The following is a 224,915-nucleotide window of genomic DNA, read 5'->3' as shown; positions in this document are numbered from 1 at the left end:
CGGCCTGCTGCTCGGGGTGCAATCACCCAGTGTTTCCCTTGAAGGAATCGTCGAGCACCTTCAGGCGTTCCTCCAACAGTTACCTGCCTTGATCGAAGCCCGAAATGACCTGAATGACGCGACGCAAACCCTGGCGGACCAGTTTGCCCCTGAAACGCTGCCGACCTCCCACGCCGCCGAACTGCTCTGGCACGCGCACTTGGCAGGCCACCCGTCGGATTACATCGTGCAGTTACAAGATTTCATCCAGACCCGCACCCGCAAGGATTTAATACAAGCTGCGCGGCAACTCAATGCTGCTGCAGGCGGCTGGCGCTGCGTGGCCAATGGTGGGTGCCTGCCAGCACCTTGGCAATTATCTGGCTGATCATTGCCGCTACGGTAAAAGGCTTTTTCCGCCAGGACAGCGCTATCTTGCAAAGAAGTACGTAACATTCATACGCACACCTCTGAACATCTCCGCTTGGAGGTGGACTATATATATTGGTAGTAAACGTCCCATCCCTTCGTAGGAGTAAGAACATGACCTGGTCCAAACCTGCTTACACTGATCTGCGCATCGGCTTCGAAGTCACCATGTACTTTGCCAGCCGCTGATTGGCTTTGTATTGCAATGCAACGCCTCGGCTCGCCCGGGGCGTTTTTATTTTTGAGTTGTGTGTAATGGAGCGGCCATGTTTGTCCAGATTCTAGGTTCCGCCGCGGGCGGTGGTTTCCCGCAATGGAACTGCAACTGCGTGAACTGCGCAGGTTTTCGCGACGGCAGCCTGCGGGCCGAGGCGCGTACCCAATCGTCCATCGCGATTTCCGATGATGGCGTGAACTGGGTGCTGTGCAATGCCTCGCCAGACATCCGCGCCCAGCTCCAAGGGTTCGCCCCGATGCAACCCGGCCGCGCCCTGCGGGACACCGGCATCAGCGCGATCATCCTGATGGACAGCCAGATCGACCACACCACCGGCCTGTTGAGCCTGCGCGAAGGCTGCCCGCATCAGGTGTGGTGCACCGACATGGTCCATGAAGACCTGAGCACCGGCTTCCCGTTGTTCACCATGCTGACCCACTGGAACGGTGGCCTCGCCTGGAACCGTATCGAGTTGGACGCCAGTTTCACGATTCCCGCCTGCCCCAACCTGCTTTTCACGCCGTTGCCACTGCGCAGTGCGGCACCGCCCTACTCGCCTCACCGATTCGACCCACACCCAGGCGACAACATCGGCCTGATCGTCGAAGACCTGCGCACCGGCGGCAAGCTGTTCTACGCGCCGGGCCTGGGCAAGGTCGACGGGCCGTTGCTGGAGATCATGGCCGGCAGCGATTGCCTGCTGGTAGACGGCACCATGTGGGATGACGACGAAATGCAGCGCCGTGGCGTCGGCACCCGCACCGGTCGCGAGATGGGCCACCTGGCCCAAAACGGCCCCGGCGGCATGCTGCAAGTGCTGGAACAACTGCCCACGCAGCGCAAGGTGCTTATCCACATCAACAACACCAACCCGATCCTGGATGAGGACTCGCCCGAGCGAGCCGAGTTGGCGCGGCGCAATGTGGAAGTGGCATACGACGGCATGAGCATTGAATTGTAGGAGCGAGCCAAATGACTGACACACCGCTGACCACTGCCGAGTTCGAACAAGCGCTCCGGGCCAAGGGCGCCTTCTACCATATCCATCATCCGTACCACGTGGCGATGTACGAAGGCCGCGCCACCCGCGAACAGATCCAGGGCTGGGTGGCCAACCGTTTTTATTATCAGGTGAACATTCCCCTCAAGGACGCCGCGATCCTGGCCAATTGCCCGGACCGCGAGATTCGTCGCGAGTGGATCCAGCGCCTGCTGGATCACGACGGCGCCCCCGGCGAAGACGGCGGCATTGAAGCCTGGCTGCGCCTGGGCCAGGCAGTCGGCCTGGACCCGGACCAACTGCGCTCCCAGGAATTGGTACTGCCCGGCGTACGATTTGCGGTAGACGCCTATGTCAACTTCGCCCGCCGCGCCAGTTGGCAGGAAGCCGCCAGCAGCTCCTTGACCGAGCTGTTCGCCCCGCAGATCCACCAGTCGCGTCTCGACAGCTGGCCGCAGCATTACCCGTGGATCGACCCGACCGGCTATGAGTACTTCCGCACCCGCCTGGGCCAGGCTCGCCGGGATGTGGAGCACGGTCTGGCGATCACCTTGCAGCACTACACCACCCGCGAAGGCCAGGAGCGCATGCTGGAAATTCTCCAGTTCAAACTGGACATTCTTTGGAGCATGCTCGATGCCATGAGCATGGCGTACGAACTGAAACGCCCGCCGTATCACAGCGTGACTGACCAGCGTGTATGGCATAAGGGGATCACCCTATGAGCTTCGATCGCAGCAAAAAACCGACCTGGCGCCAGGGTTATCGCTTCCAATACGAACCGGCGCAAAAGGGCCACGTGTTGCTGTACCCGGAAGGCATGATCAAGCTCAACGACAGCGCCGCGTTGATCGGTGGCTTGATTGATGGCGAGCGTGATGTAAACGCAATCATTGCCGAGCTGGACGAGCAATTCCCGGGCGTGCCCGAACTCGGTGAAGACATCGAGCAATTCATGGAGGTTGCCCGTGCTCAACACTGGATCGAACTTGCCTGACCTGCCACCAAAACCAGAGATCGGCCTGCCGCTATGGTTGCTCGCCGAGCTGACCTACCGTTGCCCGCTGCAATGCCCGTACTGCTCCAACCCGTTGGATTTCGCCGAGCAGGGCAAGGAACTGAGCACCGAACAGTGGATCAAGGTATTTCGCGAAGCCCGGGAAATGGGCGCCGCGCAACTGGGGTTTTCCGGTGGTGAACCGCTGGTGCGTCAAGACCTCGCGGAACTGATCGCCGAGGCGCGCAAGTTGGGCTTCTACACCAACCTGATCACCTCCGGCATCGGCCTCACCGAGCAGAAAATCAGCGACTTCAAGAAGGCTGGCCTGGACCATATCCAGATCAGCTTCCAGGCCAGCGACGAGCAAGTGAACAACCTGCTGGCCGGCTCCAAAAAGGCCTTCGCGCAAAAACTGGAAATGGCCCGAGCGGTGAAAGCCCACGGCTACCCGATGGTGCTGAACTTCGTTACCCATCGGCACAATATCGACAAGATCGACCGCATCATCGAGCTGTGCATTGCCCTGGAAGCGGACTTTGTCGAGCTTGCCACCTGCCAGTTCTACGGCTGGGCCCAGCTCAATCGTGTCGGGCTGTTGCCGACCCAGGAGCAGTTGGTGCGTGCCGAACGCATCACCAACGAATACCGCGCCAAGCTTGAAGCCGAAGGCCACCCGTGCAAGCTGATCTTCGTCACACCGGATTACTACGAAGAGCGCCCGAAAGCCTGCATGAATGGTTGGGGCAGTATCTTCCTGACGGTGACGCCGGACGGTACCGCGCTGCCGTGCCATGGCGCCCGACAGATGCCGGTGCAATTTCCCAACGTGCGCGACCACAGCATGCAGCACATCTGGTACGACTCGTTCGGCTTCAACCGCTTTCGCGGCTATGACTGGATGCCCGAGCCATGCCGTTCATGCGACGAGAAAGAAAAGGACTTCGGTGGCTGCCGCTGCCAGGCGTTCATGCTGACCGGTGACGCCAGCAATGCCGACCCGGTATGCAGCAAGTCGGAGCATCACGGGATAATCCTGCAGGCCCGTGAAGAGGCAGAGCACGCCACCCAAACCATCGAACAACTGGCCTTTCGCAATGAGCGCAACTCACGGCTGATCGCAAAAGGCTGAGGGCTTTTAGCGTTTGGCGATGATGTAGACCGCGTGCACGATGCCCGGGATGTAACCACACAAGGTCAGCAGAATATTCAGCCAGAACGCGCCGGCGAAACCCACTTGCAGGAACACACCCAGTGGCGGCAACAGAATAGCGATGATGATGCGAATGATATCCATGGGTTCAGCTCCTGAAAAATCGGCTCGTGTGAGCCGTACAAGCTAATCGACCTTGGGCGTTCGTGAGGGTTCAGTAGGATCTGGCACGGGGCCACCCTCCAATCAGCAGACAAAAAAACGCCCCCAGCCAAAAGAATCAGGCTGGAGGCGCCGCGTATACCGCGAGACGGTTCAGGAAATAAGCGATTAAACGGCAATGCCCTTGCGGCACTGCAGCTGTGCGGTGCGCACCCGGGAAAAGGCCCGGGCCAGGCGCAGGAGCATTTCGTCGACGTTGCTTTTGCTTAACGTAAACGCCGGGGTAAAGCGCAGGCAGTCGGGTTGCGGCGCGCTCAGGACCAGTCCTTCACTCAGCGCCGCCTTTACCACTGCATCTGCCGAATCTTCCGACAGGCTCAGGCCCCACAACAGACCCTGCCCGCGCAGTTCGCCCTGGCCATAGCGATGAGCCAGGCGTGCCAGCCCTTCGCCCAGGTACGCACCCACTTCGCGTATGTGCTCCAGAAATCCATGGCCCAGCACCGTATCGAGCACTGCCACACCCGCAGATGCCATCAACGCGTTGCCATGGTGGGTGCCGTCCAGCTCACCGAGTTCGAAACAACACGCCTTGCCCCGCGCGAGCAGCGCCGCCAGCGGCACACCGCCACCCAACCCCTTGCCCAGGGTGATGATGTCGGCGCGTACGCCATAGTGCTGTTCGGCGAGTAACGTGCCGCAGCGGCCGGTGCCGGTTTGCACCTCGTCGAGGATCAGCAAAATCCCCAGCTCGCGGCACAAGCGCTCGACGCCTTTAAGGTAATGCTCGGTCGCCGGGATGACGCCGGCATCGTTCTGGATCGGCTCGAGCATGATCGCCACGGTTTGCGCGTCAACTGCTGCATGCAATGCGGGCAGGTCGTTGAACGGCACATGACTGAAGCCCGGCAATTGCGGCTCGAAACGGTTTTCACTGGCGGCGGCCGACGCCGACATCGCGGCAAAGCTGCGACCATGGCAACCGTTGCTGGCAGTGATGATCCGATAGGCGCCACCACGATGCAGCTGGCCCCATTTTCGCGCCAGCTTGATCGCCGCTTCACAGGCTTCCGCGCCGCTGTTGAGCAGGTAGGCCTGGTCGCTGCCGGTGCGGTGGCACAGGCGGTCGGCGAGGTTCAGTTGGCCGCGGTTGTGCAGGCCGTGGCCGGGGTTGATCAGTAATTGGGCCTGAGCGGCCAACGCCTTGGTCAATACCTGCGGGCTGTGGCCCAGGCTGTTGGCACCGCCACCTTGATTGAAGTCGAGATAGGCGCGGTCTTCGCTGTCCCACAGCCAGGAACCCTGGCCGCGCACGAACACATGGGCCGGGCGGGCCACGCTGGGCATGAGGCAGTCGCCGCAAAGGTCGTCTCGCAGTGTCGGCGCTTTCGCGTCGAGGATAAGGTCATCCAGACTGGGGACCGGGCGACGCAGGTTGAACAGGTTCATGGATGAACCTCTTTGGCAACCACACCTTGGTCGGTATCACCGACCAACCCATGGCTGAGGTTTTTTGCCTTGCCTATGCAAACACCGTCAACATAAACCCTACTCATCGCACGTTCCGGCCCTGTAAGCCCTGTGAATAGGCGCTAGACTAGGCGTCTCGGGGCCACCCGGCCATTTCGATTTTCCAGCATTTTCGATAAGCATTACTTATGGATTTCAAGCAACTGCGTTATTTCGTCGCGGTGTATGAAGAGGGCCACGTGGGACGGGCCGCGGAACGTCTGTCGATCTCCCAGCCGGCCTTGTCGCAACAGATTCGCCAGCTCGAACAGAACCTCGATGTGAACCTGTTCGAACGCAGCAGCAAGCGCCTGCTCCCGACCCTCGCCGCCCACACCTTGTACAACCACGCCTTGCCCTTGCTCGACGGCATGCAGCAGGCAGTGGAAGCGCTGCGCAACTTCAAGGGCCAGGCGTTGCGCACTTTGGCCATCGGCGTGCTGCAAACCGTGCACACCAGCCTGGTGCCACAGATGCTCGAACGGGTGCGCAAGGCCCAACCGCATTTGGTGGTGCAGATCTACGAATTGACCGGCATGGAAATCGAACGCCGGCTGCTCAATGGTTCGCTCGACATTGGTATCAGCTACCTGCCGCCGCGCCAGCCCGGGTTGCACGGTGTGCTGCTGTATGAAGATGAACTGAAGGTGGTCATCCCGTCTGATCACCCGTTGCGGGAATTCAAGAAAGTTTCCTTGAAACAAGCCGCCGAGTTACCGATGTTGCTGCTGGGGGAAGAGTTTCAGGTGCGGCAGATATGGCAAGGTCAGCTGGCTAACCTGGGCCGACGCCCACAAGTGCAGGCAGAGTTGAATACGATGGTGGGGATTCTCGACAGCCTGCCGCACACCAAACTGGCGACGGTGCTGCCCGGACGCTCTCAGGATGAACACAACAGCAAGGCGTTGCTGTGGAAGCCGTTGAGCGAACCACGGGTGCCGTTGAAAGTAGGGTTGGTGTGCCGCGATGTGCAGCGTCAGCAGGCGACGCTGGAATTGTTGCGCACGCTGCTGGAAGACGTGATGAACGCGCCCGTATGACTTTTTCGCAGGCAAAAGAAAACCCCGCCGAAGCGGGGCTTTGCAGACTGTTTCCCTGACATCCATTTCACTCCGCCTTCCTGGCAGAATCCTACGTGTCCGTGTTGTTGCTTTGCGCTTCCTGCGCGACGTCCATGTGAAGTAGATTATCCGTGGATCCAATTTGGCGATAGAGGACGAATAGCAGCACGTCATGTAAGAGAATGCTTACATGCCCTCCAAGCCCCTAGAACAGTGCTTCATCCAGCAAAAACAGCGATTCACTACCGGCTTTTACCGAAGCGCTGAGGGACGCGATCCGCGGCAGCAAGCGGGCAAAGTAGAAGCGCGCAGTGCCCAGCTTGCTGGCATAGAAGTCTTCCTGAGCCTCTTTGCCCAATGCCGCCTTGGCCATCAGGGCCCACATGTAGGCATAGGCCATGTAGCCGAACGCGTGCAGGTATTCCACGGACGCCGCGCCGATTTCATTCGGATTCGACTTGGCGCGATCCAGCAGCCAGGCGGTCAACTCATCCAGATCATCCACCGCCACGTTCAGCGGCTTGGTGAACTCGGCCAGTTCGGCGCCAGCGGTGGCGGTGAAGTGGCGGATCTCGTCGGCGAACAGCGTGTAGAACGCCCCGCCACTGCCGACAATCTTGCGTCCCACCAGGTCCAGGGCCTGGATGCCGTTGGTGCCCTCGTAGATCTGGGTGATACGCACATCACGCACCAGTTGCTCCTGGCCCCATTCACGAATGTAGCCGTGGCCGCCAAAAACCTGCTGGCCGTGCACGGTGGTTTCCAGGCCCAGGTCGGTCAGGAACGCCTTGGCCACCGGGGTCAGCAGGGCAACCAGGTCGTCCGCACGTTTACGGGCCTTGGCGTCTTCGCTGAACTTGGCGGTATCGAGCTGCATCGCCACATAGGTGGAGAATGCGCGGCCACCTTCGTTCGAGGCTTTCATGGTCAGCAGCATGCGCCGCACGTCCGGGTGGACGATGATCGGGTCAGCCACCTTGTCCGTGGCTTTAGGGCCGGTGGGCGAACGGCTTTGCAGGCGGTCGCGGGCATACTCGATGGCGTTCTGATAAGAGCGCTCGCCGGAGGCCAGGCCTTGAATACCAACGCCCAGGCGCTCGTAGTTCATCATGGTAAACATTGCGGCCAGGCCACGGTTGGGCTCGCCCACCAGGTAGCCCACGGCTTCGTCGAAGTTCATCACGCACGTCGCGGAAGCCTGGATGCCCATCTTGTGTTCGATGGAGCCACAGGTCACCGGGTTGCGCACGCCCAGGCTGCCATCGGCATTGACCATGAACTTGGGCACCAGGAACAGCGAGATACCCTTGGGGCCCGCCGGCGCGTCCGGCAGCTTGGCCAGCACCAGGTGGATGATGTTGTCGGTGAGGTCGTGCTCGCCGCCGGTGATGAAGATCTTGGTACCGCTGATCTTGTAGGATCCGTCTGCCTGAGGCTCGGCCTTGGTGCGGATAATCCCCAGGTCGGTGCCCGCATGCGGCTCGGTCAGGCACATCGAACCGGCCCACACACCGGAGTACATATTCGGCAGGTAAGTGGCCTTGAGTTCTTCACTGGCGTGGGTGTTGATCGACACGCAGGCGCCAGAGGTCAGCATCGGGTACAAACCGAAGGCCAGGCCCGAGGAGTTGATCATCTCTTCAACCTGGGCCGACACCGCCTTGGGCATGCCCATGCCGCCGTAGGCCGGGTCACCACCTACACCCACCCAACCGCCTTCGGCGTAGGTTGTGTAGGCGGCCTTGAAACCGGCCGGGGTAAAGACTGCACCATTCTCCCAGCGGCAACCTTCTTCGTCGCCACCACGACTGAGCGGGGCGACGGTCTTGGAGGTGACTTTGCCGGCTTCCTCGAGGATCGCCTCAACGGTCTCGGCGTCGACGGTATCCGCCAGCGCTGGCAGTTGGGCCCAGAGCTTGGCCACCTCGAAAACTTCGTTGAGGACGAAGCGCATATCGCGCAGCGGCGCTTTGTAGTCAGCCATGGCAAACCTCGTGAGAACTTTAAAGTGATTCGGGCAGTGTCGGTTTTACAGACCCCGAGTGTACCCGAACAACTTTTGAGACACATAGGGTCTGATCATGACCAATTGGTATTTTACAGTCATTAAAGCGCAAACAGCTCCGCCGGCAGACTCATCAGGCACTCACTCCCCGCCTCCACCGCCGCCCGATGGGTGGCCGTGCGTGGCAACAGGCGCTTGAAGTAGAACTCGCAGGTGGCCAGCTTGGCCCGGTTGTAACCGGCATCACCGCGGGTGCTGTCCAACTGTTGTTGTGCCACCAGCGCCATGCGCAGCCACAGGTAGGCCAGGATGATGTAACCGCTGTACATCAGGTAATCCGACGCTGCGGCACCGACTTCGTCCGGGTTTTTCATGGCGGCCATGCCGACCTTTACCGTCAATTCGCCCCACTGCTGGTTCAACTCGTTGAGCTGCGCCACGTGGACCTTGAGTTGTGGATGTTCGGCGTTGGCTGCGCAGAACTTATGGACGATTTTGGTAAAGCCGCGCAGCAACTTGCCCTGGCTGCCGAGTACTTTTCGCCCAAGCAAGTCCAGCGCCTGGATACCATTGGTACCTTCATAAATCGGCGCAATCCGGCAATCGCGAACCAGTTGTTCCATGCCCCATTCACGAATGAAACCATGGCCGCCGAACACCTGCATGCCGTGGTTGGTCACCTCCAGCCCGGTCTCGGTCATAAAGGCTTTGCAGATCGGTGTGAGGAAGGCCAACAGGTCTTCGGCCTCCTGGCGCTGCCCCTCATCCGTACTCAAGTGCGCGGCATCGAGCAACTGTGCCGAGAAGTAGGTCAGTGCCCGGTTGCCTTCGTTGAAGGCTTTCATGGTCAACAACATGCGCCGCACATCCGGGTGGACGATGATCGGGTCGGCGGCTTTTTGCGGAGCCTTGGCACCCGTCAGTGAACGCATCTGCAAGCGGTCGTTGGCGTACTTGATCGCGCCCTGGAAGCTTGCTTCACCCAGGCAAAGGCCCTGCATCCCGGTACCCAGCCGCGCATGGTTCATCATGGTGAACATGCAGTTGAGGCCTTTGTTCGCCTCACCGATCAAAAAGCCCCGTGCGCCATCGAAGTTCAGCACACACGTGGCCGACGCCTTGATGCCCATCTTGTGCTCGATGGCGCCACAGCTCATCGCGTTGCGCTCACCGGAGTCGGCGTGGAATTTAGGCACGATAAACAGCGAAATACCCTTGGTCCCGGCCGGTGCGTCCGGCAGCTTGGCCAGCACCAAGTGGATGATGTTTTCACTCATGTCGTGCTCGCCGGCCGAGATGAATATCTTGCTGCCGGTGATGGCGTAGCTACCGTCTGCCTGAGGTACGGCGCGGGTTTTGATCAGCCCCAGGTCGGTGCCGCAATGGGCTTCGGTCAGGCACATGGTGCCGGTCCACTGGCCGGCGGTGAGTTTGCCCAGGTAGGTGGTTTTCTGCTCCTCGGTGCCGTGGGCGTGGATCGCCGACATCGCACCGTGGGTCAGCCCGGGGTACATGCCCCAGGATGTGTTGCTCGAAGAAATCATCTCCGCGAGCACCAGGCCCAGGGACATGGGCAAGCCTTGCCCGCCGTAGGCCGGGTCTGCCGCCAAACCGTGCCAGCCGCCTTCCACATACTGGGCAAAGGCTTCCTTGAAGCCCTTGGGTGTGGTCACCACACCGTTGTCGAAGTGGCAGCCTTCTTCATCGCCGGAGCGGTTCAACGGCGCCAAGACGTTCTCGCAAAACTTCGCGCCTTCTTCGAGGATTGCGCCAACCATGTCCGGGCTGGCGTCGGTGGCACCCAGCGCTGCGTAGTGGCCGTGGAAATCAAAGACGTGATCGATCAAAAAGCGCATGTCGCGCAAGGGAGCTTTATAGTCAGGCATGGCAATGTCTCCGGCAGCAGATGCCTTCAACCTACTGCCGCAGGGCCCACCAGACAATCACTGTAGGGCCGCTGAATACACCACCATCACTCAACCGGCAGCAGTGTCCATACGCACCGCGCCCCGCCGGCTTTGCCCAGCGGCCACCACACAGTTACGCCCGGCGCCCTTGGCGCTGTACAGCGCCTGGTCGGCAGATTTGAGCACTTCTTCGGGCGTGCGCTGCTCGGCCTGGCGCTCGGCCACGCCAATGCTGACGGTCACCGACACACTGGAAGCGCCATTGCCTACACGACGTTGCCGGCCCTGCTGGTCGTCGTGGGGGCGATCGGGGTTACGCAATTTGATGTCGTAGTTGGCGATGATTTCGCGGATATCTTCCAGGTGCGGCAGGCATTCATCCAGGGTCTTGCCGGCGAACACCACGGCAAACTCTTCACCGCCATACCGGTAAGCCCGGCCGCCGCCGTTGACCTTGGACAGCTTGCTCGCCACCAGGCGCAACACCTGGTCGCCCACGTCGTGGCCGTGGGTATCGTTGAAACGCTTGAAGTGATCGACGTCGCCCATGGCCAGCACATAGTTGCGCCCCAGGCGTTGCATGCGCTCATTGAGCGCGCGGCGCCCCGGCAGGCCGGTCAGCTCGTCACGGAAGGCCATTTGATAAGCCTCATGCGCCACACCGGCGGCAATCATCAGCATCACCTGGCTGCACATGATGTTCAGCGTGAACGGCAGGATGAAAGTCTGTGGCAACATCCAGAACAACCCCAGCAGCCCTACCAGTTGTGCCGCGTGCAGCGGCCTTGGCTGATACCAGTACTGCGCGGCCAGGGTGACAAAACCAATCAGGAACATCGGGTAGGACAGCTGGATCAGGCTCATCCACCGGCCATGCAAGGCGGGCCAGCGAATCTCCGCCAACCAGCTTAACAACGCCTGGGGAAAACTTTGCTCAAGGGCCAAGGCCACGCTGCCTATTGCGAACAGCACCGCGCAACGTGCGACGAAATCGCGAAACAGGTGGGTTTTTTCCTGCCAGACCGCATAGATGCCGAACAGCAGCGGCAACAACAGACAACACAGGTGGAACACCACGGCGGCGTCTTCCCGGACACTCCCGTGGTCGCGGTAGTAATCGGTCTGGGTATCCAGCAGGAAATAGACCACGTAGACCGTGAGCATCAGGAACAGCTCACGCTGGCGGCGGTAGACCGCGCAGTACGAGCCGCCCAGCAGCAACACCAGGGTCGGCAGCACGTTGAACAGCGAGGTGAAGAACACATTGAGATCCTTCACGTACGCAGCCGAGAGCCCCGCCAGCAGCAACAGCAGTGAAGGTAAAAAATGACTGAAACGTACAGCAGACGCACGCGACAAGGGTAAAGCTCCGACCCACTAAAAAAGATGGCACAGTGCCTTCACTGATCACAGTTAAGCACATTCGATGTGATGCGTATCACATTGCCATCACTTTAACGGCCGCACGGCGCAATCCCTGAGTGCGGTACTGTGGTTTTTTATCGCGCAAAAAAAAACCGCCGCTCCCGAAGGCGCGGCGGCTTTTGCAGTGAACCCGCCGAGGCTTAGTAGCCCAGGTCGAAGTTCTCTTCTTTCATGTCCATCAGGTTGTTGGCGCCCGACAGCATGGTTGCAACGTGGGTGCGGGTACGCGGCAGGATGCGCTGGAAGTAGAAGCGCGCAGTCTGCAGCTTGGCGGTGTAGAAGCCTTCTTCGGTGGTGCCGGCAGCCAGTTTCTCGGCGGCCAGGCGGGCCATGTCGGCCCAGAAGTACGCCAGGCAGGCGTAGCCGGAGTACATCAGGTAATCCACCGAAGCGGCACCGACTTCTTCACGGTCCTTCATGGCCGCCATGCCGACCTTCATGGTCAACTCGCCCCACTCTTTGTTCAGTGCAGCCAACGGTGCAACGAACTCTTGCACGGCTTCGTTACCTTCGTTGGCCTGGCAGAACTTGTGGACGATCTTGGTAAAGCCTTTCAGCGCTTCGCCTTGGGTCATCAACACTTTACGGCCCAGCAGGTCCAAGGCCTGGATGCCGGTGGTGCCTTCGTACAGCATCGAAATGCGGCTGTCGCGAACGTTCTGCTCCATGCCCCACTCAGCGATGAAGCCGTGACCGCCGTAGATTTGCACGCCGTGGTTGGCGGACTCAAAACCGACTTCGGTCATGAACGCCTTGGCGATCGGGGTCATGAACGCCAGCAGTGCGTCAGCCTGTTTCTTGGCTTCGTCGTCGGTGCCGTACTTGACCACGTCAACCTGCTTGGCGGTGAAGTACACCATTGCGCGGTTGCCTTCGGCGAAGGCTTTCATGGTCAGCAGCATGCGGCGCACGTCGGGGTGCACGATGATCGGGTCGGCGGCCTTGTCCGGCGCTTTCGGGCCAGTCAGCGAACGCATTTGCAGGCGGTCACGGGCATATTTGAGGCCGCCCTGGAAGCCGATTTCGGCGTGGGACAGGCCTTGCAGCGCGGTGCCCAAGCGAGCGGTGTTCATAAAGGTGAACATGCAGTTCAGGCCTTTGTTCGCCGGGCCAATCAGGAAACCAGTGGCCGCGTCGAAGTTCATCACGCAGGTGGCGTTGCCGTGGATGCCCATCTTGTGTTCCAGGGAACCACACGACACTGCGTTGCGCTCACCAATTGCACCGTCTGCGTTGGGTACGAACTTTGGAACGATGAACAGCGAAATGCCTTTGGTGCCAGCCGGTGCGTCCGGCAGGCGGGCCAGCACGATGTGGACGATGTTGTCGGCCATGTCGTGTTCACCGGCCGAGATGAAGATCTTGGTGCCCGAAACCTTGTAGGAACCATCAGCCTGAGGCTCGGCCTTGGTACGCAGCATGCCCAGGTCGGTGCCGCAGTGCGGCTCGGTGAGGCACATGGTGCCGGTCCACTCGCCCGACACCAGTTTGGTCAGGTAAGCGTCCTGCTGTTCCGGGGTGCCGTGCTCGGAAATGGTGTTCATCGCGCCATGGGACAGGCCCGGGTACATGCCCCACGACCAGTTGGCTTCGCCGACCATTTCGCTGACCGCCAGGCCCAGGGATTCCGGCAGGCCTTGGCCGCCGTGCGCCACATCGTGCGCCAGGCTCGGCCAGCCGCCTTCAACGAACTGTTTGTAGGCTTCCTTGAAACCGGTAGGGGTCTTAACGCCCGACTCGCTCCAGGTGCAACCTTCGATGTCACCCACGCGGTTCAGCGGTGCCAGTACCTGCTCACAGAACTTGGCGCCTTCTTCGAGAATGGCGTCAACCATGTCCGGGGTAGCGTCCTGGCAAGCCGGCAGGCTCTGATAATGCGCTTCATAGCCAAGCAGTTCGTCACGAACGAAGCGAATATCACGCAAGGGGGCCTTGTAGTCAGGCATAGCGATAAACCTCTGCTGATGTATCTGGGATGAACAACCGCGTGGATGTGTTGTGGCGGTCAAACAGTTGTTTGAAACATACGTTTACGACCAATCCTTGTCAAGCGTCGCGCAAATGCCGTTTGTCATGACGCAGGTCAACGTCAGGCACGGCGAGGCCTGCAGCGAAACGCCGCATGGGGTTGCAAGGGTTTAGAAAGAATTGAGGGTGACGGGGATCAGAGTGGGAGCTGGCTTGCCTGCGATGCAGGCGCCACGGTGCTTCAGGAGGATTGGGGCGACGCTATCGCAGGCAAGCCAGCTTCCACAGAGAAGCTGGCGAGCGCAATTTTCAAGCGTAGGTATCGATCAACGTACCGAGCATTTCGTCGGAAGCCTTGGCCACTTTGGCGCCCAGTTCTACCTGGAACTTGCCTTGGGCCATCTCGACCATATTGCTCGCCGAGTTGCTTGCCTGATTGGCGTCTACCGAACGCAGACGATCATTTTGCGCGTCCGAAGGCTGGGTAGTGGCGGCGCTGGCGATCTTGCCGGCGGCCTGGTCGACACGGTTCTGCCCGGTCTGAATCGCGCTCAGGCCCGAGTAAAACGCACTGCTACCAGAGATTTCCATGGCGTGAACCTGCCTGTTAGAGAATCGTGAACTGTTATTGAAGCAGACATACCGGCAAAACGCCCGTCAAAAACACTAATGGCATAATGCCTTATTGATAGGCAAAACTAGTCAAGCAGGTCCAACTGCAAGTACTCGGCAACCGCTTCGGCGCTGGGGTGCTTGAGCTTCGGCACCCGCCCCAGGCATGGTGCGGGCAGCCGTTCCGCCAGGGTCGCGAGGTTTTCTTCCAGACGAGAGGTCTTGGGGTCGATGATATTCGCCACCCAGCCCGCCAGCGGCAGACCGTCCCGGGCGATGGCTTCGGCGGTCAGTAGCGCATGGCTGATACAGCCCAGCCGCACGCCCACCACCAGGATCACCGGCAGCTTCAGCGCCTGGGCCAGGTCCGACAAGTTGTCCTGATCGGCCAATGGCACGCGCCAACCGCCTGCGCCTTCAATCAGGGTGAAGTCTGCCTGCTTGGCCAGAATATGCTGCATGGGCTTCAACAACGACTGCACCGTCAGCGCCACACCGGCTTCGCGGGCCGCCAGATGCGGTGCGATGGCCGGCTCAAACGCCACCGGGTTGACCTCGGCATAGGTCAAGGGCAACGAACACTCAGCCAGCAACGCCAGGGCATCCGAATTGCGCAGGCCCTTGGGCGTCAGCTGGCAGCCCGAGGCCACCGGCTTGCCCGCCGCGGTGCTCTTGCCGGCTTGCCGCGCGGCATGTAGCAGGCCGGCGGCGACGGTGGTCTTGCCGACGTCGGTGTCGGTCCCCGTGATGAAGTAAGCGGCACTCATAGAGGTTTCTCCAGGACGGCGTACACCACTTGATAGGTCGCCGGCAGGCCCTGGGCCTGGCGGAACTGCTCGTAGGCTTGCACCAGTGCAACAATCCGCGCCCGCCCCGTCAAGCCTCCGGGGCGCCCGGGGTTCAGATTGTGTGCACCCAAGGCTTTCAATTCATGGGTCAGGCTGCGCACGTCGGGGTAGTGCAGCACATGAGGACACTGCTCCAGGCTACGCACCCGCAAGCCACTGGCCGCGCACAGCTGCTCATAAGCACTGAACGGCCGGAAGCGGTTCACGTGAACCATGCCATCCGCCGCGCGCCAGCTTTCGCGCAACTCATCCAGCGTGCCCACGCACAGGCTGGCAAACGCCAGTATGCCGCCGGGCTGCAATACCCGCCGCGCTTCGCTGAGTACGGCCGCAAAGTCCGAGCACCACTGCACCGCCAAGCTGGAGTAGATCAGCCCGCAACTGGCGTCCTGCAACGGTAAACGCTCGGCATCGCCGGCGATGAAATACTGCGCACCGCCCATGGGCCGAGCGTGGTTGAGCATGCCCTCGGCGATATCCAGGGCCAAACCCTGGCTGTTGGGAAGTGACTGGCCCAACACACGGCTGAAATAGCCCGTACCGCAGCCCAGGTCCAGCCAGCGCTGTGGCGAAATACCGTCGGGCACACGTCGTAGCAACTCGTGACCCACCGCACGCTGCAGCTCGGCAACACTGTCGTAACTGGCGGCTGCGCGGGAAAAGGAGGCTGCCACCTGGCGCTTGTCTGGCAAGCCGCCCGGTAATACATGGGACAAATCAGTCATCACCGCACTCATGCAAAAAAGCCTGGATGGCCCCCGCTACACCGTGGGGGTCCTCCAGTAGAAAAGCGTGACCGGCCTGTTCAATCAGGCCGATTTCAACGTCAGGCAACAAGGCGAACAACTCACTGGCCACTTCAGCCGGAACCAGCCCGTCTAGCCCGGCAAACAGATGCAACTGCGGCCCTTGAAAGTCGACCAACGCCTGACGGGTGTCCAATCGGCCCAACAGTTCCAGACCACTGAGCAAGGTCTGCGCGGTGGTTTTAGGGGCACCCGCCAGCAATAGCCGAGCAAGTGATCGGGGATCGCTGGAACCCCGGGCGCAAAGCAGACTGAAGCGTTTTAACGTCGCAACCGGATCAAGGCGGCAACCGTTAAGAAACGCAATAAAATCCTCTTCGTGCATGCCATGGTCCCAGCGAGACCAGGCCACGAAGCTTGCGTTGCTGGCAAAGGTGAGCAAACCGCAACAATGATCACCGCGCCGGGCGGCCAACTCGGCAGCAAGCATGCCGCCGAGGGACCAACCACCCAGCCAGACGTCTTGGGGCAAGGTCGAATCCAGCTCATCGAGCCACTCTTGAAGGTCGTCCGACTCCACGTCCGGCAACGGTTCGATCTGCACCTGCAAATGCTCATCCAAGCCCTGCAACGCCGCCGCCAACGGTTCCAGCGGCGAAACGCCGAGGCCCCAGCCAGGCAGCAATATCAGTCGATCACGCATGGTCGGGCTCCTGGCCTAACAAGCGGAAACACTCTTCCAATGCGTTTAACAATAGCTGCACCTGGGCTTCGCTGTGGGCCGCCGTCAGGGTCACCCGCAGGCGGGCGCTGCCGGCGGGCACGGTTGGCGGGCGGATCGCAGTTACCATCAGCCCGCGCTCGCGCAGCATCTGCGACAAACGCACGGCACGGGCGCTGTTACCAATCATGATTGGCTGGATCGGCGTGAAACTGTCCATCAACTCCAGACCAATCTGCTCGGCGCCCTGGCGGAACTGGCGGATCAGCCCGTTCAAATGTTCACGTCGCCAATGCTCGGTGCGCAGCAGTTCCAGGCTCTTCAACGTGGCGCAGGCCAGCGCGGGCGGTTGGCTGGTGGTGTAGATGTACGGGCGGGCGAACTGGATCAGGCTTTCGATCAGCTCTTCGCTGCCCGCCACAAATGCGCCGGCGGTACCGAAGGCCTTGCCGAGGGTGCCGACCAGCACCGGCACATCTTCCAGGCTCAAGCCAAAATGCTCGACGATCCCACCACCGTTGGCGCCCAAAGGCCCGAAGCCATGGGCGTCATCCACCATCAGCCACGCACCCTTGGCACGGGCTTCACGGGCCAGCGCCGGCAGGTCAGCCAGGTCGCCGTCCATGCTGAACACGCCGTCGGTCACCACCAGCGTATTGCCAGTGGCTTTCTCCAGGCGCTTGGCCAGGCTGACGGCGTCGTTGTGCAGATAACGGTTGAAGCGCGCGCCGGAGAGCAAACCGGCATCCAGCAATGAGGCGTGGTTAAGGCGGTCTTCCAGCACCGTATCGCCCTGCCCCACCAGCGCCGTGACGGCTCCGAGGTTGGCCATGTAACCAGTGGTGAACAGCAGCGCCCGCGGGCGCCCGGTGAGGTCGGCCAGGGCCTCTTCCAGTTCATGGTGCGGCGTGCTGTGGCCGATCACCAGATGCGAAGCGCCGCCACCCACGCCCCAGCGAGCCGCGCCCGCGCGCCAGGCTTCAATCACTTGCGGGTGATTGGCCAGGCCCAGGTAATCGTTGTTGCAGAACGCCAGCAACGGCTGGCCGTCGACCACCACTTCAGGGCCTTGCGGGCTCTGCAGCAGTGGACGTTGGCGATACAGGTGTTCGGCACGACGAACCGCAAGACGCGCGGCGAGATCGAAAGACATGCAGACCTCGGTTAAGCAGGCTGAACGCGGTCAACCCTGTGGGAGCTGGCTTGCCAGCTCCCACACTGGATCGCACTTCGGCAGGAGAAATGGCTTAAACAGCAGCGTTGTAAAACTGCTCGCTGCTCTTCTGTTCCACCAATGCCTGCTCGATCGCCGCCTGGTGCACTTCATCGGCGTGCTCTTCGCGGGCCTCCGGCAAGATGCCCAGGCGCGAGAACAGCTGCATGTCTTTATCCGCCTGCGGGTTGGCGGTGGTCAGCAGTTTGTCGCCGTAGAAAATCGAGTTGGCGCCAGCAAAGAATGCCAGGGCCTGCATCTGCTCGTTCATCGCCTCACGCCCGGCCGACAGCCGCACATGGGACTGCGGCATCAGGATGCGCGCCACCGCCAGCATGCGGATGAAGTCGAACGGGTCGATGTCGTCGGCGTTTTCCAGCGGCGTACCGGCCACTTTCACCAGCATGTTGATCGGCACCGATTCCGGATGCTCCGGCAGGTTGGCCAGCTGGATCAGCAGGTTGGCGCGGTCATCAAGGGACTCGCCCATGCCGAGGATGCCGCCAGAGCAGATCTTCATCCCCGAATCCCGTACGTACGCCAGGGTTTGCAGGCGCTCGCCATAGGTACGGGTGGTGATGATCGAGCCGTAGAACTCCGGCGACGTATCAAGGTTGTGGTTGTAGTAGTCGAGGCCGGCCTGGGCCAGGGCTTCGGTCTGGTCCTGGTCGAGGCGGCCGAGGGTCATGCAGGTTTCCAGGCCCATGGCCTTCACGCCTTTGACCATTTCCAGCACGTAGGGCATGTCTTTGGCCGATGGATGCTTCCAGGCAGCGCCCATGCAGAAACGTGTCGAGCCGATGGCCTTGGCGCGAGCGGCCTCTTCGAGGACCTTCTGCACCTCCATCAGCTTCTCTTTTTCCAGGCCCGTGTTGTAGTGGCCCGACTGCGGACAATATTTGCAATCTTCCGGGCAAGCGCCGGTCTTGATCGACAGCAGGGTGGAAACCTGGACGCGGTTGGCGTCGAAATGCGCGCGGTGCACGGTCTGCGCCTGAAACAACAGGTCATTGAAGGGCTGCACGAACAGCGCTTTGACTTCGGCTAAAGACCAATCGTGACGCAGGTTGGCAGTGATGCTGGCGCTCATGGGCGATTCCTTGATTATGCTTTGGCAAGCCCTGCAGGGAGTAATACCCACAGGCACGACACGGATGCTCGGCATATTTAAGGAAGATTCATGCACTGTCAACTTGAGAACAAACACGAGGTTTACATCTGGTCAAAAAACAACCAAATCTGTTTAGTCTGCGACGAAAGCAGCGAAACAGCCCATTCCATCTGCAACGTCTGCGAAACCGAGCTGCCCTGGCTGATGGATCACTGTGAAGTGTGCGCGCTGCCGCTGCCCATGGCAGGTCTGGTGTGTGGCCAATGCCTCAAGCAACCACCCGCGTTTAAACAGGTGGTTGCACCCTGGTCCTACAGCTTTCCCGTCGACAGCCTGATCAGCCGTTTCAAGCATCCGGCCCGCTGGCCACTGGGGCATTTGCTCGCGCACCTGTTGGGGCAATTCCTGCAACACCGTTATGAAGATGCCGGGCTGGCGCGCCCCGACTGCCTGCTGCCCGTGCCTCTGGCCCGCAAGCGCCTACGAGAACGGGGTTACAACCAGGCGGCAATGCTCGCGCGCTGGTTGAGCAAGGACTTGAACATTCCTTACGATGAACACCTGCTGTTACGGCCTCATGAAACCTTGGCACAGCAGGACCTGGACGCCAAGACCCGCCAGCGCAACCTGCTCCAGGCCTTTGCCTTGACGGACGGCGCCCAGGTTAAAGGCCGCCACCTGGCGCTGGTCGACGACGTACTCACCACCGGCGCCACCGCCAATAGCCTCGCCCGGCTGTTGATGGGCGCCGGTGCCCGCCAGGTCGATGTGTATTGCCTGGCGCGTACGCCCAAGCCGGGCACATGACTTGACTCGGCGGCGCCCTGCCCGCAACGTCTGCCCATTCCCTTGAAGCGTGTAACCATGTCCCTGCCAACCCTCTTGAGCCAACACATCGTCCGTCGCCCCCAGCGCATTGCGCTGCTGCAACACATTGCCGAACAGGGCTCCATCACCCGCGCGGCCAAGAGCGCAGGCTTGAGCTACAAAGCGGCGTGGGACGCCATCGACGAGCTGAATAACCTGGCGCAAAAGCCCCTGGTGCAGCGCAGCGTCGGCGGCAAGGGCGGTGGTGGCGCCAAGCTGACGGCCGAAGGCGAACGGGTGCTGCGCCTTTACCAGCGCCTGCAAGTGTTGCAAGCCCAGGTGCTGGACTCTGCCGAAGACGCCAGCGACTTCAACCTGCTGGGCCGCCTGATGCTGCGCACCAGCGCACGCAACCAGTTGCACGGCCGGGTCATTGCCGTGGACAACCATGGCCGCAATGACCTGATTCGGTTGGAGCTGGCCGCCGGGCTCACCCTGGATGCACAGATCACCCACGACAGCACGTTGCGCCTGGAGCTGGAGATTGGCACCGAAGTCGTTGCCCTGATCAAAGCCGGCTGGCTCGAAGTGCTGGCTGCCTCGCAACCAGCAACACCTGGACACAATTGCCAGGAAGGAAAAATCGAGGCCATTCTCGACGCCGAAGACGGCCCCAGCGAGGTCCGCATCACCCTGCCCAATGGCCAGGTTTTATGTGCCTTGGCCCAGCCCCACGCGCTTGCGCAGATCGGCGCCACCGAAGGCCTGCAGGTGAAGGTGCAGTTTTCCCCCAGCAACGTACTGCTGGGCACCCCGGTGTAACGCTTCAAACTGCAACAATTTCGTCACGACCGCTCCCTAAGGTGGCTGCAAAAACCCGCAGGGAGCCTGAAATGAGCCTATTAGAAGAAAACCAAGCCACCGACCTGGAACAGATGGTCGGCCTCACCCGCCGGCGTTTTATCGGCGCCGGCGCCCTGTGCGGTGCGGCGATGTTCCTCGGCGGCAACCTGCTGACCCGCAGCGCCCAGGCGGTGAGTGCCGCCTCAAACAGTCCCTTGCTGGGTTTCACCAGCATTGCCTCTGCCACCAGTGACACCATCACCCTGCCGCCTGGCTACAGCGCTTCGGTGCTGATCAGTTGGGGCCAGCCGCTGCACAAAAACGCGCCGGCCTTCGACCCCAGCGGCAACGGCACGGCCAAGGCCCAGGAACAACAGTTCGGCGACAACAACGACGGCATGAGCCTGTTCGCCTTCCCCGGTGACGACAACCGCGCGCTGATGGCGATCAACAACGAATACACCAACTACCGCTACCTCTACGCCCACGGCGGCGCGCCGCAATCGGCTGAAGACGTGCGCAAGGCGCTGGCCAGCGAAGGCGTGTCGGTGATCGAAGTGCGGCGCAAAGGCGACACCTGGCAGTTCGTCCAGGATTCGCGCTACAACCGGCGCATCCACGGCAACTCACCCATCCGCTTCGGCGGCCCTGCGGCGGGCCATGCCTGGCTGAAAACCAGCGCCGACAAAACCAGCAAAAAAGTCCTCGGCACCTTCCAGAACTGCGCCAACGGCAAGACCCCATGGGGCACCTACCTGACCTGCGAAGAAAACTTCACCGACTGCTTCGGCAGCAGCAACCCGCAACAGGCGTTCGATGCCGGGCAGAAACGCTACGGCGTAGTGGCCGCGAGCAAAGACATCAACTGGCACCCGCACGACCCGCGCTTCGACATGGCCAAGAACCCCAACGAACTCAACCGCCATGGCTGGGTGGTGGAAATCGACCCGTTCGACCCGCAATCCACCCCGGTGAAACGCACCGCCCTGGGCCGCTTCAAGCACGAAAACGCCGCCCTGGCGCAAACCCGCGACGGCCGCGCCGTGGTGTACATGGGCGACGACGAGCGCGGCGAGTTCATCTACAAGTTCATCAGCCGCGACAAGATCAATCACAAGAACCCCAAGGCCAACAAGGACCTGCTGGACCACGGCACCTTGTACGTGGCGATCTTCGACGCGGGCGACGGCAATGCCGACCATCCCAAGGGCCAGGGCCAATGGGTCGAACTGACCCACGGCAAGAACGGCATCGACGCCGGCACGGGGTTCACCAGCCAGGCCGAAGTGCTGATTCATGCACGCCTGGCTGCCAGCGTAGTGAAAGCCACCCGCATGGACCGCCCGGAATGGATCGTGGTCAGCCCCACCGACGGCCAGGTGTATTGCACCCTGACCAACAACGCCAAGCGCGGTGAAGATGGCCAGCCGGCAGGCGGCCCGAACCCGCGGGAGAAAAACGTCTACGGGCAGATCCTGCGCTGGAAAGCCAATGCCGACGATCACGGCGCGCCGGACTTCAACTGGGACCTGTTTGTGGTGGCCGGCAATCCGACCGTGCACGCCGGGACGCCAAAGGGCGGCTCGTCTAACATCAACCCGCAGAACATGTTCAACAGCCCGGACGGCCTGGGCTTCGACAAGGCCGGGCGGTTGTGGATCCTCACCGATGGCGACTACAGCAATGGCGGCGACTTTGCCGGCATGGGCAACAACCAGATGCTGTGTGCAGACCCTGCGACCGGTGAGATTCGCCGGTTCATGGTGGGGCCGGTGGCCTGTGAAGTGACCGGGATCAGCTTTTCGCCGGACCAGAAAACCCTGTTTGTGGGGATCCAGCATCCGGGGGAAACCGGTGGCTCGACCTGGCCGGAACACCTGCCGAATGGCAAGCCACGGTCCTCGGTGATGGCGATTCGTCGGGATGATGGCGGGGTCGTCGGCGCCTGATAAGGCGCCATCGCGGGCAAGCCCGGCTCCCACAGTTGCCCGAGTACTCCTGTGGGAGCCGGGCTTGCCCGCGATGGCGGACTAACAGTCACCACCTATCTCGACCCCGGTGCGTTACCATACCCGGCCGGACGCGGCGCCCTGCTGCGCGCAGGAGTTCGCATGGCACACCCGTTTGAAACACTGACCCCTGACCTGGTGCTCGACGCTGTCGAAAGCATCGGTTTCCTCAGCGACGCCCGCATCCTCGCGCTCAACAGCTACGAAAACCGTGTGTACCAGGTCGGCATCGAAGACTCCGAGCCCCTGATCGCCAAGTTCTACCGGCCCCAGCGCTGGACCAACGAAGCGATCCTCGAAGAACACAGCTTTACCTTCGAACTGGCCGAGTGCGAAGTGCCGGTGGTGGCGCCGATGATTCACAACGGCGAAAGCCTGTTCGAACACGCCGGTTTCCGCTTCACCCTGTTCCCGCGCCGGGGTGGCCGCGCGCCGGAGCCGGGCAACCTCGACCAGCTGTATCGCCTCGGCCAGTTGCTGGGGCGCCTGCACGCAGTGGGCTCCACGCGCCCCTTCGAACACCGTGAAGCCCTGGGCGTGAAGAATTTTGGTCACGATTCGCTGAACACGCTGCTGGAAGGAAATTTCATTCCCAAGAGCCTGCTGCCGGCCTACGAGTCCGTGGCCCGCGACCTGCTCAAGCGGGTGGAGGAGGTCTACAAGGCCACGCCCCACAAGAACATCCGCATGCACGGCGATTGCCACCCCGGCAACATGATGTGCCGCGACGAGATGTTTCACATCGTCGACCTCGACGACTGCCGCATGGGCCCCGCCGTCCAGGACCTGTGGATGATGCTCGCCGGTGACCGCCAGGAGTGCCTGGGGCAGCTGTCGGAACTGATGGACGGCTACCAGGAGTTCCACGACTTCGACCCGCGCGAGCTGGCCCTGATCGAACCGCTGCGCGCCCTGCGCCTGATGCACTACAGCGCGTGGCTCGCACGGCGCTGGGACGACCCGGCGTTCCCCCACAGCTTTCCGTGGTTTGGCAGCGAACGTTACTGGGGCGACCAGGTGCTGGCGTTGCGCGAGCAGTTGTCGGCGCTCAATGAAGAACCCTTGAAACTGTTCTAACGCACACCACAATCCCCTGTAGGAGCTGGCTTGCCAGCGATGCAAGCGCCTCGGTGTATCAGTGGAGCCTAGGTGAAGCCATCCCCGGCAAGCCAGCTCCTACAGAAAAGCACATCCCACTGGCTGAAAAATATCCTTACAATTGCGGCTTTGTCAGCTGCCAAGCAAGGATTCTGCATGCAAGCCGCCAACCCCCGTCGCGGGTACATATTAGGCCTGAGTGCCTACATCATCTGGGGCCTGTTCCCGATCTACTTCAAAGCCATCGCCAGCGTTCCCGCCGCCGAAATCATCGTCAACCGCGTGCTGTGGTCGGCGCTGTTCGGCAGTTTGTTGCTGATGGTCTGGAAACACCCCGGCTGGTTTCGTGAACTGCGGGACAACCCCAGGCGCCTGGCGATCCTGGCCCTGAGCGGCACCTTGATCGCGGCCAACTGGCTGACCTATGTGTGGTCGGTGAACAGTGGCCGGATGCTTGAGGCCAGCCTGGGTTACTACATCAACCCGCTGGTGAATGTGCTGCTGGGCATGGTGATCCTGGGTGAGCGCCTGCGCCGCCTGCAGTGGGTGGCCGTGGGCCTGGCGGCAGTAGGTGTGGCGCAACAGGTGTGGCAAGTCGGCAGCCTGCCTTGGGTGTCACTGGTGCTGGCAGCGACCTTTGGTTTCTACGGCTTGATCCGCAAGCAGGCGCCGGTCAAGGCGCTGCCCGGTCTGGTAGTGGAAACCTGGATGCTGGTGCCGATTGCCATCGCATGGCTGCTGTTCAACCCGTCTGCCCACAGCGCGCAGATGGAATTCTGGAGCACCTCCGAAGCGTGGTGGCTGGTGGCCGCAGGCCCGGTGACGCTGATCCCGCTGGTGTGTTTCAACGCCGCCGCGCGGCACTTGCCCTACACCGCCCTGGGCTTCCTGCAATACGTGGCGCCCACCCTGGTGCTGCTGGAAGCGGTGCTGCTGTTCAATGAACACCTGGCGCCAGCCACGCTGATTGCCTTTTGCTTTATCTGGGCCGGGCTGGTGGTTTACAGCCTCGACGCCTGGCTGACCGTGCGGAAAAACTGATCAAATAACGTACAAACCCCTGCAAGCTACAGCCGGCGTGGCTTGCAGGCATTCACCCCAAGGTTATCCACAGCCTGGTCCCCGGCGTTTGTGCACAAGCCCTTGAAACTGTTCGTTTTTAGTCAGCCGGCGAAGAGCCACGGCCGGCCTGGGCTGGACGCGGGTCTCTACAGGTTATCCACAGGCCCATGCAAGATTTCCATGCATAACCTTGTGGGCAACTATTCCTCGCTGCGTAGCTCCAGTTCCACCATCAGGTCGTCTGCCAGGGTTTCCAGGGCTGCCTGCAAGGTCTCCAACGGCAGCGTCAATGGCACCGCCAGCAGCGCGTCGGCATGGAACAGCGGGTCGCTGCTCATGGGCGCCGGGCGCACGTCAGTGATCAAGCGTTCCAAATTGACGCCCTGCTTGCTCAACAGCGCGGTGATGTCGCGAACAATCCCCGGCCGGTCATTGCCCACCAGCGTCATCGCGATCGGTTGCGACTCGCTGGCGGCCACCGAACTGCTTTCACCCTGCAGCACGCGAATGCCATGGGTGGATAAGTCTTCCAGCGCCCCAATCAAATCCAGACGATTTTCCGCTGGCACGCTCACCCGCAGAATCCCGGCAAACTGCCCGGCCATGTGCGCCATGCGGCTTTCCAGCCAGTTGCCACCATGGGAGGCGATGCATTGGGCGATGCGTTCAACCACGCCGGGTTTGTCCGGGGCGATGACAGTCAGTACGAGATGGTCCATGGTGTCGTCCTCTTCTTATGAAAATCGGGTAGGAACCAGCGTTCCCCTCGCGCCTACCAAGGTGGACTCAGGTAGCCACGAAAACAAATCGTGTACCATTTTTATATTTATATGGAACAATCCAATAGTTTTTTGAGAACATCCCGTACCCCACTGTGACCGTACGACCAAAGTGGGTCGCTAAACGACGTATTTAGTCTAATTTTCACAACCGCAACTCATCATGTAGTATGCCCAATCGCGCACTACATAACGTTAGGTCGATGTCTGCCAAGGCAACCACGCACCGCGACGCAGCCCGCCCAGCCGCCTTCAACGGCATGTACTGTGCGGCGTGTTCGCGGTTTACATGGCCAGAGGCTTCATTGGTAAATTGAAAAGCTGAAAAGCGCATAAGCTCCGCAGAGTGAGGCAAGCAATGACTGAACACGTTCAAGTCGGTGGCCTGCAGGTCGCCAAAGTCCTGTTCGACTTCGTGAACAACGAAGCCATTCCTGGTACCGGTATTACCGCCGACCAGTTCTGGGCCGGTGCCGACAAGGTCATCCACGACCTGGCGCCGAAGAACAAAGCCCTACTCGCCAAACGCGACGATTTCCAAGCGCGCATCGACACCTGGCACCAGGCACACGCTGGCCAGGCGCACGACGCGGTGGCCTACAAAGCCTTCCTCCAGGATATTGGATACCTGCTGCCAGAAGCTGCGGATTTCCAGGCATCGACCCAAAACGTCGACGAAGAAATTGCCCACATGGCCGGCCCGCAGCTGGTGGTGCCGGTGATGAACGCCCGTTTCGCCCTCAACGCCTCGAATGCGCGCTGGGGCTCGTTGTATGACGCGCTCTACGGCACCGACGCCATCAGCGAAGCCGATGGCGCCGAGAAAGGTAAAGGCTACAACAAGGTCCGTGGCGACAAGGTCATCGCCTTCGCCCGCGCTTTCCTCGACGAAGCCGCGCCACTGGCGGCCGGCAGCCACGTGGACTCCACCGGCTACAAGATCGTCGACGGAAAGCTGGTGGTCAGCCTCAAGGGCGGCAGCAACAGCGGCCTGCGCAGCGATGCGCAGTTGATCGGCTATCACGGTGAAGCTGCCAAGCCGACGGCGGTCCTGCTCAAGCACAACGGCCTGCACTTCGAAATCCAGATCGACGCCAGCACCCCGGTCGGCCAGACCGACGCCGCCGGCGTAAAGGACGTGCTGATGGAAGCCGCCCTGACCACCATCATGGACTGCGAAGACTCTGTCGCCGCCGTCGATGCTGATGACAAGGTGGTGATCTACCGTAACTGGCTCGGCCTGATGAAGGGCGACCTGTCGGAAGAAGTCGCCAAGGGTGGCAAGACCTTTACCCGCACCATGAACGCCGATCGCGTTTACACCGGCGCAGACGGCAAAGAAGTGACCCTGCACGGGCGTTCGCTGTTGTTCGTGCGTAACGTCGGCCACTTGATGACCATCGACGCGATCCTCGACAAAGACGACAACGAAGTGCCAGAAGGTATCCTCGACGGCCTGCTCACCAGCCTGTCGGCGATCCACAGCCTCAACGGCAACACCAGCCGCAAGAACAGCCGCACCGGCTCGGTCTACATCGTTAAACCGAAGATGCACGGCCCCGAAGAAGCGGCGTTCACCAATGAGCTGTTCGGCCGTATCGAAGACGTGCTGAAGCTGCCACGCAACACGCTCAAAGTCGGGATCATGGACGAGGAGCGCCGCACCACGGTCAACCTCAAGGCCTGCATCCAGGCTGCCAGCGAGCGCGTAGTGTTTATCAACACCGGCTTCCTCGACCGTACCGGCGACGAAATCCATACCTCCATGGAAGCCGGCGCGATGGTGCGCAAGGCGGCGATGAAGGCTGAGAAGTGGATCGGCGCGTATGAAAACTGGAACGTCGATATCGGCTTGAGCACCGGCCTGCAAGGCCGTGCACAAATCGGTAAAGGCATGTGGGCCATGCCCGACCTGATGGCCGCCATGCTTGAGCAGAAGATCGCTCACCCGCTGGCCGGTGCCAACACGGCGTGGGTTCCGTCGCCGACGGCTGCCGCGCTGCACGCGCTGCATTACCACAAGGTTGACGTATTCGCCCGCCAGGCCGAGTTGGCCAAGCGCGAACGGGCTTCGGTGGACGATATCCTGACCATTCCCCTGGCTCAGAATACCGATTGGTCTGACGAAGAAATCCGCAACGAGCTGGACAACAACGCCCAGGGCATTCTTGGTTACGTGGTTCGCTGGATCGACCAGGGCGTGGGCTGTTCGAAAGTGCCGGACATCAACGACGTTGGCCTGATGGAAGACCGTGCCACCCTGCGCATCTCCAGCCAGCACATCGCCAACTGGTTACGCCACGGCATCGTCAATGAAGCCCAGGTAATGGAAAGCCTCAAGCGCATGGCGCCGGTAGTGGACCGTCAGAACGCCGGGGATGCGCTGTATCGTCCGCTGGCTCCGGATTTCGATAGCAACATCGCGTTCCAGGCAGCGGTGGAGTTGGTGATTGAGGGGACGAAGCAGCCGAACGGCTATACCGAGCCGGTGTTGCACCGTCGGCGTCGGGAGTTCAAGGCCAAGAATGGTCTGTGAGTAAGCACTAGAAACGAATAAGCCCTGATCTTTCGGTCAGGGCTTTTTTGTTTGGGATCTCAATCGGACTCAACGGTGTAGTTCCCATTAAGCGTGACCGTTCCTTCGTCCGATTCAAACTTTACGTCTTTAAGTTTCCCGACGTGCTTGAAGGTCGTACCGAACTCCGGACGATCGACCAGCACAGTGAGGTCACCCAGCACAGGCTGATGGTATGAATGGCCGTCGGCATCGCGATAGGTGACATTAATAAATGGAGCCTTACTTTCATGTGGCCCGGCTTTCAAGTCGCTTCCGTAGGAGATACGAACACTCTCAACTGCGCCGTCCAGAGCGCTCCAGGAGAGATAGCCAAAGACGTCTGTAGGCACAAATACATGACTGACGGCGCCATTTCGCGAAACTTCAATACTAGCAACACCACGGCTTAAGGTCTTGGCCTTGTGCAGTTCTTTCTCATCGATATCGAATTTTTCAGTACTCATGATGAACTCCTGTCCACGAATTGATTAGGTGCAGGCCTGCGACCCACACCCTCCTAATCAGTAAACGTGCGAAGTTCGATACTTTCCTACTGTCAGAATTGACAGTTCTTCGCGAAATCAGACCAATGGCACCGTCTAGGACGCCATCCCCAACTCCCGCTTCACCATCTTCGCCAACTTCACGCTATCAATCGGCTTGAGCAAAAAGTCCACCACACTCAAATGCATGGCATCAATCACGTCCGGCGCTTCAGCGTCCCCCGACATGATAATGATTGGCAGCGCCGCACGCGTGGACTCGCGCACCTGGCGAATCAATTGCAGCCCGTTGCTCGGCGCCATGCGCAGGTCGGTAATCAGCAGGCCAATGGAGCTGCTGGAACTCAACAGGTCCCACGCCGCCTCACCACTGTCTGCGGTCATGCAGCGGATTCCGTCCAGGCCCAGAATTTCTGCCAGCAGTTCGCGCGCGTCCTTGTCGTCATCCACGATCAAAACCCGTTGTGGCGGTAAATCCGGCTCCTGCATAACAGCGCTCAGGGCCTCGCGCTCGGCATCACTCAAAATATCGTGGTCGGACATACGTTTCTCGGCAGTTCTGATCAATCTCCCAGCACAGAACTCAGACATCACTGGAAGGGTGAACAATGTGCACTTCGTCGGAAAGTTTTCCTAGTGGGCGTTCTACGGGGTTTGGACGATATTCATGTAAGGTTTTTCCCTAGCAGGGGTCGGTTATAGCGCTACCTAGACTTACGTCCAATGGGCACCCGCAGCGCAGGAGTCGACCATGAAGCACGATAACGACAAAAAAACTGCGGTCATAGGTATGAGTAAAGCTGATGCTTTCACACAAGCGGGCAAAACCGCTGTGTTGCAGAACATCCACGGCACCCTGCAATTCCTGCAGCGCTTCCCGCCGTTCAACCAGATGGAAAACGCTCACCTGGCTTTTCTGGTCGAGCAGTGCCAATTGCGCTTCTACGGGCCCGGCGAGAGCATTCTCAAGCCGTCGGGCGGGCCAGTGGAACACTTTTATATCGTCAAGCAAGGGCGCGTAGTCGGCGAGCGGCCGGATTCAACAGAAACCACGTTTGAAATCACCACCGGTGAATGTTTCCCGCTGGCGGCGCTGCTGGGCGAGCGAGCGACCCGCACCGAGCATAAAGCCGCTGAAGACACCTTCTGCCTGCAACTGAACAAGCCTGCCTTTATCAAGTTGTTCGCCCTTTCCAGTGCGTTTCGTGACTTCGCCTTGCGGGGGGTGAGCAGCCTGCTGGATCAGGTCAACCAGCAAGTCCAGCAAAAAGCCGTAGAAACCCTCGGCACCCAATACTCGCTGAACACCCGCTTGGGCGAGCTGGCTATGCGTCATCCGGTGACTTGCAGCCCGCTGACGCCGCTGCGCGAAGCCGTCACGCAGATGCATGAGCAGCAAGTCGGCAGCATCGTGATCGTCAATGAGCACAAGGCGCCCCTGGGGATTTTCACCCTGCGGGACCTGCGCCAGGTGGTGGCCGACGGCACCAGCGACTTCAACCAGAGCATCGAGCGCCATATGACCCAGGCGCCGTTCTTCCTCACGCCAGACCACAGCGCCTTCGACGCCGCGATCGCGATGACCGAACGGCATATTGCCCACGTGTGCCTGGTCAAGGATCAGCGCCTGTGTGGCGTGGTGTCCGAGCGCGACCTGTTTTCCCTGCAACGCGTGGACCTGGTGCACCTGGCCCGCACGATTCGCAACGCGCCAAGGGTCGAAAACCTGGTGGCTATCCGTGGCGAAATCGGCCAGTTGGTGGAGCGGATGCTGGCCCACGGCGCGTCGTCCACGCAGATCACCCACATCATCACCTTGCTCAACGACCACACCGTGTGCCGCGTCATCGAGTTGACCCTGGCCGACAAGGGCGACCCCGGTGTGCCGTTCAGTTGGCTGTGCTTCGGCAGCGAAGGCCGTCGCGAGCAGACGCTGTATACCGACCAGGACAACGGCATTCTGTTTGAGGCCCGGGACGCTGCCGAGGCCGCCGAGATTCGTGGCCGCCTGCTGCCTCTGGCGCAACAGATCAACCAAAGCCTGGCGCTGTGCGGTTTTACCCTGTGCAAGGGCAACATCATGGCCGGCAACCCTGAGCTGTGCCTGTCCCGGGCCGAATGGGCGCGGCGTTTTGCCGGGTTTATCCGCGAAGCTACGCCTGCGAACCTGCTGGGGTCGAGCATCTATTTTGATCTGCGGGTGGTCTGGGGCGACGAGCAAGGGTGCGAGCAATTGCGCCAGGGCATTCTTGAGCAGGTGGCAGACAACCGACTGTTCCAGCGCATGCTGGCCGAGAACGCGTTGCGCCAGCGCCCACCCGTGGGGCGCTTCCGGGATTTTGTGCTGGCACGCAAAGGCGCCGACAAGGCAACACTCGACCTCAAGGTGCAGGGCCTCACGCCCTTTGTCGACGGTGCCCGGCTGCTGGCGTTGGCCAACGGCATCAGCGCCATCAACACCCTGGAGCGCCTGCGCCAACTGGTGGCCAGGGAAGTCATCGAACGCCTCGACGGCGCAGCCTATGAAGAGGCCTACCACTTTATCCAGCAAACCCGCATGCAACAGCACCAACTGCAAACCCGCGAGAACCTGCCGTACTCCAACCGCGTCGACCCCGACAGCCTCAACCACCTCGACCGGCGCATCCTGCGCGAATCCCTGCGCCAGGCCCAACGCCTGCAAAGCAGCCTGACGTTGCGGTATCAGCTGTGAGTCTTTTCAATTGGTGGCGTAAGGCGAAACCCGGGCTGGATGCGGCGCAACAGCAACGAGTCGCGCAACTGCCCAAGCCGGCGCTACTGGACGAACGCCCCTTGCGCGCGCAGCGCTGGGTGGTGGTAGACCTGGAAACCAGCGGCCTGAACCTCAATCGCGACCAGGTGTTGTCGATTGGCGCAGTGGTAATCGAAGACGGCGCGGTGGACTTCTCCCAACTGTTTGAACGCACCCTGCAACGGGCCGAAACAAAACTGAGTCCCAGCGTGCTGATCCACGGCCTGGGGCCCAGTGCGATTGCCGCCGGCTGCGATCCGGCCGAGGCGCTGCTGGACTTCATGGCGTTTGTCGGCGGCAGCCCGCTGCTGGCGTTTCATGCGCCCTTCGACCACCACATGCTGTGCCGGGCCCTGAAAGACAGCCTGGGCTATCGGCTAAACCACGTGTTTATGGACGTAGCCGACATCGCCCCGCTGCTGTGCCCCGAAGCTAACATTCGCGAGGCCGGGCTGGATGACTGGATTCAGCACTTCCATTTGCAGGTGGGCGAACGCCACCACGCCAGCGCCGACGCCCTGGCCACTGCCGAATTGATGCTGATTTTGCTCAACCGCGCTCGCCAACAACAGATCAACAGCCCCCTGGCCTTGCAGCAAAAGCTCGGGCAATGGAAACGCCGCAAACAAGCACCGACTTTTTAAACACGGAGCCATCACCCGACCAACGCCAATTGCACCCGTCCTACAGCTCTGACACAATCGCGAATAATTCTCGTTAGTTTCAACTTTCCGATCGGTGTCGCCTTGTCGTCCATCCAAAGTCCCCACAGTGAGCTAGTTGGTGCGTTATACCGCGACCATCGCAGCTGGCTGTTGGCGTGGCTGCGACGCAACGTGGCCTGCCCCAGCCGCGCCGAAGACCTGAGCCAGGACACCTTCGTGCGCCTGCTGGGCCGCGAAGAGCTGCGCACACCCCGCGAACCCCGGGCATTTCTGGTGGCCGTCGCCAAGGGTTTGCTGTTCGACTACTTCCGCCGCGCCGCGCTGGAACAGGCTTATCTCACCGAGTTGATGCTGATCCCGGAGAGCGAGCATCCGTCACCAGAAGAACAGCAACTGATCCTCGAAGACCTAAAGGCCATCGACCGCCTGTTGGGCAAACTCTCGAGCAAGGCCCGCGCCGCCTTCCTCTATAACCGCCTCGATGGCATGGGCCACGCCGAAATCGCCCAGCGCCTGGGGGTGTCCGTGCCCAGAGTGCGGCAATACCTGGCCCAGGGCATTCGCCAGTGCTACATCGCGCTGTATGGCGAGCCGCTATGAGCCCGGTCAGCTCCAAACCTGTCTCGGCACGTGTGCTCGATGCCGCCATTGCCTGGCAACTGTCCCTGGATTCGGGAGACGGCAGCGCCGTGGAGCAGGAAGAATTCGCCAAATGGCTGGCCAGCGACGAAGAACACGCCAGGGCCTGGCGCCAGCTGGGCATGCTGGATCAGCGTTTCAGCGTGGCCTCCGGCCCGGCGCGGGTGGCGTTGATGCAGTCCCGCGAGGGCATTCGCCAGCGTGTGCGCAAGCTCGGCAGCGGCCTGGCCAGTGTGGTGCTGGTGTGCGGCCTGGTGCTGTTCGCCGGCCAGCGCTACATGCCGATCAACTACTGGCTGGCCGACCAGCGCACCGCCACCGGAGAGCAGCGCACCCTGAAGCTGGCGGACGGCACGGTGATCAACCTCAATACCCACAGCGCCATCGACGTGCGCTTTGACGAGAAACGCCGGCTGATCGTATTGCAGGAGGGCGAGATCCTGGTCGAGACCGGCCACAACGACGCCCGCCCGTTTTTTGTCGAAACCCGCGAAGGCAGCCTGCGCGCCTTGGGCACCCGGTTTATCGTCAAGCGCGAAGACGACGGCACGCGCCTGAGCGTGTTGCAGTCCGCCGTCGGCGCGCAGCCTGAGGCGCTGCACCAAGAGCAGATCTTCAAGGAAGGCCAGCAAGTGCTGATGCGCCGCGACGGCCTCGGCCCGATGCTGGCCGTAAACCCCGGCACCGACGCCTGGACGCGCGGCATGCTGGTGGTGGACAACGCCCGCCTTGGGGATGTGGTCGAGGAACTGAGCCGCTACCGCACCGGCTACCTGGGCGTGGATAAACAGGTGGCCGACCTGCGGATCACCGGCAGCTTCCCGCTGCACGACACCAACCTGGCGCTGAACGCCCTGCTGCCCACCTTGCCGGTGCAAATCGAGCAGCACACGCCGTGGTGGGTCACCGTAAAGGCCAAGCCGCCCACGCAATAGCCGCGTAGCAGCTGTCGAGCCTAAGCGAGACTGCGTTGGCAGCGCTGCCGAACCTTCGCCTGGCATCGCACTGAGTCGCGCCCGACGCAGCCTCGCTCAGGCTCGACAGCTGCTACGGAAAATAGCGCCTGGAGCCACCGATGCGGACCAAATACAAATTATTTTCATTCAGCCCTATCACTTTCTGCATCTCGTTCGGCACATAGGCAATTGAGAAATATTTCCATTCAGGAGCCGCCCCATGTCCCGCACGCTAGACACCTTGTTGCGCCCCAGCCTGTTAGCCGTGGCCATTGCCCTCAGCGCCCCGCTCGCCAGCACCCCGCTGGTCGCTGCCGAACAGGCGTCCAGCGTGCGTGCCTACAACCTGCCGGCCGCGCCGCTGGCCACCACCCTGAACCAGATCGCCAGCCAGGCGGGTTTGGCGCTGACGCTTAATCCTGGGTTGGCGGCGGGCAAAACCTCGGCGCCGGTTAAAGGCCAGTTCGATGCACAGGGCGCGCTGCATGAAGCACTGCGCGGGACGGGGCTGCAACTGGAGCAAAGCAGCGCGGGCACTTACAGCCTGGTAGCGATTCCGGATGGGGTCGTGGCGTTGCCGCAGACCAGTATTACCGGGCAGGCTGATGCGGAAAGTGCATGGGGGCCGGTTGATGGTTACGTCGCCACGCGCACCGCCGCCGGCACAAAGACCGACACCGCCATTGTCGAAGCCCCACGTTCGATGTCCGTAATCACCCGAGCCCAAATGGAAGATCGCGGTGTACAGAACCTTGATGACGCCGTGCGTTACATGCCAGGCGTGATCGCCAGCAGCTACGGCAGCGACGCACGGGCCGACTGGCTGCGCGTGCGCGGCTTCGAACCGACCCAGTTCCTAGACGGTCTGCCACTGCCCAAGGGTTCCTACGCCAACCCGAAACAGGAGACCTGGAACCTGGACCGCATCACCCTGCTGCGCGGCCCGGCATCGTCGGTCTACGGCCAAACCCCGCCGGGCGGCATGCTCGACATGGTCAGCCGTCGCCCACAAGCCGAAGACAGCCACGCGGTACGCGCCGAAGTCGGCAGCAACAACCGCAAGCAGATCAGCTTCGACAGCACTGGCAAGATCGATGATGAAGGCCAGTTCCTCTACCGTGTCGACGGGGTGGTACGTGACAGCGGCACGCCCATCGACCATATCGAAGACAAGCGCTACAACATTGCGCCGAGCCTGACCTGGAACATCAACGACGACACCCACCTGACCCTGCTCTCGCAGTTCACCCGCGACGATACCGGTATCAGTGGTCAGTTCCTGCCGTTGCAAGGCACCAAGCTGCCTTCGCCAGCGGGCAAGATTTCCCATCACAAAAACCTCGGCGAGCCGGATCAGGATTACTACGATCGCACTTACTACGCCCTGGGTTATGCCTTTGACCATCGTTTCAACGATGTCTGGCAGTTCAAGCAAAACCTGCGCTACACCAAGAGCGAACTTGCCTTCAACACCACCTATTCCAGCTACGGCGACACCGCTGTAGGCCCGGACGGCATGCTGGCGCGAATCTACGACAAGGTTGACGAAGACATCGCGCAACTGGCCGTGGACAACAATTTCCAGGCCGACTTCCAGACCGGAGCCCTGAGCCACACCCTGTTGCTGGGCCTGGATCACCAGCGCAGCAATACCGATTACCACTGGATCGAAGGCAGCGCCGCGAGCATCAACCCGAACCGTCCGATCTACAACCAGCCACGCCCAGCCGGCACACCTTTCACCTTCTACGACTACAACCAGAAGACGGTGCAAACCGGATTGTATGCCCAAGACCAAATTGCCTTGGACAAGTGGCGCCTGACCCTCGGCGGCCGGGAAGACTGGATTCACACTGGCACCACATTCTTCAACATGAATGACGCCACCAACACCCAGCGCGATAAAGCCTTCAGCGGTAACGCTGGCCTGAGCTACGTGTTTGATTCGGGCATTACCCCGTACATCTCCTACACCGAGTCCTTCCAGCCCACGGCTGGCGCCAGCGCCAGTGCCACCGAGTCGTTCAAGCCGACCCAGGGCAAACAGACCGAAGTGGGTGTGAAGTATCAGCCAGTGGGTAGCAAAACCCTGCTGACCGCTGCTGTGTTTGATCTGCGCCAGCAAAACGTGTCTGTCACACAAAACAACGTCACTAGCCAGATCGGCGAAATCAGCGTGCGCGGCCTGGAGCTGGAAGCCACTTCTGAAGTCACCGACAACCTGAAACTGGTCGGTTCCTACACCTACACCGACACCGAAATTCTTAAAGGTGACGACAAGGGCAATCGCATGAAGCTGGTGCCGCGCAACCAGGCTTCACTGTGGTCTGACTACACTTGGCACTCGGGCTTGCTGGACGGTTTCGGCGTTGGCGCTGGCGTACGTTACGTAGGCGACACCTACGGCAACACCGCCAACACGGCCAATGGTCATGTGGGTTCATACACCGTGTATGACGCTGCCGTGCATTACGACCTGAGCCGCATCAATCCGGCCCTGGCGGGCGTTTCGGTGGATGTTACCGCCAAGAACATCTTCAACAAGGACTACCTGTCGACGTGCGACGGTGCCTGGTGCTACTACGGGGACGAGCGCAACGTAGTCGCCGCTGTGAACTACAAATGGTAACCCGCTAAGGTAGTAACCAAGGGTCACGGTCGCTCCGTGACCCTTTTGCATTTGGATGCCCCATGAAAAGCAAAACCATCCGCCGCTGGTCCTTCATCCACACCTGGACCAGCCTCGTGTGCACCGTATTCCTGCTGCTGCTCGCCCTCACCGGCCTGCCGTTGATCTTCCACCACGAGATCGACCACCTGCTGGGCAACGAGCCCGAGCTGGCACAGATGCCGGCCGACACCCCACAGCTGAACCTCGAACAGCTGGTGGCCAAGGCCCAGGCCCATCGCCCCGGCGAAGCCATGCAATACCTGGCCTGGGACGAAGACGACAAGAACGGCGTGATCGCAATCATGGCCGCCACCGCCGGCACTGAACCCAATTCCTCCCACACCTTCATGCTCGACGCCCGCACCGGCGAAGCCGTGGAAACCCCTTCGGCCAACGGCGGGTTGACGATGTTCCTGCTGCGCCTGCACGTCGACATGTTCGCCGGGCTGCCGGGCAAATTGCTGCTGGCGTTCATGGGCATTCTGTTTGTGTTGGCGATCATCTCCGGCACGGTGCTGTACCTGCCGTTCATGCGCCGGCTAAAGTTCGCCACGGTGCGCCAGGACAAATCCACGCGCCTGCGCTGGCTCGACCTGCACAACCTGATCGGCGTCGTCACCCTGACCTGGGCGCTGGTGGTGGGCGTGACTGGCGTGATCAGCGCCTGCGCCGACCTGATCATCGCCGCCTGGCGCACCGACAGCCTCAGCGCGATGATCGAACCCTACAAAAACGCCCCGCCACTGACCGTGCGCGCCCCGGCCACCGACCTGCTGACGATTGCTGCCAAGGCCGCGCCCGGCATGGAGCCGGACTTTATCGCCTTCCCCGGCACGCGCTTTTCCAGCGAGCACCATTACGCAGTGTTCATGAAAGGCAGCACCCACCTGACCTCGCACTTGCTGACGCCGGTGTTGATCGATGCGAGCAACCTGCACGTCACCGCCATCGCCGAACGGCCGTGGTACATGGACGCCATGGGCATGTCCCAGCCGCTGCACTTTGGTGACTACGGCGGCATGCCAATGAAAGTTCTCTGGGCGGTGCTGGATGTGTTGACCATCATCGTCCTGGGCAGCGGCATATACCTGTGGCTGGTGCGGCGCAAGGCAGGCAAGTCGTGAAGCCGCGGCAGTCGAATTTCTGGAAGGTGTTCGGCATTCCGCTGGCCATCGGGCTGTTGAGTGCCGCCGGGTTGTTTGCGGCGTTGCTGGGGGATGGGTTGTGGGATTCGTTGAGCTGGGTCGGCCTGGGCATTCCGGCTGCAATTGGTAGCTGGGCGTTGCTCAAGCGTTGAGATAGATTAGCGCTGCCCTATTCCGAGGAATGCCCATGTCCACCCCCAGCATGACGCTGTTCCACAACCCTGCCTCGCCGTTTGTGCGCAAAGTACGGGTGCTGTTGCACGAGACCGGCCAACTGGACCGCGTGACCTTGCAAGCCTGCGGGCCGACACCGGTGACACCGGACGCCGAGGTGATCCTGGACAACGCGCTGGGCAAGATTCCCGCCCTGCGCCTGGCCGACGGTAATGCGCTTCACGACAGCCGGGTGATTCTCGATTACCTCGACTACCAACATGCCGGCACGCCGCTGATCCCTCGGGACGGCCCGGCCCGCTGGCGGCGCCTGACCCTGGCCTCGACGGCCGACGGCATCATGGATGCCGCCGTGCTCGTGCGCTATGAAACCGCCATGCGCCCGGTGGATAAACACTGGGACCTGTGGCTGGAAGGCCAACGCGACAAGATCCGCCGCGCCCTCGACATGCTGGAACAAGACGCCATCGCCGAACTGACCGGGCCGTTTGATGTGGCGGCGATCGGTGTGGCATGTGCGCTGGCTTACCTGGACTTCCGTCACCCCGACATGCAGTGGCGGTCGAGCCATCCCAAGCTGTCGGCGTGGTATGCCGAGGTGAGTCAGCGCCCGTCGATGCTCCAGACCCAGCCACCGGCCTGACCGGCTGCGAAGGTTATCTTGTGGTGAGGGAGCTTGCTCCCGCTGGGGTGCGCAGCGGCCCCAAAAATCCTGGGAGCGCTTCGCACTCCAGCGGGAGCAAGCTCCCTCGCCACAGCAATCTCCCTCGCCACAAAAAGCTCCCGGGCCACAGGGAACAGCGCGTTAATCCTCACCACTAACTGCGCGCCCTCTTGCTGATCCTCCCGCAACCCCAACGACCGACTCATCGCTTGCCCACCCCATACCAATCCAGCTTGCGGGTCAGCACCATCACCGTGCCCAGCAACCCGAACAGCAACAACGACCCCATCAACAACGCGTAATCCTCGGCACTCAACAGCCCGTACAACACGCCATATAACGCCGCCAACCCCGCCGAAAACCCCAGGCCATGGGCGACACTGCGCAATACATGGCAAACGTAAAACCCATTCAGCAACACACAGGCCGCCGCCGATATCAGGTACGCCGGGCCAAACCCGATGTGCTCGGACAACGACAACAGCAGCAGGTAGAAAAACGCCAGGGCAACCCCCACCAGCGCGTACTGGATCGGGTGCACCGCCAGGCCCTTGAGCACCTCGAACAGGAAGAAACCGGCAAACGTCAGGGCGATAAACAGCAGCGCGTATTTGATCGCTCGGTCGCTCTTGAGGTACTGGTCCACCGGGTCGATGAAGCTCACGCCAAAGCTGCGGCTGTTGAAGTCGTCACAGCCGCGCTCGGCCAGGCAACCGCTGAGTGCTTCTTCCAGGTTGGTGGAGAAAAATGTGGTCTGCCAATTGGCGGTAAAGCCTTGGGCGCTGACCTCGCGCCGGGCCGGCAGGAAGTTGCCGACAAAGCTGGGGTGCGGCCAGTTGGACGCCAACTTCACCTGGCTGGTCTTGCCCACCGGCACCACTTGCAGTTGCTCGGTGCCTTGCAGGCGCAGGTCAAAGGCGAAGTCAAAGGGCGCCGGCTTCTTGCTGTCCTGCTCGGGCAGCATCACGTGTACGCCCTCCCCCAGCCACGCCACTTGAGTACCGGGGGAAAACGCCCGTTGCTGGCTGCCCAGCTCCAGCTTCAACGCATTTTCGATGCCGCGAATGTCACTGATACCCACCGCCAGATACGCCGGGTCAAACCGGTAATCGGCAAAGTTTTCCTTGATGCCCAATTGCTCCGGCAGCACAAACCGCCCGCTGACACGGCTGTCGGCGTGAAACAACCGCGCCTGGTAGATGCCCCTGGCGCGCACTTCGGTTTGCACCTGGCCGTCGAGCGCAAATTGCTCCGGCAGGAAATACAGACGACCGCGCACCTCACGGGTTTCTTCGTAGCGTTGGTTGAGCTTTTCATTGAGCTTCCACTCCCGGACGGTCTTGCGATACGGCACCACCAGCACCGGGCCACTGAGGCGCTGGCTGTAGCTGGAGCTGCGGGCGATGTCCTGCAACACGTCGTCGCGCAGTTGCTGACGGTCGGTAATCACCCCGTGGATCATCAGCAACGGAATCAACAACAGCACGATCAGCAGCGCGATGGCGCCCAGTTTGAAAAGCAGATTGCGGTTCATGAAGCTCTCCCTGTTTTGATGGGGGAGAGTCTGGCGGGCGCTTAAGGGGGGTTTATGAAGGGAATGTGGAGACTGTGTGGAGATGCAGGTTTACCTGCACGCCGCCGGGCACGTTACCGATCTGCAATGAGCCGCCGTGCAGCTTCATCACTTCCTCGACAAAGTTGAGCCCAAGGCCGGTGCTCTTGCGCCCGCTGGCCGGGCGCGGCAGCGAATAGAAGCGCTCGCTGAGGCGCGGCAAGGCGTACTCGGGAATCGGTTCGGCCTGGTTGAACAGGGTGAATTCGATGCCGTCATTCAAGGCCCGGGCACTGAACCGCAACGTGCCACCGGGCGGGGTGAAATCCAGGGCGTTCTCCAGCAGATTACCCAGCGCCTGGCGCAGCAGGAACGGCTCGCCGTACACCTGCACATCCGCTGCAATCGCCTGTTCGACCTGCAACCCGGCGCCTTCGATGCGGGCACACTGGGCGTTGAGCACGTCGTCCACCAGCGCCGCCAGCGGCATGCTGCGCTGATCTTCAAGACCCTGGCGTTGTTCCACCTGCGCCAGGTTCAGCAGGCGCTCGATCAACTGCTGCAAGCGCGCGCTTTCACTGTCGATATTGCTCACGAAACGCTGCTGCTGATCATGGGACATGTCGCCCTGCAACAGCTCTGCCGCGCCGCGAATCGCTGCCAGCGGGCTTTTCAATTCGTGGGTCAAGGTGTGCACATAACGTTCGACATACGCCTTGCCTTCCAGCTGGGTCCGCATGTGCTCAACGGCGGTGGACAACTGCTCCAGCTCACCGCCGCGATAGTGCGGCAACTCGGCGCGCCGGCCTTCGCTGACCGCCTGGGCATACGCCGTCAGCCGGCGCAGCGCGACACTCAACCACCATGACAACAACGCACCGAAGAGCAGGCCCAGGCCCACCAGCCCGGCGCCGTACCACAGCAGCCGGTCTTCGGTGCGGTCCACATAGGGTTGCAGCGAACTGTTGGGCTTGGCCACGGTGACCACGCCGATGATCTGCCCGTTATCGCGGATCGGCGCGCCGACGTGCATCACCGATGAGGTCGGGTCGTCCAGTTCGCTGCGGGTGGAGCGTGCACCGTATTCGCCGCGCAAAGTCAGGTACACGTCGTTCCACTTCGAGTAGTCCTCGCCCACCGCTTCGCCGGTGGAATCCAGCAGCACGATGCCCTTGGCGTCGGTGACGTAGATGCGGTGGTTGACCTGGTTTTTCGGCAGGCCCCAGATGTTGGCGCCGGGCTGACGTTCGCCGTAGGCCTTGAGCAGTTCCGGCCAATGGCTCTGCCCGAGGGTGCCGTTTTTCACATCGTCGCGCAAAATCTCCGCCAGCAGGTTGGCAGTGTCCACCAGGGTTTCTTCAGTGGACTGGCGCACGCCGGGGCGGATTTCCTTCATCACGGTGCTGAGGACGAAATAGCCGGTCAGGCCGATAAACAGCGCATACACCAGGAAGAAGCGAATCCCCAGGCGCATCAGCTGTTGCCCGGGCTGTAGCTGTAGCCGAGGCCGCGATGGGTCTGGATGGGCTCGGCGTCGGGCGCCACCGCACGCAGTTTGCTGCGCACACTTTTGATGTGGCTGTCGATATTGCGCTCATAGCCTGCATCGGCGGCCACGCCTACGGCATCCAGCAGTTGCTCGCGGCTGAAGACACGCTCGGGTTGCTCCAGCAGACTTTGCAGCAAGCGAAACTCGTGGCGCGTGAGGCTCAGGGGCTGGCCGCGATAACTGATCTGAATGCGTTCCTGGTCCACCTGGAACACCGCCGTTGCCGTCGCTGGGCTCACACGCTTGAGAATGGCCCGTACCCGCGCCGCTACTTCTCGCGGGCTGAACGGTTTGACCACATAGTCGTCAGCGCCGATCTCCAGGCCCACCACGCGGTCGATCTCGCCGTCCCGGGCGCTGAGGAACATCACCGGCACTTCGCTGAAGCGCCGCAGTTGCTTGCAGGTTTCAAAGCCGGTGATGTCCGGCAAGCCGATGTCGAGGATGACCAGGTCCGCCGGGGTTTGCCGCTGATGGGCCAACGCCGCCTGGCCGAGACTCAGCCAGGTGGTGGTAAAGCCCTCGCCTTGCAGGGCGAAAATCAGCGTGTCGGCGATGGCCGCTTCGTCTTCGACAATCAGGATATGCGCCATGGTGATCCGTCAGCAGTCCGGTTTGTCCGCAGTGTAACGGCGTGCCGGGTTTACCGCCGCGCCGAATTCACGCAGGGCCTTGGCGCCGATCAGCAGTGGGTAGTTGAAGCTGCTGCGGTCGGTGAGGTTGACCTCCACGGTACGCTTGACGTTGCCCAGGCACATTTCCAGGTCGATCACCGGGCGCTTGGCCACGGTGGCTTCGTCCTTGTCGTCGTCTTCATCGGCGCGGCTCTTGATTTTGCTGATGCGCGAAACCTTGTGCTCGTACACCTTGTTGGTCGCGTCTTTGCCGCCGAGGCGGAAGCGTACCCAGTCGTCACCATCACGGGTGAAAGTCTCGATGTCCCGGGCCGACAGCGAGGCGGTCAGCGCGCCGGTGTCCATCTTGGCCTTGAACGTCTCGCCGATTTCCGGCAGTTGGATGTATTCATAGCGACCATAAAGGGTCGGCTCGGCAGCCATGATAGGCAGGGCCACCAGCGCTAGCAGGGCAAGGATGGATTTCACGTAGGAGGTTTCCTTGAAAAAAGTGGGCGAATTCTAGACCGCAAAACCGCTGCTTAGTTGAGCGCCTAAGCATAACGGGACTTGAGTGAAACATTCATCATCACATCTGCGATTTGGCCTCCCGGCACCAAGCTGCTTATCATGGCGGGCCAAAATGATTTCAAGAGTTACTTATGCGCCGCCTGCTCACCGGCTGTTTCGTCACATTGCTGCTATTGCTCAACACCCTCGTCCTGTTCGGGCCGTTGATGGTGTTTGCCTTGCTCAAGCTGGTGGCCCCCGGTCGCTTTCGCGACTACGCCTCCCGGGCCGTCATGTGGATCGCTGAAACCTGGGCCGAGATCGACAAGCTGATCTTTGCCCTGTGCATCCCTACCCAGTGGGATATTCGCGGCGGCGACGACCTGCGCGGCGATACTTCCTACCTAGTGATCAGCAATCATCAATCGTGGGTCGACATTCCGGCGCTGATCCAGGCCCTCAATCGCCGCACCCCGTTCTTCAAGTTCTTCCTGAAAAAGGAACTGATCTGGGTGCCGTTCCTGGGCCTGGCCTGGTGGGCCCTGGATTACCCGTTCATGAAGCGCTACACCAGGGCATTCCTGGCCAAACATCCGGAGTTGGCGGGCCAGGACCTCAAGATCACCAAGGAGGCCTGCGAGCTGTTCAAGCGCCAGCCGGTCACGGTGGTCAATTACCTGGAAGGTACGCGGTTTAGCCCGGCCAAGCGCAAGCAGCAGGGTTCACCCTTCGAGCGCCTGCTCAAGCCCAAGGCGGGCGGCGTGGCATTCGTGTTGGCCGCAATGGGCGAACAATTGGATGCGGTGCTCGACGTCACCGTGGTTTATCCACAAGAGAATATTCCGGGTTTCTGGGACTTGATCAGCGGCGCAGTGCCGACGGTGATCGTTGATATCCGCACCCGAGAGCTGGATCCGGCGTTGTGGCAGGGGGATTACGAGAACGATCCGGCGTTTCGCCAGACCGTCCAGAACTGGGTCAACCAGCTCTGGATGGAGAAGGATGCGCGCATCGCCCAACTGCGCGCGCAGCAGCCTTAGCCGCCAGTGCCCCAGGCCGAAGCCAGTTTGCCCAGCACCGATTCGCTGGCGCCCTGGCCGCCCAGGTATTTGAGGATAACCGGCGCAAACTGGCCCACCATCCCACTGTCCATGCCCAAGGCGCTGAACGCGGTGTTCAGGTCGCTGGTGTTCTTGACGTTACCCAATACGCCGTCCAGGCCCGAGGTCTTGCTGCCGCCGCTCTGACCGAGCATGCCGCTCAGGGCGCCGAGGCTGCCCAGGGAGTTGCTGCCGGAGAGCTTGTCCAGGCCCGGTACGCTCTGGGTCAGTTGCGAGTAATCACCGCCGCCCAATTTATTCTTGGCCAGGCCCAGCATCGCGCCGGTACCGCCGACGGCTTGCTCAGGGGTCACGTTCAATTGCGAGGTCAGGGCGCCCAGCAGACCAGCCGTCTGGGACGTGGGCGCAGCCGCTGCCGCCTTGTCGCCACCCTGTGCACCGGACACCGCGTTGGCTACGTCGCCAAGGCTGAAACCTGCTGCGAACACCGGGCTGGCCGCTACGGTCAACAGGCAGGACAGGGCAAAACCGCGTGAAATCTTCATCAAGACAACCTCTGAAAGTAAGCGCTAAAAGCAGGGCTTTGACTGGGTACGCCGAAGGATTGTTCCCTCCTGACAGATTAGTTCAGAAAACCACTGCATCCGATTCGTCCTGCGCTGCGTATATCCACCACGAGCCGCACGGAGGTAGATGGAATGAATGCCCAAGCTGGACTAACCTCAGCCTGCCCTCTTTACCGTGCGCCGTCCCATCGCCCTGTTGCAAGTGCCTGGAGAAGCCCCATTTCGACTCACGATGCCGATCAGCTACGGCAATTGCTGGCCCAGTGTTCCCTGGGTAACCGCCAGGCGTTCGAAACGCTCTACCGCAGCGTTTCCCCGCGTTTGCACGGTGTCGCCTTGCGGTTCATGGGCCGCCAGGACCTGGCCGAGGAAGTGTTGCAGGAGAGCTTCGTGCGTATCTGGTTCAACGCCTCGCGCTACGAGGCCCACCTGTCGGCGCCGCTGACCTGGATGGTTAACATCACGCGCAACCTGGCCATCGACCAGTTGCGCAAACACCGCGAGCTACCCTTGGGCGAAGGCCAGGAAGAGGCCATGGCCGACGAAAGCCCCAGTGCCCATGAACGCCTCGACAGCGAGCGCGAAGCCCACGCCCTGAACCGCTGCCTCGACAGCCTTGAGGGCATGCAGCGCCAATCGATCACCGTGGCTTACTTCCAGGGCTTGTCATGCTCGGAATTGGCCGACCACCTGGCCGCGCCCCTGGGCTCGGTCAAATCCTGGATTCGCCGCGGCATGGAGCGCTTGCGCAGGTGCCTTGAATCATGAACTACCAGACCACGTCCCTGCGCCGCGCCCTCGCGGCGGATTACGCCATCGGGCTGATGCCCGCCACTGCGCGGCGGCGCTTTGAAGCACTGCTGCAGGACGATGCAGCGCTGCGCATCGAACTCGGTCACTGGCAGGATGCCCTCACCAGCCTTACCGGACCGCTGCCTGAACGGCCGGTGCCGGATCATGTGTGGCAAGGGATCAAGGCGCGCATTGAGCCGCAAGTGCTGCATATGCCGGCGAAGAGACCGTTCTGGATGAACCTGCGGTTGCTGGCAGCGGCGTGCGGGGTGGTGATCGCGGTGTTGGTGGGTGTGTTGTACCAGCGCGACCTTGGGGTGGAATACAACGCCACGCTGGTGGCAGCTGATCAGCAGCCTGCGTTGAAGATCCAGGCGTATGCGGACCATCTGCAGGTGGAGCCGCTGGCCCTGGCGGCCGTGGAGCCGGCCCGCGCGTTGGAATTGTGGGCAATCCCAGCGGGTGGCAAACCGATCTCGCTGGGGTTGGTGCCGGTGTCGGGTAAAGGCCGGATTCAGTTGAGCAAGGAACAGCAGGCGTTGCTGACGGCGCCGATGACCCTGGCGGTAAGTCTTGAGCCTCAGGGTGGCTCGCCGACCGGGCAACCCACAGGGCCGGTGCTGTATCAGGGCCAATTGGCATCAATTTGATCCAGGGTTCAAGGCGATAGGTGAGGAACCGATTGGCATTACCTGGGTCCATGAAAGACTACAAAACATGTCAGGAAGAGCCTAATGACTGCGATCAACCCCCAAGTGATTGAGCAAAAGCCTTCATTCTGGAGCCGCCCACGCCTGTTCATCGGCGCCTGTTTGGTGGTAGTGGCAGGCGTCGCAGGCGCGCTCTACACCCAGGACAGCGTCAAGTCTGCCGCACTGCTGGTGAATACCACCCAGCAACCGGCCACGCAGATCGTGACTCACAAGGATTACCTCGAAGTGCAGCCGATTGCCGCCACCGCACCGGCCCCGGGCCAAAGCCTGGAACTGTGGGCCGTCCCGGCTGACGGTGCGCCGGTGTCACTGGGCCTGTTGCCGGAAGACGGCAAAGGCATTATTGGCATCAACCCGCGCCAGCAGGAGTCCATCAGCAAGCCGGTGACACTGATGGTCAGTTCAGAGCCCAAAGGCGGCTCGGTGAGCAAGCAGCCGACGGGGCCAACGGTGTATCAGGGGGCTTTGGCGATTCGCTGAGTGACCCTCCCTGCCTCAGACGCAAAAAAGGCGACCCCAGGTCGCCTTTTTATTGCCCGCGATTTAAGCCGCGCTGAACATCTTGTGCGGATCGATCACAAACTTCTTCGGCACGCCCGCATCGAACTCGCCGTAACCGCGCGGCGCGTCATCCAGGCTGATGACTTCCACGCCCACAATGTCGGCAATCTTGATCCGGTCCCACATGATCGCCTGCATCAACTGGCGGTTGTACTTCATCACCGGCGTTTGCCCGGTGTGGAAGCTGTGGGATTTAGCCCAGCCCAAACCAAAGCGAATGCTCAGGCTGCCCATTTTCGCGGCCGCATCCACAGCACCCGGATCTTCAGTCACGTACAGGCCCGGAATACCGATTTTGCCGGCCACCCGCACCACGCCCATCAACGAGTTGAGTACGGTTGCCGGGGCTTCGTGCTTGACGCCGTCATGCCCGTGGCCGCGCGCTTCAAAGCCCACCGCGTCCACCGCGCAATCCACTTCCGGCTCGCCCAACAGCGCGGCGATTTGCTCGTGCAGCGGCGTGTCTTTCGACAGGTCGGCAATTTCAAAACCCTGGGCCTTGGCGTGGGCCAGGCGAATCGGGTTCACGTCACCGATGATCACCACCGCGGCGCCCAACAGGCGAGCCGAGGCGGCAGCCGCCAGGCCGACAGGGCCGGCACCGGCCACATACACAGTGCTGCCTGGGCCAACACCGGCCGTGACGGCGCCGTGGTAACCGGTGGGCAGGATGTCGGAAAGGCACGTCAGGTCACGGATTTTCTCCATGGCGCGGTCGCGGTCCGGCAGTTTCAGCAGGTTGAAGTCGGCGTACGGCACCAGCGCGTATTCGGCCTGGCCACCAGTCCAGTCGCCCATGTCGACATAACCGTAGGCACCGCCTGGGCGGGCCGGGTTGACGCTCAGGCACACGCCGGTGTGCATTTCCTTGCAGGAGCGGCAACGGCCACACGCCACGTTGAACGGCACAGACACCAGGTCGCCGATTTTCAGGTTCTCGACGTCGCTGCCCTTCTCGATCACTTCGCCGGTGATTTCATGCCCCAGAACCAGGCCGGTCTGGGCAGTGGTGCGGCCGCGCACCATGTGTTGGTCGGAGCCGCAGATGTTGGTGGAGACCACGCGCAGGATGACGCCGTGCTCAATCTTCCTGCCACGGGGGTCCTGCATTTTGGGATAGTCGATTTTCTGTACTTCGACCTTGCCGTTGCCGAGATACACGACACCACGATTACCAGACATGCTTTCACCTCGCTGTTGTTTTTATGGAACCGCGTTGCCCAGGCAGGCAGCGCGTTAAAGTGCTCGGGTACAGATGCTGTTTTTGCGTTGTTTGTTGGGGCCTCATCGCAGGCAAGCCAGCTCCCACATTTTGATTTGTGAATACAGTCAAGTGTGGGAGCTGGCTTGCCTGCGATAGCGCCCGTCAGAGCACCACCGTGCGATTGGCGTTCAAAAACACCCGCCGCTCAATGTGATACCCCACGGCCCTGGCCAGGGTCAGGCCTTCAATATCCCGCCCCTTGGCAATCAAATCCTCCGGGTAGTGACTGTGGTCCACCACTTCCACACCCTGGGCGATGATCGGGCCTTCGTCCAAATCGTTGTTGATGTAATGCGCCGTGGCGCCCACCAGTTTCACGCCCTTGTTGTACGCCTGGTGATACGGCTTGGCGCCCTTGAAACCCGGCAGTAGGGAGTGGTGGATGTTGATCGCTTTGCCATCGAGCTTGCGGCACAGGTCCGGCGACAGCACTTGCATGTAGCGCGCAAGGATCACCAGTTCGGCACCCGACTCTTCGACCACCTGCCACACCTGCCGCTCCTGCGACGGTTTGTCGTTGGGGTCCAGGGGGAAGTGGTAGTAGGGAATCTGGTGCCAGTCGGCCAGGGGCTTGAGGTCGGGGTGGTTGGAGACCACGGCCACCACGTCCATCGACAGTTGGCCGATGCGTTGGCGGTAGAGCAAATCGTTGAGGCAGTGATCGGCCTTGGAGACCATGATCACCACTTTGGGCCGGTAGTTCGGCGCGGTCAGTTCGAAGATCATGCCGAAGGCTTCGCCGCGGGTGGCCAGGCCATCGCGGAAGGCTTGTTCGTCGAAGCCGTCGGGCTGGCGAAACTCCACGCGGATGAAGAAGCGGCCCGAGAGCCGGTCATCAAAGGAATGGTGTTCGGTGACGTAGCAGCCCTGCTCGAACAGATAGCGGGTTACCGCGTCCACCGTGCCGAGCACGCTGGGGCAGTCGGCGGTCAAAATCCATGTGTCGGGTACGCGGCTCATTACGGGTAACTCCTCAAACAACTCAGGCAACGCGCCCTCTGTGATCTCACCGACGCCATCGCCGGCGAGCCGGGCTCCTACAAGGTGAGCGTCCTATCAGGCTTCGACGGCCAGGCCATACTCAGCCGCTGCATCCTGCAACCACAGCCACCAGTAATCCGAAAAGCTGCGACGAATCACCAGCTCCCAGGTGTCTTGCGCGGTATGGCGAATCACCAGTTGCGACTTGGCGAACACCGTGCCAATTGCCTTGCCGACCGGAAAGCTGTCGGGGTGCACGTCATAGCTGGTGGATTTCATCAGCACATCGCGCACGTTCGGGCCGCTGAGTTCGAGAATCTGCTGGCCGCCGCTGACGTTGACGATCTGGATATGCAACTCGCCCAGCGCCTCGCGCAGGCTTTTCTCGGCGGCGAATTCTTCACCGCTCGGCACTACCAGCAACCACTCATCCGGGCCCAGCCATTGCAGGCTGGTTTCACCCTTGACGATAACGGCCAGGGCGCCGGGCAATTCGATGCCCAAGGCCTTGTGCACGCCGGCGGCGAAGGCAGCGTCATGACCATCACCACGAATGGTCAGATGGCCCAGCAGTTTCTTTTCGCGCACGGTCACGCCGGCGTTCTTGCGGCCCTTGCCAACCAGACTGGCGAGGTCGGCATGGTGCAGCGACGACTCGGCCTTGGCGCCGGAGGTGGGGCGTTGTTGGTAAACATTGGCTGCGGTCATAAAGCACCTGTTTGAATTCTGTAGGTCTTGCGGTGACTGTTCTGGCCTCATCGCGGGCAAGCCCGGCTCCCACATTGTTGAATTGCGAACACCTTCAAATGTGGGAGCTGGCTTGCCTGCGATGCAGACGACTCGGCCTGTCAGATGTTCTGACGATCGCCTTTAGGATCAAAGAACACCGAAGAAACAATCTGCGCCTCGATCACGCTGCCATCCGCCAGCGGCGCAAACACCCGCTCGCCGATGCGCTTCAAGCCGCCCTTGACCACGCCCATCGCAAACGAATAGCCAAGGGAGTTATGGGCATAACTTGAGGTGACGTGGCCGACCATTTTCATCGGGATCGTCTGCTTGGTGTCGAACACCAACTGCGCGCCTTCCGGCAGCCATACATTCGGGTCAACCGGCTTGAGCCCGACAAGCTGCTTGCGGTCTTCACGCACGCAATCTTCGCGATTCATCCCGCGCCAGCCGAGCCACGAGAACGGTTTGGTACGGCCTACACACCAGCCCATGTTCAGGTCGTCCGGGGTCATCGAGCCGTCGGTGTCCTGGCCGACGATGATGAAACCCTTCTCGGCACGCAGCACGTGCATGGTCTCGGTGCCGTACGGCGTCAGGTTGTATTGCTTGCCGGCCTCGACGATTTTTTCGAGCACGCCCATGGCGTAGTCGGCCTGCACGTTGACTTCGTACGACAGCTCACCGGTAAACGAAATCCGGAACACCCGCGCCGGCACACCGCCCACCAAACCTTCTTTCCAGGTCATGAACGGGAAACCGTCCTTGTCCAGGTCGATGTCGGTAACTTCGCTCAACAGCTTGCGGCTGTTGGGGCCGGACAAGGTCATGGTCGCCCAGTGGTCGGTGACCGAGGTGAAGTACACCTTGAGGTCTGGCCACTCGGTCTGCTGGTAGATTTCCAGCCACTGCAGCACGCGTGCTGCGCCGCCGGTGGTGGTGGTCATCAGGAAGTGGTTATCGGCGAGGCAGGCCGTGACGCCGTCGTCGAAGACCATCCCGTCTTCCTTGCACATCAGGCCGTAGCGGGCCTTGCCCACGTCGAGCTTGGTCCAGGCGTTGCTGTAGATGCGGTTGAGGAACTCGCGGGCATCCGGGCCTTGAATGTCGATCTTGCCGAGGGTCGACGCATCCAGCAGGCCGACACTGTCGCGCACGGCCAGGCATTCGCGTTTCACGGCGGCGTGCAGGTCTTCACCGTTGCGCGGGAAATACCATGGGCGTTTCCACTGGCCGACGTCTTCAAACTCGGCGCCGTTTTTCACGTGCCAGGCTTGCAGCGCGGTGTAGCGCACCGGCTCGAAGATGTGCCCACAGTGGCGGCCTGCTACCGCGCCGAAGGTCACCGGCGTGTAGTTGGGACGGAACATGGTGGTGCCCATCTGCGCGATGGTCACGTTCAGCGAGCGGGCCGCGATGGCCAGGCCGTTGACGTTGCCGAGCTTGCCCTGGTCGGTACCAAAACCCAGTGCGGTGTAGCGTTTGACGTGCTCCACCGACTCGAAACCTTCGCGGGTGGCGAGTTCGATGGCGGCCGCGGTGACGTCGTTTTGCAGGTCGACAAATTGCTTCGGCGCCCGTGCGGTAGCTTTTTCGTGAGGCACCTGGAACAACGCCAGGGTCGGTTCTTCCAGACGGCTCAAGGATTTCGGAAGCGTGCCTTCCACCGGCGCAAACCCGGCTTCGCTGGCAGCGCGCACGCCACCTTCAAAACCATCGGCCAGGGAATCGCCCAGGCCGTACACCCCATTGATACCACCGACGCACACGCGTTTCTGCGGTGCTTCGCCCGGCACGAAACCGAGGATGTCTTCACGCCAGGTCGGCTTGCCGCCCAGGTGCGAGGCCAGGTGGACCACCGGGCTGTAGCCGCCGGAGCTGGCGACCAGGTCGCAGTCCAGCCACTCGCCGGGGCTGGTGACTTTATGCGCGTTGACGTCGATAGCAGCCACGCGGGCGCCAGTGACGTGCTTGCTGCCACGGGCTTCGATCACCGCGCTGCCGGTGAGGATACGGATGCCTTTGGCGCGAGCTTCTTCAACCAGAGCGCCGCGTGGGTTGTGGCGCGCATCGGCCACAGCGACCACTGAAAGACCCGCGTCGTACCAGTCCAGCGCCACGCGGTAGGCATGGTCGTTGTTGGTCGACAGCACCAGCTTCTTGCCCGGTGCCACGCCGTAGCGACGCACATAAGTGGAGACCGCACCGGCCAGCATATTGCCCGGTACATCGTTGTTGCCATACACCAGCGGACGCTCGCACGCACCGGTGGCCAACACCACGCGCTTGGCGCGAATACGGTGGATGCGCTGACGCACCTGGCCAATCGGCGCACGGTCACCGAGGTGATCGGTGAGGCGCTCGTGGATGGTCAGGAAGTTATGGTCGTGGTAACCGTTGACGGTGGCGCGAGGCAGCAGCACCACGTCGGGCAGGGCTTTGAGTTCTGCGATCACACTGGCGACCCACTCGGCCGCCGGCTTGCCGTCGAGGCTTTCGCGAGAGTCCAGCAAGGAGCCGCCGAACTCTTCCTGCTCGTCCGCGATGATCACCCGTGCGCCACTGCGGGCAGCGGCCAGGGCAGCCGACAGACCGGCAGGGCCGGCGCCCACAATCAGCACGTCGCAGTGACGGTTCATGTAGTCGTAGGTGTCCGGGTCGTTCTCGGTCGGCGAGCGGCCAAGACCGGCTGCCTTGCGGATGTACTTCTCGTACGTCATCCAGAACGATTGCGGGTACATGAAGGTTTTGTAGTAGAAGCCCGGCGGCATCAGCTTGCCGCCGACCTTGCCGAGAATGCCCATCATGTCGTTGTTCACGCTCGGCCAGCCGTTGGTGCTGGTGGCGACCAACCCCTGGTACAGCGCCTGTTGCGTGGCGCGCACGTTGGGGATTTGCGTGGCTTCGGTAGCGCCGATCTGCAGCACCGCGTTCGGCTCCTCGGCACCGGCAGCAAAGATGCCGCGCGGGCGCGAATACTTGAAGCTGCGACCGATGATGTCAACGCCGTTGGCCAGCAGTGCAGCGGCCAGGGTGTCGCCTTCAAAGCCTTTGTAGCTCTGGCCGTTGAAGCTGAAGCTCAGGACTTTGTTGCGGTCGATCCGGCCACCGTTCGACAGGCGATTGATCTGGCTCATACCTTCTCTCCAGAAGCCTTGGCGGTGAATTGCGGCTTGGTGCCTATCTTGTAGGTTTCAAGAATTTCGTAGGTCACGGTGTCACGGGTCGCGTTGAAATACTGGCGGCAACCGGCGGCGTGAATCCACAGTTCGTGGTGCAGGCCGCGCGGGTTATCGCGAAAGAACATGTAGTCGCCCCACTGCTCGTCGGTGCAGGTGTTCGGGTCCAGCGGGCGCGGGATGTGCGCTTGGCCGGACGCGTGGAATTCCTCTTCGGAGCGCAGCTCAAAGCAGTGAGGACAGAAGATATGCAACATAGAGAATTTCTCCTGTTAGTGGGCGACGGCCGCAGCGCCGTGTTCGTCGATCAGCGCACCGTTGTGGAAACGGTCGATGGAGAAAGGTGCAGCCAACGGGTGCATTTCACCCTTGGCGAGGCTCGCAGCAAATACGTTGCCTGAGCCGGGGGTGGCCTTGAAGCCACCGGTGCCCCAACCGCAATTGAAGAACATGTTCGGGACCGGGGTCTTGGAGATGATCGGGCACGCATCCGGCGTGGTGTCGACGATGCCGCCCCACTGGCGGTTCATGCGTACGCGCGACAGCACCGGGAACATCTCGACGATGGCCTGGATGGTGTGTTCGATCACCGGGTACGAGCCGCGCTGGCCGTAGCCGTTGTAGCCGTCGATGCCGGCGCCGATCACCAGGTCGCCCTTGTCGGACTGGCTGATGTAGCCGTGCACGGCGTTGGACATGATCACGCTGTCGATGATCGGCTTGATCGGCTCCGACACCAGTGCTTGCAGCGGGTGGGATTCGATCGGCAGGCGAAAGCCTGCCAGCGACGCCATGTGCCCGGAGTTACCCGCCGTCACCACACCGACGCGCTTGGCGCCGATGAAACCCTTGTTGGTTTCCACGCCGATGCACACGCCGTTTTCCTTGCGAAAACCGATCACTTCGGTCTGCTGGATCAGGTCCACGCCCAGTGCGTCCGCCGCGCGGGCAAAGCCCCAGGCCACGGCATCGTGACGGGCCACGCCGCCGCGACGTTGCACGGTGGCGCCCATTACCGGGTAGCGGGTATTTTTCGAGCAGTCGAGGTACGGGATCTCGTCGGCCACTTGCTTGGCATTGAGCAGCTCGCCGTCCACACCGTTAAGGCGGTTGGCGCTGACGCGACGCTCGGAATCACGGATGTCTTGCAGGGTGTGGCACAGGTTATAGACGCCACGCTGGGAGAACATCACGTTGTAGTTCAAATCCTGGGACAACCCTTCCCACAGCTTCATCGCGTGTTCGTACAGGTGCGCCGACTCGTCCCACAGGTAGTTGGACCGCACGATGGTGGTGTTGCGCGCGGTGTTACCGCCGCCCAGCCAGCCTTTCTCGACCACGGCCACGTTGGTGATGCCGTGCTCTTTGGCCAAATAGTAAGCGGTCGCCAGACCATGCCCGCCGCCGCCGACGATGACCACGTCGTAGACCTTTTTAGGGGTCGGCGTGCGCCACATTTTCTGCCAGTTTTCGTGGTGGCTGAGTGAGTGCTTGAAGAGGCCGAAGCCTGAGTAGCGTTGCATAGTCATTACTCCAAAACCGCGCTCAGCGATAAACCGGGAAATCAGCGCACAGGGCGGCCACATGCTTGGCGACGTTGGCCTCCACATCGGCGTCGCCGAGGTTGTCGAGGATGTCGCAGATCCAGCCGGCCAGTTCCAGGCATTGGGTCACTTTAAAGCCACGTGTGGTCACCGCCGGGGTACCGATACGCAGGCCCGAGGTCACGAACGGCGACTGCGGGTCATTCGGCACGGCGTTCTTGTTGACGGTGATGTGGGCGCGACCGAGGGCGGCGTCCGCTTCTTTACCGGTGAGGCCCTGACGGATCAGGCTGACCAGGAACAAGTGGTTATCGGTGCCGCCGGACACTACATCGTAGCCGCGTTTGATAAACACGCCGGCCATGGCCTGGGCGTTGTCGATCACTTGCTGCTGGTAGACCTTGAAACCCGGCTCCTGGGCTTCCTTGAAGCACACCGCCTTGCCGGCGATCACGTGCATCAGCGGGCCGCCCTGGGCTCCCGGGAACACCGCAGAGTTGAGTTTCTTTTCAATTTCTTCGTTGGACTTGGCCAGGATCAACCCGCCACGTGGACCGCGCAGGGTCTTGTGGGTGGTGGTGGTGACCACATCGGCGTAGGGCAGCGGGTTCGGGTACAGACCGGCGGCCACCAGGCCGGCGACGTGGGCCATGTCGACGAACAGCAGCGCACCGACCTTGTCGGCGATCTGGCGAAAGCGCGGGAAATCCAGCGTCTTGGAGTAGGCGGAGAAACCGGCCACGACCATCTTCGGCTGGTGTTCCACGGCCAGGCGCTCGACTTCGTCGTAGTCGATCAGGCCAGTGGCGGTGTCGATGCCGTATTGCACCGCGTTGTACAGCTTGCCCGAGGACGACACTTTGGCGCCGTGGGTCAGGTGGCCGCCGTGGGCCAGGCTCATGCCGAGGATCGTGTCGCCGGCGTTCAACAGCGCCAGGTACACCGCGCTGTTGGCGGACGAACCGGAGTGCGGCTGCACGTTGGCGTAATCGGCGCCGAACAACTGCTTGGCGCGTTCGATGGCCAACACTTCAACCTTGTCCACGTGCTCGCAGCCACCGTAGTAGCGCTTGCCCGGATAACCTTCGGCGTATTTGTTGGTGAGGCCGCTGCCCTGGGCTTCCATGACGCGCTTGCTGGTGTAGTTCTCTGACGCGATCAGCTCGATATGATCTTCCTGGCGCTGCTCCTCGGCATTCATGGCCGCCAGCAGTGCATCGTCATAACCCTGGATCTGGTCTTGCTTGCTGAACATCGCGTCTCTCCCAGCATTTCGTCTTGTTGAGGCCCGTGCACGCGGCAGTGCCCTTTGATGCGATGGTAGGGCTGGTGCAGATAGACCAAATGCCTACGGACGCCACGCAAAGGTGCGTTTACGACATGGCCGGAGCAACACAGAACAAATGTAGGAGCGGGCTTGTGTGGGAGCTGGCTTGCCTGCGATAGCATCCCCTCGGTACAACGGGTACACCGCGGCGTCTGCATCGCAGGCAAGCCAGCTCCCACAAGGGTTAAACGATGATCTTTCGAAGGAGTAGCAGCAGCAGGAAATGCAGCGGATAGAGGGCATACGCCCAGCGCCGCATGGCGGGCGGGGACAGGTGTTTGCCCTGTCGCAACAAGACCAAACCGGCCAATGGCGCGATCAGGCATGTCGCCAATCCCAGGTAGGCGATCAGCGTGCCGCTCTGCAGCAAAATCTGCCATTGATTGGCGGCCAGGCACACCACACCCGGCAGCACACTGAAATACCAAGGCCGGCGAAACACCAGCAGCATTGCCAGCGGCAGCAATACGCCGAATACACCGAACATCAACTGCGACGAAAACGCCGCAGCCAATCCCACCGCGATCAGCGCCAATCCTCGATCAACCGTAGCCTTCTGCTGCCATCCTCGCGCAACCAGCATGCCCAGTGCCAGCGTCGGCAACACGTTCAGGGTATCGGCGTCGTTGATGAACAGGCGGTACGGCACTTCACTGATCACACTGAACAGCAACAACCAACCCAGATACCGCCAACGAGCAGGCGCCTGTCCGGCGCGGTGCAAATTCGCCGCAATCGCGAGGCAAAACCACGGGAATGCCAGGCGCCCCGGCACGTAGAGCCCGTCCAGGCTCAAACCGACATAGCGCAGGTGGTCCAGCACCATACTCAGCAGCGCCAGCCACTTGAGCAAGTCCAGGGCGCCATCGCGGACGCGGCTTACAGGAACGCGTTCAGAACCGTGCATAATTCCCCAATGACTTTGCATTAACAGTGCGTGCGCCCGCCCGACAATCTTGGGTAAAGTGCGCACCAACATCGACCACAGGACTGGGCCATGACTGACAAGAGCCAACAATTCGCCAGCGACAACTATTCCGGCATCTGCCCGGAAGCCTGGGCCGCCATGGAACTCGCCAACCAGGGCCATCAACGCGCCTATGGCGATGATGAATGGACCCACCGCGCCGCCGACGGTTTCCGCAAACTGTTCGAAACCGACTGCGAGGTGTTCTTCGCCTTCAACGGCACCGCCGCCAACTCCCTGGCCCTGTCTTCACTGTGCCAGAGCTACCATAGCGTGATTTGCTCGGAAACCGCCCACGTCGAAACCGACGAATGCGGCGCGCCGGAGTTTTTCTCCAACGGCTCCAAGCTGCTCACCGCACGTACCGAAAACGGCAAGCTGACCCCGGAGTCGATCCGCGAGATCGCACTCAAGCGTCAGGACATTCACTACCCAAAACCCCGCGTAGTCACCCTGACCCAAGCCACGGAAGTGGGCAGTGTGTACACCCCGCAAGAAATCCGCGCCATCAGCGTCACCTGCAAGGAGCTGGGGCTGAACCTGCACATGGACGGCGCGCGCTTCTCCAACGCCTGCGCATTCCTGGGCTGCTCGCCGGCCGACCTGACCTGGAAAGCCGGCGTCGACGTGCTGTGCTTTGGTGGCACCAAGAACGGCATGGCGGTGGGTGAAGCGATCCTGTTTTTCAACCACAAACTGGCTGAAGACTTCGATTACCGCTGCAAGCAAGCCGGGCAACTGGCGTCGAAGATGCGTTTCCTGTCGGCCCCGTGGGTGGGTCTGCTGGAAAACGACGCGTGGCTCAAGCACGCCCGCCACGCCAACCACTGCGCGCAATTACTCAGCCGTTTGGTGGCGGATATTCCTGGGGTCGAGTTGATGTTCCCGGTGCAGGCCAACGGCGTGTTCCTGCAACTGTCGGAACCGGCGATTGCCGCGCTGACAGCCAAGGGCTGGCGGTTCTACACCTTCATCGGCAAAGGCGGCGCGCGGTTCATGTGTGCGTGGGATACCGAGGAAGAGCGCGTAAGGGAATTGGCTGCGGATATACGGGAAGTGATGAGCGCATAAAGTAGGAATTAGGCCATCGAATACTGGCGGAATGCCGAGACTGTTTTTTGATATTTCTGACAGCATCACGACCGATTTTCATGGACTAGCCTCTTGGAACCCGGAAGGAAAAGGCCGATACCGCTGCCACCTTTCGGGACTCACCGCCTGCCGAACAATCGGCCGGAAACGGAAATCCAGCAGAGGGCAACACCATGGAAAATCAAATCTATAGCACTAACCTGCAAGGCGAAGGCGCGATCAACACCACCGTCATCGACTGGAATGAGTTCAGGAAGGCTATCAACGTCGGCGACACCATCAAAGAGCCTGCGAGGACACTGCGGGTCACTGATAAAGTCTACGAACTGACAGCCTCAGGCCAGCACTTCGTCGTGCATATCTACACGCAATAACCGTTACCCCGTAAGGCCCGCGTCGAAGACTCATGACCTTCGACGCGGCACTGATCAAAACTCGATCCGCACATCCCCCTTCGGCACGCTGCAGCACGACAGGATGTAACCCTCGGCTTCGTCTTCCTCGGTGATCCCGCCGTTGTGGTCCATCTCGACCTCCCCGCCCAGTTTCATCACCTTGCACGTCCCGCAAATCCCCATGCCGCAGGCCTTCGGAATCAACAAGCCCAGCTTGGCCGCCGCTGCGTGTACGGTCTCGCCCGGCGCCACCCGGATGCTTTTGCCGGAGGCGATGAATTCCACCTGGTGCAGGTCCGCCAGGTCGATCTCTGGTGCATCCGCCGCCTGCTCGGCTTGCTCCACCGCGTCGGCACGGGCTTCCGGCGGCGTCGCACCGAACGATTCCTCGTGATAACGGCTCATGTCGAAGCCGGCGACTTCCAGCAGGCGTTTCACCGCGCTCATATAGGGCGTTGGGCCGCAGCAAAAAACTTCGCGCTCCAGGAAATCCGGCACCATCAGTTCCAGCATCTTGTGGTTCAGGTACCCGCGATAGCCGGCCCAGGGCTCACCCAGCCCGTGCTTTTCGCAGATCAGGTGCAGGCTGAAGTTGTCGATGCGCGACGCCATGTGCTCCAGCTCGCGGTGGTAGATGATGTCTTTCGGTGAGCGGGCGCTGTGGATAAACGTCATGTCGACGTTGGCATTGGTGTCGTAATACCAGCGGGCCATGGACATGACCGGTGTAATCCCGACACCACCGCTCAAGTACAGGACTTTCGGGTGGCTGAAGTCGATCGCGTTGAACAGCCCCACCGGCCCGTGTACAGCCAACTCCTGGCCTTCGTGCAGCGTGTCGTGCAGCCAGTTGGACACCTTGCCGCCCGGAACGCGCTTGATGGTCACCGAGAAGCTGTAAGGCACCGAGGGCGAGCTGGAAATGGTGTACGAGCGCATGATCGGCTGGCCTTCGATTTCCAGCTCCAGGGTGACGAACTGCCCCGGCTTGAAAAAGAACAGGATCGGCTGGTCGGCCATGAAACAGAAGGTGCGCACGTCCCAGGTTTCCTGGATGACTTTGACGCAACGGACGATGTGCCGACCATTGGCCCAGGTCTGGGTTGTTACCGGGTTCAGGAAGCTGTTGGACATGCTGTTCTCCATAGCCGTGTGATCGGCCTTATGGTGGCGATTCTGCGTAACGCGCTCACCTGCCATTTACCTATCTGCGACATTCACATACTTATCGCGACCAGCCCCCATACCACGGGGGTTGCGCGTCGGGAACAGAGTGGGCCATGTCGCTCATGGATAAGGTTCCGGCCTGCGCCGGCCCCACACTCGCTTCGCATAAAGACGCTTTCTTTACGCCTTGCATAGCACCAACCGTAGCCACTATTCGCCGGCCACACAGAATGGCCATGAGGACACACACGATGGACGTCACCGCAACCTTAAGCTTGGGCGATCCGCTGGAACCCGCACGCAAGGCCACCGCGCAAATGCTGCAAGAGCGCGAGCGTACGTTTTCGCTGCCGCAGCCGTTTTACTCTGATGAGCGGCTGTTCGATATCGACATGCAGGAAATTTTCCAGAAAGAGTGGTTGATCGCCGGCATGACGTGCGAGATCCCCACCAAGGGCAACTACATCACCCTGCAAGTGGGCAAGAACCCGATCATCGTGATCCGTGGCGCCGATGGCGTGGTGCACGCGTTCCATAACGTGTGCCGCCACCGCGGTTCGCGCTTGTGCACCAGCGACAAGGGCAAGGTCGCCAAGCTGGTGTGCCATTACCACCAGTGGACGTATGAACTCGACGGCCGCCTGCTGTTCGCCGGCACCGAGATGGGCGCCGACTTCGACATGAAGCAGTACGGCCTCAAGCCGGTGAACGTGAAGACCGCTGGCGGCTACATTTTTATCAGCCTTTCACAGAACCCGCCGGCCATTGACGACTTCCTGTCGACCCTGAGCCACTACATGGAACCGTACGACATGGAGAACACCAAGGTGGCGATCAGCACCACCTTGTTTGAAAAAGCCAACTGGAAGTTGGTGCTGGAAAACAACCGTGAGTGCTACCACTGCAACGCGTCGCACCCGGAACTGCTGAAAACCCTGCTGGAATGGGACGACGTCACCGACCCGCGCGCCGACCAGGCCTTCAAGGACCACGTGGCCGCTTCCGCCGCCGCGTGGGACGCCGAGAAGATTCCTTACGCCCACGCCAGTTTCGGCCTGCGCAACCGCATCGTGCGCATGCCGTTGCTCAAGGGCACCGTGTCGATGACCCTCGACGGCAAGCAAGGCTGCAACAAGCTGATGGGCCGCATCAAGAACCCCGACCTGGGCTCGATGCGCATCCTGCACCTGCCGCACTCGTGGAACCACTGCATGGGCGATCACATCATCGTGTTCACCGTATGGCCGATCAGCGCCCAGGAAACCATGGTCACCACCAAGTGGATCGTGCACAAGGACGCCGTGGAAGGTGTGGACTACGACGTCGAGCGCATGCGCAAAGTGTGGGACGCCACCAACGACCAGGACCGTCGCCTGGCCGAAGAGAACCAACGCGGCATCAACTCCACCGCGTATCAGCCAGGGCCGTACTCCCAAACCTATGAGTTTGGCGTAGTGAACTTTGTGGACTGGTACAGCGAGCGGATGCTAAGTAACTTGGGGGCGGCGCCGGCGCCGTACCTCAAAGGCGTCGCCGTACACGAGTAACCGGCTGACACGCCGCCGAGCAAAATGTGGGAGCCGGGCTTGCCCGCGATAGCGATTTAACATTCAACCCCACTGTTGGCTGTTACTCCGTCATCGCGGGCAAGCCCGGCTCCCACACGGGTTTGTGACTGTACAAAATTCATCCAACACCCTGACAGACCGCTGCCCGCCTTACTTCCAGCCATCGCCCAACAACTTATCCACAGAGCCACCCACAGCAATTGTGGGCAACTGCGCTTTCGTTCTGAAATAAAACCAAGAAAATCCGTGACTTATTCAAAGAGACGGGTTTTATTGCACATTGATCGTTTTTTGATCTAACGCCTGAAGGCCACGTTCTATATGGCCTACAGAGCAACGCAAACACCTTATCCACAGAAGCGCCAACAGACTTTGGGGGCAACTTTGGGCTGTCTGTGGAAAACCGCCTGAAACTGAGCAAAATCGCGGCCTTGAGCGTGAAAACAAGCTGAAAAGCCGAGATTGATCACGTTTTAACCAATACGCTGAAGACCACGTCTTATATGGCCCACAGCGGATAGCGAACATCTTATCCACAGAAGCACCAACAGACTTTGGGGGCAAGTTTGCGCCGGGCACGTCCTTATCCACAGAAAAACCCAAGGAAAAACCGCCAGTTAGGTTGGTTGTTTTTCGTACAGCGCGCTGCAGGGCTTGATTTGCATGGGCTGTGGACAGCCGCGAACAGGTTATCCACAGGTGGGTTAACAGGGATTGTGGGTAAACTCGCAAACGCCACAAAACCCTGTAGGAGCCGGGCTTGCCCGCGATGGCGGTGTATCAGCCAACAGGGATGTCGCTTGTGATGGCCTCATCGCGGGCAAGCCCGCTCCCACAGTGGATCAGCGCACTACACCTTCTTCTATGAGCAGCTTGAGAATGGCTTGGGCGCCGTCTTCCGGGCTCACACCCTTGAGCACTTGCCCACCGCCACCGCTGGCCTTGGCCGTTGCGGCCTTCATCCGATCCGCGCCGCTCTTGGCCTTGATCACCTTGAGGCGCTTGGGCCGTGGCTTGGCCGGCTGTAACACAGCGCCTGTGAATAACTCATCCTCCAGCACCTCAACGTCGTGGGCTTCCAGCACCCCGCGCTGGGCCGGGCCGTAGGCGCTTTGCCTTGGCTTGGGCGCCGCGTTATCCACCGTGGCCAGGAATGGCAGGCGCACCTTCAGGCGCCGTCGCTGCCCACGTGGCAGCGCTTGCAGCACATGGGCCACGCCGCCTTCGATGGACTCCACCTGGGCCAGGCCAACGATCAGCGGCCAGCCCAGTTGCTCGGCCAGCAGGAACGGCAACATCCCCGAGCCTTCGCCGGTTTCCGCCTGGCTGCCGGTGAGCACCACTTGGGCGCCAGCGTCCCGCAGATAGTCACTGAGCACCGGCAAGGCATCCGCGCCCGCTGGCTGTTCAAGCACATGAAGCTGGGGCAAGCCCATGCCCAGGTAAGCGCGCAAGGTGGGTTCGGCAATGTCGCCGGCATGCAGCACTTGCAGGCTGTCCCCAGCGAGCTGCAGGCCCAGCTCAACTGCACGTGCGTCCTGCTCGGCGCGGCGTGGGCGGCCCGAAGTCGGGTGGGCGCCGATGGACACCAGGCTGATTACATTCGTCGTGGTCATGGCCATTTCCTTAAGCCGCATCGCGCTTGGCGCCGTGGCGGTAGGCCTCGACCGCAACGATCAAGGCTTGCAGAATCGCGGCACTTTCGCCGATCACCGACAGGTCGGCACGCTTGATCATGTCGCAGCCCGGGTCGAGGTTGATCGCCACCACCTTGTCGCAGGCACCAATGCCTTGCAGGTGCTGGATCGCCCCGGAAATCCCCACCGCCACATAAACCCGTGCGGTGACCCAGGTGCCGCTGGCGCCGACCTGACGGTCACGGGCCATGAAGCCGTCGTCCACCGCCACCCGCGAGGCGCCTTCTGTAGCGCCCAACGCAGCAGCGGTCTGGTGGAACAGTGCCCAGTCCTTGACGCCGTTGCCGCCCGAGAAAATAAACTCGGCCTCGGCCATGGGAATCGCCGCCGGGTCCACCGCCACCGCGCCCAAATCCTCGATGCGCGGCAAGCTGCGCGGCAGGCCTGTGGATAACTCCACCGGCAGCACTTCATGGCGGGTTTCGCTGACGGGCTCGGCGCATTCCACCGCCGCCAGAATCATCCGTGGCAATGGCCGGGCGAGGTCTTCCTGGCCGGCACCTGCGCGGCCAATACATTCCTGGCCCTTGATCTGCCAGACCCGCGTGGCCGGGCGCTCCTTGAGGCTCGCGGCAAAGCGCCGGCCCAATTCGCCGCCACCGCTGCGGCTGTCCGGCAGCAACCAATGGCGTGGGTTGAACTGGTTATCCACAGCCCGCAGACCGTGAACCCGTTGCTCCGGGGAATAACCGTCGAATTCGTGACCGTCCAGCACCAGCAACCGGTCCACACCGGCGGTGGCGAAGGCGTTTTCCTTGTGCTCGCCGAACACCACGGCGAGTACCGCACCGTCGTCGCCGGCCAATTGCCGGGCCAGGCCGAGCAAGTCGCGGTCGTGGCTGCTCAGGCGCCCGCCGACCATGTCCGGTACTACGTTGATGTAGAACGCGGGCGCCGGTACCTGATGCAGCGGCAATTGCACTTGCACCGCCGCCGAACGCTTGGCCGCACCGCCCTGCTGCGCGCCGCTGCGGTCAATTCGCTTGATGCCATTGGGGCCGATAAAACCGACACCGTGCACGTTCTTGCGGATAACACCGTTAGGCCCCATCCAGCTCTGTTGCACCGGCTGCATCGCCGCGTGCAGCGGGTGCAGGCGGTTACGGGCGATCCATTCGGCCCGCGGGTCGCGGCGAGTAATGTCGCTCATCAATGCACCTTCGCAGGTTCGCGTTTCACGGTTTTGGCCGGGGTGGCGTCTTCGAGCAAGGCGTCAGCCACCAGCTCGGCAATGTCTTTGATCAATGGGCGCGGTTCGACCACGCCTTCCAGCATCGCCGTGCACTGTGGGCAACCCACGGCCACCAGCTCGGCGCCGGTCTCGCGGATGTCTTCCATGCGCATGTCGGGGATCCGCTGCTTGCCGGGAATGTCGGTAATCGGCGCGCCGCCACCGCCGCCGCAGCAGCGTGAGCGAAAGCCCGAGCGTTGCATTTCCTTGACCTCGATGCCCAGCGCCCGCAGCACTTGGCGTGGTGCCTCGTACTCGCCGTTGTAGCGGCCCAGGTAGCACGGGTCGTGATAGGTCACGCTGTTGCCTTTGTGCTGGACCAGGTTCAGGGCGCCGGCGTCGATCAGCTCGGCCATGTAGGTGCTGTGGTGCTGCACGAGGTAGTCGCCACCGAAGGCGCCGTATTCGTTTTTCAGCACGTGGAAACTGTGGGGGTCGCAGGTGACGATGCGCTTGAAGCGGTATTTGGCCAGGGTCTGGATATTGCGTGAAGCGAGCATCTGGAAAGTCGCTTCATCCCCCAGGCGCCGGGCCACGTCGCCGCTGTCGCGCTCTTCCAGGCCCAATACGGCGAAGTCGACCTTCGCCGCTTTCAGCACTTTGACGAACGAGCGCAGGGTGCGTTGGTTGCGCATGTCGAACGCGCCGTCGCCGACCCAGAACAGCACATCCACGGTTTTTTTGTCACTGAGCAACGGCAGGCTCAAGTCCGCTGCCCAGTTCATCCGCCCGCCCGGCGCAAAGCCGCCCGGGTTGTCGGTGGCGATCAGGTTTTCCAGGACTTCGGCACCCTTGTTCGGGGTTGCGCCTTTTTCCAGCGTGAGGTGGCGGCGCATGTCGACGATGGCGTCCACGTGCTCGATCATCATCGGGCACTCTTCCACACAGGCGCGACAGGTGGTGCAGGACCACAGGGTTTCAGGGTCCACCAGGCCGTTGACGATCGGCTGGTGCGGGTTGCCGCTGTGTTCGCCGATCGGTTTGCCGGGATAGGCGCTCCCGGCGAACTTGGCGTCGGTGCCACCGGCCAGGCCGACCACCATGTCCTGGATCAGTTTTTTCGGGTTCAGCGGCTGGCCGGCGGCGAACGCCGGGCACGCTGCTTCGCACTTGCCGCATTGCACGCAGGCGTCGAAGCCGAGCAGTTGGTTCCAGGTGAAGTCCACCGGTTTTTCCACGCCCAAGGGTGCGGTTTTGTCAGCCAGGTCCAGGGGTTTGAGGCCGGTGGAACGGCCACCGCCGAAGCGCTCGGCGCGGCGGTGCCAGGCCAGGTGCAAGGCGCCGGCAAAGGCGTGTTTCATCGGGCCGCCCCAGGTCATGCCGAAGAACATTTCGGACACGCCCCACAACACGCCCAGGCCGAGCAAGGCGGCGAGCAGCCAGCCACCGAAGTCCGCCGGCAGAATCCCGGCCACCGGCAAGGTCACCAGGAAGAAGCTCACCGAAAACGCCATCAGGCTTTTCGGCAGGCGCATCCACGGGCCTTTTGACAGGCGCGCAGGTGGGTTGCGACGGCGCAGGTAGACGAACGTGGCGCCGACAAACATCAGCACCGAGGCCAGCAGCAAGGCGTAGCCGAGGATGCGGTTATGCAGGCCGAAACCGTGCACCAGAATCGCCAGCAGCGCCGAGAGCACAAAGCCCAGCGCGGTGGCGACGTGGGTGTTGGCGATGTATTTGTCACGGGCGACCACATGGTGCAGGTCGACCATGTAGCGCTTGGGCATGGCCAACAGGCCGCCAAGCAGGTCGACCTTGGAAGCACGGCCACGGCGCCACATGTTCACCCGGCGCAAGGCGCCGAGGACCGCAAGGCCCAGGGCGGCGAACAGCAGGATGGGAAGCAGGGTGTTCAGCATGGTGAAGCTCCCAAAGACCACACAGGTCTTACATGGGAACCGGATCAATGTGGGAGCTGGCTTGCCTGCGATAGCATCACCTCGGTGTAACTGACACACCGAGTCGCCTGCATCGCGGGCAAGCCCGGCTCCCACAGAAAGCCGGCTCCCACATTGATCGGTTTCCACATTGGTTCAGTGTCGGGTCAGAAATCCTTGCACAGGCGCAGGGCGTCGTAGATGGCGGCGTGGGTATTACGCTGGGCCACACAGTCACCAATGCGGAACAGCAAGTACCCTTCACCCGGTTCGCTCAGGCACGGCTGCGGCTTGATCGCGAACAGGGCTTCGATGTCCATCTGGCCCTTGTTGCGCGAACCTTCCTTGAGCCCGTAGTAGATCTCTTCGTCCGGACGCACGCCGTTCTCGACCACCACCTGGTCCACCACCCGTTCCTCTTTGGCTCCGGTGTATTCGTTCTCCAGCACCGCCACCAGCTTGTCGCCTTCGCGGTAGACCTTTTCCAGCATCATGTCGCCGGTCATGATCACTTCCTTGGGGTACATGCTGCGGTAGTAAGTCGGGAACGACGTACCGCCGATGGCCACGCCAGGCTTGATGTCGTCGGTGACGATCTCGACCTGGCTGCCCTTGTCTGCCAGGAAGTCCGCCACCGACATGCCGGTGAACTCGCAGATGGTGTCGTACACCAGTACGTTTTTGCCCGGCGCTACTTTGCCGTCGAGCACGTCCCAACTGCTGACCACCAGGCCTTCTGCCGCGCCCCAGTGTTCGTTCTGTTCCAGGAACGGATGACCGCCCACCGCCAGCACCACCACGTCCGGGCGCAGGTCGAGGATGGTCGCCGCGTCCGCCGCCACGCCCAGGCGCAGGTCGACGTTCAGGCGTGCCAGTTCCAGCTGGAACCAGCGGGTGATCCCGGCAATCTGGTCACGCTGCGGGGCTTTCGACGCGGTAGTGATTTGCCCGCCGATAAATTCTTTTTTCTCGAACAGCGTCACGTCGTGGCCACGTTCTGCGGCAACCCGCGCCGCCTCCATCCCGGCCGGGCCGGCACCCACCACCACAACTTTGCGCTTGGGCCCGGTGGACTTCTCGATGATGTGCGGCACGCCCATGTATTCACGGGAAGTGGCGGCGTTCTGGATGCACAGCACGTCCAGCCCTTGGTACTGGCGGTCGATGCAGTAGTTGGCGCCGACGCACTGTTTGATCTGGTCGATCTGGCCCATCTTGATCTTGGCGATCAGGTGCGGGTCGGCGATGTGGGCGCGGGTCATGCCGACCATGTCCACGTAACCGCCTTCCAGGATGCGCGTGGCCTGGTTCGGGTCCTTGATGTTCTGCGCGTGCAGCACCGGGGCCTTGACCACTTCCTTGATACCGGCCGCCAAATGCAGGAACGGCTCCGGTGGATAACTCATGTTCGGAATAACGTTGGCCAGGGTGTTGTGGGTGTCGCACCCCGAGCCGACCACGCCGATGAAGTCGAGCATGCCGGTGTCATCGTAGTACTTGGCGATCTGTTTCATGTCCTCGTGGGACAGGCCGTCCGGGTGGAATTCATCGCCGCACAAACGGATGCCGACGCAGAAATCCGGGCCGACTTCCTTGCGTACCGCCTTCAACACCTCAAGGCCGAAACGCATGCGGTTTTCGAAGCTGCCGCCCCATTCGTCGGTACGTTTGTTAACCCGTGGGCTCCAGAACTGGTCGATCATGTGCTGGTGCACCGCCGACAGTTCCACACCGTCCAGGCCACCGGCCTTGGCGCGTGCCGCAGCGCTGGCGTAGTTGCCGATCACCCGCCAGATTTCTTCCGGCTCAATGGTCTTGCAGGTGGCACGGTGCACCGGCTCACGGATGCCCGAGGGCGACAGCAACGTAGGCCAATGCTCGCCATCCCAGCGCGAGCGACGGCCCATGTGGGTAATCTGGATCATGATCTTGGCACCATGCTTGTGCATGGCATCGGCCAGGTTCTGAAAGTGCGGGATGATCCGGTCATCCGCCAGGTTCACCGACTTCCACCAGCCTTGGGGGCTGTCGATGGCCACACTGGAAGAACCGCCGCAGATCGCCAGGCCGATCCCGCCCTTGGCTTTCTCTTCGTAATACTTCACATAGCGGTCGGTGGTCATGCCGCCGTCGGTGGCATACACCTCGGCGTGGGCGGTACTGAGCACGCGGTTGCGGATGGTCAGTTTGCCGATCTGGATCGGCGCAAACATTGCTTCGAAAGCCATGGCAGGGTCCTCGACTTACAACGGCTTGACGGTGAACAGGCCGTCGTCGTGGCCCTCTTCGGAGCCGCCGTAGACTTGCTCGGCCACCGTGCGCAGCTTGCTGCCGCGGGCTTCGAGGATCTGGTCCAGCGCGCCGGCAAACCAGCCGGTGAACATGTAGTCGACCTTGCGCCCGACCTTGCCGTACACGTAGACGAATGCCGAGTGTTCGAGCTTGACGCTGGCGGTGCCTTTGTCGAGGTCAATGTCCTGGATCTTGAACAGGCCCCAGCCACGCTGCGACAGGCGCTTCATATAGTGTTCGAACACCGCGACGCCTTCCAGCCCATGACATTCCGCTTCTTTTTCACACCAGTGCCAGGCGGATTTATAGCCGGCCTTGTAGAGGATTTCGGCGTAGGCCTCGCTGCCCAGGACTTCTTCGATACCCATGTGGTTGTTGACGAAGAAATGGCGCGGCACGTACAGCATCGGCAGGGCGTCGGAGGTCCAGACACCGGTTTCGCTGTCGACTTCGATAGGCAATTGCGGGGCGATCTTGGCCATGGAAACTTAACTCCGGAAAATTCGTTGTGTTGTTGGCCCGGTAGCAGCTGTCGAGCCCCAGCGAGGCTGCGTCGGACGCGCCGCTGATCTGGAACCGAGTCGCGCCTGACGCAGCCTCGCTGGGGCTCGACAGCTGCTACGGGGCATCATTGTTTAGCGGTTGGCTTATTCGCCCCAGACGTCCTTCAGGACGTTGACCCAGTTCTCGCCCATGATCTTGCGTACCACGCGCTCAGGATGGCCACGCTTGAGCAGGGTCTCGGTGAGGTTGGGGAACTCGCCCACGGTGCGGATGCCCAGCGGGTTGATGATCTTGCCGAAGCTGGTCAGGCGGCGGGCATAGCCCTTGTCGTGGGTCAGCATTTCAAAGAAATCCTGGCCATGGCCCTGGGTAAAGTCGGTGCCGATGCCGATGGCGTCTTCGCCGACGATGTTCATGGTGTATTCGATGGCTTCGGCGTAGTCATCGATGGTGGAGTCGATGCCCTTGGCCAGGAACGGCGCGAACATGGTCACGCCGACAAAGCCGCCGTGGTCGGCAATGAACTTCAGTTCTTCATCGGACTTGTTGCGCGGGTGTTCTTTAAGGCCCGACGGCAGACAGTGGGAGTAGCACACCGGTTTTTTCGATTCCAGGATGACTTCTTCGGAAGTCTTGGAGCCTACGTGGGACAGGTCGCACATGATGCCGACGCGGTTCATCTCGGCGACGATCTCGCGACCGAAGCCCGACAGGCCGCCATCACGTTCGTAGCAACCGGTGCCCACCAGGTTCTGGGTGTTGTAGCACATCTGCACCACGCCCACCCCGAGCTGCTTGAAGATCTCGACATAGCCAAGCTGGTCTTCAAACGCATGGGCGTTCTGGAAGCCGAAGATGATGCCGGTCTTGCCCTGTTCCTTGGCTTTGCGGATATCGGCGGTGGTTTTCACCGGGATCACCAGGTCGCTGTTCTCGCGGATCAGGGTCTGGCTGGCCACGATGTTGTTAATGGTGGCCTGGAACCCTTCCCATACCGACACGGTGCAGTTGGCAGCGGTGAGGCCACCCTTGCGCATGTCTTCGAACAGGTCGCGGTTCCACTTGGCAATGATCAGCCCGTCGATAACGATGCTGTCGGCGTGCAATTCGGCTGGGCTCATCAGGCGTCCCCTTATTGGCGATTCATGCGCCGAATCGTCTGCCGGCGCTTTGGGGCCAGCATATGCCCCGGGACGGAAGGAGCCGGGTGCAAAAACGACAAGGGAATTGCCGAAAGCGTCAATCCACGACAAAGGCCAACATGACATCTCTGACGGGCGTCTGTTATTTGTCTTACGCTTGAGCCAGAATTTGCTGATCAACTGATATGAGACGGCGCAATGAAATCGATTTTCCTGGCTTTGGCACTCATCGCAACCGGCGTGCACGCGGCTGAAGACACCGACAACACGCCTTGCGATGGCATCGAGAACGACAAGCAAACCCTGGAATGCGCCAGCTACAACAAAACCACCGCCGAGCAACTGCTCAAGGATAACTACCAGGGGCTGCTGGAACGCATGGGTTCGACCTATGGCAGCAACAAGACGCAGCTGGCAGACATTACCGCTCGTCTGAAGGATGCCCAGCAGAAGTGGGAAAAGCTGCGGGACGCCGATTGCGCCGTGGATACCTTCCCGGCAGTGGCGGGAAGCAAGGAATATGCGATCCAGCAAAACGACTGCCTGGCGCGAATGAGTGATGAACGGTCGGAGTTTTTAGAGTCGATTGGGCAGGAATAAGCCACAATCCACCCCTTTTCCCTCTGAAACAAGGCTATTCATGACTATCTGCGGCATCGAAATCAAAGGCAGTGAAGCCATTATTGCTGTCGCCTCGCTCGACGCTCAAGCATTGGGCCACGTCGCTCTGGCCACCAAGAAAATCTCCCTTGAAGACGATGATGAGGCGGCCAACGTCAAGGCCTTCGCCGCTCAGGTCAGCGCGTTCGTGCGTGAAAACTCCATCACTCACGTCGCCATCAAGAAGCGCAGCAAGAAAGGCGAATTCGCCGGTGGCCCGACTACGTTCAAGATTGAAGGTGTGTTTCAGTTGCTGGAGGGTGTTGAAGTGACGCTGCTGTCGCCGCAGACCATCAATGCGCAGAACAAGAAACACGACTTTGCGTTGCCTGCGACGCTGAACAAGTATCAGCATGAGGCTTACAAGGCCGCGTGTTCAGCCCTGCTGAAGAAATAAGCCACACCCCATATCTACTGTGGGAGCTGGCTTGCCTGCGATAGCGGTGTATCAGCCAGTACATCTGGCACTGAAACACCGCTATCGCAGGCAAGCCAGCTCCCACATTTAATCTTCGCTGTTCTCAAGAGCGGTGTTCATACCGCTTCCCGGCGCCGATCTTCCCTTGGGCACTTGGCGAACCTTGCCCGGTAACTGCGGGTGAAATACGACGGCGACTCAAACCCGCACGCGATACTCACCTCCAGCACGCTCAAATCACTCTGGCGCAGTAACTGCCGGGCTTTCTCCAGACGCAAGCCCAGGTAGAAATTGCTCGGTGTATCGTTCAGGTGCAGCCGAAACAAGCGCTCCAACTGCCGCCGCGTGACCCTGATCGCCTCCGCCAGCGCCAGCGTGCTCAACGGCGGTTCGGTGTGCTGTTCCATCTCGCCAATCACCTGCACCAACTTTTTGTTGTTGATGCCGTAGCGTGTGGCGATCTGCATGCGCTGGTGGTCTTTGCGCGGGCGGATGCGGCCGAGCACAAACTGTTCGGACACCTGAATCGCCAACTCCGGCCCGTGAGCCTGGCTGATCAGGTCGAGCATCAGGTCGATGGACGCGGTGCCGCCCGCCGAGGTGATGCGTCGGCGGTCGATCTCGAACAGCTCCTGGGTCACCGTCAGCTGTGGATAAGATTCCTTGAAGGCGTCGATGGCTTCCCAGTGCAAGGTCAGGCGGTGGCCGTCGAGCAGGCCTGCTTCGGCGAGCACGCAAGCGCCGGTATCGATGGCGCCCAGGGTCACGCCGTCATGGTCGAGACGGCGCAGCCAGTGTTCGAGTGTGGGCGTTGCGAACTTCAGCGGTTCGAAGCCTGCGACCACCAATAAGGTCGCGCCCTTCTTCAATGGCTCCAGCGCCGCGTCGGCGTTGACCGACATGCCGTTGCTCGCCAGTACCGCGCCGCCGTCGGCACTCAACACGTGCCAGCGATACAACTCGCCACGAAAGCGATTGGCAACCCGCAGCGGTTCAATCGCCGAGATAAAGCCGATGGCGGAGAAGCCCGGCATCAGCAGAAAGTAGAAATCCTGGGACATGGAGCGCTCTCGTAGGACGGGCAGCGTGGTCACTGTGATACGCCAGTTCAATCGGTCATTCAAGGGGGCAGGTCGCTGCAGTGCAAGAGCGGGTCGCCGCCGTGCGTTTTATCGCCCTTCAAGCTGCGTAACGTGTCTGCACGGTGCACAAAGACGCCGGAACCCACAATAACAACCTGCCGAGGGAACCACCATGAACCGACTGATCAGCCGCTGCGTGCTCGCACTCAGCGCCAGCGCCATTTTGAGCACCAACGTGATGGCAGCCGATGCGGCTTCTTGCCAGAACGTGCGTATGGGCGTGGTGAACTGGACCGACGTAATCGCCACCAGCGCCATGACCCAAGTATTGCTCGACGGCCTCGGCTACAAGACCAAACAAACCAGCGCGTCCCAGCAAATCATCTTCGCCGGGATCCGCGACCAGCGCCTGGACATGTTCCTGGGCTACTGGAACCCGCTGATGACCCAGACCATCACCCCGTTTGTCGACGCCAAGCAGGTCAAGGTGCTCGACAAGCCATCGCTGGAAGACGCCCGCGCGACATTGGCAGTGCCGACTTACCTGGCTGACAAAGGCCTGAAGACTTTCGCTGATATCGCCAAGTTTGAAAAAGAACTGGGCGGCAAGATCTACGGGATCGAGCCCGGCTCGGGCGCCAACACCCAGATCAAGGCGATGATCGCCAAGAACCAGTTTGGCCTCGGCAAGTTCCAACTGGTGGAATCCAGCGAGGCCGGCATGCTCGCCGCCGTGGACCGCGCGGTGCGCCGCAAGGAAGCCGTGGTGTTCTTCGGCTGGGCGCCGCACCCGATGAACGTCAACGTGGCGATGACTTACCTCACCGGCAGCGATGATGCGCTGGGCCCGAATGAAGGCATGGCCACCGTGTGGTCCGTCACCGCACCGACCTACGCCGAGCAATGCCCCAACGTGCACAAACTACTCAACAACCTGACCTTCACCGCCGCTGATGAGAGCCGAATGATGCAGCCGCTGCTGGATCACAAGGACGCATTGGAGTCGGCCAAGCAATGGCTCAAGGACCACCCGCAAGACCAGCAGCGCTGGCTCGAAGGCGTGACCACCTTCGACGGCAAGCCCGCCGCCGCGAACCTGCAATTGACCAGCAAATAAGCTCTTTTTGAATCACCGTTTCGCAGCCACTCCCGGCTGCGAACGGTATGACTACGCCTGAAAATCACGCCTGTAAGGAACCTGCCTCATGAACCACGACGTCATCATCACCTGCGCACTTACCGGTGCTGGCGACACGACCGCCAGAAGCCCTCACGTGCCGGTCACTCCCAAACAAATCGCTGCTGCGGCGGTGGAAGCGGCCAAGGCCGGTGCCACCGTGGTGCATTGCCACGTGCGTGACCCCGAAACCGGCAAGTTCAGCCGCGACGTGGCGCTGTACCGCGAAGTGATGGAGCGCATTCGCGAGGCGGACATCGACATCATCGTCAACCTCACCGCCGGCATGGGCGGCGACCTGGAAATTGGTGGCGGCGAGAACCCGATGGAGTTCGGTCCCAACACCGACCTGGTCGGCCCGCTGACTCGCCTGGCGCACGTGGAAGCGCTGCTGCCGGAAATCTGCACCCTCGATTGCGGCACCCTGAACTTCGGCGATGGCGACACCATCTACGTCTCCACCCCGGCCCAGCTGCGCGCGGGCGCCAAGCGGATTCAGGAGTTGGGCGTCAAAGCCGAACTGGAAATTTTCGACACCGGCCACCTGTGGTTCGCCAAGCAGATGATCAAGGAAGGCTTGCTCGACAACCCGCTGTTCCAGCTGTGCCTGGGCATCCCGTGGGGCGCGCCGGCCGACACCACTACCATGAAGGCGATGGTCGACAACCTGCCGGCAGACGCGGTGTGGGCCGGCTTCGGGATTGGTCGCATGCAAATGCCGATGGCCGCGCAAGCGGTGCTGCTGGGCGGCAACGTGCGGGTCGGCCTGGAAGACAACCTGTGGCTGGACAAGGGCGTGCTCGCCACCAACGGCCAACTGGTGGAACGCGCCAGCGAGATCCTCAGCCGCCTGGGTGCGCGGGTCATGACCCCGGCCGAAGGCCGCATGAAAATGGGCCTGACCAAGCGCGGCTGACGGTTGCGAGCATCACCGAACCTTGTGGGAGCCGGGCTTGCCCGCGATTGCGGTACACCTGCACCGAATACAGCGGCTGACACACCGCTATCGCAGGCAAGCCAGCTCCCACATTGATCACCGAACTCTTTAGGAATTTGCCATGAGCTTTATCACTGAAATCAAAACCTTCGCAGCGCTGGGCAGCGGTGTTATCGGCAGCGGTTGGGTGTCCCGCGCCCTGGCCCACGGGTTGGATGTGGTGGCATGGGACCCGGCGCCTGGCGCCGAAGCGGCGCTGCGCAAACGCGTCGCGAATGCTTGGGGCGCCCTGGAAAAACAAGGCCTGGCACCGGGTGCCTCGCAAGACCGCCTGCGCTTTGTGGCCACGATTGAAGAGTGCGTGAAAGACGCCGACTTCATCCAGGAAAGCGCCCCGGAACGCCTGGAGCTGAAACTGGAATTGCACAGCAAAATCAGCGCCGCGGCCAAGCCGAATGCGTTGATTGGTTCCAGCACATCAGGGCTGTTGCCGAGCGAGTTTTACGAAGGTTCCACCCACCCGGAACGCTGCGTGGTAGGCCACCCGTTCAACCCGGTTTACCTGTTGCCATTGGTGGAAGTGGTGGGCGGTAAAAACACTGCGCCAGAAGCGATTCAGGCGGCAATCAAGGTGTACGAGTCCCTCGGCATGCGTCCGTTGCATGTGCGCAAGGAAGTGCCAGGGTTTATCGCTGACCGTTTGCTGGAAGCCTTGTGGCGCGAGGCGTTGCACCTGGTGAACGACGGTGTGGCAACCACCGGCGAGATCGATGACGCGATTCGCTTTGGCGCGGGTTTGCGCTGGTCATTCATGGGCACGTTCCTGACCTATACCTTGGCAGGCGGCGATGCCGGGATGCGCCACTTCATGGCGCAATTCGGCCCGGCGTTGCAGTTGCCGTGGACCTATTTGCCGGCACCGGAATTGACCGACAAGTTGATTGACGATGTGGTGGATGGCACCAGCGAGCAGTTGGGCACACACAGCATTTCGGCGCTGGAACGCTATCGTGATGATTGCCTGCTGGCGGTGCTGGAGGCGGTGAAGACCACCAAGGAAAAACACGGCATGACCTTCGCCGAATAACCGCTGTTGATTCTCTGTAGGAGCTGGCTTGCCTGCGATGGCGATGTTGAATTCAGCGCTGCCATCGCAGGCAAGCCAGCTCCCACATTTGACCGAGTACATACCCGGAACTCATGACATGCCCGCACTCACCACCTACACCACCAAGATCCTCCCCGAGTGGGTCGACTACAACGGCCACCTGCGCGATGCGTTCTACCTGCTGATCTTCAGCTACGCCACCGATGCACTGATGGACACCCTGGGCCTGGACGGCGAAAACCGCGAAGCCAGCGGCAACTCGCTGTTCACCCTCGAACTGCACCTCAACTACCTGCACGAAGTGAAGCTGGGCGCCGACGTCGAGGTGCACACCCAACTGGTCGCCCACGACCGCAAGCGCCTGCACCTCTATCACAGCCTGCATCTGGTGGGCGACGAAAAGGAGCTGGCCGGCAACGAACAGATGCTGCTGCACGTCGACCTTGCCGGGCCGCATTCGGCACCGTTCAGCGAGGCGGTGCTGGGCAAGCTCGCAAGCATCAGCACTGAACAGATCGACCTGCCCAGGCCCGCCCTGCTCGGCCGCGTGATTGGACTGCCACCCCAAAAATAAGGAATCGCCATGCAAACCGCCGCCGCTGTTGCCGACTTCCGTATGTACCCGCTGATCAGCGACCTTGCCGATGTGCAGGTGCACAGCGATCACCTCAGCGTGGAATGGGCCGACGGGCGGGTCAGCCCGTTTCATCACCAATGGCTGCGGGACAACTGCCCCTGCCCTGCCTGCGTCTACAGCGTGACCCGTGAACAGGTGCTGGAAATCGTCGACGTGGACGAAAACCTCACGGCGGTCAGCGCCCGCATTGAGCAGGGTTTGCTGACGGTGGAATGGCGTGGTGGGCATCGCAGCCAATACGATCCCGGCTGGCTGCGGGCACACGCCTACGACGATGAATCCCGCGCCGAACGCCGAGCCGCCAAGCCAAAATCGCGGCTGTGGGACCGTACTTTCGAGCTGCCCGTCTTTGACTACGCAGCACTGATGGAAGACCCGAAAGCGCTGCTGCAATGGCTACTGGCGTTGCGTGACAGCGGCCTCACCCAAGTGCGTGGCGTGCCCACCGAACCCGGCTCGCTGGCGTTGATCGCCAAGCGCATTTCGTTTATCCGCGAGAGCAATTTCGGCGTGCTGTTCAACTTGCAATCCAAGGCCGATGCCGACAGCAACGCCTACACGGCATTCAACTTGCCGCTGCACAGTGATTTGCCGACGCGAGAGCTGCAACCCGGGCTGCAATTCCTGCACTGCCTGGTGAACGACGCCGACGGTGGCGAGAGTATTTTTGTCGATGGTTTTGCCATTGCGCGGGCGCTGCGGGACGAAGACCCGGAAGCCTTTCGCGCGTTGTGCGAGATCCCGGTGGAGTTTCGCAACAAGGACCGTCACAGCGACTATCGCCGGCTGGCGCCGATCATCGCCCTGGATGCCTTGGGTGACGTCGCCGAGATTCGCATGGCCAACTTTCTGCGCGGGCCGTTCGAGGCGCCAGCCGCGCAGATGCCGTTGCTGTATCGCGCCTATCGCCGGTTTATCGCAATGACCCGGGAAGCGCGCTTTCGGTTGGTCAAACGGCTGAATCCGGGCGAGCTGTGGTGTTTCGATAACCGCCGCACGTTGCATGCGCGTAATGCGTTTGACCCGGCATCCGGGGCGCGGCATTTCCAGGGCTGCTACATCGACCGGGATGAACTGCTGTCCAGGATATTGGTGTTGCAGAGGTAGACCGCTATCGCAGGCAAGCCGGCTCCCACATTCTGATTTGTGAACACCTTCAAAGGTGGGAGCTGGCTTGCCTGCGATGAGGCCAGTTGCAACCCCACAAATCCCAGCCAAAAAAAGCCCCGATCAAGCCGTGACTGGATCGGGGCAGAGTGCTTTGTGTGAGCTGCGCATCCCGAGGGTGACCAAACCTTCAAGCTGCTTGCTGGGTTGCAGTGTGCACATTCCGTGCGTTCATAAATGGCCCGAAAACGACCTGTTCATAGGTGTGCCGGACATTCGTGCATTCAGGTCTTGCCGACTCGCTGATGGCCTACCAGAATCGACCTCAGTTCCCCGCTCCCCTAACAAGGATAAACGTCATGATGCACGCGGATTTGATTGACCAGGATGACCTGCTGGGCCAACTGCGGTCGTTGGGTTTCGAAGTGTCGAGCGGCGCTACCGCCGAGCAGGCTTGTGAATGTGCGGTGCGCGGCTTGAGTGCGGCGCGGGCCAAGGCGCTCAAGGGTATGGTTGAGCAGATGTACACCGGCAGCGCGACGATATTGCCGGCGGTGAGGCAGGCGATCGACAAGCAGTTGTTACCGGCCTTGGTGCAGTTTCGGCAGAACTCTGGCGCCTGATACACCTGCTTTGTGGCGAGGGAGCTTGCTCCCGCTGGAGTGCGAAGCGCTCCCAAAGATTTTGGGGCCGCTACGCAGCCAGCGGGAGCAAGCTCCCTCGCCACAAAAGCTCTGGTGGTGTTAGAGCCTTACGCTGGCAAACGTCGACTCATTGCGCGCCTGGCTCAACGCCGACAACGGCCCCGACAACGGTGACAACACCAGCGCCTGCGGAATCGGCATCATCGCCACTTGCTGCGTGGTATTGGAACCCACGCGCTCATCGCGCGGCGGAATGCCGAAGTACTCGCGGTAGCATTTGGAGAAGTGCGGCGTGGAGACAAACCCGCACACCGACGCCACTTCGATGATCGACATCGGTGTTTGCTTGAGCAACTGCCGCGCACGAATCAGGCGCAACTTGAGGTAGTAGCGCGACGGCGAACAGTGCAGGTATTTCTGGAACAACCGCTCCAGCTGCCGCCGGGAAACCGCGACGTACACCGCCAGTTCATCCAGGTCGATCGGCTCTTCCAGGTTGGCCTCCATCAGCGCGACGATTTCCTGCAACTTCGGCTGGTTGGTGCCGAGCATGTGCTTGAGCGGCACACGCTGGTGATCCTGTTCGTTGCGAATGCGTTCGTACACAAACATCTCGGAGATCGCCGCCGACAATTCACGGCCGTGGTCGCGGCTGATCAGGTGCAGCATCATGTCCAGCGGTGCTGTGCCACCCGAACTGGTGAAGCGGTTGCGGTCGAGGGTGAACAGGCGGGTGCTCATGGCCACGCGAGGGAAGGCTTCCTGCATCGACGCCAGGCATTCCCAGTGCACGCTGCAATCAAAACCATCCAGCAGGCCGGCGCAAGCCAGGGCCCAACTGCCGGTGCACACCGCACCAAGGCGCCGAGACTGACGCGCCTGGCTTTGCAGCCACGACACATGTTCACGGGTTACGGTGCGCTGGATGCCTACGCCGCCGCAGACAATCACCGTGTCCAGGGCCGGCGCTTTGTGCATGGAGGCATCGGGGGTGATTTGCAGACCGTCGCTGGCCCACACCTGGTTTCCGTCCACACTCAACGTCGTCCAGCGATACAGCTCGCGGCCGGAGAGTTGGTTGGCCATGCGCAGGGGTTCGACTGCGGAGGCCAGGGAAATCAGCGTGAAATTGTCCAGCAGCAAAAAGCCGATGGATTGAGGCGCACGGTTCTGGGGTTGAGCCCCGGAGTTGAACGACGTCATCGCGGTATCTCCTCACACAAAGCGGGTGATGGCCTCAGGCGAGGCTCTTGTTATTGCGCTCATCCCGATCAGGAGAGAGGCTTTGGATTGATAGAGCAAATGCCATGCCTAAAGTTGAATGCGCATTCAATAACTCCTGAAAACGACCTCATGAAGTGTCTATATAAGCCCGTGCGCAGAGTGCGGATATCACCCAAAAAAGGCGCCAGGGGACGCAGGCACAAGGCGTGTGAGCAGATCGGTAGCACTTGTGGGAAGGGAGAGAAACGACGTGGGAAAAGTCTGTCACCACAAGCACGGGTGACCGATGGTCATGAGGGCAAATCGTTCGGGAGCTACTTATCTAATTGCGACGCGCTAAAAGGTGGCGCTTTTGGTTCAGGTGTTCACTTTATGCGCAGTGTCGTTCTTCTGTGGCGAGGGAGCTTGCTCCCGCTGGGCTGCGCAGCGGCCCTAAAAATCCTGGGAGCGCTTCGCACTCCAGCGGGAGCAAGCTCCCTCGCCACAGCAAGCTCCCTCAACACAGCAAGCTCCCTCACCCCATAAAAGCTGGATCAACACTCCACAGCACTCACCGCCAACCCACCCCGCGACGTTTCCTTGTACTTGTCGTGCATGTCCGCGCCGGTATCGCGCATGGTGCGGATCACCCGATCCAGGGAGATAAAGTGCTGTCCATCGCCGCGCAGTGCCATTTGCGCGGCGTTGATCGCCTTCACCGCAGCAATCGCATTACGCTCGATGCACGGCACTTGCACCAGCCCGCCCACTGGGTCGCAGGTCAGGCCCAGGTTGTGTTCCAGGCCAATCTCGGCGGCGTTGCACAGTTGCTCCGGGGTGGCCCCCAGAATCTCTGCCAACCCCGCCGCCGCCATGGCGCACGCCGAGCCGACTTCGCCCTGGCAGCCCACTTCGGCACCGGAGATCGAGGCGTTCTTTTTGCACAGGATGCCCACCGCCGCAGCCGCCAGGAAGTAGTCGACCACGTTGGCTTCGGTCACCACTTCACTGAACTTCATAAAGTAGTGCAACACCGCCGGGATGATCCCCGCCGCGCCATTGGTGGGTGCAGTGACCATACGCCCGCCGGCAGCGTTTTCTTCGTTCACGGCCAGGGCGAACAGGTTCACCCATTCCATGGCGCTTAAGGTGGAGCCGATCACGTTCGGTTTGCCCAACTCCTGCAAGCTGCGGTGCAACTTGGCCGCGCGCCGGCGCACGTTGAGACCGCCCGGCAGGATGCCTTCGTGTTTCAGGCCCTGCTCCACGCAATCCTGCATGGCGCGCCAGAGTTTCATCAGGCCGCTGCGGATCTCATCTTCCGGGCGCCAGGTTTTTTCATTCGCCAACATCAGTTCAGCGACCCGCAGGTTGTGGGTCTTGCACAGCTGCAGTAGCTCCACGGCACTGGAGAAATCATACGGCAGCTCGGTGCGGTCCATGTCTGCCACGCCGCTTTTGGCCTGGGCTTCATCCACTACAAAGCCGCCGCCTACGGAGTAGTAGGTGTCGCGGTGCAACTCAGCGTCATCACCGAACACCAGCAGCGTCATGGCGTTGGGATGGAAGGGCAGGTTTTCGTCGATCAAACGCATGTCCCGTGACCACAGGAAAGGCACCGGTAAATGCCCGTCCAGCAGCAATGTGTTGGTCTCGCGCAGAGTCTCGATGCGCAGGCCGATCTGCGACGGATCGATCGCGTCGGGCCACTCGCCCATCAGGCCCATGATCACCGCGTTATCGCTGCCGTGGCCGATGCCCGTGGCCGACAAGGAGCCATACAGCTGAACTTCGACGCGCCTTACTTGTTCCAACACAGCACGTTCACGCAGTCCTTGAACGAATAACGCCGCGGCGCGCATGGGGCCGACGGTGTGAGAACTCGAAGGCCCAATGCCGATCTTGAACAGGTCGAAAACGCTGATAGCCATTGCCGTGGAACTCCGCAGATGAACACAGGCCGGGCTTGAATGAGCTGCTACGCTCAGATCGCCCAGATGGCGGCATCATCGAGCTTTTACTCGCCCTCACGGCGTCTCACACCGACGTACCCATGCTTACCAGCGCCGCGCTCGCGGAAGGCGACGTTTTGGCCGTTTTTTGCGGTGCAGATCGGTAAAAAGTACAGTTTTGCCTTGGAAAAAATCTGTAAGCGACGTCACCGACACTGGATACGACCATCCCTGTACTGGATACGACGCCCCCTGTAGGCGTCAGATTTTCACTGGTACATGATCAGTCTCGACTCGTTTGCACAGTTGCGTGGCAGAGCTGTGCCGCACGCCCAACCGCAACACCTATAAGCGCGGTGTAATCGCCGCCAGAAAAACACCAGGAGTCCACCCATGAAAGGTTCCCCGTCGTTGTTGTTGGCCGCCATGCTGAGTCTGCCAGCCCTGGCTCACGCTGCAGAACCGGCGCAATGCCAGACCGTCAACTTCTCCGATGTTGGCTGGACCGACATCACCGTCACCACCGCCACCACCAGCGAAGTCCTCAAGGGCCTTGGCTACAAACCCCGCACCACGATGATTTCGGTACCGGTGACCTACAAGTCCCTGGCCGACGGCAAGAACATGGACATCTTCCTCGGCAACTGGATGCCGACCATGGAAAACGACATCAAGCAGTACCGTGATGCCGGCACCGTGGAAACCGTGCGCGCCAACCTGGAAAACGCCAAGTACACCCTGGCCGTACCGGAAGCGCTGTACAACAAGGGCCTGAAAGACTTCGCCGACATCGTCAAATTCAAGGATGAGCTGGGCGGCAAGATCTACGGCATCGAGCCGGGCAATGACGGCAACCGCACCATCCAGACCCTCATCGACAAAGACGCTTTCGGCCTGAAAACCGCCGGTTTCAAAGTGGTCGAATCCAGCGAAGCCGGGATGCTCTCGCAGGTGGAACGCGCCACCAAGCGCGACCAGGCCATCGTGTTCCTCGGCTGGGAACCGCACCCGATGAACACCCGCTTCAAGATGAAGTACCTGACCGGGGGTGATGATTCATTCGGCCCCAACTACGGCCAGGCCACCATCTACACCAACGTTCGCAAGGGCTACACCCAGGAATGCAGCAACGTGGGCCAGTTGCTGAAAAACCTGTCGTTTACCTTGAACATGGAAAGCACCCTGATGGGTAACGTCCTGGACGACAAAATGAAGCCGGACGCTGCTGCCAAGGCGTGGCTGAAGAAGAACCCGCAAGTGCTCGATACCTGGTTGGCCGGTGTGACCACCGTCGATGGCAAGCCAGGTCTGGAGGCCGTCAAGGCGTACCTCGCCAAGTAAGTGCTGACCCCGGGCCGGCATGCTGGCCCGGGATGTTTTTCCTCTTCGCATGTGGACATTCACTACCATGCTGACTGAACATAAAATCCCGCTAGGCCAGTACATCGCTGCCTTCGTTGAATGGTTGACCCAACACGGGGCCAACTACTTCGACGCAATCGCATCGACCCTGGAAACGATGATCCACGGCGTGACGTTCGCGCTGACCTGGTTCAATCCGCTGGCATTGATCGGTCTGATTGCGCTGCTCGCTCACTTCATTCAACGCAAATGGGGCCTGACCGTTTTTGTCATTGCCTCCTTCCTGCTGATCCTCAATCTTGGGTACTGGCAGGAAACCATGGAGACCCTGGCGCAGGTACTGTTCGCCACCCTGGTCTGCGTGGTGATCGGCGTGCCGCTGGGCATTGTTGCCGCGCACAAACCGATGTTCTACACCCTGATGCGGCCGGTGCTCGATCTGATGCAGACCGTACCGACCTTCGTCTACCTCATCCCTACCCTGACCCTCTTCGGGCTGGGTGTGGTACCTGGGCTGATTTCCACGGTGGTGTTTGCGATTGCCGCGCCTATCCGTCTGACTTACCTGGGTATCCGTGATGTGCCGCAAGAGTTGATGGACGCCGGCAAGGCCTTTGGCTGCTCGCGCCGTCAATTGCTCTCGCGGATTGAACTGCCCCACGCCATGCCGAGCATCGCCGCCGGCATTACCCAATGCATCATGCTGTCGTTGTCGATGGTGGTGATCGCGGCCCTGGTAGGCGCCGACGGCCTCGGCAAACCGGTGGTCAATGCGCTGAACACCGCCGATATTGCCCTGGGCTTTGAAGCGGGCCTGGCGATCGTGCTGCTGGCGATCATGCTCGACCGTATCTGCAAACAACCCGACGCTAAAGTAGGGGGTGATGCATGAGCATTATCCGGTTCGAAAATGTCGACGTGATCTTCTCCAAAGACCCGCGTGAAGCGCTCAAGCTGCTGGACCAGGGCATGACGCGCAACGAGATCCTGAAAAAGACCGGGCAGATTGTCGGTGTTGAAAACGCCAGCCTGGATGTGGAGAAAGGCGAAATCTGCGTGTTGATGGGCCTGTCGGGCTCTGGCAAGTCGAGCTTGCTGCGCTGCATCAATGGCCTGAACACCGTCAGCCGCGGCAAGCTGTTTGTGGAGCATGAAGGTCGTCAGATCGACATCGCTTCCTGCACCCCCGCCGAGCTGAAAATGATGCGCACCCAGCGCATCGCCATGGTGTTCCAGAAGTTCGCCCTGATGCCCTGGCTGACGGTGCGTGAAAACATCAGCTTCGGCCTGGAGATGCAGGGCCGCCCGGAGAAAGAACGGCGCAAGCTGGTGGACGACAAACTCGAGTTGGTGGGCCTGTCGCAGTGGCGCAACAAGAAGCCCGACGAGCTGTCCGGCGGCATGCAGCAGCGTGTAGGCCTGGCCCGCGCGTTGGCGATGGACGCCGATATCCTGCTGATGGACGAACCCTTCTCGGCACTCGACCCGCTGATCCGCCAGGGCTTGCAGGATGAGTTGCTGGAGTTGCAACGCAAGTTGAGCAAGACCATCGTATTTGTGAGCCACGACCTGGATGAGGCGCTGAAACTCGGCAGCCGCATCGCGATCATGAAAGACGGCCGAATCATCCAGTACAGCGTGCCGGAAGAGATCGTGCTGAACCCGGCGGATGACTATGTGCGTACGTTCGTGGCGCACACCAACCCGCTGAATGTGTTGTGTGGCCGCAGCCTGATGCGCACGGTAGACAACTGCACCCACGTCAACGGCTCCATCAGCCTGGACCCGGGCGGCGACTCGTGGCTGGACCTGGCCGAAGGCAACACCATCAAGGGCGCGCGGCAGAACGGCGCAGTGCTGAACTTGCAGAACTGGGCACCGGGGCAAGCCGTGGAAGGTCTGGGGCGGATGCCGACGTTAGTGGATTCCAATATCGGGATGCGTGAGGCGTTGCAGATTCGCTATCAGACAGGCAACAAGCTGGTGCTGCAGGACAACGACAAGGTGGTGGGGATTTTGGGTGACAGCGAGCTGTATCACGCGTTGCTGGGCAAGAACCTGGGGTAACCCCTCCTGAAGGAACTGGGTCAATGTGGGAGCTGGCTTGCCTGCGATAGCTGCAGTGAATTCACCACTGCTATCGCAGGCAAGCCAGCTCCCACATTTGACCCCATTCCAACCTTGGAACAGCGGCGCCAGTGAAGGCGCCGCTCGGCTTAACACTCAGCTATAGACACGGCCAAGGAGCTGCCGATGGCTTTCAAACTGATCGAGCACGTCCCGGGTGATCTGTTCCTGGGCAAAGCCCATCAGGTCGTATTCCTGAGGCCCGTTGTGCAGGTAAACCTCGGCCCGGTAGTAACGTGTGCGCTCTTCCTCGGGCAAGTCATCCGGTGCCGACGAATAAGCATCCAGGCTCACTTCGTAGACAAACGGATTGCCCTCTTCCATCTCGATACGCACCCCAATGCAGCGCTTGGATTTGCCCAGCAACGTCTGCACTTCCAGCCCCTGGTCACGCAACGCAGCCGCCGCTTCTTCCAGCGCTGGCGTGACGTGCTTGTCCATAAAGCGTTGCACGGTGCCCTGGCTCGGTTGCAGGTCCAGCGCGGTCAAGCGCTCGCTGAAACCACGACGGCCACGCTCGGCCAACTGCGCCTGCTCAAGTTCAATCGCCACGTCCTGACGCATCGCCTTGTGCAAGCCGAACATGAACAGGATCAGCACCACCGAGAACGGCAAGCCGGCCAGCACCACCATGGTTTGCATGGCTTCAAAGTTACCGGCAAACAACAGGCCGATGGTCACCAGGGTGATCACTGCCGACCAGAAAATCCGCAGCCAGTGCGGCGCATCTTCGTCAACGTTGCCGCCCTTGCAGGAAAGGTTCGCCATCATCACCGCGCCGGAATCCGCCGGGGTCAGGAACAATACGAAGCCCACAAAGATCGACACACCGGTCACGATTTTCGACGCCGGGTAATGCTCCAGCAGTTGGTAGATCGCCATGGACGGTTGTTCCAGCGCGGTCTTGCCCAACTCCACCGCACCGTGGTTCAGCACCAGGTCCAGGGCCGAGTTCCCGAAGATCGACAGCCACGCCAGGGTGAAGCCCAGCGGAATCAGCAGCACGCCGGCCACCAGTTCACGCACCGTGCGGCCACGGGAAATACGCGCGATGAACATGCCCACGAACGGTGCCCAGGAAATCCACCAGGCCCAGTAGAACAGAGTCCACAGGCCCATCCAGCGCTCGGTCTTGTCGGCGTCGCCTTCGTACACATACAGGTCGAAGGTCTTCAGCACGATGCCGTTCAGGTAGTCGCCGGTGTTTTGCACCAGGCCATTGAGCAAGTGCAGGGTCGGGCCAAACAGCAGTACGAAAATCAGCAGGCCGCTGAACAGCACGATGTTCAGGTTGGACAGGCGGCGAATGCCGTTTTCCACACCCGACACGGCCGCGATGGTCGCCACGGTGCTCATCACGATGATCACGATCAGCAGGTTAGTGTTGCTGTGCGCCATGCCGAACAGGTTTTCCAACCCGGACGACACCTGCATCGAACCAATCCCCAGGTTCGTCACCAGGCCCAGCAGGGTCACGAACATGCCGAAGCCGTCCACTGCGTGACCGGCCGCGCCTTTGACCCAGCGCTCGCCCACCAGCGGGTACAGCGCCGAGCGCAAGGCCAGCGGCTGGTTATGACGATAGGCAAAGTACGCCACGGCCAGGCCGACCAGCGCGTAGATCGCCCAGCCGTGCAGGCCCCAGTGCAGGAACGTCAACTGCAACGCCTGGCGTGCAGCGTCGCCGGTGGCCGATGCGCCTTCAGGCGGGTTGAAGTAATGGTCCAGCGGCTCGGACGCGCCGAAGTACAGCAGCGAGATGCCGATGCCCGACGAGAAAAGCATGCCGGCCCAGGCGCCGTAGCTGAAGTCCGGGGTGTCGTCCTTGCTGCCCAGTTTCAACTTGCCGTAGGACGAAAACGCCAGGCCCACCACAAACACCAGGTAGGCGGCGATCACAACCATGTAGTACCAGCCAAAGCTTTTCGACAACCAGGCTTGGGCCACACCGAGCATCCTGCCGGCTTCCTGCGGGGCGATAATCAGAATCGCGGTCAACAACAGAATCAGCGCGGTGGAGGTGTAGAACACCCAACCGTTGACCCGCACCTTTTCTGGCGGGGTCTTTATAAGAGAGGCAGAACTCATGGCACAGATGCTCCGGGCAGTGCAGAGAAACACAAGGCAACGCATGACCCGAGCCATCGATTTTTCGGCAGTCGACGGACGGGTGTATAAAGACACCCCGAAAAACCCCAAACCCTCGGCGAACCGCTGTGCCGGGCTGTTTCAAGGTTTTTTGCAGATGTCAGGTGGCGCCACATGCACGTAGGAAATACCTGTAGGCAGCGACCATTTGTCGCAGATCTTATTCTTTGTTGATTGAACGTTCAATCAAAACAAAATAGACTGGCCCACAAGCCGACGGACGTTTATCGCCCGTTGGCAGGCCTAAGGAGAGGTGCACGATGCCCAAGGTCGGTATGCAACCCATACGCCGCCAGCAGTTGATCGAAGCCACATTGACGGCGGTCGATCAGGTCGGAATGGGAGATGCCAGCATTGCGCTGATCGCCCGTCTGGCCGGTGTCTCGAATGGCATCATCAGTCACTATTTTCAGGACAAGAATGGCCTGATCGCCGCCACGATGCGGTACCTGATGAACGTCCTGATCGAGAACGTCACCGAGCGCCGGTTGGCGCTGAAAGATGACAGCCCGCGGGCCCATCTTCAGGTGATCATCGAGGGCAACTTCGACGCCAGCCAGGTCAACGGCCCGGCGATGAAAACCTGGCTGGCCTTCTGGGCCACCAGCATGCACCACCCGTCATTGCACAGGCTGCAGCGGATCAACGATCACCGTCTGTATTCCAACCTGTGCTGCCAGTTCCGCCGAGCGTTGCCGTTGTCCGAGGCACGCAGCGCAGCCCGAGGCCTGGCGGCCCTGATCGACGGTTTGTGGTTGCGCGGCGCCCTGTCGGGAGACGCTTTCGACACGGAGCAGGCGCAACGGATCGCTTACGAATACATGGATTTCCAATTGGCCAAACAGGTGAGTTAGAGCACACATAGACGCTCAACTTCCGGACCGCGCCAACCACTTATGCACTTGCGAGGACTTTATGGCCCGTTTCGAACTGCAAAAACTCTACATTGACGGCGGCTACTCCGACGCTGGCAGCGATGCCACCTTCGAAGCCATCAACCCGGCTAACGGTGAAGTTCTCGCCAACGTGCAACGCGCCACTAAAGAAGACGTTGAGCGCGCTGTGGTCAGCGCCGAAAAGGGCCAGAAAATCTGGGCCGCGATGACCGCCATGGAGCGTTCGCGCATCCTGCGTCGTGCCGTCGATATCCTGCGTGAGCGCAACGACGAACTGGCCGCCCTGGAAACCCTGGACACCGGCAAGCCGTACTCCGAAACCCAATACGTCGACATCGTCACCGGCGCCGATGTACTGGAATACTACGCAGGCCTGGTGCCCGCCATCGAAGGCGAGCAGATCCCGCTGCGTGACACCTCGTTCGTCTACACCCGTCGCGAGCCGCTGGGCGTGGTGGCCGGTATCGGCGCGTGGAACTACCCGATCCAGATCGCCCTGTGGAAATCCGCCCCTGCCCTGGCAGCCGGTAACGCGATGATCTTCAAGCCAAGCGAAGTCACCTCGCTGACCACCCTGAAACTGGCCGAGATCTACACCGCAGCCGGCGTTCCGGATGGCGTGTTCAACGTACTCACCGGCAGCGGCCGTGAAGTCGGCACCTGGCTGACCGAGCACCCGCGCATCGAGAAAATCTCGTTCACCGGCGGCACCGACACCGGCAAGAAAGTCATGGCCAGCGCTTCGAGCTCTTCGCTCAAGGAAGTCACCATGGAACTGGGCGGCAAATCCCCGCTGATCATTTTCGACGACGCCGACCTCGACCGCGCCGCCGACATCGCGATGATGGCCAACTTCTACAGCTCGGGCCAGGTCTGCACCAACGGCACTCGCGTATTTGTTCCGACCGCTCTTAAAGGCGCGTTCGAAGCCAAGATCGCCGAGCGTGTTGCACGCATTCGTGTGGGCAACCCGGAAGATGAAAACACCAACTTCGGCCCGCTGGTCAGCTTCGCCCACATGGAAAGCGTGCTCGGCTACATCGCCAAGGGTAAAGAGCAAGGCGCCCGCCTGCTGTGCGGCGGCGACCGCCTGACCGACGGCGAATTCGCCAAGGGTGCCTACGTTGCGCCGACAGTGTTCACTGACTGCACCGACGACATGACCATCGTCCGTGAAGAAATCTTCGGCCCGGTGATGAGCATCCTCACCTACGACACCGAAGAAGAAGTGATCCGTCGCGCCAACGACACCGACTTTGGCCTGGCCGCTGGTTTGGTGACCCGCGACCTGAACCGCGCTCACCGCGTGATTCATCAGCTGGAAGCCGGTATCTGCTGGATCAACGCCTGGGGCGAGTCCGACGCGAAGATGCCGGTGGGCGGCTACAAGCAGTCGGGCGTGGGCCGCGAAAACGGCATCAGCTCGCTGAACAACTTCACTCGCATCAAATCGGTACAGGTTGAGCTGGGCGACTACGCCTCGGTGTTCTAAACCTGCCAGCCAGGGGTGCGCCTTTGTGGCGAGGGAGCTTGCTCCCGCTGGGCTGCGCAGCAGCCCCATCCCAGGCATCGCAGTTCGCCAGACCGAACTCGTTCGCTGATTTTGCGACTGCTGCGCAGTCGAGCGGGAGCAAGCTCCCTCGCCACAAAAGCAGCTTGAACCACTTACATGAGGGTGCATTTATGTCCCAAGAATACGACTACATCATTGTGGGTGCCGGCTCTGCCGGTAACACCCTGGCGACCCGTCTGACCGAAGACGAAGGCGTCACCGTCCTGCTGCTGGAAGCCGGCGGCCCGGACTACCGTTTCGATTTTCGTACCCAAATGCCGGCCGCACTGGCGTTCCCGCTGCAGGGCCGTCGCTACAACTGGGCCTACGAAACCGATCCAGAGCCACACATGGACGGCCGCCGGATGGAATGCGGTCGCGGCAAGGGCCTGGGCGGCTCCTCGCTGATCAACGGCATGTGCTACATCCGCGGCAACGCAATGGACTACGACAACTGGTCGAAACTCCCGGGCCTGGAAAGCTGGACCTACCTGGACTGCCTGCCGTATTTCCGTAAGGCCGAAACCCGCGACATCGGCCCGAACGACTACCACGGTGGCGAAGGCCCGGTCAGCGTGACCACGCCCAAAGCCGGCAACAACCCGCTGTTCCACGCGATGGTTGAAGCCGGTGTACAGGCCGGTTACCCGCGTACCGAAGACTTGAACGGCTACCAGCAGGAAGGCTTCGGCCCGATGGACCGTACCGTGACGCCAAATGGTCGTCGCGCCAGCACCGCGCGCGGTTACCTGGACACGGCCAAGAAGCGCTCGACGTTGACCATCGTCACCCACGCCCTGACCGACAAGGTATTGTTTGAAGGCAAGCGCGCCGTTGGTGTGCGCTACCTGATCGGCGCCGCTGAAGAGCGCGTTGAAGCCCGTGCCCGCAAGGAAGTCCTGGTGTGCAGTGGCGCGATCGCTTCGCCGCAACTGCTGCAACGCTCCGGCGTTGGCCCGGCAAAACTGCTGGAAAGCCTCGACATCCCGGTGGTCCACGACCTGCCGGGCGTCGGCGAAAACCTGCAGGACCACCTTGAGCTGTACCTGCAATACGCGTGCACCCAACCGGTGTCGCTGTACCCGTCGCTGCTCTGGTACAACCAGCCGGCTATCGGTGCCGAGTGGCTGTTCAACGGTACCGGCATCGGCGCCAGCAACCAGTTCGAAGCGGGCGGTTTCATCCGTACCCGTGAAGAGTTCGATTGGCCGAACATCCAGTACCACTTCCTGCCGGTGGCGATTAACTACAACGGCAGCAACGGGGTGAAAGAGCACGGGTTCCAGGCGCACATGGGCTCCATGCGTTCGCCGAGCCGTGGTCGCGTACAGCTGAAGTCGAAGAACCCGCGCGAATACCCGAGCATCCTCTTCAACTACATGGCCACCGAGCAGGACTGGCAGGAGTTTCGCGACGGCATCCGCCTGACCCGTGAAATCATGCAACAGCCGGCACTGGACCAATACCGTGGCCGCGAAATCAGCCCGGGCATCGACGTGCAGACCGACGAGCAACTCGACAAGTTTATCCGCGAGCACGCCGAGACCGCGTTCCACCCGTCGTGCTCGTGCAAGATGGGCACCGACGAAATGGCCGTGGTTGACACCGAAGGCCGTGTGCATGGCATGCAGGGTTTGCGCGTAGTGGATGCGTCGATCATGCCGATCATCACCACCGGTAACCTGAACGCGCCGACGATCATGATCGCCGAGAAAATCGCCGACAAGATCCGTGGCCGCCAGCCCCTGCCGCGCAGCACTGCGGATTACTACGTAGCGGGCGATGCGCCAGCGCGTGGCAAGCCGCTGCGTGAAGTGAGCCCTACCGCGCAGTAACCGCCCACCTTGTAGTGAGCGGGCTTGCCCCGCGCTGGGCTGCGAAGCAGCCCCACTACCGGCAACCGAGATTCTCATGAAAAACAGCGGTGCCTGGATTGGGAGGGCTTCGCCCTCCGGCGCGGGGCAAGCCCGCTCACCACAGCAAGCCCGCTCACCACAACAAACTCACTCACCCCAGGTGATCACCTTTCCTTGATCAGCTCCCAGCCCAGGCCTACTCTGTTCGCCTGCCCGCGCCGAGCCGCCCACAAGGAAGGCCCCATGTTCGAACACCACGCCACACTCAAAAAGCACTTCAGTGCCCTGCGCACCAGCGCCGAATTCTTTTCCCTGCGCTACGTCCGCGAGTCCGGCCAGTACCTGTCGGTACGCAAGAACGTCGCCGAGCCGCCACACCTGAGCCAGGACGAAGGCGCGATGCTCACCGTGCGCCTCAATGGCGTCGAAGCCTACGCCGCCACCCACGACATTTCCCTGCCCGGCCTGCAAGCCGCCCTTGAGCGTGCCGAACAGCAAGCCCGGTTGATCAAGCCCCACGCCCTGCTCGACCTGCGCGACCAGCCGGTGTCCAGCGACATCGCCGACTACCTGTCACCCGGCCTCGACCAACCCTTCCCGTCTTTGAGTGATTGCTACCAATTGCTCGGTGCCGAATCGGCCGCCGTGCCCAAGGACGAGCGCCTGGTGAACTGGGAAGTCAGCCTGGGCACCACCCACGTCGAGCAGATCTACCTCAACAGCGCCGGCGCCGAGCTGCGCCAGGCCCAGCGCTTTGTGTTCCCCGGGGTCAACGTCACAGCCTACGACGGTAACGACAGCCAGACCCGCACCCTGGGTGGCACCAACTTTGGCCAGCAAGGCGGCTTCGACGTGATCAGCCGCTTCGGCCTGGTGGGCGCCGCGCCGCAGGTTGCCGACCAGGCGCTGCAACTGCTGCTGGCACCGAACACACCCCAAGGCCCGCGCGACCTGCTGCTGATGCCCGACCAGATGATCCTGCAGATCCACGAGTCCATCGGCCACCCGCTGGAACTGGACCGCATCCTGGGCGATGAGCGCAATTACGCCGGCACCAGCTTCGTCAAGGCCAGCGACTTCGGCCACCTGCAATACGGCTCCCCCCTGCTCAACGTGACCTTCGACCCGGACATTCCAGAACAGCTCGCCAGCTACGGGCATGACGACGACGGCACCCAGGCGAGCAAACAATTCCTGATCCGCGAAGGCCTGCTGCTCAAGCCGCTGGGCGGTGCGTTGTCGCAATACCGCTCCGGCATGCAAGGCGTGGCCAACAGCCGCGCCTGCAGCTGGAACCGCGCGCCGATCGACCGCATGGCCAACCTGAATATCGAGGCCGGCGACCAGAACATGGCGCAGCTGATTGGCGGTATCGAGAACGGCATCCTGATGTCCACCAACCGCTCCTGGTCGATCGATGACGCGCGCAACAAATTCCAGTTCGGTTGCGAATGGGGCCAGTTGATTGAAAACGGCGAACTCAAAGGCGTGGTGAAGAACCCCAACTACCGGGCGATTTCCGCGCAGTTCTGGCGCAACCTCAGCGCCGTCGGCGACGCCAGCACCTTCAAGGTGCTGGGTACGCCCAACTGCGGCAAGGGCGAGCCTAACCAGGTGATCCGCGTCGGCCATGCGTCGCCAGCCTGTGTATTCAGCAACGTGGATGTATTCGGGGGGGACGCCTGATGAAGCATTTCAAAGCGCTGGTGGACTGGCTCAAGCAGGCCATCACCGACAACGAACAATTCCACCTCGGCTACGCCGACGAATCCTCCGAGTTTGTGCGCTTCAACCACGGCAAAGTGCGCCAGGCCGGGCAGGTGCAACAGGCCAGCCTGAACCTGAAGCTGATCAACGACGGGCGCCACGCCGACCTGGGTATCACCCTCGCGGGCGAGCCTGAACTGGATCGCCAGCGCCTGGCCGACGGCCTGCAACAACTGCGCGAGACCTTGCCGTTATTGCCGCAGGACCCGTACCTGCTGCTCAACCACAACGCCTGGCAAAACAAGGACCAGCAGGACCGCCCGCTGCCCGACCTGGCCCAGGTGCTGGAAGCAATCAGCGTAGCCGCCGAAGGCGTGGACATGGTCGGCTTCTACGCTGCCGGCCCCATCAGCCGTGGCTTTGCCAGTTCTTCAGGCGCCTTCGGCTGGCACCAGGCCAACAGTTTTAATTTCGACTTCAGCCTGTTCCATGCCAACGGCGAAGCGGTAAAAGCCAGCTACGCCGGTAACGATTGGGACAGTGCGGCCTTCGCCCAGCGTTTCCAGCAGGCCCGCGAGCAACTGGAGTTCCTCGGGCGCCCGCTGCACCCGCTGGCACCCGGGCAATACCGCGCTTACCTGGCCCCGGCGGCCATGGAAGAGATCATCAGCATGCTGACCTGGGGCGGTTTTTCCGCCCAGGCCATCGCCAGCAAGGGCAGCCCGCTGCAACGGTTGTATGCCGGCGACCAGTCCCTGAGCCCGCAGGTGGCCATTGACGAACACGTCAGCGGCTCCCTCAGCTCGGCGTTTTCCCGCGATGGCTACCCGCGCAGTGATGTGACACTGATCCGCGCCGGCAAGGCCGAAGGCCAACTGGTGAACTCCCGCAGCGCCGCCGAATACGGCTTGAGCACCAACGGCGCCAGCAGCGACGAATCCCCAAGCGCCTTGCAGATGGCGGCCGGCAACCTGGCCCAGGCCGATATCCTCAAGCAATTGGGCACCGGCCTGTACATCAGCAACCTGTGGTACCTGAACTACTCCGACCAACCGGCCGCGCGCCTGACCGGCATGACCCGCTTCGCCACGTTCTGGGTCGAGAACGGCGAGATCAAGGCGCCGGTCAGCACCATGCGTTTTGATGACAGCGTGTACAGCCTGCTGGGCTCGCAGTTGGAGGCATTGACCGCTGATCGGGAGTTGCTGCTGTCGGCGAGTACGTATAGCCAGCGCAATACCTCATCCAACCTATTGCCGGGCGCGCTGGTAAAACGCCTGACCCTCACTTTATAAACAACGCAACACCCAAGTGGGAGCGGGCTTGCCCACGATAGCGGTGTATCAGTGCCAGATGTGCTAAATGACACTGCGCTATCGCAGGCAAGCCAGCTCCCACAGTTGAACGCATTCCAGATTTTGATCGAGCCCAGCCGCAAAACCCCATTCCAGACACCTGGCCGCCCGGCCAGTTGTCGCTCGCGAAAAACCTCGTTATAAAGGTTGGTGGCACCTAGCCACGTCCGCGCGGTAAAAAAATTCAAACAACACCCCGCCGTCCTCAACCCACTTGCACGCAAGTGATGCATGACCTTGCCCGGGATAGGGCAAGCTGGAGCGTTGACATGAACCATGGAAGTTTTGTCATTGAAAAGCTGTTCAAGCACTACAACGTCCACGTAGAGCAGCTTGGTAACCACCCAGAGAAAAAAACCGTGCTGTTGGTCAATGGCGCACTGTCCACCACCCGCTCGTTTGCCCGCACCAGCAAGTGCCTGGCCGAGCACTTCAATGTGCTGATGTTCGACTTGCCGTTCTCCGGCTATTCGCGCCCGCACAACGCCGACCTCGACCTTGTGACCAAGGACGATGAAGTGCAGATCCTGCGGGCACTGGTGGAGCGCTTTCAAGTCAACCATCTGGTGTCTGCCTCGTGGGGCGGGATTTCCACGCTGCTGACCCTGGCCCATAACCCGCCGTCGATTGAAAGCTCGGTGGTGATGGCACTGGCGCCCAACCTCAACCAGGCCATGCTCGAATACGTAGAACGGGTACGGGTGCTGATCGAGGCTGATGACAAATCCGCTGTCGGCCATTTGCTCAACGAAACCGTCGGCAAATACTTGTCGCCCCGGCTCAAGCGCAACAACCACCGGCACCTGTCCACCATGGCCACCACCGAGTACCGCCAGGCGCGTTTCCATATCCACCAGGTGCTGGCACTGGGTGACGGCAACTACCTGCCGCAATTGACCCAAATCGAAACCCCGGTGCACTTCCTCAACGGTGTGCTGGACGAATACACCCCGGCAGACGAAGCCCAACTGTTCAAAAAATACGTAGGGCGCAGCAGCTTCGCCACGGCCGAGCACACCGGCCATTTGCTCGACCTGGAATCCCGCGAAGCCGCGCTGGCAGTGCATCGCTCGCTACTCGATTTCCTGGTGGGCAAACACGTGGCGTTGTCAGATATAGACGAACCGCCAGTGGGAAAAGGAGCTGCCGATGGCGCATAATCGCCGACACATAGGCTGCTAACAAAAAAGGTAACTCATGCCCAATCGTGCCCCTCTCGATGCCAAGACCGCCCGCTGGCTACCCTGGGTGGTAGCGATTGCCTTCTTCATGCAGTCGCTGGATGGGACGATTCTGAACACCGCCCTGCCGGCCATGGCCCGAGACCTGGCGGAGAACCCGCTGCGCATGCAAGGCGTGGTCATCGCCTATATGCTCACCGTGGCCTTGCTGATCCCGGCCTCGGGCTGGGTGGCCGACCGCTTCGGCACCAAAAAGATCTTCTTCGGCGCGATCATGCTGTTCAGCATTGGCTCGTTGCTCTGCGCGCTCTCCAGCACCTTGACCATGTTGGTCGGCGCCCGGGTGATCCAGGGCCTGGGCGGCGCCTTGATGCTACCGGTGGGCCGGCTGGTGGTGCTGCGCGCCTACCCGCGTTCGGAGCTGGTACGCATCATGGGTTTCATCACCATTCCCGGGCTGCTCGGCCCGTTGCTCGGCCCGACCATGGGCGGCTGGATGGTGCAATACCTGACCTGGCACTGGATCTTCCTGATCAACCTGCCGGTGGGCATGATCGGGTGTTACGCCGTTTGGAAACTCATCCCCGACCTTCGCGGCAGTGAACGCACGCGGTTCGACGGCGTGGGTTTCCTGCTGTTTGGCGCCGCGATGGTGCTGATCACCATCGCCATGGAAGGCCTTGGCGAATTGCACCTGCCGCACCTGCGGGTGATGTTGCTGCTGTTCGGCGGCCTGGCGTGCCTGGCGGCGTATTGGTTGCGGGCCGGGCATATCGATAACCCGCTGTTCTCGCCGGTGCTGTTCAAGACCCGGACCTTTGCCGTGGGCATCCTCGGCAACCTGTTCGCCCGCCTGGGCAGTGGCGCGTTGCCGTTCCTGGTGCCGCTGCTGTTGCAGGTGGCGCTGGGTTATTCACCTTCAGAAGCCGGGATGAGCATGCTACCGCTGGCGGCGGCGGCGATGTTTGCCAAGTCCATCGCCCGGCCGTTGATCGAGCGCCTGGGCTACCGCGTGGTGCTGACCGGCAACACCCTGGCACTGGGGATCATGCTGGCGAGCATGGGCCTGGTCAGTGAGCACACACCCTACCCGTTGCTGCTGGGCATGCTGGCGATCCTGGGGGCGATCAACTCGCTGCAATTTACCGCGATGAACACGGTGACCCTGATCGATCTTGACGACGCCCAGGCCAGCAGCGGCAACAGCTTGCTGTCGGTGGTGGCGCAGTTATCCCTGAGCCTCGGGGTGGCCTGCGCCGGGGCGCTGCTGGGTGGTTTTACCGCCGAAGTGGGCAATGACGGGGTCGACACGGTGCTTGAGGCGTTCCAGTTGACCTTCGTCACCGTAGGCATCATGGCGATGTTGGCGGCGGCGATCTTCCTGCAATTGTCGCCCAAAGACGGCAAACGGATGGTCAGCCGCGAGCACGACATTGAGCATTAACAGGCGTCTCGTCTAGAACTTGCAGGGAAATTCCCACGAGGCTGGTACACTGCGCGACATTTTGTTTTGCAGAGCCAGTCCCGTGACTACCATCGCCACCGCTTTTAATACTTTGCCCCTGTCCGCCGCCATGCTGGCTAACCTCGACTCGCTGGGTTATGTCGAGATGACGCAGATCCAGGCGCAAAGCTTGCCGGTGATCCTCAAAGGGCTGGACCTGATCGCCCAGGCCAAGACTGGCAGCGGCAAAACCGCGGCCTTCGGCATCGGCCTGCTGAACCCGATCAACCCGCGCTACTTCGGTTGCCAGGCACTGGTCATGTGCCCGACCCGCGAGCTGGCTGACCAGGTGGCCAAGGAAATCCGCCGACTGGCCCGCGCCGAAGACAACATCAAAGTGCTGACCCTGTGCGGCGGCGTGTCCCTCGGCCCGCAGATCGCTTCCCTGGAACACGGCGCCCACGTCATCGTCGGCACCCCGGGCCGCATCCAGCAGCACCTGCGCAAGGGTTCGCTGGTACTCGACGGCTTGAACACGCTGATCCTCGACGAAGCCGACCGCATGCTCGACATGGGCTTCTACGACGCCATCGAAGACATCATCAGCAAGACCCCGGCCCGCCGCCAGACCCTGCTGTTCTCGGCCACCTACCCGGTGAGCATCAAGCAGTTGGCCTCCAAATTCATGCGCGCGCCGCAGCAGGTCAAGGCCGAAGCGTTTCACTCGGACGATCAGATCGAGCAGCGCTTCTACGAAATTTCTCCAGAAGAGCGCATGGACGCGGTGACCAAGGTCCTGGCGCACTTCCGTCCGGCTTCTTGCGTGGCCTTCTGCTTCACCAAGCAGCAAGTGCAGGAAACCGTGGATCACCTGACGGCCAAGGGCATCTCTGCTGTCGGCCTGCATGGCGACCTGGAACAGCGCGACCGTGACCAGGTGCTGGCGATGTTCGCCAACCGCAGTACTTCGGTACTGGTCGCCACCGACGTTGCCGCCCGCGGCTTGGACATTGATGCACTGGACATGGTGATCAACGTCGAACTGGCCCGCGACTCGGAAATCCACATTCACCGCGTGGGCCGTACCGGTCGCGCGGGTGAGACCGGCATCGCTATCAGCCTGGTTGCACCGTCCGAAGCGCACCGCGCCCAGGCCATCGAGCAACTGCAGAAGTCGCCGCTGAACTGGGACCAGTTGGACAACCTCAAGCCGCAGAGCGGCGGCCCGTTGCTGCCGGTGATGAGCACCCTGTGCATTGCTGCTGGCCGTAAAGACAAGGTTCGCCCGGGCGACATCCTTGGCGCACTGACCGGTGACGCCGGGATTCCGGGTGCCCAGGTGGGCAAGATCGCGATCTTTGATTTCCAGGCGTTCGTGGCCGTGGAACGTGGCATCGCCAAGCAGGCGCTGCAGCGCTTGAATGACGGCAAGATCAAAGGCCGTTCGTTGCGCGTGCGTATCCTGTAAAAAAAACCGCGTTCCTGTTGAAGGAACCGAATCAATGTGGGAGCCGGGCTTGCCCGCGATGCAGGCGACTCGGTCTGACAGATTGACCGAGTTGATGCCATCGCAGGCAAGCCAGCTCCCACATTTGATTGCATTTCAGATCAATATTTTTGTGAGGACATGGCTGTGCGCTCGACCGAAGTTGTGATCATTGGCGCCGGCGCCGCAGGCTTGATGTGTGCACTGACCGCCGCCGGGCGTGGGCGCAAGGTGATGTTGATCGACCACGCGAACAAGGCCGGCAAAAAGATCCTGATGTCCGGCGGTGGCCGCTGCAATTTCACCAACATGTACACCGAGCCTGCCAACTTCCTCTCCCACAATGCGCACTTCTGCAAGTCCGCCCTGGCCCGCTACACCCAGTGGGATTTCATCGGGCTGGTGGCCAAGCACGGCGTGCCGTACCACGAGAAAAAACTCGGCCAGCTGTTCTGCGACAACAAGTCCAGTGACATCCTCGGGATGCTGCTCGATGAGTGCATTCAGGTCGGCGTGAGCATGCACCTGGACACCTCGGTGCAGGAGATCGCGAGGCTCGACACCGGCTATCAGTTGCAAACCACCCTGGGTGAGCTGAGTTGCGAGTCGCTGGTGATCGCCACGGGTGGGCTGTCGATTCCGACCCTGGGCGCCACCGGCTTTGGCTATCAAGTGGCGAAGCAATTCGGCCATGAACTGCTGCCGACCCGCGCCGGGCTCGTGCCGTTCACCATCACCGACCAGCTCAAGGAATTGTGCGGCGAGCTGTCCGGCACGTCCGTGGACTGCCTGGTGAGCTGCAACGACCAGAGCTTTCGCGAGAACATCCTGTTTACCCACCGTGGCCTGAGCGGGCCGGCGATCTTGCAGATTTCTTCGTATTGGGAATCCGGCGACACCGTGGAAATCAACCTGCTGCCCGACCACGACGCTCATGCCTGGCTGCAAGAGCAACAGGTGGAACGCCCGAACAGCGAGTTGAAAACCCTGCTGGGCGAGATCTTCACCAAGAAGATGGCCAACCTGCTGGCCGAAACCTGGTTCGCTTCCAAGCCGATGAAGCAGTACACCCATGCCGAGATTGCCGACATCGCCGGCAAACTGGGGCGCTGGCAACTGGTGCCGGCGGGCACTGAAGGCTATCGCACCGCCGAGGTCACCCTGGGTGGCGTGGACACACGGGAAGTCTCGTCCAAGACCATGGAGTCCCTGAAAAGCCCCGGTTTGTACTTCATCGGGGAAGTGTTGGATGTGACCGGTCACCTGGGTGGGTTCAATTTCCAGTGGGCATGGGCTTCCGGATATGCCGCTGCCCAATTTGCCTGATTCAAGGATGTACTCGGTCAAACGGTGGGAGAGGCCTTACTGTGGCGAGCAAGCTTGCTTGCGCTGGGGTGCGAAGCGCCCCCAAAAAGCCGGCTCCAGCTGCGCTGTCGAACGGGAGCAAGCTCCCTCGCCACAGCAAGCCAGCTCCCACATTGGTTTGGGGTGTTCTTGAGAGAATGCCTGTAATAAATTTTGCTGTCGGATGTGATCGCCACGCTTGCCGTGGCGTCCTTGATAGCTCAATTTAGCGGCATCGTCCCGGAAGACCCCAGACTTCATGTCATCGACCTCCTTCAAGCAGTCCATGCGGCGCCTTTGGGCACTGGATAAGTTCAGTTACAGCGTACGGGTATTCATCGCCCTGACCGGCAGCATGGCGCTGTGCTGGTACCAGAATGAAATGGCGTTGCTGATCCCGTTGTTTCTGGGGATTATCGCCAGCGCCCTGGCCGAGACCGATGACAACTGGCAAGGCCGGCTCAACGCCCTGGCCGTTACCCTGGTGTGCTTCAGCACCGCAGCGCTGTCCGTCGAACTGCTCTTCCCCTACCCGTGGATCTTTGCGATTTTCCTGGCGCTCTCAAGCTTCGGCCTGACCATGCTCGGCGCGCTGGGCGAGCGTTATGGAGCGATCGCTTCGGCCACCCTGATTCTTTCGGTCTACACCATGATCGGCGTGGACCAGCGCGGTGGCGCGGTTACCGACTTCTGGCATGAACCCTTGCTGCTGGTGGCCGGTGCTGCGTGGTATGGCGCGCTCTCGGTGCTCTGGCAGGTGCTGTTTTCCAACCAGCCGGTGCAGCAGAGCCTGGCACGGCTGTTTCGTGAACTGGGGCGTTACCTCAAGCTCAAGTCGTCGTTGTTCGAACCGATTCGCCAACTGGATGTGGAAGCGCGACGCCTGGAACTGGCCCAGCAAAATGGCCGGGTGGTGGCGGCACTGAACGCCGCCAAGGAAATCATCCTGCACCGCGTCGGCAATGGCCGCCCGGGCTCCAAGGTCAGCCGCTACCTCAAGCTGTACTTCCTGGCCCAGGACATCCACGAGCGCGCCAGTTCCTCGCACTACCCTTACAACGCACTCGCCGAAGCCTTCTTCCACAGCGACGTGCTGTTCCGCTGCCAGCGCCTGCTGCGCCAGCAAGGCAAGGCCTGCCAGACACTCGCCGAGTCGATCCAGCTGCGCCAGCCCTTCGTCTATGACGACAGCTTTGCCGAAGCCCTGGGCGACCTGAATGCTTCCCTGGAACACCTGCGTATCCAGAGCAACCCGGCCTGGCGCGGCCTGCTGCGCTCCCTGCGCGCCCTGGCCGCCAACCTGTCCACACTGGACCGCCTGCTCGGCGACGCCGCCAACCCCGACAGCCTGGCCGATGCCACCGACAGCAGCCTGCTGGACCGTGCCCCGCGCAACCTCAAGGAAATGTGGACCCGCCTGCGCACGCAGTTGACGCCGACTTCGTTGCTGTTCCGCCACGCCCTGCGCCTGCCGCTGGCGCTGAGTATCGGTTATTGGATGGTGCACTTGATCCACCCGTCCCAGGGCTACTGGATCATTCTCACCACGCTGTTCGTGTGCCAGCCGAACTACGGCGCCACCCGGCGCAAGCTGGGCCAGCGGATCATCGGCACCGCCATCGGCCTGACCATCGCCTGGGCGCTGTTCGACCTGTTTCCCAACCCGCTGATCCAGTCGATGTTCGCCATCGCCGCCGGGCTGGTGTTCTTTATCAACCGCACCACCCGCTACACCCTGGCGACCGCTGCGATCACGCTGATGGTGCTGTTCTGCTTCAATCAGGTGGGCGACGGCTACGGGCTGTTCCTGCCACGGCTGTTCGATACCTTGCTCGGCAGCCTGATCGCCGGGCTGGCGGTGTTCCTGTTCCTGCCGGACTGGCAAGGCCGGCGCCTGAACAAGGTGTTGGCCAATACCCTGACCTGCAACAGCATCTACCTGCGCCAGATCATGCAGCAATATGCCGCCGGCAAAAGCGACGACCTGGCTTACCGCCTGGCCCGGCGCAACGCGCACAACGCCGACGCCGCGCTGTCCACCACCCTGGCGAATATGCTGATGGAGCCGGGGCATTTCCGTAAGGAAGCGGATGTGGGGTTCAGGTTCCTGGTGCTGTCCCACACCCTGCTCAGTTACCTGTCGGGGCTTGGCGCACACCGCGAAACCCAGCTGCCGCCAGAGGTGCGCGAGCACTTGATCGACGGCGCCGGCAAGGCGCTGGCCGCGAGCATTGACGAGATCGCCACGGGGCTGGCCAACAAGCAGCCGATCGCGATCCAAAGCGATGCGGAGGAAGCGCTGGCGGTGGAGCTGGAGCAAATGCCGGATGAGATTGATGAAGGGCAGCGGTTGGTGCAGACGCAATTGGCGCTGATCTGCCGGCAACTGGGGCCATTGCGCACACTGGCTGCTCACCTGATCAAAGACACCAGCGAAGCCTGAATCGCCATCGCAGGCAAGCCAGCCTCCCACACTTGACCGAGTTCCACCTTTGGAATGCGGTCAAGTGTGGGAGCCGGGCTTGCCCGCGATGGGGCCCTCAGCCTCGCTACATCCCGTGCTGCTTCATCAGCCGGGCATAACTGCCATCCGCCTTCATCCTGGCAATCTCCCGATCAAAACCGGCAACAATCTCCGCATGCCGGGGATTTTTCAGGCTGACCAGAATGTGCAGGCTGTTCTCACTCAGCGGCACCGGCAAAAACTCCACCGTGTTCCTCACGGTGGCCGACTCGCGCGCCAGGTAGTAACGGGCAACAAATTCATCCTCCAGCGTCAGCCGTACCCGGTGGGCTGCCAGCATGCGCACGGCCATGGCGAAGTTATGCACCGGGACTTTCTGCAACTGCACATCGGCGTCAAACGCCGCCGAATAAGCGTATCCCCGTACCACTGCGACGGGATAGTCGTTCAATTGCTGCAGGTTCTGGTACTCGATGGAATCATCCCGGCGCTTGAGAAACAGCACCCGGTTGAGCAAGTACTCGCCAGAAAACTGCCCCAACTGAGTACGCGCATCGTCGTACCAGGCGTTGACCAGCACATCGTAACGCCCATCGCCCACGCCCATCAGTGCCCGGGCCCAGGGCACCTGTTCAAAGTCGCTGGCGTAGCCGGCGCGGGCCAGGGCAGTGGTTACGATGTCGGTGGCCAACCCGCCATTGACCAAGGTGGCATCGGTAAACGGCGGCCAGGCATCCGCCACCAGGCGCAACCGTTCTGCCGCCGCCCCCTGGGCCAGCAACAACAAACCGATCAAAGCAACGGCACGAGAAAATCGCGGCATGCTCAAGTCCTTGGCGGGCATTCTATGGCCTGACCTCAGGGATGAACCCGAGGGTTTAACAGTAGCTCATCAATGAGCCTGCACCGCAGATTACACAAAGACGGCAGCGGCGAATGCACTCAATGATGGCAAATTGACGCTATTCACAAAAAACCACAGCTTAGACACTCGGCGCATGCGCGCTTACTATCCTGACCAGACAATTAGCCGAGAGAACACCATGACAGTCGAATGGGTCTGCAAACATCACAGTGACCTGGGCAAGGAGCAGCTGTACGCGATTTTGCGCCTGCGCGCGGAGGTGTTCGTGGTCGAGCAGAAATGCGTGTACCAGGACATCGACGGCCAGGACCTGGACGGCGACACCCATCACCTGATGGCCTGGAGCGACGGTCAATTGCAGGCCTACCTGCGCCTGCTGGATCCTGAATCCCAGGGTGGTGATGTGGTGATCGGCCGGGTGATCGTTGCGCCGAGCGCGCGGGGTACCGGGCTGGGCCACCAGATGATGGACGAAGCCCTCAGGCAGACGCAGAAACAGTGGCCCGACGTGCCGATCTACCTGTCGGCCCAGGCGCATTTGCAGGGGTATTACGGGCGGTACGGGTTTGTGGTGGCCGGTGAGGAATACCTTGAGGATGACATTCCACATATCGGAATGCGTCGTCCCTAGGCACTGGGCTCTTGTGGTGAGGGGGCTTGTCCTGTGGTGAGGGGGCTTGTCCCCCGTTGGAGTGCGCAGCGCTCCCGCTTTTTTGGGGCCTCTTCGCAGCCCAACGGGGGACAAGCCCCCTCACCACAGGAAAAGCCTCCCCGCCACAGGGTCAGAGGTAATCCAGGACAGCTTTGATCTGGCTTAGGTTCGCCTCGATCCAGCGCCGGTCAATCGCGCCCCACTCACGAATCCGATAGCGCCCGGCATGGTTACGGGCGCCGTCTTCCTGTTCAAACTCACACACAATGTCCAAATCCGCCAACGCCGCAATCGTGTCCTGGGCGGTGCGCCGGGGCATGCCCGTGACCTCGGTCAGTGCCGGCACGCTGCTGGCCAACTGGCTGTCGATCAGATAGGCCACATACAGGCGCCGGTAGAAGCTGCTTTTGGTCTTGCTCACATCCATGCTCGATCGCCTTTGAAGGTTAGGGCTTGCCCTGCATGTCCCGCCAGGTCAGGTATACCCGCAGGTCGAATTCCACCTGATGGTAGCCTGGCAACATGTATTCACAGAGTTTGTAGAACGCCTTGTTGTGGTCCGATTCCTTGAAGTGCGCCAGTTCGTGTACCACGATCATGCGCAGAAACTCAGGCGCGGCGTCCTTGAACAGCGAGGCGATGCGGATTTCTTTCTTCGACTTGAGGTTGCCACCCTGCACCCGGGAGATCGTGGTGTGCAGGCCGAGGGCGCGGTGGGTCAGGTCCAGGCGGTTATCGAACAGTACTTTGTCGATCGCCGGGGCGTTGCGCAGGTGTTCCTGCTTCAGGGCCTGGGCGTAGCTGTACAGGGCTTTGTCGCTCTGCACGCCATGACGCTCGGGGTAGCGCTGGGTGAGGTAATCGCCCAGTTGGTCCTTGGCAATCAACTGGCGCACTTGCTCCTGCAATGCTGCGGGGTAGGCCTGGAGGTATTTCAGCGCGGTCATGGGGTCAACAACGGGTATTTGAATGGGCGCCAGTGTAGCGAATTCAGCGGGGTGCTGCGCGCAGCTGCCAGTTGGCGACGTCATCGGCCATCAACGGTGCTGCCACGTGCGGTCCCTGGATGAACTGGCAACCGTTGTCTTTGAGCCACTGCGCTTGCTCCTGAGTTTCGACACCCTCGGCAATCACCAGCAGCTCGAAATGCCGGCACAGCTCGATAATGCTCCGCGCCATCGCCGCGTCCCGGGATGAGACTGGCAGGCGCGCAACCAGCTTTGGGTCGAGCTTGAGGGTGTCAAATTCCAGGTCCCGCAGGTGCGCGAGGGAGCAATTTCCCGCGCCGAAATCATCCAGGGCAATTCGCACTCCAACCCGGCGCAACAGCTTGAGCTGCTTGGTGGACTCATCCAGGTTGTGCATCAGGCTTTCTTCGCTGATCTCCACCTCAAGCTGCCGGCCGTGCAACCCATGTCGCTCCAGCACCTGCTGCAGCTGGCTGGCCAGGTTCGGCATGTTGAACTGGCTGCTGCTCAAGCTCACGCTCAACACCAGCTCATCGCTGAACGCAGTTTTCCACGCGTGCCGCTGGGCGGCCACCTGCTGGTAGATCCAGGTGCTCAACTGGCTGATCAGCCGCGCCTCCTCCAGCAACGGTAAGAACAGCCCCGGCGGCACGTCGCCGACGCTCGGATGCTGCCAGCGCAGCAACGCCTCGACGCCGCGCAAGTGGCCGTCGTGCAACGACACCTGCGGCTGGTACACCAGGGTGAAATCCTTGCTGTCGATGGCGCTGCGCACGCTGTCTTCAAGCATCAGGCGGGAGCGGGCACGGCCGTTCATTTCCTGATCGTAATAGCGATATTGCTGACGCCCGGCGCGCTTGGCTTCGTACATGGCGACGTCCGCTGCGCGCAGCAGGCCGTTGATGTCCGAGCCGCAGTCCGGAAAGGTGGCGATGCCGATACTGACGCCCAGCATCACATCCAGGCCGTCCACCTGCTGACAGATCGACACCCGTTCGATCAGTTTCTCCGCAATCTTGGCCGCCTGCTCCGGAAATTCCAGCTCCAGCAGTGCGGTAAATTCATCACCGCCCATGCGCCCGAGAATGTCGTAGGAGCGCAGGCACGCCGTCAACTGCTCGGAGACCCAGCGCAGCACCCGGTCACCGGCGTCGTGGCCGAGGGAATCATTGACCCGTTTGAACCCGTCGAGGTCCAGGTACAACAACACCAGTGACAGCTCGTTACGCTCGCTGCGCAACAGCACATTCTCCACCGCCTGGTGAAACCCGCGCCGGTTGAGCAAGCCGGTCAGCGGGTCGGTAACCGCCTGGAACTCCAGTTGCTGGTGCAGGTGGCGCACCTCGGACATGTCCAGCACGGTCACCACCATGGCTTTTTGCTCGGCCGGCAACGGCGCGCACGACATAGCCACCGGCAGTTGCTGGCCCGGCGCCGTGCGCAGGATAGCGTCATGCAGGCGCCAGGTTTCGCCGCGCTTATAGCCTTCATACAACGCAGAGTCGGACCAGCCTGGCACGTGGGGCTTTTGCAGAAAGTCGAGAAACTCGGCGCCCTGCAACTCGGCAACCGGGGCGTTCAACAGCCGCGAAATCGCCGGGTTGGCGTAGCTGATCACGCCGTCTTCGCCCACCACCAGGATGCCTTCGGCGGCGTTGTCGAGCACCGAGGCGTTGAAGGCCCGGGCCGACTCCAGGTCATGGCTCAGGCGCTGCAAGGCACGGCGGTTGCGCTGGTGCTCCAGCAGCGCCTGGACCTTGGGCTTGAGGATATTGGGGTCAAAGGGTTTGAGCAGGTAGTCGATTGCGCCGCTGGCGTACCCCTCCAGCATCGCCGCCGGCGACTGGGCGTGGGCGCTGAGAAAGATGATCGGGGTCAGTTGCGTGCGCTGGCTGCCGCGCATCAGCCGGGCCACCTCGAACCCGTCCATGCCGGGCATCATCACATCCAGCAACACCAGGTCGACGTCATGTTCGAGCAGCAACCCCAGGGCTTCAACGCCGGACGCTGCGGTGACCACCTGCCAGTCTTCACGCTGCAATAGCGCACGCATGCTGATCAGGTTTTCGGGATAGTCATCGACCACCAAAAGCACTGAACACCCATCGCGAGGCTTGATTGGAGCGCATTCCATTGCTGCTTCTCTTCCGTCGGCGTCTTCCGGTCAATTTTGCGACAAAACCGGACAAACAATAAGGCCTCACTCTAGCCCCGGATCCCTAAAAGCAGAAGCGATGGCAGTGCCATCACTGCGCCAAACTCCAGCCAACCGACTAACGGTCAGTGTCTACAGCCCCCGTTTTACGGGAAACATGGCTTTTTGACATTTAGTTGACGCCAACAATCCGCCACAAAATCATTAACAATCCATTTCCAGCCACCTATAAAGAAAGTAACTGCACACCCGCCGCAACCTTTTCCCCTGTTTAAGGCGCTTTCAATGATTGATCTGTCCACCTGGAACCTGAGCATCCCCGTCGGCTCCCCGCCCTCGACCATCGACACCCCGAAACTGCTCGGCGGGTTCAAAGACCAATACTTCCAGGCCGAAGGCAGCAGCGTGCAATTCTGGACCCCGGTCACCGGCACGCGTACCGAAAACGCCATTTACCCCCGTAGCGAACTGCGCGAAACCTACGCCGATGGCCGCCTGCGCAACTGGCTGTACAGCGACGCCGATAACTTCCTGCGTGCCACGTTGGCAGTCAACCAGGTGCCGTCCTCCGGCAAGATCGTCATCGGTCAAATCCACGCCTATGACAGCCAGAAACCGCTGATCAAGGTCGAATACCAATACAAGGAAAAAACCCAGACCGGCAACATCGTCGCCAAGGTGCGCATGCGCCCCGACGAAGCCGAAGGCCGGGTCATCATCGTTGCCGAAAACGTGCCCCTGGGCCGTGACTTCACCTACGTCATCCACCTGAACAAAGCCGGCCTGTTGAGCGTCGACGCCGCCAGCGGGCAGTGGAACGAACGCATTGGCGCGGCGTGGGGCAAACAGCCGCTGTACTTCAAGGCCGGGGCCTACGTGCAGGACAATAGCGGCAACAGCAAGGAAGGCGCCCGGGTGACGTTTGCCAAGCTGGACATTGACCACGACTGACGCTGATTCGCTTCAGCGACCGGTCCCACGACGCTTTAGGACAGAACCGCGACCCAGGGTCTCGACTTTCTTGTAGGACAATCCGAGTATGGCGCCGCACACGCGCACTACCCCCCTATAAGAAAGTCATGGAGACTGCCCAATGCCCTTTTCCCGCACCCTGCTCGCCCTCTCTCTGGGCATGGCTCTGCTGCAAAACCCGGCCTTCGCCGCCCCGCCACTGTCGATGGCCGACGGGGTGGCCCAGGTCAATATCCAGGACAGCAACGCCTGGGTCGAAATCAACAAAGTCGCCTTCGAAAACAACATCCGCACCCTGCAAGCCAGCCTCGCTGACAAGTCGAAAATCTGCGCCGTGCTCAAGGCGGATGCCTACGGCCACGGCATCGGTTTGCTGATGCCCTCGGTGATCAAACTGGGCGTGCCCTGCGTCGGCATCGCCAGCAACGAAGAAGCCCGCGTGGTCCGTGAAAGCGGCTTCAAGGGCCAACTGATCCGCGTACGTACTGCCGCCCTGAGCGAGCTGGAAGCTGCGTTGCCGTATAACGTCGAAGAGCTGGTGGGCAATCTGGACTTCGCCGTACGCGCCAGCCTGATCGCCGAAAACCACGGCCGCCCGCTGGTCGTGCACCTGGGCCTGAACTCCAGCGGCATGAGCCGCAACGGCGTGGAAATGACCACCGCCCAAGGCCGGCGCGACGCCGTTGCCATTACCAAGGTGCCGAACCTGCCAGTGAAGGCGATCATGACCCACTTCGCCGTCGAAGATGCCGCCGATGTGCGCACCGGGCTCAAGGCGTTCAACGAACAAGCCAACTGGCTGATCAACGTCGCCCAGCTCGACCGCAGCAAAATCACCCTGCACGCCGCCAACTCCTTCGCCACCCTGGAAGTGCCCGAGTCGCGGCTGGACATGGTTCGCCCGGGCGGCCTGCTGTTTGGCGATACCGTGCCGTCGTTCACCGAATACAAGCGGGTGATGCAGTTCAAATCCCACGTGGCGTCGGTCAACAGCTACCCGAAAGGCAACACCGTGGGCTACGACCGCACTTACACCCTGGCGCGGGATTCGAAACTGGCGAACATCACCGTGGGTTATTCCGACGGCTATCGCCGGGCGTTTACCAACAAAGGTATCGTACTGATCAACGGGCACCGTGTGCCGGTGGTGGGCAAGGTGTCGATGAACACGCTGATGGTGGATGTCACCGACGTACCGACCGTGAAGAGCGGCGATGAGGTGGTGTTGTTCGGCAAGCAGGGCGCGGTGGAGACCAGCCAGGCGGAAGTTGAAGACATCAACGGTGCGCTGCTGGCGGATCTGTATACGGTGTGGGGTAACTCGAATCCGAAGGTGCTGGTGGAGAACTAAGTCTCCTCACATCTCGTAGGCATTGTCCTATGGACCGAGGGATCATTCGGTGATTAACACAATCGCTTAAACACCACTTATCCCTGTGGGAGCCGGGCTTGCCCGCGATGGCGGTGTATCAGCCAACTTATTCTTCGACTGGCACACCGCCATCGCGGGCAAGCCCGGCTCCCACATGGGTCCTGTGCCCTACAGGGCCGTTGCGGTGAATCGGAGCGCCGCTTATAGCTCGCCCCGTCGCCGGCATTGAACGGCGATAGGGTTTCGCAGCCCTACAGAGTTAATACCGTACCCGTCAAAATACGACATAGGCAGTCCTGCCAATGCTCGGCTTTTTATGGCGGTTGTACGTGGGAGACCTTCGGGTCTGCCGGGTCTTAACTCCTCGGTCTGCGAACCCGCGTACAGCTGCCACCCTATTTGTTTCGCAGCAAACGGTGGCCAATTTTCTTTTGAGTTAAGGATTTGCCATGAAGCCACAACTCCCGCCCCGCCGTTTCACCCCTTGCACCGAAACAGCCACCGAATACCCGGTACTCCTGATCGACAGCGAAGCTCCGCTGCAGGACGTAAGCGACGTATTCCGCGTCATCGAATACCGCGGCTTCGACGCCCCCGCAGCCGCCTGATCAAATTTCAGCCACAAAAAAGCCCGCATCGCTGCGGGCTTTTTCGTTAACGCGTAAGGCTTAGTTCACCTTCGCGTTCAACTCACCTTTCAGGTAACGCTGGTACATCGCTTCCAGGGAGATCGGCTTGATCTTCGAAGCGTTGCCCGCAGTACCGAAGGCTTCATAACGTGCGATACATACATCACGCATGGCAGTCACGGTAGCACCGAAGAATTTACGTGGATCAAATTCGCTCGGGTTGGTGGCCATCAGGCGACGCATCGCACCCGTGGACGCCAAACGCAGGTCGGTGTCGATGTTGACCTTGCGCACGCCGTACTTGATGCCTTCGACGATTTCTTCAACCGGCACGCCGTAGGTTTCTTTGATGTCGCCGCCGTACTGGTTGATGATCGCCAGCCACTCTTGCGGTACCGAGGAAGAACCGTGCATCACCAGGTGGGTGTTAGGGATGCGTTTGTGGATTTCCTTGATGCGGTCGATGGCCAGCACGTCGCCGGTAGGCGGCTTGGTGAACTTGTACGCGCCGTGGCTGGTGCCGATGGCGATGGCCAGGGCGTCGACCTGGGTCTTCTTCACGAAGTCAGCAGCTTCTTCCGGGTCGGTCAGCATTTGGCTGTGATCCAGTACGCCTTCGGCGCCGATGCCGTCTTCTTCCCCGGCCATGCCCGTTTCCAGCGAACCCAGGCAGCCCAGCTCGCCTTCAACCGAAACGCCACAGGCGTGAGCCATGGCTACGGTTTGTTGGGTAACGCGTACGTTGTATTCGTAGTCGGTTGGGGTCTTGCCGTCTTCGCCCAGGGAGCCGTCCATCATTACCGAGCTGAAGCCCAGCTGGATGGAACGCTGGCACACGTCAGGGCTGGTGCCGTGGTCCTGGTGCATGCACACCGGGATGTGCGGGAATTCTTCGATCGCGGCGAGGATCAGGTGACGCAGGAACGGGGCACCGGCGTATTTGCGCGCGCCGGCCGAAGCCTGGACGATCACTGGAGAGTCAGTCTTGTCAGCGGCTTCCATGATGGCGCGCATCTGCTCAAGGTTGTTGACGTTGAAGGCTGGAACGCCATAGCCGAATTCGGCTGCGTGGTCCAACATCTGGCGCATGCTGATAAGTGCCATTGTGAGTCTCTCTCCCGGTCGAGGGTCGTTAATCGGGCAAGCCTGCCGTAGCGGCGGCTGCTATTCAAGTTATTGAAGGTCAGGCTTTCAATGCCTGCCCTGCTTAATCGTTAAACCTGCCTGTAGGAGCCGGCTTGCCGGCGATGGTGGCTGACGCTATCGCCGGCAAGCCGGCTCCTACAGGTTATCGCGGCGCTTTATTGAGCTTTACAGCCGCGCCCGATCAAATCGTCGGTGGCAACCCAGTAAACCAGGCCTTCCTCACCTTTTGTGTGAAACGCCAACTGGCCGTCGCTGTACAGCACGCCCGAAGCCGCCACGTCCTGCTTGAGGCGATACACCTGGTCTGAGCCGCCGAGGCGCACATCCACCTGGGTGCGGGCCTGGTCGGCAAAGCGCCAGTTGACTTGCGCCTGGCTGTCACAGGTCCAGGTGGTCCACTTGTCTACCGGCTCTGCCTTCTTGTCGAACATGTTCAGGTTGGTGCATCCGGCCAATAAAGCCAGTGCTGCCAGGGCGAAAACGCCTTTCATTGCCAATCCTCAAGCGGCTGCCTGCGGCCACCGCTGCTGTCGGTTATTGAATCAGACCCGTCAAGGGCAACCCTGTTCCTGACCTTTGGGCGGGGAATCGTATTTCTCCAACCCGTCGGGCCCGATGCGCTTGTTGATCACCGGCATGGTTTCGGCTTGCCAATCGGCCTGGTAGCAACTCTTTCGCGGCGCAGCCCCGGGCTTATCAGCCTCGGGCGCCGCTTTCGGCGCGCTGCCGCAGCCGGCCAACAGGCCCGCTGCGATCACCAGTGCCAACGACTTGATCATCGCAATGCTCCTTTTCCCGGCAAGTGCCTCAGCCCTTCGCCCGGCTTTCCAGCACTTCAACCGCCGGCAGTACCTTGCCTTCGACGAATTCGAGGAATGCACCACCACCGGTAGAAATGTAGGAGATCTGATCGCTAACGCCATATTTATCGATGGCCGCCAGGGTGTCGCCGCCACCTGCGATGGAGAAAGCCGAGCTTTCAGCAATGGCGTGGGCCAGTACTTTGGTGCCGTTGCCGAACTGGTCGAACTCGAACACGCCCACCGGGCCGTTCCACAGGATGGTCCGGGACGACTTCAGCAGTTCAGCGAAGTTGGCTGCAGTTTGCGGGCCGATGTCCAGGATCATATCGTCGTCGGCTACGTCAGCGATCAGTTTGACGGTAGCTTCGGCGCTTTCAGCAAATTCCTTGGCCACTACCACGTCTACCGGCAGCGGCACGCTGACCTTGGCGGCAATAGCGCGGGCGGTGTCCAGCAGGTCCGGCTCGTACAGCGATTTGCCCACCGGGTGGCCGGCAGCGGCCAGGAAAGTGTTGGCAATGCCGCCGCCGACGATCAGTTGGTTGCAGATCTGGCTCAGGCTGTTGAGTACGTCGAGCTTGGTGGACACCTTGGAGCCGGCAACGATGGCGGCCATCGGTTGGGCCGGAGCGCCCAGCGCCTTGCCCAAGGCGTCCAGTTCAGCGGCCAGCAACGGGCCAGCCGCGGCGACTTTGGCGAACTTGGCCACGCCGTGGGTCGAACCCTCGGCACGGTGAGCGGTACCGAAGGCATCCATCACGAACACGTCGCACAGGGCAGCGTATTGCTGGGCCAGTTCGTCGCTGTTCTTTTTCTCGCCTTTGTTAAAGCGCACGTTTTCGAACAGCACGATGTCGCCGGCCTTCACGTCCACGCCGTTCAGGTAGTCAGCGACCAGCGGCACGTCGCGGCCCAGGGCCTTGCTCAGGTAGTCGGCTACAGGCTTGAGGCTGTTTTCTGCCGAGAACTCACCTTCGGTCGGGCGACCCAGGTGGGAGCAGACCATCACGGCCGCGCCTTTTTCCAGGGCCAGCTTGATGGTCGGCAGCGAGGCCAGGATTCGCGCATCGCTGGTGACAACACCGTCCTTGACTGGGACGTTGAGGTCTTCGCGGATCAGTACGCGCTTACCTTGCAGATCGAGGTCGGTCATCTTCAACACGGTCATGGGGGGCAATTCCTGAGAGCTAAAGTTGTGGAGAGGCTGTTTGCAGGTAGTGTTCTGCTACGTCCAGCATACGGTTGGCAAACCCCCATTCGTTGTCGAACCAAGCCAGGATGTTCACCAGCCGTGGGCCGGAAACGCGGGTCTGGCTGGCATCGACGATGGCCGAATGCGGGTCGTGGTTGAAATCACAGCTGGCATGCGGCAACTCGGTGTAGGCCAAAAGCCCCTTGAGCGGGCCGCTGGTGGCGGCATCGCGCAAGATCCGGTTGACCTCGCCGGCGTCGGTGTCGCTGACGGTTTGCATGGTGATGTCCAGGCACGACACGTTCACCGTCGGTACCCGTACGGCTTTGGCCTGGATTCGCCCGGCAAGTTCCGGCAACAGTCGCTCGATACCGCGCGCCAGGCCGGTAGACACTGGAATCACTGACTGAAACGCCGAACGCGTGCGGCGCAGGTCTTCATGGTGGTAGGCGTCGATTACCGGCTGGTCGTTCATCGCCGAGTGAATGGTGGTGATCGACACGTACTCCAGGCCAATCGCCTGGTCCAGCAGGCGCAACAGGGGCACGCCGCAGTTGGTGGTGCAGGAGGCGTTGGACACCAGCAGCTCGGCGCCGGTCAGGCAATCCTGGTTCACGCCGTAGACGATGGTGGCGTCGACATCCGCCTCGCTGGCCATCGGCTGGGAGAACAATACGCGTGGCGCGCCGGCGTCGAGAAAACGCTGGCCATCGGCACGGGTGTGATAAGCACCGGAGCATTCCAACACCAGGTCGACGTCCAGCGCCGCCCAGTCGATGCCCTCGGGGGTGGCACTGCGTAATACCTTCACGCAGTTGCCATTAATATGCAGACAGTCGTCCTCGACCCGCACTTCGCCGGGGAACCGGCCGTGGGTGGAGTCAAAGCGTGTCAGGTATTCGATACTGGCCATATCCGCCAGGTCGTTGATCGCAACAATTTCAAACCCGGCAGCCGCCCCTCGCTCGAACAGAGCACGCAAGACGCAACGACCAATCCGGCCGTAGCCGTTGAGTGCAACTTTGTAGGGACGCGGTTGAGGCATGGGGTTCTCGCATTGTGGGCGACACAAACCATTGTAGGAGCTGGCTTGTGTGGCGAGGGAGCTTGCTCCCGCTGGAGTGCGAAGCACTCCCAGACCGGCTGACGAGGTGTATCTGACACACCTTGATCGCACGGCTTGGGGCCGCTTCGCAGCCCAGCGGGAGCAAGCTCCCTCGCCACAACAAGCTCGCTCCTACAAGGGGACGGGCTTTAGTCTTCCAGCAGCTCTTCAGCCTGACCCAGGATGTTTTCCAGGGTGAAACCGAACTCTTCGAACAACGCTGGCGCCGGTGCCGACTCACCGTAGGTGGTCATGCCGATCACGCGGCCTTCCAGGCCCACGTACTTGTACCAGTAGTCGGCGTGAGCCGCTTCAATGGCGATACGCGCGCTGACCTGCAACGGCAATACCGATTGCTTGTAGTCGGCATCCTGCGCTTCGAAAACGCTGGTGCACGGCATGGAAACCACACGCACGTTACGCCCGGCAGCCGTCAGCTTGTCGTACGCCTGAACCGCCAGGCCCACTTCGGAACCGGTGGAGATCAGGATCAGCTCAGGCTCGCCGATGCAGTCTTTCAGCACGTAGCCACCACGGCTGATGCCTTCGATCTGCGCCGCGTCGCGGGTTTGGTGCTGCAGGTTCTGACGGGAGAAGATCAGCGCCGAAGGGCCGTCCTTACGCTCGATCGCGTGCTTCCAGGCCACAGCCGATTCGACGGCGTCCGATGGGCGCCAGGTGTCCAGGTTCGGCGTGGTGCGCAGGCTGGTCAATTGCTCGACCGGCTGGTGCGTCGGGCCGTCTTCGCCCAGGCCGATGGAGTCGTGGGTGTAGACGAAGATCACACGCTTCTTCATCAACGACGCCATGCGTACGGCGTTGCGTGCGTATTCCATGAACATCAGGAAGGTCGCGCCGTAAGGCACCAGGCCGCCGTGCAGGGCAACGCCGTTCATGATGGCGCTCATGCCGAACTCGCGCACGCCGTAGTACATGTAGTTGCCGCTGGCGTCTTCCGCCGAGACACCCTTGCAACCTTTCCACAGGGTCAGGTTGGAGCCGGCCAGGTCAGCCGAACCGCCGAGGAACTCAGGCAGCAGCGGGCCGAAAGCGTTCAGGGCGTTCTGGCTGGCTTTACGGCTGGCGATGGTTTCGCCCTTGGCAGCCACTTCGGCGATGTAGGCCGAGGCTTTTTCAGCGAAGTCGGCAGGCAGGTCACCGGCCAGGCGGCGTACCAGTTCGTTGGCAAGCTGCGGGAATTCGGCGGAGTAGGCCGCGAAACGCTGGTCCCACTCGGCTTCGGCAGCCAGGCCTGCTTCCTTGGCGTCCCACTCGGCATAGATGTCAGCCGGGATTTCAAACGGGCCGTGGTTCCACTTCAGCGCAGCGCGGGTCAGGGCGATTTCCGCGTCACCCAATGGGGCGCCGTGGCAGTCTTCTTTACCTTGCTTGTTCGGCGAGCCGAAGCCGATGGTGGTCTTGCAGCAGATCAGGGTTGGCTGCTCGCTCTTGCGGGCAGTTTCGATGGCGGTCTTGATCTCTTCAGGATCGTGACCGTCGACATTGCGGATCACCTGCCAGTTGTAGGCTTCGAAACGCTTTGGCGTGTCGTCGGTGAACCAGCCTTCGACTTCGCCGTCGATGGAGATGCCGTTGTCATCGTAGAAGGCAATCAGCTTGCCCAGGCCCAGGGTGCCGGCAAGGGATGCGACTTCATGGGAAATGCCTTCCATCATGCAGCCATCACCCAGGAACACGTAAGTGTGGTGGTCGACAACGTTGTGGTTTGGACGGTTGAACTGCGCGCCCAACACTTTTTCAGCCAAGGCAAAACCCACGGCGTTGGCCAGGCCCTGGCCGAGTGGGCCGGTGGTGGTCTCGACGCCTGGGGTGTAGCCGTATTCCGGGTGGCCCGGGGTGCGGCTGTGGATCTGGCGGAAGTTTTTCAGGTCGTCGATGGTGACGTCGTAGCCGGTCAGGTGCAGCAACGAGTAGATCAGCATCGAGCCGTGGCCGTTGGACAGGATGAACCGGTCACGGTCGGCGAACGCCGGGTTGCTCGGGTTGTGTTTCAGGAAGTCACGCCAAAGTACCTCGGCGATATCCGCCATGCCCATCGGGGCACCGGGATGGCCGCTGTTGGCTTTTTGCACGGCATCCATGCTGAGGGCACGAATGGCGTTGGCACGCTCACGACGGCTGGGCATCGCTGATCTCCTGGAGTTGAATAAAAGAAACGGAAAAAAGGATCGGCATTTTCCCTCAGCCACGGCCCTCGGGGCAATGACAGATAGTCACTTGAGGGTGTTTTTCCTGCGCAATGGCTGGAGAAAACGATTACCGCTTCGTCCAGAGGTTATAGCGGCTGCTTATAACCACCGATTATCGACCAATATCAAAACTTTTTGATATTGCCCTTGCGGGGTTTTCCCACCCTCACTAGACTGCTGGCCTTATGAACTTAAGCGCTCCTTCCATTCGCCCCGACGACAGCGACGAGCTGGCAGCCCTGTGCAAGGCCGGCGGCGATCCGTTGCGCCTGAATGTATTGCGCGCGCTGACCAACGATTCGTTCGGAGTGTTGGAGCTGGCGCAGATCTTCGCGATCGGCCAGTCCGGCATGAGCCACCACTTGAAGGTACTGGCGCAGGCCGACCTGGTGGCGACCCGCCGTGAAGGCAATGCGATTTTTTACCGTCGCGCCCTGCCCCACACTGAACAGTTAGGCGGCAAGCTGCACGCCGCGCTGCTCGAAGAAATAGACAGCCTGGCCCTGCCGGCTGACGTGCAGTCGCGCATCAGCCAGGTGCACGGACAACGCGCTGCGGCCAGCCAGGACTTTTTCTCACGGGTAGCCGAGAAGTTTCGCGCCCAACAGGACTTGATCGCCGGCTTGGCGCAATACCGTGAAAGCGTATTGGCACTTTTAGACAAGCTGGGCTTCAGTGATGAGGCCACGGCGGTTGAAGTAGGCCCAGGAGACGGAGGTTTCCTGCCGGAGCTGGCGCGGCGTTTTCATCAGGTCACGGCGCTGGACAACAGCCCGGCGATGCTGGAGCTGGCGCGCCAACTGTGTGAGCGCGAAGCGCTGGGCAATGTCCGCCTGCAGTTGGCGGACGCCCTGAGCGACACCAGCCTGCGGGCCGATTGCGTGGTGCTGAACATGGTCCTGCACCATTTCGCCGCCCCGGCAGAAGCCCTGAGGCAGATGGCGAATTTGCTGCAACCAGGCGGCAGCCTGTTGGTCACAGATTTATGCAGCCACAACCAGAGTTGGGCCAGGGAGGCCTGCGGTGATCTCTGGCTGGGTTTTGAACAGGACGATCTGGCCCGTTGGGCCACCGCTGCGGGACTCGTTCCCGGGGAAAGCCTCTATGTAGGTTTACGTAATGGTTTCCAGATTCAGGTCCGCCATTTTCAGCGGCCGGCTGGCGACACTCACCATCGGTAAATATCAGGAAAACATCGAGATGAGCGAATACTCCCTTTTCACCTCCGAGTCCGTGTCTGAAGGGCATCCGGACAAAATCGCCGACCAGATCTCTGACGCGGTGCTGGACGCCATCATTGCTGAAGACAAGTTCGCCCGAGTGGCGTGCGAGACTCTGGTGAAAACGGGCGTGGCAATCATCGCCGGTGAAGTCACCACCTCTGCCTGGGTCGACCTGGAACAGATCGTTCGTGATGTGATCATCGACATCGGCTACAACAGCTCCGACGTCGGCTTCGACGGTGCGACCTGCGGCGTGATGAACATCATCGGCAAGCAGTCCCCCGACATCAACCAGGGTGTCGACCGCGCCAAGCCTGAAGATCAGGGCGCCGGCGACCAGGGCCTGATGTTCGGCTACGCCAGCAACGAAACCGACGTACTGATGCCGGCACCGATCACCTTCTCCCACCAGTTGGTGAAACGCCAGGCTGAAGCCCGTAAATCGGGGGTGTTGCCGTGGCTGCGCCCAGACGCCAAGTCCCAGGTGACCTGCCGTTATGAAGACGGCAAAGTCGTTGCCATCGACGCGGTCGTACTGTCGACCCAGCACAATCCGGACGTTTCCTACAACGACCTGCGCGAAGGCGTCATGGAGCTGATCGTCAAGCACGTGCTGCCTGCCGAACTGCTGACCAAGGACACCCAGTTCCACATCAACCCGACCGGCCAGTTCATCATCGGCGGCCCGGTGGGCGACTGCGGCCTGACCGGTCGCAAGATCATCGTCGACAGCTACGGCGGCATGGCCCGTCACGGCGGTGGCGCGTTCTCCGGCAAGGACCCATCCAAGGTTGACCGTTCCGCGGCCTACGCCGGTCGTTATGTGGCCAAGAACATCGTGGCTGCCGGCCTGGCCGAGCGTTGCGAGATCCAGGTTTCCTACGCTATCGGTGTGGCCCAGCCTACGTCGATCTCGCTGAACACCTTCGGTACCGGCAAGATCAGCGACGACAAGATCGTCAAGCTGGTGCGTGAAATCTTCGACCTGCGCCCGTACGCAATCACCACCATGCTCGACCTGCTGCACCCGATGTACCAGGAAACCGCGGCCTACGGCCACTTCGGTCGTACCCCAGAGCAGAAGACCGTCGGCAACGACACCTTCACCACGTTCACCTGGGAAAAGACCGACCGCGCCAACGACCTGCGCACTGCCGCCGGCCTGTAAGCCCTACGGTGTACACAAAGCCCTGCCGGGTGCTCCCTGCAGGGCTTTTTATTGCCCGGTGTTTGTCCGGATGATTAACCGGGCGAGGCCGGTCTGTTCAGGCAAGCAGCAACATCGAGTAAAAAGCCTCGCGGTTGCGGGGCTTTTTTATGCCTGCTGGGATGGCTTAGGCTGGACGCCCTTTCAGAGCAAGGATGCTCATGATGACCTCGCCTATGCGCTCGCTATTGTTTTTTTTACTCAGCTTCTCGCCGCTCATTGCGTGGGCGCAAGAGTGTCCCGACTGGGAAACGGGCCACGCCCGGGCCCAGGTCAACACCCTGGCGCAGCAAGTGCGCCTGTGGGATGACAGCTACCACCGGCTTGGCCAGTCGCTGATCAGCGATGAGCTGTATGACCAGGCTCGCCAGCGCCTTGCCCAATGGCGCAGTTGTTTCGACCCCTCGGTGCCGGTCATGGAGAACCCGCTGGCCAGCGCGCGAGGCACCTTCAACCATCCGACGCCCCACACAGGCCTGGAAAAACTGCTGGATGACCCCGCCGTTGAAACCTGGCTGAACACTCGCCAGGACGTGTGGATTCAGCCCAAGGTCGATGGCGTGGCCGTGACGCTGGTTTACCGCAAGGGCCGGTTGAGCCGGGTCATCAGCCGTGGCGACGGCCGGTTAGGCCAGGATTGGTCAGCCTCTGCACGCAAGATCCCCGGGATCGTCCAGCAACTGCCCGAGGCCATTGACCTGTTGTTGCAGGGCGAACTCTATTGGCAACTGAATGATCATGTGCAGGCAGCCCAAGGCGGCGTCGGCGCCCGCGGCAAAATAGCCGGGTTGATGAATCGCCGGCAATTGAGCGAAGCCGAAGCCGCTGGAATTGGCCTGTTTGTCTGGGCCTGGCCCCAGGGGCCAGACGATTTTGCCGAACGGTTGAGCCAGCTAGCGCAATGGGGCTTCACTGACAGCGGGCGCTATAGCCACCCGATCAAGGAGATCACCGACGCGGCCCACTGGCGCAGCTATTGGTACAACCATCCGCTGCCCTTCGCCAGCGACGGCGTGGTGTTGCACCAAGGCCAACGGGCTCCTGCCGAGCGCTGGGGCATCAGCGCGCCCTATTGGGCGATTGCCTGGAAATACCCGGTGGCCAAGGCGCTGGCCCATGTGCGCAAGGTGCACTTCCAGATTGGCCGCACCGGGCGCATCACCTCCGTGCTGGAGGTGGAACCGGTACGGCTCGATGACCGGAAAATCAGCCGGGTCAGCGTTGGCTCCCTGAAACGCTGGCAGGCACTGGATATTCGCCCGGGCGACCAGGTCTCCATCAGCCTTGCGGGGCAAGTCATCCCGCGCCTTGACCACGTCATCCTGCGCAGCCAGCCACGGGTCGAACTGCAGGTCCCGCGGGCCGAGGATTTCCACCCCTTGAGTTGCTGGCAGTTGGCTCCCGGCTGTGAAGAACAGTTGCTCGCGCGCCTGACCTGGCTGAGTAGCGCCCAGGGCCTGGCCCTGCCACACATTGGCCGCGAAACCTGGAACACCTTGATCCAGGCCGGTTTAATCGGTGGCCTGCTCGATTGGTTAACCCTGGATGAGGCAGAGCTTGCTAACATTGATGGCTTCGGTGAACGCAGCAGTGCGCGTTTACTCGACAGCTTGCGCAGTGCCCGGCAGCGACCGTTCGCGCAATGGCTGATGGCCCTGGGAGTACCGCCCACGGCCCGCAACAATCTACGCGGCGGCTGGCAAACCCTGGCCGCCAAAGACACTCAAGCCTGGCTGGCCGAAGACGGCATAGGCCCGGGGCGCGCGGCGCAACTGAGCGCTTTTTTTCGCGACCCGCAGGTGCTGGCCTTGAGTGAAACATTACGGGCTGCCGGAGTAGAGGGGTTTTAACCTCTGCCCTACAGCATTAACCGGTGCCAGCAGAAGTCATCCTACCCACCTGATCGAGACCTTGTGTCCCTTGGAGCATTTATGAAATTTCTTGCACCTTTTGCCCTGTTGACCGTCGCTACCCTTATGGCTACGCCGCTGCTGGCGGCCGAAGAAGCCTCGCCACTCACTGGCTGCGCCGCCAAGCGCCAGGCCATCAGCACCCAGATCGAACAAGCCAAGGCCCACGGCAACAGCGAGCAGCAAGCCGGCCTGGAAAAAGCCTTGAGTGAAGTCACTGCCAATTGCACCGACGCCTCTTTGAAAAAGGAGCGCGAAAACAAGGTGCTCGACGCCAAGCACGAAGTCAGCCGCCGTCAGGCCGACCTCGACAAGGCAATGAAGAAGGGTGACTCCGACAAGATCAACAAGCGCAAAGACAAGCTCGCCCAGTCACGCAAGGACTTGCAGGAAGCCCTGGACGAACTGGACAAGTAAGACGCCTCAGTGATCGCGGAACTGTTTATGGCAGGCGGTGCAGGCATCTTCGACTTTCTGCACCGCCGGCCCAAGGTTGCTCGCCTTGTAAGGCTGGGCCTGGCTTGCGACCACCAATTCACCGGTGGCCGCTTCAAGGTTTCGGGCCAGCTCCTGGAAGCGTGCCTGTTGCTGCCACACGTTGTCCTTGGCGCTGGTATGGTCTTCTTCGCGCACGCTCGGGAAATGCTTCCACGGTTCGTGGGACAAGGCATCGAGCTTGACCGCGCCTTCGGCAAATTTTGCCCCGTCGAACGGAATGCGCCCACGCAGCATGCCCCCCAGGTCTTCGCCGGTCTTGAGCATCTGCTTGAAAATAGCCTTGCGCTGGCCAAGGGGCGAATTCGGGTCAACCCCGCCGCAGGCGGACAGTGTCAGGCAGGCCAGCAATACAACGGTCAGTCTTTTAAAAGTCATGATGGCTCAAGGTCACGGGAAACGGCGGCCAGTATCCTCGCCCCGCCCACAAAGACCAATACCCCTATTAATAATAAGGGTTGCTCGAGCGCCGACCAGCGCGGGCAATCGCTTCAGGAATTGATTGTATGAGTATCCGCTTCAACCCCTGGACCCGCCGCCTGGCGTGGGCGCTGCCAATGATCGCGTTGCTGGCTGGTTGCGACACCGGCAAGGACGAAAAAGCCAAACCTCACGCCATCGCGACCTATGCCGGTGCCACCTGGGAAAACCTCCCGGCTGTATCAGACAGCGACCTGCAAGCCGGCTTCGAGTCCTGGCGCAGTGCCTGCCAACGGCTCAAGGCTGACCCGGTGTGGGGCGCAACGTGCGCTGCATCGGCCACCGTGCCGTCAACCGCAGTGGCGATTCGCGACTTCCTCAAGGCCAACCTCGATGTCTACGGCCTGCGCTCGGCCGACAACAGCCCCAACGGCCTGATCACCGGCTACTACGAACCGGTTTACCCCGGCAGCCTCACCGAAACCGCCACCGCCCATGTACCGGTGTTCGGCGTGCCGGACGACCTGATCATCGTCAACCTTGAGAGCATCTACCCGGAACTCAAGGGCAAGCGCCTGCGCGGTCGCCTCGAGGGTCGGGTGCTCAAACCCTATGACGACGCCAACGCCATCAACCAGCAAGGCTCCAGCGCCAAGCCGATCGCCTGGCTGACCAACCCGATGGACCTGCAATTTCTGCAGATCCAGGGTTCGGGCCGCATCCAACTGGCCGATGGCCGCCAATTGCGTGTCGGTTACGGCGACCAGAACGGTTACCCGTACCGCCCCATTGGCCGCTGGCTGGTCGAGCAAGGCGAGTTGAAAAAAGAAGACGTGACCATGGGCGCCATCAGCGCGTGGGCCAAGGCGCACCCACAGCGCATTCCTGAACTGCTGGCGAGCAACCCCAGCTACGTGTTCTTCAGCGCCCGCCCCGATAGCAACGAAGGCCCGCGTGGCTCGCTGAACGTGCCGCTGACCGCGGGTTATAGCGTTGCGGTGGATCGCAAGGTGATTCCGCTGGGCAGCCTGCTGTGGCTGTCGACTACGAAGCCGGACGGTGCGCCGATTGCCCGGCCGGTGGCTGCGCAGGATACCGGTGGTGCAATTACCGGCGAAGTGCGCGCCGACCTGTTCTGGGGAACCGGTGAAGCTGCCGGGGAATTGGCAGGCAACATGAAGCAGCAGGGCCAGATCTGGATGCTGTGGCCTAAAGGCGCAGCGCTGCCAAAAGTGCCGGATGCGCCGACAGGAACCTGAAGCACACCACAAACTCACTGTGTGGAGGGCTTGTGTGGGAGCGGGCTTGCTCGCCCCCACATTTGAACAGCGTCACGCCCTAGATCGATACGAAGAAGAAACTCGCAATCAACGCCATTCCCAGCGCCCACACCAGCGACCGCAGCATCGCCCAGTCCGCCAGGTAGCAGATGATGTAGAGCAACCGGCTGGTAATAAACAGCATCGCCAGTACGTTGATCGTCACCAACGACGCGCCGCCGGCCAAATGCGCAATGATCACCGCCGCCGCAAACGCCGGGGTTACTTCAAAGCTGTTGAGTTGCGCACTGTGGGCACGCTTGGCGAAGCCGTCGAGCGTATCCAGGAATGCTCGCGGGTCATGGTTCTGCCGGGGCCCGAACTTGCCACCGCTGAACTTGGCCAGGCCCGTGCACAGGTACGGCAGAAAGATTGCGATCAACACACACCAGAAAGCGACTGTCATAACCCATTCCTTTTTTAGTTTTACTCAACGGTTAGAGTTTCATCACGAACATGCCGATCAGCACCAACCCACAGGCTATGAGCCGTGGCCGGCCAAAAGGTTCTTTCAGGTAACGCATGCCGAACAGTACCACCAGGATCACGCTGACTTCCCGCAACGCGGCAGCCTCGGCAATCGAGCCCAACTGCATGGCCCAAAGCACCAGAGCGTAGCTCAACAGCACGCACAGCCCGACACTCAGCCCCAGCCGCCACTGCGTGCGCCAAAATAGCCCGAACGCCGCCCGTTTGCGCACCATCGCCAGCAACGGAAACGGCCATGCGCTTATCAGCGTCAGCCACACCAGGTAGTCCAGCGGGTGTGACCAACGGCGCAATGCCTGGCCATCGAGGAAGGTGTAGCAACCGATACACAGGCCGATCAACGCCACCACCGGCAGCATCGACCAAGGCAACCGGTCGCCACCGCCGCCCTGCCACAACAGGCACAGCATGCCGAACGGAATCAGCACAATGCCGAGAATCTGCTGGGTACTGAGCACCTCACCGGCAAACACCAGCGTCAGCGCCAGCACCACCAAAGGCGACAAGCCGCGCATCAATGGGTACACCAAGCCCAAGTCACCCACGCGATAGGCCTGGATCAGCAGGTAGCGGTAGAGCAACTCAAACAACGCCGAGGCGATGATCCACGGCCAGATCTCCAGCGGCGGCAACGACACAAACCCAACCGCCAGCACCACGAACAGCAATGCCACCGTGTCCATACACGCGATGACCAACAGGCGCTCGCCGCTGAATTTGATCAAGGTGTTCCACGTCGCATGCAACAACGCCGCTACCAGTACCAGAGCTGTTGCAATCACGGTGACTCCCCAGTCATAAAAAGCGGAATTGATTCGCCATATTTCAGCACCTGTTTATACTAAAGCCGACCACGCCGCACTCAGTTGCGCAAAGACCTAGACCAATAAATTTGGCTGCTGCCCGATCTTCGCCGATCCGGGCGCCGGCATGCGTATGCCTGATCAGAGCGTAACGATTACCGAAGGAGATCCTCGCGTGCCGCTCGGTGCCTGGATCGGCGGGATGGTGGTGGCGGCACTTTTGTTCATCGAACTGCAACGTCGCCGCCCTGCTGCGGTCCACTTACCCAACTAAAAGCTAAAGCTTGCGTAGGAGCTGTCGAGCCCAAGTGAGGCTGCGATGGCAGCGCTGCGGTCTGACAGCAACAGCGCGGTGCTCCCATCGCAGCCTCGCTCAGGCTCGACAGCTCCTACGTGTTATTGCGAAGTAGATTTCCCACTCCTCCATCCAAGGACCCCGGATGCTTGAACTTGTCGCTGCGTTTATTTGCCTCACCACCCTGCTCACGTATGTGAACTACCGCTTCATTGGCCTGCCGCCCACCATCGGTGTGATGGTGACGGCGCTGATGTTTTCCCTGCTGCTGCAAGGCCTGAGCTTTATCGGTTACCCCGGGCTTGAAGAGCGCGTCCAGCAGTTGATTGGCCAGATCGACTTCGGCGACTTGCTGATGAACTGGATGCTCTCGTTCCTGCTGTTCGCCGGCGCCTTGCACGTTAACCTGAGTGACCTGCGCAGCTACCGCTGGCCCATTGGCCTGCTCGCTACTTTCGGTGTGTTGATCGCCACCGTGGTGATCGGCAGCCTGGCGTTCTACATCTTCGCCCTGTTCGGCTGGCACGTGAGTTTCCTGTACTGCCTGCTGTTCGGTGCGCTGATCTCCCCCACCGACCCGATCGCGGTACTCGGTGTACTGCGAACCGCCAACGCGTCCAAGCCGCTGAAAACCACCATCGTCGGCGAATCACTGTTCAACGACGGCACGGCGGTGGTGGTGTTCACCGTGTTGCTGGGCATTGCGCAACTGGGCGAGACGCCCACCGTGGGCGCCACGGCCATGCTGTTTGCCCATGAGGCGATTGGCGGCGTGGTGTTCGGCGGGCTGATCGGTTACCTCGTGTACCTGATGATCAAGAGCATCGAGCAGTACCAGATCGAAGTGATGCTGACCTTGGCGTTGGTGATCGGCGGCTCGGCGATGGCCACCGAACTGCACGTGTCGGCACCGATTGCGATGGTGGTGGCGGGACTGATCATCGGTAACCTGGGCCGCAAGCTGGCGATGAACGACATGACCCGGCGTTACCTGGACGGTTTTTGGGAGTTGCTCGATGACATGCTCAACGCCCTGCTCTTCGCGCTGATCGGCATGGAGCTATTGCTGTTGCCGTTCAACTGGCTGCATGTGCTGGCGGCAAGTCTGCTGGCAGTGGCGATCCTGTTGTCACGTTTGCTGACGGTGGCCCCGGCAATCCTGCTGCTGCGGCGCTGGCGCACGGTGCCCCGCGGTACCATCCGCATCCTGACCTGGGGCGGCTTGCGCGGCGGGGTTTCCGTGGCGCTGGCCCTGGCCCTGCCGCTGGGCCCGGAACGCGACTTGCTGTTGAGCATCACCTACATCGTGGTGCTGTCGTCGATCCTGTTGCAGGGCCTGAGCATCGGCAAACTGGTCAAGCGCGTGACCAAAGATGCGCCGGTACCCGACACTCACTGATCCTTGTTGATCTGCTGCGGATGCCTCGGGTCCGCAGCGGCTTTACCGGGCAAACTGCTTTCGCTGCGAATCTGCGCATGGCTGATCAGCGCAAAGATAAAGCTGCCACCGATGATGTTGCCCGCCAGCGTCGGCCCGGCAAACACCAGCCAAAAGTCTTTCCATGGCAACTCGCCGGCAAATACCAGGTAGGACACTTCCGCCGATCCCACCACGATGTGGGTGAAGTCCCCGAGCGCCATCAGGTAGGTGATCAGGATGATGATCCACAGCTTGGCGCTTTCCATGGACGGGATCATCCACACCATGGTGGCGATCATCCAGCCAGACACAATGCCCTTGGCGAACATCTGGGAGGTGTCGTTCTCCATGACCTTGCGCCCGATTTCCAGGAAGGCCAGGTCGGTCTTGGCGTCGAAAATCGGCAAGTGCAACATCACGTACGCCACCAGCAAAGTGCCGCACAGGTTGCCCACCAGCACCACGGCCCATAAGCGCAGCAACCGTGCGAAATTGTTCAGCGTGGGTTTGCTCATGACGGGCAACACCGCCGTCAGGGTGTTTTCGGTGAACAGCTGCTGACGAGCGAGGATCACCGCCAAAAAGCCCGCGCAGTAGCCAAAACTGGCAATTACCTTGAACTCTTCGCCCTCCGGGAGCCGCGAGTTGAGCAAGCCCATGCCCATCAACGACAGGCCCATGGTCAGGCCGGCGGCCAGCGCCGACCACCACAATGCCGCCACGGTGCGTTCCAGCTCCTGGTCGCCTTGAGTGCGGATGATTTCATGCAGAACCGCCGCGCGGGGCGGCTGGTTCTTGTCGACATCGTGCTGCTCTTCCTGCGACAGGTTGGGGGTCTTGCCGTCTTTTTCGGTGGCCATGGCGTTCCTGAATCCGTTGTGTGCCTGTAGCTACGACACGCGGGGTTCAGGGCTGTTCAGTGACGTGGCAACTAAACCGCCAGGCGCCATGCCTTGGCCATTTCGACTGTCGTGGAGCGTCCCGGCTGCGACCAGGGCTTATTACGTGCTACGTAGTTGTCAACGATGTCATCGAGCGCCTGGTTGACCTGGGCCGGCGTCGTTGCCCGGCCCAGGTTGTGTTCAACCCGGCGCAGCAGTGCAACATTCGAATCTGGCTGGCCCGGGCGAAACAGCGAGGGATAGAGCACTTCCCGCGTGAAGTTATCGGCGATCACAGCGATATCGCGTTTTTTCATTTCGCTGATGCCACTGGCCAGCACCCGTGAGGCCGTTTGATGCGGCGCTTGTAGCAACTGCTGGAAATTGGGGTTGCCTGCATCATTGAGGCGGGCACCCAGCCACTCGACGTATTCCGGGCGACTGGCCAGGGCGTCCAGGTTGCGCAATGCCGAGGCCAATTCAGGCGTCATGTGCAGCCGCTCGCCGGTATTGGCCGATGCCACAGCCTTATCCAGCATGCCAAGCCCCTGCCGGGCTTCGCTTCGAAAGCGCAGCACGCTACGGGAGGCGTCGTCCTGGTCAAGCGCGTCCTTGACGCTGGCGAGCATGGAATCGCTCATGGCCAGCACGGCGCTGTCAATCGAGCTGAATGAGTGCTGCTCTCGCACTTGCGAGCGTTTCTCCAAGTGGGTATTCACCGCAGCCCGAGACAGTTCCTGTAGCTGATTCTTGACCTCCAGCGGCATGGTGAAATTGATCGTGCCGTTGAGGAAGCCACTGAAGTCGCCGATCTCGGTCTTTAATGGCATGACAACCGTCTGATCCTTGATCCTACTGAGTTTCGATGCCATCAACTCACTATTGGCCGCGTTCGGGATCCCGAGAAAGCTATCCTTTAAGCTGCCCAAGTGACTGCCGCGCACGGCCGCAGACTTATCACCGCTGAACTTCAGAATCAGTTGTTCGGTATCGGCGATTGCACTGCCGGGAAACGTGCGCTGGTAAAAGTCAGCCACGGGGGTGTTGAGCAGCAAGCCGCCATCCTGAAAGAAGGTCTTCTCGCCGTCTGCCTGAAACCCGTGCCCCTTCTCCTCGGGCGCCTTGAACACCAGCGGCAGCGCCCCCGAAATATGCGCGGCGCGCGCGATATCCATGTCCGGCGTGAGGTTGGCATTGAACACCACCAACTGCGGGCGGCCATCGAACAAACCGGTGCCGGTGATATTGAGTTCCTTGATTGCCGGAATATGCAGGCTCAATGCCTGCAGGTCACCGAACGTGGTCGCACCGCCCGCACCTAATTTGTCGGCAATCGCGAAAACCTGTGGTGTGCGAAGCTCCCTGGGCAGGTCGCCAATGTGCGCCAGCACGGTCTTTCGCGACGCCTCGCGTACCAGGTCCTCCAGAGGTTCGGCCTTGGAACCCAGCCGTGGCAATACGTTAAATACAACCTCTGCCAGACTGCTGACCTTGCCGGCGACCTTGCCGACACTCGAACTGGCATTTTGCAGCCAAGCGGGAATGGCGTGCTTGCTGTTCATCAGTTTGGGAAGCTCGAGGTTGTCCGACAGCGTGTCGAAGGCCTTCGCCCCCATCCCGCTGGCCAGCAGGGCTGCCGAGATACCGCCGGCGGATGAGCCTGAAATACTGCGGATATGCTTCAAGGCGTTTGCGTCTTCAAGCGCCTGGACCACGCCCGGGTAGGCAATACCCTTGGCCCCGCCGCCACTGAGTACCAATTGGGTGATCGGCGGTGGGGAAACCGTCACTTCCACCACGCCATTCGGGTAGCGACTCAACGCCAACTTGCGTTCGCCTGCACCGTCTACCAGGGAGGTTTTCGTACCCTGGGGTTCAACGGTAGCGTGACCATGCCTTACGATAATCGGCGCCAAGGCCGTGTCGCGCGCCGCCGCCAGGCCGCTGCCAACGATGTCGTGGGGAGCGGGCAGCAGCGATTGAGGGAATGAAGGCTGGGCAGGATTTAACAATGCCATGTGTCGACTCTCTCTTCAGGGTGTAGTCCTGTGTGACGAGAGAACATGGGAAAGATCCATCCGGAAGCGTCTTGTAAAACAAGTCGCTCCCGGCCGAGCTTATTCGCTGATGCCGTCTTCCTGGAACTGATCCTTCACATACTTGATCTCGGTGCGGCCATGGGGCGCCGGCAGGCCGTCTTCCCCCAGGTTGACGAAGACCATTTTTTCCACAGTCAGGATGCTCTTGCGGGTGATCTTGTTGCGCACTTCGCAGGTCAGGGTGATGGAGGTGCGGCCGAACTCGGTGGCGGTGATGCCCAGTTCGATGATGTCGCCCTGGCGCGAGGCGCTGACGAAGTTGATTTCAGAGATGTATTTTGTCACCACCCGCTGGTTGCCCAACTGGACAATCGCGTAGATGGCCGCTTCTTCGTCGATCCAGCGCAGCAGGCTGCCGCCGAACAGGGTGCCGTTGGGGTTGAGGTCTTCGGGTTTAACCCATTTGCGGGTGTGGAAGTTCATGTTCACTCCAAAGCGTGTTGGCAAATGATGGGCAACATCATGGCAGAGGCCGGGCCCAAGCTCTATGAGCCATTGCCTATCAACCCCATGAGCTATCTTCATGCCGCCGACAGAAAGGCTTTAGAAGTCAGGCGCACGCAGCTATAATCGCCTCCGCTTCAAAACGGTCATCTTCGATTGATACCGTTCTCCCGCCACCTGTCCGAGGGGCGCTGCAGCAGGCTCGACCTGTCAGGCTCGGATGGGGCGTTGTCCGGCCTGGTTAGCCAGCTGGATACTAAACGCACAACGGCGCCCATTCGCACACTACGAATGGAGGCTCTTCATGAGCGCTGTAATCACGCCTGCAGGTTTTACCGACTACAAAGTCGCCGACATGTCCCTCGCTGCCTGGGGCCGTCGCGAAACCTTTATCGCCGAATCCGAAATGCCAGCCCTGATGGGCCTGCGTCGCAAGTACGCCGCTGAACAGCCGCTCAAGGGCGCGAAGATTCTCGGCTGCATCCACATGACCATTCAGACGGCCGTGCTGATCGAAACCCTGGTTGCCCTGGGTGCCGAAGTGCGTTGGTCGTCGTGCAACATTTTCTCGACTCAAGACCAGGCCGCAGCCGCTATCGCTGCTGCCGGCATCGCGGTTTACGCCTGGAAAGGCGAGACCGAAGAAGAGTACGAGTGGTGCCTGGAGCAAACCATCCTCAAGGATGGCAAGCCATGGGACGCCAACATGATCCTCGACGACGGCGGCGACCTGACTGAGTTGCTGCACAAGAAGTACCCGCAAATCCTCGACCGCGTCCACGGCGTGACCGAAGAGACCACCACCGGCGTTCACCGCCTGCTGGACATGCTGGCCAAGGGCGAGCTGAAAATCCCGGCCATCAACGTCAACGACTCGGTCACCAAGAGCAAGAACGACAACAAGTACGGCTGCCGTCACAGCCTGAACGATGCGATCAAGCGCGGCACCGACCACCTGCTGTCCGGCAAGCAAGCGCTGGTGATCGGCTACGGTGACGTGGGCAAGGGTTCGTCCCAGTCTCTGCGTCAGGAAGGCATGATCGTTAAAGTCTCCGAAGTTGACCCGATCTGCGCCATGCAAGCCTGCATGGACGGCTTCGAAGTGGTTTCGCCGTTCATCGATGGCGTCAATGACGGCACCGAAGCGAGCATCGACAAAGCCCTGCTGGGCAAGATTGACCTGATCGTGACCACCACCGGTAACGTGAACGTGTGCGACTCGAACATGCTCAAGGCCCTGAAAAAGCGCGCCGTGGTGTGCAACATCGGTCACTTCGACAACGAAATCGACACCGCTTTCATGCGCAAGAACTGGGCATGGGAAGAAGTGAAGCCTCAGGTACACAAGGTTCACCGTACCGGCGCTGGCGATTTCGACCCGCAGAACGATGACTACCTGATCCTGCTGGCCGAAGGCCGCCTGGTAAATCTGGGCAACGCCACTGGCCACCCAAGCCGCATCATGGATGGCTCGTTCGCCAACCAGGTACTGGCCCAGATCTTCCTGTTCGGCCAGAAATACGCCGACCTGTCGCCAGCCCAGAAAGCCGAGCGCCTGACCGTGGAAGTACTGCCGAAGAAACTCGACGAAGAAGTGGCCCTGGAAATGGTCCGTGGCTTCGGCGGCGTTGTGACTCAACTGACCAAGACCCAGGCCGACTACATCGGTGTTGGTGTTGAAGGTCCGTTCAAGCCGCACGCTTACCGTTACTGATCGGCCCAGTGCCAGCTGCCATAGGGGAGCTGGCTTTTGTGGGAGCTGGCTTGCCTGCGATAGTATCGCCTCGATATTGCTGGAACACCGAGGTGCCTGCATCGCGGGCAAGCCCGCTCCCACACCGGTATTCTGAGTTTCCATAGGTATGACCATGTCCCAAGACCGTCGCTACAGCTTCGAGTTCTTCCCGACCAAGACCGATGCTGGGCATGAAAAACTGATGGCGACTGCCAAGCAGTTGGCCAGCTACAACCCCGATTTTTTCTCCTGCACCTATGGTGCCGGCGGCTCCACCCGCGACCGCACGATCAACACCGTGTTGCAGCTGGAAAGCGAAGCCAAAGTACCTGCGGCTCCGCATTTGTCGTGCGTGGGCGACAGCAAGGCCGACCTGCGCAGCCTGCTGACCCAGTACAAGCAAGCCGGTATCAAGCGCATCGTCGCCCTGCGCGGTGACCTGCCGTCCGGCATGGGCATGGCCAGCGGCGAGCTGCGCTACGCCAATGACCTGGTGAGCTTCATCCGTGAAGAAACCGGCGATCACTTTCATATCGAAGTGGCCGCTTATCCGGAGATGCACCCCCAGGCCCGCAATTTCGAAGACGATTTGCAGAACTTCGTGCGCAAGGCCAACGCCGGCGCCAACAGCGCGATCACCCAGTACTTCTTCAACGCCGAGAGCTACTTCTACTTCGTTGAACGCATTCAGGCGATGGGCGTGAACATCCCGATCGTGCCGGGCATCATGCCGATCACCAACTACAGCAAACTGGCGCGTTTCTCTGACGCCTGCGGCGCGGAAATCCCACGCTGGGTTCGTAAACAACTGGAAGCCTACGGCGACGACGTCAAGAGCATCCAGGCGTTCGGTGAACAGGTCATCAGCGAGATGTGCGAACAATTGCTGCAAGGCGGCGCACCAGGGTTGCACTTCTACACCCTGAACCAGGCCGAACCGAGCCTGGCGATATGGAACAACCTGAAACTGCCTCGCTAAGGCCAGTTTCGACGTACCAAGGCTCTCGTCCCGACGAGGGCCTTTGTGGTTTTAATGCCTCAAGATCACTGTGCCAGAGCTTCTCTTTCGCCTGAGACAGTCGTAATCTCAGGGTATGCCTGTGATTTCCCGGATGTTGACTGCTGTCCTTTTCGCTTGCCTGAGCTTCGGCGCCCATGGCGAGAAACTGCGCATTGTCACCGAACCCTGGGCCCCCTATGTGTATGACGACAACGGCACGATGCGCGGGCTCGACTATGAGACCACGGTGATTGTGTTCCAACGCCTGGGCATCGATGTGCAATGGCAATTCCTGCCCTGGAAGCGCTGCCTGGCAATGCTCGACCAGGGCCAGGCCGATGGGGCGCTGGACATTTTCCACAGCCACGAGCGCGACTCGGTATTGCTGTACCCCAGCGAGCCGCTGTCCGATGTGGAGTTCGTGCTGTTCTACGCCAACGACCGCCCGCACCCGTTCCAGAGCCTTGAAGACCTGCGCGGCCTGACCATCGGCACCTCGCCGGGCTACCTTTATGGCCCGCAATTCAGTGAGTCCAGCCTGTTCAAGCAGGAACCGGCCGCCAGCCATGAGGCCAACTTCGGCAAGCTGGCCCTTGGCCGCATCGACCTGGTGATCACCGACCGCCGGGTCGGCCAGCACGTGCTCAAGGCACTGGGCCTCCTGGACCAGGTCACCGAGGCGCCGACGGTCATCAGCAGCCAGCCGCAATTTCTCGCGGTGCGCCGCGGTGCAGGCATGGACTTGCTGGTGCAGCGCTTTGCCGCCGAACTCAAACGCTTCAAGCAAGAGCCGGCCTACGCGGCCTTGAGCGCCAAATATGCAGGTACAAGCCTCCAAACCAGCGCATCGGCCCTGCCCGCGCACACCGTTGAGCAGCAGGAAAGCAGCGCAGAGTGATTGCTCTGTTATACTGCGGCCTTTCCGCCAGGCTTACGCCCGGACGCTTCGGTCTTGCAAAAGGCACCCGACCCCGCTACAGCGCAGCTTTCAAGCCCGCGCGAGCCGTCTGAGTGCCCGCCAGCCCCAGCAGGACCGGACGGGATTGCGTTCATCTAAACGCCATTCACGCCAGGCAAGACTATCCCTCTGGGCCAAGCCCTAACTAAAACAGGATTACTCATGTCCTTTGCTTCCCTCGGTCTCTCCGAGGCTTTAGTCCGCGCCATCGAGGCAGCGGGCTATACCGAGCCTACTCCGGTGCAACAGCGGGCCATTCCCGCCGTGTTGCAAGGCCGCGACCTGATGGTTGCGGCTCAGACAGGTACTGGTAAAACCGGCGGCTTCGCCCTTCCGATCCTGGAGCGGTTGTTCCCCAACGGTCACCCGGACAAATCCCAGCGTCACGGCCCGCGCCAACCGCGCGTACTGGTCCTGACCCCTACCCGCGAACTCGCCGCCCAAGTGCATGACAGCTTCAAGCTGTATGCCCGCGACTTGAAGTTCGTCAGCGCCTGCATCTTCGGCGGCGTCGGCATGAACCCACAGGTTCAGGCCATGTCCCGGGGTGTCGACGTACTGGTTGCCTGCCCGGGTCGTTTGCTCGACCTGTGCGGCCAAGGCAGCGTCGATTTGTCCCACGTGGAAATCCTCGTGCTGGACGAAGCCGACCGGATGCTCGACATGGGCTTTGTCCATGACGTGAAAAAAGTCCTCGCGCGCCTGCCGGCCAAACGCCAGAACCTGCTGTTCTCGGCCACGTTCTCCAACGACATCACCGCGTTGGCGGGCAAGTTGTTGCATAACCCCGAGCGCATTGAAGTCACGCCGCCGAACACCACGGTCGAGCGCATCGAGCAGCGCGTATTCCGCCTGCCCGCCGCCCACAAGCGTTCACTGCTGGCCCACTTGATCACCGCTGGCGCGTGGGAACAGGTGCTGGTGTTCACCCGCACCAAGCACGGCGCCAACCGCCTGGCCGAGTACCTGGACAAGCACGGCCTCACCGCCGTCGCCATCCACGGCAACAAGAGCCAGAACGCGCGCACCAAAGCCCTGGCCGACTTCAAGGCCGGTGAAGTACGCATCCTGGTAGCCACCGACATCGCCGCGCGCGGCCTGGACATCGACCAACTGCCACACGTGGTCAACTTCGAGCTGCCAAACGTCGACGAAGACTACGTGCACCGTATCGGCCGTACTGGCCGGGCCGGTCGTTCGGGCGAGGCCATTTCCCTGGTCGCACCGGACGAAGAAAAGCTGCTGAAAAGCATCGAGCGCATGACCAAGCAGAAAATCGCCGATGGCGACCTGATGGGCTTCGACTCCAGCGCCGTTGAGGCTGAGAAGCCTGAAGTGCGCGAGCGTCCGGACGTGCGTAACCCGCGCAACAACCCACGCGGTCCGAAGGGCGATGGCCCGAACGGCGGCGGCGGTGGTGGCGGTCGTAAAGACAAGGGCAAGGACAAGGGCGGCAAGGATAAGGCTGCAACCAATGGCCGTGGCGAACGCCCGGCCCGTGAGCAAAAGCCCCGTGAAGGCACCCCGGCCCGCGAACAGCGCCAGCCGAGCCAGCCACCACGTGCTGCCGCCGACCGTGCTCCGGACGAGTTCCTGGACGACGACGTGGATAACTTCGGTAACCGCGTTGACTACGTGCCCCAGGCCAAGCCGGCCCAGGGTCGTGGTCGTCGTCCGGGCGCTCCAGCCCAGGGCGCCGGTGCAGGCGCAGGTTCTGCGCCACGCACTGGCGGCCAGCCACAAGGTCGCCAGAACGGTCCGCGCAGCAGCAGCGGCGCGACCACCGGCACCCCGCCGGCCAAGCGCAGCGGCCCGCGCAACGGTGCACCGCGTGACGGCCAGGCCCGTCGCGAAGAGTCGCGCAACCGTCGCCCGGCCCGTGATGATCAACCTCGTTTGTCCGAGCCTGCGGTGCAAAACCCGCGCGGCGGCCCGGCACCGAAGATCATCCACAAAGAGTCGAAAAGCGATCGCACGCTGACACCTGAGCAGTTGGATCAACTGCCGGGCCGTCCACGTGGTGAAAAGCCAGCGTTGCTGACCCGCAACCGCTGATTTTCAGCGCGTCATAAAAAATGCCCCGGATCGCGAGATCCGGGGCATTTTTTATTGAAGCTTTAAAACTGTAGGAGCCGGCTTGCCCGGCGATGACGATCTTGAGAACGCCACGTACCGCGCGGGCGCTATCGCCGGCAAGCCGGCTCCTACAGACGAAGCATTACTTCGCTTTCACACCTTCAAACGTCACGTACAGCTCAACGGTGTTGGACGCTGGGCCCAAGTCCATCTGCTTGCCGAAGTCCTGGCGATTGAAGGAGGTAGTACCTTCAAAGCCTGCACGGTAGCCGCCCCATGGATCCTTGCCTTCACCCAGGAAGGTCGCCTTGACGACGATCGGCTTGGTCACGCCGTGAAAGGTCAGGTCGCCGGTCACGTCAGCAGTGACTTGGCCAGCAGCGTTCTTACCGGTGGTCTTGACGCTGGTGGAGACGAACTTGGCATCGGCAAACTTGCCAACGTCCAGGAAGTCTTTGCTGGCGATGTGCTTGTCACGTTCGGCGTGGTTGGTGAACACGCTGGCGGTACGGACGTTGAACTCAATCTTGCTGTCTTCAGGCTTGGCAGCATCGAAGCTGAACTTGCCGTCCAGGTCCTTGAAGGTACCGGTGATGAAGCTGTAGCCCAAGTGGCTGATCTTGAAGTCAACGAAGGCGTGCTGGCCTTCCTTGTCGACAACGTAGTCAGCTGCCATCACCTGACCGGCAGTCAGCAGGGCAGAACCGATGGCCAGAGCGGCGAGAGTCTTTTTCAACATGCTTTCTATTCCTTGTGAGTCGAGGTTGAACATCAGGCTTTGCGCCCCAGCATACGAACCAGGGTCACATCACGATCAATGAAATGGTGTTTCAACGCAGCCACACCGTGGAGGCCGGAGAACACCACCAATACCCAGGCCAGGTACAAATGCACCACGCCTGCGGTGTCTGCCTGGTCCGGTAGCCCGGAAACCAGTGCAGGAATCTCAAACAGGCCAAATACCGGGATCCCGACACCGTCTGCGGTGGAAATCAGGTAACCGGCAATCATCACGGCAAACAGCCCGAGATACAGGAATGCGTGGCCAAACGCAGCCCCCAGCCGCGTCATGCGGCTATAGCTGGCAAGCGGTGGCGGCGGCGGGCTGAGTAAACGCCAGACAATGCGCACAAGCATGATGGCAAACAGCGTGATGCCGATGCTTTTGTGCAAGTCCGGGGCGTCTTTGCGCCAGGTGCTGTAGTAGTCGAGACCAACCATCCACAGGCCCAAGGCGAACAGACCGAACACCACCAGGGCTACGCCCCAGTGCAAAACAATACTGACCCAGCCGTAGCGGGCCGATGAGTTACGTAGTTGCATGTCCCATATCCCGTAAGAGCTGTGCCCAAGACTATCGACTTACCTATCGAATTAAAGCGGAAAATTTCGCTTTGAAATATCGAGAAATACGATCAAGAGCGTATGCACAATAAGTTAACAAGGGATTAAGGACTATTCCCAAGAAACGTGACAGACCGTCCTGTGTTTACTGCGATTTACCCTACAAGCATGCAATTGGGTTGTGACACAGCCCTGCATTGCATAGGCTTGCGCGATTGTTTCGCCCGCGCACGCCGCGAGCCGCTTCGAGGAGAATAAAGATGGGTTTGAATAACCAGTGGATGCAACGCGACCTTGCGGTGCTGTGGCATCCCTGCACCCAGATGAAAGACCACCAGCGACTGCCGCTGATCCCGATCAAACGCGGCGAAGGCGTGTGGCTGGAAGACTTCGAAGGCAAACGCTACCTCGACGCCGTCAGCTCCTGGTGGGTCAACGTGTTTGGCCACGCCAACCCGCGCATCAACCAGCGCATTAAAGACCAGGTCGACCAGCTGGAACACGTGATTCTTGCCGGCTTCAGTCACCAGCCGGTGATCGAGCTGTCCGAGCGCCTGGTGAAAATGACACCCGAAGGGCTGACCCGCTGCTTCTACGCCGACAACGGTTCGTCGTGCATCGAAGTCGCGTTGAAGATGAGCTTTCACTATTGGCTCAACCGCGGCCTGCCGAACAAAAAGCGTTTTGTCACCCTGACCAACAGCTACCACGGCGAGACCATCGCCGCGATGTCGGTGGGCGATGTGCCGCTGTTCACCGAAACCTACAAGGCCTTGCTGCTGGACACCATCAAGGTGCCGAGCCCGGACTGCTACTTGCGCCCCGACGGCATGAGCTGGGAAGAACACTCCCGCAACATGTTCCTGGCCATGGAACAGACCCTCGCCGACAACCACGACACCGTCGCCGCCGTGATCGTCGAACCGTTGATCCAGGGCGCCGGTGGCATGCGCATGTACCACCCGGTGTACCTCAAGCTGCTGCGCGAAGCCTGCGACCGCTATGGCGTGCACCTGATCCATGACGAGATCGCCGTGGGCTTTGGCCGCACCGGCACGATGTTCGCCTGTGAACAGGCCGGCATCCGCCCAGACTTCCTGTGCCTGTCCAAGGCCCTGACCGGCGGCTACCTGCCGTTGGCGGCCGTGGTCACCACCGATGATGTGTACGACGCCTTCTACGACGACTACCCGACCCTGCGCGCCTTCCTGCATTCCCACAGCTACACCGGCAACCCGCTGGCGTGTGCGGCGGCACTGGCGACGCTGGATATCTTCGAAGAAGACAACGTCATCGAGAACAACAAGGCCCTGGCCCAGCGCATGGCAACTGCCACTGCGCACCTGGTGGACCACCCCCACGTCTCGGAAGTGCGCCAGACCGGCATGGTGCTGGCCATCGAGATGGTGCAGGACAAGGCCACCAAGGCTGCCTACCCATGGCAGGAACGCCGTGGCCTGAAGGTATTCGAGCATGCGCTGGAGCGTGGTGCGCTGCTGCGGCCGTTGGGCAGCGTGGTGTATTTCCTGCCGCCGTATGTGATCACCCCGGAGCAGATCGACTTCCTGGCAGAAGTGGCCAGCGAGGGGATTGATATCGCCACCAACAGCAAGGTCAGCGTGGCGGTGCCCCAGGATTTCCACCCGGGGTTTCGTGATCCGGGCTGAGTGAGTTCACTTGATTAATCGGGTGCCGCTGCTGCCTGACCTGTAGGAGCGAGCTTGCTCGCGAAAATCGTCAACGATAATGCGGGTATCCTGTTTAAACGCGGCGCCCTTACGTTCTTCGCGAGCAAGCTCGCTCCTACATGAACCTCCACAGAGAACAGAAATGAGACTGTCCCGCTTTTTTGTCGACGCCCCACTGAGCCTTGGCGACCACGAGTTGCCGGAAGCCCAGGCGCATTACATCAGCCGCGTATTGCGCATGAGCGAAGGCGACGCCGTGCAACTGTTCGACGGCGCAGGCCTGGAGTTTCGCGCCAGCTTGCTGGAAGTCGGTAAAAAGCGCGTGGTGGTGCAGGTCACCGAAAGCTTCGCCGGGCAGGTCGAATCGCCGTTACAGATTCACCTCGGCCAGGGACTGTCCCGTGGCGAGCGGATGGATTGGGCGATTCAGAAAGCCACCGAGCTTGGGGTGAACGAAATCACCCCGATCTTCAGTGAGCGCTGCGAAGTGCGCCTTAAAGACGAACGCGCCGACAAGCGCCTGCAGCACTGGCGCCAGGTGGCGATCAGCGCCTGCGAGCAGTGCGGGCGTTCAAGGGTGCCGGTGATTCACCCACCGCTGCTGCTGGCGGATTGGCTGAAGCAGGCCGACGCGGATTTGAAGCTGGTGCTGCACCCGGTGGCCGAGCCGCTGGTGAGCCATGCCAAGCCCGCGAGCCTGGCCTTCCTGATCGGGCCGGAAGGTGGTTTGACCGACAGCGAAGTCGAGACGGCCCAAGGTGCAGGTTTTCACTCCGCCCGCTTGGGCCCACGCGTACTGCGTACCGAAACAGCGCCAGTCGTGGCGCTGGCCGTGGCCCAGCAACTGTGGGGCGACTTCTAAACCCTGCCTTGCAAACCCAATCAAATGTGGGAGCTGGCTTGCCTGCGATAGCGGTGGGTCAGCTACACATCTGTTGCTGATACACCGCTATCGCAGGCAAGCCAGCTCCTACACTTTGATCGGGTTACCACTCCGCTACTCCACTGGATCACTCACAGGCGTCGCAATAATCGCCTTCAGCTCACTGGTCATCGGGAATTCCAGGTTCAAGCCCTTGGGCGGAATCGGCTGTTCAAACCAGCGCTGGTAAATGCCGTTGATCTCCCCCGAGCTGTACAGCCCGGCCAGGGTTTCGTTGACCACCGCGAGAAACTGCGGGTCATCCTTGCGCACCATGCAGCTGTAGATTTCCCGCGACTGTTCCTCCCCGACCACCACCCACTTATGCGGGTCCCTGGCCTTGGCGCGCTCGCCATAAAGCAACGCGTCATCCATGTAGAACGCCGCCGCCCGGCCCGATTGCAGCATCTGGAAGGCTTCGCCGTGGTCCTTGGCGCTGATCACCGACATGTTCAGTTTGTGATCAACGTTGTAGCTCTTGAGAAACCGCTCGTTGGTGGTGCCCGCGGTGGTCACCACGTTTTTGCCCTTAAGATCAGCAAAGCCTTTGATACCGCTGTCGTTGGCGGTCAGCAACTGGCCCTTTACGTAGATAAACCCGTAGGAAAACGCCACCTGCTTCTGCCGCTCCGCCGTCACGCCGGTTGAACCGCATTCCAGGTCCACGGTGCCGTTTTGCACCAGGGCAATGCGGGTCTGGGAAGTCACCAGGTTGTACTTCACGTTGAGCTTCGGCACGCCGGTTTTCTGTTGGATGCGCTCGACGATCTTGTTCGCCAGGTCCACCGAATACCCCATGGGCTTGCCGCTGTGATCCCCCACATAGGAGAACGGAACCGAGGCATCGCGGTAGCCGAGGGTGATGCTCCGGGCGTTGGCGATCTTGCTCAGTGTGCCTTCCAGAGGTGCTTCGGTGGCGTGGGCCTGAGCGCCGAATAACAGCCCAAGGGTGCAGCCGATCAACGTGATTTTTTGCATTGTTATTCTCCGTTGGTGGTTAAAGGTTCAGGTACGGCGCACGGCAATGACACTGATCTCGACCAGCACGTCCGGTCGCGCCAACTGCGCTTGCAACGTGGTACGCGTCGGCGCCTGGCCCGGCGACAGCCAGGCGGACCAGACTTCATTCATCGGCGCAAATCCCTCCTCGATATTGTTGAGGTAGATGGTCGCATTCAGCAGATGATCCTTGTCGCTGCCGGCCTCGGCCAGCAACCCATCAATCTTGGCCAGCACCTCACGGGTCTGGGTCGTTATATCGCGCCCGTCCCCCGGTACCTGGCCGGACAAGAACACCAGGTCCTGAAAAACCACTGCGCCAGACAGGCGATTGTTGCTGTTGATTCGGGTGATGGTCATCGAGGCATCCTCAAGCGGCGCGGGGCGCAAAGCCCTGCATATCAATGGAAGGTGTGTGCCGGCCGATCAGCTCGGCCAGCACCTGGCCGCTGCCACAGGCCAGGGTGAACCCGAGGGCACCATGGCCGAGGTTCAGCCACAGGTTGCTGTAGGCACTGGCACCAATCAGCGGTACGCCGGTGGGCGTAGCAGGACGCATGCCGGCCCATTCAACCGCGTGCTGGTAATCACCGGCCAGCGGGAACGTCTCAAGTGCCTGGCGCTTGATCAGCGCCAGGCGCTTGGGTTCCAGGCGGGTGTCGAAGCCGACGATGTCCACCATCGCCGCCACCCGCAGTTGCTCACCAATACGCGCGTAGACGATCTTGCGGTCGTAATCCGTGATGCTGATAGTGGGCGCCTGATGCTGCGCACCAATCGGCACACTCAGGCTGTAGCCCTTGAGGGGATACAGCGGCAGCGACAGGCCGGGCAAGGCCAGCTCGGGGCTGCGGTGCCCGGCGGCCAGCACCAGGTGCTGCACCGGCAGCACTTCACAGCCCATCTCGATCGCCTGCACGGTGCCTGCGCTGTGGCGAATCCCCGTCACCTTGCGCCCCAGCAGGAAGGTGCAGCGCCCAGATGCCTCGAGACGCGCCGCCAACTGCTGGCAAAATGCATGACAGTCGCCGACTTCTTCATTGGGCGTATAGATGCCGCCGGCAAAACGGGTGCTGGCCAGGGTCGGCTCCAGCCGCGCGCAGTCCTGCGCCGAGAGCACTTGCTGTTGCAAAGGGTCAGTCACTTTGTTCAGTGCGCGCTCATAGCTTTCGAGGCGGCGAAAGGTCACCAGCTTGCCGTTGCGCCGCCAGTGGAAGTCGCCCAACTGGTCTTCTTCACGCCAGCGTTGCAGGGTCTCCTGGCTCAAGGACGCCAGGCGCAGCAAATGGGCCGCATTGCGCTGGTTCACCGAGCCACGGCAGGCGCCCAGGAACGACGCCATCCAGCGCCACTGCGCCGGGTCCATGCGCGGGCGCAGCTTGAGCGGCGAGTCACCGCGCAGCATCCAGCCAATGGCTTGCAGCGGCACGCCCTTGTCGGCCAGGGGCGCAACATAGCGGTAGGACAACTGCCCGCCATTGGCGAAACTGGTCTCGCTGGCGAATGTGTCCCGGGCTTCGATCACGGTCACTTGCATACCGGCACGCACCAGCGCGTAGGCACTCGCCAAGCCGATAACCCCACCACCGATGATGCAGACCTGCTGAACCATGTGCTTCCCTTAACCGTGCGATGTCAGGCTTGAAGGTTAGGGGCAGGTGACAGCGGCAGAACAATGAATAAAGATGGGTCACCCATAAACAAAGGTTATGGACTGCCCATGCGCTTGCGTCATATCGAAATCTTCCAGGCCATCCGCCAGACCGGCTCCATCAGCGCCGCCGCCCAGTTGCTGCATGTCTCGCAGCCGGCCGTGAGCAAGGTGCTGCAGCACGCCGAGTTGCAGCTGGGGTTCCCGCTGTTCTTGCGCATACGCGGCAAGCTGCAACCAACCCCGGAAGCGCTGGCGCTGGAGCGCGAAGTCGACAAAGTAACCGAGAGCCTGCAAGGCGTGCGACGCCTGGCGCAAAACCTGCGCCGCGAGCCAGGCCAGAGCCTGCGTATCGGCGCGACGCCGGCGTTGGCCTTGTCGTTGCTGCCGCCGGCCATCCGCGAGTGGACCCAGCGCTACCCCGACATCGCGTGCGAGCTGTCCAGCGCCCACAGCCGCGAGCTGGTGCAGAACCTGTTGATGCGTGAAGTGGATGTAGCGCTGACGTTGCAACCACCCGATCACCCGGGACTCACCGCGCAGCCGTTGGCTCATGGCGTATTGGTGGCGCTGGCGCCCAGGGATTACTGGAAGGAAAACGAGCTGGGCAAACCGCTGCCGCTGATGGCCTTGGCGGGCGCGCCGTTGATTGGCCTGTCCAGCGCCGACCCGTTGTCGGCGAAGCTGGACAGCTACCTGGAAGCGGTCGACCCGCCGCCACGGGTCAGCATCGCGGTGCAGACCTATTCACTGGCCAGGGCGATGGTCGAATCCGGCGCCGGGCTGGCCGTCATCGACCCGTTCACAGCCCTCGGTGCGTCACCGGCCACCACCTGCATTCGCCCGCTGGCGCCGCCGCTGCCGATCACCTTGTACGCCCTGACTCGCGCCAACGAACCGCCGCCGCATATGCTGGCGAGCCTGCTGGAAATCTTCGGCAGCCGGGCCCAGGAGCAGTTGGACCGGCTATAACACATACCCCATGATCGCCACAAAATGCAGCAAGCTGCCGCCGATCACGAACAAATGCCAGATCCCGTGGGAATGGCGCATGCGGTCCTCCAGGGCAAAGAAAATAATGCCCACGGTGTACAGCACGCCGCCCGACGCCAGCCAGGCAAACCCGGTGGGGCCCAGCGCTGCAATCAGCGGCTTGACCGCCACCAGCACGATCCAGCCCATCACGGCATAGATCACAATCGACAAAATCCGCGCCTCGGAGCGTGGCTTGATCTCCTGCAAAATGCCGATCACCGCCAGCCCCCACACAATCCCGAACAGCGTCCAGCCCCACGGGCCGCGCAGCGTCACCAGGCAAAACGGCGTGTAGCTGCCGGCGATCAGCAGGTAGATCGAAAAGTGATCAACCTTCTGCATGATCTCTTTCTTGCGCCCGCGCACGCTGTGGTACACGGTCGATGCGCTGTAGAGCACCAACAACGTGAAACCGTAGATCGCCACGCTGACAATCTTCCAGGGGCTGCCGTCCATCCCGGCCACCACCAACATCCATACCGCGCCAACAAAAGCCGCAACCGCCCCGAGCAAGTGGCTCCAGGCGTTGAATCGTTCCCCGTGATACATGTGTCACTCACCTCGAATAACGGTTATCACCTCACCCATTCTGACGTCCGCCAACCAATATCGGGTAACAACCTTTCTTCATTTGCCCAAATGCACACGCCGATAGATGATTCGCTTCATCCTGTGGGAGCTGGCTTGCCTGCGATAGCAGTGGGTCAGCCTTGCATCTGTTGCTGATAAACCGCTATCGCAGGCAAGCCAGCTCCCACATAAAAACACCCCGCTCCCGACCCCATCGGTAATCCCCATGCCCGACCTTGAGCCTGCCCAGCCTCACCCCAGCCTGTGGCAGTTGTTTTACAACTTCGCCATGGTCGGCCTGCTGGGCTTCGGCGGCGTAATGCCCTGGGCGCGGCAAATGATGGTCGACCGCAGGCAGTGGGTCAGCGAGCAAGGCTTCAACGAGCTGCTGACCACTGGCCAATTCTTCCCCGGGCCGAATATCGCCAACGTCGGCATTATCTATGGCCGGCGCCTGCACGGCTTGCCGGGTGCGGTTGTGACCGTCGTCGGCTTGTATCTGTTCCCCTCGCTGATCACCGTGCTGGCGGGCTTCGCCTATGCCAAATGGTGGAGCCATGACGTGGTGCAGCAGGTCTTCGGCGCGGTGATGCCAATCGCCACCGGGCTGATGCTCGGCACCACCTTGCGCCTGCTCAAGGCGATGCCCCGGACACTGGCCAACTACAGCGCATTCGTCCTGACCTTTGTGTTGATGGCCGTGTGGGTGCTGCCGTTGTGGATGGTCTTGCTGATCTGCATTCCCAGCTCCCTGGCCTTGAGTTTCATGGGCAAGCAAAAGGTGGCCGGCTGATGCAAAGCGTGCTGTTTCACCTGATGATCCAATGCGCGCTGTGGTCGCTGATGGCGATTGGCGGCAACACCGTGGCCCTGAGCGATATCCACCGCTACACCGTCACCGACATGAACTGGATCACCGACGCCCAATTTGTCGCCTTCTTCGCCCTGTCCCAGGCACTGCCGGGGCCCAATGGCATGTTCCTGGTGTTTATCGGCCAGCAAGCCGCCGGGTTGCCGGGCGCGCTGGTGGCGCTGACCGCCAAGCTGGTGCCCTGTTCGGTGCTGACCTACTTCGGCGCGGGCTGGCTGGAGAAACACACCCATACGCCGTGGGTGCAGCGGGTCAAAGGCAGCCTGCTGCCGATCTCCATCGGGCTGATCCTGGCCGCCAGCTACATCCTGATGAACAGCCTGGAAAACAATGCCACCAGCCTGGTGCTGACCCTGGCCAGCGCCGCCGTGGTGTATTACACACGGCTCAACGCAATCTGGCTGATCATCCTCGGCGTGGTGTTGGGCCTGTGCAGCGCATGGCTGGGAGTGAACTGGTTTTAGGGGCACAATCGACGGCATTCGAACAAGAGTCACCCTCATGCTGATCGACGAAGAATTCACCCTCAAGAAGCTGGAAATCTTCCTGGCGTTCATGCGCACCGGCAACCTGGCACGGGCGGCGGCTGAGTTGCAGACCAGCAACGTCAGCGTGCACCGGGCGATTCACTCCCTGGAAAACGCCCTGCGTTGCCCGCTGTTCAAGCACGAAGGGCGTAACCTCACACCGCTGGAAAGCGCCTATGTGCTGGAGGAGCGCGCACAAAAACTGGTGCAGGACGTGGTCGACAGCGTGCGGGTGACCCGCGAAGCCGCCGGTTTTTCCGCCGAGCGCTTCAAGCTGGGCTCGTTGTATTCATTGACGGTGAAGACCGTGCCGCAGTTGATCATGGGGCTGAAAATCCGGCGCAGCGAGCTGAACATCGACCTGATCCTCGGCTCCAATTTCGACCTGCTGTACAAGCTGAAAAACATGGAAGTCGACGCGATCCTGATCGCCCTCGACGAGCACGCCAACGATCCGGACTGCGAGCAGATCTCACTGTTTTCCGATGATATCTTCCTCGCCACCCCAGCCGATTCACCGTTCGACCGCGAGCAGGAAATCGACCTGGCGGATGTGCGCGAAGCCACCTTCATCACCCTCACCCAAGGCTTTGCCACCCATCAGGACGGCAACCGCGTGTTCAAGCAGGCAGGGTTCGAGCCCAAGGTGGCGATGCAGGTCAACGACATCTTCACCCTGCTGAGCATGGTCAGTTCGGGCGTGGGGTATGCGCTGCTGCCGGGGCGAATTGCGGCGGTGTACGAGAACCGGGTAAAGCTGATTGCGCTGCAACCGCGCTACCGTTTGCAGCAGCACATTGGCGTGGTATTTCTGAAGGCCAAGGAGCGCGACCCGAACTTGCTCGCGCTGTTGGCAGAGTGCCGGATGTATGCCAATCGGCAGGCCTGACACCGCACATTCTCTGACTGATGCAAAACCTGTATGAGAGGGTGTCTGTGGTGGGGGGGTTCTGTGGTGAGCCGGCTTCTGTGGTGAGCCAGCTTCTGTGGTGAGCCGGCCTCTGTGGTGAGCCGGCTTCTGTGGTGAGCGGGCTTGCCCCGCGCTGGCCTGCGAAGCAGGCCCATTAAGACAGCGGTGTTCTTTCAGGCAGACTGAGTGGGCAGGTTTTAGGGCCGCTTCGCAGCCCAGCGCGGGGCAAGCCCGCTCACCACAGAAGCCCGCTCACCACAGAAAAGCCCCCTGGCCATCTCTCTAGCCGACAATCCCGCGCACGATGAAGTAGAGCACCGAAGGCCCCAGCAAGCAGCCCAGCCCGGTGTGGAAGGTGGCGGTCAACGCGCCATACGGCACCAACCGCCGATCCGTTGCGGCCAAGCCCGCCGTCACGCCGCTCACCGTGCCGGCCAGGCCACCAAACACCATGGCCGAGCGCGGATTATCCAGGCCCATCCAGCGTGCCGCCATCGGCGTGCCGACCATCACCAGGATCGCCTTGATCAAGCCGGTCGCAATGGACAGCGCCACCACATCCGAACTGGCGCCCAACGCCGCCCCGGTCACCGGCCCGACGATATACGTCACCGCGCCCGCACCGATGGTGGTCATGCTGATCGCATCGCGATAACCGAACGCCCAGGCAATACTCGCGCCCACAATAAACGGCAACACTGTGCCCAGCAGCAAGGCAATCGCACCAATCAACCCGGCCTTGCGCGCCTCGGTGGCCTGCACTTCAAACGCCGTGGCCACGATGGCAAAGTCCCGCAGCATCGCGCCACCCATCAAGCCGATCCCGGAAAACAGTGCCACGTCCGCCAGGCCTTTCTGCCCGCCGGTCAGCGTGCCGCCCACCCAGGCCAGCACCAGCCCGATCACAATCGCGATGGCCGAACCGTGGATGCGCCCGAACGTCAGGCGCTTGGACAGCACCACCGAAATCCACATCACCACGCCGACAAATGCAAAGGCGGTGACCAAGCCGTTATTTGCCAGGCCTTTCTCGATGAGGTCCCACATATCAGCGACCTCCCGCGACAGGTGCAGCCGCAATCAGCGGCTCTTCATCGGGTAGCGGTTCACCTTTGTGCGTGCGGCTGATCAAGGCAATCGTGCAACCGCACACCACCACCGAACCAATCGCCGCCAGCACCGCCACCGGGCCGCCGTGCAGTGCGGTCACCACGTTCTGTTGCGCCGCCATCGCCACCACCACCGGGATGTACATCGCGCCCCAGAAGCCCACGCCCATCTCGCATTCCTTGGTCATGCCGCCGTGCTTGTGCATCCATAGCCGAGCGCAGATCAGCAGGATCATCGCGATGCCCACCCCGCCCACATTGGATTTTACCCCCAGCAGCACGCCGAGCATGTCTCCCAGAATCACGCCTGCCAACATGCAGATCGCCAGCAACGCCACACCGTAAATAATCATGATGGTTGTCCTCAAAGTGCTTCATCGAAATTGTTGTTTTTGTGCTTCGAAAGCCTTGGGTGGCAATGCCGATCCGTTAAGCACGAATACCCTACCTGTGGCGAGGGAGCTTGCTCCCGCTGGGCTGCGTAGCGGCCCTGAAATCTTGGGAGCGCTGCGCACTCCCGCGGGAGCAAGCTCCCTCGCCACAGGTCACGGGTGACCCGCTCTATCTCTAACCGACCGGCACTAGCCTTGGTGGTGCTTTATTGGTGGCGGTGGCCCTCCTCTCGCAGCAAGGCCTGCAAGGTGTCCAGGCGGGCGCCTTCGAAGGCAATGACGGTGCCTTGCTCGAACACCCGGCGCGCCAGGCCCGTGAGCACGGCGCCGGGAGGCAGTTCGATATGCAGGCGCACGCCACGCTCATAGGCGCTTTGCACAGTGCCGCGCCAATCGACGATGCGGCACATGTTGAAGGCGAGGTCGTCGCGCAGGTGTTCTGTGTTGTGTATCGGCCGGGCGCGGGTGCTGCTCAGGTAGGTGATGCTCGGCGTTTTCAGTGTCACTTCGGCAAACGCCTGGGCCAGTGCCTCGGCGGGCTTTTCCAGTAGCGCGCAATGGGACGGCACGCTGACGGCCAGGCGTTTGGCAACGCCGTTGCCGCGGACCAGATTGGCCACGGCCTTCATTGCTTCGTCGCTGCCGGCAATAACGGTCTGGCTGTCGGCATTGATATTGGCCAGGTACACCGGGGTTCGCGGGCTGTGGACCTGGGCGAGCAAGGCTTCGACGGTGGACAGGTCAGGGCCGATAAGCGCGGTCATGCCGTAGCCGTGGGGATACGCCTGTTGCATCAATTCGCCGCGCAGGCTGACGAGTTTCAGCGCGTCGGCAAAGTCCAGGGAGCCGGCAATAACGGCTGCGGGATAGGCGCCGATAGACAGGCCGGCGACATAATCGGGTGTGTGTTCCAGCAGGCGCGCACTGGCGACGCCGGCGATCAACAGGCACAACTGCACGGCGCGGGTCGAGGCCAGCGCTTGCGCAGAGTCGAGCCTCAGCACGTCCTCGTCCAAGGCCGCACTGGCTTGCTCCAGCACCGCGCGCGGCAATTGCTGGAGCATGCCGGGACGCTGGGCGCCCTGCCCCGGGAATGCCAGGAGGCTGCTCATGCCACGCCCTGCCACGGGTCGGTCACCAACTGCGCGCCGCTGGCATTCTTCAGCAGCACACGGCGAGAACCACCGGCCCATTCACGTAGGGCGACCGCACCAAAAGGCGTTTGCAGTTGCAGGTCCACGGCGCACACCGCCGTGTCCAGTATCGCCAGCAGGTCCTCGGCGTCGCCGCGATCAAGCCGCTCGGGCGTGCGCAGAATCAAATCCAGATCACTCTTGGCGTGCAGCGCGTCGATGCCGCTGGCCAGCTCAAAACCGGCACTGCCGGTGACGCCCCAAGTCTCCTTCACCAGCACCGGTCGCAATTGAGCCAGCGCCTGCAACGCCGGTAAATCCCGGGGCGAAATCACACCGCGCAGGGCTTCCGGCACCACGCACAGATGCACCGCCGAAGTCGGCATCACAGCGGCGAAACGCTGTTCGCGCAAGCGCCCGCGTACACCCACCGCCACATGACCTGGCGGCGCAATCGCGCGCCGCACCACCACCGGATGCCCGGCGTCCAACGCCTCCAGCACCCAGGCCGGCGCATCAGCGGGCGCATGCGCCGGGGTCATGCCCCAGAGCAAGTCGTGGGCGTTCACCATTGCTCCCGCAGCATTTGGCGCACATTGCTTGAGGCGGCGCGGTTGGTGGCGCCCAGGCGACCGCTGAGGTCACGGCCACCCGCCTGCACATCCTTGATCGCGTGCACCAGGCAATCACTGACCCGCGCTATATCTTCGGGGGTTGGCTGTTCAATCTGGCTGACCGACAAGGTCTCCCAGAGCAAGCCGAGGCTGGCATAACTGTCGATGTCATAGGCCATCGGCGGTACGCTGGCGGCCAGGGCTTCCAGCTCTTCGACACTGCGCAGGGTCACCCGCGCCGCCGACGCCTTGCCCATGGCATGCACCATCACGCCGGGGTCGCGCAGGGCAATCAGCCGGTTGGCCTGGTAACCATGGGCGAGGAAGGCGCCGGACATCGCCTTGCCTACCAGCAGCGCGATCACCGGATGACCGGCCAAGCGGGCGCGGGCGTAGCTGTCGGCAGCGGCGGCCAATGCCTGGTGGATGCCCAACGCTTCTTCGCGCCGGCCATAAGCCTGGCTCGGCACATCGACAAGCGCAATCAGCGGACGCTTGTCGCCGGTGTTGATCGCCTCATCAACCGCCTTGGCCAAGCCCCAGCCTTCGAGCAAACCGACCTCACCATTGCGAGCGCGAGGAAAGCGGTTTTGTGCATCGGTGACCACCGCGATAAAGCGCACCGGCTGATCACCGAGTGCACCGTCGGCAACTCTCAGCGAGTTCGGCAAACCGCTCACCGGCGTTGCATCGCCGCTCAACGCGTTGAACCATTGCAAGCCTCTCATGAGCGTTCTCCCTGATACAGATCGCGAACCGTCGCCGGGTCGATTTGCGGTTCGGCGTTCAGTGCAGCCAGGCGCTCCAGGTAATGTTCGACCTGACGGCTGCGCTGTGTTTGCGGCAAGCCTTGTTGCAGCAGCTGCGTGACGTGCTGCTGAATCTGCGCCACGTCGTCGGCCACATAACGGTCGGCCAAGCCGCTGTTGAAGCGCTGCTCGCCGCCGGTCAGGCTCCAGATGAAGGGCCGGTCGCGGGAGTCGTATTCCTCAAGCCCGGCTTCCTGTTCGATCACCTGCGGGCCGTTCAGGCCAAGGCGCGCCTCGCGGGTCACCAGCAGATAACTGCACAGGCCGGCCGCGATGGACATGCCGCCAAAACAACCGACACTGCCCGCCACCACGCCGATCACCGGCTGGTACTGGCGCAGGTCGACAATCGCCGCATGGATATCGGCGATGGCGGCCAAGCCCAGGTTGGCTTCCTGCAAGCGCACGCCGCCGGTTTCCAGCAGCAGGATGGCGCGCGTCGGGATGCCGTTGCGGTTGTCTTCAGCGGCCAGCTCCAGGGCGCCGGCCATCTTCGCGCCGCCGACTTCACCGAGGCTGCCGCCCTGGAAATTGCCTTCGATAGCGGCGATGACCACCGGCAAACCGGCGATGCTGCCCTTGGCAATCACCACGCCGTCATCTGCCTGAGGCACTACGCCCTGGCGACTCAGCCAGGGCGACATGACGCGTTGGAATGGGTCGATCAGTTCGCGATAGCTGCCCGCGTCGAGCAAGGCCTTGGCCCGTTGCCGCGCGCCGAGTTCGACGAAGCTGTGTTTATTCAGCAAATCAGTCATGACCGATCTCCTCGAAGCCTTGCTCCAGGCGCAGGCGCACCACGCCCGGGGTCGCACCGAAGTCGTGGATATCGATGTTCAATGCGGGAGGTGTTTGCTCCTGGAAGATCCGTTCAAACAGGTGCTGCCAACGCAGCTGCGCACCGTTGACCGAGGTCTGCACCTGAATCGTCAAGGTGCCGGCAGTGCCCGGTTCCAGCAGCACTTCCAGGTCGCCGGAGCCGACACACCCCACCAGCGCACGGCCCTTGCCAGGCGGCCCGGCGGGGAATTCAAAGGATAAGGTTTCCATCACAGCGCTCCGTCGAGGCGGTCGATAAACAGGCAGGCGGCCAACAGGTCGGCGGCGCCACCGGGGGAGGCATTCAGCGCCAGCAGTTGCTGGTCCAGCTCGTGCAATTGGCGGCGGCCGGCGAGGCTTGCACTGCCACCGGCGTCCAGCACCGCTTGGGCGCCTTGTTGCATGGCCTGCAAGCCTTCGGGGCCAGCGCGATAGAGCACGCAGGTGTCGGCCAGGTCGGTCATGATCGCCAGCAAGGCATCGAGGCGAGCGTTCTGTTCGCCGTGTTGCTGCACGCGGCTTTTTTGCAACTGCGGGAGGCCGCGTTGCAGCACCGAGGGGAAGCCCAATTGCGCTTCTTCACGAGCACCGCGAGCGCCGTAGCGTTGTGCGACCAGGGCGCCATGGCTTAACGGTTGTGGTGCGTAGCGGTCGTTGAGCAAGGCCAGGCGGGCGGCGCGTAACGTCAGCGCGCTGGCGTTGCCGGATTCGGGATGCAATGCGGCGGCGGCGACTAATAAGCCAATCGCCCAAATCGCACCACGATGGGTGTTCACGCCGTTGGTGGTGACGAGCATCGCCTGTTCGCCTTCGCGACCGATTCGCCCAAGGGCTTCACGCAAGGGCAAACCCACTTCGCCAAACTCGATAGCCGCCTCGGCCATTTCCTTGAACGCCGGCCACAACGACAGCGCCGAAGCGTGCATCAAGCCGAGGTGCAAATCGGTGTGGGCGCCGTTGCCGCGACGGTCCACCAGGGCGGGTTTTGGTGACAGGTCGGCCTCATCAATCAAGGCGTCGACGGCCATGTCGGCCAGCCGTTCGGCCAGGGTCAGGTCGTGCAGTTTGAGTGCGTGCATTTACCAGCTCCTGAACTTGGCGGGCGGGTTGTACAAGCCACCGGACCACTCCACCAGATCGGCCACGCTCTTGGCGGCCAGCAGCTCGCGGGTGGCGTCGGTGCGGCGGATGCCGAGGTCTTCGGGCAGCGCGATCAAGCCTTCGCGGCGCATGCGAGCGGTGTCCTTGGGGTTATGGCGCATGCCGATGGCCGTCACACCGGCCACGGCAGCGATCATCGCCTGGCGCTCTTCGAGCGAGCGAGCCTTGTACAGGTAGGCGATGCCTTCTTCGGTGAGCAGGTGGGTGACGTCGTCGCCGTAGATCATGATCGGCGCCAGCGGCATGCCGCTTTTGCGTGCCACTTCTACCGCATCGAGGGTTTCGACGAAGGTCGGTTTGCCGCCTTCCTGGAACGTCTCGACCATCTGCACCACGAGCTTTTTGCCGCGTTCGAGCAAGGCCTCGGGAGCGTCGTCGTGGCGCATGTCGAGCCAGGCGGGTGTGCCATGGCGGCGACCGCGCGGGTCGTGGCCCATGTTCGGCGCGCCACCGAAACCGGCGAGGCGGCCACGGGTGACGGTGGAGGAATGACCGTCGCCATCAACTTGCAAGGTGGCGCCGATAAACAGGTCCACCGCGTATTGGCCGGCCAGTTGGCAGAACATCCGGTTGGAACGCAGCGAGCCGTCGCGACCGGTGAAGAACACATCCGGGCGGGCGGCGATGTAGTTTTCCATGCCCAGCTCGGTGCCGAAGCAATGCACGCTTTCCACCCAGCCGCTTTCGATGGCCGGGATCAGGGTTGGGTGTGGGTTGAGGGTCCAGTTGCGGCAAATCTTGCCCTTCAAGCCCAGGGATTCACCGTAGGTGGGCAAGATCAACTCGATAGCGGCGGTGTTGAAACCGATGCCGTGGTTCAGCGACTGAACGTTGTGTTTTTCATAGATGCCACGGATCGCCATCATCGCCATCAACACATGCACCGGCTTGATGTGCCGTGGGTCGCGGGTGAACAGCGGTTCGATATAGAAAGGTTTATCAGCGACCACCACGAAGTCGACCCAGCTCGCGGGAATGTCGACGCGAGGCAGGTCGGTGACGTCATCCACCAGTTGGTTGACCTGCACAATGACGATGCCATCGCTGAAGGCGGCCGGTTCAATCAGCGCTGGCGTGTCTTCAGTGCTGGGGCCGGTATAGATATTGCCGGCGCGGTCGGCCATGAAACCGGCGGAGAGCACCACGTTGGGGATCAGGTCCACCACCAGCCGCGCATAGAGTTCGATGTAGGTGTGGATCGCGCCGATTTCCAGCAGGCCGTCTTCCAGCAACTGGCTGATGCGCAAGGATTGGGTGCCGGCGAAAGAGAAATCCAGCTTGCGGGCGATGCCCTTTTCAAACAGGTCCAGGTGCTCGGAGCGCCCGACGCTGGGCATGATCATGTGCAAGTCGTGGAGCTTGGCGGGGTCGGCCTTGGCCAGGGAGCGGGAGAGAAAATCCGCCTGCTTCTGGTTGTTGCCTTCCAGCACCACACGGTCGCCGGGGAGGATCAGGGCTTCCAGGGCTTCGACGATACGGTCGCTGGGGAGCACGGCGCCGTCGGCGAAGGATCGCACCAATGCGAGGCGGCGCTGCTTCTCATCGCGCCGCCGCGTCCAGCGCGAGTCGGGGGAAGTTGTTGTTGTCATGGTCGCTCCACGGGATGTGCTGTCGTGGGCTGTACCTTAGGAGGGTATGGGGGGGGCATCAATCAAGCTGGACGGTGGATTGTTACGATTGGAGTAATGGTTCTTCAGCAAACGCTGGTTTAGAACCGACAGAGATCAAATGTGGGAGCTGGCTTGCCTGCGATGGCATCACTGCGGTGAGCCTGACTCACCGAGTCGCCCGCATCGCAGGCAAGCCAGCTCCCACATTTTGATCGGCTGTGTGCTTAAGAACGTACACATGAGTGCCAAATTGGGACTCATCCCACTTCGTCACATCGCCGCTGGGCTCACCTGCTCCAGAGCCTGATCAACCAGTAACTGCCCCAGCTCACTCATCTGTTGAATAGCCAGCACCACGCCGCGCTGGGAGCCTTCCAATTCGAAGGTCAGGTCGGAGGTCAGGGCGTTGAGTGAGGCAAAGGGTTCAGAAGCGTTGGCCAGCAAGGCTTCGGTGGATTGAGAGGGCGTGACGGTAAAGAGTGAAGATGAAGCGGAAGTCGGAAAGTAATGATCCATGGCACGCTCGGCGGCGGCCTGGAGTTTGCGGTGTTCGATTTCAGCGTTGTGGGGCGGATTGGGGGTAGGTTTGAACATGATGTGCAGCTCCGATATGTATTAGGGAAGCTGACACCGTCCGCTTGCACGCGAATAAGGTGGCAGCTGTGCGCAGGTGTGCAAGACCGGGCATATCGGACCCGGCAGACCCCGAGGGATCTCCCACGCACAGCCGCCATAAGAAATACAGCAGGGATAAAAAACGCCCGTTGAATGGCTATGGGCGTTGGTGCGCCGATATGTAACCGGACTTGCACGTCCGTGTCACCGTTTTTTGCGATGACGGACGAAGACCAGGCGTGATCGCAGGGCACAACAAGTTCATGTACAGCGCGAGAAGTTGCAGGAAAAATCCGAACGCAAACACGCGCCGATTGTTCCTACGAGCTTTTCGGGTTGTCGCTCGGAATCGTCCCATCTAGCCTTCATGTCCAAATCGCATAGCCGCTGAAAGCGGCCGAATGCAAAGCGCCAACGACAAGCGGCAAAGCAGTTGTAGTGAGCAGCCCCACCCCGCTCATTACAAGGGTCACAGGAACCCATCCATATTGATTGCCTATAACTATACTAAATATTTATTTTAGATCGCATTTAAGCATACATAATAATTAGTTTTGTATGCTCATAACCAATCAATAAATATCGAAACGTATACTTAAAGGCATACAATAAGCTACATACGAATACTTCCAGGCTAAAAAAGGTGGCATCTCATGGCCTCATCCGATCTCTCTAAATTGCGCCTGACCCAAGTGGAGCGGGCCCTCGAACCCTTTGAAGCACTGCGAGGCAAGCCCACGCCGCCGGGCGGCTGGCTGCGCTCCATCAGGGAAGCACTGGGCCGATCGTTAAGGGCTCAAGCCGCCTTGGTTGGCGTAGCCTTCGCAACCTTGCAACAGTCGGAGCGGGCCGAAGCCGAAGATCGGATCACACTCGCGCAATTACGCAAGCTGGCGGCGGGTTTGGACTGCGAACTCGTCTACGCCCTGGTGCCACGAAAACCACTGCACCAGACGGTTGAAGCCCGCGCCGAATGGCTGGCCAGACAAGAGATTATGGGTGTCACCCACACAATGAGCCTTGAAGATCAGCGGCCTTCAGATACGTTCATCGAAAGCCAAGTGGAGGATCGACGAAAAGAACTGCTCTCCGGATCGTGGGCTCGACTATGGCGATAGGGCTTGAACTCAAACCTGGGCAAACACCGTTAGACCCTGATGAAGCCGCAGGCCTGAAGCCAAAGCACATCGGTACTCAAGGTGAACTTGATGAATGGGAAGCGGCAAACATCATCAAAGCGATGCGCTGGCTTGGGCGGCAAAAAAAATTGGACGTCCTGGACGAACACTTCTGCCGTCAACTTCACATCAAAATGTTCAGCGATACCTGGATCTGGGCCGGGACGTTTCGCAAGTCCGACAAAAATGTTGGCTGCGACTGGACAAAAATCTCAGTCAACCTGCGCCAGTTACTCGATAACACGACCTACTGGCTGGAGCACGACGTGTTCCCTGCCGAAGAGGTGGCTGTGCGCTTCCACCACCAACTCGTGTCGTTGCACCCATTCCCCAATGGAAACGGACGACACTCACGCCTTATGGCCGACTGCCTCCTGAGGCAGCAAGGGCTCGCTCCGTTCTCTTGGGGAAGCGCGAATCTGATAGCAGCCAATGAAGTGCGTACGTTATATATCCATGCACTGCGTGCCGCCGACATAAATGACTACGGCCCGCTTCAGGCTTTCGTGCGCAGTTGAGCGTATGTTGCCACCCGACGGAGATTGAGATTAATTGGTAAAGCAGTGTGCTCGTAGGGTGGCAGTTGTGCGCAGGGATGTCATTCCGATCAACGCCATTCCTGTTGAGTCACCAACTGTTCAACCCACTTCAACAACGCTTGTGTATGCGCGATCAGTTGCTCCAACAACCCCGCGTCACCGTTTTTTGCGATGACAGACGAAGACTAGGCGCGATCGCAGGGCACAACAAGTTCATGTACAGCGTGAGAGGTTGCAGGAAAAATCCGATAAGCGCCCAAAGAGCTGTATGCCAACAGGTGGGTGGCAACCATGTGCAGGTGTGCAAGACCGGATCTGTTTAGGACATCCGGTAGATTCGAAATCTCCCACACATAATTGCCAAAAACTCGGACTCGCTCGATCAATCGGTTTTGGAGGCTGGATAAAACGTCATTCGCACACTGAGGGCGCCAAGATTCTCCAGAGCAAAAAAGAGGCCACTTGTAGGATCGATTCGGCTCTGACAGGTTGCGCAGATTGCTCCGACAGACTTTTAGGGTTGTTGCTCGGAATCGCCCTGTCTGGCCTTCATGGCTATATGAGATAGCTGCCGGACACGACTGAATGGATATGCACAACCCTCCTCATCCAGGCGAAACTCTGCTTGAAGAAGTGATCCCGGCCTTGGCCATCACCATTACTGAAATGGCACGGCGCCTTGGCTTCGCCAGAGAGACCTTCTCTAGAATCCTCCACGGGCATGCGCCCATCAGACCGGATCTTGCCGTAAGGCTTGAACGAGCAGGTATCAGCAAAGCTCGGTTGTGGCTATCGATGCAAAGTGCCTATGACCTGTGGCAAGCAGAGCATCGAGAGCAACCGAAAATCGAGCGGTTTGCACGGATTGACTGACAAAAATCCGACCGGGCATTCAACGCGCCATGACATTAACCAACACATGCAAAATGAACGCAGGCCCGTAACAAGGTTCCCCCTGCGCATCCTCAATTCTCCAGATTGAAGCCACCGTGCAGGTTTCCCTGGGTGCTGCAAACTCCACACTGATATGCACCGGCTGACCCGGCAGCGTATCGGCAATAGGGAGTTCGCTGTGCAGGCTACGCAGGTGAGTATCCATCACCACCTCCAGCTGGCCTTGTGCGTCAGCACGACGGGCAATCACATATTCCCCGTCAACACGCACCAGTCGCCGCCCACGCCACGGTCGTGTGCCCAGATTCTGAATCTCCCAGGTTTTCTGAAAAACCTCCCCCGGCAACACCACCGTCTGATCAGGCGTCGTGACATCCGCATTGAAGACCGCAACGTCTTCCGGATCATCAATACCTACAGCGCGATTGGTGGCAGCCATTGAGCACGCATTGGCGGGAGCGCCTGTCAGGTCAGCGAAGTAGCGAAACAGCAGCAAAGGAGAAACCTGCAACGCCTTGGCCAACTTGATCAACGTCCGTACCGACGGGTCCTTGGACGCACCGCCCGCCAGACCGTACAGGTAGGTCCTGGAGATTCCCGCCTCCTTGGCCAACGTCGTCAGGGGCTTGCCCAACTCTCGGCTGCGTCGCGCAACCAGTGACCTGAGGGTATCTCGCGTTTTTATATTCATACGGAGTTTTCGGTTCCCACTTTTAGGTGAACGTCATTTTTTTGTCCGCCAAAAAAGACAACCTGCCCGTCGCCACGTGTCTTGAACCATGCACACTCGCCACCTGCTGGCGATGTTGTGAAGGACATGGATGGCTCCCTTTTAGTCGGTCATATCCAGTGTCGTAGTTTCTCGCATGCTTGCGAACCTAGTGTTTGTTGCATTCCTTTACATCTACCTTTGGATATAGCCATGACCCACATCAAAGCGTGCTGTGAATCCATTGCTCGAACAGGCTTTGGCACCCTGCAAATATCAGAAGCGATGCTGCTGGATTACAAAAAAATCGTTGATGGATACTCCTCAATATCGGCAGCCACCAAGGCCTCGTTTTCCTTCGCGAAAGACACCGATGGATTTTTCCCCTTTGGCGCTGAGTACTCGAGCGTTGAGGATCAGCCAGACCTGTGTGAGCGATTTTGTTACTGGCCTGCGCATTCATCAAAACGAAAGGCTTTTGAGTTCACAAGAAGTGAGGAGCCGGTACGCCTCTTGGAGAACGAGATAGCAATCTTGGCCGGGTCGTTACTCACTGAGCTCTCAGACTATGCGATTCCCGCTGCATACCACGCGGTTTTGACTCCTCGAACACCAATACCACGCAGCTCTCTGATTTACTTCGTTAACCCTGATGCGGAGCAGGAACTGACAGGTTTTTTCCGCCACCAGACGATCGACTTGAAAGGCGCCGTCAACGCGCGCCATACCGGTTTCGGTAATCAACCCCTTCAATTGACCTGATAACCAGGTGGCCGAGCACTTCATGATTCCTGACTTCAACGCCCTTTATCTTGAAGGTCTGATATTAGGCATCGGATTGTTCGCCGCTCCTGGACCGAAGGACACCCTGGTCATTCGGCAGGGTGTCAGTCGCGGTCCCGTCTGGGGCGTGGTGGCGGTATGCGTGTTCGCCGATATCATCCTCATCGCTCTTGGCGTTACGGGCTTGGGCTCATTGCTCGGCAGCCAGCCAGGTTTGGTAGCTTTTTTGCTGCTGTCAGGAGCGGCCTATCTATTGTGGTTCGGTGGGCAGAGGTTATTGGCGTGCGTGCGTAACCAGTCGATGCCAGAGACTCAGGGTGACCTCACCTCACAACGAGGATTATTGCGCACGGCGGTGATACTTGGATTTGCCAATCCGTATGCCTGGCTGGATACCGTGGTGCTGATTGGCTCTATTGGTGCGGCAAAGCCCATCAGCCAACAAGCGTCCTTCGCCAGCGGGGCGATGACCGCGTCGCTGGTGTGGTTTGTGGTTTTGGCATTGGGCTGTCAAAGGCTGACGGGGTTGTTTCGTTCGGCAACGGTCTGGCGTTTACTGGACGCGGGTGTGGCGGTTTTGATGGTGTACCTGGCAGGGATGCTGATTGCTGATTTTCTGGTGCTGCATCCTCTCTGAAGGAAAAAGGCCCATGAGTGTCTGGTTGTAAGAGGTTGCCGGTTTTGGGTCCGCTTCGCAGCCCAACGGGAGCAATCTCCCTCGCCACAGGGGTCTTGATTGGGCTTGGGAAATGGGGGTGTCAGGCCAATCCGGCCTCGACCAACAACGCTTCCAACCCCATCAGGTCCGGCACCCTGGCCACATGCTCCCCCACCTGCACCGCCGCCAACTCCAGCGGGCACAACGGCACGTCTACATAACTCAACTGGCTGTCGAGCTTGTACGAACGCGGAATTCCCTGGATCACCAACGCGATAAACTTCAACGTCGGCCGCCCGCCCAGGGCATTCAGCACCACAATCCGTGCCCGCTCGCCCACCACGCCTGACTCGCCACACGCCGCTTCAAAGCTGATCAACGGCAACTGCCGATCGCGCCACGTGACTTGCCGCAAATACCACGGCGGCGCGTCGCTGGCCGGTTCGCCGCGCTGGAAGTCGATCAGCTCGGCCACGGCGACGTTGGGCAATAACAGGTGGCGGTCGGCCAACGGCAGCAGCAAGCCGGTGAGTTGCGTTGCGCGGTGATCAAGCACGGGACTTGCTCCAATACGCGATGCTTTCCAGCAGCACCGACTCTTGATAAGGCTTGCCGAGGTAGTCGTTGACGCCAATGGCCATCGCACGATCACGGTGTTTTTGCCCGGTGCGGGAGGTGATCATGATGATGGGCATGCGCATCAGCCGTGGGTCGTCGCGCACCTGGATGGCCACTTCGAAGCCGTCCATGCGCGGCATTTCGATGTCGAGCAGCATCAGGTCCGGGGTGTGTTCTTCCAGCACGGCCATGGCGTCGATGCCGTCTTTGGCGGTGAGCACGTTCATGCCGTTGCGCTCCAGCAGGCGGCTGGTGACTTTGCGCACGGTAACTGAGTCGTCCACCACCAGCACCAGCAGCGGGCGCTTTTTCAGGGGGTCGTTGAGGGGCAACGGTGTATCGGCCGCCTGGGCCGGCAAGGCCGGTGGCCGCGCACGGATATGCGCCAGCAGGTCGATGATCAGTACCACGCGGCCGTCGCCCAAAATTGTGGCGCCAGACAATCCCTTCACTCCAGAAAATTGCGGCCCCAGGCCCTTGACCACGATCTCCCGGGTGCCGGCCATGGCATCGACTTGCACTGCCACGCGCCGCTCGTTGCACTGCACCAGCAGCACCGGCAGTGGCTGATACTGGCCCAGCAGTTTCGGGCGGCTGACGGTGTGCAGCAGGTCGCCGAGGTAGAACAACTCGTAGCGTTGGCCGGCGTATTCATAACGCGGCGGGTCCAGCTGATAGTGCCCTTCCAGCTCGTGGGGCATGACCCGCACCAGGCCTTCGATGGTGTTCAGCGGGATCGCGTATTGATCGTCCGCACACTGCACCATCATCGCCTGGTTGACCGACACCGTGAACGGCAGGCGAATGCGAAAATGCACGCCCTCCCCCGGCGTCGAGTCGATGACCATCGAGCCGCCCAACTGGCGCACTTCCTCATGCACCACGTCCATGCCCACGCCACGCCCGGAAATCTGGGTGATTTTCTCGGCCGTGGAAAACCCCGGTTGCAGGATGAACTGCAACACGTCGCGGTCGCTGATTTCCAGGTTGGGGTCGAGCAAGCCGCGTTTGATCGCCTTGCGCCGCACAGCTTCAAGCGGCACGCCGGCGCCGTCGTCGCGCATGTCAAAAACGATGTCGCCGCCTTCGTGGGTCAGGTCCAGGGTGATGCGACCTTTCTCCGGCTTGCCCGCCAGCAGACGCGCATCACGAGACTCCAGGCCATGGTCGACGGCGTTGCGCAGCATGTGTTCCAACGGCGCGACCATGCGTTCCAGCACGTTGCGGTCCATCTCGCCTTCGGCGTTGCCAACGACAAACTCCACGTCCTTGCCCAGCTCGCCCGCCACTTGCCGCACGATACGTTTAAGGCGCGGCAGCACGCGTTCGAATGGCACCATGCGCGTACGCATCAGGCCTTCTTGCAACTCGGTGTTGATGCGCGCCTGTTGCTGCAGCAGGTTGTGGGCGTCCTGGTTGCGACGGTCGAGGGTTTCCTTGAGGTCGAGCAAGTCAGAGGCCGATTCGAACAAGGCACGGGACAGTTGTTGCAACTGGGAATGGCGGTCCATTTCCAGCGGATCGAATTCTTCGTAACCCAGGCGCTCGGCCTCGGCCTGTTGGCGGCTGAGGATGCGCCCCTGGGTTTCGGTGTCGAGGCGGCGCAGTTGGTCGCGCATGCGCTCGATGGTGGTTTCCACTTCATGCAGGGCGATGCTCGCATCGTTGACCTGTTGTTCGATGCGCCCACGGAAGATCGAGGTTTCACCGGCCAGGTTGACCAGGTCATCCAGCAAGTCGGCAGAAATTTTCACCATGTCGGCGGCCGGATCGCTGGCCGGTACCACCTCGGTTTTGGTCGCCGCCAACGCCACCGGTGCGGCTGTCACTTCAGCCGGATGCACCAGGCCTTTGATTCGCTCGATCAGTTGATCCACCGAGCCCACCGGCATCCCCGCCGCCACCGCATCGATCATCTGCGCCAGACGGTCGTGGCAACCTTGCAGCAACGCAAACAGGTCCGCCGAAGGCGCCAGCAACCCTGCCGACAGGCCTTCGTAGAGAAATTCCAGCTCATGGGCCAGGTCGCCAATGGGGCCGATCTCGACCATGCGGGCGCCACCCTTGAGGGTGTGCAGGTCGCGCAGCAGGGTCTCGACTTCCTGGCGACTTTTCGGCTCGGCCTGCCAGCGCAGCAGCGCGGCGCCGGAGCTGTCGAGGATGTCGGCGGCTTCTTCGAGAAAGATATCCAGCAACTCCGGATCGGTGCCTGGCGTCTCGACTTCGGCTGCCACTGCGGGCGCTACGTGCCCGGTGCCTTGGCGCAGTTCACGCAAGTTGCTGATCAGGTCGGTGGGGTCGTTCAGCGGCTGCTGGTGTTGCAACTGCTCAAGCAGCAGCGCCAGGCGTTCGTGGCCGGCCATCAACACGTTCGCCAGTTCGCTGGAGTAGCTGTAGCGCCGGTCTACCAAACCTTCGTAAAGGTTTTCCAACTCCAGTGCCAGGTCCCCCACCGCGCCGATTTCAGCCATGCGTGCGCCACCCTTGAGGGTATGTAAATCGCGCTGCAGCGACGAGAGCGGTGCGGCGTTATCCGGGTCCAGCAGCCAGCGCTTGAGGGACTGGCCGGCACTGTCGAGGATGTCTACCGCCTCTTCAAGGAAGATCTCGACAATCTCGTCATCCACCACAAAGCCCTGGTCCAGCTTCGCCGTGGCGGCACCCAGTTCGGAGATGCTCAGGGCGCGGCTGCCATCGGTTTTGATCAGGCCGGTGGCCGATGGGTCGAGGCCTTCATCCAGCAACTCGCGCAGGGCTCGCACCCGCGCCGGGGCCGCGCTGATTTCCTGGCCGGCAGCCAGTTGGTCGAGCATGTTGATCAGGGCTTCGTGGGCCTGCTCGGCCTCTTGGAAGAAGCGCTCGCTGACCGCCAGGCTGCTTTCTTCGACCGCGCCGTAGAGGTCGAGCAAGGCTTCGCACAGTTCGTCCATCGGGTGCAGGTCGGCCAGGTGTGCGCCTTCGCCAAGGGTGGTCAATTCGTCCAGCAGCGCACTCAGTTCCTGGCGCTCGCCGGGGTGTTGTTGCCAACGGCGCAGCAGGCTTTCAGCGTCCAGCAGGATGTCCATGCCCTGGGCCAGGAAGTTGGCGATCAACTGCGGATCGCGCTTGATACGCAGCCCGGTATTAGGCGCATTCAGCAGGGCTTCAAGCTGGTTGTTCAGCAGGTTTTGCGTACGCTCGATCAAACCCGCCGCGCCGTTGATGGCCGCGTGGGGATCAGTGTCCAGCTGGCGCACCCCGCGCTGAAAGAGCGCCTCGGCTTGCAGCAGCAATTCGACCTCATCCAGGTCCAGCGGCAGGCGGTGGGCCTTGTATTCGCGGGTCAGGTGGTCCAGTGGTCGCGCCAGCTCGGCGATGGGCAACACCCCGGCCATGTAGGCGCTGCCCTTGAGGGTGTGCAGCGCGCGTTGCAGTTCATCGCTGACTTGCAGCGGCACGTGCTCGGTGGCTTGTTGCAGGAAATGGTTGAGGCTGTCGAGGTGGCTCTGGGCTTCGTTGCGGAAGATTTCCAGCAACTGCGGGTCCAGGGCGGCCGGGTCTGTGGCCGACGGCTCGACACCACTGGCCAGGGCGTGCGCCCTTGCTGCCAGCTCGTCTACGTCATCGCGCTGGCGCTGGGCATCGGCAGCAAAATCGCTGATCAGCTCCGGCAACAATTCCACCACGTCATCCAGCACTGCTTGCACATCCGGGCCCGGCGCGACGCTGCGTTCCAGTACTCGGTTGAGCAGGTTTTCTACCGCCCAGGCCAACTCCGCCAACACCAAAGCACGGACCATGCGGCCGCTGCCTTTCAAGGTGTGGAAGGCACGGCGCATTTCACTCAGGCAGGCTTTGTCTTCAAGGCTCGCGGTGCCGACGGGCACGTAGCGGTGCAGCACATCGAGGACTTCGGCGGTTTCTTCGAGGAACACGTCGCGCAGTTCATCGTCGATGGCTTCCTCACCGGCGGGCGGCGGCAGAAGGCTGCCAGGCCGCTGGAGGGCGGGCGGGTTGAGGCGTGAGGTGGGGCTGGCCAGCGCATCCGCGAGAAACGGGGTTTGTTCCGCTGGCGCGTCATCCTGGGCAAGCAGTGCCTGGCGCCACGGCTTTTCGGCGGGCAAATAGCCCAGCGCTGCCAGGCCTTCAGCGGCGACTTCCAGCACACGTTCGCCCGGAGCGTCGTGGTCCTGGAGCATGCGTTCCAGGTAGTACTCAAGGCTGGTGAGCACATCGGCAAAATGCTCAAGCTGCGCCTCGGAAGGCGCGACCTCGCTGACCATCAATTGCTCATTGACGTAGTCATTGCAGCCACGCACCAGGCTCGCCGCACGGGGCAGCGGAATCATCGCCAGCGCGCCGCGCACCTGAGTCAGCAACTCGGGCAACGACTCCAGGCGCTGGCGGTCCCAGTGGGCCTCTATGCAGTCGATCACCAGCTCTTTGGCCTGGGTCAGGCACTGGCAGGATTCGCGGATCACCAGATGGTGGATCTGCGTCAGGTCGGTGGTGGGCAGGCGGCTTTCTTCGCGGCGTTCCGGCTCGACCGTGCCGACCATCCCGGCCAGCGTGGCTTCGACGTAGAGCAAGGCGCCGGCGACGTCCATCAACACCGCGTCGTTGGGCTCGCGCTGCCCTTGCGCCAGGCCGAGCACCACCGCCAGTTGGTCGATGATCACTTTGCGCGGCTGGCCGAAACCCAATACGGCGAGGGTGTCGGCGATCTGGCGCAAGGGCGCCAGCAAGGCCTCAAGGTCGGAGGCATGCTGGCGGTCGCTGCGTACGAACAGGTCCAGGCGCTCCTTGACCCGCACCAGCTCCTCGCACAGCGCGCCAAGCACCGAGCCCATCGCATCGCGGTCCGGCCCGGCCAGGCGGGCGCGTTCGGCATCCACCACGGCGCTGTCGGGCAGGGCTTCATCGAGGCCATAACGTTCTTTCAAACTTTGCATCCGTGGAGTCGGTCGGGTGACTTTGGCGACATAGAACAACAGGCTCTTGAGCAACTCATCCGGGGCCGGGGTGTTGATGCCGTTGATGCCCTGGACCAACAGGCGCTTGAGTTGCTTGTCGCAGGCCTTGAGCAAACTGCGCAACGCCGGGCTGTTGGCGACCACGCCGATGAGCATGCCTTCCACCAGCGCCGAGGTCACCTGCCACAACGGTAACAGCGGCGCACCATGGCACAGGGCTTCGAGGCGCGCGAACACCCGCGCCATGTCTTCCAAGTTGCTGGGCCCGTGGTCTTCGCGCAGCAAGCCGACCAGCGCCTGTTGCAGCATCTGCCGCCACTGGCGCAGCAACCCGGGGAAATCCTCCGGCGTGCGCTGGGCCAGTGCCTCCTCGGGCAACGGCGGGATCACCAGCAGTTGCGGGCTGAACAGGCTGGTCTCCGAGAGCAGGCTTTCGCCGCGCACGCTGCGCAGGTCGTTGAGCAGCGGCAGCACCACCAACGGCAGGTCGCGCCGGGCACTGTGTACGCGGTCGAGGTACAGCGGCAGTTGGCCCAGGCCCTGTTGCAGCAGGCGAATACCTTCGTCGCGCTGGCTGACGCGCGCGCCTTGCAGGGCCAGGGCCAGTTGTTCCATTTCTTCAGCAAACAGGGCCGCGCCGTAGAACTCGACCATCAGCAGGCTGCCATGCACCTGATGGATGCATTCCAGGCACTGGCCGATAGCCTCGCTGCTGCCGTCTTCCACATAGGCGTCCAGCGCCGAACGGGCCTGCTTCAGGGTTTCGGCAATTTCGCCCTTGACCCATTCGAGGGCCACGTAGTCGTGCCGATCAACCATAACCGCTCCCGTCTGAATTCATGAGTTGCTGTGTGACCACCGATTCCAGAATCAATGGAGGTCAAATGTGAGAGCGGGCTTGTTGTGGTGAGCGGGCTTGCCCCGCGTTGGGCTGCGAAGCAGCCCCATCAATCAGTGGTGAACCCGACGGGGGACAAGCCCCCTCACCACAACAAGCCAGCTCCCACAGGGGTTCGGTGGTGCTTGGCAGATAGCATTTCACTCATCCACCTGCTTCGCCGCCGGCAAGGTGAACCCCGACACCGACCGCCGCAACTGACTGGCCATTTTTGCCAGGTTGCCGATGCTCTCGGCCGTGGCCGTGGAGCCCGACGACGTCTGGCTGGTGATCTGCTGGATCACGTTCATCGTCAGCGAGATCTGCCCTGCCGAAGACGTCTGCTGCTGCGCCGCATTGGAAATACTCTGGATCAACGCCGCCAGGGTTTTCGACACGCCTTCGATCTCTTCCAGCGCCACCCCGGCGTCCTGGGCCAGCCGCGCACCGCGCACCACTTCGGTGGTGGTCTGTTCCATCGAAATCACGGCTTCGTTGGTGTCCGTCTGGATCGCCCGCACCAGGGTTTCGATTTGCCGCGTTGCCGCCGAAGAACGCTCGGCCAGGCGCTGCACCTCATCGGCGACCACCGCAAAACCCCGCCCGGCATCACCGGCCATGCTGGCCTGGATCGCAGCATTGAGCGCGAGGATGTTGGTCTGCTCGGCGATGTCGTCGATCAGGCTGACGATGTCGCCGATCTCCTGGGACGATTCGCCCAGGCGCTTGATGCGCTTGGCGGTGTCCTGGATCTGTTCGCGGATGTTGTCCATGCCGTGGATGGTGTTGTGCACCACCTCGTTGCCCTTGTTGGCGATCTCTACCGAGCGCTCGGCCACGGCTGAAGATTCGGCGGCGTTGGCCGACACCTGGTCGATGGACTGGGCCATCTGGTTGATCGCGGTGGAGGCTTCGGCAATCTGCTGCGCTTGATGCTCGGAGGCTTGGGCCAGGTGCATGGCGGTGGCCTGGGTGTCTTGCACCGCGCCGGCCACCTGGCCGGCGGTGAGGTTGATGGTCGCCACCAGGTCGCGCAGTTGGTCCACGGAATAGTTGATGGAGTCGGCGATGGTGCCGGTGAAGTCTTCGGTCACCGACGCGGTGACGGTCAGGTCGCCGTCGGCCAGGTCTTCAATCTCGTCCAGCAGGCGCATGATCGCATTCTGGTTGCGCTCGTTCTTCTCGGCGGTTTCGCGCAACTGGCGGTTGGTCTCGCGGACCATCACCAGGCCGATCAGGATGATCGAGGCCAGCGCCAGCAAACCCAGCACGTAACCGCCGATGGTGTCGAAGGTGCGCCCGTCTGCCAGGTTTTCAAAGCCGGTGGCCAGGTGTGAGGCTTCGTCCAGCAGGGTTTGCGACAGGTTGAAAATATTGCTCGCCGAGGCGCGTACCTGGAACAGTTGCGGCGAGGTTTCGAGGATTTCGTCCACGGAGCCGGAGACGAACTCGAACAGCTCGGAAATTTCCGCCAACCGGGCCCGGGCATCGTGGTCTTCAACCTGGGTAATGCGCAGCCCGGCATTGCCGTTAAGCATGCCATTGAGTACCTGGCCGAAACGGTTGGCATCGCGGCCAAACGCGTCGGCAGCCTGCACGGCGGTCTCGTCGCCCGCCAGCACGGTGTTCACCGCACCCAGGATGCGTTCGGCCAGCAACGATTGCCGCTGGGCCAACGCCACCTGGCTGGCCGGGGCGCCGCGTTGCAGGAGGATGTCGACGACCTTTTCCGACTCCATCTGCAACTGTGGAACGGTTTCCGCCAGGGTCGCGGCCACCTGATGCAGCGACAGCACGGTTTGCTCACTGGCCAGAATCGCATCGGCGTTTTTCAGCAGCGCTTCCCAGTCGGTCTGCACAGCGCGCATTTCTGCGCGCACGGCGATGGGCGCGGCAGGCAGGCCGGTGGCCGGGTCGCCTTTTTTCAGGTAACCCCAGCGCTGGGCAAAATCGTTGCGCGCATCCCCCAGCAGCTTGAACGCAGCGGCTTTGCCGGCGGCGGCTTCGGTGGCGTTCTTGGCGATGCGCTGGGACAGCACCCGCAGCTCCCCGGCGTGGCCGATGTACTGCTTGTCGTAGGTGGACTGGGTATTGAGGTACGCGAAATTGGCGAACAGCAGCATGATGAACACGATCAGCGCGATAAACAGCACGATGATCTGGGAGCGGCTGCGGGAAGCTTCCTGGGGTTTGGCGGGGGTGACGGTACTCATGCGGCAACATCCATGAAGCCTGGAGCCTGGGCCAGGGCGAAGGGGCTGAAGACCTGCCACAGCTGGTCGCCGTCAAACTCGCCCTGGATAAACGCCGCGCTGCTCGCGTTGCGCATCGACAATGCGTCTTGTGCAAAATGCTGCATGCCCACTACCTCGTCCACCAACAGGCCGACAAACACGTCCTGATATTCCACCACCAGCACCCGCCGTTGTTTGCGCGCCACCGACAGGTCCAGGCCGAGGAACCCGCCCAAATCCATCACCGGCAGCAAGCGCCCGCGCAGGTTGGCCACGCCCCTGACCCACGGCTTGACCCCGGGCATCAAGGTGCAGCGCGGTTCGTGCAGCACCTCTGCGACTTCGCCCATGGGCGCCACGTACCAGTGCCCGCCCAGGCGGAACCCAATCCCGCTCCAGCTGTGCAGGCGGGTCTCCTGGGACGGCAGGTCGGCGGCCAGCAAGCGGCAGCGGCGGTCGATGTCCAGCAGCAGCTCGAAGGCGGTTTGCGACTCGGTCATGGGAACGTGCCGTCAGCCGGCCAGCACCTTGTTCAGGGTGGCGATCAGGGTTTCTTCGTCCACCGGCTTGGTGAGGTAGTCCTTGGCGCCCTGGCGCTCGCCCCAGATCTTGTCGGTTTCCTGATCCTTGGTGGTGATGATGATCACCGGGATGTGCCCGGTTTCAGGGTCTTTGGTCAGCTGCCGGGTAGCCTGGAAGCCATTGAGGCCCGGCATCACGATGTCCATCAGTACCGCGTCGGGTTTTTCCTGGCGGGCCAACGCGACGCCATCGCCGCCATTCTGGGCCTTGAGGACTTCGTGACCATGCTTTTCGAGCATCTCGGTCAGTTTGTACATTTCAGTCGGCGAATCGTCGACGATCAAAACACGTGCCATGGTTTTCCCCACTTTTCTAGTAGACGCAAGCCCTCGTGGGGCCCCGTCAGTGTGCTTGTTCTACTGCGGCGAAGCCCGGCACATAGGCCTTGATCGCACTCAGCAGTTCTTCCTTGCTGAAAGGCTTGGTCAAAAATTGATCAGAACCAACGATGCGCCCCTTGGCCTTGTCGAACAGCCCATCCTTGGAGGACAGCATGATCACCGGGATCGACTTGAACGCCGGGTTGTTCTTCACCAGCGCGCAGGTCTGATAACCATCCAGGCGCGGCATCATGATGTCGACAAAGATAATGTGCGGGTGATGGTCAACAATCCTGGCCAGGGCATCGAAACCGTCGATGGCCGTGATGACGTCGCACCCTACGTTCTTCAACAGTGTTTCGGCCGTGCGGCGAATCGTTTTCGAATCGTCGATCACCATCACTTTCAAGGCGTTGGAATGCTGTTCCATATCTGCTCTACCATCGCCACAGCGAATAGGTTTTCGGTGTGTACTGCCTGATGTTGCACCGCATGCGCGCCAGAAGCCTCGGGATTCAAGGGCTGATGCGCCATGGCAGCCTTTTTAGCACAGTCTCAGAACGCAATCTATCGGCCGACCCGCGCGGTGGTTTTTCCTTGACCCACAACAGCCGCAGCGCCACTCTGACGCCACTTTTATGCGCCCTTATTTGCTAGAGGAAATCCCCCATGAGCGTTCGCGTCGGCATTGTCATGGACCCTATCGCCAGCATTTCCTATAAAAAGGATAGCTCGCTGGCCATGCTGCTGGCCGCCCAGGCCCGCGGCTGGAGCCTGTTCTATATGGAGCAGCCGGACCTTTACCAGGGCGACGGTGAAGCGCGGGCGCGCATGCGCCCCCTGCAGGTGTTTGCCAACCCCGAGAAGTGGTTCGAACTGCAAGACGAAATCGACAGCCCCCTGAGCGACCTCGACGTGATCCTGATGCGCAAGGATCCGCCGTTCGACATGGAGTTCGTCTACTCCACCTACCTGCTGGAGCAGGCCGAACGCGCGGGCGTGTTGATCGTCAACAAGCCGCAGAGCCTGCGCGACTGCAATGAAAAGCTGTTTGCCACCTTGTTCCCGCAGTGCACGCCGCCGACCGTGGTCAGCCGCCGCGCCGATGTGCTGCGTGAATTTGCCGCCAAGCACGGCGATGTGATCCTCAAGCCGCTGGACGGCATGGGCGGCACCTCGATCTTCCGTCACCGCGCCGGCGACCCGAACCTGTCGGTGATCCTGGAAACCCTGACCGCGCTGGGCACCCAGCAGATCATGGGCCAGGCCTATATCCCGGCGATCAAGGACGGCGACAAGCGCATCCTGATGATCGACGGCGAGCCGGTGCCTTACTGCCTGGCGCGCATTCCGGCTGCCGGCGAGACCCGCGGAAACCTGGCGGCCGGTGGCCGGGGTGAAGCCCGCCCACTGACCGACAAGGATCGCTGGATTGCAGCCCAAGTCGGCCCAACCCTGCGCGAAAAAGGCCTGCTGTTCGTAGGACTGGACGTAATTGGCGAAAATCTCACCGAAATCAACGTCACCAGTCCGACGTGTATTCGCGAGATCGACAACGCATTTGGCACGAACATCGGCGAAATGCTGATGGCCGCGATTGCCTCCAAGCTACAAGCCAAGTGACATAGAACAGCCGGACACAAACCAACATTGCGTTATCATGCGCCACCTGTGAAACGCGCGATGTTGGTTTTCTTGTCATGACGCTCCCGCCCGATCTGCCCCCCGAACTCTCCCACAGCGGCGTGCGCCCGGCTGATCGGCTCGGATTTACCCTGTTTCTGGCGGCGTTGATTCACCTGGCGTTGATCCTCGGCCTGGGCTTCACCTTTGCCGAGCCCAAGCAAATCACCAAGACCCTGGAAATCACCCTCGCCACCTTCAAGAGCGAAAAGAAGCCCGAAAAGGCTGATTTTCTGGCCCAGGACAATCAGCAAGGCAGCGGTACCCTCGACAAGAAGGCCGTGCCCAAGACCACTGAAGTGGCGCCATTCCAGGACAACAAGGTCAACAAGGTCACGCCACCGCCGGCGCCCAAGCCCGAGGTGAAACAGGCTGCACCCAAGGCCGCCGTCACCACGATTGCACCCAAGCCGCAAAAAGCCCCGACCCAGCGCGAAAAGACCAAGACCGAACTCGCACCCACCCCGCCGGCCCCGACGTTTGACAGCTCGCAACTTTCCAGTGAAATCTCCAGCCTGGAAGCCGAACTGGCCCACGAACAACAGCTGTACGCCAAGCGCCCACGCATCTACCGCCTCAACGCCGCCTCCACCATGCGCGACAAAGGCGCCTGGTATAAGGACGAATGGCGCAAGAAGGTCGAGCGCATCGGCAACCTGAACTACCCGGACGAAGCCCGCCGCCAGCAGATCTACGGTAATTTGCGACTGCTGGTGTCGATCAACCGCGATGGCACTTTGTACGAAGTGCAGGTGCTGGAGTCCTCCGGCCAACCGCTGCTGGACCAGGCGGCGCAGCGCATCGTGCGTCTGGCGGCGCCTTTCGCGCCGTTTACCGGCGACTTGAACGACATCGACCGCCTGGAAATCATTCGCACCTGGCGCTTTGCCAAGGGTGATCGGCTGTCGAGCAATTGAGCACTTCGCCGATTTCCTGCGCATCCCCGGCTTGTCAGTTCGCCCCTCCAACGCCACACTAGCGGACATGAAAAATGTCAGCCCGACCTACCTCAAGCACCAATTCCTGATCGCCATGCCCCATATGGCCGACCCGAACTTTGCGCAGACCTTGACCTACATCGTCGAGCACACCGCCAATGGTGCGATGGGGTTGGTGGTCAACCGCCCGCAAGACCTGAACCTGGCCGATATCCTCGAGCAATTGCGCCCGGACATCGACCCGCCAGCCAGCTGCCAGCACGTACCGATCTACATCGGCGGGCCGGTACAGACTGACCGGGGTTTTGTGCTGCACCCCACCGGGCCGAAATTCCAGGCGACCGTGGACCTTGAAGGCTTGTCCCTGTCCACGTCCCAGGACGTGCTGTTCGCCATCGCCGACGGTGTCGGGCCTGATCAAAGCGTGATCACCCTGGGCTACGCCGGTTGGGAAGCCGGGCAACTGGAGGCCGAGCTTGCGAGCAATGCCTGGCTGACCTGCCCGTTTGATGCCGACATCCTGTTCAACACCCCCAGCGAACTGCGCCTGGAAGCGGCGGCCGCCAAACTGCGGGTCAACCTCAGCCTGTTGACCAGCCAGGCGGGGCACGCCTGATGGCCTTGCGTCTGATCCTCGGCTTTGACTACGGCACCAAACAGATCGGCGTTGCTGTCGGCCAGGTCATCACCGGCCAGGCCCGCGAGCTGTGCACCTTGAAGGCCCAGAACGGCGTGCCGGACTGGAACCAGGTCGAAGCCCTGATCAAGGAGTGGAAGCCCGACGCGGTAGTGGTCGGCCTGCCCTTGAACATGGACGGTACCCCAAGCGAGATGTGCCTGCGGGCCGAAAAATTCGCCCGCCGCCTGAATGGCCGCTACAACCTGCCCTTCTATACCCACGACGAACGCCTGACCACGTTCGAGGCCAAGGGCGAGCGCCGTGACCGTGGCGGGCAGAAAGGCAGTTACCGCGACAACCCGGTGGATGCCATCGCTGCCGCCTTGCTGTTGCAGGGCTGGCTGGATGAAAACACCGCTTTATTTGAATCCTGACTGACGCGGCTTGCCGCGTCTTCTTACGTTTGAGCCCGGTCCTTGCAGACAACCCCCGCCGCGCAAGGCCTTGAAGGAGCCACCATGAGCCTGCCCAATCCCGCCGACCTGATCAGCCAGATGGCGATCCGCCTCAAGGCGCACCTGGAACACCGCGCCATCGGCGAACCGCGCTTTATCGGCATTCGCACCGGTGGCGTATGGGTAGCCCAGGCGCTGCTGGAAGAACTGGGCAGCGACTCGCCCCTGGGTACCCTGGACGTATCCTTCTACCGCGACGACTTCAGCCAGAACGGCCTGCACCCCCAAGTGCGCCCCTCGGCCCTGCCCTTCGAGATCGAAGGCCAGCACCTGGTGCTGATCGATGACGTACTGATGAGCGGCCGCACCATCCGCGCCGCGCTGAACGAACTGTTCGACTACGGTCGCCCGGCCAGCGTGACCCTGGTCTGCCTGCTGGACCTGGACGCCGGCGAATTGCCGATCAGCCCGGACGTAGTCGGCGCCACACTGTCCCTTGAAGCCCACCAGCGGGTAAAATTGTCCGGTCCCACGCCGCTCGAACTCGAACTGCAAGACCTTGCCCTTTAAACCGCCTTGTAAAGAGTCCCCGCGATGACGCCTCTAGATGCCAAGCGCCCGCTGCAGCTCAATGCTCAGGGCCAGCTGCAACACTTCCTGTCCCTCGACGGCTTGCCCCGCGAACTGCTCACTGAAATCCTCGACACGGCCGACTCGTTCCTCGAAGTCGGCGGCCGGGCGGTGAAAAAAGTCCCGCTGTTGCGCGGCAAGACCATCTGCAACGTGTTCTTCGAGAACTCGACCCGCACCCGCACCACCTTTGAGCTGGCGGCCCAACGGCTGTCGGCTGACGTGATCACGCTGAACGTGTCCACCTCGTCGGCGAGCAAGGGCGAAACCCTGCTCGACACCCTGCGCAACCTGGAAGCCATGGCCGCCGACATGTTTGTGGTGCGCCACGGCGATTCCGGCGCCGCACACTTCATCGCCGAGCACGTGTGCCCGAACGTCGCAATCATCAACGGCGGCGACGGCCGCCACGCCCACCCGACGCAGGGCATGCTCGACATGCTGACCATCCGCCGGCACAAGGGCAGCTTTGAAAACCTCTCGGTGGCCATCGTCGGCGACATCCTGCACTCGCGGGTCGCGCGCTCGAACATGCTGGCCCTCAAAGCCCTGGGCTGCCCGGACATCCGCGTGATCGCGCCCAAGACCCTGCTGCCGATCGGCATCGAGCAATACGGCGTGAAGGTCTACACCGACATGACCGAAGGCCTGAAGGATGTGGACGTGGTGATCATGCTGCGCCTGCAACGCGAGCGCATGGCCGGTGGCCTGCTGCCGAGCGAAGGCGAGTTCTACCGCTTGTTCGGCTTGACGACTGCGCGCCTCGCCGGTGCCAAGCCGGATGCCATCGTGATGCACCCGGGGCCGATCAACCGTGGTGTGGAGATTGAGTCGGCGGTGGCCGACGGCCCGCAGTCGGTGATTCTCAACCAGGTTACGTACGGCATCGCCGTGCGCATGGCGGTGTTGTCCATGGCCATGAGCGGGCAAACCGCACAACGTCAATTCGAGCAGGAGAACGCCCAGTGAAGTTCAGCATTCTCGGCGCCCGAGTCATCGATCCGGCCAGCGGCCTGGACCAAGTCACCGATCTGCACCTGGAAGCCGGCAAGATCATTGCCATGGGTGCCGCCCCAAGCGGTTTCAGCGCCAGCGAAACCATCGACGCCAAAGGCCTGATCGCCGCGCCCGGGCTGGTGGACCTGAACGTCGCCCTGCGCGAGCCGGGTTACAGCCGCAAAGGCAGCATCGCCAGCGAAACCCGCGCCGCTGCTGCGGGTGGCGTGACCAGCCTGTGCTGCCCGCCCCACACCAAGCCGGTGCTGGACACCTCGGCCGTGACCGAGCTGATCCTCGACCGCGCCCGCGAAGCCGGTAACTGCAAAGTGTTTCCCATCGGCGCCCTGAGCAAAGGCCTGGAAGGCGAACAGTTGGCGGAGCTGATCGCCCTGCGCGACGCGGGTTGCGTGGCCTTTGGCAACGGTCTGGAGAGCTTTCGCAGCACCCGCACCCTGTGCCGCGCGCTGGAATATGCCGCCACCTTCGACCTGACTGTGATTTTCCACTCCCAGGACCGTGACCTGGCCGAAGGCGGCCTGGCCCACGAAGGCGCCACCGCGAGCTTCCTCGGCCTGCCGGGCATCCCGGAAACCGCCGAGACCGTGGCCCTGGCCCGTGACCTGCTGTTGGTGGAGCAAAGCGGCGTACGCGCGCACTTCAGCCAGCTGACCAGCGCGCGCGGCGTGGCCCTGATCGCACAGGCGCAGGCGCGCGGGTTGCCGGTGACGGCGGATGTGGCGCTGTACCAACTGATTTTGACGGACGAGGCGCTGATCGACTTCTCCAGCCTGTATCACGTGCAGCCGCCGCTGCGTACGCGTGCTGACCGTGACGGTTTGCGGGCGGCGGTGAAGTCCGGGGTGGTTTCGGCGATTTCCAGCCATCACCAGCCCCACGAGCGGGATGCCAAGCTCGCGCCGTTCGGCGCCACAGAGCCTGGCATCAGCAGCGTCGAGTTGTTGCTGCCGCTGGCGATGACGTTGGTGGAAGATGGTTTGCTGGACCTGCCGACGCTGCTGGCGCGCCTCAGTTCGGGCCCTGCCGAGGCGCTACGTCTGCCGGCGGGCAAGCTGGCGGTGGGTTCGGCAGCAGACCTGGTGCTGTTTGATCCGGCCAGCTCCACGATTGCCGGGGAACACTGGCTGTCCAAGGGCGAGAACTGCCCGTTCATCGGCCATAGCTTGCCGGCGACTGTGCGGTACACGCTGGTGGATGGGCGGATCAGCTACCAGGCTTAAATCCGATCCAATGTGGGCACAGTCAGTGTGGGAGCTGGCTTGCCTGCGATGCGGGCACCTCGGTGCATCTGATGCACCGAGGCGATGCTATCGCGGGCAAGCCCGGCTCCCACATTTGACCGCGCCTACATTGGGTTAGAGTGCTTAACGACCGCCGTTACGCTCGGCATTGCGGATCGAAATCTGCGTATTCAGCGTCCAGAAGTCATACAGCACGCCGATCAGGAACAACCCGCCGGTCAGCAGGTAAATGATCCCGCTGATCCATTTGCCCTGATACATGCGGTGCAACCCGAACACGCCCAGGAACGCCAACAAAATCCAGGCCACGTTGTATTCAATCGGCCCGGCGATAAATCGCAGGTCCGCTTCCCGGTCCATCGCCGGAATCAGGAACAAGTCGATCAGCCAGCCAATCCCGAATAAACCGAAGGTGAAAAACCAGATCGTCCCGGTCACCGGCTTGCCGTAATAAAAGCGGTGAGCACCGGTAAAACCGAAAATCCAGAGCAGGTAACCGATCACCTTGCTGTGGGTGTCTTGTTGCGAAACATCCTGTCGATAGGTGTTCATGCAGTACCTCTTTTGCCTCGATAGATAAATATTTCTGGTTTCTTTGTGACTTTTTTACGGGCGCCCGACATGCGGCAAATGGTATCTTCGCTTCCCTCAAAGCCTTATACCGCCTGACTTGTGTAGGACAATCGCGGCAATTCGTCACGGTTTTCCTGAATTTGACCCCAGGGTTCAGTCGACAAACGGCCTGAGAAAGACACAAAAAGCTGTTATAAAGTTGCGCGCAAACCAAAAAGAGCCTTGCCTGATGCGACCATTTTTCAAGACATGGCTAACCATTTGCCTATTAATGCCACTGGCCGCCCACGCCACCAATCGTGAGCAACGACTTCCCAGCGTTAACGGTTTCACCCCTAAAGTCCACACCACCACCAGCTCCGTTAAATCGGTAAAGCTGACCGTGCAGCGCCCGACTCAACTGAGCAAGGCCCACGGCAAAACAGCTCCAGGGCTGATGGCGGTCAACACCAAGCAAAGCAGCAATGTCCTCAGCCGCGCCGTCAACGTGCTCGGTACTCCTTATCGTTGGGGCGGCAGCAGCCCAAGTAAAGGGTTCGACTGCAGTGGCTTGGTGAAATATGCGTTTAATGATGTAAAAGCCGTGGATTTGCCGCGCACCTCCAACGCCATGGCCGCAGGCCACGGGCAAAAGGTCGAGCGCAAGGATTTGAAACCGGGCGACCTGCTGTTCTTCAAACTTAAGAGCCGCCAGGTGAACCACGTTGCCATCTACCTGGGCAACGACCGTTTCATCCATGCACCGCGTCGTGGCAAGTCCGTGAGCATCGATACGCTGAAGAAGCCGTTCTGGGACAAGAACTACGTGATTGCCAAGCGTGTCCTGCCTAAAGAACAGAACAACCTGCGGATTGTGCAGCGCTGATATCACGCTGATGTGGGAGCTGGCTTGCTGTGGTGAGCGGGCTTGTGTGGGAGCTGGCTTGCCTGCGATAGCATCACCGCGGTGTGACTGATACACCGGGGTGCCTGCATCGCGGGCAAGCCCAGCTCCCACATAAGCCAGTCCTGCATTCGTTTTTCATCGCCCACGCGACCTCAAATATCCCCAGGCACCCTCGCCTTCTCCCGGGCATGCTCCCGGCTGATCAGGCCTTGGCTGACCAGCGCCTTCAAGCTCATGTCCAGCGTCGTCATCCCCAATGCTCCGCCGGTCTGGATCGCCGAGTACATCTGCGCCACCTTGTCCTCGCGGATCAGGTTACGAATCGCCGGCGTGCCAAGCATGATTTCGTGAGCCGCCACTCGCCCGCCTCCGCTCTTCTTCACCAGCACCTGGGACACCACCGCCTGCAATGACTCCGAGAGCATCGAGCGGACCATGGCCTTTTCCCCGGCCGGAAACACATCCACCATCCGGTCCACAGCTTTAGCCGCCGAGGTGGTGTGCAGCGTACCGAATACCAGGTGCCCGGTTTCTGCCGCCGTCAGCGCGAGCCGGATGGTTTCCAGATCCCGCAATTCACCCACCAGTATCACGTCCGGGTCTTCGCGCAATGCCGAACGCAGGGCCGTTGAAAAACTATGGGTGTCGCGATGCACCTGACGCTGGTTGATCAGGGCATTTTTAGGCTGATGGATAAACTCGATCGGGTCTTCAAGGGTGAGGATGTGCTGGCGTCGATGGGTGTTGAGGTAGTCGATCATCGCCGCCAGGGTCGTGGACTTGCCCGAACCAGTCGGCCCGGTGACCAACACCAGCCCGCGGGGCAAATCCGCGAAGCGCCGGAACACCTCGCCCAACCCCAGGTTTTCCAGGCTCTGCACTGTCGATGGGATGGTACGAAACACCGCGCCTATGCCCCGGTGCTGCTGGAACACGTTCACCCGAAACCGCGCCACCTCGGGCAACTCGAAGGCAAAATCCGTTTCAAGAGATGTTTCGAAATCCTTTTGCTGGTAACTGTTCAGCAAAGGGCTGAGTAACTCCGCGACCTGGGTCGGGGCCAGCACCGGCCAATCGAGCGGCCAGACGTCGCCATCCACTCGCAACATCGGCACCCACCCGGCCGACAGGTGCAGGTCCGAGGCGCCCAGGCGCACGCCGGCAGCCAGCAGTTCAGTGATATCCATAGGGCTTTCCATTTCCAGTAGAATGCCGCGGACTCCATATCCACGGGTGCAACTTGAATGTCGACCATAGCAGACAACATCAGCCTGGTTTCCGAGCGGATCCGTGCGGCGGCCGAGGCCTCGCAGCGCGACGCAGCCGGCGTGCACCTGCTGGCCGTGAGCAAGACCAAGCCCGCGCACGCCGTGCGCGAAGCCTATGCCGCCGGGATGCATGACTTTGGCGAGAACTATCTGCAGGAAGCGCTGGGTAAACAGGCTGAATTAGCCGACCTGCCCTTGAGTTGGCACTTCATCGGCCCCATTCAATCGAACAAGACTCGTGCGATCGCCGAGCACTTCGCCTGGGTGCATTCCGTGGACCGCCTGAAAATCGCACAACGCCTGTCCGAGCAACGCCCGGCCGACCTGCCGCCGCTGAATATCTGCATCCAGGTCAACGTCAGTGGCGAGGCCAGCAAGTCCGGCTGTACACCCGCCGACCTGCCTGCGCTGGCCGAAGCTATCAGCGCCCTGCCGCGCCTGACGCTGCGCGGCTTGATGGCCATTCCCGAGCCTACCGACGACCGTGCAGCGCAGGACGCAGCCTTCGCCACCGTGCGCGACCTGCAAGCGAGCCTGAGCCTTGCGCTCGACACACTTTCCATGGGCATGAGCCACGACCTTGAGTCGGCCATCGCCCAAGGGGCCACCTGGGTGCGGATCGGTACCGCCCTGTTTGGTGCCCGCGACTACGGCCAACCTTGAAATGGCTGACTTCCATCTGAGTAAGGACCTGTCATGAGCAACACGCGTATTGCCTTTATCGGCGCCGGCAACATGGCGGCCAGCCTGATCGGCGGCCTGCGGGCCAAGGGCCTGGAAGCACAACGGATTCGCGCCAGCGACCCGGGCGCCGACACCCGCGCACGCGTCAGCGCAGAGCACGGTATCGAAACCTTCGCCGACAACGCACACGCGATTGAAGGCGTTGACGTGGTGGTGCTGGCGGTCAAGCCCCAGGCCATGAAAGCCGTGTGCGAAAGCCTGCGCCCAAGCCTCAAGCCCCACCAACTGGTGGTGTCCATCGCCGCCGGCATTACCTGCGCCAGCATGAACACCTGGCTCGGCGCACAGCCCATCGTGCGCTGCATGCCCAACACCCCGGCGCTGCTGCGCAAGGGCGTGAGCGGCTTGTACGCCACCGGCGAAGTGACTGCCGCCCAGCGCGACCAGGCACAAGAGTTGTTGTCCGCGGTGGGCATTGCCCTGTGGCTGGAACAAGAGCAGCAACTGGACGCCGTCACCGCCGTGTCCGGCAGCGGCCCGGCCTACTTCTTCCTGTTGATCGAATCCATGACCGCCGCCGGCGTGAAACTGGGCTTGCCACACGAAGTCGCTGAACAACTGGCCGAGCAAACCGCGCTGGGCGCCGCGCAGATGGCCGTGGCCAGTGATGTCGACGCTGCCGAATTGCGCCGTCGCGTGACCTCGCCGGGCGGCACCACCCAAGCCGCCATCGAATCATTCCAGGCCGGGGGCTTTGAAGCCCTGGTGGAAAAAGCACTGGGTGCCGCAGCACATCGTTCGGCCGAAATGGCCGAGCAGCTGGGCAAATAGTCGTCCCCACATAGGAATCAAACATGCTCGGAATCAATGACGCTGCCATTTTTATCATCCAGACCCTGGGCAGCCTGTACCTGCTGATCGTGCTGATGCGTTTTATCCTGCAACTGGTGCGGGCGAACTTCTACAACCCGCTGTGCCAATTCGTGGTGAAGGCCACGCAACCGCTGCTCAAGCCACTGCGCCGGGTGATCCCGAGCATGTTCGGCCTGGACATGTCGTCGCTGGTGTTGGCGCTGCTGCTGCAGATCCTGCTGTTCGCGGTCATCCTGCTGCTCAACGGCTACCAGGCCACCACGTTGCTGTTGCTGCCGTGGGCATTGATCGGAATTTTCTCGCTGTTCTTGAAGATCATTTTCTGGTCGATGATCATCAGTGTGATCCTGTCCTGGGTCGCTCCGGGCAGCCGCAGCCCTGGCGCAGAACTGGTGGCGCAGATCACTGAGCCGGTGCTGGCGCCGTTCCGTCGCCTGATCCCGAACCTGGGTGGCCTGGATATCTCGCCAATCTTCGCGTTTATCGCCATTCAGTTGCTGCAAAGCTGGGTGATTCCGCGCTTGGCGTTCTATGCATTCATGCCCAAAGAACTGTTCGGCCTGATCTGATAGTTGGAGGGCAAGGGAGCTTGCTCCCTTGCCCCAAAAACCTCTAAAAACACCAGCCGCCGGCCTTTGCTTGCCGCTGGGTGCAGCGGTCTTTAGACTTACGCCTCATTTAAACGAGAGCAGGGTCGATGCCAGCTGCCTTCCCCCCCGATTCTGTTGGACTGGTCGTACCCCAAGTGGCGCACTTTTGCGAACCGCTGGCCCTGGCCTGCGGCCGTTCGCTGCCCGCCTACGACCTGATCTATGAAACCTACGGCCAACTGAACGCCTCCGGCAGCAATGCCGTGCTGATCTGCCACGCCCTGTCCGGTCATCACCACGCTGCGGGGTTCCACAGCATGGACGAGCGCAAGCCCGGCTGGTGGGACAGCTGCATCGGCCCCGGCAAGCCCATCGACACCAACAAATTCTTCGTGGTCAGCCTGAACAACCTCGGCGGCTGCAACGGCTCCACCGGCCCCAGCAGCCTCAACCCGGAAACCGGCAAGCCATTTGGCGCCGACTTCCCGGTGCTGACCGTGGAAGACTGGGTACACAGCCAGGCGCGCCTGGCCGATGTACTGGGCATCGCCCAATGGGCCGCGGTGATCGGCGGCAGCCTGGGCGGCATGCAGGCCCTGCAATGGACCATCACCTACCCGGACCGCGTGCGCCATTGCCTGGCTATCGCCTCGGCTCCCAAGTTGTCAGCGCAGAACATCGCCTTCAACGAAGTGGCGCGCCAGGCGATCCTCACCGACCCGGAGTTCCACGGCGGTTCGTTCCAGGAAGCGGGCGTGATCCCCAAGCGCGGGCTGATGCTGGCGCGCATGGTCGGGCACATCACCTACCTGTCGGATGACTCCATGGGCGAGAAATTCGGCCGTGGCCTCAAGAGCGAGAAGCTCAACTACGACTTCCACAGCGTCGAGTTCCAGGTCGAGAGCTACCTGCGTTACCAGGGCGAGGAGTTTTCCGGGCGTTTCGACGCCAACACCTACCTGCTGATGACCAAGGCCCTGGACTACTTCGACCCGGCGGCGAACTTCGACGACGACCTGGCGCGCACCTTCGAGGCGGCCACGGCCAAGTTCTGCGTGATGTCGTTCACCACCGACTGGCGCTTCTCCCCGGCCCGCTCGCGGGAACTGGTGGACGCACTGATGGCCGCCAAGAAAGACGTCTGCTACCTGGAGATCGACGCACCGCAGGGCCACGACGCCTTCCTGATCCCGATCCCGCGTTACTTGCAAGCCTTTAGCAACTACATGAACCGCATAACTCTGTGAGAACGCCATGAGAGCCGACCTGGAAATCATCCAAGACTGGATCCCCGCCGGCAGCCGCGTGCTCGACCTCGGTTGCGGTGATGGCGAACTGCTGAGTTGGCTGCGCGACAACAAGCAAGTCACCGGCTATGGCCTGGAAAACGACCCGGACAACATCGCTCAGTGCGTGGCCAAGGGCATCAACGTGATCGAGCAGGACCTGGACAAGGGCCTGGGCAACTTTGCCAGCAACAGCTTCGACATCGTGGTCATGACCCAGGCGCTGCAAGCCGTGCACTACCCCGACCGGATCCTCGACGAAATGTTGCGCGTGGGCCGCCAGTGCATCATCACCTTCCCCAATTTCGGGCACTGGCGCTGCCGCTGGTACCTGGCCACCAAGGGCCGCATGCCAGTGTCGGACTTCCTGCCGTACACCTGGTACAACACGCCCAACATCCACTTCTGCACCTTCGAGGACTTCGAAGCGCTGTGTGGCGAGCGTGACGCCAAAGTCATCAACCGCCTTGCCGTCGATCAACAGCATCGTCACGGCTGGGCGAGTAAGCTATGGCCCAACCTGCTGGGTGAGATCGGGATCTACCGCGTCAGCAGCCCGGGCCTTGCGGACCACCAGGTTGCCGTCTAACCATTTTCAAGGAGGACGATCATGAGTCGTTTGGCTGTTTTGCTACTCACCGCGTGCCTGAGCGTCAGCGCCATGGCAGCGGATGCTATCGATGGTAATCGCCAGAAAGAATTCGGCGATATCACGGTGCACTACAACACCCTGACCACCAGCTTCCTGACACCGGAAATGGCCCAGGAAGCCGGGATCGTACGCAGCAAAGACCAGGGCATGATCAACGTGTTCGTAAATAAGGGCGTCGAACCGATAGACGCGACCGTTACCGGCACGATCAAAGACCTGGGCGGCAAAAGCGAGATGCTGACGTTCAAGAAAATCACCCAGAAAGGTTCCACGCTTTACGTCGCCCAGTACGCCGTGCCGCAGCAGGAAACCAAGGTTTTCACCATCAACGTTGAAACCGGCGGCAAAGCCCACGGTTTCAGCTTCAACCAGGAACTGTTTCCGGCCGAATGATGAACCTCACACAACTCGTGCTGGCCAGCCATAACGCCGGCAAGCTCAAAGAACTCCAGGCCATGCTGGGTGACTCGGTGCAGCTGCGCTCGATCGGCGAGTTCAGCCAGGTAGAGCCGGAAGAGACCGGCCTGTCGTTTGTCGAGAACGCCATCCTCAAGGCTCGCAACGCCGCGCGCATTTCCGGCCTGCCAGCGCTGGCGGACGATTCCGGGCTGGCCGTGGACTTCCTGGGCGGCGCGCCTGGCATCTATTCGGCACGTTATGCCGACGGCAAAGGTGATGCAGCCAACAACGCCAAGCTGCTGGACGCCCTCAAGGACGTGCCGGACGCGATGCGCGGGGCGCAGTTCGTCTGCGTGCTGGCGCTGGTGCGGCATGCCGATGATCCATTGCCGATCCTCTGCGAAGGCCTGTGGCACGGCCGCATCCTGCATGCAGCCAGCGGCGAACACGGTTTTGGCTACGACCCGCTGTTCTGGGTGCCGGAGCGTAATGTCTCCAGCGCCGAACTGAGCCCGGCCGACAAGAACCAGATCAGCCACCGCGCCCGCGCAATGGATTTGCTGCGCCTGCGCCTGGGTTTGAAATGACCCAGAACACCTGCGCGCAGCCACTGATTTTCGGTGGCGCGCAAACACCTCGGGCGGCGCTGCCTCAACTGCCGCCCCTGGCGCTGTACATCCACATCCCGTGGTGCGTGCGCAAATGCCCTTATTGCGACTTCAACTCCCACACCGCCAGCAAAGTGCTGCCGGAAGAAGAGTATGTCGACGCGTTGCTGGCCGACCTCGACCAGGACCTGCATGCGGTGTATGGCCGTGAGCTGAGTTCGATCTTTTTCGGTGGCGGCACGCCGAGCCTGTTCAGCGCCGCTGCGCTGGGCCGATTGCTCAAGGGTGTGGAAGCGCGCATCCCGTTCGCCAGCGACATCGAAATTACCCTGGAAGCCAATCCCGGGACGTTCGAGCAAGAGAAGTTCGTGGCGTATCGCAAACTGGGGATCAACCGGCTGTCGATTGGCATCCAGAGCTTCCAGCAGGAAAAACTCGAAGCCCTGGGCCGCATCCACAACGGTGACGAAGCCGTACGTGCCGCCGGCATGGCGCGCCTGGCCGGGTTCGACAACTTCAACCTGGACCTGATGCACGGTTTGCCCGATCAGTCCCTGGACGATGCCCTGAGCGACCTGCGCCAAGCCATTGCCCTCAAGCCCACGCACCTGTCCTGGTACCAACTGACCCTGGAACCCAACACTGTGTTCTGGAACCAGCCACCGGTGCTGCCGGAAGACGACACCCTGTGGGACATCCAGGAAGCTGGCCAGGCGCTGCTGGCCGAACACGGTTACGCCCAATACGAAGTCTCGGCCTACGCCCAACCGGGTCGGCCGGCGCGGCATAACCTGAACTACTGGAGCTTTGGCGACTTCATCGGCATCGGCGCCGGGGCCCACGGCAAGTTCAGCCACCCGGACGGGCGCATCGTGCGCACCTGGAAAACCCGAGCGCCAAAGGACTACCTCAACCCGGCGAAAAACTACCTGGCCGGGTCCAAAGAACTGACCAACGAAGAACTGCCGTTCGAGTTCCTGATGAACGCCCTGCGCCTCACCGACGGTGTGGAAGCCAGGCTGTACGCCGAGCGCACTGGCCTTGAGCTGGCGAGCCTCGATGAAGCCCGCACGGAGGCAGAACAAAGTGGCTTAATGCAGGTCGAACCGTCACGCCTGGCGGCCACCGACCGCGGGCAACTCTTTCTCAATGACCTGCTGCAGAAGTTTTTGAGCTGACTGCTCTTAAGGAAATCGAATGGATTTGGTACTCGATCTACTCGCCACCGTGTCCCGCTGGAGCCGTAGCAACCTGTCGGAAATCTCCCTGGCGCTGGTAGGCTGCTTGCTGGTGCTGTTTGGCGCCGACATCAAGGGCTGGGTCGAAGCACGGCTGGGCAGCATCGCGGGTGCGCTGCGCGTGCCGCTGATGGCACTGGTGTGCATGATCGGCAGCGGTGCTGCGCTGATCTACGCCACGCCGTGGATTGTTCGAGGGTTGAGCCAGTTCAACAACTACAGCCTGGCACCGGTGCTGTTGGTGGTGCTGGTGTTGATCGGGGTGGTGGCGGATCGCCGCTGACGCCACACAAGACAAAACACAATGTGGGGGCTGGCTTTTTTGGGGGCGGCTGGCTTTTTGTGGGGAGCTGGCTTTTGTGGTGAGTGGGCTTTTGTGGTGAGCGGGCTTGCCCCGCGCTGGGCTGCGCAGCAGCCCTAATAGAACCACCACTTTATTCCAGAAAGAATGCGGTGCTTGGTGTTGGGGCTGCTTCGCAGCCCAGCGCGGGGCAAGCCCGCTCACCACAAAAGCCCGCTCACCACAAAGGCCAGCTCACCACACAAGCAGCTCCCACATTTTTGACTGTGCTCCAAGCCTGGGCTTGTCAGTCGACCTTCTCGAACTTCAAATCCCAAACCCCATGCCCCAACCGCTCGCCGCGACGTTCGAACTTGGTGATCGGCCGCTCGGCCGGGCGCGGGACACATTTGCCGTCTTCGGCCAGGTTGCGGTAGCCAGGGGCTACGTCCATCACTTCCAGCATGTATTCGGCATACGGTTCCCAGTCGGTGGCCATGTGCAGGATGCCGCCCACTTTCAGCTTGCTGCGCACCAGTTCCGCGAAGGACGCCTGGACGATGCGGCGCTTGTGGTGGCGACTCTTGTGCCATGGGTCCGGGAAGAACAGCATCAGGCGGTCGAGGCTGTTGTCGGCGATGCAGCGGTTGAGCACTTCGATCGCGTCGCAGTCATAGACCCGCAGGTTGGTCAGGCCCTGGGTCAGCACGCCGTTAAGCAGCGCCCCAACACCCGGACGGTGCACCTCAACCCCGATAAAATCCTGTTCCGGCGAAGCCGCCGCCATTTCCAGCAGGGAATGGCCCATGCCGAAGCCGATTTCCAGCGAGCGTGGCGCCGAACGACCGAACACCTGGTCGTAATCCACCGGAGCGTCCACCAGCGGCAGCACGAACAGCGGCGTGCCCTGCTCCAGGCCTTTTTGCTGGCCTTCGGTCATGCGACCGGCGCGCATCACAAAACTCTTGATGCGGCGGTGCTTGGACTCGTCGCCTTCTTCCACGGTGTTCGGCGTTTCGTTTGATTCAGTCATCAATGGCTCTTACTTGATCAGACCATCCAGCGGCGAGGAGGCGCTGGCGTAAAGTTTTTTCGGCATGCGCCCGGCGAGGTACGCCAGGCGGCCCGCGACGATCGCGTGGTTCATGGCTTCAGCCATCATGATCGGCTGCTGCGCATGGGCGATGGCCGAGTTCATCAGCACCGCATCACACCCCAGTTCCATGGCGATGGTGGCGTCGGAGGCAGTGCCCACGCCCGCATCCACCAGCACGGGGATCTTGGCTTCTTCGAGGATGATCTGCAGGTTGTACGGGTTGCAGATGCCCAGGCCGGAACCGATCAGGCCGGCCAGCGGCATCACCGCGATGCAGCCGATTTCAGCCAGTTGGCGGGCGATGATCGGGTCGTCGCTGGTGTAGACCATCACGTCGAAGCCTTCCTTGACCAGGGTTTCGGCGGCCTTGAGGGTTTCGATCACGTTGGGGAACAGGGTTTTCTGGTCGGCCAGTACTTCCAGCTTCACCAGGTTGTGGCCGTCGAGCAGCTCACGGGCCAGGCGGCAGGTGCGCACGGCTTCGATGGCGTCGTAGCAACCGGCAGTGTTCGGCAAGAAGGTGTAGCGATCCGGCGACAGCACTTGGAGCAGGTTCGGCTCCCCCTCGATCTGGCCCAGGTTGGTGCGGCGCACGGCGAACGTGACGATCTCGGCACCCGAGGCTTCGATGGCCAGGCGGGTTTCTTCCATGTCGCGGTACTTGCCGGTGCCGACCAGCAGGCGCGATTGGAAGGTACGACCGGCCAGGACGAAAGGCTTGTCGCTACGAACGATGCTCATGGGAAATCCTCGAGTTGGGGTGAGGTTCTGCAGAATTCGGGGTGGCGCCCTTGGGCGCCGGGCGGCTAACCGCCGCCGATGGCGTGGACCACTTCAACCTGGTCACCTTCGGCGAGTGCGGTCTCGGCGTGCTGGCTACGCGGGACGATATCCTGGTTGAGCTCCACTGCGACGCGACGCCCGGTCAAGTCCAGACGGGTCAGCAGGGCCCCGACGGTTTCACCGTCGGGCAGTTCAAAGGGTTCGCCGTTCAACTGAATGCGCATGCCACGGGCCGCCATCGTTTTTAGGGGCCAGCATTCTAGCGTGATTGGGGCCTAAAGGTCAGCTCCAAGCGTCAAGCGGTCAGTTGCAAGCGCCAAGCAGCGAGCCCCAGGAAGAACCAGCCCAGCAGGAACGCGAGGCCGCCGAACGGAGTGATGATGCCGAGCTTGCTGATGCCGGTCATGGTCAACATATACAGGCTGCCGGAGAACAGCAGGATGCCGATGGCAAAGGACACGCCCGCCCACGTCACCAGGCGGCCTGGGATGTGCGCCGCCAGCAGTGCCACGCCGAAAAGCGCCAGGGTGTGCACCAGTTGGTAAGTCACGCCGGTGTGGAAAATCGCCACGTACTCGGCGCTCAGGCGGTTTTTCAGGCCGTGGGCGGCAAACGCGCCAAGGGCAACACCGGTAAAACCGAAAAAGGCAGCCAGCATCAGAAAGCCACGCAACATGAGGAACTCCAGTCAGACTCAGTGGGCAGGGTCTGTATAATGGCCCGCTCAACGGGTTCGGCCAAGCCATCTCTATGCTGCGTCTTCTCTTCAAGCGTTTTCTCAAAGCCCTCAAGTGGTTTGCCATCGGCAGTGTTTTGCTGGTGCTGCTGTTTCGTGTCGTGCCGCCTCCGGGCACCGCGCTGATGGTCGAGCGCAAGGTCGAATCCTGGGTCGACGGCGAGCCGATTGACGTGCAGCGCACCTGGGTGCCGTGGGATCAGATCTCCGACGAACTTAAAGTGGCGGTGATGGCGGGCGAAGACCAGCGCTTCCCGCAGCATTGGGGCTTTGATTTCGGCGCGATCCAGGCGGCGTTGCTGCATAACGAACGCGGCGGCTCGATTCGTGGCGCCAGCACCTTGAGCCAGCAGGTGTCGAAGAACCTGTTTTTATGGACCGGCCGCAGTTATTTCCGCAAGGGCCTGGAAGCCTGGTTTACCGGGCTGATCGAGATTTTCTGGCCCAAGCAGCGAATTCTTGAGGTGTACCTCAACAGTGTGGAGTGGGATGAAGGCGTGTTCGGCGCGGAAGCGGCGGCGCGGCATCACTTTGGCGTGAGTGCCAAGGCATTGACCCGCCAGCAGGCCAGCTATCTGGCGGCGGTATTGCCTAATCCCCGGGTGTGGAGTGCCAGTCATCCAACCTCGTATGTGGCGCGACGGGCTGCGTGGATCCGGCAGCAGATGAGTCAGTTGGGGGGCGACAGCTATTTGAATGAGCTGAACAACTCGCGCAAAGCGCCTTGGGCTGACTAACCCACCACTACGGCCGCCGCTACTCCCCGTAGCAGCTGTCGAGCTTTAGCGAGGCTGCGTCAGGCGCAACGTGGTGTTGAAGACTGCGGCGCGGCCTACGCAGCCTCGCTAAGGCTCGACAGCTGCTACGGGGGGGGGGACGGGGGGGACGGGGTAGCGCTAATGGCCGGACCTTGCGCAAACAAAAATGCCCCGATCTCTCGATCGGGGCATTTTTTTTGTCACTTCGCAGGTGTTCAGGCGGCGATCGACAGTTTCAGCTTGTTCATCGCACTCTTCTCGAGCTGACGAATACGCTCGGCCGACACGTTGTACTTCTGCGCCAGGTCGTGCAGCGTGGCTTTTTCTTCTGCCAACCAGCGTTGGTAGAGGATGTCACGGCTGCGGTCGTCCAGCACTTCCAGCGCTTCGTGCAGGTTGTGGTTGGAGTTGTCGCTCCAGTCGGCGTCTTCCAGTTGACGCGCCGGGTCATACCGGTGGTCTTCCAGGTAGTTGGCCGGCGATTGGAAAGCACTGTCGTCGTCCGCTTCAGCAGCCGGGTCGAAAGCCATGTCATGGCCGGTCAGGCGACTTTCCATCTCGCGCACTTCACGTGGCTCAACGCCGAGGCTTTCGGCCACGCGATGCACTTCTTCGTTGTTCAGCCACGCCAGGCGTTTCTTCTGGCTGCGCAGGTTGAAGAACAGCTTGCGCTGGGCCTTGGTGGTCGCGACTTTCACGATGCGCCAGTTGCGCAGGATGAATTCGTGAATTTCCGCCTTGATCCAGTGCACGGCAAAAGACACCAGGCGCACACCCATTTCCGGGTTGAAGCGTTTTACCGCTTTCATCAGGCCGACGTTGCCTTCCTGAATCAGGTCAGCCTGGGCCAGGCCGTAGCCGGAATAGCTACGGGCGATATGTACGACAAAACGCAGGTGGGCGAGCACCATCTGCCGAGCCGCCCCCAAATCCTGCTCATAGTAGAGACTCTCGGCCAGTTCACGCTCCTGCTCGGGCGTCAGCAATGGAATGCTGTTGACCGTGTGCACATAGGCCTCCAGGTTCGCACCCGGGACCAAGGCATAGACAGGTTGCAAAGAAGTGGTCATACGAAAAAACCTCCGACTCACATAACTCGTGCAGTTCAGCACTGCGAAAATTGACCGGGAACCGTAGGACAAGTTCCCTAAACCACTGATACGGTCAATACAAACGAAACCACATTACCCAGACATTAACTACTTCGGTGCCAGCTCACGTAAATGCCGTGCGACCGCAATCCAAGCACCGATATACCCCAAGAGTACTGCCCCAAGCAACAATGACAGACCATCGGCTGCCGGCACGCCGGCCAAGGCAAAATCACTGCCGTACAAGCCGGCGAGCCCTACCACCGCGTCGTTCAGCCAATTCAGGCCAAAAGCCAGCACGCCCCAGGACAGAATCCCCGCACCGAAGCCATAAAGCGCGCCCATGTACAGAAATGGACGACGCACATAGCTGTCGGTGCCGCCAACGAGTTTAATCACTTCTATCTCGGTGCGGCGGTTTTCAATATGAAGACGAATGGTATTGCCTATCACCAAAAGTAATGCAGAGACCAGCAACACCGTCAGGCCGAACACAAACCGGTCGCCCAGTTTGAGAATCGCCGCCAGCCGCTCTACCCAGACTAGATCAAGTTGCGCCTGTTGGACCTTCGGCAGCTCTGCGAGTTTTTGTCGCAGGGCCTCCAGGGTCGTCTTGTCGACTTCATTAGGCGTGACCAGCACCACGCCCGGCAGCGGGTTTTGCGGCAGCTCCTTGAGCGCCTCCCCCAGGCCGGACTGCTGCTGGAACTCTTCCAGGGCCTGATCGCGGCTGATGTACTGAGCCTCGGCCACACCCGGAATGCTTTTGATCTCGTCGCGCAGGGACTCGCCATCCTGGGTACTGGCATCCAGGTTCAGGTACAGGGAAATCTGCGCCGCCCGCTGCCAGGAGCCGCCAAGGCGCTCGACATTATTAAGCAGCAGCGACAAACCCATCGGCAGGCTCAAGGCCACGGCCATCACCAGGCAGGTGAAGAAGCTCCCGATCGGCTGCTTGCCCAGGCGGCGCAGGCTGTCTACCAGGCTTGCGCGATGGTTTTCGATCCAGGCGTGCACCTGGGTGCCGAAATCCGGGCCGTCGTCTTCGTCGCGTTTTTTCTTCTGCGGTTGCGGATCAGCCGGTTTTGGCGCGACGCGCTCGGAAACCTTGGGGCTGCGTGTGGCACTCATACCCCAGCCTCCCCGTCACCGATCAGGCGGCCGCGTTGCAGGGTGAGCATGCGGTGGCGCATGCGGGCGATCAGCGCCAGGTCGTGGCTGGCGATCAGTACGCTGGTGCCCAGGCGGTTGATGTCTTCGAACACGCCCATGATTTCTGCCGCCAGGCGCGGGTCGAGGTTACCTGTGGGTTCGTCTGCCAGCAGCAAGGCCGGGCGGTGCACGATGGCGCGGGCGATGCCGACGCGCTGTTGCTGGCCGGTGGACAGGTCGCCCGGGTAGAGGTCGGTCTTGTCCGAGAGCGCGACGCGCTCCAGGGCCGAGTCCACACGCTTGACGATTTCGGCCTTGGACAGCCCGAGAATCTGCAATGGCAAGGCGATGTTATTGAACACCGTGCGATCGAACAGCAGTTGGTGGTTCTGGAACACTACGCCGATCTGGCGGCGCAAAAACGGGATCTGCGCATTGCTGATAGTGGCCAGGTCTTGGCCGGCCAGCAGCAATTTGCCGGTGGTCGGGCGTTCCATGGCCAGCAGCAGGCGCAACAAGGTACTTTTACCGGCGCCCGAATGGCCGGTCACAAACAAGAATTCGCCGCGACGCACCCGGAAACTCAGCTCATGCAAGCCGACATGCCCGTTGGCGTAGCGTTTACCGACCTGTTCGAAACGAATCATGAACGCTCCCGCTCGGCAAACAGTGCCTGTACAAAGGGTTCGGCTTCAAAAGTGCGCAGGTCGTCGATGCCTTCACCGACGCCGATATAACGAATCGGCAACCCGAACTGCTTGGCCAGGGCGAAGATCACACCGCCCTTGGCCGTGCCGTCGAGCTTAGTCAATGCCAGGCCGGTCAGTTGGACCGTCTGGTGGAATTGTTTGGCCTGGCTGATGGCGTTCTGGCCAGTACCAGCGTCCAGCACCAGCAACACCTCGTGGGGCGCGTCAGCGTCGAGCTTGCCGATCACCCGGCGGACTTTCTTCAGCTCTTCCATCAGGTTGTCTTTGGTGTGCAGGCGACCGGCGGTATCGGCGATCAGCACATCAATGTTGCGCGCCTTGGCGGCCTGCACCGCATCGAAGATCACCGAAGCCGAATCGGCGCCAGTGTGCTGGGCGATGACCGGGATCTTGTTGCGCTCGCCCCAGACCTGCAATTGCTCAACGGCCGCAGCACGGAAGGTGTCACCGGCAGCGAGCATGACTTTCTTGCCTTCCAGTTGCAGCTTCTTGGCCAGCTTGCCGATGGTGGTGGTCTTACCGGCGCCGTTGACGCCAACCACCAGGATCACAAACGGCTTGTTCTGCGTATTGATCACCAGCGGCGCTTCAACCGGCTTGAGCATGTTGGCCAGTTCGGCCTGCAGCGACTTGTAGAGTGCATCGGCGTCGGTCAGCTGCTTGCGCGCAACCTTCTGGGTCAGGCTCTGGATGATCACGGCGGTGGCTTCGACGCCCACGTCAGCGGTCAGCAGGCGGGTTTCGATGTCTTCGAGCAACTCGTCATCGATGGTCTTTTTGCCGAGGAACAGGCTGGCCATGCCTTCGCCAATGCTGGCGCTGGTCTTGCTCAGGCCTTGCTTGAGGCGGGCGAAGAAGCCGGTCTTGCCGGTTTCGGCGGGCGCGGCCGGTGCTTCGATGATCGCTGGTGCGGCGACTACCGCCGGAACTGGCTCGGCGACAACCGGCGCAGGCACTTCAACCACTGGCGGCGCGTCAACCACAACGGCCACCGGTTCCATGACGGCCGGAATCGGCGGCGTCACGTGCTCGGCTTGCTCGTCTTCAACCAGCGCCACGGGCTCTTCCGCCACCGGCAACACCAGCCAGGGTTTGTGCTCAGGCTCGGGAGCAGGTTCTGGTTCTGGTTCTGGCTCAACCACCGGCTGCAGCACCGGCTCGGCCATCGGCAATACCACCGGCGCGGGCGGTTCGGCAACCGGTTCGGCTTCTACTATGGATTCGGGGATCGGTTCAGCTTGAACCTGTGGCTGTTCGACGACGGTTTCCTGCGGCTTTTTGCGCAGCCATCCGAACAGGCCTTTTTTCTCGCCAGCCGCAGCTGGGGTCTTCTTGTCGTCGTTGGAACCAAACATGGAGACGGCTATCTCAAGGTAGCGACGCGCCAAGGGGCGTATCGGTAAATAAAATTCGATGCGTAACAGACTGTTTTTTAGCCAGCTCGTTCATGCGCAACATTTTGTAAGGCCTAAATAGAGCCTTAACAAGACAGCCACAGTGGCCGTCCCTAGGTCGGACCAGTATCCTAGCACCTCCTCGCCCGCCGACGCTAAGACCAAGCGGGCAGCCCAACAGGTTTAAAAACGAATGAATGCTCTAGCCCGCCGCGCTGCAGGCCTGCTGTTCAGCACAGTTTGTCTGCCCCTTTCAGCTTTGGCTGCCGACCCACAACCCACCCACGAATTCACCCTGGACAACGGCCTCAAGGTCGTCGTGCGCGAAGACCATCGCGCCCCGGTGGTGGTTTCCCAGGTCTGGTACAAGGTTGGCTCGAGCTACGAAACCCCGGGCCAGACCGGTTTGTCCCACGCCCTGGAACACATGATGTTCAAGGGCAGCGCCAAGGTCGGCCCAGGCGAAGCTTCGCTGATCCTGCGGGACCTGGGCGCCGAAGAAAACGCCTTCACCAGTGATGACTACACCGCCTACTACCAAGTGCTGGCCCGTGACCGCCTGGGCGTCGCCTTTGAGCTGGAAGCCGACCGCATGGCCAGCCTGCGCCTGCCGGCTGACGAATTCAGCCGCGAGATCGAGGTGATCAAGGAGGAGCGCCGCATGCGCACCGACGACAACCCGATGTCCAAGGCCTATGAGCGCTTCAAGGCCATGGCGTACCCGGCCAGCGGCTATCACACGCCGACCATCGGCTGGATGGCCGACCTGGACCGCATGAAGGTTGAAGAGCTGCGCCACTGGTACCAATCCTGGTACGTGCCGAACAACGCCACGCTGGTGGTGGTGGGCGACGTGACCCCGGATGAAGTCAAAACCCTGGCCCAGCGCTACTTCGGCCCGATCCCCAAGCGCGACGTGCCTGCGGCGAAAATCCCGCTGGAACTGGCCGAGCCCGGCGAGCGCCTGCTGACCCTGCATGTGCGAACCCAATTGCCGAGCGTGATCCTCGGTTTCAACGTGCCGAGCCTGGCCACCGCTGAAGACAAACGCTCGGTCAACGCCCTGCGCCTGATCTCGGCCCTGCTGGACGGTGGCTACAGCGCGCGCATCTCCACGCAACTGGAGCGCGGCGAAGAGCTGCTCTCCGGCGGATCTTCGAGCTATGACGCCTACACCCGTGGTGACAGCCTGTTCACCCTGACCGCCACGCCGAACCTGCAAAAGAAAAAGACCGTTGCCCAGGCTGAAGCCGGCCTGTGGCGCCTGCTGGATGAGCTGAAGGCCAAGCCACCCAGCGCTGACGAACTGGAGCGGATCCGCGCCCAGGTCATTGCCGGCGTGGTTTACCAGCGCGACTCGATCACCAGCCAGGCCACGGCCATCGGCTCCCTGGAGACCGTCGGCCTGTCCTGGAAACTCATGGACACCGAGCTTGCCGAGTTGCAAAGCGTTACCGCCGAAGACATCCAGAAAGCTGCGCGCACCTATTTCACCCGCGAACGTCTCAGCGTCGCCCATGTTTTGCCTGAGGAGACCGCTCATGAGTGAACGTAAAAACAACCGCCTGGTGCTGCCCGGCCTGATCGTAGTCACGTTGGCTGCTGCGTGCGTGGTGTATTTCCTGCGCCCGAGCGAATCCGTTGCCAGCCCGGCGCTGGAGCAGGCCAAGTCCGCCAACAGGCTGCAATCTTTAGCAGAACTGGACAACAAGGCACCGACCAATCGCAAGCTCGACGTGCAAACCTGGACCACCGCCGAAGGCGCCAAGGTACTGTTCGTCGAAGCCCATGAACTGCCGATGTTCGACATGCGCATCCTGTTCGCCGCCGGCAGCAGCCAGGACGGCACCACGCCGGGCCTGGCGCTGTTGACCAACGCGATGCTCAACGAAGGCGTGCCGGGCAAGGACGTCAGCCAGATTGCCGCCGGGTTCGACGGCCTGGGGGCTGATTTCAGCAATGGCGCCTATCGCGACATGGCGCTGGTTTCCCTGCGCAGCCTGAGTGCCAGCGACAAACGTGAGGCGGCCCTGGCCCTGTTTGACGACGTGATCGGCAAGCCGACCTTCCCGGCCGACTCCCTGGCACGCATCAAGAACCAGCTGCTGGCGGGCTTCGAATACCAGAAACAGAACCCCGGCAAACTGGCGAGCATCGAGCTGTTCAAACAACTCTACGGTGACCATCCTTACGCCCATCCAAGCGAAGGCTCTGCCCAGAGCGTGCCGAAGGTGACCCTCGCGCAGTTGAAGGACTTCCACGCCAAGGCCTACGCCGCCGGCAACGCGGTGATTTCGGTGGTGGGCGATTTGTCCCGCGCAGAAGCCGAAGCCATGACCGCCAAGGTGTCCGCGTCCTTGCCCAAAGGGCCGGCGCTAGCGAAGATTGCCCAACCGCTGGAGCCGAAGGCTGGCACCACGCATATCGAGTTCCCGTCCAAGCAGACAACATTGCTGCTCGCACAACTGGGCATCGACCGTGCAGACCCGGACTACGCCGCGCTGTCCCTGGGCAACCAGATCCTCGGCGGCGGTGGCTTCGGCACCCGCTTGATGAGCGAAGTGCGCGAGAAACGCGGCCTGACCTACGGCGTATACTCCGGCTTCTCACCGATGCAGGTGCGCGGCCCGTTCATGATCAACCTGCAAACCCGCGCTGAAATGAGCGCCGGCACGTTGAGGTTGGTGCAGGAGGTGCTGGCTGACTACCTCAAGACCGGCCCGACACAAAAAGAACTCGACGACGCCAAGCGCGAACTGGCCGGCAGCTTCCCGCTGTCTACCGCGAGCAACGCCGACATCGTCGGGCAGCTGGGCGCCATGGGTTTCTACAACCTGCCGTTGAGCTACCTTGAAGATTTCATGAAACAATCCCAGGCGCTGACCGTTGATCAGGTCAAAGCTGCTTTGAACAAACATTTGAGTGCCGACAAAATGGTCATCGTGACCGCCGGCCCGACGATTGCGCAAAAGCCACTACCGCCCCCCACTGATAAACCCGCCGAGCAACCGCTCGGGGTTCCGGAGCATTAATGGCCCGTCCATCCCGTCCCAAAAAACCTGTCCACAACGTTCACAACGGTGTGGGCCAACTGCGCATCATCGGCGGCGAGTGGGGCAGCCGTAAACTGAGCTTCCCCGACGTCGTAGGCCTGCGCCCGACGCCGGACCGCGTGCGTGAAACCCTGTTCAACTGGCTCGCGCCGTACATCGCCGGAGCCAAGGTACTGGACTCGTTCGCGGGCAGCGGCGCGTTGTTCCTGGAGTCGTTATCCCGTGGTGCCGCATTGGGCCAGGCGCTGGATGCCAGCAATGTGGCGGTTGCCAGCCTCAAGGAACACCTGGGCACCCTGCGTTGTACCACCGGCCAGGTGCAGACTGCTGATGCGCTGCGCTACCTGGAAACCCAGGAAGCGCGTGAGTTTGACGTGGTGTTCCTCGATCCGCCGTTTAACCAGAACCTGCTGCCGACTGTGTGTGCGCTGCTGGAAGAGCGTCAGTGGCTGGCTCCGGATGCCTGGATCTACACCGAAAGCGAGACGGCGCCGTCTACACTGGGCCTGCCGGGCAATTGGCGCCTGCACCGCGAGCAGAAATCCGGGCGGGTGTATTACGCGTTGTGGCAACGTACGACACAAAGCTAACCCTGTGGCGAGGGAGCTTGCTCCCGCTGGGCTGCGCAGCAGCCCCAAAGCAGGTAACGGTGGTTTCCTGAGAGATTGAGGGGTTAGCGTTTAGGGCCGCTTCGCAGCCCAGCGGGAGCAAGCTCCCTCGCCACAGCAAGCTCCCTCACCACAGCAAGCTCCCTCGCCACAGCAAGCGCCCTCGCCACAGGTTGCTCATCCGCCCTGCCACCTGCCGCGAGAACCATCGTGTCAAAAACGCCCGACCGCTTCACCCCCGCCTTCGGCCTCGGCAACCCGCACCTGCAAACGCTGTGGGGGCCGCTGTGGCGCAAAACCACTCACATCGAACGCCCGCGCGAGCGGTTGTGGCTGGCAGACGGCGACTTTCTCGACCTGGACTGGCATGGGCCGCATGATGCGCGCACCCCACTGGTGCTGGTACTTCACGGCCTGACCGGTTCGTCCAACTCGCCTTACGTCGCCGGCCTGCAAAAAACCCTGGCGGCTCAAGGCTGGGCCAGCGTGGCGCTGAACTGGCGTGGCTGTTCCGGCGAACCCAACCTGCTCGCTCGCAGCTACCATTCCGGCGCCAGCGAAGACTTGGCCGAAACCATCGCTCACTTGCGAGCCAAGCGACCGTTGGCGCCGCTGTATGCGGTGGGTTATTCCCTCGGCGGGAATGTGTTGCTCAAGCACCTGGGTGAAACCGGCGAAGACTCCGGGCTGCAAGGTGCGGCAGCGGTGTCGGTGCCGTTTCGCCTGGACCAGTGCGCTGATCGCATCGGCCTGGGCTTTTCACGGGTGTACCAGAAGCACTTCATGCGTGAAATGCTCGCCTATATCCGCGTCAAACAGAGCCGGTTCCTAAAGGATGGGCGCGAGGCTGGCCTGAAAACCCTGGCCGACCTGGGCTCGCTGGAAAAGATGCGTACGTTCTGGGACTTTGACGGCCGGGTCACCGCGCCGCTGCACGGTTTCCTCAGTGCCGAGGACTATTACCGCCGCGCCTCCAGCCGCTATTACCTGGGCGCGATTCGCACACCGACCCTGATCATCCAGGCGGCTGACGATCCATTTGTATTCGCCCACAGCCTGCCGGAGGCCAGCGAACTGTCGGATTGCACCGAGTTCGAATTGCTGGCCAAGGGCGGGCATGTGGGGTTTGTGGATGGCACGCTGAAACAGCCGGGCTACTACCTGGAACGACGCATCCCAGAGTGGCTGCTGACACAACACGGATAAAAATGCGGGAGCCGGCTTGCTTGCTCCCACACTTTGGATCAGACCGGGTCAGGCAGACCTCAGTCGCCTGTTGCAACTTCCCGCTGTGGATCAGTGATCCACTCGCTCCACGACCCCGCGTACAATTTACCCAACGGGTAACCCGCCAGGCACAGCGCGAACAGGTTGTGGCACGCCGTCACGCCCGAACCACAATAAGCCACCAGCTCATCCGGCGAGCGGTCTTGCAGCCTGGCGGCGAAGCGTTGCTTGAGCTGGTCAGCCGGCAGGAAACGACCGTCGCTGCCCAGGTTCTCATTGAACGCCGCACACTGCGCGCCCGGGATATGCCCGGCAACCGGATCGATCGGCTCCACGTCACCGCGAAAACGTGGCTGGGCGCGCGCGTCGATCAGGGTCAGGCCCGGCTGGCCGAGGCGCTTTTGCAGGTGTTCGGCGTCCAGTTGCAGGTGGTTGTCCGGCGTGCCGCTGATGGCCCCGGGCTCGATCACCGGGGCATCCAGGCTCAGGGGGAAGCCCGCCGCGTGCCAGGCTTTGAGGCCGCCATCGAGGATGAACACGCCGTCGCGCTTGCCCAGCCAGGCCAACAGCCACCAGGCACGGGCGGCGAAAGCGCCGGGGCCATCGTCGTACAGCACGATGTCGCTGCTGGCGTTAACGCCCCAGGCCCGCAGCTGCCGGGTAAACGCGTCCGCCGCCGGCAACGGATGGCGCCCGGTCACACCCTTGGTCACCGGCCCGCTGAGATGGCGTTCCAAGTCCGCATACTGCGCCCCTTCGATATGCCCTTCGGCGTAGCTGCACAGGCCGTAGTCCGGGTCTTCCAGGGCAAAGCGGCAATCAAGGATCACCAGCCCGCTGGACTTCTGGCGCTCGGCCAGTTGCTGGGGGCTGATCAGTTGGGCAAGCGGCATGACTGACTCCTGTGACGACGTTAACGTTCGGGAAACATCCTACTTCACTTCTTCCAGCGCCTGATTCAACGGCACGTAAAACTCTTTGAACAGCGCGTCCACCGCGTCCCTGGCCTTGGGGGTGATAAACCCGGCTTCCAGCACCAGCACCTGGTACACACCGCGCTTGATCGCCTCGGCGCTCAGGTGCGTGGACTTTTCATTGGTGGTGCACAGAAAGCGCACCCACGACGTGAGGATGATCCAGGCGTTGAGGGTCAGGGCTTCGGTTTGCACCGGGTCCATGTTCAGAATGCCAGCGTCGACAAAGCCCTGGTAAATGGCCGAACCCTGGATCAGGCAGCGCTGGGAAAACCGCCGGTAGCCGGTGGCCAGCTCCGGGTCGCTTTCCAACAGGTGTTCGAGGTCGCGGTGCAAAAAGCGGTAGCGCCACATGCCGGCGAGCACCGCCTGCAGGTAGAAACGCTTGTCTTCCACGGTGACCGCGCGGCCTTGGGGCGGGCGCAGGAAGCTGTCCACCAACGCTTCGTACTCACGAAACAGTACCGCGATAATCGCCTGCTTATTGGGGAAGTGGTAGTACAGGTTGCCCGGGGAAATTTCCATATGGGCAGCGATATGGTTGGTGCTGACACTGCGCTCGCCCTGCTGGTTGAACAGCTCCAGGCTGGTTTGCACAATGCGCTCGCTGGTCTTTACTCGTGGTGCCATGGGAAATCAACTTCTAGACCCGTGATACCGGCATCTTACGGACTATCCTTGTCCGGATAAATCGGTACGTTCGTGCAATGTTATTTGACAATTTAGAGCAATGACTCTAAAAACTGAAGCATTCCAATAACAATCGGGAACTTCGCCATGTCTGCCAACGTTGCCTACCTGCAAGATTCCCCGGCGCTGGACCAGCTCCAGGCCCTGTTCGACGCCCAACGCCGGGCGTACGCGGCCAACCCGATGCCGCCGGCCGCCCAGCGCCAGCAATGGCTCAAGGCCCTGCGCGACTTGTTGAGCGATGAACGCCAGGCGCTGATCAACGCCATCAGCCGTGATTTCAGCCACCGCAGCGCCGACGAAACCCTGTTTGCCGAACTGATGCCCAGCCTGCATGGCATTCACTACGCCAGCAAACACCTCAAGGGCTGGATGAAACCTTCCCGTCGTGCTGTAGGCATTGCCTTCCAGCCCGCGTCAGCCAAGGTCATCTATCAACCATTGGGTGTGGTCGGGGTGATCGTGCCCTGGAACTACCCGCTGTACCTGGCCATCGGTCCGCTGGTGGGCGCATTGGCGGCTGGCAACCGGGTGATGCTCAAACTCAGCGAATCCACCCCCGCCACTGGCCTGCTGCTCAAGACGCTGCTGGCGAAGATCTTCCCTGAAGACCTGGTGTGCGTGGTGCTCGGCGAAGCGGAAGTAGGCATGGCATTTTCCAAACTACGCTTGGACCATCTGCTGTTCACCGGCGCCACCAGCATCGGCAAACATGTGATGCGCGCGGCAGCCGAACACCTCACGCCCGTCACCCTGGAACTGGGCGGCAAATCACCGGCGATTGTTTCCGCTGACGTACCGCTGAAAGACGCTGCCGAACGCATCGCCTTCGGCAAGGCACTGAACGCTGGGCAAACCTGCGTGGCGCCGGACTACGTGCTGGTGCCGGAAGACCGTGTAGACGGGTTCGTCGAGGCCTACAGCAAGGCGGTTCGCGGGTTCTACCCGACCCTGGCCGACAACCCGGACTACACCGCAATCATCAACGAACGACAACTGGCCCGGCTCAACGGCTACGTCAAAGACGCTACCGACAAGGGCGCCACCCTGGTCCCGCTGTACGACCAGGGCCAGGATCGCCGCATGGCCCACAGCCTGCTGCTGAATGTCAGCGACGAGATGACCGTGATGCAGGACGAAATCTTTGGCCCGGTGCTGCCGATCGTGCCGTATCGCGGCCTCGACCAGGCCTTCGCCTACATCAATCAGCGCCCTCGCCCACTGGCGTTGTATTACTTCGGCTACAACAAGGCGGAACAGAATCGCGTATTGCACGAAACCCATTCCGGCGGTGTGTGCCTGAACGACACCTTGCTGCACGTGGCCCAGGACGACATGCCCTTTGGCGGCATCGGCCCGTCGGGCATGGGCCACTACCACGGCCATGAAGGCTTCCTGACCTTCAGCAAGGCCAAGGGCGTGCTGATCAAGCAGCGCCTGAACGCAGCCAAGCTGATTTACCCGCCTTATGGCAAATCCATCCAGAAGTTGATTCAGAAGCTGTTCGTCCGCTAACAACCCCATCACCGGGATAACAATAAGAATGAACCCTAGCCTGACTGAATCACCCGCGCTGTCACGGCGCGGCGTCCTGAAAATAGGCCTGTGCGCCAGCGCCTTCCTGGCCACCGCCGGGCTTGGCGCCAGCCTCAGCGGCTGCTCCAGCAGCACCCCGGCCAGCGGCTTTGCGATGTTGCGCAGCAGTGACCTGCCGTTTTTACGGGCGGTGATCCCGGTGCTGCTCGAAGGCGCAGCCAGCGCCGAGGCAGTAGTGGCCGGAATCGACGACACCCTGAAAAAACTCGATTTCAGCCTGCAACACCTGTCGCCCGAGATGTTCAAGCTGACCCAGCAACTGTTCGACGTACTGGGCATGGCCATCACCCGCGGGCCACTGACCGGGGTGTGGGGCAGTTGGGAAAACGCCAGCGCCGAGCAAATACGCAACTTCCTGCACCGCTGGGAAAACAGCTACCTGAACCTGCTGCGCATGGGCCAGGGCTCGCTGCTCAAGTTGGTGATCATGGCCTGGTATTTCCGCCCCGGGTCCTGGGCCCATTGCGGCTACCCCGGCCCACCGAAAATCTGATTCGCATCCCTATAAAAACAAGAGAAGCCCCTGATGCCCGTACCTGATGTGTTCCGCGATGGCATGGCCCGCGGCTGGAAAACCCACAATGGCGCCGCCCTCGACCAGGACCTGTCCCTGGAGGCCGACGTCGCGATCATCGGCAGCGGCGCCGGCGGCGGTACCACTGCCGAAATCCTCAGCGCCGCCGGCTACAAGGTGCTGTTGATCGAAGAAGGCCCGCTGAAAACCAGCGACGACTTCAAGCTGCTGGAGGATGAGGCCTACGCCAGCCTGTACCAGGAAGGCATCGGCCGCATGAGCAAGGACGGCGCTATCACCATCCTGCAGGGCCGCGCCGTGGGCGGCACCACGTTGATCAACTGGACCTCCAGCTTTCGCACCCCCGACCCGACTCTCGCCCACTGGGCCAGCGAGTACGCGGTAAAAGGCCACAGCAGCGCCGAGATGGCGCCCTGGTTCGAAAAAATGGAACAACGCCTGGGCATCGCGCCCTGGGCCATGCCGCCGAATGCCAACAATGACGTGATCCGCAAAGGCTGCGAAAAGCTCGGCTACAGCTGGCACGTGATCCCGCGCAACGTGCGCGGCTGTTTCAACCTGGGGTATTGCGGCATGGGTTGCCCGGTGAACGCCAAGCAATCGATGCTGGTGACGACCATCCCGTCTACGTTGGAAAAAGGCGGCGAACTGCTGTACCTGGCCCGCGCCGAACGCCTCAAATTCAGCGGCGACACCATTACCAGCCTCGAATGTGTGGCCATGGACTCATACTGCGTGGCACCCACCGGTCGCAAAATCACGGTGAAAGCCAAGCACTACGTACTGGCCGGCGGCGGCATCAACAGCCCGGCGCTGCTGATGCGCTCGGACGCACCCGACCCCCATTCGCGCCTGGGCAAACGCACCTTCCTGCACCTGGTGAATTTTTCTGCAGGGCTGTTCGACGAGGTGATCAACCCGTTCTACGGTGCCCCACAGTCGATCTATTCCGATCACTTCCAATGGCAGGACGGCACCACCGGAAAAATGTCCTACAAGCTCGAGGTGCCGCCTTTGCACCCCGGCCTGGCCAGTACGTTGCTGGGCGGTTACGGCACGCAAAATGCCCTGGACATGGGCCAACTGCCCAACACGCACGCCATGCTTGCCCTGCTGCGGGACGGCTTTCACCCGGACAGCCCGGGCGGCAGCGTCGAATTACGCGGCGATGGCACACCGGTGCTCGATTATCAGGTCTCGCCCTACGCCTGGGACGGCCTGCGCCGGGCGTTCCACAGCATGGCCGAGATTCAGTTTGCCGGCGGCGCCAAGTCGGTGATGCCGCTGCACGGGGACGCGCGTTACGTGAACACGTTGGCCGAGGCCCGTAGCATGATCGACGGCTTGAACCTCGAATTGCACCGTACGCGGCTCGGCAGCGCTCATGTGATGGGCGGTTGCGCGATGGGTGAAGAACCGAAAAACGCCGTGGCGGACAGCCTTGGGCGGCATCACCAGTTGCGCAACCTGTCGATTCACGATGGCTCGCTGTTCCCCACCAGCATTGGGGCAAACCCGCAGTTATCGGTCTACGGATTGACCGCGCAACTGGCGACAGCACTGGCCGAACGTCTGAAAACAGCGTGAAAAACCGGGGTATTCGCGGTGTCTATAGTGCTTTCTTCTGAACGAGGCGACTTGGAACACCGGTAATGCTGCGATACCATCCGGTTCCCCAACGGACTCCGCCAGGACGACGCGATGAACCGAGTGTTGTACCCAGGTACCTTCGACCCAATCACCAAGGGCCATGGCGATCTGGTCGAACGCGCCTCGCGCTTGTTCGACCATGTGATTATCGCGGTCGCTGCCAGCCCCAAGAAAAACCCGCTGTTTCCCCTGGAACAGCGTGTGGAGCTGGCCCGTGAGGTCACCAAGCATCTGCCCAACGTTGAAGTGGTCGGCTTTGCCACGCTGCTGGCGCACTTTGCCAAGGAACAGAACGCCAATGTGTTCCTGCGCGGTCTGCGGGCGGTGTCGGACTTCGAATACGAATTCCAGCTAGCCAACATGAACCGCCAACTGGCGCCGGACGTAGAAAGCCTGTTTCTTACGCCGTCGGAGCGTTATTCGTTCATATCCTCGACATTGGTGCGAGAAATCGCGGCGTTGGGCGGGGATATCACCAAGTTCGTGCACCCGGCTGTGGCGGATGCGCTAACGCTGCGATTCAAGAAATAATCCCGGACTGTAGGTTTGTTGTGGTGAGCTGGCTTGCTGTGGTGAGCTGGCTCATGTGGTGAGGGGGCTGCTGTGGTGAGGGGGCTTGTCCCCCGCTGGGCTGCGAAGCAGTCCTAATAAAGACGCCGCGGGGTTTCAGGTAAAACCCCGTCGCCTGGGTTGGGGCCGCTACGCGCCCCAGCGCGGGGCAAGCCCGCTCACCACAGCAAGCCCGGTCACCACAGCAAGCTTGCTCACCACAGCAAGTCCCCTCACCACAGCAGCCAGCTCACCACAACAAGCCCCCTCGCCACAGGGGCGCCAATGCGGCACAATTGCGCGCATTAGTTTTCAGATGCCTTGGCTGACAGCCCTGGCAGGAGTTTCCATGTCCCTGATCATCACCGACGATTGCATCAACTGCGACGTCTGCGAACCCGAGTGCCCGAACGCTGCTATTTCCCAGGGTGAAGAGATCTATGTGATCGACCCCAACCTGTGCACCCAGTGTGTCGGCCACTACGACGAACCCCAGTGCCAGCAGGTCTGCCCGGTGGATTGCATCCCGCTGGACGAAGCTCATCCTGAAACGGAAGAGCAACTGATGGAGAAGTACCGGCTGATTACCGGGAAGGCCTAAGTCTGGCACCGCGGGCAAAACACACTTGCCCGTTGCCCCAGCGTCACACTGCGCAACTCGGTCCCACAGACCTTGCACGCCTCGCCACCACGGCCATAGACGAACAATTCCTGCTGGAAATACCCCGGCTGCCCGTCGCCGCCAATAAAGTCGCGCAGCGTGGTACCGCCGCGTTCGATCGCCGCCGCCAGGATGCGTTTGATCTCGATCGCAAGTTTCAGGTAACGCCCACGGGAAATACCCTTGGCTTCCCGGCGCGGGTCGATACCGGCGGCAAATAACGCCTCCGTCGCGTAGATATTGCCCACGCCCACCACCACTGCGTTGTCCATGATGAACGGCTTGACCGCCATCGACCGCCCTCGGGACAGCTGGAACAGCCGCTCGCCGTCAAACAGGTCGGTCAAAGGCTCCGGCCCCAGGCGAATCAGCAGTTCATGGTTCAGCGGGTCAAGGCTCCAGAGCATCGCGCCAAAGCGCCGCGGGTCGGTGTAGCGCAGGGCCAGGCCCGACTCCAGCTCGATATCCACATGCTCATGCTTGGCCGCCGGGCTGCCGGCTTCCACCAGGCGCAAGTTGCCCGACATGCCCAAGTGACTGATCAAGGTGCCGACCTCGGCATTGATCAACAGGTACTTGGCCCGCCGCTCCACCAGCACGATGCGTTGACCGGACAGGCGCACATCCAGGTCTTCCGGGATCGGCCAGCGCAGGCGGCGCTCACGCACCACCACACGGCTGACCCGCTGGCCTTCCAGATGCGGCGCAATACCGCGCCGGGTGGTTTCGACTTCGGGTAACTCGGGCATGTTTACCTCTTGGAAAAAGGGTTAGTGCGCGCCCAGCTCGCGGATCGACAACTTCAAACTCTCGAAGTCGTAGTCCGACAGGCCGATGTGGTCCAGCACCAGCGGGGCGATGGCGTTCCACTCATGGTCATCTGCCTGGTTGCCCAGCACGCGGTAGGAGGCGCAAATGTGCTCGGCCATTTTCAGGATCGCCAGCAGGTTTTTCAGTTGCGGCTTGTGGTTGGACTCGTCGCTGAAAATCGCCAGGGCGTTGTGGTGATTGGCAATGGCGTCGGTCACATGCTCCGGCAGGCGCCAGGATTTGGCGGTGTAGTAACCCACCACGGCATGGTTGGTGTTGAACGCCCGGTTCTCGGTATCGACCACGCGGCATTCCGGGCTGGCGCTGGCGTAGGCTTGTTCCAGCACGCTCATGTAGTTCGGGAAACGCTTGAGCATCAACGGCACGCCGCAATCGTGGAACAGCCCCAAGGCGTAGGCTTCATCGACGGCCTGGCTGCCGGTGCGCTTGGCCAGGGCCAGGCAGGTCATGGCCACGTCCTGGGCGGTGTCCCAGAAACGGTTGAGGGTGACGATGGTGTCGTCGCTCATCTCGCCCTTGATCGACTGCGCATTGATCAGGTTGACGATAGAGCGGCTGCCCAACAGATTCACCGCGCGCTGGATCGAGACAATCTTGTTGCTCAGGCCGTAATACGGCGAATTGACGATCTTCAGCAGCGAGCCGGAGAGGCCCGGGTCTTGCGCGATCAGCCGGGCAATCACTTCCAGGTCCGGATCAGGCATGTACTGCTCCATCTGCAAATCCACCATGATTTGCGGTTGAGGCGGTACGCTGATGCCTTGGAGGCTCTGTTGGATCTGTTCGGCGGATAGCTCTTGGGACATAGGGGGCACACTCTGGACTAGGCGGCGATTCTAACCTTTATGGCAACCGGGCTGACACCTCAAAAACCCGAACTGAAACCAGCTGCCACAGGGATATCACAACCCACATGTCCGGCGGCGCCGCCAAGTACTACGCAACACGGTATACTCCCGCTCTTTTTTCCGGAGCGACGTCATGTCCCTGCCAAGCCTGCGTCTCAAAGCCAACGCCGATCGTCGTTTGCGCAACGGCCACCTGTGGGTCTACAGCAACGAAATCGACGTGGCCGCCACACCTCTTCATGGCTTCCAGGCAGGCGACCAAGCGATCCTGGAAGCAGCCGGCGGCAAGACCCTCGGCATCGTGGCCATGAGCCCGAACAACCTGATCTGCGCCCGCCTGCTGTCGCGCGACATCAAGCTGCCACTGGACAAGTCGCTGCTGGTGCACCGCATCAACGTGGCCCTGTCCCTGCGCGATCGCCTGTTCGACAAGCCGTTCTACCGCCTGGTGTACGGCGATTCCGACCTCTTGCCGGGCCTGGTGGTTGACCGTTTCGGCGACATCCTGGTAGTGCAGATCGCCTCGGCGACCATGGAAGCCCACAAGGAAGACGTGATCGCCGCACTGACCCAAGTGCTCAAGCCAAGCGGCATCCTGTTCAAGAACGACTCTGCTGCGCGTGATGCCGAAGGCCTCAACCGCTACGTCGAAACCGTGTTCGGCCTGGTGCCGGAGTGGGTTGCCCTGGAAGAAAACGGCGTGAAGTTCGAAGCGCCGGTGATCCAGGGCCAGAAAACCGGCTGGTTCTACGACCACCGCATGAACCGCGCCCGCCTGGCCCCGTATGCCAAAGGCAAGCGCGTACTCGACCTGTACAGCTACATCGGCGGCTGGGGCGTGCAAGCGGCGGCCTTCGGCGCCAGTGAAGTGTTCTGCGTCGACGCCTCCGCCTTCGCCCTCGACGGTGTTGAGCGCAACGCGGCACTGAACGGCGTTGCCGAGAAGATGACCTGCATCGAAGGCGACGTGTTCGAAGCCCTCAAAGAGCTGAAAGCCAGCGAAGAGCGCTTCGACGTGATCGTGGCCGACCCGCCTGCCTTCATCAAGCGCAAGAAAGACATGAAAAACGGCGAAGGCGCCTACCGCCGCCTGAACGAGCAAGCCATGCGCCTTCTCAGCAAGGACGGCATCCTGGTCAGCGCATCGTGCTCGATGCACTTGCCGGAAGATGACCTGCAAAACATCCTGCTGACCAGCGCCCGTCACCTGGACCGCAATATCCAGATGCTCGAACGCGGCGGCCAGGGCCCGGATCACCCGGTGCACCCGGCGATTGTCGAGACCCGGTATATCAAGAGCATTACTTGCCGGTTGTTGCCCAATAGCTAAGTAACATCGCGGACCAAATGTGGGAGCTGGCTTGCCTGCGATAGCATCACCGCAGGGTATCTGACATACCGAGGTGCTTGCATCGCGGGCAAGCCCGGCTCCCACACAAGTCTGTATAGCTTCCCGCAACGGTTTTGATTGAATTCCATTTTTCGCAGACTAGTATCGGTTTCTGGTTTCACTCCGGAAAACAACAACAATGTCTGAGTCCTATTCCCAGTCGATTGGCGACGCAAAACGCCAACAGTTCTCGCGTTTCATCCTCATCACCAGCATCTCCCTGATCAGCTTTTTCCCGATCAATATCCTGCTGCCCTCCTTTCCTGCCCTCGCCGCGAAGTTCGACACCTCAACCGCCGAGGTCGCCTTATCCATCAGCCTGTTCACGCTGGTATTTGCGATTTCCCAACTGATCGCCGGCCCGCTTTCAGACAAATTCGGGCGCAAGGAGGTGCTGCTGGGCTGCATCGTGGTTTCCACCCTCGGCTCTATCGGCTGCGCACTGGCGAGCAGTTACCCGAGCTTCCTGCTGTTTCGTGCCCTGCAGGCCATTGGCTGTGGCTTTTTTGTGCTCGGCCATGCGCTGGTGGAAGACCTGTTCGAAGAACAGGACCGCGCCCGCATCCGCATCTACTACATGACCCTGAGTGGATCGTTTGTCGCGCTGTCGCCGCTGCTCGGCTCCTGGCTGCAAACCACATTTGATTGGCAGGGCAGCTTTTATGGGTTTGCGGTGATGGCGCTGGGCATGTTTATCCATGCCTGGCTGATACTGCCGTCCAAGGCGGCCAGCCCTGAAAGAGCGCCGGTTTCGATCATCGCCACGCTGAAATCCATCGCCGCAAACCGCGACTTCATCCGCTATTGGTGGATCGCCGCGCTGGTATTCGCGTGTTACTTCGCGTTGATCAGCGTGACGCCGCTGATATTCATGGATGAGTTGAAGCTGTCCGAATACCAGTACGCGGTGGTGCTGATGGTGTACGGCATCGCCTATCTGCTGGGCGGCGTGGCGGCGAGCGCCCTGCAAAAACACATCTCGCTCACGCGGCAAATCAATATCGGGCTGGGCCTGCTGGGCGTCGCGGGCGTGTTATTGGCGCTGATCATCAGCTTTGAGGCCATGACCACCATCAGCCTGCTCATCCCAATGCTGATCAGCGCCCTGGCCGTGACCCTGGTTCGCCCCGCCGCGATTTCCGCGGCCATGCTGCTGTTCTCCAGCAGCGCCGGCACCGCCGCCTCGGCCGGCAACAGCATCATGTTCATCACCGCCGCCGTCAGCAGCGCCGCGCTCGCGCAAGCCGGGGCCAACTTGTTGATGACCATCGCCATCAGCTTCATCGTCTTCAGCGTTTGGGGCGTGCTGACGAACATTAGAGTCGGACACTAACTGCCTCCCACTCCGCCCTCCCACTGTAGGAGCGAGCTTGCTCGCGAAAAACGTATAGGCGACACGGGCTACCTGATAGCGCTGCGTTATCGTTGACGTTTTCGCGAGCAAGCTCGCTCCTGCAGGTAGACGGCCATTCCCTCCGGCCGCCAGCGGTGTAGAATCGGACCTATTCATCGCCAGTCATCCCCCGGCGGGTTTATGAGCTCAAGGCCAATGCGCACGGCGATCCCGCAGCGTTTGAGGCAACTTCCGGACACACGGCCATTTTCTGAGTGTTCCAGACGTCAATAGAAGCTCACTTCCCCTTTAGCACCTGATTAGCACCTGATTAGCCGCCCGGAGAGCTCCAATGCCCGATTACCGCTCGAAAACATCCACCCACGGTCGCAACATGGCCGGCGCCCGCGCACTGTGGCGCGCCACGGGGATGAAAGATGACGACTTCAAAAAGCCGATCATCGCGATTGCCAACTCGTTCACCCAGTTCGTACCCGGCCACGTCCACCTCAAGGACCTGGGCCAACTGGTCGCCCGCGAGATCGAACGCGCCGGCGGTGTAGCGAAAGAATTCAACACCATCGCCGTGGATGACGGCATCGCCATGGGCCATGACGGCATGCTGTATTCCCTGCCGAGCCGCGAGATCATCGCCGACTCCGTGGAATACATGGTCAACGCCCACTGCGCCGACGCCATCGTGTGCATCTCCAACTGCGACAAGATCACCCCGGGCATGCTGATGGCCTCCCTGCGCCTGAACATTCCGGTGATCTTTGTCTCCGGCGGCCCGATGGAAGCCGGCAAGACCAAACTCGCCTCCCACGGCCTCGACCTGGTGGACGCCATGGTCATCGCCGCCGATTCCAGCGCTTCTGACGAGAAGGTCGCGGAATACGAGCGCAGCGCCTGCCCTACCTGCGGTTCGTGCTCCGGCATGTTCACCGCCAACTCGATGAACTGCCTGGTGGAAGCCTTAGGGCTCGCCTTGCCGGGCAACGGCTCGACACTGGCCACCCACAGCGACCGCGAGCAACTGTTCCTGCAGGCCGGGCGTACCATCGTCGAGCTGTGCAAGCGCTACTACACCGATAACGATGAGTCGGTGTTGCCGCGCAACATCGCCAACTTCAAGGCGTTCGAAAACGCCATGACCCTGGACATCGCCATGGGCGGTTCCACCAACACCATCCTGCACTTGCTGGCCGCCGCGCAAGAAGCCGAGATCGACTTCGACCTGAAAGACATCGACCGCCTGTCGCGCCACGTGCCGCAACTGTGCAAAGTTGCGCCGAACATCCAGAAATACCACATGGAAGACGTGCACCGCGCCGGCGGGATCTTCTCGATCCTGGGCTCCCTGGCCCGTGGCGGCCTGTTGCACACCGACCTGCCGACCGTGCACAGCAAATCCCTGGCCGAAGGCATCGCCAAGTGGGACATCACCCAGACTGACGACGAAGCCGTGCACACCTTCTTCAAGGCAGGCCCGGCCGGTATCCCGACACAAACCGCGTTCAGCCAGTCGACCCGCTGGGAAACCCTGGACGACGACCGTGAAAACGGCTGCATCCGCAGCGTCGAGCACGCCTACTCCCAGGAAGGCGGCCTGGCCGTGCTGTACGGCAACATCGCCCTGGATGGCTGCGTGGTAAAAACCGCCGGTGTGGATGAGTCGATCCACGTGTTTGAAGGCCGCGCCAAGATCTACGAAAGCCAGGACAGTTCGGTACGCGGCATCCTCGCGGACGAAGTGAAAGAAGGCGACATCGTCATCATCCGCTACGAAGGCCCGAAAGGCGGCCCGGGCATGCAAGAGATGCTCTACCCGACGTCGTACCTGAAATCCAAAGGCCTGGGCAAAGCCTGCGCCTTGCTCACCGACGGCCGTTTCTCCGGCGGCACGTCGGGCCTATCCATCGGCCACGCGTCGCCTGAAGCCGCTGCGGGCGGCGCCATCGGCCTGGTGCAGGATGGCGACAAGGTACTGATCGACATTCCGAACCGTTCGATCAACCTCTTGATCAGCGATGAAGAACTGGCGGCACGCCGGGTCGAGCAGGACAAGAAAGGCTGGAAGCCGGTGGAGAAGCGTCCGCGCAAAGTCACTACCGCGCTGAAGGCTTACGCCCTGCTGGCCACCAGTGCCGACAAGGGTGCGGTACGTAACAAGGCGATGCTGGACGGCCTGTAAGCCTCGCCCATAAAAAATGCCCCGCCAGGTGCGGGGCATTTTTTTGCCTGGAGAAAATCCCCCAGAACGCAGGAGATCAAAAAATGTAGGAGCTGGCTTGCCTGCGATAGCAATCTGTCAGTTGATACATCTGCGGACAGACACACCGCCATCGCAGGCAAGCCAGCTTCCACACTGATCGCGGTATTACTGAATCTCGTCCGGCTTGACGATCACCCAGTTTTTATCCGCGGTCACCGGCAACCCTTCCTTGGCCTGGGCCGCCGCGTGCTTGGCCATCATGCCGTTGAGCTGGGTCATGTATTTGTCTTTGCGGTTGATCCACAGGTGGATGCCGCCCTTGGCCACGTCCACATCGTGGAACAGCATGTAGCCGTCACTGGTCGGTGTGTCGCCACCGACGATCACCGGTTTTTTCCACTCGTCGATATAGGTCAGGATCGCCGCATGCTTGCCGGCCATCCAGGTCGCAGGGGTCCACAGGTACGGGGTGAGTTCCAGGCCGAGGTTGGCCTTCTCGTCATACTTGCCAGCGGCAATCTGTTTGCGTGCGGTGGTCAACTCGCCAGTCTTGCGGTCTTTGAGCAAGGTGCTCACGCCAATGACGTTCTCGGGTTTGACGTTGTAGCCGTACTTCGGATCGGCAGCGACCATGCGCACCAATTCCTCGGATGCGGCCGTCATCACGTAGACCTCAATGCCGTTTTCCATCAGCTTGTTGAACAATTCAGCCTGGCCGGTGAAGACTTTCGGCGGCTGCACGTCCATGTTCTTGACCACGTCACCGTCGTAATAGGTGACCGGCACCGGCTTGCCCGACGCCATCATTTCGTCGACGTAACCTTTAAGCTCCTTGAGGGTGAAGCCGGAGAAAATCTGCGCGACCCACGGGTAGCAAACCATGTCGTCGACTTCGCAAAGGCGGTAGTAGTAGCTCAACAGGCTTTCCTTGTGGTCGGCGGTGTCTTTGAACGGGATCAGCTTCAGGGAAGGGTCCATGGTGTCGCGGGTGATCAGGCCCTTGTTTTCCAGGTACGGCAGCAACGACTCTTCAAGGTCGTAGCGGTAACTGGTGTTGTCCATGTCGAATACCGCGAAGTTGCCCTTGTTGGCATTGGCGGCGATCATCGTGTCCAGTTGCTTGGCGGCAGCCGCCGGCCAGTGTTTCAACTCGGTGGCGGCAAAGACCTGGCTCGCAAGGCCCAGGCACAGCGCGGCGGCAAACAGTTTCGGCGCGAGCTTCATGTGCGTTTTCTCCCTGAGTGAAAGACATCGACGCTAACAAATCCGCGTGACAGTTATCGCCCGAGCGCGACCGCTTTCGTCGTGATCGCGCCAACACCATACGCCTGGGCGTCATCGCCTTATTCCAAAAACGACAGTGACCATTCCATAAAGGTATTAAATCAATAAATTTCAAGCTGTTAGCATTTCCGGTTCGCAATCGCAGGCTCACGCGATTGGCTGCCTTCTCAACGGAGCTTCAATGAATCTGCCCCTGATTCTCAACTTACTGGTGTTCGTGGCCCTGTTGCTGGGCCTGGCACAAACCCGCCGAACCCACTGGAGCCTCGCCAAGAAGGTCTTGTTTGCGTTGGTACTCGGCGTGATCTTCGGTGTGGTGCTGCACGCGATCTACGGTGCCGGCAACCCGGTGCTCAAGGCCTCGATCGGCTGGTTCGACCTGGTCGGCAACGGTTACGTGCAGTTGCTGCAAATGATCGTGATACCCCTGGTGTTCGCCTCGATCCTCAGCGCCGTAGCCCGCCTGCATAACGCCTCGTCCCTGGGCAAGATCAGCTTCCTGACCATCGGCACGCTGCTGTTCACCACGGCGATTGCGGCGCTGATCGGTATCGGCCTGACCAACCTGTTCGGCCTCACCGCCGAAGGCCTGGTGGCCGGCACCCAGGAAATGGCGCGCCTGCAAGTGATCCAGAGTGATTACGCAGGCAAGGTCGCCGACCTGAATATCCCGCAACTGCTGCTGTCGTTCATCCCGCAGAACCCGTTCGCCGACCTGGCCCGGGCCAAGCCGACGTCGATTATCAGCGTGGTGATCTTCGCCGCGTTCCTGGGGGTTGCCGCGCTGCAGCTGCTCAAGGATGACGTGGAAAAGGGCCAGAAAGTCCTCAACGCCATCGACACCCTGCAAGCCTGGGTGATGCGCCTGGTGCGCCTGGTGATGAAGCTGACCCCGTACGGTGTATTGGCACTGATGACCAAAGTGGTCGCCGGCTCCAACCTGCAGGACATCATCAAGCTCGGCAGTTTTGTGGTGGTGTCGTACCTGGCCCTGGGCCTGATGTTTGTGGTGCATGGCCTGCTGCTGTCGCTGGCCGGGATCAACCCGCTGCGGTTCTTCCGCAAGGTCTGGCCGGTGCTGACGTTTGCCTTCACCAGCCGCTCCAGCGCGGCGAGTATCCCGCTGAGCATTGAAGCGCAGACCCGTCGTTTGGGGATTCCGCAGTCCATCGCAGGTTTTGCCGCCTCGTTTGGCGCGACAATTGGCCAGAACGGTTGCGCGGGGCTCTACCCGGCGATGCTGGCGGTGATGGTTGCGCCGACCGTGGGCATCAACCCGCTGGACCCGCTGTGGATCGCGACCCTGGTGGCGATTGTGACCTTGAGTTCGGCCGGTGTGGCAGGCGTGGGCGGCGGTGCGACGTTTGCCGCGCTGATCGTGCTGCCGGCGATGGGCTTGCCGGTGTCACTGGTGGCGCTGCTGATTTCGGTGGAGCCGCTGATCGACATGGGCCGTACGGCGTTGAACGTGAACGGTTCGATGACGGCGGGGGCGATTACCAGCCAGATCATGCAGCAGACGGATAAAGAGTTGTTGAATGCCGATGAGCATGCGGAACTGGCGCAGGCCTGACAGACCGCTATCGCCGGCAAGCCGGCTCCTACATTTGGACCGTGTTCTTTAAAACAACCCGGTTAACTGTAGGAGCCGGCTTGCCGGCGATGCTTTTAGGCTTTTTCCCAAACCTCAAAGTGATACGCCGGCTTGTCACCCTCAGCCGCATTCTCGAGATTCGACACCAGCTTCCACTGGCTCAAATCAAACTCGGGAAACCACGCATCGCCTTTCGGGCTCAACGCCACCCGCGTCAAATACAGGCGATCCGCCTGTTCCAGCCCCTGCGCATACAACTGCGCGCCGCCGATCAGCATCAGCTCGTCCGCACCCTGCGCCTTGGCCCATTCCTCAGCCCGCTGCACTGCCGCGTCCAGGGACGGAAAAACTTCCGCACCTTCCAGCGCCAAGTCGGTCTGACGGCTGACCACAATGTTCAACCGGCCCGGCAACGGTCGACCCAGGGAATCCCAGGTCTTGCGCCCCATGATGATCGGCTTGCCCAAGGTGGTGGCCTTGAAATACTTGAAATCCCCCGGCAAGTGCCAGGGCATGCTGTTGTCGACGCCGATTACACGGTTTTCACCGAGGGCTGCAATCAGGCTTAAAGGGAGAGTTTTTTTCATGGCGACGAGAATACCAGAGGCGCGCACGGCATACCCCAACCGGCGTCCCAGCGGTTATGCTCCAGGCTCACTGGCTCAACAGGACGACGCGTGACTGCTCTGAATCCCCTGCACACACTCTGGCTGACCGAAACCGTGCGCCTGCGCGAGGAACATGCGGGCGCCCTGGAAGACCAGGAAGCCAATCGCCTGGCCCGCAGCACCGGCGGCGACTTGCCCACGCGCATTCAAAACCGTGCGCTGTGGCTGGCCGAGCGCGACGGACTGACGGCCGCCCTGGCCCGCTGGCTGCACGGCGCGCGCCTGGCGCTGATCCTGTTGGCGGTAGTCGCCATTATCAGCGGCGCCGGCCTGGCGTTTGCCGCGCTGGGCAACGGGCTGGTGCCAGTCAATGTGTTCTGGGCCTTGGGCAGCCTGCTGGGCTTGAACCTGATTCTGTTGTTGAGCTGGGCCCTGGGCCTGCTGTTTGCCGGTGAACACGGCGCCAGTCTCGGTCGCCTGTGGCTGTGGCTCAGTGAAAAACTCGCCCGCGACGCCAAGGCCGCGCAACTGGCGCCCGCCCTGCTGCTGTTGCTGCAACGGCGCAAACTCAATCGCTGGGCTGTGGGTGTGCTGGTCAACAGCCTGTGGCTGCTGGCCCTGCTCAGTGCCATGGTGATCCTGCTGACGCTGTTGGCCACTCGGCGCTACGGCTTCGTCTGGGAAACCACTATTTTGCAGGCCGACACCTTTGTCGCCGTCACCCAAACCCTCGGCGCCCTGCCCGCCTTACTGGGCTTCAACGTGCCCACTGTCGAGATGATCCGCGCCAGCGGCGATGCCGCCCTGAATATCGAAAGCGCCCGCCAGGCCTGGGCCGCCTGGCTGGTGGGCGTGCTGCTGGTGTACGGCATCCTGCCGCGGCTGGTCCTTGCACTGCTGTGCCTGTGGCGCTGGAAACGCGGGCGCGCCGCCTTGAGCCTCGACCTCAACCTGCCCGGCTACAGCCAACTGCGTGAACGGCTGATGCCCAGCAGCGAACGGCTTGGGGTCAACGATGCGGCGCCCGAACAGTTGCACCACGTGACCGGCGGCGTCAGTGAACTGCAAAGCGACGGCGCCCTGCTGGTGGCCATCGAACTCGACGACCAACGCCCGTGGCCGCCGAAGCTTGCGGCCAGCGTCAAGGACGCCGGCATCCTCGACAGCCGTGAATCGCGCAACAAGCTGCTGGAGCAACTTAGCCGCTTCCCGCCCGCACGCCTGGCCATCGCCTGCGACCCGCGCCGCTCGCCGGATCGCGGCAGCCTCGCGCTGATCGCCGAACTGGCCCGCAGCGCCACGGCCACCCGCGTCTGGCTGCTGCAAGCACCGCCCGGCGAAGCCCTGGACGCAGAACGCCTGGGTGATTGGCACACGGCCTTGCAACAGTTGGAGATCCCGTTCGCCGATTGTGCGCCGCTCACTTGGCTGGAGACCGGTCATGACTAAGCCCCTGAAACTCGCCGTGGTCGGCCACACCAACGTCGGCAAGACCTCGCTGCTGCGTACCCTCACGCGAGACGTCGGCTTTGGTGAAGTCTCCCATCGGCCCAGCACTACGCGGCATGTCGAAGGGGCGCGCTTGTCGGTGGACGGCGAAGCCTTGCTGGAACTGTACGACACGCCCGGCCTGGAAGACGCCATCGCCCTGCTCGACTACCTCGAACGCCTGGATCGCCCCGGCGAACGCCTAGACGGCCCGGCACGGCTCGCGCGTTTTCTGGAAGGCAGTGAAGCCAGACAGCGTTTTGAACAGGAAGCCAAGGTGCTGCGCCAACTGCTGGCCTCGGATGCTGGCCTCTACGTAATCGACGCCCGGGAACCGGTGCTGGCCAAGTACCGCGACGAGCTGCAAGTACTGGCCAGTTGCGGCAAACCGTTGCTGCCGGTGCTCAATTTTGTCAGCAGCGCCGACCACCGCGAGCCGGACTGGCGCGAAGCCCTGGCCCGCCTCGGCCTGCACGCACTGGTGCGTTTCGACAGTGTGGCGCCGCCGGAAGACGGCGAACGCCGCCTGTATGAAAGCCTCGCCCTGCTGCTGGAAAATTCCCGTGGGCAACTGGAGCGGCTGATCCTCGACCAAGAGGCCCAGCGCCAGGCTCGCCAGCAAAGTGCTGCACGCTTGATCGCAGAATTGCTGATCGACTGCGCCGCTTGCCGGCGCAGTGTAGTCAGCGAAGCCGACGTGGAACAACACGCCATCAGCGAACTGCGCAAAGCCGTGCGCCAGCGCGAACAAAAGTGTGTGGAGGCCCTGCTTAAACTGTTCGGCTTCCGCCCGCAAGACGCCGCCGCCAGCGATTTGCCGCTGCTGGACGGGCGTTGGGGCGACGACCTGTTCAACCCCGAAACCCTCAAGCAACTGGGCGTGCGGGTCGGCGGCGGCATCGCGGCCGGCGCGGCAGCCGGTGCAGGTGTGGACCTACTGGTGGGCGGCCTCACCCTCGGCGCCGCCGCCCTCGCTGGGGCCATCGCCGGTGGCGCCCTGCAAACCGCCCGCAGCTATGGCAGCCGCCTGCTGGGCAAGATCAAGGGCCAGCGCGAACTCACCGTCGACGACAGCGTGCTGCGCCTGTTGGCCCTGCGCCAGCGGCAACTGCTCAAGGCCCTGAACCTGCGCGGGCATGCGGCGATCCACAGCATCAAGGTCGACACGCCCCAGGACAAGACCTGGCGCGAAGGCAAGCTGCCCGAAGCGTTGAACAAGGCGCGCGCCCATCCGCAATGGTCGTCCCTCAACCTGCATCCCAAACTCAGCCAGGCCGAACGCCAGGAACAGATCGAAGCCCTGGCCCAGCGCCTGGACGAGACCTAAACCGCCAACAGTTGCCGGGCCTTGGACTTCAGCACTTCAAGGTCCAGCACCGGCACGTGCATTTCCTTGGCCTGTTCGTCCCAGTGGCGCATCCGCAGGCTGACGGCGCACAACGGGTCCTGCTCAAACGCCCGGGCTTCCTCGGCGGTCATCACGCCGCCCTGGTAACCCAGGGTGCGGCGGCTGGCTTCGCTCAAGCGTGCGTAGTAGTCCGGCTGGCTGAAGGTCAGGTAACGCTTGGCCTGCACGTGGTATTCCACCAGCTTGGCCATGCGCTCGCTGAAGCCCGCCCGGCGCAGATAATCGGCGCCCAGCCGTTCATGGCTGACCACGCCGTAACCGCCCATGTTCTCGCCACCTTGGCCGCAGATATGCCCGATATCGTGGAAGAACGCTGCCAACACCACCTCATCATCGAAGCCTTCGGCCATGGCCAACTGCGCGGCCTGGGACATGTGCTCGATCTGTGACACCGGCTCACCGATGTAATCGGCGGTGCCGTGTTGTTCGTATAAGCCAAAGACTTCGGCGATTGCCTGTTCGGCGTTCATCACGCATTCCCCCATAGCTCTGTGATATTGCGCTCGGCCATCGCCGGCCCGACGCTCATGCCCACACCGGTGTGCATCAATGCCGCACTCACCCCCGGTGCCGCCCGCAGGAATGAAAACGGCCCCGGCCCACGGGAACCATAGACACCTTGCCAGCGCTCCACGACCTGGATCCTGCAACCCAAGGTGTGTTCGGCCAGCTCGATCATCCAGTTGTCCACCTGTTCGGCATTGAACGGTGATGGATCGCTGCCGTAATGGTGGGAATCGCCGATGATCAGTTCACCGTAAGGCGTCGGGCTGATCAGCAGATGGATGCCGTTGTCATGCAAGTGCGGCACGTCCCGCAGGATTTCGGCCTGCACCGGCGCGGCTTCCGGCAAGTCAGCGAAGGCACCGTAGTGCACGCAACTAAGACCGGTCAGCAGGGCGTGTTGCAGGTTCAACGCCACCGCAGGCCGGGCGCGCAGCATTTGCAGGCGACAGATTTGCGGATTGAGCTCGGCGATCTGCTCGGCGAGCAGCGTCTGGTAGTCGTGGCCGGAGCAGACAATGATCTGCTCGCCGCGAAAGGAACCGGCAGTGGTGTGCACCTGGCCGGGCTCGATATCGCGCACCAGGGTGGAGAAGTGAAACTCCACCTTGAGTTCGCGGCTCAGGTAGTTGATCAGTGCCGGGATGGCCTCGCGGGAATACAGTTGTTGATCGTCCAGCCCGTGAAGCGCGGCGCGGTGGTGGGCGAACTGGCCGCCGTACAGGCCATGAAGGGCGGCGCCTTGGAGCAATTCAACGCGATAACCGTGCGCCTTGGCACGACCGGCACAGAAGGCCTCAAGCAAGTGTTCTTCGGCTTCGGTACGGGCGAACAGGTAGGAGCCGTTGCGCTTGAGCTGGATGCCGGCGAGCTGTGCCCACTGGCCCCAGATTTCGCGGCTTTCACGGGCCAGGTCGAGCATCGGCCCGGGCGGCTGGCCGGTGACCAGTGCCTGGCCAAAGTTGCGCACGGAGGCGCCCAGCGGTGTGGCGCTGCGTTCGAAGACCTTGACCTTGAGGCCGCGCTTGGCGGCCGCGTAGGCATGGGACAGGCCGAGGATGCCGGCGCCGATGATCAGTAGCTGTGTCATGAAGTGATGTCCTGAATTCGAGACCGCTATCGCAGGCAAGCCAGCTCCCACATTGGAAGATATTCACAATCCAGAAATGTGGGAGCCGGGCTTGCCCGCGATGAGGCCATCAGCCCAAACGAAATGCTTACTGAGCGGCAACCTTCTCCGACTTGCCGTCATAGCGCTTGCGCCATTCGGTCAGGATGCTGTCGCGGTTTTTCGAGGCCCAGGCGAAGTCGTTCTTGATCAACCGCTGCTCGTAATCCGCCGGCAATTCGGTCTGCGGCTTGGCAATACCCGGCTGGGCCAGTACCGCGAAGTTGTCCTTGTACAGCTCCATCGCCGCCGGGCTTGCGGAGAAGTCCGCGAGTTTCTGCGCCGCGTCCGCGTGGGCAGTGCCCTTGATCACAGCAGTAGCTTCGATGTCCCAGCCCAGGCCTTCTTTGGGCAGGATGATGTCCAGCGGTGCGCCCTGGCGCTTCAACTGCACGGCCGGGTATTCGAAGGAAATGCCAATCGGGAATTCACCCGACGCCGCCAGCTTGCAGGGCTTGGAGCCGGAGTGAACGTACTGGCCGATGTTCTGGTGCAGGTCGTCCATGTACTGCCAGCCCTGCTTCTCGCCGAAGGTCTGCAGCCAGGCGCTGACGTCAAGGAAGCCGGTGCCGGACGAGGCTGGGTTGGGCATCACGATCTTGCCCTTGTACTCAGGCTTGGTCAGGTCCTGCCAGCTCACCGGCTTGCTCAGGCCCTGCTTTTCGGCTTCGACGGTGTTGAAACAGATGGTTGCGGCCCATACGTCCATGCCGACCCAGGCCGGAGGGTTGGCGGCGTCGCGGTAGTTCGCGCCGATCTTGCCCAAGTCTGCCGGGGCGTAGTTTTGCAGCATGCCTTGCTGGTCGAGGATCGCCAGGCTGGAAGCCGCCAGGCCCCAAACCACGTCAGCCTGCGGGCGGGATTTTTCCGCCAGCAGCTTGGCAGTGATGATGCCGGTGGAGTCGCGCACCCATTTGATTTCGATGTCCGGGTTAACCTTTTCGAAGGCCTGTTTGTAGGTCTTCAATTGCTCCGCTTCGAGGGCCGTGTACACGGTCAACTCGGTCTTGGCGGCAAAGGCATTCAGGCTGAACGCAGTGAGCACAGCAGCGGCTAACGCCAGGGGCTTGAACATGGTGCAGTTCCTTTATGAGTGAATTATTGGCCGGGCGCGGTTTGGCGCCAGGCCTGGGAGCGACGCAACAAGCCGCGTGAGGCCCACGCCAGCAGCAAGGACACGCCCGCCGAGGTGAACAGAATCAGGGTCGACATGGCCGCCGCACCGCCAACGTTGCCGGCGTCGTCCATGTTCAGTACGGCGACGGCGGCGAGGATGGTGTCGGGGCTGTAGAGGAAGATCGCGGCGGAAACGGTGGTCATCGCCGACACGAACAGGTAGCGCACGATGTCCAGCAACGCCGGCAGGCAGATCGGCACGGTGACCCGCAGGTAATGGCGGTACAGCGGCGCCTTAAGCGACAGCGCGGCGGCTTCGAACTCGGCGTCCAGTTGGCGCAGGGCCGTGGTGGCGGTCATTTGGGCGGTGGTCAAATAGTGAGCAATGGTGCATACCACCAGCAACGTCATGGTGCCGTAGAGCACGTGCAGCGGGTTGCCGTTGAGGTTGAAAAAGAACACGTAGCCCAGGCCCAACACCAACCCCGGCACCGCCATCGGCACGAAACTGAGCATCCGCAGCGCCAGGTTCAGGCCCTTCTGGCCCTTGGTTTTCTCCATCAGGTAGGCGCCGGTGAAGATCAACACGCTACCGATCAACGCGGTGCACAGGGCCATGGTGATGCTGTTGCGATAGGCCAGCCAACCGCCGCCGGCCGTGTCTTCGAACTGGTAGTGGGCCAGCGACAGCGACAGGTTGTAGGGCCAGAATTTTATCAGCGATGAGTAGACCGCCATGCCGAACACCAGCAGCAAGCTCGCGCAGATCAGCAGGACGATGGCCAGGTAGCAGCCATCCCGCAGCTTCGACGGCGCCGGCTGGAACACCTGGGCGCGACCGCTCATGGAGTCGCCATGGCGACGGCGCAACCAGGCGTCGACCCCGAAACTGAACAGTGCCGGCAGCAGCAGGACCATGCCGATCAAGGCACCGCGACCAAATTGCTGCTGGCCGACCACGGCCTTGTAGGCTTCCAGCGCCAGCACCTGGTAGTCACCACCCACGACGACGGGCACACCGAAGTCGGTGATGGTCAGGGTGAACACCAGGCAAAACGCTGCAAACACGGCCTGGCGCGTCGCCGGCCAGGTGATGCTGCGAAACGCCCGCGCCGGGCTGGCGCCCATGCTCGATGCGGCATCGAACAGTCGTGCATCCGCCAGGGAAAGCGCTGACAGCAGAATCATCAAGGCATGGGGAAAGGTGTAGATCACTTCACCGAGGACAATGCCCCAGAAGCCATAGATGTTGTCCGCTAGCAGCCCGCGCAACAGGCCCTGGTTACCGAACAGGTAGACCAGTGCAATCCCGGGCAGCATCGATGGCGCCATCAACGGCAGTAGCGACATGCCGCGCCAGATCGCCTTGCCCGGTATCAAGGTGCGTTGCAAGGCGTAGGCAAACAGGTAAGCCAGCGGTACGACGATGGCCGCCACGCTGAGGGAAACCTTCAGGCTGTTACCGAGCAACCAATGGAAATTGTCGCTGGTGACCAGTTCCCGCGCTGCCACCAGGCCGCCGCCCTGCCCGGCTTCACTGCTGAAGCCGCGCCAGAAGATCGCCAGCAGCGGCATCAATACCGCGATGCCCAGCAGGCACAGCCAAAGCAGCTTGCCGCCGACGACAAAAATACGGTCGCCGCGTTCGGCACGGGAAACCTGACGAGCCACGTTATCGGGTATCGGCAGCGTCATATCGCGGGCCATCTCAGGCAAACACCTGCAGGCTGCGCGGGGGCAGCGCGACCCATATGTCCTGTGCGCCAAGGCGCGGCATGGCTTCCGGGGCCAGCTCGGCGAGCAGTGGGTGGCCGGGCAGTTGGTCCAGTTCGAAGCTCATGCGGCAGCGGTTGCCGAGAAAGGTGATCTCGCGAACTTTGGCCGGGAACAGGTTTTCTTCATGCACCGGCGGGTTGACGCTGATGGCTTCCGGACGGCAGAACAAGCGGCCCGACGTCGCAACGCCGGCGTTTTCCGACAGGCGCAGGTTCATGCCGCCGACCTGGGCGTGGCTCGCGCTGTTGCGGCTGAATGGCAGCCAGTTGCCCTGGCCGACAAACTCGGCCACGAACGGCGTGGCCGGGCGGTCGTAGATTTCCTGGGGCGTGGCGTACTGCTCGACCTTGCCGTTGTTCATCACGGCAATACGATCGGCCATCAGCATGGCCTCGTCCTGGTTGTGGGTGACCATCAGGGTGGTGATGCCCAAGCGGCGCTGCAGTTGGCGCAGCTCGGTGCACAGGTGCTCGCGCACCCGGGCGTCGAGGGCCGACATGGGTTCGTCCAGCAGCAACAAGGACGGCGCCGGCGCCAGGGCGCGGGCCAGGGCTACACGCTGTTGCTGGCCTCCGGAGAGTTGACCGGGGTATTTTTTTTCGCTGCCCACCAAGCCCACCAGTTCGAGCATCTGCCCGACGCGCTTGCGCACTTCATCGCGGCCGCTGCCGGTGAGGCCGTAGCCGATGTTCGCTTCGACGGTGAGGTTGGGGAACAGCGCGTAGGACTGGAACAGAATGCCGTAGTCCCGGGCCTGCGGTGCCAGCAGGGAAACGTCGCGATCGCCGAGGTACAACTCGCCACTGTCCTGGCGCTCCAGGCCGGCGATGCAGCGCAGCAAGGTGGTCTTGCCGCAGCCCGACGGGCCCAGCAGGCACACCAGCTCGCCGGCGGCGACGTCCAGGGACACGTTATCCAGTGCGGTGAAGGCGCCGAAGCGTTTCTGCACACCGCGCACCTTCATTGGCGCGCCGGGGTTGGTCAGGGCTGTGTTCATGGAGGCACCTCATCAAACTGATGAAGGTCATCCTAGGGAGGCAATGCGTCCCTCGTGTGGCAGAAAGGCAAAACGTGGCGATAGTGGTATTGGTGGATTTGGGTAGGGCTTGAGGAAGGTTTTACCTGGGCCGGCGCCATCGCGGGCAAGCCCGGCTCCCACAGTTGATCGAGTTGGGCCAGAGAAATGCATTCCAACTGTGGGAGCTGGCTTGCCTGTGATGGCGCCTTCAGATCGGCGACATTTCCTGCGCCAACCCCAGGAAAGCCGCCGGCAATCGTGCGCCCTTTCGCTCTTTAAGGCAGTACAAATACTCGGGAATCTGCGGCGCATTCTCGATGGTCAGCACGCGCAACTGCGGGTCATGGGGCACTTCCTGGCGGGCAATGATGCTGATGCCGATATTGCGCAGCACCGCCTCACGGATCGATTCCCGGCTGCCGATCTCCAGCAGCGGCCCGTAGCTCACGCCGGCGCCCTGCAACATCTCTTCGGTCAGCCGTCGGGTGGTGGAGCCCGGCTCGCGCATCAGCAAGGTATGCCCGGCCAGCGCGGTCAGCGGTACGTGGTCGAGCACCGCCAGCGGATGATTGCGATGCACCGCCAGCACCAGCGGGTCCATGCCCAGTACCCGGCGAATCAGCCGTGGGTCTTCAAGCAACTGCGATGAGGCCGCGACATCAACGCGGTATTCATCCAGCGCTTCCAGCACCTGCAGGGAGTTGCCGATCTCGACCGAAACCTCAACCTGCGGCAGCCGCTCGCGGAAGGCTTTAACCAGGTCGAGGATGTAATACGGCGCCGTCGCGGCAATCCTCAGCGCACCTTGTACCTGGCCACTGTTGCGCAGGAAAAACTCGATATCGCTTTCCTGCTGCAACAATGCCTTGACCATCGGCAACAGCCGCGCGCCTTCGTCGCTGACAGTCAGGCGACGCCCGCCACGGTAGAACAACTCTACCGAGTACTGGCTTTCCAGGTGCCGAATCTGGGTGGTCACCGTGGGCTGGCTCAGGCCGAGCTTTTTCGCCGCCTGGGTAATGCTGCCCAGGCGGGCGACCATGTAAAACGCCTTCAGCTCGGCACTCAGCACACCACCCTCTCATCGACTATTTGCGCAACAGGCGCAGACCATTGAACACCACCAGCAGGCTCACGCCCATGTCGGCGAACACCGCCATCCACATGGTGGCCATTCCGAGGAAGGTCACCGCCAGGAAGATCGCCTTGATCACCAGGGCCAGGGCGATGTTCTGCTTGAGGATACTCGACGTTTGCCGCGACAGCCGAATGAATGCCGGAATCTTGCGCAGGTCGTCATCCATCAAGGCCACGTCGGCGGTCTCGATGGCGGTGTCGGTACCGGCGGCGGCCATGGCAAACCCGATCTCGGAACGGGCCAGCGCCGGGGCGTCGTTGATGCCGTCGCCGACCATGCCGACCCGGTAGCCCTTGGCGTACAGCGCTTCGATGGCTTGCAGCTTGTCAGTGGGCAGCAGGTCGCCCTGGGCCTGGTCGATGCCGACCTGATCGGCGATTGCCTTGGCGGTGTGGGTGTTGTCGCCGGTGAGCATCAGGGTCTTGATGCCCAGGTCATGCAACTGCTGGATGGCTTCGCGGCTGGTGTCTTTGACCGTGTCGGCCACGGCGAACAGCGCCAGCGGGCCGGACTTGTCCAGCAGCAGGACCACGGACTTGCCTTGTTTTTCCAGGGCGAAGAGTTTTTCTTCAAGGGCCGGCGAGCACAGGTTCAGGTCTTCCACCAGGCGGTGGTTGCCCAAGTAGTAGGTTTCGCCGTTGATTTCGCCCTTCACACCGCGGCCGGTCAGGGCTTCGAAGTTACCCACAGGGTGAACGGTGAGGTTTTTATCCACAGCGGCGTTGGCGATAGCCAAAGACACCGGGTGGTCAGAGCGGCCGGCGAGGCTTGCAGCCAGCGCGGGCGCGCTGTCTTCCAGGTTCGGGAACAACGCCAGGTAATCGGTTTGCACCGGTTTACCGTGGGTGATGGTGCCGGTCTTGTCGAGGGCCAGGTAGTCGAGCTTGTAACCGCCCTCCAGGTACACGCCGCCCTTGATCAGGATGCCTTTGCGTGCCGCGGCAGCCAGGCCACTGACGATGGTCACCGGGGTGGAAATCACCAGCGCACACGGGCAGGCGACGACCAGCAATACCAGCGCGCGGTAGATCCATTCAAACCAGGCGCCGGCCATGAACAGTGGCGGAATCAGCGCCACACCCAAGGCGAAGATGAACACCGCCGGGGTGTAGACCTTGGCAAATGTGTCGACAAACCGCTGGGTTGGGGCGCGGGCGCCTTGGGCCTGTTCCACGGCGTGGATGATCCGCGCCAGGGTCGAGTTGTTGGCGGCGGCGGTGACTTTGTATTCCAGGGAGCCGGCCTGGTTGATGGTGCCGGCGAAGACCTTGTCGCCCACGGTCTTTTCAATCGGCAGGCTTTCTCCGGTGATCGGCGCCTGGTCGAGGGTGGACTGGCCCGAGGTGACTTCACCGTCCAGGCCAATGCGCTCGCCGGGACGAACCCGCACGATGGCGCCCAGTTCGATAACTTTAACCTCCTGTTCAACCCAACTGCCGTCAGCCTGACGGACCGTGGCCTGCTCCGGGGTCATCTGCATCAAGCCGCTGATGGCGTTGCGAGCGCGGTCAAGGGACTTTGCTTCGATCAGTTCGGCCACGGTAAACAGGAACATCACCATTGCGGCTTCTGGCCACTGGCCGATCAGGATCGCGCCGGTCACGGCGATGCTCATCAGGGCGTTGATGTTCAGGTTGAGGTTTTTAAGGGCGATCCAGCCCTTTTTGTAAGTGGTAAGGCCGCCGCTGAAGATCGAGATCAGCGCGACCAGGGCAATCACCCAGGTCGGCGCGGCGTTGGTGAAGTGCAGCACTTCGGCACCCAAGGCGCCGACGCCGGACACGGCCAGCGGCCACCAGTGTTTCTTGGCAGGCGGCTCGGCCGGGGCTACGCCTTCCTCAATGGGATCAGCCTGCATGCCGAGGGATTTGATGGCGTCGACGATCGGCGCGGTGCTCGGCAAGTCATGCGTGACGCCGAGGATGCGGTTGATCAGGTTGAATTCCAGTTGCTGCACGCCGGCGAGCTTGCCCAGTTTGTTCTGGATCAGCGTCTGCTCGGTGGGGCAGTCCATGGCTTCGATGCGGAAGGTGCTCAACCGCGAGCCCGCCGTCGGGGCTTCGGTCAGCTTCACCAAGGCAGGCGCGGCCTTGCTGGAACAGCAGGAATCGCCATGGCTGCCATGGTCGTGCTTTTGCACAGGTTTGAGCTTGGTGCCGTGATCGTGCGCGTGGTCATGATCATGGTCGTGCTTGTGCGGGGTATGGATGGAATCGCTCATTGTGTCGCGTCCGTAAAGGTGCCTGTTGCCAAGTAAAGACCCTGTAGCCACTATAGGGTCAAGCACCCTTTTGGAGATTGCTGCGATGAAGATCGGCGAATTGGCAAAATTGACGGATTGCCAGGTGGAAACCATCCGTTACTACGAGAAGGAAGGCTTGCTGCCGCCGCCTGCGCGCAGTGATGGTAATTACCGGTTGTACACCCAGGCGCACACCGAACGGCTGGTGTTTATCCGCAACTGCCGCAGTTTGGACATGACCCTTGAGGAGATTCGCAGTCTGCTGGGCCTGCGGGACAGCCCGCAGGACCAGTGCGAAAGCGTGAATGCGTTGATCGACGAGCATATCCACCACGTGAAAGCGCGGATCGACGGGTTGCTGGCGTTACAGGAACAGTTGCTCGACCTGCGCCAACGCTGTGGCGGCGGGCCGGATCTGGATCAGTGCGGGATTTTGCAGCGGCTGGAGGTCAGCGGGAGTGTCGCGGCCAGCGAGGCTGAACCCTCGCATGTGGGCAGAAGCCATGGCCATTGAGAAGTGTGGCGCTTGAGCGGGCGCCATCGCGGGCAAGCCCGCTCCCACAGGGGAATGCATTTCAACTGTGGGAGCTGGCTTGCCTGCGATGCAGACACTGCGCTGCCCGCTCCCACAGGGGAATGCATTTTAACTGTGGGAGCTGGCTTGCCTGCGATGCAG

Annotated in this window: 210 protein-coding genes, 1 pseudogene and 1 riboswitch (1 of these 212 running past the window's edge); of the genes and pseudogenes, 110 read left to right on the top strand and 101 right to left on the bottom strand. The window is 61.5% G+C overall.

Annotated elements, in window-relative coordinates:
* The 6 genes from pqqF to pqqE all read left to right on the top strand — a co-directional run.
* On the top strand, positions 1–367 hold the 3' portion of the coding sequence (pqqF, locus tag ACZRN6_RS12210) for a pyrroloquinoline quinone biosynthesis protein PqqF (RefSeq protein ID WP_464008038.1). 2,018 nt of this gene lie to the left of the window's left edge; 367 of the gene's 2,385 nt are visible here — the last part of the coding sequence; its start codon lies beyond the left edge, outside the window; it ends in the stop codon at positions 365–367.
* Between the two features lie 155 nt (positions 368–522).
* On the top strand, positions 523–597 hold the full coding sequence (gene pqqA, locus ACZRN6_RS12205; protein WP_003194766.1) for a pyrroloquinoline quinone precursor peptide PqqA: 75 nt from the start codon (positions 523–525) through the stop codon (positions 595–597).
* Positions 598–674: 77 nt separating this feature from the next.
* On the top strand, positions 675–1,586 hold the full coding sequence (gene pqqB / locus ACZRN6_RS12200) for a pyrroloquinoline quinone biosynthesis protein PqqB (protein ID WP_464008037.1): 912 nt from the start codon (positions 675–677) through the stop codon (positions 1,584–1,586).
* Between the two features lie 11 nt (positions 1,587–1,597).
* The gene (gene pqqC / locus ACZRN6_RS12195) at positions 1,598–2,350 is read left to right on the top strand and encodes a pyrroloquinoline-quinone synthase PqqC (protein WP_464008036.1); all 753 of its coding nucleotides are present in this window, start codon (positions 1,598–1,600) and stop codon (positions 2,348–2,350) included.
* Complete coding sequence (gene pqqD, locus ACZRN6_RS12190) at positions 2,347–2,622, top strand: pyrroloquinoline quinone biosynthesis peptide chaperone PqqD (protein WP_322147969.1); 276 nt, start codon at positions 2,347–2,349, stop codon at positions 2,620–2,622. Before pqqC ends, pqqD begins: the two co-directional genes overlap by 4 nt.
* The gene (gene pqqE / locus ACZRN6_RS12185; protein WP_322148765.1) at positions 2,615–3,754 is read left to right on the top strand and encodes a pyrroloquinoline quinone biosynthesis protein PqqE; all 1,140 of its coding nucleotides are present in this window, start codon (positions 2,615–2,617) and stop codon (positions 3,752–3,754) included. The genes pqqD and pqqE overlap by 8 nt, the downstream gene beginning before the upstream one ends.
* Positions 3,755–3,760: 6 nt before the next feature.
* Here pqqE and ACZRN6_RS12180 read toward each other — a convergent pair whose 3' ends face one another.
* Both ACZRN6_RS12180 and ACZRN6_RS12175 read right to left on the bottom strand, forming a co-directional pair.
* A complete protein-coding gene (locus ACZRN6_RS12180) occupies positions 3,761–3,919 on the bottom strand; it encodes a YqaE/Pmp3 family membrane protein (RefSeq protein ID WP_003211049.1) in 159 nt (52 codons plus the stop codon).
* Positions 3,920–4,105: 186 nt separating this feature from the next.
* Positions 4,106–5,386: an aspartate aminotransferase family protein gene (locus ACZRN6_RS12175; RefSeq protein WP_464008035.1), complete on the bottom strand. Its 1,281-nt coding sequence runs from the start codon at positions 5,384–5,386 to the stop codon at positions 4,106–4,108.
* A gap of 209 nt (positions 5,387–5,595) precedes the next feature.
* Between ACZRN6_RS12175 and ACZRN6_RS12170 the strand changes: the two genes are divergently transcribed.
* Positions 5,596–6,486, top strand: coding sequence for a LysR family transcriptional regulator (locus tag ACZRN6_RS12170; RefSeq protein WP_322147971.1), 891 nt, complete (start codon positions 5,596–5,598; stop codon positions 6,484–6,486).
* Positions 6,487–6,712: 226 nt separating this feature from the next.
* Here ACZRN6_RS12170 and ACZRN6_RS12165 read toward each other — a convergent pair whose 3' ends face one another.
* The 10 genes from ACZRN6_RS12165 to bioB all read right to left on the bottom strand — a co-directional run bounded on the left by ACZRN6_RS12165 (position 6,713) and on the right by bioB (position 19,042).
* A complete protein-coding gene (locus ACZRN6_RS12165) occupies positions 6,713–8,491 on the bottom strand; it encodes an acyl-CoA dehydrogenase C-terminal domain-containing protein (RefSeq protein WP_464008034.1) in 1,779 nt (592 codons plus the stop codon).
* Positions 8,492–8,613: 122 nt separating this feature from the next.
* Positions 8,614–10,398 carry an acyl-CoA dehydrogenase C-terminal domain-containing protein gene (locus ACZRN6_RS12160; protein ID WP_464008033.1) on the bottom strand — a complete coding sequence of 595 codons (1,785 nt, stop codon included), beginning with the start codon at positions 10,396–10,398 and terminating at the stop codon, positions 8,614–8,616.
* 90 nt (positions 10,399–10,488) lie between these two features.
* Positions 10,489–11,778, bottom strand: coding sequence for a GGDEF domain-containing protein (locus ACZRN6_RS12155; protein WP_322147975.1), 1,290 nt, complete (start codon positions 11,776–11,778; stop codon positions 10,489–10,491).
* Positions 11,779–11,984: 206 nt separating this feature from the next.
* The gene (locus ACZRN6_RS12150; RefSeq protein WP_322147977.1) at positions 11,985–13,790 is read right to left on the bottom strand and encodes a phenylacyl-CoA dehydrogenase; all 1,806 of its coding nucleotides are present in this window, start codon (positions 13,788–13,790) and stop codon (positions 11,985–11,987) included.
* A 331-nt stretch (positions 13,791–14,121) separates the two neighbouring features.
* Positions 14,122–14,403: a hypothetical protein gene (locus ACZRN6_RS12145; RefSeq protein WP_010167428.1), complete on the bottom strand. Its 282-nt coding sequence runs from the start codon at positions 14,401–14,403 to the stop codon at positions 14,122–14,124.
* A gap of 107 nt (positions 14,404–14,510) precedes the next feature.
* Positions 14,511–15,191, bottom strand: coding sequence for a dethiobiotin synthase (bioD, locus tag ACZRN6_RS12140; protein ID WP_322147978.1), 681 nt, complete (start codon positions 15,189–15,191; stop codon positions 14,511–14,513).
* Positions 15,188–15,997 carry a malonyl-ACP O-methyltransferase BioC gene (gene bioC / locus ACZRN6_RS12135; protein WP_464008032.1) on the bottom strand — a complete coding sequence of 270 codons (810 nt, stop codon included), beginning with the start codon at positions 15,995–15,997 and terminating at the stop codon, positions 15,188–15,190. Before bioC ends, bioD begins: the two co-directional genes overlap by 4 nt.
* Positions 15,990–16,721: an alpha/beta fold hydrolase gene (locus tag ACZRN6_RS12130; protein WP_322147980.1), complete on the bottom strand. Its 732-nt coding sequence runs from the start codon at positions 16,719–16,721 to the stop codon at positions 15,990–15,992. Before ACZRN6_RS12130 ends, bioC begins: the two co-directional genes overlap by 8 nt.
* Entirely contained in the window at positions 16,714–17,892 is a 1,179-nt protein-coding gene (bioF, locus tag ACZRN6_RS12125; RefSeq protein WP_464008031.1) for an 8-amino-7-oxononanoate synthase, read from the bottom strand. Before bioF ends, ACZRN6_RS12130 begins: the two co-directional genes overlap by 8 nt.
* Positions 17,893–17,986: 94 nt before the next feature.
* Positions 17,987–19,042, bottom strand: coding sequence for a biotin synthase BioB (gene bioB, locus ACZRN6_RS12120; protein ID WP_003211072.1), 1,056 nt, complete (start codon positions 19,040–19,042; stop codon positions 17,987–17,989).
* A 90-nt stretch (positions 19,043–19,132) separates the two neighbouring features.
* Here bioB and ACZRN6_RS12115 point away from each other — a divergent pair, with 90 nt between their 5' ends.
* The 5 genes from ACZRN6_RS12115 (at position 19,133) to rarD (ending at position 24,861) form a co-directional block, all read left to right on the top strand.
* The gene (locus ACZRN6_RS12115; RefSeq protein WP_464008030.1) at positions 19,133–19,870 is read left to right on the top strand and encodes a double zinc ribbon domain-containing protein; all 738 of its coding nucleotides are present in this window, start codon (positions 19,133–19,135) and stop codon (positions 19,868–19,870) included.
* A 57-nt stretch (positions 19,871–19,927) separates the two neighbouring features.
* The gene (locus ACZRN6_RS12110; RefSeq protein ID WP_322147983.1) at positions 19,928–20,692 is read left to right on the top strand and encodes a TOBE domain-containing protein; all 765 of its coding nucleotides are present in this window, start codon (positions 19,928–19,930) and stop codon (positions 20,690–20,692) included.
* A gap of 71 nt (positions 20,693–20,763) precedes the next feature.
* Positions 20,764–22,662 carry a PhoX family protein gene (locus tag ACZRN6_RS12105; protein WP_464008029.1) on the top strand — a complete coding sequence of 633 codons (1,899 nt, stop codon included), beginning with the start codon at positions 20,764–20,766 and terminating at the stop codon, positions 22,660–22,662.
* Between the two features lie 162 nt (positions 22,663–22,824).
* The gene (locus ACZRN6_RS12100) at positions 22,825–23,799 is read left to right on the top strand and encodes a serine/threonine protein kinase (RefSeq protein ID WP_177043214.1); all 975 of its coding nucleotides are present in this window, start codon (positions 22,825–22,827) and stop codon (positions 23,797–23,799) included.
* Between the two features lie 177 nt (positions 23,800–23,976).
* Positions 23,977–24,861 (top strand): EamA family transporter RarD, encoded by an 885-nt coding sequence (gene rarD, locus ACZRN6_RS12095; RefSeq protein ID WP_464008028.1) that lies wholly within the window; start codon positions 23,977–23,979, stop codon positions 24,859–24,861.
* A gap of 221 nt (positions 24,862–25,082) precedes the next feature.
* Here the strand turns inward: rarD and ACZRN6_RS12090 are convergent, their stop codons facing one another.
* Positions 25,083–25,601: a glycine cleavage system transcriptional repressor gene (locus tag ACZRN6_RS12090; protein WP_322147987.1), complete on the bottom strand. Its 519-nt coding sequence runs from the start codon at positions 25,599–25,601 to the stop codon at positions 25,083–25,085.
* A 418-nt stretch (positions 25,602–26,019) separates the two neighbouring features.
* Between ACZRN6_RS12090 and ACZRN6_RS12085 the strand changes: the two genes are divergently transcribed.
* Entirely contained in the window at positions 26,020–28,197 is a 2,178-nt protein-coding gene (locus ACZRN6_RS12085) for a malate synthase G (protein ID WP_464008027.1), read from the top strand.
* A gap of 59 nt (positions 28,198–28,256) precedes the next feature.
* Here ACZRN6_RS12085 and ACZRN6_RS12080 read toward each other — a convergent pair whose 3' ends face one another.
* A complete protein-coding gene (locus ACZRN6_RS12080) occupies positions 28,257–28,682 on the bottom strand; it encodes a hypothetical protein (protein WP_464008026.1) in 426 nt (141 codons plus the stop codon).
* A gap of 135 nt (positions 28,683–28,817) precedes the next feature.
* The gene (locus ACZRN6_RS12075) at positions 28,818–29,264 is read right to left on the bottom strand and encodes a response regulator (protein WP_464008025.1); all 447 of its coding nucleotides are present in this window, start codon (positions 29,262–29,264) and stop codon (positions 28,818–28,820) included.
* A 247-nt stretch (positions 29,265–29,511) separates the two neighbouring features.
* Between ACZRN6_RS12075 and ACZRN6_RS12070 the strand changes: the two genes are divergently transcribed.
* From ACZRN6_RS12070 to ACZRN6_RS12035, 8 genes are all read left to right on the top strand, one after another.
* On the top strand, positions 29,512–31,434 hold the full coding sequence (locus tag ACZRN6_RS12070; RefSeq protein ID WP_464008066.1) for a putative nucleotidyltransferase substrate binding domain-containing protein: 1,923 nt from the start codon (positions 29,512–29,514) through the stop codon (positions 31,432–31,434).
* Complete coding sequence (locus ACZRN6_RS12065) at positions 31,431–32,138, top strand: 3'-5' exonuclease (protein WP_464008024.1); 708 nt, start codon at positions 31,431–31,433, stop codon at positions 32,136–32,138. Before ACZRN6_RS12070 ends, ACZRN6_RS12065 begins: the two co-directional genes overlap by 4 nt.
* A 102-nt stretch (positions 32,139–32,240) precedes the next feature.
* The gene (locus tag ACZRN6_RS12060; protein ID WP_322147992.1) at positions 32,241–32,759 is read left to right on the top strand and encodes an RNA polymerase sigma factor; all 519 of its coding nucleotides are present in this window, start codon (positions 32,241–32,243) and stop codon (positions 32,757–32,759) included.
* Positions 32,756–33,733: a FecR family protein gene (locus ACZRN6_RS12055; protein ID WP_322147993.1), complete on the top strand. Its 978-nt coding sequence runs from the start codon at positions 32,756–32,758 to the stop codon at positions 33,731–33,733. The genes ACZRN6_RS12060 and ACZRN6_RS12055 overlap by 4 nt, the downstream gene beginning before the upstream one ends.
* Positions 33,734–33,974: 241 nt before the next feature.
* On the top strand, positions 33,975–36,383 hold the full coding sequence (locus tag ACZRN6_RS12050) for a TonB-dependent siderophore receptor (protein ID WP_464008023.1): 2,409 nt from the start codon (positions 33,975–33,977) through the stop codon (positions 36,381–36,383).
* A 62-nt stretch (positions 36,384–36,445) separates the two neighbouring features.
* Entirely contained in the window at positions 36,446–37,549 is a 1,104-nt protein-coding gene (locus ACZRN6_RS12045) for a PepSY-associated TM helix domain-containing protein (protein ID WP_464008022.1), read from the top strand.
* On the top strand, positions 37,546–37,722 hold the full coding sequence (locus ACZRN6_RS12040) for a hypothetical protein (RefSeq protein ID WP_177116634.1): 177 nt from the start codon (positions 37,546–37,548) through the stop codon (positions 37,720–37,722). The genes ACZRN6_RS12045 and ACZRN6_RS12040 overlap by 4 nt, the downstream gene beginning before the upstream one ends.
* Positions 37,723–37,757: 35 nt before the next feature.
* Entirely contained in the window at positions 37,758–38,387 is a 630-nt protein-coding gene (locus ACZRN6_RS12035) for a glutathione S-transferase (RefSeq protein ID WP_464008021.1), read from the top strand.
* A 223-nt stretch (positions 38,388–38,610) separates the two neighbouring features.
* Here the strand turns inward: ACZRN6_RS12035 and creD are convergent, their stop codons facing one another.
* Genes creD through rloA2 form a run of 4 tightly spaced genes read right to left on the bottom strand, consistent with a single transcriptional unit; the run spans position 38,611 to position 42,612 of the window.
* Positions 38,611–39,942: a cell envelope integrity protein CreD gene (gene creD / locus ACZRN6_RS12030; RefSeq protein WP_464008020.1), complete on the bottom strand. Its 1,332-nt coding sequence runs from the start codon at positions 39,940–39,942 to the stop codon at positions 38,611–38,613.
* 52 nt (positions 39,943–39,994) lie between these two features.
* On the bottom strand, positions 39,995–41,434 hold the full coding sequence (gene creC, locus ACZRN6_RS12025; protein WP_464008019.1) for a two-component system sensor histidine kinase CreC: 1,440 nt from the start codon (positions 41,432–41,434) through the stop codon (positions 39,995–39,997).
* The gene (gene creB, locus ACZRN6_RS12020) at positions 41,434–42,102 is read right to left on the bottom strand and encodes a two-component system response regulator CreB (RefSeq protein WP_464008018.1); all 669 of its coding nucleotides are present in this window, start codon (positions 42,100–42,102) and stop codon (positions 41,434–41,436) included. Before creB ends, creC begins: the two co-directional genes overlap by 1 nt.
* 9 nt (positions 42,103–42,111) lie before the next feature.
* The gene (gene rloA2 / locus ACZRN6_RS12015) at positions 42,112–42,612 is read right to left on the bottom strand and encodes a retropepsin-like aspartic peptidase RloA2 (RefSeq protein ID WP_464008017.1); all 501 of its coding nucleotides are present in this window, start codon (positions 42,610–42,612) and stop codon (positions 42,112–42,114) included.
* Between the two features lie 173 nt (positions 42,613–42,785).
* Between rloA2 and ACZRN6_RS12010 the strand changes: the two genes are divergently transcribed.
* A complete protein-coding gene (locus tag ACZRN6_RS12010) occupies positions 42,786–43,673 on the top strand; it encodes an acyltransferase (protein WP_464008016.1) in 888 nt (295 codons plus the stop codon).
* Here ACZRN6_RS12010 and ACZRN6_RS12005 read toward each other — a convergent pair.
* Positions 43,670–44,239 (bottom strand): DUF2780 domain-containing protein, encoded by a 570-nt coding sequence (locus tag ACZRN6_RS12005; RefSeq protein WP_010167480.1) that lies wholly within the window; start codon positions 44,237–44,239, stop codon positions 43,670–43,672. The genes ACZRN6_RS12010 and ACZRN6_RS12005 overlap by 4 nt on opposite strands.
* 153 nt (positions 44,240–44,392) lie before the next feature.
* Here ACZRN6_RS12005 and ACZRN6_RS12000 point away from each other — a divergent pair, with 153 nt between their 5' ends.
* From ACZRN6_RS12000 to ACZRN6_RS11990, 3 genes are all read left to right on the top strand, one after another.
* Positions 44,393–45,028 carry a sigma-70 family RNA polymerase sigma factor gene (locus tag ACZRN6_RS12000; RefSeq protein ID WP_322148006.1) on the top strand — a complete coding sequence of 212 codons (636 nt, stop codon included), beginning with the start codon at positions 44,393–44,395 and terminating at the stop codon, positions 45,026–45,028.
* Entirely contained in the window at positions 45,025–45,702 is a 678-nt protein-coding gene (locus tag ACZRN6_RS11995; RefSeq protein WP_322148007.1) for an anti-sigma factor, read from the top strand. Before ACZRN6_RS12000 ends, ACZRN6_RS11995 begins: the two co-directional genes overlap by 4 nt.
* Positions 45,703–45,786: 84 nt before the next feature.
* Positions 45,787–46,245, top strand: a complete 459-nt coding sequence (locus ACZRN6_RS11990; RefSeq protein WP_322148009.1) for an anti-sigma factor — start codon at positions 45,787–45,789, stop codon at positions 46,243–46,245.
* 63 nt (positions 46,246–46,308) lie between these two features.
* On the opposite strand, the gene fdhA is transcribed toward ACZRN6_RS11990, so the two are convergent.
* From fdhA to ACZRN6_RS11950, 8 genes are all read right to left on the bottom strand, one after another.
* Positions 46,309–47,508 (bottom strand): formaldehyde dehydrogenase, glutathione-independent, encoded by a 1,200-nt coding sequence (fdhA, locus tag ACZRN6_RS11985; protein ID WP_177087101.1) that lies wholly within the window; start codon positions 47,506–47,508, stop codon positions 46,309–46,311.
* 184 nt (positions 47,509–47,692) lie between these two features.
* Positions 47,693–48,550, bottom strand: coding sequence for a formyltetrahydrofolate deformylase (gene purU, locus ACZRN6_RS11980; RefSeq protein WP_322148012.1), 858 nt, complete (start codon positions 48,548–48,550; stop codon positions 47,693–47,695).
* Between the two features lie 96 nt (positions 48,551–48,646).
* Complete coding sequence (locus ACZRN6_RS11975) at positions 48,647–49,279, bottom strand: sarcosine oxidase subunit gamma (protein WP_464008015.1); 633 nt, start codon at positions 49,277–49,279, stop codon at positions 48,647–48,649.
* Between the two features lie 140 nt (positions 49,280–49,419).
* Positions 49,420–52,437 carry a sarcosine oxidase subunit alpha gene (locus ACZRN6_RS11970; RefSeq protein ID WP_322148014.1) on the bottom strand — a complete coding sequence of 1,006 codons (3,018 nt, stop codon included), beginning with the start codon at positions 52,435–52,437 and terminating at the stop codon, positions 49,420–49,422.
* The gene (locus tag ACZRN6_RS11965) at positions 52,434–52,736 is read right to left on the bottom strand and encodes a sarcosine oxidase subunit delta (protein WP_322148015.1); all 303 of its coding nucleotides are present in this window, start codon (positions 52,734–52,736) and stop codon (positions 52,434–52,436) included. The genes ACZRN6_RS11970 and ACZRN6_RS11965 overlap by 4 nt, the downstream gene beginning before the upstream one ends.
* A 15-nt stretch (positions 52,737–52,751) precedes the next feature.
* A complete protein-coding gene (locus ACZRN6_RS11960) occupies positions 52,752–54,002 on the bottom strand; it encodes a sarcosine oxidase subunit beta (protein WP_003209185.1) in 1,251 nt (416 codons plus the stop codon).
* 22 nt (positions 54,003–54,024) lie between these two features.
* On the bottom strand, positions 54,025–55,278 hold the full coding sequence (gene glyA, locus ACZRN6_RS11955) for a serine hydroxymethyltransferase (protein ID WP_322148017.1): 1,254 nt from the start codon (positions 55,276–55,278) through the stop codon (positions 54,025–54,027).
* Between the two features lie 256 nt (positions 55,279–55,534).
* Positions 55,535–56,257 (bottom strand): TraX family protein, encoded by a 723-nt coding sequence (locus ACZRN6_RS11950; protein ID WP_322148018.1) that lies wholly within the window; start codon positions 56,255–56,257, stop codon positions 55,535–55,537.
* 90 nt (positions 56,258–56,347) lie between these two features.
* On the opposite strand from ACZRN6_RS11950, the gene ACZRN6_RS11945 reads away from it, so the two are divergent.
* Both ACZRN6_RS11945 and ACZRN6_RS11940 read left to right on the top strand, forming a co-directional pair.
* Positions 56,348–57,388, top strand: a complete 1,041-nt coding sequence (locus ACZRN6_RS11945; protein WP_322148019.1) for a threonine aldolase family protein — start codon at positions 56,348–56,350, stop codon at positions 57,386–57,388.
* A 194-nt stretch (positions 57,389–57,582) separates the two neighbouring features.
* Entirely contained in the window at positions 57,583–57,783 is a 201-nt protein-coding gene (locus tag ACZRN6_RS11940; protein ID WP_322148020.1) for a hypothetical protein, read from the top strand.
* Between the two features lie 54 nt (positions 57,784–57,837).
* On the opposite strand, the gene gbcB is transcribed toward ACZRN6_RS11940, so the two are convergent.
* On the bottom strand, positions 57,838–58,938 hold the full coding sequence (gene gbcB, locus ACZRN6_RS11935; RefSeq protein ID WP_322148021.1) for a glycine-betaine demethylase subunit GbcB: 1,101 nt from the start codon (positions 58,936–58,938) through the stop codon (positions 57,838–57,840).
* A gap of 284 nt (positions 58,939–59,222) precedes the next feature.
* Between gbcB and gbcA the strand changes: the two genes are divergently transcribed.
* Complete coding sequence (gene gbcA / locus ACZRN6_RS11930) at positions 59,223–60,518, top strand: glycine-betaine demethylase subunit GbcA (RefSeq protein WP_322148022.1); 1,296 nt, start codon at positions 59,223–59,225, stop codon at positions 60,516–60,518.
* A gap of 863 nt (positions 60,519–61,381) precedes the next feature.
* On the opposite strand, the gene etfB is transcribed toward gbcA, so the two are convergent.
* From etfB to ACZRN6_RS11900, 6 genes are all read right to left on the bottom strand, one after another.
* A complete protein-coding gene (gene etfB, locus ACZRN6_RS11925) occupies positions 61,382–62,155 on the bottom strand; it encodes an electron transfer flavoprotein subunit beta (RefSeq protein WP_322148023.1) in 774 nt (257 codons plus the stop codon).
* A 10-nt stretch (positions 62,156–62,165) separates the two neighbouring features.
* Entirely contained in the window at positions 62,166–63,386 is a 1,221-nt protein-coding gene (gene etfA / locus ACZRN6_RS11920; RefSeq protein ID WP_464008014.1) for an electron transfer flavoprotein subunit alpha, read from the bottom strand.
* The gene (gene dgcB, locus ACZRN6_RS11915; protein ID WP_464008013.1) at positions 63,386–65,326 is read right to left on the bottom strand and encodes a dimethylglycine demethylation protein DgcB; all 1,941 of its coding nucleotides are present in this window, start codon (positions 65,324–65,326) and stop codon (positions 63,386–63,388) included. Before dgcB ends, etfA begins: the two co-directional genes overlap by 1 nt.
* 185 nt (positions 65,327–65,511) lie before the next feature.
* Positions 65,512–67,572, bottom strand: a complete 2,061-nt coding sequence (dgcA, locus tag ACZRN6_RS11910; protein WP_177087071.1) for a dimethylglycine demethylation protein DgcA — start codon at positions 67,570–67,572, stop codon at positions 65,512–65,514.
* A gap of 15 nt (positions 67,573–67,587) precedes the next feature.
* Positions 67,588–68,118: a 4-vinyl reductase gene (locus ACZRN6_RS11905; protein ID WP_322148026.1), complete on the bottom strand. Its 531-nt coding sequence runs from the start codon at positions 68,116–68,118 to the stop codon at positions 67,588–67,590.
* 165 nt (positions 68,119–68,283) lie between these two features.
* Positions 68,284–69,261 (bottom strand): dipeptidase, encoded by a 978-nt coding sequence (locus ACZRN6_RS11900; RefSeq protein ID WP_010207105.1) that lies wholly within the window; start codon positions 69,259–69,261, stop codon positions 68,284–68,286.
* A gap of 219 nt (positions 69,262–69,480) precedes the next feature.
* Here ACZRN6_RS11900 and ACZRN6_RS11895 point away from each other — a divergent pair, with 219 nt between their 5' ends.
* Both ACZRN6_RS11895 and ACZRN6_RS11890 read left to right on the top strand, forming a co-directional pair.
* Positions 69,481–69,882, top strand: a complete 402-nt coding sequence (locus tag ACZRN6_RS11895; RefSeq protein WP_322148029.1) for a lysozyme inhibitor LprI family protein — start codon at positions 69,481–69,483, stop codon at positions 69,880–69,882.
* Positions 69,883–69,922: 40 nt separating this feature from the next.
* On the top strand, positions 69,923–70,339 hold the full coding sequence (locus ACZRN6_RS11890) for a DUF3010 family protein (RefSeq protein WP_322148030.1): 417 nt from the start codon (positions 69,923–69,925) through the stop codon (positions 70,337–70,339).
* A 137-nt stretch (positions 70,340–70,476) separates the two neighbouring features.
* On the opposite strand, the gene ACZRN6_RS11885 is transcribed toward ACZRN6_RS11890, so the two are convergent.
* Positions 70,477–71,421, bottom strand: coding sequence for a GlxA family transcriptional regulator (locus ACZRN6_RS11885; RefSeq protein WP_464008012.1), 945 nt, complete (start codon positions 71,419–71,421; stop codon positions 70,477–70,479).
* Positions 71,422–71,614: 193 nt separating this feature from the next.
* On the opposite strand from ACZRN6_RS11885, the gene ACZRN6_RS11880 reads away from it, so the two are divergent.
* From ACZRN6_RS11880 to ACZRN6_RS11855, 6 genes are all read left to right on the top strand, one after another.
* Positions 71,615–72,559, top strand: coding sequence for a choline ABC transporter substrate-binding protein (locus tag ACZRN6_RS11880; protein WP_322148032.1), 945 nt, complete (start codon positions 71,615–71,617; stop codon positions 72,557–72,559).
* An 88-nt stretch (positions 72,560–72,647) separates the two neighbouring features.
* Positions 72,648–73,535 (top strand): 3-dehydrocarnitine:acetyl-CoA trimethylamine transferase CdhC, encoded by an 888-nt coding sequence (gene cdhC, locus ACZRN6_RS11875; protein ID WP_464008011.1) that lies wholly within the window; start codon positions 72,648–72,650, stop codon positions 73,533–73,535.
* A 142-nt stretch (positions 73,536–73,677) separates the two neighbouring features.
* Entirely contained in the window at positions 73,678–74,643 is a 966-nt protein-coding gene (locus tag ACZRN6_RS11870; protein WP_322148034.1) for an L-carnitine dehydrogenase, read from the top strand.
* 118 nt (positions 74,644–74,761) lie between these two features.
* A complete protein-coding gene (locus ACZRN6_RS11865) occupies positions 74,762–75,238 on the top strand; it encodes a thioesterase family protein (RefSeq protein ID WP_464008010.1) in 477 nt (158 codons plus the stop codon).
* A 9-nt stretch (positions 75,239–75,247) separates the two neighbouring features.
* Entirely contained in the window at positions 75,248–76,408 is a 1,161-nt protein-coding gene (locus ACZRN6_RS11860; RefSeq protein ID WP_464008009.1) for a gamma-butyrobetaine dioxygenase, read from the top strand.
* A 359-nt stretch (positions 76,409–76,767) separates the two neighbouring features.
* Positions 76,768–77,031 (top strand): hypothetical protein, encoded by a 264-nt coding sequence (locus tag ACZRN6_RS11855; RefSeq protein WP_003216918.1) that lies wholly within the window; start codon positions 76,768–76,770, stop codon positions 77,029–77,031.
* A 120-nt stretch (positions 77,032–77,151) separates the two neighbouring features.
* Here ACZRN6_RS11855 and gbdR read toward each other — a convergent pair whose 3' ends face one another.
* Together gbdR and ACZRN6_RS11845 are read right to left on the bottom strand one after the other, a co-directional pair.
* Positions 77,152–78,255: a choline metabolism transcriptional regulator GbdR gene (gene gbdR / locus ACZRN6_RS11850; protein ID WP_003216915.1), complete on the bottom strand. Its 1,104-nt coding sequence runs from the start codon at positions 78,253–78,255 to the stop codon at positions 77,152–77,154.
* Between the two features lie 554 nt (positions 78,256–78,809).
* Positions 78,810–80,186, bottom strand: a complete 1,377-nt coding sequence (locus ACZRN6_RS11845; RefSeq protein ID WP_322148038.1) for an L-serine ammonia-lyase — start codon at positions 80,184–80,186, stop codon at positions 78,810–78,812.
* Positions 80,187–80,600: 414 nt separating this feature from the next.
* Here ACZRN6_RS11845 and ACZRN6_RS11840 point away from each other — a divergent pair, with 414 nt between their 5' ends.
* The 3 genes from ACZRN6_RS11840 to choV all read left to right on the top strand — a co-directional run bounded on the left by ACZRN6_RS11840 (position 80,601) and on the right by choV (position 83,636).
* Positions 80,601–81,548, top strand: a complete 948-nt coding sequence (locus tag ACZRN6_RS11840) for a choline ABC transporter substrate-binding protein (protein ID WP_010167544.1) — start codon at positions 80,601–80,603, stop codon at positions 81,546–81,548.
* A gap of 67 nt (positions 81,549–81,615) precedes the next feature.
* Positions 81,616–82,461: a choline ABC transporter permease subunit gene (choW, locus tag ACZRN6_RS11835; RefSeq protein WP_076017809.1), complete on the top strand. Its 846-nt coding sequence runs from the start codon at positions 81,616–81,618 to the stop codon at positions 82,459–82,461.
* Positions 82,458–83,636, top strand: coding sequence for a choline ABC transporter ATP-binding protein (gene choV, locus ACZRN6_RS11830; RefSeq protein ID WP_322148039.1), 1,179 nt, complete (start codon positions 82,458–82,460; stop codon positions 83,634–83,636). Before choW ends, choV begins: the two co-directional genes overlap by 4 nt.
* 156 nt (positions 83,637–83,792) lie before the next feature.
* Here the strand turns inward: choV and ACZRN6_RS11825 are convergent, their stop codons facing one another.
* Complete coding sequence (locus tag ACZRN6_RS11825; protein WP_464008065.1) at positions 83,793–85,727, bottom strand: BCCT family transporter; 1,935 nt, start codon at positions 85,725–85,727, stop codon at positions 83,793–83,795.
* Positions 85,728–86,104: 377 nt separating this feature from the next.
* On the opposite strand from ACZRN6_RS11825, the gene betI reads away from it, so the two are divergent.
* From betI to yccS, 10 genes are all read left to right on the top strand, one after another.
* Positions 86,105–86,698 (top strand): transcriptional regulator BetI, encoded by a 594-nt coding sequence (gene betI, locus ACZRN6_RS11820; RefSeq protein WP_010167549.1) that lies wholly within the window; start codon positions 86,105–86,107, stop codon positions 86,696–86,698.
* A gap of 61 nt (positions 86,699–86,759) precedes the next feature.
* On the top strand, positions 86,760–88,232 hold the full coding sequence (gene betB, locus ACZRN6_RS11815; RefSeq protein WP_322148040.1) for a betaine-aldehyde dehydrogenase: 1,473 nt from the start codon (positions 86,760–86,762) through the stop codon (positions 88,230–88,232).
* 191 nt (positions 88,233–88,423) lie between these two features.
* Positions 88,424–90,127 carry a choline dehydrogenase gene (gene betA / locus ACZRN6_RS11810; RefSeq protein ID WP_322148041.1) on the top strand — a complete coding sequence of 568 codons (1,704 nt, stop codon included), beginning with the start codon at positions 88,424–88,426 and terminating at the stop codon, positions 90,125–90,127.
* Between the two features lie 264 nt (positions 90,128–90,391).
* Entirely contained in the window at positions 90,392–91,834 is a 1,443-nt protein-coding gene (locus ACZRN6_RS11805; RefSeq protein ID WP_322148042.1) for a TldD/PmbA family protein, read from the top strand.
* Positions 91,834–93,150, top strand: a complete 1,317-nt coding sequence (locus ACZRN6_RS11800; RefSeq protein ID WP_464008008.1) for a TldD/PmbA family protein — start codon at positions 91,834–91,836, stop codon at positions 93,148–93,150. The genes ACZRN6_RS11805 and ACZRN6_RS11800 overlap by 1 nt, the downstream gene beginning before the upstream one ends.
* A gap of 329 nt (positions 93,151–93,479) precedes the next feature.
* Complete coding sequence (locus ACZRN6_RS11795; protein WP_323570955.1) at positions 93,480–94,370, top strand: alpha/beta fold hydrolase; 891 nt, start codon at positions 93,480–93,482, stop codon at positions 94,368–94,370.
* A 37-nt stretch (positions 94,371–94,407) separates the two neighbouring features.
* Positions 94,408–95,835, top strand: a complete 1,428-nt coding sequence (gene mdtD, locus ACZRN6_RS11790; RefSeq protein ID WP_464008007.1) for a multidrug transporter subunit MdtD — start codon at positions 94,408–94,410, stop codon at positions 95,833–95,835.
* 130 nt (positions 95,836–95,965) lie between these two features.
* Complete coding sequence (dbpA, locus tag ACZRN6_RS11785; RefSeq protein WP_237151081.1) at positions 95,966–97,303, top strand: ATP-dependent RNA helicase DbpA; 1,338 nt, start codon at positions 95,966–95,968, stop codon at positions 97,301–97,303.
* A gap of 165 nt (positions 97,304–97,468) precedes the next feature.
* Positions 97,469–98,647 (top strand): BaiN/RdsA family NAD(P)/FAD-dependent oxidoreductase, encoded by a 1,179-nt coding sequence (locus tag ACZRN6_RS11780; RefSeq protein ID WP_464008006.1) that lies wholly within the window; start codon positions 97,469–97,471, stop codon positions 98,645–98,647.
* Between the two features lie 277 nt (positions 98,648–98,924).
* Entirely contained in the window at positions 98,925–101,108 is a 2,184-nt protein-coding gene (gene yccS, locus ACZRN6_RS11775; protein WP_322148047.1) for a YccS family putative transporter, read from the top strand.
* A gap of 106 nt (positions 101,109–101,214) precedes the next feature.
* Here yccS and ACZRN6_RS11770 read toward each other — a convergent pair whose 3' ends face one another.
* Positions 101,215–101,952, bottom strand: coding sequence for a substrate-binding periplasmic protein (locus tag ACZRN6_RS11770; protein ID WP_464008005.1), 738 nt, complete (start codon positions 101,950–101,952; stop codon positions 101,215–101,217).
* Positions 101,953–102,172: 220 nt separating this feature from the next.
* Here ACZRN6_RS11770 and ACZRN6_RS11765 point away from each other — a divergent pair, with 220 nt between their 5' ends.
* Complete coding sequence (locus tag ACZRN6_RS11765) at positions 102,173–102,625, top strand: GNAT family N-acetyltransferase (RefSeq protein ID WP_322148049.1); 453 nt, start codon at positions 102,173–102,175, stop codon at positions 102,623–102,625.
* 151 nt (positions 102,626–102,776) lie between these two features.
* Here the strand turns inward: ACZRN6_RS11765 and ACZRN6_RS11760 are convergent, their stop codons facing one another.
* The 3 genes from ACZRN6_RS11760 to ACZRN6_RS11750 are packed head-to-tail and all read right to left on the bottom strand — an operon-like array spanning position 102,777 to position 105,748.
* A complete protein-coding gene (locus tag ACZRN6_RS11760; RefSeq protein WP_464008004.1) occupies positions 102,777–103,073 on the bottom strand; it encodes a winged helix-turn-helix domain-containing protein in 297 nt (98 codons plus the stop codon).
* Between the two features lie 19 nt (positions 103,074–103,092).
* Positions 103,093–103,593, bottom strand: a complete 501-nt coding sequence (locus ACZRN6_RS11755) for a M48 metallopeptidase family protein (RefSeq protein ID WP_464008003.1) — start codon at positions 103,591–103,593, stop codon at positions 103,093–103,095.
* A gap of 43 nt (positions 103,594–103,636) precedes the next feature.
* A complete protein-coding gene (locus ACZRN6_RS11750) occupies positions 103,637–105,748 on the bottom strand; it encodes a putative bifunctional diguanylate cyclase/phosphodiesterase (protein ID WP_464008002.1) in 2,112 nt (703 codons plus the stop codon).
* Between the two features lie 306 nt (positions 105,749–106,054).
* On the opposite strand from ACZRN6_RS11750, the gene ACZRN6_RS11745 reads away from it, so the two are divergent.
* The 3 genes from ACZRN6_RS11745 to ACZRN6_RS11735 all read left to right on the top strand — a co-directional run bounded on the left by ACZRN6_RS11745 (position 106,055) and on the right by ACZRN6_RS11735 (position 108,721).
* Entirely contained in the window at positions 106,055–106,720 is a 666-nt protein-coding gene (locus tag ACZRN6_RS11745) for a polysaccharide lyase family 7 protein (protein WP_322148054.1), read from the top strand.
* A 142-nt stretch (positions 106,721–106,862) separates the two neighbouring features.
* Positions 106,863–108,092 carry an alanine racemase gene (alr, locus tag ACZRN6_RS11740; RefSeq protein ID WP_464008001.1) on the top strand — a complete coding sequence of 410 codons (1,230 nt, stop codon included), beginning with the start codon at positions 106,863–106,865 and terminating at the stop codon, positions 108,090–108,092.
* A 470-nt stretch (positions 108,093–108,562) separates the two neighbouring features.
* Positions 108,563–108,721 carry a hypothetical protein gene (locus ACZRN6_RS11735; RefSeq protein ID WP_322148056.1) on the top strand — a complete coding sequence of 53 codons (159 nt, stop codon included), beginning with the start codon at positions 108,563–108,565 and terminating at the stop codon, positions 108,719–108,721.
* A gap of 60 nt (positions 108,722–108,781) precedes the next feature.
* Here ACZRN6_RS11735 and fba read toward each other — a convergent pair whose 3' ends face one another.
* The 6 genes from fba to tkt all read right to left on the bottom strand — a co-directional run bounded on the left by fba (position 108,782) and on the right by tkt (position 115,135).
* A complete protein-coding gene (gene fba, locus ACZRN6_RS11730) occupies positions 108,782–109,846 on the bottom strand; it encodes a class II fructose-bisphosphate aldolase (protein WP_003177554.1) in 1,065 nt (354 codons plus the stop codon).
* 197 nt (positions 109,847–110,043) lie between these two features.
* Entirely contained in the window at positions 110,044–110,379 is a 336-nt protein-coding gene (locus ACZRN6_RS11725; protein WP_017476464.1) for an MliC family protein, read from the bottom strand.
* Between the two features lie 60 nt (positions 110,380–110,439).
* A complete protein-coding gene (locus tag ACZRN6_RS11720) occupies positions 110,440–110,667 on the bottom strand; it encodes a hypothetical protein (protein WP_322148063.1) in 228 nt (75 codons plus the stop codon).
* Positions 110,668–110,695: 28 nt separating this feature from the next.
* Positions 110,696–111,859 (bottom strand): phosphoglycerate kinase, encoded by a 1,164-nt coding sequence (locus ACZRN6_RS11715; protein ID WP_464008000.1) that lies wholly within the window; start codon positions 111,857–111,859, stop codon positions 110,696–110,698.
* Between the two features lie 19 nt (positions 111,860–111,878).
* On the bottom strand, positions 111,879–112,928 hold the full coding sequence (epd, locus tag ACZRN6_RS11710) for an erythrose-4-phosphate dehydrogenase (protein ID WP_063026588.1): 1,050 nt from the start codon (positions 112,926–112,928) through the stop codon (positions 111,879–111,881).
* 209 nt (positions 112,929–113,137) lie between these two features.
* Positions 113,138–115,135: a transketolase gene (gene tkt, locus ACZRN6_RS11705; protein ID WP_322148066.1), complete on the bottom strand. Its 1,998-nt coding sequence runs from the start codon at positions 115,133–115,135 to the stop codon at positions 113,138–113,140.
* 248 nt (positions 115,136–115,383) lie between these two features.
* Here tkt and ACZRN6_RS11700 point away from each other — a divergent pair, with 248 nt between their 5' ends.
* From ACZRN6_RS11700 to ACZRN6_RS11685, 4 genes are all read left to right on the top strand, one after another.
* Positions 115,384–116,379, top strand: a complete 996-nt coding sequence (locus tag ACZRN6_RS11700; RefSeq protein ID WP_322148067.1) for an ArsR/SmtB family transcription factor — start codon at positions 115,384–115,386, stop codon at positions 116,377–116,379.
* A gap of 19 nt (positions 116,380–116,398) precedes the next feature.
* A complete protein-coding gene (gene metK, locus ACZRN6_RS11695) occupies positions 116,399–117,589 on the top strand; it encodes a methionine adenosyltransferase (RefSeq protein WP_464007999.1) in 1,191 nt (396 codons plus the stop codon).
* 203 nt (positions 117,590–117,792) lie between these two features.
* Positions 117,793–119,478, top strand: coding sequence for an NAD-dependent DNA ligase LigB (gene ligB, locus ACZRN6_RS11690; RefSeq protein WP_464008064.1), 1,686 nt, complete (start codon positions 117,793–117,795; stop codon positions 119,476–119,478).
* Positions 119,479–119,559: 81 nt separating this feature from the next.
* Positions 119,560–119,955, top strand: a complete 396-nt coding sequence (locus ACZRN6_RS11685; protein WP_322148069.1) for a DUF1090 domain-containing protein — start codon at positions 119,560–119,562, stop codon at positions 119,953–119,955.
* Between the two features lie 6 nt (positions 119,956–119,961).
* Here ACZRN6_RS11685 and ACZRN6_RS11680 read toward each other — a convergent pair whose 3' ends face one another.
* The gene (locus tag ACZRN6_RS11680) at positions 119,962–120,411 is read right to left on the bottom strand and encodes a c-type cytochrome (RefSeq protein ID WP_322148070.1); all 450 of its coding nucleotides are present in this window, start codon (positions 120,409–120,411) and stop codon (positions 119,962–119,964) included.
* Positions 120,412–120,539: 128 nt separating this feature from the next.
* Between ACZRN6_RS11680 and mltA the strand changes: the two genes are divergently transcribed.
* A complete protein-coding gene (mltA, locus tag ACZRN6_RS11675) occupies positions 120,540–121,712 on the top strand; it encodes a murein transglycosylase A (RefSeq protein ID WP_464007998.1) in 1,173 nt (390 codons plus the stop codon).
* 79 nt (positions 121,713–121,791) lie between these two features.
* Here the strand turns inward: mltA and ACZRN6_RS11670 are convergent, their stop codons facing one another.
* On the bottom strand, positions 121,792–122,178 hold the full coding sequence (locus tag ACZRN6_RS11670; protein WP_464007997.1) for an MAPEG family protein: 387 nt from the start codon (positions 122,176–122,178) through the stop codon (positions 121,792–121,794).
* 31 nt (positions 122,179–122,209) lie between these two features.
* Positions 122,210–123,043: an EamA family transporter gene (locus ACZRN6_RS11665; protein WP_464007996.1), complete on the bottom strand. Its 834-nt coding sequence runs from the start codon at positions 123,041–123,043 to the stop codon at positions 122,210–122,212.
* Between the two features lie 148 nt (positions 123,044–123,191).
* Here ACZRN6_RS11665 and ACZRN6_RS11660 point away from each other — a divergent pair, with 148 nt between their 5' ends.
* Complete coding sequence (locus ACZRN6_RS11660) at positions 123,192–123,338, top strand: hypothetical protein (RefSeq protein WP_464007995.1); 147 nt, start codon at positions 123,192–123,194, stop codon at positions 123,336–123,338.
* 166 nt (positions 123,339–123,504) lie between these two features.
* Positions 123,505–124,758, top strand: coding sequence for a cation:proton antiporter (locus ACZRN6_RS11655; RefSeq protein ID WP_322148074.1), 1,254 nt, complete (start codon positions 123,505–123,507; stop codon positions 124,756–124,758).
* Here ACZRN6_RS11655 and ACZRN6_RS11650 read toward each other — a convergent pair.
* The 3 genes from ACZRN6_RS11650 to ACZRN6_RS11640 all read right to left on the bottom strand — a co-directional run bounded on the left by ACZRN6_RS11650 (position 124,752) and on the right by ACZRN6_RS11640 (position 128,182).
* Positions 124,752–125,639, bottom strand: a complete 888-nt coding sequence (locus ACZRN6_RS11650) for a formate/nitrite transporter family protein (RefSeq protein ID WP_322148075.1) — start codon at positions 125,637–125,639, stop codon at positions 124,752–124,754. The genes ACZRN6_RS11655 and ACZRN6_RS11650 overlap by 7 nt on opposite strands.
* 71 nt (positions 125,640–125,710) lie before the next feature.
* A complete protein-coding gene (locus tag ACZRN6_RS11645; protein ID WP_464007994.1) occupies positions 125,711–127,678 on the bottom strand; it encodes a patatin-like phospholipase family protein in 1,968 nt (655 codons plus the stop codon).
* 99 nt (positions 127,679–127,777) lie between these two features.
* Complete coding sequence (locus tag ACZRN6_RS11640) at positions 127,778–128,182, bottom strand: acyl-CoA thioesterase (protein WP_010167614.1); 405 nt, start codon at positions 128,180–128,182, stop codon at positions 127,778–127,780.
* A gap of 198 nt (positions 128,183–128,380) precedes the next feature.
* Positions 128,381–128,486: riboswitch (S-adenosyl-L-homocysteine riboswitch) on the top strand.
* A gap of 21 nt (positions 128,487–128,507) precedes the next feature.
* Between ACZRN6_RS11640 and ahcY the strand changes: the two genes are divergently transcribed.
* The 4 genes from ahcY (at position 128,508) to ACZRN6_RS11620 (ending at position 133,951) form a co-directional block, all read left to right on the top strand.
* Complete coding sequence (gene ahcY, locus ACZRN6_RS11635) at positions 128,508–129,917, top strand: adenosylhomocysteinase (RefSeq protein WP_322148077.1); 1,410 nt, start codon at positions 128,508–128,510, stop codon at positions 129,915–129,917.
* 154 nt (positions 129,918–130,071) lie between these two features.
* On the top strand, positions 130,072–130,917 hold the full coding sequence (gene metF / locus ACZRN6_RS11630) for a methylenetetrahydrofolate reductase [NAD(P)H] (RefSeq protein WP_322148078.1): 846 nt from the start codon (positions 130,072–130,074) through the stop codon (positions 130,915–130,917).
* 115 nt (positions 130,918–131,032) lie between these two features.
* Positions 131,033–131,836 (top strand): substrate-binding periplasmic protein, encoded by an 804-nt coding sequence (locus tag ACZRN6_RS11625; RefSeq protein WP_464007993.1) that lies wholly within the window; start codon positions 131,033–131,035, stop codon positions 131,834–131,836.
* A 222-nt stretch (positions 131,837–132,058) separates the two neighbouring features.
* Positions 132,059–133,951, top strand: coding sequence for a DEAD/DEAH box helicase (locus tag ACZRN6_RS11620; protein ID WP_464007992.1), 1,893 nt, complete (start codon positions 132,059–132,061; stop codon positions 133,949–133,951).
* A gap of 163 nt (positions 133,952–134,114) precedes the next feature.
* Here ACZRN6_RS11620 and ACZRN6_RS11615 read toward each other — a convergent pair whose 3' ends face one another.
* Both ACZRN6_RS11615 and ACZRN6_RS11610 read right to left on the bottom strand, forming a co-directional pair.
* A complete protein-coding gene (locus ACZRN6_RS11615) occupies positions 134,115–134,711 on the bottom strand; it encodes a YceI family protein (protein ID WP_322148083.1) in 597 nt (198 codons plus the stop codon).
* 32 nt (positions 134,712–134,743) lie between these two features.
* Positions 134,744–135,295, bottom strand: coding sequence for a cytochrome b (locus ACZRN6_RS11610; RefSeq protein ID WP_076017768.1), 552 nt, complete (start codon positions 135,293–135,295; stop codon positions 134,744–134,746).
* 281 nt (positions 135,296–135,576) lie between these two features.
* Here ACZRN6_RS11610 and ACZRN6_RS11605 point away from each other — a divergent pair, with 281 nt between their 5' ends.
* The 3 genes and pseudogenes from ACZRN6_RS11605 to ACZRN6_RS11595 all read left to right on the top strand — a co-directional run bounded on the left by ACZRN6_RS11605 (position 135,577) and on the right by ACZRN6_RS11595 (position 137,866).
* The gene (locus tag ACZRN6_RS11605; protein WP_464007991.1) at positions 135,577–136,983 is read left to right on the top strand and encodes an adenosylmethionine--8-amino-7-oxononanoate transaminase; all 1,407 of its coding nucleotides are present in this window, start codon (positions 135,577–135,579) and stop codon (positions 136,981–136,983) included.
* A 54-nt stretch (positions 136,984–137,037) separates the two neighbouring features.
* Positions 137,038–137,124 (top strand): annotated as a pseudogene (locus ACZRN6_RS11600) (outer membrane lipoprotein carrier protein LolA); the annotation flags it as partial.
* Between the two features lie 22 nt (positions 137,125–137,146).
* A complete protein-coding gene (locus ACZRN6_RS11595; RefSeq protein ID WP_464007990.1) occupies positions 137,147–137,866 on the top strand; it encodes a 16S rRNA (uracil(1498)-N(3))-methyltransferase in 720 nt (239 codons plus the stop codon).
* A 135-nt stretch (positions 137,867–138,001) separates the two neighbouring features.
* Here the strand turns inward: ACZRN6_RS11595 and ACZRN6_RS11590 are convergent, their stop codons facing one another.
* The 3 genes from ACZRN6_RS11590 to ACZRN6_RS11580 are packed head-to-tail and all read right to left on the bottom strand — an operon-like array spanning position 138,002 to position 140,537.
* Positions 138,002–138,904 carry a transporter substrate-binding domain-containing protein gene (locus ACZRN6_RS11590; protein WP_464007989.1) on the bottom strand — a complete coding sequence of 301 codons (903 nt, stop codon included), beginning with the start codon at positions 138,902–138,904 and terminating at the stop codon, positions 138,002–138,004.
* A 27-nt stretch (positions 138,905–138,931) separates the two neighbouring features.
* Positions 138,932–139,285 (bottom strand): RidA family protein, encoded by a 354-nt coding sequence (locus ACZRN6_RS11585; RefSeq protein ID WP_464007988.1) that lies wholly within the window; start codon positions 139,283–139,285, stop codon positions 138,932–138,934.
* Between the two features lie 10 nt (positions 139,286–139,295).
* Positions 139,296–140,537 carry a D-amino acid dehydrogenase gene (locus tag ACZRN6_RS11580; protein ID WP_464007987.1) on the bottom strand — a complete coding sequence of 414 codons (1,242 nt, stop codon included), beginning with the start codon at positions 140,535–140,537 and terminating at the stop codon, positions 139,296–139,298.
* Between the two features lie 108 nt (positions 140,538–140,645).
* Here ACZRN6_RS11580 and ACZRN6_RS11575 point away from each other — a divergent pair, with 108 nt between their 5' ends.
* A complete protein-coding gene (locus tag ACZRN6_RS11575) occupies positions 140,646–141,548 on the top strand; it encodes a LysR family transcriptional regulator (protein ID WP_322148090.1) in 903 nt (300 codons plus the stop codon).
* Here the strand turns inward: ACZRN6_RS11575 and trhA are convergent.
* Positions 141,543–142,160, bottom strand: a complete 618-nt coding sequence (trhA, locus tag ACZRN6_RS11570; RefSeq protein WP_322148091.1) for a PAQR family membrane homeostasis protein TrhA — start codon at positions 142,158–142,160, stop codon at positions 141,543–141,545. The genes ACZRN6_RS11575 and trhA overlap by 6 nt on opposite strands.
* 247 nt (positions 142,161–142,407) lie before the next feature.
* Here trhA and ACZRN6_RS11565 point away from each other — a divergent pair, with 247 nt between their 5' ends.
* The 3 genes from ACZRN6_RS11565 to ACZRN6_RS11555 are packed head-to-tail and all read left to right on the top strand — an operon-like array spanning position 142,408 to position 144,468.
* Positions 142,408–142,974, top strand: coding sequence for a chromate transporter (locus ACZRN6_RS11565; protein ID WP_322148093.1), 567 nt, complete (start codon positions 142,408–142,410; stop codon positions 142,972–142,974).
* Positions 142,974–143,516: a chromate transporter gene (locus ACZRN6_RS11560; protein ID WP_464007986.1), complete on the top strand. Its 543-nt coding sequence runs from the start codon at positions 142,974–142,976 to the stop codon at positions 143,514–143,516. The genes ACZRN6_RS11565 and ACZRN6_RS11560 overlap by 1 nt, the downstream gene beginning before the upstream one ends.
* Positions 143,517–143,553: 37 nt before the next feature.
* A complete protein-coding gene (locus ACZRN6_RS11555) occupies positions 143,554–144,468 on the top strand; it encodes a LysR family transcriptional regulator (protein ID WP_464007985.1) in 915 nt (304 codons plus the stop codon).
* A gap of 303 nt (positions 144,469–144,771) precedes the next feature.
* Here the strand turns inward: ACZRN6_RS11555 and madM are convergent, their stop codons facing one another.
* From madM to ACZRN6_RS11505, 10 genes are all read right to left on the bottom strand, one after another.
* Positions 144,772–145,536, bottom strand: coding sequence for a malonate transporter subunit MadM (madM, locus tag ACZRN6_RS11550; protein ID WP_322148097.1), 765 nt, complete (start codon positions 145,534–145,536; stop codon positions 144,772–144,774).
* A gap of 1 nt (position 145,537) precedes the next feature.
* On the bottom strand, positions 145,538–145,951 hold the full coding sequence (madL, locus tag ACZRN6_RS11545; protein WP_003216818.1) for a malonate transporter subunit MadL: 414 nt from the start codon (positions 145,949–145,951) through the stop codon (positions 145,538–145,540).
* A gap of 245 nt (positions 145,952–146,196) precedes the next feature.
* Complete coding sequence (mdcH, locus tag ACZRN6_RS11540; protein ID WP_322148098.1) at positions 146,197–147,102, bottom strand: malonate decarboxylase subunit epsilon; 906 nt, start codon at positions 147,100–147,102, stop codon at positions 146,197–146,199.
* Positions 147,099–147,695: a malonate decarboxylase holo-ACP synthase gene (locus ACZRN6_RS11535; RefSeq protein ID WP_464007984.1), complete on the bottom strand. Its 597-nt coding sequence runs from the start codon at positions 147,693–147,695 to the stop codon at positions 147,099–147,101. The genes mdcH and ACZRN6_RS11535 overlap by 4 nt, the downstream gene beginning before the upstream one ends.
* The gene (gene mdcE, locus ACZRN6_RS11530) at positions 147,689–148,465 is read right to left on the bottom strand and encodes a biotin-independent malonate decarboxylase subunit gamma (RefSeq protein WP_464007983.1); all 777 of its coding nucleotides are present in this window, start codon (positions 148,463–148,465) and stop codon (positions 147,689–147,691) included. The genes ACZRN6_RS11535 and mdcE overlap by 7 nt, the downstream gene beginning before the upstream one ends.
* Positions 148,462–149,304 (bottom strand): biotin-independent malonate decarboxylase subunit beta, encoded by an 843-nt coding sequence (locus ACZRN6_RS11525; RefSeq protein WP_464007982.1) that lies wholly within the window; start codon positions 149,302–149,304, stop codon positions 148,462–148,464. The genes mdcE and ACZRN6_RS11525 overlap by 4 nt, the downstream gene beginning before the upstream one ends.
* Positions 149,297–149,596: a malonate decarboxylase subunit delta gene (locus ACZRN6_RS11520; protein WP_322148104.1), complete on the bottom strand. Its 300-nt coding sequence runs from the start codon at positions 149,594–149,596 to the stop codon at positions 149,297–149,299. The genes ACZRN6_RS11525 and ACZRN6_RS11520 overlap by 8 nt, the downstream gene beginning before the upstream one ends.
* Complete coding sequence (locus ACZRN6_RS11515; protein WP_464007981.1) at positions 149,596–150,444, bottom strand: triphosphoribosyl-dephospho-CoA synthase; 849 nt, start codon at positions 150,442–150,444, stop codon at positions 149,596–149,598. The genes ACZRN6_RS11520 and ACZRN6_RS11515 overlap by 1 nt, the downstream gene beginning before the upstream one ends.
* Positions 150,445–152,115 carry a malonate decarboxylase subunit alpha gene (gene mdcA, locus ACZRN6_RS11510; protein ID WP_010167653.1) on the bottom strand — a complete coding sequence of 557 codons (1,671 nt, stop codon included), beginning with the start codon at positions 152,113–152,115 and terminating at the stop codon, positions 150,445–150,447.
* A gap of 291 nt (positions 152,116–152,406) precedes the next feature.
* Positions 152,407–152,730 carry a DUF6124 family protein gene (locus ACZRN6_RS11505; RefSeq protein WP_464007980.1) on the bottom strand — a complete coding sequence of 108 codons (324 nt, stop codon included), beginning with the start codon at positions 152,728–152,730 and terminating at the stop codon, positions 152,407–152,409.
* 674 nt (positions 152,731–153,404) lie between these two features.
* Between ACZRN6_RS11505 and ACZRN6_RS11500 the strand changes: the two genes are divergently transcribed.
* From ACZRN6_RS11500 to ACZRN6_RS11490, 3 genes are all read left to right on the top strand, one after another.
* Positions 153,405–153,869: a mobile mystery protein A gene (locus ACZRN6_RS11500; RefSeq protein WP_322148107.1), complete on the top strand. Its 465-nt coding sequence runs from the start codon at positions 153,405–153,407 to the stop codon at positions 153,867–153,869.
* On the top strand, positions 153,860–154,447 hold the full coding sequence (locus ACZRN6_RS11495) for a mobile mystery protein B (RefSeq protein ID WP_322148108.1): 588 nt from the start codon (positions 153,860–153,862) through the stop codon (positions 154,445–154,447). Before ACZRN6_RS11500 ends, ACZRN6_RS11495 begins: the two co-directional genes overlap by 10 nt.
* 606 nt (positions 154,448–155,053) lie before the next feature.
* Entirely contained in the window at positions 155,054–155,341 is a 288-nt protein-coding gene (locus tag ACZRN6_RS11490) for a HigA family addiction module antitoxin (protein WP_464007979.1), read from the top strand.
* 19 nt (positions 155,342–155,360) lie between these two features.
* On the opposite strand, the gene ACZRN6_RS11485 is transcribed toward ACZRN6_RS11490, so the two are convergent.
* Positions 155,361–155,996, bottom strand: a complete 636-nt coding sequence (locus tag ACZRN6_RS11485) for an NBR1-Ig-like domain-containing protein (protein WP_322148111.1) — start codon at positions 155,994–155,996, stop codon at positions 155,361–155,363.
* Between the two features lie 288 nt (positions 155,997–156,284).
* Between ACZRN6_RS11485 and ACZRN6_RS11480 the strand changes: the two genes are divergently transcribed.
* Together ACZRN6_RS11480 and ACZRN6_RS11475 are read left to right on the top strand one after the other, a co-directional pair.
* A complete protein-coding gene (locus tag ACZRN6_RS11480; protein ID WP_322148113.1) occupies positions 156,285–156,833 on the top strand; it encodes a hypothetical protein in 549 nt (182 codons plus the stop codon).
* Between the two features lie 22 nt (positions 156,834–156,855).
* Positions 156,856–157,491 (top strand): LysE/ArgO family amino acid transporter, encoded by a 636-nt coding sequence (locus tag ACZRN6_RS11475; RefSeq protein ID WP_322148114.1) that lies wholly within the window; start codon positions 156,856–156,858, stop codon positions 157,489–157,491.
* Positions 157,492–157,612: 121 nt separating this feature from the next.
* Here ACZRN6_RS11475 and ACZRN6_RS11470 read toward each other — a convergent pair whose 3' ends face one another.
* The 6 genes from ACZRN6_RS11470 to pilG form a co-directional block, all read right to left on the bottom strand.
* Positions 157,613–158,068, bottom strand: a complete 456-nt coding sequence (locus tag ACZRN6_RS11470; protein WP_010167660.1) for a chemotaxis protein CheW — start codon at positions 158,066–158,068, stop codon at positions 157,613–157,615.
* A complete protein-coding gene (locus ACZRN6_RS11465) occupies positions 158,061–163,901 on the bottom strand; it encodes an Hpt domain-containing protein (RefSeq protein ID WP_464007978.1) in 5,841 nt (1,946 codons plus the stop codon). Before ACZRN6_RS11465 ends, ACZRN6_RS11470 begins: the two co-directional genes overlap by 8 nt.
* Before the next feature lie 219 nt (positions 163,902–164,120).
* Complete coding sequence (locus tag ACZRN6_RS11460) at positions 164,121–166,172, bottom strand: methyl-accepting chemotaxis protein (RefSeq protein WP_322148116.1); 2,052 nt, start codon at positions 166,170–166,172, stop codon at positions 164,121–164,123.
* Positions 166,169–166,693 carry a chemotaxis protein CheW gene (locus ACZRN6_RS11455; RefSeq protein WP_322148117.1) on the bottom strand — a complete coding sequence of 175 codons (525 nt, stop codon included), beginning with the start codon at positions 166,691–166,693 and terminating at the stop codon, positions 166,169–166,171. Before ACZRN6_RS11455 ends, ACZRN6_RS11460 begins: the two co-directional genes overlap by 4 nt.
* A gap of 12 nt (positions 166,694–166,705) precedes the next feature.
* Positions 166,706–167,071 (bottom strand): twitching motility response regulator PilH, encoded by a 366-nt coding sequence (gene pilH / locus ACZRN6_RS11450; RefSeq protein ID WP_017476512.1) that lies wholly within the window; start codon positions 167,069–167,071, stop codon positions 166,706–166,708.
* 46 nt (positions 167,072–167,117) lie between these two features.
* Positions 167,118–167,525 (bottom strand): twitching motility response regulator PilG, encoded by a 408-nt coding sequence (gene pilG / locus ACZRN6_RS11445; protein ID WP_322148118.1) that lies wholly within the window; start codon positions 167,523–167,525, stop codon positions 167,118–167,120.
* A gap of 239 nt (positions 167,526–167,764) precedes the next feature.
* On the opposite strand from pilG, the gene gshB reads away from it, so the two are divergent.
* The 7 genes from gshB (at position 167,765) to ACZRN6_RS11410 (ending at position 173,657) form a co-directional block, all read left to right on the top strand.
* Positions 167,765–168,718: a glutathione synthase gene (gene gshB / locus ACZRN6_RS11440; RefSeq protein ID WP_010167673.1), complete on the top strand. Its 954-nt coding sequence runs from the start codon at positions 167,765–167,767 to the stop codon at positions 168,716–168,718.
* A 77-nt stretch (positions 168,719–168,795) separates the two neighbouring features.
* A complete protein-coding gene (locus ACZRN6_RS11435) occupies positions 168,796–169,695 on the top strand; it encodes an energy transducer TonB (RefSeq protein WP_464007977.1) in 900 nt (299 codons plus the stop codon).
* 67 nt (positions 169,696–169,762) lie between these two features.
* Positions 169,763–170,332 carry a YqgE/AlgH family protein gene (locus tag ACZRN6_RS11430; protein WP_464007976.1) on the top strand — a complete coding sequence of 190 codons (570 nt, stop codon included), beginning with the start codon at positions 169,763–169,765 and terminating at the stop codon, positions 170,330–170,332.
* Positions 170,332–170,769, top strand: a complete 438-nt coding sequence (gene ruvX / locus ACZRN6_RS11425) for a Holliday junction resolvase RuvX (RefSeq protein ID WP_003213744.1) — start codon at positions 170,332–170,334, stop codon at positions 170,767–170,769. Before ACZRN6_RS11430 ends, ruvX begins: the two co-directional genes overlap by 1 nt.
* Positions 170,770–170,853: 84 nt before the next feature.
* Positions 170,854–171,360, top strand: a complete 507-nt coding sequence (gene pyrR, locus ACZRN6_RS11420; protein ID WP_322148122.1) for a bifunctional pyr operon transcriptional regulator/uracil phosphoribosyltransferase PyrR — start codon at positions 170,854–170,856, stop codon at positions 171,358–171,360.
* Between the two features lie 24 nt (positions 171,361–171,384).
* Positions 171,385–172,389, top strand: coding sequence for an aspartate carbamoyltransferase catalytic subunit (locus ACZRN6_RS11415; protein WP_063026518.1), 1,005 nt, complete (start codon positions 171,385–171,387; stop codon positions 172,387–172,389).
* Entirely contained in the window at positions 172,386–173,657 is a 1,272-nt protein-coding gene (locus tag ACZRN6_RS11410; RefSeq protein ID WP_464007975.1) for a dihydroorotase, read from the top strand. The genes ACZRN6_RS11415 and ACZRN6_RS11410 overlap by 4 nt, the downstream gene beginning before the upstream one ends.
* 144 nt (positions 173,658–173,801) lie before the next feature.
* Here the strand turns inward: ACZRN6_RS11410 and ACZRN6_RS11405 are convergent, their stop codons facing one another.
* Positions 173,802–174,230: an NINE protein gene (locus ACZRN6_RS11405; protein ID WP_464007974.1), complete on the bottom strand. Its 429-nt coding sequence runs from the start codon at positions 174,228–174,230 to the stop codon at positions 173,802–173,804.
* 250 nt (positions 174,231–174,480) lie between these two features.
* On the opposite strand from ACZRN6_RS11405, the gene ACZRN6_RS11400 reads away from it, so the two are divergent.
* Complete coding sequence (locus ACZRN6_RS11400) at positions 174,481–175,116, top strand: C40 family peptidase (RefSeq protein WP_322148125.1); 636 nt, start codon at positions 174,481–174,483, stop codon at positions 175,114–175,116.
* Between the two features lie 173 nt (positions 175,117–175,289).
* On the opposite strand, the gene ACZRN6_RS11395 is transcribed toward ACZRN6_RS11400, so the two are convergent.
* Entirely contained in the window at positions 175,290–176,324 is a 1,035-nt protein-coding gene (locus ACZRN6_RS11395; RefSeq protein WP_464007973.1) for a type IV pilus twitching motility protein PilT, read from the bottom strand.
* Positions 176,325–176,381: 57 nt separating this feature from the next.
* On the opposite strand from ACZRN6_RS11395, the gene ACZRN6_RS11390 reads away from it, so the two are divergent.
* From ACZRN6_RS11390 to ACZRN6_RS11350, 9 genes are all read left to right on the top strand, one after another.
* Positions 176,382–177,068: a YggS family pyridoxal phosphate-dependent enzyme gene (locus ACZRN6_RS11390; RefSeq protein ID WP_464007972.1), complete on the top strand. Its 687-nt coding sequence runs from the start codon at positions 176,382–176,384 to the stop codon at positions 177,066–177,068.
* Positions 177,069–177,101: 33 nt separating this feature from the next.
* Complete coding sequence (gene proC, locus ACZRN6_RS11385; RefSeq protein ID WP_322148129.1) at positions 177,102–177,920, top strand: pyrroline-5-carboxylate reductase; 819 nt, start codon at positions 177,102–177,104, stop codon at positions 177,918–177,920.
* Positions 177,921–177,943: 23 nt separating this feature from the next.
* Positions 177,944–178,531: a YggT family protein gene (locus ACZRN6_RS11380; RefSeq protein ID WP_088425494.1), complete on the top strand. Its 588-nt coding sequence runs from the start codon at positions 177,944–177,946 to the stop codon at positions 178,529–178,531.
* A gap of 128 nt (positions 178,532–178,659) precedes the next feature.
* Positions 178,660–179,799 (top strand): homoserine O-succinyltransferase MetX, encoded by a 1,140-nt coding sequence (metX, locus tag ACZRN6_RS11375; protein ID WP_322148130.1) that lies wholly within the window; start codon positions 178,660–178,662, stop codon positions 179,797–179,799.
* Between the two features lie 7 nt (positions 179,800–179,806).
* Positions 179,807–180,427 carry a methionine biosynthesis protein MetW gene (gene metW / locus ACZRN6_RS11370; RefSeq protein WP_322148131.1) on the top strand — a complete coding sequence of 207 codons (621 nt, stop codon included), beginning with the start codon at positions 179,807–179,809 and terminating at the stop codon, positions 180,425–180,427.
* A 21-nt stretch (positions 180,428–180,448) separates the two neighbouring features.
* A complete protein-coding gene (locus tag ACZRN6_RS11365; RefSeq protein ID WP_322148132.1) occupies positions 180,449–180,883 on the top strand; it encodes a DUF4426 domain-containing protein in 435 nt (144 codons plus the stop codon).
* Positions 180,880–181,476: an RdgB/HAM1 family non-canonical purine NTP pyrophosphatase gene (gene rdgB, locus ACZRN6_RS11360; protein ID WP_088425497.1), complete on the top strand. Its 597-nt coding sequence runs from the start codon at positions 180,880–180,882 to the stop codon at positions 181,474–181,476. The genes ACZRN6_RS11365 and rdgB overlap by 4 nt, the downstream gene beginning before the upstream one ends.
* The gene (hemW, locus tag ACZRN6_RS11355; protein ID WP_322148134.1) at positions 181,473–182,675 is read left to right on the top strand and encodes a radical SAM family heme chaperone HemW; all 1,203 of its coding nucleotides are present in this window, start codon (positions 181,473–181,475) and stop codon (positions 182,673–182,675) included. The genes rdgB and hemW overlap by 4 nt, the downstream gene beginning before the upstream one ends.
* A 19-nt stretch (positions 182,676–182,694) precedes the next feature.
* A complete protein-coding gene (locus tag ACZRN6_RS11350) occupies positions 182,695–183,018 on the top strand; it encodes a DUF3392 domain-containing protein (RefSeq protein WP_003213776.1) in 324 nt (107 codons plus the stop codon).
* A gap of 304 nt (positions 183,019–183,322) precedes the next feature.
* Here the strand turns inward: ACZRN6_RS11350 and trmB are convergent, their stop codons facing one another.
* The 4 genes from trmB to ACZRN6_RS11330 all read right to left on the bottom strand — a co-directional run bounded on the left by trmB (position 183,323) and on the right by ACZRN6_RS11330 (position 185,570).
* Positions 183,323–184,048 (bottom strand): tRNA (guanosine(46)-N7)-methyltransferase TrmB, encoded by a 726-nt coding sequence (trmB, locus tag ACZRN6_RS11345; protein ID WP_322148135.1) that lies wholly within the window; start codon positions 184,046–184,048, stop codon positions 183,323–183,325.
* 9 nt (positions 184,049–184,057) lie between these two features.
* Positions 184,058–184,852: a thiazole synthase gene (locus tag ACZRN6_RS11340; RefSeq protein ID WP_322148136.1), complete on the bottom strand. Its 795-nt coding sequence runs from the start codon at positions 184,850–184,852 to the stop codon at positions 184,058–184,060.
* A 65-nt stretch (positions 184,853–184,917) separates the two neighbouring features.
* Positions 184,918–185,118, bottom strand: coding sequence for a sulfur carrier protein ThiS (gene thiS / locus ACZRN6_RS11335; RefSeq protein ID WP_322148137.1), 201 nt, complete (start codon positions 185,116–185,118; stop codon positions 184,918–184,920).
* 71 nt (positions 185,119–185,189) lie between these two features.
* Entirely contained in the window at positions 185,190–185,570 is a 381-nt protein-coding gene (locus tag ACZRN6_RS11330) for a DUF423 domain-containing protein (protein ID WP_464007971.1), read from the bottom strand.
* A gap of 74 nt (positions 185,571–185,644) precedes the next feature.
* On the opposite strand from ACZRN6_RS11330, the gene mtgA reads away from it, so the two are divergent.
* Complete coding sequence (gene mtgA / locus ACZRN6_RS11325; protein ID WP_464007970.1) at positions 185,645–186,367, top strand: monofunctional biosynthetic peptidoglycan transglycosylase; 723 nt, start codon at positions 185,645–185,647, stop codon at positions 186,365–186,367.
* A gap of 236 nt (positions 186,368–186,603) precedes the next feature.
* On the opposite strand, the gene rpoH is transcribed toward mtgA, so the two are convergent.
* The 4 genes from rpoH to ftsY all read right to left on the bottom strand — a co-directional run bounded on the left by rpoH (position 186,604) and on the right by ftsY (position 190,696).
* Positions 186,604–187,458, bottom strand: coding sequence for an RNA polymerase sigma factor RpoH (gene rpoH / locus ACZRN6_RS11320; RefSeq protein WP_017845020.1), 855 nt, complete (start codon positions 187,456–187,458; stop codon positions 186,604–186,606).
* A 129-nt stretch (positions 187,459–187,587) separates the two neighbouring features.
* Complete coding sequence (ftsX, locus tag ACZRN6_RS11315) at positions 187,588–188,610, bottom strand: permease-like cell division protein FtsX (RefSeq protein ID WP_322148140.1); 1,023 nt, start codon at positions 188,608–188,610, stop codon at positions 187,588–187,590.
* Positions 188,607–189,278, bottom strand: a complete 672-nt coding sequence (ftsE, locus tag ACZRN6_RS11310) for a cell division ATP-binding protein FtsE (RefSeq protein WP_003213784.1) — start codon at positions 189,276–189,278, stop codon at positions 188,607–188,609. Before ftsE ends, ftsX begins: the two co-directional genes overlap by 4 nt.
* A complete protein-coding gene (gene ftsY, locus ACZRN6_RS11305; RefSeq protein WP_464007969.1) occupies positions 189,275–190,696 on the bottom strand; it encodes a signal recognition particle-docking protein FtsY in 1,422 nt (473 codons plus the stop codon). Before ftsY ends, ftsE begins: the two co-directional genes overlap by 4 nt.
* Before the next feature lie 232 nt (positions 190,697–190,928).
* Between ftsY and ACZRN6_RS11300 the strand changes: the two genes are divergently transcribed.
* The 4 genes from ACZRN6_RS11300 (at position 190,929) to ACZRN6_RS11285 (ending at position 195,602) form a co-directional block, all read left to right on the top strand.
* Positions 190,929–192,284 (top strand): M16 family metallopeptidase, encoded by a 1,356-nt coding sequence (locus ACZRN6_RS11300; protein WP_322148143.1) that lies wholly within the window; start codon positions 190,929–190,931, stop codon positions 192,282–192,284.
* Complete coding sequence (locus tag ACZRN6_RS11295; protein ID WP_322148144.1) at positions 192,277–193,767, top strand: M16 family metallopeptidase; 1,491 nt, start codon at positions 192,277–192,279, stop codon at positions 193,765–193,767. The genes ACZRN6_RS11300 and ACZRN6_RS11295 overlap by 8 nt, the downstream gene beginning before the upstream one ends.
* Entirely contained in the window at positions 193,767–194,378 is a 612-nt protein-coding gene (rsmD, locus tag ACZRN6_RS11290; protein ID WP_464007968.1) for a 16S rRNA (guanine(966)-N(2))-methyltransferase RsmD, read from the top strand. The genes ACZRN6_RS11295 and rsmD overlap by 1 nt, the downstream gene beginning before the upstream one ends.
* Positions 194,379–194,606: 228 nt before the next feature.
* On the top strand, positions 194,607–195,602 hold the full coding sequence (locus ACZRN6_RS11285) for a hydrolase (protein WP_464007967.1): 996 nt from the start codon (positions 194,607–194,609) through the stop codon (positions 195,600–195,602).
* 59 nt (positions 195,603–195,661) lie between these two features.
* On the opposite strand, the gene ACZRN6_RS11280 is transcribed toward ACZRN6_RS11285, so the two are convergent.
* Both ACZRN6_RS11280 and ACZRN6_RS11275 read right to left on the bottom strand, forming a co-directional pair.
* Positions 195,662–196,516 carry a sulfurtransferase gene (locus tag ACZRN6_RS11280; protein WP_464007966.1) on the bottom strand — a complete coding sequence of 285 codons (855 nt, stop codon included), beginning with the start codon at positions 196,514–196,516 and terminating at the stop codon, positions 195,662–195,664.
* Between the two features lie 39 nt (positions 196,517–196,555).
* Complete coding sequence (locus ACZRN6_RS11275) at positions 196,556–197,227, bottom strand: TetR/AcrR family transcriptional regulator (RefSeq protein ID WP_322148148.1); 672 nt, start codon at positions 197,225–197,227, stop codon at positions 196,556–196,558.
* Between the two features lie 147 nt (positions 197,228–197,374).
* On the opposite strand from ACZRN6_RS11275, the gene ACZRN6_RS11270 reads away from it, so the two are divergent.
* The 5 genes from ACZRN6_RS11270 (at position 197,375) to ACZRN6_RS11250 (ending at position 202,218) form a co-directional block, all read left to right on the top strand.
* Positions 197,375–198,802: a coniferyl aldehyde dehydrogenase gene (locus tag ACZRN6_RS11270; RefSeq protein ID WP_464007965.1), complete on the top strand. Its 1,428-nt coding sequence runs from the start codon at positions 197,375–197,377 to the stop codon at positions 198,800–198,802.
* 28 nt (positions 198,803–198,830) lie between these two features.
* Positions 198,831–199,376, top strand: coding sequence for a twin-arginine translocation pathway signal protein (locus ACZRN6_RS11265; protein WP_322148150.1), 546 nt, complete (start codon positions 198,831–198,833; stop codon positions 199,374–199,376).
* 33 nt (positions 199,377–199,409) lie between these two features.
* Positions 199,410–201,005 (top strand): GMC family oxidoreductase, encoded by a 1,596-nt coding sequence (locus tag ACZRN6_RS11260; RefSeq protein WP_322148151.1) that lies wholly within the window; start codon positions 199,410–199,412, stop codon positions 201,003–201,005.
* Between the two features lie 114 nt (positions 201,006–201,119).
* Positions 201,120–201,599 carry a pantetheine-phosphate adenylyltransferase gene (coaD, locus tag ACZRN6_RS11255; protein WP_049711086.1) on the top strand — a complete coding sequence of 160 codons (480 nt, stop codon included), beginning with the start codon at positions 201,120–201,122 and terminating at the stop codon, positions 201,597–201,599.
* A gap of 367 nt (positions 201,600–201,966) precedes the next feature.
* Positions 201,967–202,218: a YfhL family 4Fe-4S dicluster ferredoxin gene (locus ACZRN6_RS11250; RefSeq protein WP_003213796.1), complete on the top strand. Its 252-nt coding sequence runs from the start codon at positions 201,967–201,969 to the stop codon at positions 202,216–202,218.
* Here ACZRN6_RS11250 and mutM read toward each other — a convergent pair.
* Both mutM and ACZRN6_RS11240 read right to left on the bottom strand, forming a co-directional pair.
* Positions 202,215–203,027, bottom strand: coding sequence for a bifunctional DNA-formamidopyrimidine glycosylase/DNA-(apurinic or apyrimidinic site) lyase (gene mutM, locus ACZRN6_RS11245; protein ID WP_010167752.1), 813 nt, complete (start codon positions 203,025–203,027; stop codon positions 202,215–202,217). The two genes, ACZRN6_RS11250 and mutM, sit on opposite strands and share 4 nt — an antisense overlap.
* Before the next feature lie 21 nt (positions 203,028–203,048).
* Entirely contained in the window at positions 203,049–203,915 is an 867-nt protein-coding gene (locus tag ACZRN6_RS11240; RefSeq protein WP_464007964.1) for an HDOD domain-containing protein, read from the bottom strand.
* A 175-nt stretch (positions 203,916–204,090) separates the two neighbouring features.
* Between ACZRN6_RS11240 and ACZRN6_RS11235 the strand changes: the two genes are divergently transcribed.
* The 3 genes from ACZRN6_RS11235 to ilvD all read left to right on the top strand — a co-directional run bounded on the left by ACZRN6_RS11235 (position 204,091) and on the right by ilvD (position 208,874).
* The gene (locus ACZRN6_RS11235) at positions 204,091–205,287 is read left to right on the top strand and encodes a class I SAM-dependent rRNA methyltransferase (protein WP_053127951.1); all 1,197 of its coding nucleotides are present in this window, start codon (positions 204,091–204,093) and stop codon (positions 205,285–205,287) included.
* Between the two features lie 199 nt (positions 205,288–205,486).
* Positions 205,487–206,680: an MFS transporter gene (locus ACZRN6_RS11230; protein ID WP_464007963.1), complete on the top strand. Its 1,194-nt coding sequence runs from the start codon at positions 205,487–205,489 to the stop codon at positions 206,678–206,680.
* Positions 206,681–207,032: 352 nt separating this feature from the next.
* Positions 207,033–208,874, top strand: a complete 1,842-nt coding sequence (ilvD, locus tag ACZRN6_RS11225) for a dihydroxy-acid dehydratase (RefSeq protein WP_322148156.1) — start codon at positions 207,033–207,035, stop codon at positions 208,872–208,874.
* Between the two features lie 186 nt (positions 208,875–209,060).
* On the opposite strand, the gene ACZRN6_RS11220 is transcribed toward ilvD, so the two are convergent.
* Positions 209,061–210,119, bottom strand: coding sequence for an HAD family hydrolase (locus ACZRN6_RS11220; protein ID WP_464007962.1), 1,059 nt, complete (start codon positions 210,117–210,119; stop codon positions 209,061–209,063).
* Between the two features lie 241 nt (positions 210,120–210,360).
* Between ACZRN6_RS11220 and ACZRN6_RS11215 the strand changes: the two genes are divergently transcribed.
* The gene (locus tag ACZRN6_RS11215) at positions 210,361–211,752 is read left to right on the top strand and encodes an L-cystine transporter (RefSeq protein ID WP_177086853.1); all 1,392 of its coding nucleotides are present in this window, start codon (positions 210,361–210,363) and stop codon (positions 211,750–211,752) included.
* 95 nt (positions 211,753–211,847) lie between these two features.
* On the opposite strand, the gene ACZRN6_RS11210 is transcribed toward ACZRN6_RS11215, so the two are convergent.
* On the bottom strand, positions 211,848–212,360 hold the full coding sequence (locus ACZRN6_RS11210; RefSeq protein ID WP_464007961.1) for a dihydrofolate reductase: 513 nt from the start codon (positions 212,358–212,360) through the stop codon (positions 211,848–211,850).
* A gap of 90 nt (positions 212,361–212,450) precedes the next feature.
* On the opposite strand from ACZRN6_RS11210, the gene ACZRN6_RS11205 reads away from it, so the two are divergent.
* Together ACZRN6_RS11205 and ACZRN6_RS11200 are read left to right on the top strand one after the other, a co-directional pair.
* A complete protein-coding gene (locus ACZRN6_RS11205) occupies positions 212,451–213,830 on the top strand; it encodes a DUF2868 domain-containing protein (RefSeq protein ID WP_464007960.1) in 1,380 nt (459 codons plus the stop codon).
* Positions 213,823–215,196: a DUF3482 domain-containing protein gene (locus ACZRN6_RS11200; protein WP_464007959.1), complete on the top strand. Its 1,374-nt coding sequence runs from the start codon at positions 213,823–213,825 to the stop codon at positions 215,194–215,196. The genes ACZRN6_RS11205 and ACZRN6_RS11200 overlap by 8 nt, the downstream gene beginning before the upstream one ends.
* Here ACZRN6_RS11200 and ACZRN6_RS11195 read toward each other — a convergent pair.
* The 7 genes from ACZRN6_RS11195 to ACZRN6_RS11165 form a co-directional block, all read right to left on the bottom strand.
* Positions 215,193–215,747, bottom strand: a complete 555-nt coding sequence (locus ACZRN6_RS11195; protein ID WP_464007958.1) for a phosphonate degradation HD-domain oxygenase — start codon at positions 215,745–215,747, stop codon at positions 215,193–215,195. The two genes, ACZRN6_RS11200 and ACZRN6_RS11195, sit on opposite strands and share 4 nt — an antisense overlap.
* Entirely contained in the window at positions 215,747–216,871 is a 1,125-nt protein-coding gene (locus tag ACZRN6_RS11190; protein ID WP_464007957.1) for a TIGR03364 family FAD-dependent oxidoreductase, read from the bottom strand. Before ACZRN6_RS11190 ends, ACZRN6_RS11195 begins: the two co-directional genes overlap by 1 nt.
* Before the next feature lie 127 nt (positions 216,872–216,998).
* Entirely contained in the window at positions 216,999–218,024 is a 1,026-nt protein-coding gene (locus ACZRN6_RS11185) for a putative 2-aminoethylphosphonate ABC transporter substrate-binding protein (RefSeq protein WP_322148165.1), read from the bottom strand.
* A gap of 23 nt (positions 218,025–218,047) precedes the next feature.
* The gene (locus ACZRN6_RS11180; RefSeq protein WP_464007956.1) at positions 218,048–219,772 is read right to left on the bottom strand and encodes a putative 2-aminoethylphosphonate ABC transporter permease subunit; all 1,725 of its coding nucleotides are present in this window, start codon (positions 219,770–219,772) and stop codon (positions 218,048–218,050) included.
* A 1-nt stretch (position 219,773) separates the two neighbouring features.
* Positions 219,774–220,838 (bottom strand): putative 2-aminoethylphosphonate ABC transporter ATP-binding protein, encoded by a 1,065-nt coding sequence (locus ACZRN6_RS11175; RefSeq protein WP_464007955.1) that lies wholly within the window; start codon positions 220,836–220,838, stop codon positions 219,774–219,776.
* A gap of 229 nt (positions 220,839–221,067) precedes the next feature.
* Positions 221,068–221,931, bottom strand: coding sequence for a LysR family transcriptional regulator (locus tag ACZRN6_RS11170; RefSeq protein ID WP_322148168.1), 864 nt, complete (start codon positions 221,929–221,931; stop codon positions 221,068–221,070).
* 16 nt (positions 221,932–221,947) lie between these two features.
* On the bottom strand, positions 221,948–224,218 hold the full coding sequence (locus tag ACZRN6_RS11165) for a heavy metal translocating P-type ATPase (RefSeq protein ID WP_464007954.1): 2,271 nt from the start codon (positions 224,216–224,218) through the stop codon (positions 221,948–221,950).
* A gap of 85 nt (positions 224,219–224,303) precedes the next feature.
* Here ACZRN6_RS11165 and cadR point away from each other — a divergent pair, with 85 nt between their 5' ends.
* Positions 224,304–224,753 (top strand): Cd(II)/Pb(II)-responsive transcriptional regulator, encoded by a 450-nt coding sequence (cadR, locus tag ACZRN6_RS11160; protein WP_017476559.1) that lies wholly within the window; start codon positions 224,304–224,306, stop codon positions 224,751–224,753.
* Positions 224,754–224,915 lie beyond the last annotated feature (162 nt).

Source organism: Pseudomonas sp. A125 (genome assembly GCF_055409485.1).
This window is presented reverse-complemented; position numbering and strand designations above follow the sequence as displayed.

What these genes read in the sequence shown, in the direction of transcription:
- pqqB (WP_464008037.1), top strand. Translation starts at nt 675, where the DNA reads ATGTTTGTCCAGATTCTAGGTTCCGCCGCGGGCGGTGGTTTCCCGCAA.
- pqqC (WP_464008036.1), top strand. Translation starts at nt 1,598, where the DNA reads ATGACTGACACACCGCTGACCACTGCCGAGTTCGAACAAGCGCTCCGG.
- pqqD (WP_322147969.1), top strand. Translation starts at nt 2,347, where the DNA reads ATGAGCTTCGATCGCAGCAAAAAACCGACCTGGCGCCAGGGTTATCGC.
- ACZRN6_RS12180 (WP_003211049.1), bottom strand. Translation starts at nt 3,919, where the DNA reads ATGGATATCATTCGCATCATCATCGCTATTCTGTTGCCGCCACTGGGT.
- ACZRN6_RS12175 (WP_464008035.1), bottom strand. Translation starts at nt 5,386, where the DNA reads ATGAACCTGTTCAACCTGCGTCGCCCGGTCCCCAGTCTGGATGACCTT.
- ACZRN6_RS12170 (WP_322147971.1), top strand. Translation starts at nt 5,596, where the DNA reads ATGGATTTCAAGCAACTGCGTTATTTCGTCGCGGTGTATGAAGAGGGC.
- ACZRN6_RS12165 (WP_464008034.1), bottom strand. Translation starts at nt 8,491, where the DNA reads ATGGCTGACTACAAAGCGCCGCTGCGCGATATGCGCTTCGTCCTCAAC.
- ACZRN6_RS12160 (WP_464008033.1), bottom strand. Translation starts at nt 10,398, where the DNA reads ATGCCTGACTATAAAGCTCCCTTGCGCGACATGCGCTTTTTGATCGAT.
- ACZRN6_RS12150 (WP_322147977.1), bottom strand. Translation starts at nt 13,790, where the DNA reads ATGCCTGACTACAAGGCCCCCTTGCGTGATATTCGCTTCGTTCGTGAC.
- ACZRN6_RS12145 (WP_010167428.1), bottom strand. Translation starts at nt 14,403, where the DNA reads ATGGAAATCTCTGGTAGCAGTGCGTTTTACTCGGGCCTGAGCGCGATT.
- bioD (WP_322147978.1), bottom strand. Translation starts at nt 15,191, where the DNA reads ATGAGTGCCGCTTACTTCATCACGGGGACCGACACCGACGTCGGCAAG.
- bioC (WP_464008032.1), bottom strand. Translation starts at nt 15,997, where the DNA reads ATGACTGATTTGTCCCATGTATTACCGGGCGGCTTGCCAGACAAGCGC.
- ACZRN6_RS12130 (WP_322147980.1), bottom strand. Translation starts at nt 16,721, where the DNA reads ATGCGTGATCGACTGATATTGCTGCCTGGCTGGGGCCTCGGCGTTTCG.
- bioF (WP_464008031.1), bottom strand. Translation starts at nt 17,892, where the DNA reads ATGTCTTTCGATCTCGCCGCGCGTCTTGCGGTTCGTCGTGCCGAACAC.
- bioB (WP_003211072.1), bottom strand. Translation starts at nt 19,042, where the DNA reads ATGAGCGCCAGCATCACTGCCAACCTGCGTCACGATTGGTCTTTAGCC.
- ACZRN6_RS12115 (WP_464008030.1), top strand. Translation starts at nt 19,133, where the DNA reads ATGCACTGTCAACTTGAGAACAAACACGAGGTTTACATCTGGTCAAAA.
- ACZRN6_RS12110 (WP_322147983.1), top strand. Translation starts at nt 19,928, where the DNA reads ATGTCCCTGCCAACCCTCTTGAGCCAACACATCGTCCGTCGCCCCCAG.
- ACZRN6_RS12105 (WP_464008029.1), top strand. Translation starts at nt 20,764, where the DNA reads ATGAGCCTATTAGAAGAAAACCAAGCCACCGACCTGGAACAGATGGTC.
- ACZRN6_RS12100 (WP_177043214.1), top strand. Translation starts at nt 22,825, where the DNA reads ATGGCACACCCGTTTGAAACACTGACCCCTGACCTGGTGCTCGACGCT.
- rarD (WP_464008028.1), top strand. Translation starts at nt 23,977, where the DNA reads ATGCAAGCCGCCAACCCCCGTCGCGGGTACATATTAGGCCTGAGTGCC.
- ACZRN6_RS12090 (WP_322147987.1), bottom strand. Translation starts at nt 25,601, where the DNA reads ATGGACCATCTCGTACTGACTGTCATCGCCCCGGACAAACCCGGCGTG.
- ACZRN6_RS12085 (WP_464008027.1), top strand. Translation starts at nt 26,020, where the DNA reads ATGACTGAACACGTTCAAGTCGGTGGCCTGCAGGTCGCCAAAGTCCTG.
- ACZRN6_RS12080 (WP_464008026.1), bottom strand. Translation starts at nt 28,682, where the DNA reads ATGAGTACTGAAAAATTCGATATCGATGAGAAAGAACTGCACAAGGCC.
- ACZRN6_RS12075 (WP_464008025.1), bottom strand. Translation starts at nt 29,264, where the DNA reads ATGTCCGACCACGATATTTTGAGTGATGCCGAGCGCGAGGCCCTGAGC.
- ACZRN6_RS12070 (WP_464008066.1), top strand. Translation starts at nt 29,512, where the DNA reads ATGAGTAAAGCTGATGCTTTCACACAAGCGGGCAAAACCGCTGTGTTG.
- ACZRN6_RS12055 (WP_322147993.1), top strand. Translation starts at nt 32,756, where the DNA reads ATGAGCCCGGTCAGCTCCAAACCTGTCTCGGCACGTGTGCTCGATGCC.
- ACZRN6_RS12050 (WP_464008023.1), top strand. Translation starts at nt 33,975, where the DNA reads ATGTCCCGCACGCTAGACACCTTGTTGCGCCCCAGCCTGTTAGCCGTG.
- ACZRN6_RS12045 (WP_464008022.1), top strand. Translation starts at nt 36,446, where the DNA reads ATGAAAAGCAAAACCATCCGCCGCTGGTCCTTCATCCACACCTGGACC.
- ACZRN6_RS12035 (WP_464008021.1), top strand. Translation starts at nt 37,758, where the DNA reads ATGTCCACCCCCAGCATGACGCTGTTCCACAACCCTGCCTCGCCGTTT.
- creD (WP_464008020.1), bottom strand. Translation starts at nt 39,942, where the DNA reads ATGAACCGCAATCTGCTTTTCAAACTGGGCGCCATCGCGCTGCTGATC.
- creC (WP_464008019.1), bottom strand. Translation starts at nt 41,434, where the DNA reads ATGCGCCTGGGGATTCGCTTCTTCCTGGTGTATGCGCTGTTTATCGGC.
- creB (WP_464008018.1), bottom strand. Translation starts at nt 42,102, where the DNA reads ATGGCGCATATCCTGATTGTCGAAGACGAAGCGGCCATCGCCGACACG.
- ACZRN6_RS12010 (WP_464008016.1), top strand. Translation starts at nt 42,786, where the DNA reads ATGCGCCGCCTGCTCACCGGCTGTTTCGTCACATTGCTGCTATTGCTC.
- ACZRN6_RS12005 (WP_010167480.1), bottom strand. Translation starts at nt 44,239, where the DNA reads ATGAAGATTTCACGCGGTTTTGCCCTGTCCTGCCTGTTGACCGTAGCG.
- ACZRN6_RS12000 (WP_322148006.1), top strand. Translation starts at nt 44,393, where the DNA reads ATGAATGCCCAAGCTGGACTAACCTCAGCCTGCCCTCTTTACCGTGCG.
- ACZRN6_RS11995 (WP_322148007.1), top strand. Translation starts at nt 45,025, where the DNA reads ATGAACTACCAGACCACGTCCCTGCGCCGCGCCCTCGCGGCGGATTAC.
- ACZRN6_RS11990 (WP_322148009.1), top strand. Translation starts at nt 45,787, where the DNA reads ATGACTGCGATCAACCCCCAAGTGATTGAGCAAAAGCCTTCATTCTGG.
- fdhA (WP_177087101.1), bottom strand. Translation starts at nt 47,508, where the DNA reads ATGTCTGGTAATCGTGGTGTCGTGTATCTCGGCAACGGCAAGGTCGAA.
- purU (WP_322148012.1), bottom strand. Translation starts at nt 48,550, where the DNA reads ATGAGCCGCGTACCCGACACATGGATTTTGACCGCCGACTGCCCCAGC.
- ACZRN6_RS11975 (WP_464008015.1), bottom strand. Translation starts at nt 49,279, where the DNA reads ATGACCGCAGCCAATGTTTACCAACAACGCCCCACCTCCGGCGCCAAG.
- ACZRN6_RS11970 (WP_322148014.1), bottom strand. Translation starts at nt 52,437, where the DNA reads ATGAGCCAGATCAATCGCCTGTCGAACGGTGGCCGGATCGACCGCAAC.
- ACZRN6_RS11965 (WP_322148015.1), bottom strand. Translation starts at nt 52,736, where the DNA reads ATGTTGCATATCTTCTGTCCTCACTGCTTTGAGCTGCGCTCCGAAGAG.
- ACZRN6_RS11960 (WP_003209185.1), bottom strand. Translation starts at nt 54,002, where the DNA reads ATGCAACGCTACTCAGGCTTCGGCCTCTTCAAGCACTCACTCAGCCAC.
- glyA (WP_322148017.1), bottom strand. Translation starts at nt 55,278, where the DNA reads ATGTTCAGCAAGCAAGACCAGATCCAGGGTTATGACGATGCACTGCTG.
- ACZRN6_RS11950 (WP_322148018.1), bottom strand. Translation starts at nt 56,257, where the DNA reads ATGCACGGTTCTGAACGCGTTCCTGTAAGCCGCGTCCGCGATGGCGCC.
- ACZRN6_RS11945 (WP_322148019.1), top strand. Translation starts at nt 56,348, where the DNA reads ATGACTGACAAGAGCCAACAATTCGCCAGCGACAACTATTCCGGCATC.
- ACZRN6_RS11940 (WP_322148020.1), top strand. Translation starts at nt 57,583, where the DNA reads ATGGAAAATCAAATCTATAGCACTAACCTGCAAGGCGAAGGCGCGATC.
- gbcB (WP_322148021.1), bottom strand. Translation starts at nt 58,938, where the DNA reads ATGTCCAACAGCTTCCTGAACCCGGTAACAACCCAGACCTGGGCCAAT.
- gbcA (WP_322148022.1), top strand. Translation starts at nt 59,223, where the DNA reads ATGGACGTCACCGCAACCTTAAGCTTGGGCGATCCGCTGGAACCCGCA.
- etfB (WP_322148023.1), bottom strand. Translation starts at nt 62,155, where the DNA reads ATGACCACGACGAATGTAATCAGCCTGGTGTCCATCGGCGCCCACCCG.
- etfA (WP_464008014.1), bottom strand. Translation starts at nt 63,386, where the DNA reads ATGAGCGACATTACTCGCCGCGACCCGCGGGCCGAATGGATCGCCCGT.
- dgcB (WP_464008013.1), bottom strand. Translation starts at nt 65,326, where the DNA reads ATGCTGAACACCCTGCTTCCCATCCTGCTGTTCGCCGCCCTGGGCCTT.
- dgcA (WP_177087071.1), bottom strand. Translation starts at nt 67,572, where the DNA reads ATGGCTTTCGAAGCAATGTTTGCGCCGATCCAGATCGGCAAACTGACC.
- ACZRN6_RS11905 (WP_322148026.1), bottom strand. Translation starts at nt 68,118, where the DNA reads ATGGCCAAGATCGCCCCGCAATTGCCTATCGAAGTCGACAGCGAAACC.
- ACZRN6_RS11900 (WP_010207105.1), bottom strand. Translation starts at nt 69,261, where the DNA reads ATGAGCCCAGCCGAATTGCACGCCGACAGCATCGTTATCGACGGGCTG.
- ACZRN6_RS11895 (WP_322148029.1), top strand. Translation starts at nt 69,481, where the DNA reads ATGAAATCGATTTTCCTGGCTTTGGCACTCATCGCAACCGGCGTGCAC.
- ACZRN6_RS11890 (WP_322148030.1), top strand. Translation starts at nt 69,923, where the DNA reads ATGACTATCTGCGGCATCGAAATCAAAGGCAGTGAAGCCATTATTGCT.
- ACZRN6_RS11885 (WP_464008012.1), bottom strand. Translation starts at nt 71,421, where the DNA reads ATGTCCCAGGATTTCTACTTTCTGCTGATGCCGGGCTTCTCCGCCATC.
- ACZRN6_RS11880 (WP_322148032.1), top strand. Translation starts at nt 71,615, where the DNA reads ATGAACCGACTGATCAGCCGCTGCGTGCTCGCACTCAGCGCCAGCGCC.
- cdhC (WP_464008011.1), top strand. Translation starts at nt 72,648, where the DNA reads ATGAACCACGACGTCATCATCACCTGCGCACTTACCGGTGCTGGCGAC.
- ACZRN6_RS11870 (WP_322148034.1), top strand. Translation starts at nt 73,678, where the DNA reads ATGAGCTTTATCACTGAAATCAAAACCTTCGCAGCGCTGGGCAGCGGT.
- ACZRN6_RS11865 (WP_464008010.1), top strand. Translation starts at nt 74,762, where the DNA reads ATGCCCGCACTCACCACCTACACCACCAAGATCCTCCCCGAGTGGGTC.
- ACZRN6_RS11860 (WP_464008009.1), top strand. Translation starts at nt 75,248, where the DNA reads ATGCAAACCGCCGCCGCTGTTGCCGACTTCCGTATGTACCCGCTGATC.
- ACZRN6_RS11855 (WP_003216918.1), top strand. Translation starts at nt 76,768, where the DNA reads ATGATGCACGCGGATTTGATTGACCAGGATGACCTGCTGGGCCAACTG.
- gbdR (WP_003216915.1), bottom strand. Translation starts at nt 78,255, where the DNA reads ATGACGTCGTTCAACTCCGGGGCTCAACCCCAGAACCGTGCGCCTCAA.
- ACZRN6_RS11845 (WP_322148038.1), bottom strand. Translation starts at nt 80,186, where the DNA reads ATGGCTATCAGCGTTTTCGACCTGTTCAAGATCGGCATTGGGCCTTCG.
- ACZRN6_RS11840 (WP_010167544.1), top strand. Translation starts at nt 80,601, where the DNA reads ATGAAAGGTTCCCCGTCGTTGTTGTTGGCCGCCATGCTGAGTCTGCCA.
- choW (WP_076017809.1), top strand. Translation starts at nt 81,616, where the DNA reads ATGCTGACTGAACATAAAATCCCGCTAGGCCAGTACATCGCTGCCTTC.
- choV (WP_322148039.1), top strand. Translation starts at nt 82,458, where the DNA reads ATGAGCATTATCCGGTTCGAAAATGTCGACGTGATCTTCTCCAAAGAC.
- betI (WP_010167549.1), top strand. Translation starts at nt 86,105, where the DNA reads ATGCCCAAGGTCGGTATGCAACCCATACGCCGCCAGCAGTTGATCGAA.
- betB (WP_322148040.1), top strand. Translation starts at nt 86,760, where the DNA reads ATGGCCCGTTTCGAACTGCAAAAACTCTACATTGACGGCGGCTACTCC.
- betA (WP_322148041.1), top strand. Translation starts at nt 88,424, where the DNA reads ATGTCCCAAGAATACGACTACATCATTGTGGGTGCCGGCTCTGCCGGT.
- ACZRN6_RS11805 (WP_322148042.1), top strand. Translation starts at nt 90,392, where the DNA reads ATGTTCGAACACCACGCCACACTCAAAAAGCACTTCAGTGCCCTGCGC.
- ACZRN6_RS11800 (WP_464008008.1), top strand. Translation starts at nt 91,834, where the DNA reads ATGAAGCATTTCAAAGCGCTGGTGGACTGGCTCAAGCAGGCCATCACC.
- ACZRN6_RS11795 (WP_323570955.1), top strand. Translation starts at nt 93,480, where the DNA reads ATGAACCATGGAAGTTTTGTCATTGAAAAGCTGTTCAAGCACTACAAC.
- mdtD (WP_464008007.1), top strand. Translation starts at nt 94,408, where the DNA reads ATGCCCAATCGTGCCCCTCTCGATGCCAAGACCGCCCGCTGGCTACCC.
- dbpA (WP_237151081.1), top strand. Translation starts at nt 95,966, where the DNA reads ATGCTGGCTAACCTCGACTCGCTGGGTTATGTCGAGATGACGCAGATC.
- yccS (WP_322148047.1), top strand. Translation starts at nt 98,925, where the DNA reads ATGTCATCGACCTCCTTCAAGCAGTCCATGCGGCGCCTTTGGGCACTG.
- ACZRN6_RS11770 (WP_464008005.1), bottom strand. Translation starts at nt 101,952, where the DNA reads ATGCCGCGATTTTCTCGTGCCGTTGCTTTGATCGGTTTGTTGTTGCTG.
- ACZRN6_RS11765 (WP_322148049.1), top strand. Translation starts at nt 102,173, where the DNA reads ATGACAGTCGAATGGGTCTGCAAACATCACAGTGACCTGGGCAAGGAG.
- ACZRN6_RS11760 (WP_464008004.1), bottom strand. Translation starts at nt 103,073, where the DNA reads ATGGATGTGAGCAAGACCAAAAGCAGCTTCTACCGGCGCCTGTATGTG.
- ACZRN6_RS11755 (WP_464008003.1), bottom strand. Translation starts at nt 103,593, where the DNA reads ATGACCGCGCTGAAATACCTCCAGGCCTACCCCGCAGCATTGCAGGAG.
- ACZRN6_RS11750 (WP_464008002.1), bottom strand. Translation starts at nt 105,748, where the DNA reads ATGGAATGCGCTCCAATCAAGCCTCGCGATGGGTGTTCAGTGCTTTTG.
- ACZRN6_RS11745 (WP_322148054.1), top strand. Translation starts at nt 106,055, where the DNA reads ATGATTGATCTGTCCACCTGGAACCTGAGCATCCCCGTCGGCTCCCCG.
- alr (WP_464008001.1), top strand. Translation starts at nt 106,863, where the DNA reads ATGCCCTTTTCCCGCACCCTGCTCGCCCTCTCTCTGGGCATGGCTCTG.
- ACZRN6_RS11735 (WP_322148056.1), top strand. Translation starts at nt 108,563, where the DNA reads ATGAAGCCACAACTCCCGCCCCGCCGTTTCACCCCTTGCACCGAAACA.
- fba (WP_003177554.1), bottom strand. Translation starts at nt 109,846, where the DNA reads ATGGCACTTATCAGCATGCGCCAGATGTTGGACCACGCAGCCGAATTC.
- ACZRN6_RS11725 (WP_017476464.1), bottom strand. Translation starts at nt 110,379, where the DNA reads ATGAAAGGCGTTTTCGCCCTGGCAGCACTGGCTTTATTGGCCGGATGC.
- ACZRN6_RS11720 (WP_322148063.1), bottom strand. Translation starts at nt 110,667, where the DNA reads ATGATCAAGTCGTTGGCACTGGTGATCGCAGCGGGCCTGTTGGCCGGC.
- ACZRN6_RS11715 (WP_464008000.1), bottom strand. Translation starts at nt 111,859, where the DNA reads ATGACCGTGTTGAAGATGACCGACCTCGATCTGCAAGGTAAGCGCGTA.
- epd (WP_063026588.1), bottom strand. Translation starts at nt 112,928, where the DNA reads ATGCCTCAACCGCGTCCCTACAAAGTTGCACTCAACGGCTACGGCCGG.
- tkt (WP_322148066.1), bottom strand. Translation starts at nt 115,135, where the DNA reads ATGCCCAGCCGTCGTGAGCGTGCCAACGCCATTCGTGCCCTCAGCATG.
- ACZRN6_RS11700 (WP_322148067.1), top strand. Translation starts at nt 115,384, where the DNA reads ATGAACTTAAGCGCTCCTTCCATTCGCCCCGACGACAGCGACGAGCTG.
- metK (WP_464007999.1), top strand. Translation starts at nt 116,399, where the DNA reads ATGAGCGAATACTCCCTTTTCACCTCCGAGTCCGTGTCTGAAGGGCAT.
- ligB (WP_464008064.1), top strand. Translation starts at nt 117,793, where the DNA reads ATGACCTCGCCTATGCGCTCGCTATTGTTTTTTTTACTCAGCTTCTCG.
- ACZRN6_RS11685 (WP_322148069.1), top strand. Translation starts at nt 119,560, where the DNA reads ATGAAATTTCTTGCACCTTTTGCCCTGTTGACCGTCGCTACCCTTATG.
- ACZRN6_RS11680 (WP_322148070.1), bottom strand. Translation starts at nt 120,411, where the DNA reads ATGACTTTTAAAAGACTGACCGTTGTATTGCTGGCCTGCCTGACACTG.
- mltA (WP_464007998.1), top strand. Translation starts at nt 120,540, where the DNA reads ATGAGTATCCGCTTCAACCCCTGGACCCGCCGCCTGGCGTGGGCGCTG.
- ACZRN6_RS11670 (WP_464007997.1), bottom strand. Translation starts at nt 122,178, where the DNA reads ATGACAGTCGCTTTCTGGTGTGTGTTGATCGCAATCTTTCTGCCGTAC.
- ACZRN6_RS11660 (WP_464007995.1), top strand. Translation starts at nt 123,192, where the DNA reads ATGCGTATGCCTGATCAGAGCGTAACGATTACCGAAGGAGATCCTCGC.
- ACZRN6_RS11655 (WP_322148074.1), top strand. Translation starts at nt 123,505, where the DNA reads ATGCTTGAACTTGTCGCTGCGTTTATTTGCCTCACCACCCTGCTCACG.
- ACZRN6_RS11650 (WP_322148075.1), bottom strand. Translation starts at nt 125,639, where the DNA reads ATGGCCACCGAAAAAGACGGCAAGACCCCCAACCTGTCGCAGGAAGAG.
- ACZRN6_RS11645 (WP_464007994.1), bottom strand. Translation starts at nt 127,678, where the DNA reads ATGGCATTGTTAAATCCTGCCCAGCCTTCATTCCCTCAATCGCTGCTG.
- ACZRN6_RS11640 (WP_010167614.1), bottom strand. Translation starts at nt 128,182, where the DNA reads ATGAACTTCCACACCCGCAAATGGGTTAAACCCGAAGACCTCAACCCC.
- ahcY (WP_322148077.1), top strand. Translation starts at nt 128,508, where the DNA reads ATGAGCGCTGTAATCACGCCTGCAGGTTTTACCGACTACAAAGTCGCC.
- metF (WP_322148078.1), top strand. Translation starts at nt 130,072, where the DNA reads ATGTCCCAAGACCGTCGCTACAGCTTCGAGTTCTTCCCGACCAAGACC.
- ACZRN6_RS11625 (WP_464007993.1), top strand. Translation starts at nt 131,033, where the DNA reads ATGCCTGTGATTTCCCGGATGTTGACTGCTGTCCTTTTCGCTTGCCTG.
- ACZRN6_RS11620 (WP_464007992.1), top strand. Translation starts at nt 132,059, where the DNA reads ATGTCCTTTGCTTCCCTCGGTCTCTCCGAGGCTTTAGTCCGCGCCATC.
- ACZRN6_RS11615 (WP_322148083.1), bottom strand. Translation starts at nt 134,711, where the DNA reads ATGTTGAAAAAGACTCTCGCCGCTCTGGCCATCGGTTCTGCCCTGCTG.
- ACZRN6_RS11610 (WP_076017768.1), bottom strand. Translation starts at nt 135,295, where the DNA reads ATGCAACTACGTAACTCATCGGCCCGCTACGGCTGGGTCAGTATTGTT.
- ACZRN6_RS11605 (WP_464007991.1), top strand. Translation starts at nt 135,577, where the DNA reads ATGGGTTTGAATAACCAGTGGATGCAACGCGACCTTGCGGTGCTGTGG.
- ACZRN6_RS11595 (WP_464007990.1), top strand. Translation starts at nt 137,147, where the DNA reads ATGAGACTGTCCCGCTTTTTTGTCGACGCCCCACTGAGCCTTGGCGAC.
- ACZRN6_RS11590 (WP_464007989.1), bottom strand. Translation starts at nt 138,904, where the DNA reads ATGCAAAAAATCACGTTGATCGGCTGCACCCTTGGGCTGTTATTCGGC.
- ACZRN6_RS11585 (WP_464007988.1), bottom strand. Translation starts at nt 139,285, where the DNA reads ATGACCATCACCCGAATCAACAGCAACAATCGCCTGTCTGGCGCAGTG.
- ACZRN6_RS11580 (WP_464007987.1), bottom strand. Translation starts at nt 140,537, where the DNA reads ATGGTTCAGCAGGTCTGCATCATCGGTGGTGGGGTTATCGGCTTGGCG.
- ACZRN6_RS11575 (WP_322148090.1), top strand. Translation starts at nt 140,646, where the DNA reads ATGCGCTTGCGTCATATCGAAATCTTCCAGGCCATCCGCCAGACCGGC.
- trhA (WP_322148091.1), bottom strand. Translation starts at nt 142,160, where the DNA reads ATGTATCACGGGGAACGATTCAACGCCTGGAGCCACTTGCTCGGGGCG.
- ACZRN6_RS11565 (WP_322148093.1), top strand. Translation starts at nt 142,408, where the DNA reads ATGCCCGACCTTGAGCCTGCCCAGCCTCACCCCAGCCTGTGGCAGTTG.
- ACZRN6_RS11560 (WP_464007986.1), top strand. Translation starts at nt 142,974, where the DNA reads ATGCAAAGCGTGCTGTTTCACCTGATGATCCAATGCGCGCTGTGGTCG.
- ACZRN6_RS11555 (WP_464007985.1), top strand. Translation starts at nt 143,554, where the DNA reads ATGCTGATCGACGAAGAATTCACCCTCAAGAAGCTGGAAATCTTCCTG.
- madM (WP_322148097.1), bottom strand. Translation starts at nt 145,536, where the DNA reads ATGTGGGACCTCATCGAGAAAGGCCTGGCAAATAACGGCTTGGTCACC.
- madL (WP_003216818.1), bottom strand. Translation starts at nt 145,951, where the DNA reads ATGATTATTTACGGTGTGGCGTTGCTGGCGATCTGCATGTTGGCAGGC.
- mdcH (WP_322148098.1), bottom strand. Translation starts at nt 147,102, where the DNA reads ATGAGCAGCCTCCTGGCATTCCCGGGGCAGGGCGCCCAGCGTCCCGGC.
- ACZRN6_RS11535 (WP_464007984.1), bottom strand. Translation starts at nt 147,695, where the DNA reads ATGGTGAACGCCCACGACTTGCTCTGGGGCATGACCCCGGCGCATGCG.
- mdcE (WP_464007983.1), bottom strand. Translation starts at nt 148,465, where the DNA reads ATGAGAGGCTTGCAATGGTTCAACGCGTTGAGCGGCGATGCAACGCCG.
- ACZRN6_RS11525 (WP_464007982.1), bottom strand. Translation starts at nt 149,304, where the DNA reads ATGACTGATTTGCTGAATAAACACAGCTTCGTCGAACTCGGCGCGCGG.
- ACZRN6_RS11520 (WP_322148104.1), bottom strand. Translation starts at nt 149,596, where the DNA reads ATGGAAACCTTATCCTTTGAATTCCCCGCCGGGCCGCCTGGCAAGGGC.
- ACZRN6_RS11515 (WP_464007981.1), bottom strand. Translation starts at nt 150,444, where the DNA reads ATGCACGCACTCAAACTGCACGACCTGACCCTGGCCGAACGGCTGGCC.
- mdcA (WP_010167653.1), bottom strand. Translation starts at nt 152,115, where the DNA reads ATGACAACAACAACTTCCCCCGACTCGCGCTGGACGCGGCGGCGCGAT.
- ACZRN6_RS11505 (WP_464007980.1), bottom strand. Translation starts at nt 152,730, where the DNA reads ATGTTCAAACCTACCCCCAATCCGCCCCACAACGCTGAAATCGAACAC.
- ACZRN6_RS11500 (WP_322148107.1), top strand. Translation starts at nt 153,405, where the DNA reads ATGGCCTCATCCGATCTCTCTAAATTGCGCCTGACCCAAGTGGAGCGG.
- ACZRN6_RS11495 (WP_322148108.1), top strand. Translation starts at nt 153,860, where the DNA reads ATGGCGATAGGGCTTGAACTCAAACCTGGGCAAACACCGTTAGACCCT.
- ACZRN6_RS11490 (WP_464007979.1), top strand. Translation starts at nt 155,054, where the DNA reads ATGGATATGCACAACCCTCCTCATCCAGGCGAAACTCTGCTTGAAGAA.
- ACZRN6_RS11480 (WP_322148113.1), top strand. Translation starts at nt 156,285, where the DNA reads ATGACCCACATCAAAGCGTGCTGTGAATCCATTGCTCGAACAGGCTTT.
- ACZRN6_RS11475 (WP_322148114.1), top strand. Translation starts at nt 156,856, where the DNA reads ATGATTCCTGACTTCAACGCCCTTTATCTTGAAGGTCTGATATTAGGC.
- ACZRN6_RS11465 (WP_464007978.1), bottom strand. Translation starts at nt 163,901, where the DNA reads ATGGTTGATCGGCACGACTACGTGGCCCTCGAATGGGTCAAGGGCGAA.
- ACZRN6_RS11460 (WP_322148116.1), bottom strand. Translation starts at nt 166,172, where the DNA reads ATGAGTACCGTCACCCCCGCCAAACCCCAGGAAGCTTCCCGCAGCCGC.
- ACZRN6_RS11455 (WP_322148117.1), bottom strand. Translation starts at nt 166,693, where the DNA reads ATGACCGAGTCGCAAACCGCCTTCGAGCTGCTGCTGGACATCGACCGC.
- pilH (WP_017476512.1), bottom strand. Translation starts at nt 167,071, where the DNA reads ATGGCACGTGTTTTGATCGTCGACGATTCGCCGACTGAAATGTACAAA.
- pilG (WP_322148118.1), bottom strand. Translation starts at nt 167,525, where the DNA reads ATGGAACAGCATTCCAACGCCTTGAAAGTGATGGTGATCGACGATTCG.
- gshB (WP_010167673.1), top strand. Translation starts at nt 167,765, where the DNA reads ATGAGCGTTCGCGTCGGCATTGTCATGGACCCTATCGCCAGCATTTCC.
- ACZRN6_RS11435 (WP_464007977.1), top strand. Translation starts at nt 168,796, where the DNA reads ATGACGCTCCCGCCCGATCTGCCCCCCGAACTCTCCCACAGCGGCGTG.
- ACZRN6_RS11430 (WP_464007976.1), top strand. Translation starts at nt 169,763, where the DNA reads ATGAAAAATGTCAGCCCGACCTACCTCAAGCACCAATTCCTGATCGCC.
- ruvX (WP_003213744.1), top strand. Translation starts at nt 170,332, where the DNA reads ATGGCCTTGCGTCTGATCCTCGGCTTTGACTACGGCACCAAACAGATC.
- pyrR (WP_322148122.1), top strand. Translation starts at nt 170,854, where the DNA reads ATGAGCCTGCCCAATCCCGCCGACCTGATCAGCCAGATGGCGATCCGC.
- ACZRN6_RS11415 (WP_063026518.1), top strand. Translation starts at nt 171,385, where the DNA reads ATGACGCCTCTAGATGCCAAGCGCCCGCTGCAGCTCAATGCTCAGGGC.
- ACZRN6_RS11405 (WP_464007974.1), bottom strand. Translation starts at nt 174,230, where the DNA reads ATGAACACCTATCGACAGGATGTTTCGCAACAAGACACCCACAGCAAG.
- ACZRN6_RS11400 (WP_322148125.1), top strand. Translation starts at nt 174,481, where the DNA reads ATGCGACCATTTTTCAAGACATGGCTAACCATTTGCCTATTAATGCCA.
- ACZRN6_RS11395 (WP_464007973.1), bottom strand. Translation starts at nt 176,324, where the DNA reads ATGGATATCACTGAACTGCTGGCTGCCGGCGTGCGCCTGGGCGCCTCG.
- ACZRN6_RS11390 (WP_464007972.1), top strand. Translation starts at nt 176,382, where the DNA reads ATGTCGACCATAGCAGACAACATCAGCCTGGTTTCCGAGCGGATCCGT.
- proC (WP_322148129.1), top strand. Translation starts at nt 177,102, where the DNA reads ATGAGCAACACGCGTATTGCCTTTATCGGCGCCGGCAACATGGCGGCC.
- ACZRN6_RS11380 (WP_088425494.1), top strand. Translation starts at nt 177,944, where the DNA reads ATGCTCGGAATCAATGACGCTGCCATTTTTATCATCCAGACCCTGGGC.
- metX (WP_322148130.1), top strand. Translation starts at nt 178,660, where the DNA reads ATGCCAGCTGCCTTCCCCCCCGATTCTGTTGGACTGGTCGTACCCCAA.
- metW (WP_322148131.1), top strand. Translation starts at nt 179,807, where the DNA reads ATGAGAGCCGACCTGGAAATCATCCAAGACTGGATCCCCGCCGGCAGC.
- ACZRN6_RS11365 (WP_322148132.1), top strand. Translation starts at nt 180,449, where the DNA reads ATGAGTCGTTTGGCTGTTTTGCTACTCACCGCGTGCCTGAGCGTCAGC.
- rdgB (WP_088425497.1), top strand. Translation starts at nt 180,880, where the DNA reads ATGATGAACCTCACACAACTCGTGCTGGCCAGCCATAACGCCGGCAAG.
- hemW (WP_322148134.1), top strand. Translation starts at nt 181,473, where the DNA reads ATGACCCAGAACACCTGCGCGCAGCCACTGATTTTCGGTGGCGCGCAA.
- ACZRN6_RS11350 (WP_003213776.1), top strand. Translation starts at nt 182,695, where the DNA reads ATGGATTTGGTACTCGATCTACTCGCCACCGTGTCCCGCTGGAGCCGT.
- trmB (WP_322148135.1), bottom strand. Translation starts at nt 184,048, where the DNA reads ATGACTGAATCAAACGAAACGCCGAACACCGTGGAAGAAGGCGACGAG.
- ACZRN6_RS11340 (WP_322148136.1), bottom strand. Translation starts at nt 184,852, where the DNA reads ATGAGCATCGTTCGTAGCGACAAGCCTTTCGTCCTGGCCGGTCGTACC.
- thiS (WP_322148137.1), bottom strand. Translation starts at nt 185,118, where the DNA reads ATGCGCATTCAGTTGAACGGCGAACCCTTTGAACTGCCCGACGGTGAA.
- ACZRN6_RS11330 (WP_464007971.1), bottom strand. Translation starts at nt 185,570, where the DNA reads ATGTTGCGTGGCTTTCTGATGCTGGCTGCCTTTTTCGGTTTTACCGGT.
- mtgA (WP_464007970.1), top strand. Translation starts at nt 185,645, where the DNA reads ATGCTGCGTCTTCTCTTCAAGCGTTTTCTCAAAGCCCTCAAGTGGTTT.
- rpoH (WP_017845020.1), bottom strand. Translation starts at nt 187,458, where the DNA reads ATGACCACTTCTTTGCAACCTGTCTATGCCTTGGTCCCGGGTGCGAAC.
- ftsX (WP_322148140.1), bottom strand. Translation starts at nt 188,610, where the DNA reads ATGAGTGCCACACGCAGCCCCAAGGTTTCCGAGCGCGTCGCGCCAAAA.
- ftsE (WP_003213784.1), bottom strand. Translation starts at nt 189,278, where the DNA reads ATGATTCGTTTCGAACAGGTCGGTAAACGCTACGCCAACGGGCATGTC.
- ftsY (WP_464007969.1), bottom strand. Translation starts at nt 190,696, where the DNA reads ATGTTTGGTTCCAACGACGACAAGAAGACCCCAGCTGCGGCTGGCGAG.
- ACZRN6_RS11300 (WP_322148143.1), top strand. Translation starts at nt 190,929, where the DNA reads ATGAATGCTCTAGCCCGCCGCGCTGCAGGCCTGCTGTTCAGCACAGTT.
- ACZRN6_RS11295 (WP_322148144.1), top strand. Translation starts at nt 192,277, where the DNA reads ATGAGTGAACGTAAAAACAACCGCCTGGTGCTGCCCGGCCTGATCGTA.
- rsmD (WP_464007968.1), top strand. Translation starts at nt 193,767, where the DNA reads ATGGCCCGTCCATCCCGTCCCAAAAAACCTGTCCACAACGTTCACAAC.
- ACZRN6_RS11280 (WP_464007966.1), bottom strand. Translation starts at nt 196,516, where the DNA reads ATGCCGCTTGCCCAACTGATCAGCCCCCAGCAACTGGCCGAGCGCCAG.
- ACZRN6_RS11275 (WP_322148148.1), bottom strand. Translation starts at nt 197,227, where the DNA reads ATGGCACCACGAGTAAAGACCAGCGAGCGCATTGTGCAAACCAGCCTG.
- ACZRN6_RS11270 (WP_464007965.1), top strand. Translation starts at nt 197,375, where the DNA reads ATGTCTGCCAACGTTGCCTACCTGCAAGATTCCCCGGCGCTGGACCAG.
- ACZRN6_RS11265 (WP_322148150.1), top strand. Translation starts at nt 198,831, where the DNA reads ATGAACCCTAGCCTGACTGAATCACCCGCGCTGTCACGGCGCGGCGTC.
- ACZRN6_RS11260 (WP_322148151.1), top strand. Translation starts at nt 199,410, where the DNA reads ATGCCCGTACCTGATGTGTTCCGCGATGGCATGGCCCGCGGCTGGAAA.
- coaD (WP_049711086.1), top strand. Translation starts at nt 201,120, where the DNA reads ATGAACCGAGTGTTGTACCCAGGTACCTTCGACCCAATCACCAAGGGC.
- ACZRN6_RS11250 (WP_003213796.1), top strand. Translation starts at nt 201,967, where the DNA reads ATGTCCCTGATCATCACCGACGATTGCATCAACTGCGACGTCTGCGAA.
- mutM (WP_010167752.1), bottom strand. Translation starts at nt 203,027, where the DNA reads ATGCCCGAGTTACCCGAAGTCGAAACCACCCGGCGCGGTATTGCGCCG.
- ACZRN6_RS11240 (WP_464007964.1), bottom strand. Translation starts at nt 203,915, where the DNA reads ATGTCCCAAGAGCTATCCGCCGAACAGATCCAACAGAGCCTCCAAGGC.
- ACZRN6_RS11235 (WP_053127951.1), top strand. Translation starts at nt 204,091, where the DNA reads ATGTCCCTGCCAAGCCTGCGTCTCAAAGCCAACGCCGATCGTCGTTTG.
- ACZRN6_RS11230 (WP_464007963.1), top strand. Translation starts at nt 205,487, where the DNA reads ATGTCTGAGTCCTATTCCCAGTCGATTGGCGACGCAAAACGCCAACAG.
- ilvD (WP_322148156.1), top strand. Translation starts at nt 207,033, where the DNA reads ATGCCCGATTACCGCTCGAAAACATCCACCCACGGTCGCAACATGGCC.
- ACZRN6_RS11220 (WP_464007962.1), bottom strand. Translation starts at nt 210,119, where the DNA reads ATGAAGCTCGCGCCGAAACTGTTTGCCGCCGCGCTGTGCCTGGGCCTT.
- ACZRN6_RS11215 (WP_177086853.1), top strand. Translation starts at nt 210,361, where the DNA reads ATGAATCTGCCCCTGATTCTCAACTTACTGGTGTTCGTGGCCCTGTTG.
- ACZRN6_RS11210 (WP_464007961.1), bottom strand. Translation starts at nt 212,360, where the DNA reads ATGAAAAAAACTCTCCCTTTAAGCCTGATTGCAGCCCTCGGTGAAAAC.
- ACZRN6_RS11200 (WP_464007959.1), top strand. Translation starts at nt 213,823, where the DNA reads ATGACTAAGCCCCTGAAACTCGCCGTGGTCGGCCACACCAACGTCGGC.
- ACZRN6_RS11195 (WP_464007958.1), bottom strand. Translation starts at nt 215,747, where the DNA reads ATGAACGCCGAACAGGCAATCGCCGAAGTCTTTGGCTTATACGAACAA.
- ACZRN6_RS11190 (WP_464007957.1), bottom strand. Translation starts at nt 216,871, where the DNA reads ATGACACAGCTACTGATCATCGGCGCCGGCATCCTCGGCCTGTCCCAT.
- ACZRN6_RS11185 (WP_322148165.1), bottom strand. Translation starts at nt 218,024, where the DNA reads ATGTTCAAGCCCCTGGCGTTAGCCGCTGCTGTGCTCACTGCGTTCAGC.
- ACZRN6_RS11180 (WP_464007956.1), bottom strand. Translation starts at nt 219,772, where the DNA reads ATGGCCCGCGATATGACGCTGCCGATACCCGATAACGTGGCTCGTCAG.
- ACZRN6_RS11175 (WP_464007955.1), bottom strand. Translation starts at nt 220,838, where the DNA reads ATGAACACAGCCCTGACCAACCCCGGCGCGCCAATGAAGGTGCGCGGT.
- ACZRN6_RS11165 (WP_464007954.1), bottom strand. Translation starts at nt 224,218, where the DNA reads ATGAGCGATTCCATCCATACCCCGCACAAGCACGACCATGATCATGAC.
- cadR (WP_017476559.1), top strand. Translation starts at nt 224,304, where the DNA reads ATGAAGATCGGCGAATTGGCAAAATTGACGGATTGCCAGGTGGAAACC.